This is a genomic window from Blastococcus sp. SYSU DS0539, from assembly GCF_054050855.1.
Genome location: NZ_JBJHAF010000001.1, coordinates 284,904 through 471,706, shown reverse-complemented (window position 1 = coordinate 471,706; position 186,803 = coordinate 284,904). Strand labels below are relative to the sequence as shown.

The following is a 186,803-nucleotide window of genomic DNA, read 5'->3' as shown; positions in this document are numbered from 1 at the left end:
CGGGCAGCGCCGGCTGCAGGTGGGCGCGGCCGGTGCGGCCGCGCCACCGTCAGCGGTCAGCCCGTGGTGTCGTGGCCGTGACCGTGGTCGTGCTCGAGGCCACCGCCGCCGGCGGCCTCCTCGAACGTGCCCTGCTCACCGGCCGGGGCCGGCAGCTCGAACTTCGGCCCGGGGATCGGCCGGCCCTCGACGCCGTTCACCGACTCCGTGGAGAAGGCGTAGGTGAGCATGGCGAAGGCCATGACGTCGCTGTTGACGTCCAGCGCGTCCAGCGCGAGGTTGTCGAGGTCGTCGCAGGCCTGGTGGTAGCACGGGTCGAACGACTCACCCGCGGTGCCGCCCCAGATCGCCTCCTGCTCCGGCGTCTTCACGACCTCCGCGCCGGTGAACAGACCACCGGAGGGGATGCCGGCCTCGATGAACGCCTGGTAGTCGCTGCGCCCGGAGTACTCGGCGTCGTCGTACGGCACACCGATCTTGGTGTAGTACGACTCGAAGAGGTCCTCGATGGCCGTGGAGCCCTCGGGGATGACCACCGGCGCCTCCCAGGTCGACTGGTCGGCGTCGTAGACCATCTGGACGTAGTTCGGCGAGCCGACCATGTCGTAGTTCAGGTACAGCGCGATCCGGTCGCGCTCCGACTGCGGCAGCTTCTCGACGTAGCTGGTCGAGCCGACCAGCCCCTGCTCCTCCGCGGCCCACCACGCGAACCGCAGCGTGTTGTGCGGCTTCAGGCGGGCCATCGACAGCGCCGTCTCGAGCAGCGCCGCGGATCCCGAGCCGTTGTCGTTGATGCCCGACCCCACCTCGACGCTGTCGAGGTGCGCGCCGGCCATGACGACGTTGTCCCGGTCCCTGCCGCGCAGCTCCGCGATCACGTTGTAGTCCGTGCGGGTCTCCGCGGGGAGGACGACCACCCGGGCCGTGGCCCCCTCGGGCGCTGCCAGGGCCTGCCCCTGCGCGAAGCTGGCGCCGACCACCGGGATCCCGTGCGTGACCGTCGAGCCGTCGCCGAGCGTGGCCGCGTTGGCGACGATCAACTCCATCCGGTCCTCGGCGCTGCCCTGGTTGAAGATGACCACGGCCTCCGCCCCGGCGTTCTCGGCGTTGACGACCTTGTCCCCGAAGTTGCAGGCGCCCCGCTGGACCAGCGCGACGTCGGCGTCCCCGGCGAGGTCCAGGCCGGCGAAGTCCTCGGCCTCGCAGCCGCTCGTGGAGGCGGCCGGGTCCGTCAGCGCCAGGTCCACGGGGACGACGGCCCCCTCGACGGTGCCCGGGCCGCTGCCGGTGAAGACGCCGGTCTGGTAGTCCGCCGCCACGGGGGTGAGCTGCCGCAGCTCGGCGGGGAAGTTGAAGGTGATCTCCACCGGGTCGAGGGTGACGTCGAAGCGGGCATCCTCCAGCAAGCCCGCGACGTAGTCGACGCTGTCGGCGTAGCCGTCCGTGCCCGCAGCGCGGCTGCCCGGGTAGACCGGGTCGTCGCTGTTGTCCGCGATCTTCTGGAAGGCGCGCTCGTGCTCGAGCACGTCCTCGAGGTCCACGCACTCCAGCAGCTTGGCGTAGGTGTTGTTGTGCCGGCGGTCGCACGAGTCGCGCGGTGCGGCGATGGCGGTGGTGGGCAGCGCCAGCGCGAACAGCAGCGTGCTGCTGCCGAGGGCGATGGTTCGAGCCGCCGTCCGTCGTGCGGACGGGGTCCGTCGTTGGGTCACGCTCGGTCCCTTCGATCGGTGCTCCCCCGGCGGCCGGGCCACCGGGGCGCCGACACCGTTGTCGGCACCGGACCTTCACCCCGTCGACGCCGGGTTGCATAGGGGCACGGACCGGCTTCGGGCGTGTCGCCGGAGCAGGACCAGCGCGGTCTGCCCGAGACGTCCGGACCGGCTGACCTGCGCGTTCGGTGTGACTCGCATCACGACACGCAGTGCGACGGCGTATGACTCCCCGTCACCAGAGGTGACGGAGCGTCAGTGGACCCCGGCCGACGACACGCCGGCCCCGGCCGGACGCTCCCCCGCGGCCACGGTCCCCGGGGCAGCTGCGGGGAGCCAGCGCGCCCACCACCGCAGCAGGTGCTCGAAGCGCGCCAGCCGGTGCCGCGGCCGCCCGGTGCGCGGCAGCTCGTGCCCCTCCCCCGGGAACAGCAGCAGCTCGGCCGGCACCCCGCGGCGGGCGAGCTCGACGTACAGCCGCTGCCCCTGCTCCAGGGGCGTCCGCAGGTCCTCCTCCGCGTGCACGACCAGGGTCGGCGTGCTGATCGCCTCCGCGAGCGGGCGCTGCGCGGCGAGCCGCTCCGGATCGGTGCCGAGGTGCTGGTCGGTCAGGTACCAGCCGACGTCGGAGGAGCCGGTGAGGCCGGCCGGATCGGTGATCGCCCCCTCCACCACGGCGGCGGTGAACCGGTCGGTGCGCCCGAGCAGCAGGGTCGCCAGGTAGCCGCCGTAGCCGCCGCCCGCGATCCCGACCCGGTCCGCGTCGAGCGCCGGATCGGTCAGCGCCGCGTCGAGGAAGGCCAGCACGTCGTCGGCGTCCCGCCCGCCCCACGCGCCGCGGATCGTGCGCCCGTGCTCCGCGCCGTAGCCGGAGGAACCGCGCGGGTTGCACTGCACCACCGCGTAGCCGGCGGAGACGTACACCTGGACCTCGTCGAGCAGTCCCCGGTCGCACTGGCGGAACGGACCGTCGTGGACCGTCAGCAGCACCGGGTGCGGGCCCGGCCCCGGCGGGGTGGTCACCCACCCGTGCACCGGATAGCCGTCCGGGGCGGTGGCGGTGCGCTCCTGCGCCCGGTGCAGCCGGCCGGTGGCGCCCAGCTCGCGGCCGAACCCGGTGAGCAGCCGGCGCCCGCCACCGGTGACGGCGAGCAGCTCACCCGCCGACCGGTCGTGCGCGACGGTGGCGACGACGACCCCGGCGGCGGCCGCGACGCCCCGCACCGCGAACGGCCCGTCGACCAGCGTCTCGGGGGCGCCGCCGCCCAGGGGCACGCGCAGCAGCTCGACCGTGCCCCGCCGCTCGACGCCTACCAGCACCGCCTCGTCGGCCAGCACGGTCGCCGCGGTGCGGTCCCCCCGGTGGTGCAGCTCCGGGTCGAGCAGCGGCACCAGCGGGCCGCCGTCGGCCGGTAGCCGGCAGGGCACCGCCTGCCGGGCCACGACGTCCAGCCCGTCCGGCCCCAGGTCGGGGACGGCGGTGACGACGATCGACCGGCCGTCGGCGGTGTAGGCGGGGTGCGCGCAGCCGGCGCGGGACTCCGTGAGCCGGCGCAGGCCCGTGCCGTCGGGGCGCACGGCGTGCACGTCGCGGACCAGGTCCCGGCCGGCGCGCTCGTGCCGCGCGGAGACGAACGCCAGCTCGTTGCCGTCGGGACGCCAGGCGACGTCGGCGCAGTCGGCCGCGCCGCTGGTCACCTTGACCGGCCGCGGCTGCGGCGCGGTGCCGTCGGCGAAGTCGGCCGGTAGGGCGACGACGAACACCTGGCCGGGCCGGTCGGTCAGGAACCCCACGCCATCGAGCCGGTAGGCCAGCGTGGTGATCAGCCGGGGTGGCTCGGCGGCCGCGTCGACGCCGGGGACCGTGCCGTACCGGCCGTGCTCGGGGACCCGGGCCACGTAGGCGAGGCGGCGCGAGTCCGGCGACCACACCGGCGCCCCGGCGCCCAGCAGGTGGTCGGTCAGCCGGCGCGGGGCACCCCCGGCGGCCGGCAGCACCCGGAGCTGCGGGCGGCTCCCGGGCTCCGCGCCGAGGTAGGCCAGCCACCGCCCGTCCGGGGAGAACACCGGATCGGTGTCCCGGTGGCCGGAGGTGAGGGGGCGGGCCGGAGCGGAGCCGTCGGTCGGCACCGCCCACAGCTGGCTGCGGTACTCGTCGGCCGCGAGGTCGGGCCGGCCGACGGCCACCACCGCCATCCGCCCGTCCGGGGAGAGCGCCGGCGTCCCGGGGGTCCGCAGGAGGGCGAGGTCCGACGGGCGCATGCCGGCGACGCTAGCCGAGACCCCGGACCCGCCCCCCTGCCGGAGCAGCGGGGCGGCGTCAGCTCCTGCGGTGGTCGTCCTGGGTGTCGGCGCGTTCGGCGAGCTTGGCCTCGGCCGCCGCAGCCGCCTCCGGCCCGCCCGTGGGCACCTGCTGCGCCGTCTCCGTGTCGAGGTCCGGCGGGCCGGCGGTGGCGACCTGGCCGCGGGTCTTCAGGAGGCTGGCCACGGTCGCGATGATCAGCACGCCCAGGATGATGCTCAGCGAGAGCCAGATCGGGATGTGCGGCACCGCCTCGATGGGCTCGCGCTCACCGGCGAAGGGCAGCTGGTTCTCGTGCACCGCCTCGAGGATCAGCTTGACGCCGATGAAGGCCAGGATGACGGCGAGCCCGAGGGAGAGGTAGACGAGCCGCTTGAGCAGGCCGCCGAGCAGGAAGTAGAGCTGGCGCAGGCCCATGAGGGCGAAGACGTTGGCCGTGAAGACGATGAACGGCTCGCGGGTCAGGCCGAAGATCGCCGGGATGCTGTCCAGCGCGAAGATCAGGTCGGTGGTGCCGAGCGCCAGGATGACCACGATCATCGGCGTCCACATCTTCTTGCCGTTCTCGGTCACCCGGATCTTCGCGCCGTGGTAGTCCTGGGTGATCGGGAGCACCGAGCGCATCCGCCGGATGAAGACGTTCTCCTCGTACTCGTCGTCCTCCCCGCGGTGCTTCACGAGGTTGATCGCCGTGTAGATGAGGAACGCGCCGAAGATGTAGAAGACCCACACGAACCGCTCGATGACCACCGCGCCGAGCAGGATGAAGATCCCGCGCAGGACGAGCGCGATGATGATGCCGATCATCAGCGCTTCCTGCTGGAACTTCCGGGGCACCTGGAAGCGGGCCATGATGATCACGAAGACGAAGAGGTTGTCGACCGAGAGCGAGTACTCGGTGAGCCAACCCGCGTAGAACTCCGTGGCGTAGGTGCCGTTGGTGAACGCCAGCATCAGCAGCCCGAAGATCAGCGCCAGGCTGATGTAGAAGCTCACCCAGAGCCCGGCCTCCTTGATGGAGGGTTCGTGCGGGCGTCGGGCGACGATGGCGAGATCGGCGAGCAGCAGGACCGTGAGCCCGACGAACGTCGTGATCTCGAACCAGACGGGCAGCTCCATGCGGCGGTTTCCTCCGAAGGACGTGCAGAGTCAGCACCGGAGGTCTCTCCCACCGCAGGTGATCACACCTGCGATCGACAGCACCGGAGGCCATGGGACCTCGTGATGACGACGCTGCCGCGGGGGGATACTCCCCTCCTTCGCATCCCCCGGCGGCAGCGATCGTCAGTGTTCGCGCCGGCCCGGGTTTGCGGCGCTCACGCTACCTGCTCCGTCGCCGTTGGACCCGCTGGACGCCGGGAACGGCTCCGCCGGGGCCTCACCGGCGGCCGAGAGGCCCGTCGGGTCGGAGGCGGCCGTCTCGGCGACGAGGTGCTCGCGCCGGTCGCGGCGGACCCGCCAGAGGCTGGCCACGGTGGTCACCACCAGCGTCACGAGGATGACCAGCAGGGAGATGGTGATCGGCACCTCGGGGATCACCGTCACGTGCTCGCCGCCGTTGATGAACGGCAGCTCGTTCTCGTGCAGCGCGTGGATGACGAGCTTCACGCCGATGAAGCCGAGGATGACCGCGAGGCCGTAGGAGAGGTACACCAGCCGGTCGAGCAGCCCGTCGATCAGGAAGAACAGCTGCCGCAGGCCCAGCAGGGAGAATGCGTTGGCGGTGAAGACCAGGAACGTCTCCTGGGTCAGGCCGAAGATCGCCGGGATCGAGTCGACCGCGAAGATGACGTCCGCGGTGCCGATGGCGATCAGCGCGATGGCCAGCGGGGTGAGGAACCGCTTGCCGTCCAGCTTCACGGTCATCCGGTCGGAGTGGTACTCGTCGGTCGTCCGCAGCCGCTTGCGGGCGAAGCGCAGGACGGCGTTCTCCTTGAAGTCGTCCTCGTCCGCGTGCCCGCCGCTGCGCGCCTGCACCCAGGCGGTGTAGATGAGGATCGCGCCGAAGAGGTAGAAGACCCAGCTGAAGTTCGCGATGGCCGCCGCGCCGACGAAGATGAAGACCGTCCGGAGCGCCAGCGCGAAGGTGATCCCGAAGAGCAGCACCTTCTGCTGCAGCTCCCGTGGCACGCCGAAGGCCGCCATGATCAGGACGAAGACGAAGAGGTTGTCGACCGAGAGGCTCTTCTCGGTGACGTAGCCGGCGAAGTACTCCCCGGCGAACCCGGCCCCCCAGCCCCACCAGACGAGGAAGCCGAAGACGATCGCGATGCCGACGTAGGCCGCCGACCAGATCGCGGACTCGCGCAGCGTCGGGGCGTGCGGCGTGCGCACGTGACCGACGAGGTCGAAGACGAGCATGCCCACGATCGCACCGACCGTGATCGCCCACACCCAGAAGGGGACGTCCAAGAAAACCTCCGGAACTGGCAGTTGTCAGTTTCCCGGAGGTCTCTCCCACCGTCCGGACGGACGGTCGACGGGCCGGGGAGCGCAGGGGATCCCGTAATGACGACCCGGTCGCGTCGGGATACTCCCCTCCACGAACCGGGGACGTGCAGACGTCATCGCCCGCACGTCCCGTGTGGTTCAGAGGGGCCAACGCCCCGGGTGGCCGAGGAGTTCCCGCCCCCCGACGAATGTCCGGCGACCTCCCAGCGGTCGAGGCCGGCCCGCGACGGGTACGGCCGCACCGGCATGCTCGCCGGTGCGGCGGGCAACCGTCAGGCCGGAGCGGCCAGGTACGCCGCGCGGGCCCGCGCCAGCATCCGGTCGCGCTCCTCCGCGGCGAGGTAGCCGGCCCGGATCTGCTGGTCGACGGCGGTGGCGTAGCGGGCCAGGTAGCCCTCGACATCCCCGTACCGCGCCCGCAGCTCCTCGGCGGTGAACGGCTGCCACCCGCCCCAGTTGCCGCACAGGTCGGTGATCGACGACGTGCCGACCGGGGAGAGCGCGACCGGCACCGGCCGGCCGAGCGGGACGACGGCGTCGGGGAACCGGACTCCCCCGCGCGGCTGGGCGGTGTCCCGGTCGACCACGGGCACGGCGAGCTCCATCCCCGGCAGGCCGTTGAAGACCGCCGGGTCGTCGGCCGGCGCGGGCCGCAGCTGGAAGACCGAGGGCTCGGGCAGCAGGCCGCGGTCCGCGCCACCGCCCGGGGTCACGATCGCGGCGAGGTCGGCGACCAGGGTGCGCAGGTACGGGTCGTAGGTCAGCGGGTTGCGCGGCACGACGGTGCCGCCGTTGCACCCGAGGGTGCCGAACACCAGCGCGTCGGAGTAGCTCAGGCCCGCGTGCGGCGCCGGCCAGTCGTAGCGCACCCCGCCGCGGGCGTGCCCGCCCTGCGCGGTGAGGCTGGCGCGCAGCCGGTAGTAGTCGGTGTAGGTGGCGACGTCGACGAACAGCGGGTCGCTGGTCCGGCGCGTGAGGATCTCGTCGCGGCGGAGCGGGACGCCGTCCTCGAGGACGTAGGGCCGCTGGGGCGCGTTCCCGGCGAGCTGGTTGATCGCCAGCCGGTTCCCGGCCCCGGACACCGCCAGCGCGGCGTCGTAGACCCCCCGGCCGGAGCGGTCGTCGACGTTGAAGCCCTCGGCCACGAACGTGTCGACGAACCAGGCGCTCTGGCTGATGCCGGCCAGGATGGACGAGCGGTAGGAGGGCAGGTCCGCGCCGCCGGCCGGACGCGGCGCCGGCTGCTCGAGCAGGCGGCCGAGGTCGCGCACGATGACCTCGCCGACGCCCTGCGCGGTGGCGGGCACGCCGGCGGAGATGCCGGTCTCCCACTGCACGCGGGCGTAGGACACGTTCTGCTCGGCCAGGAAGCCCAGTCCCAGGCCGTCGGGGTACACGGCGGTGGCGGGGCTGCTCGCCGCCGTCGGGAGGGCGAACTGCTCGAGGGTGAGCAGGACCGCGGGCCGGCCGCGGTTCTCCGCCTCGACGAGCACGACGTCCTGCACGCCGCCGCCGGGCGGCGCGATGAGCTCGAACTCCGCGCTGTAGTGGTAGCCCTGCTCGTCCATGGCGAGCTCCTCGAGCCCGGCCACCGGCTCCCGCGGGTCGACGACGCCGCGCACCACGCCGGTGGTCCGCTCCCACGTCCGGTCACCGACCCGCAGCGGGCTGGTCGTGGCCTCGACGGCGGTGATGCCCGACGACAGCGGAGCACCGCTGCGGCCGGGCGCCTCGGCGGGCGCCCCGGGGCGCGCAGGTGCCGCGAGCGCCGGGGCCGCGGTGAGGGACAGGGCGGCGGTGAGCGCGATGGTGGCGGCGGTCAGGCCGCCCTTCGGACGCCGGGAACGCAGCTGGGGCACGCGGGAGCCTTCCGACCGGAGTGGGTGTGCCCCGAACGTACGTCAGCTGTGACCCACGTCGCGCTCCGGGATCCGGCCGGCCGGCGAGGGAGCCGGCGAGCGGCCACCGCCGACCCGCCGCGCCCCCGGCCGAGGGATCAGGCGTGCGCGGCGTCGAACTGCCGGAGCTCCTTCTTCAGCTCGTTGAGCTCGTCGCGCAGCCGCGCCGCGACCTCGAACTGCAGCTCCCGCGCCGCGGAGAGCATCTGCTCGTTCATCGTCTGGATCATGTCGGCCAGCTCCGCCCGGGGCAGACCCTGCACGTCGATCGACCCGGCCTTGGCCTTGCCCTTGGACGACAGGCCCGGCACCGGGGACTTCCCCCGCGACTGCTGCCGCCCCGAGCCGCCCAGCAGCTCGGTCGCCGACTCGGTGTCCTCGGCCGCCTTGTAGATGCCGTCGAGGATGTCGATGATCTTCTTGCGCAACGGCTGGGGATCGACGCCGTGCTCGGTGTTGTAGGCGATCTGCTTCTCGCGCCGCCGGCTGGTCTCCTCGATGGCCTGCGCCATCGACGGGGTGATCTTGTCGGCGTACATGTGCACCTGGCCGGAGACGTTGCGCGCCGCGCGGCCGATGGTCTGGATCAGCGACTTGCCGGACCGGAGGAAGCCCTCCTTGTCGGCGTCGAGGATGGCGACCAGGGAGACCTCGGGGAGGTCCAGCCCCTCGCGCAGCAAGTTGATGCCGACCAGCACGTCGTACTCGCCCTGCCGCAGCTCCCGGAGCAGCTCCACCCGCCGCAGGGTGTCGACCTCGGAGTGCAGGTAGCGCACCTTGATGCCGAGTTCGAGCAGGTAGTCGGTGAGGTCCTCGGCCATCTTCTTGGTCAGGGTGGTGACGAGGATGCGCTCGTCCTTCTCCGTGCGGAGGCGGATCTCGTGGACCAGGTCGTCGATCTGGCCCTTGGTCGGCTTGACCACGACCTCGGGGTCGATGAGGCCGGTCGGCCGGATGACCTGCTCGACGACGTCGCCCTGGACCTTGCCGAGCTCGTAGTCACCCGGCGTCGCCGAGAGGTAGACGGTCTGGCCGATCCGGTCGGTGAACTCCTCCCACTTCAGCGGGCGGTTGTCCATCGCCGAGGGCAGCCGGAAGCCGTGCTCGACCAGCGTGCGCTTGCGGCTCATGTCGCCCTCGTACATGCCGCCGATCTGCGGCACGGTCACGTGCGACTCGTCGACGACGAGCAGGAAGTCGTCCGGGAAGTAGTCGATGAGGCAGGCGCCGGCCGAGCCGGGGCTGCGCCCGTCGATGTGCCGCGAGTAGTTCTCGATGCCGGAGCAGAAGCCGACCTGGCGCATCATCTCGATGTCGTAGGTGGTGCGCATGCGCAGCCGCTGCGCCTCCAGCAGCTTCCCCTGCCGGTCGAGCTCCGCCAGCCGCACCTCCAGCTCCGCCTCGATGGAGGCGATCGCCCGCTCCATGCGGTCGGGGCCGGCGACGTAGTGGCTGGCCGGGAAGACGAACAGCTCCTCGACCTCCCGGACGACCTCGCCGGTGAGCGGGTGCAGGTAGTAGAGACGCTCCACCTCGTCGCCGAACATCTCGATCCGGACGGCGAGCTCCTCGTAGACCGGGAAGATCTCGATCGTGTCGCCCCGCACGCGGAACGTGCCGCGGGTGAAGGAGAGGTCGTTGCGGGTGTACTGCTCGGTGACCAGCGTGCGCAGCAGCTCGTCCCGGTCGCGCTCCTCCCCCACCCCGATCTTCAGCGCCCGCTCGACGTACTCCTGCGGCGTGCCCAGGCCGTAGATGCACGAGACGGTGGAGACCACCACGACGTCGCGCCGGGTGAGCAGGCTGTTGGTGGCCGAGTGCCTCAGCCGCTCGACCTCCTCGTTGATCGAGGAGTCCTTCTCGATGTAGGTGTCCGTCTGCGGGACGTAGGCCTCGGGCTGGTAGTAGTCGTAGTACGACACGAAGTACTCGACCGCCGCGTCGGGCAGGAGCTCCCGGAACTCGTTGGCCAGCTGCGCGGCGAGGGTCTTGTTCGGCGCCATCACCAGCGTCGGGCGCTGCACCTGCTCGATCAGCCAGGCCGTCGTCGCCGACTTCCCGGTACCGGTGGCGCCGAGCAGGACTACGTCCTTCTCCCCCGCGTTCACCCGCTCGGCGAGCGCCTTGATCGCCGCCGGCTGGTCGCCCGAGGGCTCGAAGTCGCTGACGACGCGGAAGCGCCCCTGGGTGGGCCGGAGATCGGTGGTCGTGCGCACGCCGTCGACGGTACGACGGGGGTGTGACAGGAGGCGTCGCGAGCGTCGCTCCGCGACCGCTGGGGCACCCGGGGCGGGAGCGGCAGGGCGGGTACTTGTCTCCTCCCCGGGACCGCCCTAGCGTGCCGAGTCGCAGGAGCGGTCGGCGCCGAGGACCAGCGCCACCCGGGGATCCCCGGGCGAGGTCGGACCCCGGCGCACCGGCCCGGCCCCCGGAGCTCGACGCCCGCGTCGGTCCCGCCGACCGGCCGGTGGCACGCCCGGCCGGACCTGCGCACGACGCCCCCTGCGGCCCGCCGCGGGGGGCGTCGTCGGCTCCGGACGCCGGCGCCGGCGCGGCCGCCGCCGGTGGGCGGCAGGACCCCGGCACGAGTCACACCGCGCAGAGGTGTGGCGGGCCGCCCGGGCGGGCAACGGGGTTCCGACGACCGTCCCGACCCGGCCGCGCGAGCACGCACCCGGGTCACCCGCCCCCCGCCCCGGGGCGCCCTGCGCAGGAGGAACTCCCCAGATGACCCAGGTGTGGCCCGGAAGTGCCTACCCCCTCGGCGCCACGTACGACGGCACCGGGACCAACTTCGCGATCTTCAGCGAGGTGGCCGAGAAGGTCGAGCTGTGCCTGTTCGACGACGAGGGCAACGAGGAGCGCATCCGGCTGCCGGAGATGGACGGGTACGTGTGGCACGCCTTCCTGCCCGGGATCCACCCGGGCCAGAAGTACGGCTACCGGGTGCACGGGCCCTACGACCCCGAGCAGGGTCTGCGCTGCAACCCGAACAAGCTGCTGCTGGACCCCTACGCCAAGGCGATCGACGGCCAGGTCGCGTGGCATCCCTCGGTCTTCGGCTACGACTTCGAGACCAAGGAGCGCAACGACGAGGACTCGGCGCCGCACATGCCGAAGTCCGTCGTCGTCAACCCCTACTTCGACTGGGGCGTCGACCGCCCGCCGAAGACGCCCTACAACAAGACGGTCATCTACGAGGCCCACGTGAAGGGCCTGACGATGACCAACCCGCGGGTCCCGGAGGAGCTGCGCGGCACCTACGCCGGCATCGCCCACCCGGCGACCATCGAGCACCTGACCGATCTGGGCATCACCGCGATCGAGCTCATGCCGGTGCACCGGTTCGTGCAGGACGACACCCTGCAGCAGAAGGGCCTGCGCAACTACTGGGGCTACAACTCGATCGGCTTCTTCGCGCCGCACGACGAGTACGCCAGCGACACCACGGCGGGCCAGCAGGTGCAGGAGTTCAAGGGGATGGTCCGCGCCCTGCACGAGGCGGGCATCGAGGTCATCCTCGACGTGGTCTACAACCACACCGCCGAGGGCAACCACCTCGGTCCCACCCTGTCGTTCAAGGGCATCGACAACCGGGCCTACTACAAGCTCGTCGAGGGCGACGAGCAGTACTACATGGACTACACCGGCACCGGGAACACCCTCAACGTCCGGACGCCGCAGGCGCTGCAGCTGATCATGGACTCGCTGCGCTACTGGGTCACCGAGATGCACGTCGACGGCTTCCGATTCGACCTCGCCTCCGCGCTGGCCCGCGAGCTGCACGCCGTCGACCGGCTGGCCACCTTCTTCGACCTGGTGCACCAGGACCCCGTGGTGAGCCAGGTCAAGCTGATCGCCGAACCGTGGGACGTCGGCGAGGGCGGCTACCAGGTCGGCAACTTCCCCGCGCTGTGGACCGAGTGGAACGGCAAGTACCGCGACACGGTCCGCGACTTCTGGCGCGGCGAGGGCGGCACCATCGGCGAGTTCGCCGACCGGATCTCCGGTTCCTCCGACCTCTACCAGCACTCCGGCCGCCGGCCGGTCGCGAGCATCAACTTCGTCACCGCGCACGACGGCTTCACGCTCAACGACCTCGTCTCCTACAACGAGAAGCACAACGAGGCCAACGGCGAGGGGAACAACGACGGCGAGAGCCACAACCGCAGCTGGAACTGCGGCGTGGAGGGACCCACCGACGACCCGGGGATCCGCCAGCTGCGGGCTCAGCAGCGGCGCAACTTCATCGCCACGCTGATGCTCAGCCAGGGCGTCCCGATGCTCCTGCACGGCGACGAGCTGGGGCGGTCGCAGGGGGGCAACAACAACGGCTACTGCCAGGACTCCGAACTGACCTGGATCGACTGGGCGAACGTCGACGAGGGCCTGCTCGAGTTCACCAGGAAGGTCACCAAGCTGCGCTGCGACCACCCGACGTTCCGCCGTCGCCGCTTCTTCCACGGCCGGCCGGTCCGCCGGGGGCTGGGCGACCCGGTGCCCGACATCGACTGGCTGACGCCGGCCGGCGAGCAGATGACCGAGGAGGACTGGGACGTCGCCTACGCCAAGTCCGTGGCGGTCTACCTCAACGGCGTCGGGATCCGCGAGACGGACGAGCGGGGCGAGTACGTCTCCGACGACCACTTCTACCTGGCGTTCAACGCCTCGCCCGAGCCGATCGAGTTCACCCTGCCCAGCGACGACTACTCGCGGAGCTGGACGACCGTGCTCGACACCGCCGAGATGAACGAGGTCGAGCCGGTCGAGGTGAAGCCCGGTGAGACGGTCACCGTGCAGGGCCGCTCGCTCATCGTCCTGACGGGTCCCGCCCAGTGACGCAGCCGATCCAGGTGCCCGGTGCCGAGCGTCGCCGGGAGGTGCCGTCCGCCACCTACCGGCTGCAGGTGCACGCCGGCTTCCCGCTGCAGGACGCCGCCGACGTCGCCGGGTACCTCGCGGACCTCGGCGTCACCCACGCCTACTCCTCTCCGCTGCTCCGCTCGGCGGAGGGCAGCACGCACGGTTACGACACGGTCGACCACGCGCACGTCGACGAAGCGCGCGGTGGGCAGGCCGGGTTCGACCGGTTCGTCGCCGCGCTGCACGAGCACGGGCTGGGCCTCGTGCTGGACCTGGTGCCCAACCACATGGGCGTCGACGACCCGTCGGCGGCGCGGTGGTGGTGGGACGTCCTGCAGCACGGGCAGGACTCCGCGCACGCGGCGGCGTTCGACATCGACTGGGAGTTCGGCGGCGGAAAGGTGCGCATCCCCGTGCTGGGGTCGGCCGACGACGTCGCGAAGCTCGAGCTCGTCGACGGCGAGCTGCGCTACTACGACAACCGCTTCCCGATCGCGCCCGGCACCGGCGATTCCTCCGACGGCCCACCCACCCCGCAGGAGGTGCACGCCCGGCAGCACTACGAGCTCGTCGACTGGCGGCGCGCCGACTCCGACCTGAACTACCGCCGGTTCTTCGCCATCAACACCCTGGCCGGGCTGCGGGTGGAGGACCCGACGGTCTTCGACGCGACGCACGAGCTGGTCCTGCGGTTCGTGCGCGACGGCGCCGTCGACGGGCTGCGGATCGACCACCCGGACGGGCTGGCCGATCCGAAGGGCTACCTGGACCGGCTGGCCGAGGCGTCGGAGAACCGCTGGACCGTGGTCGAGAAGATCCTCGAGCCCGGCGAGGACCTCCCCGACAGCTGGGCGACGGCGGGGACGACCGGCTACGACGCGCTCGCGGAGGTCGACGAGGTGCTCGTCGACCCGGCCGGCGAGCCCGCGCTCACCGCGCTGGACACCGAGCTCGCCGGCCACGCCGTGGACTACGCGCAGCTGGTTCACGACTGCAAGCGCGAGGTCACCGACGGGATGCTCGGCTCGGAGGTCGCCCGGCTGGTCCGGGTCATCGGCGAGCTCGGTGGAGCGGGAGGTGGCGCGGTGCCGGTCGCCGAGCAGACCGAGGCGCTGGCGGAGCTGCTGGCGTCGTTCCCCGTCTACCGCAGCTACCTGCCCGACGGCCGGGAGCACCTGGACGCGACGGTGGCGGCGGTGCGGGAGCGCCGGCCCGACCTCGCCGCGGCCCTGGACGCGCTGCACCCGGTGCTGTCGCAGCCCGGCACCGAGGCGGCCACCCGCTTCGAGCAGACCAGCGGCCCCGTCATGGCCAAGGGCGTCGAGGACAGCGCCTACTACCGCTGGGCGCGGTTCGTCGCGCTCAACGAGGTGGGCGGGGACCCGGCGCGCTTCGGCAGCACGGTGGGCGAGTTCCACGAGGCGCAGGCCCGCCGGCTGGCGCGCTACCCGCAGGCCATGACCACGCTCTCCACCCACGACACCAAGCGCAGCGAGGACGTCCGCGCCCGCCTCGCGGTGCTCGCCGAGATCCCGGCCGAGTGGGCGCAGCTGGTGCGCGGCTGGCTGGCCCGGCACCCGCTGGCCGACCGGTCGCTGGCCCACCTGGTGTGGCAGAACCTCGTGGGGGCGTGGCCGCTGTCGCGGGAGCGGGCGCACGCCTACGTGGAGAAGGCCGCCCGGGAGGCCGGCACCTCCACCACCTGGACCAACCCGGTGCAGGAGTTCGAGGAGCAGTTGCACGCACTGGTCGACGCGGCGTTCGACGACCCGGCAACGACCGCCGAGATCGACGCCTTCGTCACCCGGATCGCGCCGCTGGGCTGGTCGAACTCGCTCAGCCAGAAGCTGCTGCAGCTGACGATGCCCGGCGTCCCGGACGTCTACCAGGGCACCGAGCTGTGGGACTTCTCCCTGGTCGACCCGGACAACCGCCGGCCGGTCGACTACGCGCTGCGCCGGAAGCTGCTGGCCGCGCTCGACGACGGCGAGGTGCCGGCCGTCGACGAGACCGGGGCGGCCAAGCTGCTCGTCACCTCCCGCACGCTGCGGACCCGCCGGGACCACCCCGAGTGGTTCACCGCGTACGAACCCGTCACGGTGACCGGGTCGGCCGCGGAGCAGGTGATCGCCTACGACCGCGGCGGCGTCGTCGTGGTGGCGACCCGGCTACCGGCCCGCCTGGCCGCCGAGGGCTGGGGTGACACCGCGCTGCAGCTGCCCAACGGCGCCTGGCGGGACCTGTTCACCCGTGGGCGCGTGGTCTCCGACGTCGCCGGGGTCGCGCTCGACGCCCTGCTCACCCGGCTGCCGGTCGCCCTGCTCGTCCGCGACTGAGCAGAGATCGTCGTCCTCAGGACGGCGGGTGCGCGCTCAGCGTGGTCCCGGTGCTGACCGGGCCACGCTGAGCGCGCCGTCATCGCTCGCGGGCGACGCGCGGCGCGACGACGTCGGCAGGGTCCACTGCGAACCGAGCCACGCATCGAACTCGCGCGGCTCGTACCGCATGACGCCCCCGCTCGGGTACGGCGTGAGCTCGCCGAACCACACGACGTCACCCGTGCTGTACAGGTCGACCCGCATGAAGTCGAAGGGGCGGGCGAGCACCTCCGCCGCGTGCAGCATGGCGGTCAGGTTCGCCGGCGCCACGGTCGGCGGCCCGCTCGGCAGGACGAGCTGGACGGGGACGGCCTCCCAGTCAGGGGTGTAGTAGCTGCGCGTGTGGTCCCTGGTGAACCTGCCCCGGTCGACCTGGATGGCCGCGACCTTCCCGTGGAAGACCAGGAACTTGTAGTCGTCCGGCGGGCCGCCGCCCCCGGCGATGTCCTCCTCGACGAGGAACAGGTGACGAGCCTCGCTGTAGGCCCACTCCCCCAGCAGCACGCTCTGGTCGTCCCGCAGCCACTCCCGCGTCGCCTCCACCGTCGACGCCTCCACCGCGGCCCCGGCCGCGCCGAACCGCACGAGGCCACTGCGGTGGTTGGGCTTGAGCACCCAGGGCCGGTCGAACGCCCGACCGGCCACCGCAGCCAGGTCGTCGCCCGACCACAGCGTCTCGGGCACGGCCAGGCCGGCTTCCTCCCGCAGGCGGTGCGCGTAGTCCTTCATCGCCAGCTTGTCGCACGTCCACGCCAGTTCGGGCCGGCGGTCCCGCAGGATGCGCCAGTTGACCTTCTCGGTGAACGTCCGCGGGTCCCGCAGCCGGGGCAGGCGCCGCTGCCCGGCCAGGTACAGGTACCGCCGCCGGGCAGCCGGCGGCAGCAGTCCGGCGATCCGGCGGTGCGCGGGCTGGAGGTACGAGCGGAGGACCGCGTTCAGCTGGCTCCGGGGCATCATCGGTCCTTCTGTGCGGCACGCCGGCAGGTCCGGCGATCTCCTGGCCGTGGTGCAGGTCGTGTCCCACTGCCGCGGCGAGCCTAGAGAGAAGATCACGCCCCGCCATCCCACCGTCGAGGGAGGTACCTCGCGCGGACGTCAGGCCGGCTGGGCACCGAACCGCGTCGAGGACCTCCGGGCGGGCGGTGCGATCCGCCATCGGAGGGTTGGGCCGTAGCGTCGCGGGCAAGACCCGTCCGCCCCTTCACCGCTCCCTTCATCGGAGGCCCCCGCATGCCCGCTCCCGTCGAGTTCGCCGTCTGGGCCCCGCTGCCCGAGCGCGTGCGTGTGCAGGTCGACGGCACCGTCCACGACATGCGCGCGGACGACGGCGGCTGGTGGCGCGCCGAGATCGAGGCCCGGCCCGACGCCGACTACGGGTTCCTGCTGGACGACGACGACACGCCCCGGCCGGATCCGCGCTCGCGCCGACAGCCCGAGGGCGTCCACGGGCTGTCCCGGCGGTTCGACCCGTCGGCGTACGCGTGGGGCGACGGCGCCTGGACCGGGCGGCCGCTGGCCGGCGGCTCCGTCTACGAGATGCACGTGGGCACCTTCACGCCCGAGGGCACCCTCGACGCGGCGATCGGCCGGCTGGGCCACCTCGTGCGCCTCGGCGTCGACTTCGTCGAACTGCTGCCGGTCAACGCGTTCAACGGCACGCACAACTGGGGCTACGACGGCGTGCTCTGGTACGCGGTGCAGGAGGAGTACGGCGGGCCGGAGGCCTACCAGCGCTTCGTCGACGCCTGCCACCAGCAGGGGCTGGGCGTGATCCAGGACGTCGTCTACAACCACCTCGGCCCGTCGGGGAACTACCTGCCGCTGTTCTTCCCGATCTTCGCCGAGGGCGGGTCCAACACCTGGGGCGAGTCGATCAACCTCTCGGGGCCCGACTCCGACGAGGTGCGCCGCTACATCCTCGACAACGCGCTGATGTGGCTGCGCGACATGCACGTCGACGGTCTGCGGCTGGACGCCGTGCACGCCCTCGTCGACGAGCGCGCCGTGCCGATCCTCGAGCAGATGGCCGTCGAGGTGGACAGCCTGTCGGTCGCGGTCGGCCGGCCGCTGACGCTCATCGCCGAGAGCGACCTCAACGACCCGCGCCTGGTCACCCCGCGCGCGGCCGGGGGCACCGGGCTGGCCGCCCAGTGGAGCGACGACTTCCACCACGCCCTGCACACCACGCTGACCGGGGAGGGCCAGGGCTACTACGCCGACTTCGCCGACGCCGGGCTGCCGGGGCTGGCGAAGACCCTGACCGGCGCCTTCTTCCACGACGGCACCTGGTCGAGCTTCCGGCGCCGCTCGCACGGCCGGCCGGTGGACACCGCGCGGCTGCCCGGCTGGAAGTTCCTCGCCTACCTGCAGGACCACGACCAGATCGGCAACCGCGCCGTCGGCGACCGCATCTCGGCCTCCCTCTCCCCCGGCCGGCTCGCCGTGGGCGCCACCCTGGTGCTCACCAGCCCGTTCACGCCGATGCTCTTCATGGGCGAGGAGTGGGGCGCGACCACGCCCTGGCAGTTCTTCACCAGCCACCCCGAGCCCGAGCTGGGCAAGGCCACCGCCGAGGGTCGGATCGGCGAGTTCGCCGAGCACGGCTGGGACCCCGCCGTCGTCCCCGACCCGCAGGACCCGGAGACGTTCACCCGCTCCAAGCTGGACTGGTCGGAGCTGTCGCAGGAGCCGCACGAGCGCCTGCTGGCCGTCCACCGGTCGCTGCTCGCGCTGCGGAAGGCCCACCCCGACCTCATCGACCCGGATCTCACCGCCGTGCAGGTCACCTGGGACGACGCCGACCGCTGGCTGGTGGTGCACCGCGGCTCGCTGCGGGTGGTGGTCAACCTGGCCGGGGAGCCGCGGGAGATCGACCTCGACCGGCCGGTCGCCGACATCCTCTTCAGCACCGCCGAGCTGCCGGCGGTGGACGGGGAGACGGTCACCCTGCCGGCCGAGAGCGCGGCCGTCCTCAGCACCCGCTGATGCGCCGTCTCCTGCCCGAGCCCGCCGACCTGGACGACGCCGGTCTGCTGGAGGCCTACCGCTGCCCGCCGGGGCGCCGGTTGCGGATGGACTTCATCGCCTCGCCCGACGGCGCCATCACCGTCGGCGGGGTGAGCGCGGGGCTCGGCTCCCCGGGGGACCGGCGGGTGTTCCGGGTGCTGCGCGCGCTGGCCGACGTCGTCCTCGTCGGGCACGGCACCGCGGCGGCCGAGGGGTACCGGCCGGTGCTGCCCGACTCCGCGGTCGGCCGGCTGCGCGCGAGCACCGGGCGGCCCCCGACCGCGCCGATCGCCGTCGTCTCGCGGCGGGCGTCGCTGGACCCCTGGAGCGGGCTGGTCGCCGACGCGGTCTCCCCGACCATCCTGGTCACCTGCGCGGCGGCCGACCCCGCCCGCCGCGCGGCCCTGACCGCCGCCGGGGTCGACGTGCTGGTCTCCGGGGACGACGACGTCGACCTGCCCGCGGCCCTCGACGCGCTGGCCGGGCGCGGGCTGGAGCAGGTGACCTGCGAGGGCGGGCCGCAGCTGCTCCGCTCGGCGCTGGCCGCGGGCGTCGTCGACGAGCTCGACCTGTCCCTCTCCCCCGCCCTCGTCGGCGGGGAGACCCGGCTGCTCGACGCCGCCCTCCCCGGGCCGGTGCGGCTGACGCTGCGCCAGGTGCTCGAGGAGGACGGCACGCTCTTCACCCGCTACGACGTCGGCTGATCCCCGTCCCGCGGCCGGTCCGGCCGGCGCGCGACGACGACGGTGCCCCGGGCGGTGGTCCCGTCCGCCCGGGTCCACCCGGCCTCGACCGACCCGGTCCCCGGTGCGGCCGCACCGTCCCCCGGCTGCGGCAGCCGGACGAGCTCGACCGCCGGCTGCGCGCCGTCGTCCGCCGTCCAGTGCCGGGCCACGGACGGGTCCGGGGTGTCGCTGTCGTGCTGGTGCTGCGCCTCGGCCTCCCCGCGCATGAACGCCAGCAGCTGGGCGATCGCGACGGGGTCCGCGGCGGCGTCGTAGACCCACCGGAGCCCGAGCACGCCGTGCTCCGAGGTGCCGACCAGCCCCTGCTCGGCGCCGGCCAGCGGGGCGCCGCGGTAGCTGAGCGGGACGAAGTACGTCGTCTCCCCGCCCTGCGCGCCGTCGGTGACGAGGATGAACTCCAGCCCGACCTCGCCGGCGGGGTCGTCGAGCCGGAACCCGCCGGCCGGGCGCAGCGCCGGGGGCGCGCCCGTGGCGCGGAACCACAGCTGCCGGGGCAGCCACGCGGTGATCAGCTCGAGCTTGGTCGGCACCATCGTCGTCCGGTGGATCGTCGCCATACCGGCACCCTGCCACGCCGGGAACTGCTTGACTGCCCGGCATGGACCTCCCCGTGCCGCCGCCGGTGAAGCCGATGCTGGCCAAGGCGGTGACCACCATCCCCACCGGCGAGGAGTGGTTCTACGAGCCGAAGTGGGACGGGTTCCGCTGCATCGTCTTCCGCGACGGCGACGAGGTGGAGCTCGGCAGCCGCAACGAGCGACCGTTGACCCGCTACTTCCCCGACGTCGTGGCCGCGGTGAAGGAGCAGCTCCCCGACCGCTGCGTGGTCGACGGCGAGATCGTCATCGCCCGCGACGAGCGGCTGCAGTTCGAGTCGCTCCTCCAGCGCATCCACCCGGCCGCGTCGCGGGTGACCCTGCTCGCCGAGCAGACCCCGGCCTCGTTCGTCGCCTTCGACCTGCTCGCCCTCGGCGACGAGTCGCTGGTCGACCTGCCCTTCGCCGAGCGCCAGGAGCGGCTGCGCGCCGTCCTGTCCGGCGTCCGCCCGCCGGTGCACGTCACCGCGATCAGCCGCGACGCCGGCACCGCCCAGCGCTGGTTCGAGACCTTCGAGGGCGCCGGCCTGGACGGCGTCGTCGCCAAGAACGGCGAGCTGCCCTACGGGCCGGACCAGCGGCTGATGGCCAAGATCAAGCACGTCCGGACGGCGGACTGCGTGGTCGCCGGGTTCCGCTGGCACAAGAGCGGGCCGATCGTCGGCTCCCTCCTCCTCGGCCTCTACGACGACGCCGGCGACCTGCAGCACATCGGCGTCGCCGCCTCCTTCCCGATGAAGCGCCGCGCCGAGCTGGTCGAGGAGCTGGCGCCCTACCGCGCGGAGGCGCTGGACGGCCATCCGTGGCAGGACTGGGCCAACGCCCAGGTGCAGGAGGACGGCGAGCACCGCATGCCCGGCGCCGTCAGCCGGTGGAACGCGAAGAAGGACCTCTCGTGGGTGCCGCTGCGCCCGGAACTCGTCGTGGAGATCAAGTACGACCAGCTGGAGGGCCGTCGACTTCGTCACACCGGCCAGTTCCTCCGCTGGCGACCCGACCGGGACCCCCGCAGCTGCACGTACGACCAGCTCGACGTGCCGGTCCGCTACGACCTGGCCGAGGTGCTCGACGGTCGACCGGACCGGTGACGACGCGCCGCCGGGTCGCCCGATCGGGAGCGCACCGGTGCACCGGTGGCGCGAGGCTCCTACGCTCGTGATCATGCGTCTGCACCGTGGCCTCCCGGCCGTCGCGTCCGGCCTGCTGCTGGCCCTGCCGCTGGCACTGACCGGCTGCACCTCCTTCGCCGAGACCGCGGAGGAGCCGGCCGCCGCCACGACGACGCCGGCCGAGCCCGAGGTCGCGCCCATCGAGTGGAGCGACTGCGACGCGCAGATCCAGCCGCTGATCGAGGGCCAGCCCGGCAGCGAGCGGGACATCGCCTTCGAGTGCGGCCGCACCGACGTGCCGATCAGCTACGACGAGCCCGGCGGCGCCACCCTGCCGCTGTTCCTGGTCCGGGCCGTGCTGGCCGGGCAGACCGACCGCATCGGCTCGCTGATGGTCAACCCCGGCGGGCCGGGCGGCTCCGGCGCGGACGCCGCGATCGGCCTGGCGCTCACCCTGCCCGAGGACGTGCTGCGCCGCTTCGACGTCGTCGGCTTCGACCCCCGCGGCGTGGGGCTCTCCACCCCGGTCGAGTGCATCCCGAAGGAGCTCAAGGACCGCGCGATCGCGGCGGAGCCCCGGCCCACCACCGCGGAGCAACTCGACGACGTCTTCGCTCTCTCCGACGAGGTGGCCGCCGGCTGCGCCGAGGAGTACGGCGACGCGCTGGGCACCTTCAACACCGTGGACACCGCGCGGGACATGGACCAGCTCCGGCAGTCCCTGGGCGAGGAGCAGCTGAACTACCTCGGCTACTCCTACGGCACCACGCTGGGCTCCACCTACGCCGAGCTCTTCCCCGACCGGGTGCGCGCCATGGTCCTCGACGCGGCGGTCGACCCGGACACCGACGCGGTCGCCGACGCCGAGGCCAGCGCCGCCGGGTTCGAGGCCGGCTTCGACGCCTTCGCCGAGAACTGCCGCGGCCTGATCGCCGGCTGCCCGCTGGGTGACGACCCCCGGCTCTTCCTCGAGGAGCTCCTCGCGCAGGCGCAGACCGCCCCCATCCCGAGCAGCGAGCCCGGGGAGACCCGGCAGGCCACCCCGGGCGTCGTGCTGACGGCGGTGCAGGCCGGGCTGTACGACACCGCGTCCTGGCCGCAGCTGGCACAGGGCCTCGCGGCCGCCCGGAACGGGGACGCCCGGGCGCTGTTCTCCCTGGCCGACGACTACAGCGGCCGGCTCGAGGACGGCACCTACTCGAACCTGTTCGACGCGAACCTGGCGATCAACTGCGCCGACACCGAGGAGACGGTGCCCGAGACCCGGGTGCGGGAGCTGGTCGCCGAGTGGAGCACCGCGTACCCGCTGTTCGGTGCGGGCTCGGCCGCCGGTCTGTACACGTGCTCGACGTGGGAGGCCGAGCGCACGCCGATCCCCGAGCGCGACGCCGAGGGCAGCGCCCCGATCCTGGTCATCGGCAACCTCGGGGACCCGGTGACCCCGCTGCCCGGCGCCGTCGACCTCGCCGAGGACCTCGACAACGGCGTGCTGCTCACCTGGCAGGGCCAGGGGCACACCGCCTACCCGAAGACCGAGTGCGTCACCGCGGCGGTCAACGCCTACCTCGTCGACCTGGCGGTACCGGTGGACGGGCTGACCTGTCCTGCGTGACACTCGGCGGCCCCGGAGCGAGCGGAGCAGCTGAATGGCCAGCAGCAAGGACGCCGTCGTCCTCGACGTCGACGGGCACGAGGTGCGGGTCTCCAGCCCGGAGAAGCCGTACTTCCCCGGCCGGGGCATCCGCAAGATCGACGTCGTCGAGTACTTCGTGGCCGTCGGCGAGGGGATCCTGTTCGCCCTGAAGGACCGGCCGACGACGCTGGAGCGGTGGCCGGGCGGGGTGTTCGAGGGCGCCCGCATCTCCACCCGGACGGACAACACCGGCGACGCGTTCTACCAGAAGCGGGTGCCGAAGAACGCGCCCGAGTGGATCCCCACCGCGCACATCACCTTCCCCAGCGGGCGGACGGCGGACGAGATCGCGCCCGACTCGGTGGCCGTGGTCGCCTGGGCGGCCAACCTCGGCACGCTCACCTTCCACCCGTGGCCGGTCTCCAAGGGCGACGTCGAGCAGCCCGACCAGATCCGCATCGACCTCGACCCGCAGCCGGGCACCGACTTCTCCGACGCCGTGTGGGTGGCCCCGCACGTGCGCGAGCTGCTGCACGAGTTCGGCATGGAGGGCTGGCCGAAGACCTCCGGCGGCCGCGGGGTGCACATCTACGTGCCGATCCAGCCGCGGTGGACCTTCCCCGAGGTTCGCCGGGCGGTGATCGCGTTCGGCCGCGAGCTGGAACGCCGGCTGCCCGAGCGCGTGACCATGTCGTGGTGGAAGGAGGAGCGCGGCGAGAAGATCTTCATCGACTACAACCAGATGGCCCGGGACCGCACGATCGCCTCGGCGTACTCGATCCGGCCGAAGCCGCACGCCCCGGTCTCCGCGCCGGTGGACTGGGACGAGCTGCCCGACGTCCACCCGACCGACTTCGACGTCCTGACCATGCCGGCGCGGTTCGCCGAGGTCGGCGACAAGCACGCCGGCCTCGCCGAGCACGCCTTCGGCATCGAGCCGCTGCTCGAGCTCGCCGAGCGCCAGGCCGCCGACGACGGCCTCGGTGACCTGCCCTATCCGCCCGACTACCCGAAGATGCCGGGCGAGCCGATGCGGGTGCAGCCCAGCCGCGCCCGCAAGCCCGCCGGCGGGGAGTGAGCCGGGCTCAGCCGACCAGCCGGAGGGCGGACGCGCCCAGCGCGTGCGCCCGCAGCGCGGCCGGCTGCGCCACCTGACGCGCCAGCTGCGCAGCCGCCACCGCGGCGCGCAGGCCGTCGGCGGACTCCGCGAGCCGGTCGGCGAGCAGCTGGTCCAGGTCGGCGTCGTGCAGGTCCTCGATGTCGCGCAGGACGACGGCCGACGAGCCCCCGGCGAGCGTGCGGGTGGACGCGGACGAGGCGACGAGGTGCGGCATGGTGTCCTCCTGGATCGGTGGTGCGCCGGATCCGTCCGGCTCGCTCCCACCGTCGGGGGCGGACCGCAGGGTGCCGCGCGGAGAAGCGCAGGAAAACCGCAAGACCGCCCGGGACCGGCCGCTGGTGACCGTCCACGCCGCCTGCCTGCCCGGGCGGTCGCACCCGCTCCCCCCGACGGGTGAGCGCCCCTGCCCGGGCACCGGCCGGTCCTCCAGCCGCGGGTAGCGGTGGTCGATGCAGCTCTCGACGGCGGTGGAGGAGAACGGGTGAGGATCTGGTTGCTGGCGTACGGCGTGCTGTACGTCATCATCGAGATGGTCGGCCACTCCCTCGAGACGATCGGCTGGCCGCAGCTCACCGCCCTGGACGTGGCGACGGCGGTCACCGATGCCTTCCTCACCGTCTCGATCTGCCTGGCCGCCCTGCTCGCCGGCCGGCTGGGCCTGCGGCGCTGGGGCCCGCCGGCGCGCGCCCCGGCGCCGTACGCCCCGCCGGAGCTCCTCGTCGAGCGGCCGATCGGCGTCCGGTCGTGGCGGGCGGCGCCGCTCGCCCTGCCGGCCGCCGCGCCCGGGCGCAGCCCCTATTCGGTGGGCGCCTACGGTCCCGGCTGGGGCCGGCGGGGACGGCGCGTCGCGCCGGCGTTCCCCGAGGAGCCCGGCCGGCTGCTGTGAGCGCTCCGGGCGTCGCCGGACCGCCGATCGGGGAGTCCCAGGTCACAGTTGTGCGGCGCCTGTGTTCCCTTCCGGCGATCTTTGGCTAGGGTTGTGCCGTCGGGAAGGCCCTGCGCTATGGCAGGACCCCGATGCAGCACCTCAGCTAGGAGCGAGCAATGCCCGAAGGAACTGTCAAGTGGTTCAACGCGGAGAAGGGGTTCGGCTTTGCCACCCCCGACGGCGGCGGACCGGACGTCTTCGTCCACTACTCGGCCATCCAGTCCAGCGGGTACCGCTCGCTCGATGAAGGCCAGCGGATCGCGTTCGACATCGAGCAGGGCCAGAAGGGCCCGCAGGCTGCGAACGTGACCCCGCTCTGATCACCTGATCAGCACAGCGCCCCCGTCCGGTTCTCCCGGGCGGGGGCGCTGTCGTTCGTGCGGCGTTCCGTGGCGGGTTCCGGCACGCGGTCAGCGGGTGCGCGGCACGTACCCGCCGATCAGCGCCGACATGAGCAGGGCGCCGTCGTGCTCGCCGACCGCGGCAGCCGCGTCGGCGAAGGCCCGCCAGCGCTGCCGCTCGACGTCGGTGGGCGCCTTCTCGGCCCGGGCCGTCAGCTGCTCGAGCAGCCGCTCCCACTCTCCCTGCGGGGTCGGCCAGAGCCCGGCCAGCCGCCGGGCCTCCGACGAGATCGCCGTGATGCGCACGATGTCGCCCGCGTGGTTGGTCAGCGGCTCGATGTACCCCGCCGACGCCAGCGCCTTCGCGGCGGCGATCACCTCCGCCTTGGGCAGCCCGCTCCCGGGCACCACGGAGCCGAGCAGGTAGGGGGCGCCCCCGTGCCTGGGCTCGTCGACCAGCCGGGCGATCGCCCGCAGCACGGGCAGGTCGCGGACGAACCAGGTGTCGGGCAGGAGGCCGTCGGGCGGCCGGGGGGCGGAGGTCACTCCCCCAGTCTCCCCGGTCCCGCGCGGACGGCGCCGCCTCGCCTCCCGGCGCGAGGGTGGGGCGGGAATCGGCGTCCGCCCCGATCAGTTCGTACAGGCATGACGACCTCCCCCGAGAAGCCCCAGGTCAGCAAGACCGACGAGGAGTGGCGGGCGCAGCTGTCCCCGGAGGAGTACGCGGTGCTCCGCCAGGCCGGCACCGAGCGCGCGTGGACCGGCGAGTACGTCGACACCAAGACCGTCGGCGTCTACGAGTGTCGGGCCTGCGGCGCGGAGCTCTTCCGCTCGGAGACCAAGTTCGACTCGCACTGCGGCTGGCCGTCGTTCTACGAGGCCTCCGCGGAGGACAACGTGATCCTCCGCGAGGACCGCAGCTTCGGCATGGTCCGCACCGAGGTGCTGTGCCGGACCTGCCACAGCCACCTGGGCCACCTCTTCGACGACGCCCCGCAGACGCCCACCGGCGACCGCTACTGCATCAACAGCGTCTCGATCCGGCTGCAGCCCGCCGAGCAGTAGGCCGGGACGAGACGCCGCTCTGGGGGTGCTTCTCGTGCTCTCCGGGTCCTGCAGGACCCCGTGAGCGCGAGGAACACCCCCAGAGGCGTCTTTACGGCAGGTCGTTGACCAGCTCGGCGACCGGCTTGCGGGTGCCGGTGTAGAACGGGATCTCCTCGCGCACGTGCCGGCGGGCGCGGCTGGCGCGCAGGTCGCGCATCAGGTCGACGATGCGGTGCAGCTCGTCGGCCTCGAAGGCGAGCATCCACTCGTAGTCGCCCAGGCCGAACGAGGCGACGGTGTTGGCCCGCACGTCGGGATACGGCCGGGCCTGCATGCCGTGCTCCTTGAGCATGTCCCGCCGCTCCTCGTCGGGCAGCAGGTACCACTCGTAGGACCGCACGAACGGGTAGACGCAGACGAACCGGCGCGGCTCCTCGTCGGCGAGGAACGCCGGGATGTGGCTGCGGTTGAACTCCGCCGGCCGGTGCAGCGCCATCTGCGACCACACCGGCTCCAGGCGCCGGCCCAGCGAGGTCCGGCGGAACCGGGTGTAGGCGTCCTGCAGCGCCTCGGCGGACGAGGAGTGCCACCAGACCATGAGGTCGGCGTCGGCCCGCAGCCCGCTGACGTCGTAGGTGCCCCGGACGACGACGTCCTTGCCGGCGAGCTCCTCGACCAGCGCGGCGGCCTCGTCGGCCGCGGCGGCGCGCTGCTCGTCACCGAACGGCCGAGCCAGCTTGAACACCGACCACATCGTGTAGCGGATGCTGGCGTTCAACTCGTTCGCGCGCTTGCCGATGCTGCGTTCGTCCACCTGCTGCTCGCTCATGCCGCCATTGTCCCCCGGCCGCGGGACCGCTCTCCCGTGGGGCGCGGCGCCGGGGCGGGAACGACGTCGGGCCTTGAGCGGCCTGCCCGGGTGGGCGCCGGCGGGACCCCGCGGAGCCTCAGTCCGCCGTCGTCGCGCGACCGCGCAGGCGGTCGCCGTGCGCCGCCCGGCAGTCACCGCACACGGCCATCCACACGTGGTGGCGGAGGCAGCGGGCCGGCGGGGCCGTCCGGACGGGGATCTTCCGTGTCGAGTGGTGCACCGATGTCACACCCTCTCCAACGGCGGCGACCGGCCGCCCATGCCCCGGTCCGACCGTGTCGCCCGTCTCGGCGGGACGCAGCCGGCGCGAGGCTCCCGGCCCCCGGGCCGGCCCGGGCTGCGGTCAGGCGAGCGCGTCGACCGCCCGGTAGGCGTCCCGGATGCAGGCGGGGACGCCGACCCCCTCGTAGGCGGCGCCGGCCACGGCCAGTCCGGGGACCCCGCCGACCGCCGAGCGGATCGCCGCCACGCGGTCGGGATGGCCGACCAGGTACTGCGGCAGGCCGCCGCCCCAGCGCACCACCCGGGTGTCCAGCGGCTCCGGGCGCGCGAGGCCCAGCAGCTCGGCGACGTCGGCGACCACGTCGGCGGCCAGCCCGTGGTCGGGCCGCTGCAGCTGCGACTCGTCGCGGAAGCGCCCCACCGACGACCGGGCCAGCAGCGCCTCCCCGCCGGCCAGGTGCGGCCACTTCGCCGAGGAGACGGTGACGCCCTTGACCAGCCGCCCGGTCACCGGTGGCACCAGCAGGCCGGACCCCGCGGGGACGTCCTGCGCCGGGAAGGCCATCGCGACGACGGCCATGGACGCGTACGGGATGCCCGAGAGCGGTTCGACGGCACCGGGGACGACGTCGCCGAGCAGCCGCGCCGCCTTGGGCGCCGGGGCGGTGACGATCACCGCGTCGGCGGTCAGCACCTCGGGAGCGGCCACCGGGCCGACCGAGACCTCGAAGCCCGCAGCGGTCCGGCGCAGCCCGTGCGCGGGGGTGCGCAGCCGCACCTCGGCGCGGGCCGCCTCGACCAGGGCCGCCGGCAGCGCACCGATCCCGACGTCGACGGTCACGAACACCGGCCCGTCGGCGTCGAACCGGCTGCGGGCACCGGCGTCGCGGGCTGCCGTGGCCGCCTCGAGCACCGAGCGGGCACCGCGGAGGTGGGCGGCGAGGGCCGGCATGGTGGCGGCGAGGGAGAGCTCGTCGGCCCGACCCGCGTAGACGCCCCCGAGCAGCGGTTCGACCAGCCGGTCGACGACCTCGTCGCCGAGCCGCTCGCGCAGCAGCCCACCGACGGCGACGTCGCCGTCGGGCAGGGACAGCGGCGGCAGCTCGGCCTCGGCGCGCACCCGGGCCACGCCGGCCGGGGTCAGGACGCCGTCCAGGCCGTCGGCCAAGGTGGGGACGCCGAGGACGGTGCCAGCCGGTAGCGGGAACCGGCCGTCGGGCAGCACCACGGAGGCCTGCGTGGTCGCCGGCGCCACGAGGCGGTCGCCCCACCCGAGCGCCTCCACCAGGCCCACGGCCTCGGGCACCCGGGCGAGCAGCGCCTCGGGTCCGGTGTCGTACCAGGTGCCGGCCAGCTGGACCCGGTCGAGCTTGCCGCCGATCCGGTCACCGGCCTCCAGGACGACGATCTCGTCGTCGGGCCGGCGCCGGCGCCACTCGAAGGCGGCGGCCAGGCCGGTGATGCCGGCGCCGACGACGACCAGCCGGCGGGGCGAGGTCATTCGCCCGGGGTGGTGGGGTGGGACGGAGCTGCCGTCAGCTCGTGCACCAGCGCGGCCACCCGGGTGAGCACGTCGGGGTCGGTGTCGGGCAGCACGCCGTGGCCCAGGTTGAAGATGTGCCCGCGCGCGGCCTCGGCCTGGCGGACGACCCGGCGCACCTCCCGCTCGACGGTGTCGCGGTCGGCCAGCAGCACCGCGGGGTCGAGGTTGCCCTGCAGCGAGCGCCCGGGGCCCACCCGCCGGGCGGCCTCGTCCAGGGGCAACCGCCAGTCGACGCCGACGACGTCGGCGCCGGCGTCCCCGATGAGCGGCAGCAGCTCGCCGGTGCCCACCCCGAAGTGGATCCGGGGGACGTCGCGCTCCCCCAGCCCGTCGAAGACCGCCCGCGAGTGCGGCAGCACCCGCTCGGCGTAGTCGGCGGCCGAGAGCACACCGGCCCAGGAGTCGAACAGCTGCACCGCCGAGGCGCCGGCGTCGACCTGGGCCCGCAGGAAGGTCGCCGCCGACAGGGACAGCCGCTGCAGCAGCCGCGACCACGCCTCCGGCTCGGCGTACATGAAGGCCTTGGTGCGGGCGTGCTCCTTGGAGGGGCCGCCCTCGATCAGGTAGGTCGCCAGGGTGAACGGCGCACCGGCGAACCCGATGAGCGGCGTCGGCCCCAGCTCGGCCACCAGCGAGCGCACCGCCGTCTCCAGGAAGCCGAGCTGCTCGGGCGCCAGGTCGGGCAGGGCGTCGACGTCGGCGACCGTGCGCACCGGGTTCGCGACCACCGGGCCGATGCCCGGCTTGATCTCGATGTCCACCCCGGCCACCACCAGCGGCAGCACGATGTCGGAGAACAGGATCGCGGCGTCGACCTGGTGCCGGCGGACCGGCTGCAGGGTGATCTCGGTGACCAGGTCCGGGTCCTGGCAGGCCGCCAGCATCGCCGTGCCGGCGCGCAGGGCCCGGTACTCCGGCAGCGATCGCCCGGCCTGGCGCATGAACCAGACCGGGGTGCGGCTCACCGGGAGGCCACGTGCGGCGCGGACGAGGTCGGAATCGGCCGGGGACGCCGACACGGGAGCGGGACTCACGAGCGTCGATCCTCCCAGACGCCCGGCGCGCGCCGGTCCGCCCCGTCCCGCGGACCTGCGGCGCGTCGGCACGCCCGTGCTGGTTACCGGCCTACTCTGCGGACGTGGAGCCGCGCGACCTGGCCGACGCCGGGACCGAGAGCAGGGACGCCGTCGCCGTCCCTGCCCCCTTCCGCGCCGCCCTCGAGTCGCTGGCCGGGGTGCGTGCCCGCCCGGAGATCGAGCTGGGCTCCATCCCGGCGCCGCAGCGGCTGGCCCCCTTCGCGCACGCCATCGGCGCGCGGGTGCCGGACCCGGACGGCCAGGACGAGGACGACGTCGAGATCGCCAGCGCGCGATTCATCGTCCTGCACGACCCGGAGGGCCACGAGGCCTGGCACGGCACCATCCGCTGCGTCGGCTACCTCTCGGCGGAGACCGACGAGGAACTGGTCGACGACGCGATGTTCTCCGAGGTCGCCTGGAGCTGGCTCACCGACGCGCTGCGCGAGGCCGGGGCGGCGCACCACACCGTCGGCGGCACGGTCACCCGCACCGCCTCCACCCGGTTCGGCGAGCTGGCCGGGCCCGAGCACTCCGTCGACGTCGAGATCCGCGCCTCCTGGACGGCCGAGGGCACCGACCTCGACCGGCACCTGCTGGCGTGGCTGGAGGTGCTGGGCAACGCGGCGGGTCTCCCCCCGCCGGGCGTGCGGCTGCTGGGTCCCTCCGACCGGGTCGGTAGCAAGACTCTCTAACATCGGTGCGGCACAGCGGGCCCCGAGCCCGCCTGAGCCGGTGCTCCTCCCCAGGATCGGCGCGGTCGGCCCGCGGTTGGCCCCGGCCGGGCGCCGGAGGACCGACCGACGAGGACCGGCAAGAAGGTGGACGGCAACTGAGCACCGAGCCCACTCCCGAGGCACCGGAGGCCGTGGCGACGGCCGCGGCTCCCGAGCCCACCCCGCTCCTCGCCCCCCGCGACGGGCTCCCGCCGGTCATCGAGACCTCCACCCAGCTGGTCGAGTACGCCGACGCGCTCCGCGGCGGCACCGGGCCGGTCGCCGTCGACGCCGAACGCGCCTCCGGCTACCGGTACGGCCAGCGCGCCTACCTGGTGCAGCTGCGCCGCAACGGCTCCGGCACCGGTCTGCTCGACCCGGTCCCGCTGCCGGACCTGTCGGTGATCCAGGACGCCATCGCCGACGCCGAGTGGGTGCTGCACGCCGCCAACCAGGACCTCCCCTGCCTCGCCGAGATCGGTCTCGCGCCGGCCCGCGTGTTCGACACCGAGCTGGCTGCCCGGCTGGCCGGGCTGCCCCGCGTGGGCCTCGGCGCCGTCGTCGAGTCGTTGCTCGGCTTCTCGCTGCAGAAGGGGCACTCGGCCGCCGACTGGAGCACCCGCCCGCTGCCCGAGGAGTGGCTGGTCTACGCCGCGCTGGACGTCGAGGTGCTCGTGGACCTGCGCGACGCCCTGGCCGCGATCCTCGAGGAGCAGGGCAAGACCGAGTGGGCCCGCCAGGAGTTCGAGGCGATCCTCGCCGCCGGTCCGCCGGCTCCGAAGCAGGAACCGTGGCGGCGCACCTCCGGGGTGCACGGGCTGCGCAGCCGCCGCCAGCTCGGGATGCTGCGGGCCATCTGGGAGGCCCGCGACGAGCTCGCCCGCCGCCGCGACGTCGCCCCCGGCCGGGTCCTGCCCGACTCGGCGATGGTCGCCGCGGTGCAGGCCGACCCCCGGAACGAGGGCGCGCTGCTCGAGCTGCCGGTCTTCCGCGGCCGGGCCAACCGCCGCCTGGTCGCGCACTGGTACACCGCGCTGGCCCGCGGCAAGGCGCTGCCGGAGAACGAGCTGCCCCTGCACAGCAAGCCCGGCGACGGGCCGCCGCCGGTGAACCGGTGGGCCGACCGCGACCCCGCTGCCGCCACCCGCCTGCAGGCGGCCCGGGCGGGGCTGGCCGAGCTGTCGGAGAAGCACGCGGTGCCGGTGGAGAACATCCTCTCCCCCGACCTGGTGCGGCGGCTCATGTGGAGCCCGCCGGAGCCCCGGGAACCCGCGACGGTGGCCGAGGCGCTGCGCTCCGGCGGCGCCCGGGCCTGGCAGGTGGAGCTCACCCTCGAGGTGCTCACCGACGCCATCACCCGCGCCTGACGCCCGCTCCAGGGCTCCTCCTCCCGCTCCGGGGTTCCTGCAGGACTCCCCCAGCACGGGTTGCACCCCCGGAGAACGGGACGACGAACGCCGGCGTCCCCCGCGCGGAGCGGAGGACGCCGGCGTCGGCGTGGTCACCTGCCGCCCGCCGGCGCGGAGCACGGCGGGCGGCAGGGGTCATCGGCGGGCGGTGGCGGCCCGTCGGCGGGCGAGCGCGTCGACGCCCGCGGCCAGCAGCAGCACGCCGCCGGTGATGATGAAGTTCAGGTAGGCCGCGACCCCTAGCAGACCCAGCCCGTTGGCGATGATCGCGATGACCAGGCCTCCGAGGACCGCGTCCCGGGCCTTGCCCCGGCCGCCGAAGAGGCTGGTGCCACCGATGACGGCGGCACCCACCGCGTACAGCAGGGTGTTGCCCGCACCGGCGTCCGGCGTCACCGAGCTCAGCCGCGAGGTGGCCAGGATGCCGCTGATCGCCGCCAGGCTGGACGAGATCACGAACGCCATGACCCGGATCCGGGTGACGTTGATGCCCGCCCGGCGCGCGGCCTCGGCGTTGCCGCCGACGGCGTAGATGTGCCGGCCGAACGTGGTGCGCGAGAGGACGAAGGTGAGCACCAGCAGCAGCAGGACGACCAGCGGGACCGCGTAGGGGATGCCGGCCAGGTCGATCGCAGCGGCGAGCGCGCGGTCGACGCTGAGGATGGCGGTCACGCCGAACACCACCGCGGCGATGAGCACGATGCGGGCCACCACGAGCGCGAGCGGCTGGTGCGCCAGGCCGCGGGCCTTCTGCGAGCGCCAGCGCCACAGCTCGAACGCGGCGTACGCGACGGCGACGACCGCGGCCAGGATCCAGCCCAGCGTGACCGGCAGGTTCTCGTTGGCCAGCCCACGGATGACCGGCTCGCGCACCGGGACGGTGCCGCCCTGCCCGATGATCCGCAGGGTGACGCCCTGGAAGCCGAGGAACAGGGCCAGCGTGACGACGAAGGACGGGATGCCGACCATGCCGACGAGGCTGCCGGTGAACATGCCGATCACGGCGCCGGTGGCGATGGCGGCCAGCACGGCGATCGGCCAGGCGACGCCGACCTGCACCAGGAGCTGGGCGAGCACGGCCGAGCAGACGCCGCTCACCACGCCCGCGGACAGGTCGATCTCGCCCAGCAGCAGGACGAAGACCAGCCCCATCGCGAGCACGATGATCGGGGTCGACTGCACGAGCAGGTTGGAGAGGTTCAGCGGCGTGAGGAACGTGCCCGGCCGGAGGACCGTGAAGAGGATGCCGAGGACGACGATGCCCAGGATGGCCGGCAGCGCGCCCAGGTCACCGGCCCGCAGCTTGTTGAGGTAGCCGCGGACGGCTCCGCCGACGGTGTTGTCCTGGCGGTCGCCCTCGAAGCCGGCGGCCGGCTTGTGCGGCCCGCTCGCCTCGGCGGCGGTCAGGGTGTTGCTCGACATGGAAGTCCTCTCAGTCCTCGAGCGCGTCCGGCGCGAGCCCCAGCTCGCCGGAGCGGCCGGAGGTGATCAGCTCGATGACCTGCGTCCGGTCGACGTCGGAGATGGGGACGTCCGCGGCCACCCGGCCGAGGTAGAGGGCGGCCACGCGGTCGGCCACCTCGAAGACGTCCACCATGTTGTGGGTGATGAAGACGACGGCGTGGCCGGTGTCGGCCAGCCGGCGGACCAGGTCGAGCACCTGGCGGGTCTGGGCGACGCCCAGGGCCGCGGTCGGCTCGTCCAGGATGACCAGCTTGGACTCCCAGAGGACCGCCTTGGCGATCGCGACGGTCTGCCGCTGGCCACCGGAGAGGCTGGACACCAGCTGGCGCACCGACTTCAGGGTGCGCACCGACAGCTTCGCCAGCGTGTCGCGCGCGGCCTCCTCCATCGAGGCCTCGTCCAGGACGATCCCGCGCTTGCGCTCGCGGCCGAGGAACATGTTCTGGACGACGTCGAGGTTGTCGGCGAGCGCGAGGTCCTGGTAGACGACCTCGATGCCCAGCCGGGCGGCGTCCCGGGGCCCGTTGAGCTGCACCGGCTTGCCCTCGAACTCGACGGTGCCGGAGTCGATGGGGTGGATGCCGGCGATGGCCTTGATCAGCGTGCTCTTGCCCGCGCCGTTGTCACCGACCAGCGCGGTGACCGTGCCGGGGTAGACGTCGAGGTGGACGTCGTGCAGGACCTGAACGGCCCCGAAGCTCTTGTTGACCCCCCGCAGGCTCAGCGTGGGCCGCTCCAGGGTCGGGGTGGTCGTGCTCTGTTCGGGTGCGGACACCGCTGCGTCCTTCCTGCATGGGCACGGTCCGGGCCGGACCGTGGGAAGACAGTGTGACGCCCCGCGGGCCCCGGCGTACCCGGGACCCGCAGGGCGGGGAGCACGCGGCCGGGGCACCCGCGAACGGGTGCCCCGGCCGGATGGCTCAGGAGATGCCGAGCTCGGTGCAGGCTGCGGCGTACTCACCGGTGCAGACGTCGGCGGCGGTCTGGTAGCCGTCGTCGATGACCTGCTTGACGTTGTCCCGGAAGATCGAGACCGGCTCCAGGAGCACCGAGGGAACCTCGCGGCCGCCCTCGGGGTCCTCGACCGAGCCGTCGACCTCGGGCTCCTCGCCGTTGACCAGCGCCACGGCCAGCTCGGCCAGCGCGTTGGCCTCCTCCTCGATCGGCTTGTAGACCGTCATGCACTGGTTGCCGGCGAGGATGTTCTGCAGGCCCTCGACCGTGGCGTCCTGGCCGGTGACGGGCACCTGACCGGCCACGTTGTTGCGGCTGAGGATCGAGACGACCGCGTTCGCCAGGCCGTCGTTGGCGGCCAGCACGCCCTGGATGTCACCGCCGGCCTGGGTGTACATCTGCTCGAAGATGGTGGCGGCCTGCTGGTTGTCCCACTCGGGGACGGCCTGCTCGGCCACGACGGTGTACTGGTCCATCGGGTCGAGGACCTCGTGGGCACCCGAGGAGAACAGGGTGGCGTTGTTGTCGTCGGGCGAGCCGTTGAGGAAGGCGATGTTCGCCGGCTCGTCGCCGAGGCACTGGGCCAGGCCCTCGCCCTGCAGGCGGCCGACCTCGACGTTGTCGAACGAGACGTAGTAGTCGCTCTCGCCGCCGAGGGTCAGCCGGTCGTAGTCGATCGTCTGGACGCCCTGCTGCTCGGCCTGGCGCTGGATCGCCGCACCGGAGGCCGAGTCGAGGTTCGTGATCGCCAGGACCGTCACGCCGCCGGTGATCATCTGCTCGGCGATGGTCGCCATCCGCTGGGCGTCGCCCTGCGCGTTGTCGATCTCGTACTCCACGCCGGCCTCCTCGAAGGCCGCCTCGAGCAGCGGGCGGTCCGCGGACTCCCAGCGGGCCGAGGACGCCGTGTCGGGGAGGATCACACCGATCTTGCCGGCAGCCTCGCCACCGCCACCGCCGCCGCCACCGCCGCCGCTGCCGCCGTTGCTGCCGCTGTCGTCGCCACCGCAGGCAGCCAGGCCGAAGACCATGGCCGCCGCGATCGCCGTCGTCACCGTGCGCCGTCGCGCCATGAGGGACCTCTATTTCGTTGGGGTTACAGAGAAATTCCGGCGGGTCATCTTGCGCACAGGGTCCGAGTGACTGCAAGCACACCCCGGGGCCGTTGCCGGACCGTGACCCGGCACCCCCTCGAAGGGGTGCCGTGCCGCGCTTGGCGACAGGGTTACCGGCGGGTAACTTGAGCACCTGCCGGACCCTGCCGGGCCGGTACGAATCCTGCGGAGGTCCCATGTCCCGCTCGCTGCGTGAGGTCGTCTTCGTCGACGGCGTACGCACCCCCTTCGGCAAGGCCGGCCCGAAGGGCATCTACGCCGAGACGCGCGCCGACGACCTGGTCGTGCGCTGCATCCGCGAGCTGCTGCGCCGCAACCCGGCGCTGCCGGCCGACCGGGTGGACGAGGTGGCCATCGCCGCCACCACCCAGATCGGCGACCAGGGCCTGACCCTCGGCCGCACCGCCGCGCTGCTGGCCGGGCTGCCGAAGACCGTCCCCGGGTACTCGATCGACCGGATGTGCGCCGGCGCGATGACCGCGGTGACCACGACGGCGTCGGGCATCGCCTTCGGCGCCTACGACGTCGCCATCGCCGGCGGCGTCGAGCACATGGGCAACCACCCCATGGGCGAGGGCGTCGACCCGAACCCGCGGATCATCAGCGAGAAGCTGGTCGACCCCTCCGCGCTGGTCATGGGCTCGACCGCCGAGAACCTGCACGACCGGTTCCCGCACCTGACCAAGGAGCGGGCCGACGCGTTCGCGCTGGCCAGCCAGCAGAAGTACGCCAAGGCCGTCGCCAACGGGCAGATCGGCCCGGAGCTGGTCCCGATGGCGACCCGCTCGGCCGAGCACGGCTGGGGCGTCGCCACCGTCGACGAGCCGCCGCGGCCGCAGACCACCCTCGAGGGGCTGGGCACGCTCAAGACGCCGTTCCGCCCGTACGGGCACGTGACCGCCGGCAACGCCGCGGGGCTCAACGACGGCGCCACCGGCTGCCTGCTGGCCGCCGAGGACGTGGCCGAGGAGCTGGGCCTGGACGTGGGCATGCGGCTCGTCGGCTACGGCTTCGCCGGCGTCGAGCCGGAGGTCATGGGCATCGGCCCGGTGCCCTCGACCGAGAAGGCGCTGGCCCGCACCGGCCTGTCCATCTCCGACATCGGCCTGTTCGAGCTGAACGAGGCCTTCGCCATCCAGGTGCTGGCGTTCCTCGACCACTTCGGCATCGCCGACGACGACGCGCGCGTCAACCCGTGGGGCGGCGCCATCGCCGTCGGCCACCCGCTGGCCTCCTCGGGCGTGCGGCTGATGACCCAGCTGTCCCGGCAGTTCGGCGAGCGCCCCGACGTCCGGTACGGCCTCACCGCCATGTGCGTCGGCCTCGGCATGGGCGCCACCGTGATCTGGGAGAACCCCAACTGGGAAGGTGCCACCAAGTGACGACTGCAGTGTTCGAGAACGAGGTCGTCACCGCCGCCAAGGTGCGCTTCCTCCAGTACCCGGGCCTGGCCGGCGAGATCGCGCTGATCACGCTGGACAACGGGCACGACCACACCCGGCCGTCGACCTTCGGCCCCGGCGGGCTCGCGTCGCTGGACGCCGCCCTGGACGAGATCGCGGCGCACTCCCCGGCGCCGGCGGCCATCGCCGTCACCGGCAAGCCGTTCATCTTCGCCGTGGGCGCCGACCTCTCCGGCGTTCCGTCAGTGACCGACGCCGCCGCCGCGCGGGAGATCGCCGAGACCGGCCACCGGGTGTTCCGGCGGCTCAAGGACTCCGCCATCCCGACCTTCGCGTTCGTCAACGGGGTCGCGCTGGGCGGTGGCCTGGAGCTGGCGCTGCACTGCCACTACCGGACCATCAGCGGCGGTGCCGCGGTCGGCTTCCCCGAGGCCTTCCTCGGGCTGGTCCCCGGCTGGGGCGGCACGCAGCTGCTGCCGAACCTGATCGGCATCGACGCGGCGGTCACCGTCATCGTCGAGAACGCCCTGGCGCAGAACAAGATGACGCCTGCTCCGAAGGCCGCGAAGCTCGGCATCGCGGACGCGCTCTTCGAGCCGGCCGACTTCCTCGAGCGCTCGCTGGAGTGGGCGGTCGGCGTCCTGGACGGCTCGGTGTCCGTGCCGCGCCCGGAGGTCGACCGCGCGGCCTGGGACGACGCGATCGCCCGTGCCCACGGCGTCGTGGCCGCCCGCACCCGCAACGCCTCCCCCGGTGCCGTGCGCACGGTGGACCTGCTCGACCTCGCCCGCAACGGCGTTGCGGGCGGGGCGTTCACCAGCGGCACCGCGGCCGAGGACGACGCCCTGACCGAGCTGCTGATGAGCGACCCGCTCCGGGCCTCGCTGTACAGCTTCGACCTGGTGAACAAGCGGGCCAAGCGCCCGGCCGGTGCGCCGGACAAGTCGCTCGCGCGGACGGTCACCAAGGTCGGCGTCGTCGGCGCCGGGCTCATGGCCTCGCAGCTGGCCATGCTGTTCGTGCGCCAGCTGAAGGTGCCGGTCGTCCTCACCGACATCGACCAGGCGCGCGTCGACAAGGGCGTGGCCTACGTGCACGGGGAGCTGGACAAGCTGGCCCAGCGCGGCCGGCTGAACGCCGACAAGCTCAACCAGCTCAAGGGCCTGGTCACCGGCTCGCTGTCCAAGGACGTCTTCGCCGACGCCGACCTCGTCATCGAGGCCGTCTTCGAGGAGATGTCGGTCAAGCAGCAGGTGTTCGCCGACGTGGAGGCGATCGTCTCCCCCGAGTGCGTGCTGGCCACCAACACCTCGGCGCTGTCGGTGACCGAGATGGCCGCCAAGCTGGAGCACCCCGAGCGCGTGGTCGGCCTGCACTTCTTCAACCCGGTCGCCGTCCTCCCGCTGCTGGAGGTCGTGCGCGCCGAGCAGACCGACGACGCCACGCTGGCCACCGCCTTCGCCGTCGGCAAGGCGCTGAAGAAGAGCTGCGTGCTGGTGGCCGACGCCCCGGCGTTCGTCGTCAACCGGCTGCTCACCCGCTTCCTGGGCGAGGTCACCGCCGCCGTCGAGCAGGGCACCCCGGTGTCCGTCGCCGAGAAGGCGCTGGACCCGCTGGGCCTGCCGATGACGCCGTTCGAGCTGCTCTCGCTCGTCGGCCCCGCGGTGGCGTTGCACGTGGCCGAGCGCATGCACGAGGCCTTCCCCGACCGGTTCGCCGTCGGCGAGGGGCTCAAGCGGATCGTCGAGCTGGGCAAGTCGGGCGTGTTCTCGGAGCCGGGCGTCGTCGACCCGGAGCTCGCGGACGCCTTCACCGGTGACGAGCCGCTCACCGAGGAGCAGGTGCACGACCGGGCGGTGGAGGCGCTGGCGCAGGAGATCCGGCTGATGCTGGACGAGGGCGTCGTGCAGGCGGTGCAGGACATCGACCTGGCCATGATCCTCGGCGCCGGGTGGCCGTTCTGGCTGGGCGGCATCTCCGCCTACCTGGACCGCACCGGCGTCTCGGAGAAGGTCACCGGTTCGCGGTTCCTGCCGGAGGGCGTGGCCTCGCTCCCCGCCTGACCCCCGCTGGGATCAGGTGACCTGATCTTGGAGCGTCCTCCCTCGCCGTGTGCCTTGAGGGAGGACGCTCTGCGGTGAGGGAGGACGACGACGGACGACGCGGTCGCGCCCCAGCCGCACCAGCGGGTCCCGCCCCGCGGCATGACAGCGGTCCTCGCCGCGTACCCGCGAGGACCGTGCCGTACGGCGGACCGCCGCCGGGACGACGAGAGCGCCGCACCCCGTGACGGGGTGCGGCGCTCTCGCGCGGTGAGCTCAGCGGAACTTGGCGGTGAGGCTGTCCATCGTGCGGTCCACCGAGGCGACCTTGACGTGCGAGAGCCCCGCCGAGGCGCCGGCGGCGAGCATCGCCTCGTGCGTGGCCCGCAGCGTGGCCCAGACGGCGTCGTCCTCGCCTTCGAGGGTCGTGCCGAGCGCACCCACCTCGTAGCGCAGCCCCGACGCCTCGATGACGGCGATGGCCGCCTCCACGTGCGCGTGCGGGTTCTCCGCGGTGCCGGGCGGGGACGGCGCGACCTGGATCTCGGCGATCATCATCGCCGGCCTCCGTCCACGGGGGCGGGGACGTCGTCCTCGGCGCGCTCGCTGAGCACGGCGGTCCACTCGGCGATGCGGCGGGCCACGTCCTGCTCGGTGAGCCCGACGTCGGCCAGCACCTGGCCGCGGCTGCCGTGCTCGAAGAACCGCTGCGGCAGCCCGACGGTGCGCACCGGCACGTCGCAGTCGCGGTCCTGCAGCGCCTGGGTGAGCGTGGTGCCCACTCCCCCGGCCCGGCCGCCGTCCTCGACGGTGACCACCAGGCGGTGGGAGGCCGCCAGCGTCAGCAGCTCGTCGGCCACCGGGAGCACCCACCGCGGGTCGGCGACGGTCACCTCGATGCCGTGGTCGGCGGCCCGCTCGGCCACGGCCAGGCACATCGGGACCATCGACCCGACGGCGACCAGCAGCACGTCCGACCGCTCGCCGCGGCGCAGCACGTCGACCGGCCCGCGCCGCTCCAGCGCCGGGATGTCCGGGGGCAGGACGCCCTTGGGGAAGCGGACGACCGACGGGCCGTCGGAGATGTCGACCGCCTCGCGGAGCGCCTCCCGGAGGGTCGCCTCGTCGCGCGGCGCGGCGACGTGCACGCCGGGGACCACCGACAGGATCGACATGTCCCACATGCCGTTGTGCGAGGCGCCGTCGTCGCCGGTCACCCCGGCCCGGTCGAGGACGACGGTGACCGGCTGGCGGTGCAGCGCGACATCCATGAGCAGCTGGTCGAACGCGCGGTTGAGGAACGTGGAGTAGACCGCGACGACCGGGTGCATGCCGGCCATCGCCAGCCCGGCGGCGGAGGTGAGCGCGTGCTGCTCGGCGATGCCCACGTCGAAGGTGCGCTCGGGGAAGCGCTCGGCGAACGGCGCCAGCCCGGTGGGGTGCAGCATCGCCGCGGTGATCGCGACGACGTCAGGCCGCTCGGCACCGACCCGCACCAGCTCGTCGGCGAAGGCGTCGGTCCAGGGCCGCCCGGTCTTGCGGGCGCTGGTCCCGCTGTCGGGGTCGAAGACGCCGGTGGCGTGCCACGCGTCGATCTGGTCGGTCTCGGCCGGCGGGTAGCCGAACCCCTTGGTGGTGACGGCGTGCACGATGACCGGGCCGCCGAAGGATCGGGCTCGGCGCAGCGCGGACTCCATCACCTCGATGTCGTGCCCGTCGACCGGGCCGACGTACTTCATGCCGAGGTCCTCGAACATGCCCTGCGGCGACAGGACGTCCTTGAGCCCCTTCTTGATCGCGTGCAGCGCGTCGTAGAGGGCCGAGCCCACGACCGGCGCCTTGTGCAGCGCCTGGCGCACCTGCAGCAGGGCGTTCTCGTAGCCGGGGCGCAGCCGCAGGGTGGCCAGCGCGTCGGCGACCCCGCCGATCGTCGGCGAGTAGGAGCGGCCGTTGTCGTTCACCACGATGACGACCGGGCGGTCCTGGGCGGCGGCGATGTTGTTCAGCGCCTCCCAGGCCATGCCACCGGTCAGGGCGCCGTCGCCGATCACCGCGACGACGGGGCGGGAGTCACCACGGATGGCGAAGGCCTTCGCCAGGCCGTCGGCGTAGGACAGTGACGTGGAGGCGTGGCTGTTCTCCACCCAGTCGTGCTCGCTCTCGGCGCGGCTGGGGTAGCCGGACAGGCCACCCCGCTGGCGCAGCCGCTCGAAGCCCTCGACCCGGCCGGTGAGCATCTTGTGCACGTAGGACTGGTGACCGGTGTCGAAGACGATCGGCTCGCGCGGGGAGTCGAACACCCGGTGCAGCGCGATGGTCAGCTCGACGCAGCCCAGGTTGGGCCCCAGGTGGCCGCCGGTCCGGGCCACGCTGGTGACCAGCGCGTCACGGATCTCCGCCGCGAGCGCGGGGAGCTGGTCGGACGGGAGGGCCCGGACATCGTCGGGGCCCCGGAGCGATCGCAGGAGCGGCACGGCTCGGCGGTGTCCTCTCGGTCGGGCGGAAGCTGCTCGGCGACCGCCGACCAACTGTAACTGCGGTTTCTCCGCTCTTCCGGTCGAGCGAGTTCACCGGATGCAGCTCACAGTGCCCCGGTCCTCCTCGCGAAGCGCTCACAGCCGCGGGACCCACCGCTCACCGCGCAGCGCACCGCCGACCACCTCGACGCCGCGGGCGTTGGCGGCCAGCCGCGCACCCTCCCGCTCGTAGGCGACCATCGCCGCCTCGATGGCGTCGGGCGGGAGCTGGTCGGCCAGCTCGACGCGCAGCGTCCGCCATCCCGTGCGGGCGGCCTCGAGGCCGGCGGAGACGTGGTCGGCGGCGAACCGGGCGAGCAGCACCGGGTACCGGCGGAGCACCTCGTGCGCGCGGTAGTCCGGCGGCACCAGGTCGAACAGCCAGGCGACGGCGGTGCGCTCCCAGTCCGGTGCGCCGGGCGGGCGCACCTCCCCCGGCCAGCCGGGCGGCACCGTCGCGTCCACGGCACCAGTCTGCCGCACGGATCGAACATGCGTTCGACGACGTGCCGGGTATCTCGGGCGAGCGGGTCACCCGGGAGGGAGTCCCCGGTCAGGACGTGACCTGCCGCTTGAGCCAGAACTGCTCGAAGCCCCAGGTCCCGGCGCCGCTGGAGTGGTAGCTGACCAGCTCCCACCCCTCGGCACCGAGCTTGTTGAGGACCGAGCTGGTGTCGCCCTGCTGCCGTTCCGACGAACCGCCGGGGAGCTTGATGCTCACCCCGGCGCGCTGCGACTCGGCGTCGTTGGCGGTGATGACCGAGGCGTATTCCCATGTGGGCACACCCAGACGGTAGCGAATGGGCATCCGGCAGCTGTCGGCAGCGAGAGGACGAGGTGGCGACGATGGTCCCGGAACTCGGTCAGGTGGTGGCGGAGCGGCGGCTCGACGCGGTGGCCGCGGACGGCTCCCGCACGCCGGTGTCCGTGCGGATCGGCGCCCCGGTGCCCGATCCGCTGCCCGGTGGGGACTGGTGCTGCCCCCACCGGATCGACGGCCTGGGCGACGACGCCGTCCGGGTTGCCTTCGGCGTCGACTCGCTGCAGGCGCTGCTGCTCTCGGTGCACAGCCTCCGGCTGACGCTGGCCCAGCGGGCCGAGGCGGCCGGGGTCGCCCTCGACTGGCTGGGGCTGCCGGAGCTCGGCCTCACCGTCGATCCACCGCCGCACACCCCGCCCGGCGCCTGAGCCGGGCCGCCGGTCAGGCCGGCGCGGGGACCAGCAGCGCCACGCACTCCACGTGGGCGGTCATCGGGAAGGCGTCGAACCCGCGGACGGCGGCGAGCCGGTACCCGGCCTCGGCGAAGGCGGCGACGTCCCGGCCGAGCGCCGCGGGATCGCAGGCCACGTAGACGACGGCGCGCGCCCCGGTGCCGGCCAGCAGACGGCTGACCGCGCGCCCGGCACCGGCCCGCGGCGGGTCCAGGACGACGACGTCGGGCGGCGTCCCCAGTTCGGCGAGCAGCTCCTCGAGCCCCTCGGCGTCCACCTCGCCCTGCCACACCTCGGCCTGCGGCAGGTGGGCCAGGTTCGCGTCGGCCGCGGCGCAGGCACCGGGGTCGGACTCCACGCACACCACCCGGCCGTCCTCGCCGGCGGCCGGGGCGAGCGCGCCGCCGAACAGGCCGGCACCGGCGTAGAGGTCGAGCACGGTCTCACCGGCCGCCACCGCGGCGAACCCGGCGACGGCCGTGACGAGCGCGTCGGCGGCGGCCGGGTGCACCTGCCAGAACCCGGTGCCCTCGACCTCCCAGTCACGGCCTCCCGCCCGCCGCTCCGCGCGGCCGGCCGGCTCGCGGGGCAACTCCTCCCCGGCCTGGAGCACCTCGCTGTGCTGCGGGCGGCCGCGCCGGTCCAGCCGGGTGGTCGTGACCGCGCCGGTGGAGTCGATGGAGACGTCCACCGCCCCGGTGCCCGCCCAGCGCCGGGAGAGCACCGCCCGGGCGGCCGGCTCGACGGTGATCGGGCAGTCGTCGAGCACCACCACGTCGTGCGAGCGGTGCCGCCGCAGGCCCGCCGCCCCGGCCCGGTCGACGGCGAAGCGGGCACGGGAGCGCCAGCGCAGCGCACCGCCGGGCAGCTCCTCGACCGCCAGGCCGGTCACCACCGGGTCCTCGGCGTCGACCTTTCCGAGCCGCACCAGCTGCTCGCGGACCACCGCGGCCTTGAGCCGGCGCTGCTCGACCGGGTCGACGTGCTGCCAGTCGCAGCCGCCGCACTTCCCCGGCCCGCTGTGCGGGCAGGGCCGCTCGACCCGGCCGGGTGCGGCGGTGAGCACCTCGACGGCGTCGGCGCGGCAGAAACCGGGATGCCGGTCCTCGGTCACCCGCACCCGCACCCGCTCCCCCGGCAGGGTGTGCCGGACGAACACCACCCGGCCCTCGTGCCGGGCCACGCAGTGCCCTCCGTGGGCGACCGGGCCGACCTCGACCTCGAACTCCCGCCCGGTCCAGCCGCCGCCGCGCTCCTCGCGCGGCGGCGCCGGGCGGCCCGCACGGCGGCCGGGGCGACGGCGCTCAGCCATACGGCGTCACGTCCACCTCGTCGTCGGTGAACCCGCGGCGGAGGTCACCGGGCGCCGGGCCGCCGCGGCGGCCGTCGGCGTCGTCGTCGTGCCCTGCTGTGCTCTCCAGCAGCCAGGGGACGGTCGTGATCATCACGCCGGGCTGGAACTGGAGGCGGGCGCGCAGGCGCAGGGCGCTCTGGTTGTGCAGGACGTTCTCCCACCAGTGGCCGACGACGTACTGCGGGACGAAGACCACGACCAGTTCCCGGGGGCTGTCCCGGCGGATGCTCTTCACGTAGTCGAGCACCGGGCGGGTGATCTCCCGGTACGGGGACTCCAGCACGGTGAGCGGCACGGGGATGTCGTAGCGCTCCCAGGCGGCCTGCAGCGCGCGGGTCTCCGCGTCGTCGACGTTGACCGTCAGCGCCGTGAGCGCGTCCGGGCGGGTGGCCCGGGCGAAGGCCAGCGCGCGCAGCGTCGGCTTGTGCACCTTGGAGACCAGGACGACGGCGTGCACCTTGCTCGGCAGGGTGCGCGCGTCGGTGTCGGGCTCGAGCTGGACCGACACGTTCGAGTAGTGCCGGTTGATCCCCCGCATGAGCACGAACAGCACCGGCATCGCCAGCAGCACCAGCCAGGCGCCGTGGGTGAACTTGGTGACCACGATGATGACCAGCACCACGCTGGTCAGCGAGCCGCCGACGGCGTTGATGATCTGGGAGCGGCGCATCCGGCCACGCGCGGCGGTGTCGGGCTCGCTCTTCAGCTCCCGGTTCCAGTGCCGCACCATGCCCCACTGCCCGATGGTGAAGCTGGTGAAGACGCCGATGATGTAGAGCTGGATCAGCCGGGAGACGTCGGCGTCGAAGAAGACGATCAGCACGGCGGCGAAGCCGGCCAGCAGCAGGATGCCGTTGCTGTAGACCAGCTTGTCGCCGCGGGTGTGCAGCTGACGGGGCAGGAACCGGTCCTGGGCGAGCACCGACCCGAGCAGCGGGAACCCGTTGAACGCGGTGTTGGCGGCCAGGATGAGGATCAGCGCCGTCGCGGCCTGGATGTAGAAGAAGCCCACCGACCGGTCGCCGCCGAAGGTGGCCGCGGCCAGCTGGGCGATCACGGTGCGCTGCGGATCGGTCTCGCAGTTCCCGGCGAAGCCGACCAGGTCGCAGGTGAACTCGGTGTACTTCACGTCGGCGAGCAGGGCCAGCGCGGTGACGCCGGCGAACATCGTGGCCGCGACGCCGCCCATGAGCGCGAGCGTGGTGGCCGCGTTCCGGCTCTTGGGCGGGCGGAAGGCGGGCACGCCGTTGGCGATCGCCTCCACCCCGGTGAGCGCGGTGCAGCCGGACGCGAAGGCCCGCAGCGCGAAGAAGACCAGCGCCAGCCCCGCCATCTGCGAGTAACCGGGCTCGGGGAGGACGGTGTAGCCGGAGCTCTCGGCGGTGATGCCCTCGTCGGTGAAGAAGTACCGGACCAGACCGGTGCCGATCATCACCAGGATGCCGCTGATGAACAGGTAGGTCGGCACCGCGAACGCCCGGCCGGACTCGCGGACACCTCGCAGGTTCGCCGCCGCCAGCAGGGTCACCAGCCCCAGCGCGATCAGCAGGCGGTGGGAGTTGAGCGACGGGAACGCCGAGATGATGTTGTCGGTGCCGGCCGAGACCGACACGGCCACGGTGAGCACGTAGTCCACCAGCAGCGCGCTGGCCACGGTCAGCCCCGCCAACTGGCCGTGGTTCTTCATCGCGACCTCGTAGTCGCCACCGCCGGAGGGGTAGGCGCGCACCACCTGCCGGTAGGACAGCACCACCGTGATCAGCAGCACGACCACCATCGCGGCCAGCCACGGGGCCAGGTACAGGAACGCGGTACCGGCCAGGGTCAGCACGATCAGGATCTCCTGGGTGGCGTAGGCCACGGAGGAGAGCGGGTCGCTGGCGAAGATCGGCAGTGCGAGGCGCTTGGGGAGCAACGACTCCCCCGCCCGGTCGCTGCGCACCGGGCGGCCGAGGACGAGTCGTTTCGGGAGTTGTCCGAGGTCGGACAGGGTCGGCACGGCGCAAGGGTACGGACGCCGGAGACCCGCGCGCGGGTGACTCGGCGCACGCCCGCCCCGTCCGGGGGAACCGGGCCGCCTGCGGGATCCGGCCCCTCCGGCGGGTGTAGCTTCGCGGCCGGGAATGCGCGGGCGGACGGCGCCTGCGCCACCGGCACATGCGGGGAGTGACACGTGCACGTGGTCGTGATGGGCTGCGGCCGCGTCGGCTCGGCCATCGCCCGGCGCCTGGAGGAGATCGGGCACAGCGTGGCCGTGATCGACCAGGCCCCGGAGGCGTTCCGCCGCCTGGGGCCGGACTTCACCGGCCGGCAGATCAAGGGTCTGGGCTTCGACCGGCAGACGCTGCTCGACGCCGGGATCGACTCCGCCGGCGCGTTCGCCGCGGTGAGTAGCGGCGACAACTCCAACATCATCTCCGCCCGGGTCGCGCGCGAGACCTTCGGCGTGCAGCACGTCGTCGCCCGCATCTACGACTCCAAGCGGGCCGAGGTCTACGAGCGCATGGGCATCCCCAGCGTCGCCACCGTCCCGTGGACGGTGAACCGGCTGCTGCGCGAGCTGCTGTCGGTCAAGGTCAGCGAGCTGTGGCGCGAACCCACCGGAAAGGTGCTGCTCGTGCGGGTCACCGTCACCGAGGGCTGGGTGGGGCGCAAGCTCGCCGGCCTGGAGGCCGCCACCGGCGCCCGGGCCGCCTGGCTGGTCCGCTTCGGCGAGGCCCAGCTGGCCACGCCGGCCACGGTGCTCCAGGACGGCGACCAGCTGGTCGTCGCGGTCACCGACGAGCTGACCGAGCGCGTGCACGAGGTCGTCGAGCGGGGCCCCCGGGACGGTGGGCACTGATGCGCGTCGCGATCGTCGGGGCCGGCGCGGTCGGCCGGTCCATCGCCGGGGAGCTCCTGGAGAACGGCCACACCGTCATGCTCCTCGAGAAGGACGGCCGCAAGGTGCGCACCCGCTCGGTGCCGGGCGCGGAGTGGGTGCAGGCCGACGCCTGCGAGGTCTCCTCCCTCGAGGAGGCGCAGCTGGCCACCTGCGACGTCGTCGTCGCGGCGACCGGTGACGACAAGGCCAACCTGGTGGTCTCGCTGCTGGCCAAGACCGAGTTCGCCGTCAACCGCGTGGTGGCCCGGGTCAAGGACCCGCGCAACGAGTGGCTCTACACCGAGGCCTGGGGCGTCGACGTCGCCGTCTCCACGCCGCGGGTGCTCGCCGCGCTGGTCGAGGAGGCGGTGAGCGTGGGCGACGTCGTCCGGCTGATGAGCTTCCGCAAGGGCGCGGCCAACCTCGTGGAGATCACCCTGGGCGACGACACCCGGTGGGTGGGGCGCCCGCTGCGGGAGGTGCCGCTGCCCCGGGAGACGGTGCTGACCGCGATCCTCCGCGGCGACCGGGTCGTGACGCCGTCGCCGGACGAGCCGCTGGAATCGGGCGACGAGCTGCTGTTCGTGTCGCACGGCGACACCGAGGAGGAGCTGCAGGAGGTCTTCGCCCACGAGGGCCCCGGCCGCACCGACGGCTGACCGGCGTCAGGCGGCGGGGTCGGCGTCCGGCGGTGCGGGAGCGCGGTGGCGGTGCAGGCGTGCGACCACCCACAGGGTCACCACGAGCACGACGGCGGTCAGGGGCAGGCCGAGGACGACCGACGCGGTGCCCAGCAGCTCCACCTCGTCCGCGCGGTAGAGCACCCACTGCACCCCGGCGCGCAGCAGGAACGAGGCAGCCCAGAGCGCGGTGAGCCACGAGTAGGCGCGCAGCAGCCGGGGCTCGTGCCGCCAGTGCAGCTCCGGCGCCTCCTGGACGGGGCGGACCACCGCCGGCTCGGGGACATCCGCGCGCGCCGCACGCCGGTTCCACGGCATCGAGTGGGCGGCCATCGACCCCAGGTGGCTGGGCGCGAGGAACTCGGCGACCAGGCCCACCAGCGGCCAGCGGAACGGGATCGAGCCCAGCAGCACCACGCCGACGACCAGGCTGCGCACGATGCCGAGCACGAAGAAGTCGCGCGCCTGCCCGGTGTTGGCCGCGATGGCGACCGCGATCCCGACGGCGAACAGCCCGCCGACGGCCTGCTGCACGCTCTGCCGGCGGGCCAGCCGCAGGACGAAGACGACGACCGCCGAGGCCACCGCCGCCCAGATCCCGGTGCGCAGCCCGGCGATGCCGTTGGCCACCACGAAGGCGACCGTGGGCAGGGTGGCGTCGACCATGCCGTGCCAGCCGCCCAGCTGCGCCAGCAGCTGGTCCCGGTCGAACAGCGACACCGGCGCGTCCGCGTCGGGGCCGGCCGGGCGCTCCTGCTCGCCGTCGGCCGGCGGGCCCGCTGCGGTCACCCTCGTCCCCTCATCTCGCTGCTCGCGCACGTGACCCCGGCGGCCGCCCGGCCGCCGGTCAGCCGGCGCTGAGCTCGTACCAGGGGTTGTAGATGACCTGGCGGCCGTCGAAGGCGGCGAACCGGCCGCGGGCGGTGAGCGTGCGGCCAGGCTCGATGCCCGGGATGCGCCGCCGCCCCAGCCAGACCAGCGTCACCGAGCCGGAGCCGTCGAACAGCTCGGCCTCCAGCGTGGGCACCGTCTCCCGGGGGGTGTAGACGACGGACTTCAGCCGGCCGGTGACCGTGACCACCGCGCCCTTGCGGCAGGAGCTCACCGACTCGCAGCCGGCGCTGGCCGTCCCGGCGCGCAGCTCCTGGGCGTCGATGGTGTGGTCGTCGGCGGTGAGTCGCTGCAACGTGCGCGACCACCAGCCCGCCGGTCGGGTCTCCGTCACGGATCCAGCGTAGTGCGGGTGGGTCGGCACGGGGGCACGCACGGGGTGTTCTCCGCGTCGCGTCGGTCAGGCCGGCCTGCCGGCGGCCCCGCCGGCAGGGGGCTGCGTGCCCTGGGCCGCCGCCTGCTGCGCGGCGAGCTGCGCCGCGGCCTGCGGGGGCAGGGCGAGCGGGAGCGGCTCGCGCACCGGCATCGGCTCGGCGCCCCGGACGACGACGATGCCGCGGAACGCCGTCTCCAGCGCCCGGGCCTCCGCCTCCGCGCCGGCGGCCGCCGACCCGCTGAGCAGCCCCCGCAGGAACCAGCGCGGACCGTCGACGCCGAGGAACCGGGCCGGCCGGCGCACCGGCGGCTGCGCGGGCTGACCCGGCTGCGGCGGCGGTGCGGCGACGACCGTGCCGGCCAGCTCGATGCCGAACGGGCCCTCGACCTCGCGCAGCGACGCACCCTGGCCCGAGGCGGTGCGGGCCAGCTCGGCGCGGACGTCGTCCCAGATGCCGGCTGCCCGGGGCGCGGCGAAGGCCGCGACCTGGAGCAGCGAGCCGCCGTGGCGCAGGGTCGCGCCGATCACCTTCTGCTGCTGGTTGAGCTCCACCCGCAGGTCCATGCCGGGGAGCGCCGGGAGCCGGATGGCCCCCAGGTCGATGCGGGTCAGCCCGTCGTCGGGGGCGTCGGCCTCGTCCCAGGGCCCCGTCGTCTCCTCGACGTCCCGGAACCGCTGCTGCGGCTCCGGGGGCACGCCCCGCTCGCGCAGGCTGCGGTCGATGCGATTGCGCCGCCGTCCGAACGGCATGTCAGTTCCGCCCCTCGAGTGCTGATGGATCGGAGGACCCGGGCGCCGCGGCACCGTGGCCGCCGGTGGAGCCGTGCCCGCCCTCGCCGCGGTCGCTGGCGGGCAGCTCGCGCACCGCCACGAACCGGGCCCGGGCCACCGGCTGCACCACCAGCTGCGCGATGCGGTCCCCGCGGGAGAGCCGCAGCGGCGTCGCCGGGTCCAGGTTGATGAGGTTGACCATGATCTCGCCGCGGTAGCCCGCGTCGATGGTCCCGGGTGCGTTCACCATGCTCAGCCCGAGCCGGTGGGCGAGCCCCGAGCGGGGGTGCACGAAGCCGGCGTAGCCCTCGGGGATCGCCACGGCGACGCCGGTGCCCACGAGCCGGCGCTCGAAGGGGGCCAGCTCGACGTCCTCGGCCGCGGTGAGGTCGGCCCCGGCGTCCCCGGGCAGCGCGTAGCGCGGCAGGGCGCCGTCGGGCGCGGTCAGCCGGACGGGTACGTCCGGCTCGGCGGAGGGCTCGGGCACGACGGCGACCCTAGCCGCGCCGGCGGGGTCCGGTGCGCACGGCCGGGCTCAGGACCCGGGCCCGCTGCCGTCGACCGGCGGCAGGGTCGCGAGATCGGTCAGCACCCGGCGGGCCAGCGTCTCGGTGGCCCGGCGGTTGACCCGCCCGGCGAGCGCCGCGCCGACGAGGAACGGTGCGGCCGTGGGTACCGCGCCGGCCAGCCGGCGGGTCACCCGCCGCCGCAGGGCACGCAGCCCCGCCGTCCCCAGCAGCGAGCTCAGCCCCGCCGGCCCGGGGCCGGTGACGGCGCGCTGCTCGGACCAGGCGCGCAGGTAGGCCTGGTTCCGCTCGGCGGCGTCCCCGGGGGCGGGGCGCCCGTGGAGCTCGTGCAGCTCGCCGATGAGCACCACCTCGACGGCGGCGACGAGGACCGTCTCCGCGCCCAGCTCCAGCGGGACGGCGAGCAGCGACGGCGGCGCGAACCAGTGGGCGGCGGACAGCCCACCGGTGGCCGCGCCGATCCCGGAGGTGATGCGGGCGGTGCGCTGGACGAGGGCCTCGGCGATCTCCGCGTCGGTCGCCCCGGGATGGGCCGCACGCAGCCGTGCGCCGTCCCGGACCGGCAGCCGGGGCACCGCGGCGGCCAGCAGGTCGCCGAGCAGGGCGCCGGGGTTCCGGCCGTCGCCGGGGTCCGGGCGGTCGCCGGTGGATGCCCCCGCCCCGGGCCCGGCGGCGGTCTGCCCGGGGGCCGACGCCCCTGCGGCCCCGCCGCCGAAGGCGCCGGCCACCGCTCCCGCGACGGCGCCGACGACGTCCCGCAGGCCGCTGCCCGGGGACCGGTCGGAGCCGGTGCCGGTCAGCCCGGCCACGGCCTCGGCGACGGCGCGGCCGGCCCGGGCCAGCGGGCTCTCCGGAGCCGGGTGCGCCCCGGCCGGTGGCGCCACCGGGCGCGGCGGCGGGACGTCACGCGGCGCGCCGGTGCGCGGCCCCTCGGTCATCGGTCGTCCCTCCTGTGGCGGCCCCGTCCACGGTCCCGCCCCGCAGCCGCGCGGGGTGGGGTGGACGAGGTCATCTCACGCGCAGTCGCGGCAGAACCCCTGGTCGCCACGGGTGGCGGCCAGGCGGCTGCGGTGCTGCACCAGGAAGCAGCGCGAGCAGGTGAACTCGTCCTCCTGCTTGGGGAGGACGCGGACGGTCAGCTCCTCGTTCGAGAGGTCGGCGCCGGGGAGCTCGAGGTTCTCGTTGAAGTCGGTCTCGTCGACGTCGACCGACGAGGACTGGGCCTCGGCCCGCCGCGCCTTGAGCTCCTCGAGCGAGTCCTCCCCGAGCTCGTCGGTCTCGTTGCGGCGCGGGGCGTCGTAGTCGGTGGCCATGGGGTGTGCCCCTCCTCCGGGGTTCTCGCGGGCATCGTGCCCGCTCGGCTGACGCGGCGCGGGGTTGCGCGTCGTCGTCCTGGCCGGTCGCCGGTGGGCGACCGGTGGGTCGGTGTGGGGGCAGCCCGCAGGTGCGGCGCCCGTCCACGCCCGCCGGCTCCTCGTCGCGACGGGGCCGGCAGCCCGCCAACGCCGTACGGCCCCGATTTGTGCCCGCCTCCGGAGAGGTGACACATCGGGCCCGGGGACGGGCGGGCGGCGGCGGAGCGCCAGAGGTTACCCTGCGCCCGTGCCGACTCCCCCGGGTGCTGATCCAGCCGTCGTCGGGCCGTACCTGGCCTCCGTGCTCGGAGACGAGCGATGGCGATCGGTGCGCATCGAGCTGATCGCGGCGGGCATGTCCAACCTCACCTACGTGGTGACCCCGGAGGGCGGCCCGGCCGACGCCGCGGTCATCCTCCGGCGGCCGCCGACGGGCGCCGTGCTGGCCACCGCGCACGACATGGCGCGCGAGCACCGGGTCATCTCGGCGCTCGGCCCCACACCCGTGCCGGTCCCCCGCACGCTCCACCTCTGCACCGATCCCGCGGTGCTCGGTGCGCCGTTCTACGTCATGGAGCGGATCGTCGGGGTGCACGCCGCCCGCGAGCTGCCCCCGGGCTACGCCGACGCCCCCGAGCAGAGGCGCGCGATCGGCGACGCGCTGGTCGACACGCTCGGCGCGCTGCACACCGTGGACGCAGCCGCCGTCGGGCTGGCCGACTTCGGGCGCCCCGAGGGCTTCCTGGCCCGGCAGGTGCGCCGCTGGACCACGCAGTGGGAGGCCACCCGCGACCGCGACCGCCCGGACCTGGACGCGCTGGCCGCCCGGCTGGCCGAGACGGTGCCGGCCACCCAGCGGCCGGGGATCACCCACGGCGACTACCGCCTGGACAACTGCCTGCTCGACCCGGCCACGCCCGGCCGGATCGCCGCGGTGCTGGACTGGGAGATGTCCACGCTCGGTGACCCGCTCACCGACCTCGGGATGCTGCTCGTCTACTGGCCCGAGGCCGGCGAGTCCCGGCCCTCCACGCCGAGCACCGTCACGGCGCTGCCCGGTTTCCCGACCCGGCAGGAGGTCGCCGAGCGGTACGCGGCCGGGACCGGGACCGACCTCTCCGAACTGAACTGGTACGTGGGGTTCGGGTTCTTCAAGTTCGCCGCGATCATCGCCGGCATCCTGACCCGCTCCGCCGCCGGCGCGATGGCGGGCAAGGACACCAGCGGCTACGCCGAGCGGATCGGCCCGTGCGTGGCGCTGGGACGCGCCGCGCTGGACGACGGTGCGATCTAGTCCGGATCGCCGCCCCTAAGCTCAGACGACAGCCGTCCGCACCAGGACGCTGGCTCGGCCGGCCCCCTTCCGGGCCGGCCAGCCGCGCCTGCCGGGTCCTCGCCGAGGAGCATCACCGTGACCGAGCGCACCGTCCGCCCTCCGGTGCGCCCGCGCAGTGGCCGTCGCCCGCTCCCCCCGCTGATCTTCCTGCTAGTGCTGGCGCTGACCGCCGGTGCGGTGTGGTGGACGGTCATGCGGCAGGACCGCGAGCGGCAGGCCGCCGAGGCCGCGGCGTGCGAGACGGCGGAGGCCGCCCCGCCGTCGCTGGACCCGGCCACCGTGTCGGTGCGCGTCCTCAACTCCACCGACGCACCCGGCCTGGCGCAGACGGTCGCCGACGAGCTCGGCGCCCGCGGGTTCACCGTCAGCGAGGTCGCCAACGATCCGTCCAGCCGCGAGGTGGAGGGCGTCGGGGAGGTGCGGCACGGGTCCCCCGGGCGGGACGCCGCCCGCTTCCTCGCGGTGCACATGCCCGGCGCCGGCGACTACCCCGACACCCGGGCCACCGCCGTCGTCGACCTGGTGCTCGGCCCGGAGTTCGTCTTCCCGGACAGCCTGGCCACCCCGGAGCAGGTGGCCGAGGCGCTGGCCGGCGCCGAGGACGCGGACACCGACTGCTGACGGTCCGGCCCGCTCAGCGGTGCAGCTCGGCCACCAGGTCGAGGAACGGCGGCGCCACCGACGGCGCCACGGCGATCACCATCGGCTCGCCGACCGGGGTGCCGGACAGCCCGGTCACGACCGCGCCCGCCTCGGCGGCCACCAGGGCTCCGGCCGCGTGGTCCCACGGGTTGAGGTCGAGTTCGTAGTAGGCGTCGACCCGCCCGGCCGCCAGCGCGCACAGGTCGACGGCGGCGCTGCCGAACCGCCGGATGTCGCGCACCTGCGGGAGCAGCCGCGCGACGACCGCGCCCTGGGCCCGCCGCTGCTCCACCCGGTAGCCGAAGCCGGTCGCCACCAGCGTGCGGTCCAGCGACTCCGGGCGGTTGACCGCCAGCCGCCGCACCGGGCGCCCCGGCGCCTCCAGCCACGCCCCGCCACCGGTCGTCGCGGTGAACAGCTCCCCGGTCGCCACGTTGAGCACCGCGCCGGCCCGCACGACGCCGTCCACCTCGGCGGCCACCGAGACCGCGTAGGCCGGGACGTCGTAGAGGAAGTTCACCGTCCCGTCGATCGGGTCGACGATCCAGCGGACCCCGCTGGTGCCCTCCCGGGCGGCGCCCTCCTCCCCCAGCACGCCGTCGTCGGGGCGGCTGCCCAGCAGGTGCCGGACCAGCAGCTCCTCGCTGGCCGCGTCCACCGCGGTCACGACGTCGACCGGGCTGGACTTGGTCGTGACGTGCTCGGCCGCCGTGTCGCGCCCGCGGGCGACGAGGACGGCCGCCTCGCGGGCGGCCGCCACGGCGAGGGCCAGCAGGGCGGCGGGCTCGGGAGCGGGGGCGGCACCGGTCCGGGGAGAGGCCATGGCGGGGATCCTGCCGCAGGGGTGACCGGCCCGGGTGCCGCCGCTCACTAACCTGTCGGCGTGCAGGGCTTCGGAGTGGACATCGGTGGCAGCGGCATCAAGGGGTGCCTGGTCGACCTGGACGAGGGGCGGCTCATCGGCGAACGGCTGCGCATCGAGACGCCGCAGCCCTCGCTGCCCGAGCCCGTCTACGACGTCGTGGCGCAGATTGTGGGCACCTTCGGGTGGGCCGGCCGGGTGGGCGTCACGTTCCCGGGGGTGATGAAGTCCGGGGTGGCCCACACGGCCGCCAACGTCGAGAAGAGCTGGATCGGCACCGACGTGGACGCCGGGCTCTCCCAGCGCATCCCCGGCTCGGTGGAGACGCTGAACGACGCCGACGCCGCCGGCATCGCCGAGATGCGCTACGGCGCGGGCCGCGACCGCCGTGGCGTGGTGCTCATGCTCACGTTCGGCACCGGGATCGGCAGCGCCCTGTTCGTCGACGGGATGCTGGTGCCCAACACGGAGTTCGGGCACATCCAGGTCGACGGCGAGGACGGCGAGTGGCGGGCCTCCGCGGCCGCCCGCGAGCGGGAAGAACTCAGCTACCCCCAGTGGGCCCAACGGGTCGACCGCTACCTCGACGTCCTCGAGGCCGGCCTGTGGCCCGACCTGATCATCGTCGGCGGCGGAGTGAGCAAGAAGGCCCACAAGTGGGTCCCGCTGCTGACCACCCGCACCCCGGTGGTGCCGGCGGAGCTGCAGAACGACGCCGGGATCGTCGGGGCCGCCCTGGCCGCGGCCGAGCACCTCGAACCCTGACCGGCCCGGTGCTCCGCGTGGCGCGCCGCACCCTGCGGGGGGCGCCCCCTCCGCCCCGTCGGAGCGATGACCTCGGATCCGAGGCGCTGGTAACAGCGCCGCACGTCGTTACAATGGTGACGCCCCAGCCCGTCGCCCCGCAGCCGGGAGGGATCCCCCGACCGGATCGCGGCCAAACGCCGCGCCGGTCAGCCGGGTCCTCCTGCCCTCCGGAGCACAGGCCGGAGCCGCTGCCCGCGGACCACACGGTCCCCCGGGGAACGAACCCAGCACGGGAAGGAACCTGAGTGCCCGCCGATCAGCCAGCACCGGAAGCAGCCGCAGCGAGCACCCCGCGCGCCAGGACTGCTGCAACCGGTACCCGTGCCAGCGCCAAGAAGACGGCCGCTGAGCCGGCGGCCGCCCGGAAGCGTGCGCCGGCCGGCGCCAAGAGCCCCGCCAAGGGCCGCGCCAAGCCGACGATCGCCCCCTCCCCCGGCAGCGGCGAGGGCACCGTCCTCACCGCGGTGGCCACCGGGGACGGCGCCGTCGCCGTCGTCGACGGCGGCTCCGAGGGCCTCAAGCTCGACGAGACGGTCGTCACCGGCAAGGACGGCGTCGAGGTCGCGGCCGAGGAGGAGACCACCGAGGGCGGCACCGACTTCGAGTGGGACGAGGAGGAGGAGTCCGAGGCGCTCCGGCAGGCCCGCAAGGACGCCGAGCTCACCGCCTCCGCCGACTCCGTCCGCGCCTACCTCAAGCAGATCGGCAAGGTCGCGCTGCTCAACGCCGAGGAGGAGGTCGACCTCGCCAAGCGCATCGAGGCCGGCCTCTACGGCTCCGAGCGGCTCCGCCAGGCCGAGGAGGAGGGCCAGAAGCTCTCCCCGCAGATGCGCCGCGACCTCAACTGGATCGTCCGCGACGGCGAGCGCGCCAAGAACCACCTGCTCGAGGCCAACCTCCGCCTCGTGGTCTCCCTGGCCAAGCGCTACACCGGCCGCGGCATGGCGTTCCTGGACCTGATCCAGGAGGGCAACCTCGGTCTTATCCGCGCGGTCGAGAAGTTCGACTACACCAAGGGCTACAAGTTCTCCACGTACGCCACCTGGTGGATCCGGCAGGCCATCACCCGCGCCATGGCCGACCAGGCCCGCACCATCCGCATCCCGGTGCACATGGTCGAGGTCATCAACAAGCTCGGCCGCATCCAGCGCGAGCTGCTCCAGGACCTGGGCCGCGAGCCCACCCCGGAGGAGCTGGCCAAGGAGATGGACATCACCCCGGACAAGGTGCTGGAGATCCAGCAGTACGCCCGGGAGCCGATCAGCCTCGACCAGACCATCGGTGACGAGGGCGACAGCCAGCTCGGCGACTTCATCGAGGACTCCGAGGCGGTCGTCGCCGTCGACGCGGTCAGCTTCACGCTGATGCAGGACCAGCTGACCAGCGTGCTGCAGACGCTGTCGGAGCGGGAGGCCGGCGTCGTCCGGCTGCGCTTCGGCCTCACCGACGGCCAGCCGCGCACCCTGGACGAGATCGGACAGGTCTACGGCGTGACCCGCGAGCGGATCCGCCAGATCGAGTCCAAGACGATGTCGAAGCTGCGGCACCCCAGCCGCTCGCAGGTCCTGCGCGACTACCTCGACTGACGTCCTCCGGACGCCACCGCGGCCACGTGCCGTGCCCCCCTGCAGCGCTGAGCCGTTGCGTCGCCCCTGCGCGGACCCTCCGGGCCCACTCGGGACGACCTCCGGCTCCGGACGGCCGCCGACGACCCACGTCGTCGGCGGCCGTCGTTGCGTCTCGGGTCACCGCTGCCGGGTGCGGTCCGGAGGACCGCAATGTCATGTCACGGTGTGGTCGCGACCGGTGTACCGCCACATGCGTCGGGTAGACGGCGTAGCGTGGGCCCGGTCAGAACAGCAGCGGACCCACGGTCGGCCCGGTCCACCACCGAGCCGGCAGATCACCACCAGCACGTGCACCACCAGTTCCACCCAGTGACGTCCCCTGCTGAACCCGCTCCACCCAGGCCCGGCTTGTCACGGACTCATCTCTTTCGGCGAGTTCCGGATGAACCGGGTGGGATCGGGAATCCGAGGGGCCATCCTGGCGCTGTGCAGGAGGCCGATCCGCAGCCGCGGGTCCGTGCGGTAGAGAGCGAGTGATGACCCAGATGACCCAGACGCTGACGACGACCCCCGCCGCCGACGACCTGGTCGTGCCCTTCCACTGCGACCGTTGTGGCGCCCTGGCCAAGGTCCGTGTCGTGCTCGCCAGCGGTAGCGACCTCGTGTTCTGCGGGCACCACGCCCGGGAGTACGAGACCAAGCTCCGTGACATCGCCGTCGACATCATCGACACAGAGGGCGAGCAGCACGTAACTGCCTGACAGAGGCGATATCGTCGCGCCCGCGATGACCGCTTCACCCGACGACGCCGCCGCGTCCTCCGATCCGCCTCGTGCGGACGGGGGGCCGGCGGCTCCGTCGTCTCCGGGGACCCCCGGTCGGCGGCGACCGGAGGAACTCCCCATGTCCCAGCAGTCCCCCGCGCACGACGAGACCGTGCGCTTGCATCCCGAGGGCACCGAGGGGCGCCCGCAGCCGGCGAGCTCCTCGTCGGCGTTCGGGGAGCAGCCCGACGACACCCGTCCGGTGAGCCGGGAGTGGCTGCGCACCACGCCGGAGCCGTCCCCGGGCACCGCCCAGCAGCCCGCTTCCGGGTCCGGTGCGGCGGCCGACGGCGCCGACGCGAAGCCCGGCACCGACGCGAAGCCCGATGCCGACGCCGAGGGCACGCAGCGCATGGACCTCTCGGCCGGCGCGCCGGCCCCGGCGGACACCGACGACACCGCGCGCACCGCCGTCGTCCCGCCCGTGGACGGCGACGACCCCGACGGGCCCACCGGTCCCCCCTCGGGCGACGAGCCCCCCGCAACCGGGTCGCGCGGCCCCTGGTGGCGCCGTCGGGCCGGGCTCGTCCCGGCCGGCGCCCTCGCCCTGCTGGCCGCCGTCTACGGGATCGACCTGCTCGCCTCCTCAGGGCAGGTGCCGCGGCACACCGTCGTGGCCGGCGTCGAGGTCGGGGGCCTCTCACCCGCCTCGGCGGCGCAGCGGCTCGAGGAGCAGCTCGCCCCGCGGATCGTCGCCGACCACACCGTGCAGGCCGCCGACGTGACGGCCACCCTCTCCCCCGCCACCGCCGGCATCACCCTCGACGTCCCGCGCACCGTGGACGCCGCCGAGGAGCAGCCGCTGAACCCGTGGACCCGTCTGGTCACCCTCTTCGCCGACCGCGAGGTGGAGCCGGTCATCACCGGCGAGGAGACCGCGCTGCAGGCCCAGATCGAGGGCATCGCCGCGCAGGTGGACCGGGCACCCCAGGACGCCACGATCGCCCTCGAGGACACCACGCCGACGGTCGTGGAACCGCTGGACGGCCGGGCGCTTGACCTCGACGCCGCCGCCGAGGCCATCACCGACGCCCTGGCCTCCGGCGGGGACCCGGGCACGCCGATCGAGCTGCCCGTCGAGGTCACACCCGTGGCCGTGGACGCCGAGGAGGCGCAGCGGGTCCTCGAGGAGACCGTCACGCCCGCGCTGTCGGCGCCGGTGACGGTGGTCAGCCAGGACGGCGGCACCTCCGCGGAGGTGCCGGTCGACGCGATCGCCGCGGCCCTCACCTTCACCCCGGAGGACGACGGCGAGCTCGCCGTAGGCCTCGACCCGGAGGCGCTCCAGGGCGCCCTCGGGGACGAGCTCGGCGCGTTCGGCACCCCCGCGCAGGACGCACGCTTCGACGTGTCCGGCGGCTCGGTGAGCGTCGTGCCGTCGGTCGACGGGACCGGTATCGCGCCGGCGCACCTGGTCGAGCAGCTGCTGCCGGTGCTCACCCAGGAGGCGCCGCGGTCGGTGACCGCGGAGCTGGGTCCGGTGCCGGCCGAGTTCACCACCCAGGAGGCCGAGGCGCTGGGCATCCGCGAGGAGATCTCCAGCTTCACCACCAGGATCGGCAACGCCGCGAGCGGCGAGAACATCCGGGTGGTGGCCGCGGAGGTCGACGGCGCGATCATCATGCCCGGCGAGACGTTCAGCCTGAATGGGTTCACCGGGCCCCGGGGCGTGGCCCAGGGCTACGTGGAGGCCGCCGTCATCAACAACGGCGAGTTCACCACCGCGGTCGGCGGAGGCATCAGCCAGTTCGCCACCACGATGTTCAACGCCGTCTTCTTCGCCGGGCTCGAGGACGTCTTCCACAAGCCGCACAGCTACTACATCAGCCGCTACCCGGCCGGCCGCGAGGCGACGGTCTACTACGACTCGATCGACCTGAAGTGGCGCAACGACGGCGAGACCGGCGTCTACGTCGACACCACCTGGACGCCGGGATCGCTCACGGTCACCTTCTACGGGACCAAGCGCTACGAGATCCAGTCGATCAGCAGCGACCGGTACAACCTGCGCCAGCCGGTCGTGCAGGACAAGCCGGACAGCCCGACCTGCGAGCCGCAGTCCGGATCGACCGGGTTCGACATCACCGTCACCCGCGTGTTCCGCGACCTCGGCACCGGCGCGGAGCTGAAGCGGGAGCCCTTCCAGACCCGCTACGCGGCCGAGCCGGTGATCAACTGCGTGCCCGCCGAGCCGGCCCCGGCCGCGCCCGAGGGGACGGCGCCCAGCAGCGCACCGGCACCGGGCGGACGACGCCCCGCGCGTCCCCGGGCGGCCTGACGCCCGCCACCCGGCCGGCCGGAAACGCCCCGCCCCCCGGCACCCCGCCCGTCGGGACGGCGCTCGCGTGCACACTGTGCAGGTGAGCGCCGTCCTGCCCAGTGACTCGCCCGCCCGGGCCGGGGCGGACGAGCCGACGACCGCCGGCCCCGGCACCGGCGGCGGCGCGACCCGGGCGGACGCCCCCAAGCCGTCCCGGCTGCGCCGCTGGCCGGCCTTCCTCCGGGTGCCCCTGCAGGTGCTCGGGCGGACGCTCGCCAAGGCCTGGCACGACCGCATCCTCGGGCTGTCCGCGGAGGCGGCGTTCTGGCAGATCCTGTCGGTACCGCCGTTGCTCATCGGGCTGCTCGGTTCGCTGGGCTACCTGGGTGACCTCATCGGCAGCGAGTCCGTCGCGATGATCGAGGAGCAGCTCCTCGACGCCTCCTCGCAGGTGCTCACCGACGACGTCGTCGACAGCCTGGTGCGCCCCACGCTGGCCGACATCCTCGGTTCCGGCCGCCTCGAGGTGGTCAGCGTCGGCTTCCTGATCTCGCTGTGGGCGGGTTCCTCGGCGACGGCGACCTTCATGAACACCATCGTCATCGCCTACGACCAGCGGGACGTGCGCGGGCCGATCCGCACGCGGCTCAAGGCGCTGTGGCTGTTCGTGGTCGGGCTGCTGATGGCAGTGCTGATGCTGCCGCTGCTGGTGCTCGGCCGGGGCACCCTCGCGGACTTCGTGCCACCGGACTGGCGGGACACCGCGGTGATGCTCATCAACGCCGTCTACTGGCCGCTCGTGGTCATCGGGCTGCTGCTGGCGCTCACCAGCTTCTTCCACGTGATCCTGCCGAACCGGCTGCCGTGGCGGCGGCAGCTGCCCGGAGCGCTGCTCAGCCTCGTCTTCTTCCTGCTGGCCGCGCTGGCGTTGCGCGCCTACATCGGCGACTTCCTGACCACGGCGCTCCCCTACGGGGCGCTCGCGGCACCGATCGGCGCGCTGCTGTTCTGCTTCTTCTTCGGCATGGCCGTGCTGCTCGGCGCGGAGCTCAACGCCACGATCCAGTCCCGCTGGCCGGCGCCGCTCAGCCGGCACGACCGGCGGCGCCGGGCCCGCCGCCAGGCCAAGCTCGACAACGAGGCCCGCCGGCTCGGCATGCGCTGAGCTATGGCATCGCGGTCCGCTATGGCATCGCGGTCCTCCGGACCGCACCGCGGTCCTCTATGACATCGCGGTCCTCCGGACCGCACCGCGGCCAGGTGCCGTACCCGGCTCGAGCTGAGCCGCTGCGTCGTCCCTGCGCGGACCCTCCGGGCCCACTCGGGACGACCGGGCCACGCGTCCCCCTAGTCCTTGCGGAGCTGGTTGTAGACCTCCTTGCAGGCCGGGCACACCGGGCTGCCGGGCTTGGGGCTCTTCGTCACGGGGAAGACCTCCCCGCACAGCGCCTCGACCATGGTGCCCATGACGGCGCTCTCGGCGATCTTGTTCTTCTTGACGTAGTGGAAGACCTCGTTGGCGTTGCCGGTGTCCGACTCGCGGACGTCCGGCCGCTCGAGGATGTCGCTGCTGCTCATGCGGGCTCCCTGCTCGACGGTCCGGTCGTGCGGCGGCGGCGCGGCCGGGGTCGCCGCAGTGCTCCCGCACCCGGTGACCATGATGACAGGGTGCCCGCCGCGAACGCCGCTCCCCGCCCGGTCCTGTCCCCCGAGGTCGCCGACGCCCTGCGCGAGGGCCGGCCGGTCGTCGCGCTGGAGAGCACCTTGCTGGCCCACGGCCTCCCCCGCCCGGACAACCGCGCGGCCGCCGACGACGTCGAGGCCGCGGTGCGTGCGGGCGGCGCGGTCCCGGCCACGATCGCCGTGCTCGACGGCGTGCCGCACGTCGGGCTGACCGCCGCGCAGGTCGACCGGGTCTGCGCCGATCCCGACCTGGCGAAGCTCGGCGTCCGGGACCTGCCGGTCGCGGCGGCGCTCGGGATGAGCGGCGCCACCACCGTGTCCAGCACCGCCCTGCTGGCCGAGGCCGCCGGGGTCGCCGTCTTCGCCACCGGCGGGCTGGGCGGCGTGCACCGCCAGTCGGTCGACACCTTCGACGAGTCCGCCGACCTCACCGCCCTCTCCCGCACCTCCCTGGTCGTGGTGTGCGCCGGCGTGAAGTCGATCCTCGACGTCCCGGCGACCCTGGAGCGGCTGGAGTCGCTGTCGGTGACCGTGATCGGGTACGGCACCACCACGTTCCCGGGCTTCTACGTCGCCGACTCCGGTTCGACGCTGGACTGGTCGGTCACCGACGCCGAGCAGGCCGCCGCGGTGTTCGCCGCGCGCCGGCAGCTCGCCCCCGGCGCCGTCGTCGTCGCCAACCCGCTGCCGTCCGACGAGCAGCTGGACCCCGTGCTGCACGACCGGGTCATCGCCGACGCGCTCGCGGCGGCCGACGCCGCGGGCGTGCGCGGCAAGGAGGTCACGCCGTTCGTGCTCGACCACCTGCACCGCGCCAGCGCAGGCGCCACCCTGGCGGTCAACGTCCGGCTGGTGCTGCGCAACGCCGAGCTGGCCGGCCGGATCGCGACGGCGCTGGCCGCCCGCACCGCCTGACCGCGGCCGTGCGTCCCCCTGTCGTCGTCGTCGGCGACGTCGCCACCGACGTCGTGGTGGTGCTGTCCGGTGCGCCGGCCCCGGGCTCGGACCGGCCGGCGTCGATAGTCAGCCGCGGCGGGGGCGCCGGCGCCAACGTCGCGGCGCACCTGGCCCGGCTGGGGACGCCGACGGTGCTGGCCGGCTGCATCGGCGACGACGCCGCGGGGGCCGGCCTGGCCGCCGAGCTGTCGGCGGCCGGGGTGCGGCTGCGGCTGCGCACCGTGCCGGGTGCGGCGACCGGCACGATCGTCAGCCTGGTCGAGCCCGACGGGCAGCGGAGCATGCTGGCCGACCGCGGCGCCAACCTCGCGCTGCGCCCGGCGGACCTGCCCGGTCCCGTCCCGGGCGGCCACCTGCACCTGTCGGGCTACACGCTGCTGGACCCGGGGCCGCGCGACGCCGGCCTGGCCGCGCTGCGGGCGGCGACGGGGGCCGGCTGCACCGTCTCGGTCGACCCGGCGTCGACCGGCCCGCTGCTCGGCCACGGGGTGGACCGGTGGCTGGCGGACACGGCCGGGGCCACGCTCGTCCTGCCCAACGCCGACGAGGCGCGGCTGCTCACCGGTTGCGACGACCCCACCGATGCGGTCCGCGCCCTGGCCGCGCGGCACCCGATCGCGGTGGTGACGCTCGGGCCGGACGGCGCGCTGTGGGCGGCCGGCGACGACCTGGTCCACCGGCCCGCCCTCCGGACGACAGTCGTGGACACCACCGGGGCCGGCGACGCCTTCGCGGCCGGGCTGCTGGCCGCCTGGCTGGGCACGCCGGGGGTCTCCCCCGCAGCGGCGCTGGACGCCGGACTGGCCCGCGCGGCCGAGGTCGTGCGCCACCCCGGGGCGCGGTGACCGCGACCCCGGGACCGTCGTCCGCCTCGCTCAGCCCTCGATGATCCGACCGGACCGGGCGGGGTTCTCCAGCACCCGGTCGGGTCGCGCGTCGACGCCCTGCAGGCGGGTCCGGGGCTTGGGCGGCCGGTCGTTGGCCATGACCACGGCGATCCACGGCAGCACCGTGCCCAGGATGGCCAGGATGATCATCAGCCAGACGGTCTGGTAGAAGACCGCGGCCAGGACGAGGGCCACGCCACGGACGCCCATGGTGATCGCGTAGCGCCGCTTCCGGGCTGCCTGCTGGTCGATCAGGCTCGGGGCCGCCTCGGTGATGAGCACCGGCTCCGGTCTGCGCGACCGCGGGAACTGCTGGCTCGAAGCCACGGGCAACCTTCCCTCCGCTGGCCGGGGTGCCGCGAGGGTCACCCCGCCGGCTCCCGGACCACCCCCATGGTGCCACCGGGACGGGGCCCGTGCAGGCGCCCCCGCGTCAGCTCCCCGAGGCCTGCTTCGCCGCCTTCGCGGCCTGCTTCTGCTCCTGCTTGAACGCCCGCACCTCGGCCAGCGAATCGGGTCCGGTGATGTCGGCGACCGAACGCCGCGAGCCCTCGGCGCCGTAGTCGCCGGCGGCCTCCCGCCAGCCCGACGGGGTGACGCCGTACTGCTTGCCGAGCAGGGCGAGGAAGATCTTCGACTTCTGCGCCCCGAAGCCCGGGAGCCCGTTCAGCCGCTTCAGCAGCGTGGCGCCGTCCGGGGCGTCGGCCCACAGCCCCTCCGCCCGCCCGCCGTGGTGCTCCACCAGGGCGCGGCACAGCTCCTGCGCCCGGCCGGCCATCGACCCGGGGTAGCGGTGCAGGGCCGGCGGCCCCTGGAAGACGCGGACGAGCTCCTCGGGATCCATGGCCGCGAGCTGCTCGGCCGACAGGGCGTCCACCCCGAGCCGGTCGGCCAGCAGCCGAGGAGCACCGAAGGCGCGCTCCATCGGGAACTGCTGGTCCAGCAGCATGCCCAGAAGCAGCGCGAGCGGGTCTCGGCTCAGCAGCTCGTCGGCGGCGTCCTCTTGGGCGATGCGGAGGTTCGGCACACCGAGATGGTGCCGTAGAGCGATCCCGTCGCAATCACCACCGAGCACCGCGGGCCGTATGGTCCCGCCAGTGGACGATGCGCCTGCCAGAGATCTCGTTCCAGGCCTTGTGAACGAGCCCTGACTTCCGGCTTCGCTCTACTCCGGCCACCACCACGCCGTCCGCATCCTGGGCGCCGGGCGCCACTTCCCGACATGCACAACGAGCCGGGGCGCGGTAGCGTCACAACAGTAGTTGAGCATTCAATGAGATGCGCGACTGCGTCCCGCCATGTCCGAACCTACGCGCTACAGGGAGAACCGTGCCCAACATCGCTGTCGTCTACTACTCGTCGACCGGGAACGTCCACCAGCTCGCCGCCGCTGTTGCTGACGGCGCCCGTGAAGCCGGGGCCGAGGTTCGCCTGCGTCGAGTCCCCGAGCTGGCTCCCGAGGAGGCCATCGACTCCAACCCGCTCTGGCGCGCCCACGTGGACACCACCGCCGATCAGGTCGAGGTGGCCACGCCGGCGGACCTCGAGTGGGCCGATGGCTACGCCTTGGGCACGCCGACCCGATTCGGCACCCCCGCAGCCCAGATGAAGCAGTTCATCGACACCCTCGGTGGGCTCTGGTTCACCGGGAAGCTGGCCAACAAGGGCGCCACCGCCTTCACCAGCGCGCAGAACGTCCACGGCGGTCAGGAGTCGACGATCCTGACACTGTTCAACGTGTTCTCCCACTTCGGGGCGGTCATCGTGCCGCCCGGCTACACCGACCCCCTGCTGTTCGAGGCCGGCGGGAACCCCTACGGCGTCTCCAACGCCTCGGGCGGCCAGGCGGCGACCGCCAACCAGGCCGAGCTGGCCGCGGCCCGCTACCAGGGCCGCCGCCTCGCCGAGGTGACCGCCAAGCTCGTCGCCTGACATGGATCACGGTTCCTGGGGCTGCTCCGCGGACTCGCCCCAGGAACCGACCAGGCCGGCAATCCCGGCGCTACCGCCGCGACGTCGCCCGCGCCGCCCTTCCAGGGGCCACGCGGGTAGCGAGTGACTCTTCCGCCGCGGCCGCTCCGCGGGAAGTCGCGGTCAGAACCGGCGCCTCTCGTCGCGGCAGGTCGAACTGCAGTCGACTTCTTCAGCTGCTTCGTCGACGCATGTGCTGGTCCAGCAGCATCCCGATCAGCAGGGCCAGCGGATCCCGGCCCAGGAGTTCGTCAGCCGCTGGGTCCTGGGCGATGCGGAGGATCGGCATGGCAGAGATGGTGCCGTAGAGCGGTCCTGCGGCACTCACCCCCGGACGAGGAGCAGCGTCTCGATGACGAGTTCGTGCGAGGTCAGGGACAGGGGGCTGATCGGAACACCTTTCCTGCGGACGGTGCAGAACGGTCGGAGTGAGTGGTGTGGGTCGGCGGCGATGCTGCGGTCAGGTCGCGGGGGCGGCGGGCCGGGCGGCGGCGGGACCGCTGGGCGCCGGATGACGCCATGCGGCGACGCTCCGCACCGCCCAGCCCGCACGGGTCGAGCCCAGGCCGACCAGCCGGCGCAGCGCTGGCCCGGTGGGACTGCCACCGACGTGGACGGTGATGGCGTGGAGGCCGCGCACGCCGTGCGGGAAGGGTGTTGTGGTCGTCTCCTCCTGCCAGTGGCCGGTGGTCGCGCGGCACCGGACGCGCAACCGGTGCGGACCAGGCGTGGCCGCCCAACGGGCCCTCCATGACCGCCAGGCGCCCGGTCCGAGGTCGACGCCGAGAGTGGCACCGGTCCACGGACCGTCGTCGATCTGCAGCTGCACGCGGTCGACGCCGACGGGCGGCGCCCAGGCGTAGCCGCGGATCGTGACCTCGCCGGGCTGGATGTGGGCATGCGGGCCGGGGGCGTCGATCCGCGAGGCCGGGTGCACCGGGTAGGTGCCGTCGGTCCAGCCGCGCGAGCCCCAGTAGGACGGCGGAGGTGTCGCAGTGACGGTGAGGCGCCGCAGCCACTTGAGGTTGCCGTCCTGCCCGTGCCGGCCGGAGACGAGCAACCGGGCGGGACTGCCGTGCTCGCGGGGCAGTGGTCGCCCGGCCATGCCGACGGCGAGGAAGCCGTGCCGGCGGGCCGCGTCCAGGGGCAGCACGTTGGTGTAGCCGTCGACGGCCTCGGCGACCAGCCACCCGTCGTCGTCAGTGACGCCGGCCCGCTCGAGCAGGTCGACCAGGCCGATGCCGGTCCAGCGGGCGCAGCCCATCCGGTCGCCGCCGACGGGGTTGTGCACGCAGATCATCAGCAGGTCGCGCTCCTCCAGGGGCAGGGCGAGCAGCTCGCGGAGGGTCAGGGACAGCGGCCGCTCCACCTCGCCGTCCACCTCGAGTCGCCAGGTGCCGAGGTCGGTGCGCGGCTCGGGGACGGTGACGTCGATGACGACCAGCTCCCCGGGCTCGGCCAGGAGCGGGGCGACGCCCGGCTGCGGTGCGGCGTCGGCGGCAGACACCGGCAGCAGCGACCGGACGGGGGTCGGCAACGTCACCTGGTCGTGCAGCGCGACGGCGCCACGACGACGTGCGCGGCGGTCCGCGGCGACGACCGCGCCCGTGGCCGCCGCAGCGGCGGCCAGCACCGCCGGCGGCGGTACCGGCAGCGGGGCGACCGCAGCCGCGGCGGTGACAATGCCGGTGGCCGTGGCGGCGGCGGTGTCCCGGGCTGAGGCGTCGCCGCGGCGCAGCGCGAGGTAACCGCCGACGGCGTGCGGAGCGGCGGCCACGGCGGCGCCGAGCACCGGGCGACGGTCGGCCAGGGTGCCGCCGGCGGCCGCGGCGATGCCGCTGGCACCGGCCGCGAGCACGGCCAGACCCGGCTTGTCGGCCCGGCCGACGAGGGCGACGCCGCCATCGACCAGCATCGCCGGGGAAGCGTCGACCAGGCCGCGGGCCAGGCCGGAGGACGGCGAGCGGCCACGGCGGGTGGCGGAGGCGGCGATCTCACCGGCCGCGGCGGCGAGCAGACCGGCGAGCAGCCCGGTCCGCCCGGGACGCGGACGAGGGGTGCGGTGGGCGGTCATCGAGGGCTCCTCGGGTGCGTGAGTCGGTCAGGGCTGTCAGTGGCGAGCCGGCGGTCCGGCGGGGTGTGAGCCGGCCGGTGAGAGCGGATGTGCGGCCATCGCCAGCGCGACCGCGAGGACCGTGCTGACCGGTGCCCACAGCACGAGCCCGGCCGGGGCAGCCAGCCGAGCACGGCCGGCCCGGCCAGCACGGCGGCCGGAGCTCCGGTGCCCGTGAGCACGGTTCCGCTCGACGAGGCGCGGCAGCGGAGCCAGCCGGCGACGGTCAGCGCCCACCCGGCGACGATCACGAGGACGGCGGCCCAGGAGCCATCGGCGAGTAGCTGCCACCCGACCTCGAGACCGACCACGGTGGCCACCATCGGCAGCAGCGTGGCGGTGAGGTGGACGAGAAATCCCCGGACCGCCGCGGAGGTAGGGGCCGTCGGCGGAGGGCGCCGACCGATCCGGCGGCGGCCACGTTCCCCGCGACGTCGGCGCGGGGAGGGCGGTGGACGTTGACCGGCGGGGAGTCCCGGTGATCATCGCTGTCTCCTGCGGCTGGACGGAGGTCGGTGGGTCGAGGTCGACGCTAGGAACGCATCGCCGGCGTCACGCCGGGAAAACCGCCGGGGTTGCGGTGACGGCGCCGAGCTCGGTGCGCCGCTGTGGCTGGGCGTCGTCCGCGGTCAGCCGGCCGGTGGCCCACACGACGGCGTCGACGTGGACGGCGGTGTCGTCGGCGGAGGTGGCGGTGTGGGCGGACACGCCGAAGTACCCGGATCGGTCAGCCAGAGAGGCTCCCGGCCGGCGTTGCGCTGGAGCAGCCCGGTCGGCGGGGTGCCGACCGCGACGGTGCTCGTAAATCGGTCAGCCGGTCGGACAGTGACGAGCTGTCTCAGACCGGTGGTGTCGGGTCGTACTGGATCCCGCGGCACACCTCCTGTGCCCTCTGCCTGCCGGCCAGGCGGTCAACCAGGTGCAAGGCCATGTCGATGCCGGCCGAGATCCCGGCGGAGGTGATGACGTCACCGTCGTCCACGAACCGCACCCCGCGTCGAACGTCGATCGTCGGGTCCAGCTCGGACAGCTTGTCCAGCGAGCTCCAGTGCGTCGTCGCGGGCCGCCCGGCCAGCAGGCCTGCCGCGGCGTAGAGGAGCGCGCCGGTGCAGACGCTCGTCAACAGCGGAACCGCGGCCCGCTGGCGACGGATCCAGTCGAGCTGGGCGTCGTCGTGGAGCTGCGGACGCGTTCCCTGCCCGCCCGGGTAGAGCAGGACCTCCAGTGCAGGGGCATCCGCGTAGGAGTGATGAGCCTGCACCACCAGACCCTTGGCGCACTGCACCAGGCCGCCTGACGCGGAGAGGCACGACACGTCGTAGCCGTCTTGGGGGAAGTTGCGGGTCCAGTACGAGAGCACCTCCCATGGCCCGATTGCGTCGAGCTCCTCGACGCCCTGGAACAACACGATCCCGATGTGCAGCCTCTCGTGGGTCATGCGGCCATGACAGCAAGGCACCCGACGACGCCACGCCGGGAGAACCGCCAGGTTTGCCGCCGAGGCGGGGCCGGTGGCCCAGACGGATCAGAGGTCGAGCGGCAGTGCGGTGAGCTCGGCGCGAGAACTCACTGCGAGCTTGTTGAACACGTTTCGCAGGTGGAAGTCGACCGTGCGGGGGGACACGAACAGCCGCGCCGCGACGTCCCGGTTGGTCAACCCCTGCCGGACCAGCCCGGCGACCTGGCGTTCCTGCGCGGTCAGGTCGGTGGCGGTGGTGACGTCGCGGCGGCGGGCGGTCTCTCCGGAGGCGCGCAGCTCCTGGGCGGCGCGTTCGGCGTAGGGCGCCGCGCCGACCTCCTCGAACACGGTGAGCGCGGCCCGTAGGTGCTCGCGGGCGTCGACCCGCCGCCGGGTGCGCCGCAGGTGCTCGCCGAAGGCCAACTGGGTGCGGGCCCGATCGGGCAGCCGCGGCGAGGCGGCGTGCGCGTCCAGCGCGGCCAGGAAGTGCTTCTCGGCGTCCGGGCCGTCGGCGAGCAGCGCACGGCCGTGCTCGGTGACGGCGACCGCCGAGGCGGTGTGGGTAGCTGCGGCGAACTGCTCGACCTCGGCGAGCCACGTGCGCACGACGTCGGTCCGGCCGGCGCGGACGGCGAGGTCGAAGACGTCCAGGACGGCCATGCGGCGCAGCATCGCGTTCTGCATCTGCCCGAGGTGGTGGAGCGCGGGCGCGGGCCGGTCGGTGCCGCGCAGCGCCCGCGCCCAGTGCGCCAGGTCGGTGACGAGGCTGTCGGTGATGCCGACCGGATGCGCCGCGCGGATCGCGGCCACGTCGGCGAGGTGGCGGTCGGCGGCATCGTCCCCACGCAGGGCTGCGATCACCGCCAGCTGCGCGGTGGGCAGAGCAGTCAGCCCGGTGGAGCCGGTGCTGGCGGCGAGCGGCAGCGCCTCGGCGGCGGCGCCGCCGGCCTTCGTCCACGCCCCGGTCGCCAACTGGGAGTGGAAACCGCGGGTGAGGGCGTGCTCCACCATCGTGAGCGCGCCGGCGCGGCGGGCGGCGGTCAACTGCTCCTCGTGCAGCCGCAGACTGCGCTCGTCCTCATCGATGAGCCAGGCGGCTATGCCCAGATTGGGCTGCAGCACGTGGTCGCCGTCGAGCGGCTCGGCGTCGGTCAGGTCGAACGCGCGCCGGAACGAGGCCGCGGCGGGCGCCCAGTCCCGCCGGCCGACGGCGGCGAACCCCTGCAGCAGCGCCCAGGCCGCCCGGCCGGTGGCCGGTGCGTCGGCGGAAGGTTCGCCGACCAGCGTGGCGGGGTCGATCGGGCGCGGAGAGCGCGCCCCGAAGGCCGACAGCGCCGCGGCGAGCATCGCCAACGGCCGCGCGGTCGCCTCGTCGGCCTCGGCGGCGAGCTGGGCGGCCTGCAGGATGACGTCGTAGCCCTCGTTGAGGGAGTGCGTGTTCCACTCGATCTGGCCCTGCAGCAGCAGCAGCCGGGTCCGCTGCACCGGGTCGGTCACGTCGGCCGCGGCGGCGACCGCCAGCCCGGCGGCCTGCGACGGATGCGCGCCGAGCCAGGCCGAGGAGGCAGCGGAGAACAGCCGCCGGCCACGGCTCTCGCTGTCGACGGTCAGTTCGGCGGCGCGAGCCCAGGCGGCAGAGGCGGCCTCGTGGCCGCCGCGGGCGGCGGCGCGCTCGGCCACGCCGTCGAGCGCGGCGACCACCGTCTCATCGGGCCGGTCGGCCGCAGCGGCCAGGTGCCAGGCGCGCCGGTCGGGGTCGGCGCCGAGGACGTCGGCCAGCGCTCGGTGGGCAGCGCGGCGCTGGGCGCTGGTGGCCGCCCGGTACACCGCCGAGCGGACCAGCGGGTGGTACAGCGCCAGGGTGTCGCCGTCGACGCGGAGCAGCCCGGTCCCCTCGGCCTCGTCCAGGGCGTCGTCGGCGATGTCGAGACGCGAGGCGGAGTCGCGGACGACGGTCAGCCGGCCGGTGTCGTCGGCTGCGGCCAGGAGCAGCAACCGCTGGGCCGGCGCGCTCAGGCGGCGGACCCGGTCGAGGAACCCGCGCTCGACGCCGCTGGTCAGCGGAAGCGGTGCGGGCAGCGGCGCCCGGCCGGCCAGCTGGTCACCCGTCAGGGCGGCGGCGAGCTCGCCGAGCGCGAGCGGGTTGCCGCCGGTCGCGGTCACCAGCCGGTCACGCACACCTGGGTCGACCTCGCCGCCGGCCCGGCCGGTCAGCAGCTCCTCGGCGTCGGCACCGGTCACGCCACCGAGGACGGCGGTGTGCAGGTCGGACGCCTCGAAGCCGTAGGCATCACCGTCTCGGGCGGCGAACAGCAGCGCGACCCGCTCGGCGTGCAGCCGGCGGGCGGCGAAGAGCAGCGCCGCCGCCGAGGCGTCATCGAGCCAGTGCGCGTCGTCGACCACGACCAGCACCGGGGCCTCCTCGGCGGCGTCGGCGAGCAGGCTCAACGTGCCCAGGAAGGCCAGGAAACGGTCGCCCTCGCCGTCTGCCTCGCCCAGTGCCGCGCCCAGCGCGGCGGCCTGCCGTGCCGGTAGCGCGTCCAGGCGGGCGCGCAGCGGCCACAGCAGTCGCTGCAGCGCGGCGAACGCCAGCGGCGACTCCGACTCCACCCCCGAGGTGCGCAGCACCCGCATGCCCGAGGCGGCGGAGACCGCGTCGGCCAGCAGCGTCGACTTGCCCGAACCGGCCACGCCGCGGATCACCAGCGATCCGCCGGCCCCGCCGCGGGCGGCGTCGAGCAGGGCAGCGATCGCCGCACGTTCGCGGTCGCGTCCGGCCAGCACGACCGGCACCGTACCGACCGCAGCGGACAGGTCCCGTGCTCGCGATCCTGGCGATTTCCCCGGCGTGAGGGGCCTCGGTGGCGGCGAGCGTGGCAGCCAGACCCCCCAGACCCACCCCGAGGAGAAGCCATGTCGGCCCACCCCACCATCGAGCCGGCGGCGCCCGCTCACGAGCACCCGCACGCCTCCGGGCACGGTGCACCCGACGGCCACGGCCACGGCGGCGAGCCCACGCACGTCCACCGTCGCCCCATCCACCACGCGCCGGGCCACGCGGCACCGGCCGCGGACGAGCCGCGCCAGCCGTGGACGACGTTCGCGCTCATGATCGCCGCCCAGTTCATGGTCATCCTGGACGTGTCGGTGGTGAACGTCGCGCTCCCGTCGATCGGCGAGTCCCTGCGCCTGTCGGCCGGGGACCACCAGTGGGCCATCAGCGCCTACGTGCTGCTGTCGGGCGGACTGCTGCTGCTCGGTGGCCGGATCGCCGACCTGCTCGACCGGCGCCGCGCATTCCTCGCCGGTATTGCCCTGTTCACCGCCGCGTCCCTGGTCAGCGGCCTGGCGCAGACCCCGCTCACGCTCATCCTGGCCCGGGCGGCGCAGGGTGCCGGTGCGGCACTGCTCACCCCGGCCGCCCTGTCGATCGTCATGACCACCTACGCCGGGAAGCAGCGGCAGACCGCGCTCGCGGTGTGGGGCACGGTCGGCAGCCTCGGCATCGCCGTCGGTGTGCTCTTCGGCGGGGCGCTGACCAGCGCGCTGGGCTGGCGGGCGGTGTTCTTCATCAACGTGCCGATCGGCATCGCCGTCGTGCTCGGCACCCTGCGGACCGTGACCCGCGGCGACTCCCAGCCTCGCGCGTTGCGCCGCCTGGACGTGCCCGGCGCGCTCACCCTGGTCGGCGGACTGCTGGCCCTGGTGTTCGGCGTCGAGGCCACCCGCTCCGCCGGCTGGGACGCCCCCCGCACCTGGCTCGCACTGGCCGCCGCCGCCGCCCTGCTGACCGCGTTCACCCGGCTCGAGTGGCGAGCCGCCGACCCGCTGGTACCCCCTGCCACCTGGCGGATGCGGTCGCTGGTCTCGTCCTCCGCGGTGATGGCCGGTGTCACCGGCGCCGTCGTCGGTGCGATCTTCCTGACCTCGCTGTACCTGCAGGCCGTCGTGGGCTCGTCACCGATCGTGGCCGGGCTGCAGTTCCTGCCGCTGGCCGCCGCCATCACCCTCGCCGCCGCCGCTGCGTCGAAGCTCATCGGCCGCCTCGGGGCCCGCACCCTCATCCTCGGCGGGCTGGTCGTGATGGCCGCCGGGGTGCTGCTGCTGGCCACGAGCGCCGGTGGTACCTCCTACGCCGCCGACGTGCTGCCCGGGTTCCTACTCGTCGGTGCCGGCGTCGGCCCGATGTTCGTGGCCATCGCAGTCGCCGCGATGAGCGACGTGCCGGCCGAGCGCTCCGGTCTGGCCTCCGGGCTGATGATGACCGGCCACGAGATCGGCGCAGCCCTCGGCGTCGCCGCGCTCACCGCCGTCGCCGGCGACCTCGCGACCTCCGCCGGCCTCATCGACGGCTACGGCCGCGCGTTCGCCGCCACCGCCGCCGTCCTGGCCGCGCTGTTCGTTCTCACCGCACTCGCCGTTCCCGGCGGCAAGCCTGCAGCCGGCACCGCCGGCCACGGGCACGGCCCCGGTCACCTCCACGGCCACTGACCCCCCACCGGCGCTGATCCCGGCGATTTCCCCGGCGAGAGGCACCCACCCCGGCGCCGACGCTGCGCACCGAACGCACCACCCGCTGCTCGCCGAGGAGTTCCCATGCTGTCCGGCACGCCCCGCACGTTCATCGGCGCCACCACCTTCTCCGTCACCGGCATGGCCTGCGAGCACTGCCGCCAGGCGGTCACCACCGAGATCACCGCCGTCGACGGCGTCGACACCGTCACCGTCGACCTGGCCAGCGGCATGGCCACCGTCACCGCCAGCCGCCCGGTGGACCGCGCCGACATCGCCGCCGCGATCGAGGCGGCCGGCTACCGCGTCCTGCCCTGACCGCCCGGCGGCGGGAGCTCACGCTTCCGCCGCCGGCGCCCTTCCACTCCCTCCACAGCCCTCACGAAGGGCTCCGCGACCCCCTCACCCATCGGCTCACCCCGGGCGGCCCAGGTCCGCTCCTCACGCCGCCGCACCCGCTGACCACCCGCCTCACACGCCCCCAGGAGACGCCATGCCCGCCCGCCCCCTCCTCCCGCCGCACCCGCGGCCCGCCCCTGCAGGAGAGATCGTGAGCCCCTCCCCTGTCGTCCCGGCCACCGCGGCACCGGCAGTTGCGCCAGCGGTCGCCGCCCGCGCCGTCGACCTGGTCAAGACCTACGGCGGCGGCGAGGCCACCGTCCGGGCCCTCGACGGCGCCTCGGTCGCGATCCCCGCCGGTGAGTTCACCGCCGTCATGGGCCCCTCCGGGTCGGGCAAGTCCACCCTGGTCCACGCTCTCGCCGGCCTCGACCGCGTCGACTCCGGCCAGGTCCTCCTCGGGGACACCGACCTGACCGCGCTGTCCGAGCGGGATCGCACCCTGCTGCGCCGCGAGCGGCTGGGGTTCGTCTTCCAGGCGTTCAACCTCATCCCGTCGCTGACCGCCGCCGAGAACATGGCCCTGCCGCTCACCCTGGCCGGCAAGAAGCCGGACCCGGCGTGGATGGACGAGCTGGTCCAGATGCTGGGCCTCGGTGCCCGGCTCGACCACCGCCCCGCGCAGCTGTCCGGTGGTCAGCAGCAGCGCGTCGCCGTCGGCCGCGCGCTGATCGCCCGCCCGGAGCTGGTCTTCGCCGACGAGCCGACCGGCAATCTCGACTCCCGCGCCGGTGCCGCGCTGCTGTCCTTCCTGCGCGACGCCACCCGCACGCTGGGCCAGACGATCGTCATGGTCACCCACGACCCGGTCGCGGCCGCGCACGCCGACCGGGTCGTCTTCCTCGCCGACGGCCGCATCGTCGACGAGCTGCCCGACCCGACCGCCGACACCGTGCTGGCCCGCATGGCCGGCCTCGACGCGCGCGTGGGGGCGTGAACCGAGATGTTCCGTCTGGCCCTCGCCAACGCGCTCGCCCACCGCTCCCGTCTCGCGCTGACCTGGCTGGCCGTCGCCCTCGGCGTCGCATTCGCCGCCGGCAGCCTCGTACTCACCGACACCAGCACCCGGCTGCTGGACGAGCAGTTCCGCACCACCGCCGCCGGCGTCGACCTCACCGTCCGTGGCGCGGCCGCCTTCGACGCCGCGATGGGCGTGGAGGTGCAGCGCGACCCGCTGCCCGCCGACCTCGCCGACCGCATCGCCGCGACCCCCGGCGTCGACGAGGTCCGGCCCGTCGCCTCGGGGCCCGGGCAGCTGCAGGCCGACGGGCAGGCCGTCGAACCGGCCGGCCCCACCATCCTCGGCACCTGGGCCGAAGCCCCGTTCACCGTCTACGAACTGCGCACCGGCCGGGCCCCTCGCGGGGACGGTGAGGTCGTGCTCGACGCGGCCACCGCCGCCGAGCACGGCATCGACCTCGGCGACACGGTCACCGTCTCGGCGACCACCAGCCGGCAGCTGCGGGTCGTCGGGCTCACGGGCATCAGGGACGGCGACGGCCTGGCCAACAGTGCCGTGGTGCTCCTCGATCTGCCCACCGCGCAGGCGCTGCTAGACCTCGGCACCGGTGTCACCTCGCTCGACGTGCTCGCCGCCGACGGCGTCGCCGTGCCCGACCTGCGCGGCGACCTGGCCGCCACCCTCGGCGAGGACTACGCCGTCAGCAACGCCCAGGACGCCGCCGCCGCCAGCGCGGACGCGGCCAAGGAGAGCATCGACCACCTGCGCGTCGTCCTGCTGGCGCTGGCCGCCGCCGGGCTGGTGGTCGGGGCGTTCCTGATCGCCAACACCTTCGGCATCGTGCTCACCCAGCGCGCCGGGGAGCTGGCGCTGCTCCGTGCCGCCGGCGCCACCGGCCGGCAGGTGTTCGCCTCCGTGCTCGGCGAGGCGCTGCTGGTCGGGGTCACCGGCGCGGCCGGCGGCACCGCCGCCGGCGTGGGCGCCGCCCACGCCCTGCGCGGGCTGGCCTCCGGCGCCGGGCTGGCGCTGCCCGACGGGCCGCTGACCGTCACCGGCCGCACGATCGTGGTCGGCTTGGCCGCCGGCACGCTGATCACGCTGCTGGCCGTGCTCGGCCCGGCCCGCCGCGCCGCTCGCACCGCCCCGGTGGAGGCCATGCGGGCCTCCGCCCCGGCGCCCGTCCGGCCGCGCCGGAGCCGGCTGATCACCGGCTGGACGGCGCTCGCCCTCGGCGTGGCCGGGCTCGTGGCCGCCGCGGTACTCCGCGACATCACCGGCGTCGCCGGCGGCTCGGTGCTCCTGCTGGCCGGCCTCGTCGTGCTCGCCCCGGTGCTGACTCCGCGGCTGGCGCAGGCCGTCGGGCGGCCGCTGACCGGCCTCGGCGTGCCCGGGCAGCTGGCGCGGGACTCCACGGTGCGCAACCCGCGGCGCACCGCGGCCACCGCGATGGCGCTCGCCCTGGGACTGGCGCTGATCAGTTTCGTCACGGTGCTCGGCAGCTCCGTCAAGGCGATCGGCGCGACCGCCGGTGAGGCGATCACCGCCGACCTGCTGGTGCAGAGCAGCCGCGACGAGATGCTCGGCGGCCTGTCCCCGGAGGTCGCCACCCGCGTCGCTGCGCTGCCCGAGGTCGCCGCGGTGTCGGCGGTCCGCTACGGCCACTGGCTCGATGCGGGCACGACCAGCGCGCTGACAGCGATCGACCCGGCCACCCTGCCGGGCGTCGCGGACATCGAGATGACCGCCGGCTCCCTGACCGCCCTCGGGGACAACGGACTTGTGCTCGCCGAGGGTGTCGCCGCCGAGCGGGAGCTATCCGTCGGCGACACCCTCGCGCTTACCTTCCCGCGCGATGGTGAGCAGCGGCTGCGGGTGGTCGGGCTGATGGCTGACCAGTCCGCCCGGGCGCTGTCCACCAGCTACGTCATCTCCGTGGACACCTACGCGCAGCACTTCAGCGAGAACGTCGACGCCACCGTCTACGTCGCCCTCGCCGACGGCACGGAGCCCGCCGACGCGCGCACGGCGCTGCGCGCGGCGGTCGCCGACTTTCCCAACGCCGAGGTGCTCGACCAGGCCGAGGCCGCCGCCGGACGCGCCGCTGCGGTCGACCAGGTGCTCGGGCTCATCACCGTGCTGCTCACCTTCGCGGTACTGATCGCGCTGCTGGGCATCACCAACACCCTGGCGCTGTCCGTCGTCGAACGGACCCGGGAGGTAGGCCTGCTGCGAGCGGTCGGCATGACCGGCGGGCAGCTGTCGGCGATGATCCGCGCCGAGGCCGCGCTCATCGCCGCCGTCGCCGCGGTCGTGGGCGTCGGCCTCGGCCTCGGACTGGCTGCGGCCACGCTGGCCGGGTCGTCCGGCAGCAACCCGTTCGTGATGGAGATCCCCGTCCGGCAACTGCTGGTCATCGTCGCCGCGGCGCTCCTCGCCGGACTGGCCGCCGGCCTCCTGCCCTCCCGCCGTGCCGCCCGGCTCGACGTGCTCACCGCCATCGCCACCCGATGACCGCCCGGCGCCGGGCCCGACTGCACCCGGGCCCGGCACCGGCACCACCCCGCTGCGGCCCGTCCGAGCTCCACCCGGTCCACCCCGAGTCCACGCCACCCTGCAGGAGCCGACCATGACCCATCCGCCCGCATCCGACAGCAGCGCCCTTGCCACGACGACCCCGCCCGTCGCGATCCGGCGGGCCGCACCCGCCGACGCCGCCGACGTCGCCGCGATGGTCGGCGAGATCGCCGCCCACGAGGACCAGAGCGCACACGTGCACGTCGATGTGGAGCAGTGGCGCCGACTGCTCCACCGGCGCGATGTCATCCTGCTGCTCGCCGAGCACGCCGGACAGGCCGTCGGCTACGTCTCCGCCCTTCGCCAGCTGCACCTGTGGACGGGTGACGACGTCCTTGACCTCGACGACCTCTACGTCCGCCCCGGCCACCGCGACGCCGGCGTCGGCCGCCAGCTCATGGCCGCCCTCGCCGCACTGGCTGCGCCCGACCAGCTGCTCATCCGCTGGGGCATGGAGGTCGACAACGCCGACGCCCAGCGCTTCTATCCCCGCCTCGGCGCCATCCTGCGACCCAAGGTGCTCGCCGCCTGGACTCCCGGCGCCTACCGCCACCTCGCATCGGCCCGCCCCCTGCCGGAGGACCGATGACGCTCCACCTGCGCCCCGCCACAACCGGCGACCTCCCGGCCGCCGCCCGGCTCCTCGCCGACGCCTTCACCGACTACCCCTGGACCCGCTGGACCGTCGCCGCCGACGACCACCACCGGCGGCTGACCGCGCTGCAGGAGCTGTACCTCGCCGCCATCGCGCTGCCCTACGGGCACGTCGACCTCGGCTGCACCGCCCAGCGCCTGGCGACGGTCGCCGTCTGGCTGCCCGGCACCGCCGTCCCCGACCAGGTATGGCGCGCGATCGGGCCCACGGTCACCGACCTGGCCGGTGACCGCGCGGCCACGGCCGCCGCAGCCGACGCCGCGCTCGCCCCGCACCGACCCGGCGGCGAGCACCTGGTGCTGGCCAGCGTCGGTGTGGACAGGAGCCACCAAGGGCGGGGCCTGGGGACCGTCGCCCTTGCATCGGGGCTCACCCGCGCCGATCGATACGGGCTGCCGGTGCACCTGGAGACCAGCGCGGCGCGCAACGTGCGCTTCTACCAGCACCTCGGCTTCTCTGTCACCACCGCCATCGACCTGTCGGACGGTGGGCCGCGCACGTGGTTGATGCGTCGCGAGCCCCGTGCGGCCGAGGCCGACCCCGCCGACGCCGGGCGTGCGTCCGGAGCGGCGCCCATCCGGTGAACGGCTTCCTGCTCGGCCTGGCCATCCGCACCGTGGACGATGCCGTGCGTACGGCGCACCTGACCGGCTGCATCGACGGGCTGACCGCCGACGTGATCATCTGGGCGCTGGCCTACACCGTCTCGCCGAAGTCCCATCGGTCACGATGCCCAACTCGTGACCGGTGCACGATTTGCCGGGTCACCGGCACCGCCGACCAGTTCAGGAGCCACTCGACCAGTTCAGGAGCCACTTCGCGAACGGTCACTGCTTCGTCGACGCATGTGCTGGTCCAGCAGCATGCCGATCAGCAGCGCGAGCGGGTCGCGGCCGAGCAGCTCGTCGGCGGCGGGATCCTGGGCGATGCGGAGAATCGGCACACCGGAGGTGGTGCCGTAGGACGGCACCGTCGCGTCCACCCGCCGGACGGGTGCCCTCGACGAGGATCGCCCCGGCGGGATCCGCAGGTGGTCGCGAACCGCGAGAGGATCGGGAGATGCGGCGTCCTCCAGCTCTCCGGGCCGTGCTGGCCGCGGGGCTGGTGATGACCGTGCTCGCCATCGCGGGGCTCGTGTGCCATCCGGCCGTGCGCGCGACCGCGAAGTCCGTGTTCGTGCTCGACGGCGCACTCGACGGGCCGCTCCCCCGGCCGTGGGCGCTGTCGGTCGAGCGCAGCGAGCAGGAGATGGGGGACGTGGTCGTCGACCGCTACTCCCCCGCTGCTGACGCGCCGCCGGTCCTCGTGGTGCCCGGTGCGGCTCCCGCCGGGCGCGACGACGAGCGTGTCGTGTCGCTGGCATCGTCGCTGGCCGCCGCGGGGCGGGAGGTGGTGGTCCCCGAGCTGAGCCTCTACGAGAAGGTGCTGGATGTCGACGACGTCGCCCGGGTCGTGGAGGTGGCCGCCGAGCTCTGCCGCGGTGGCGACGAGTTGGTGCTCCTCGGGTTCTCCTTCGGCGGGTCTCTCGCCCTGGTTGCGGCCGCGGACGAGCGCGTGGCCGGTTGCATCGACCTGGTCGCCACCTTCGGCGCCTACGCCGACCTCGTCGGGGTGCTCCAGGCGGCGGTGACCGGGGTGTCCGTGGTGGACGGTGAGGTGCACCCGTGGCAGGGCGCCGACGAGTCCGTCGTCCGCACGGTGCTCCGGGACGCCGCCACGCAGCTGGTGCCCGAGGACCAGCGCGAGCCGCTGCGCCGCGCGCTCGAGCAGGGGGAGCCGAGCGGTCTCCCCACTGCCGCGCGCCACCTCTACCGCATGGCGACCACCGACGATCCGGTGCTGGTCGCCGCCCTCGCCCGAGACATCCCGCCGCCCGGGGACGCCCTCGTCGAGACGTTCTCCCCGGTGAACGTGGCCGACGAGGTCGAGGCCGACGTGCTGGCCGCGCACGCCCTCGACGACCCGGCCGTGCCGGTCGCGGAGCTCCTCCGCCTCCAGCGGGCCTTTCCCGAGGCGGAGGTGGCGGTCGTCCGCTCGTTCCACCACGTCGACCTGACCACCGACGCCGACCTCGGCGCGCTGCTCGGCGATCTGCTGACCGCCTGGGCGTTCATGCAGGGTGTGCTCCGGCCGCAGGAGGACTGGCCGTGGGAGTAGGAGTCTGCTGAAGGAACTGGGCGGCGGGTCGCCATCGGGGCCGCCGTGCGGCGGAGCCTCGCCGCTGCGGAGCACGGTACGGCGAGCCGGCTACACGCGGCGCCACGAGCTTCGACGCTGGTCAGCTCAGCCCCGGGCACCACCGCATCCTTGACGCACGTGCTGGTCCAGCAGCATCCCGATCAGCAGCGCGAGCGGATCACGGCCGAGCAGTTCGTCGGCGGCGTCGTCCTGGGCGATGCGGAGGGTCGGCAACATCCGCGATGGTGCCGTACCCCGGTCCGGGTGCGATCCCCTGCACCCCGCTCGGACCGGGAGGCGTTCCCGACTCAGAGCCCCCGCGACAACCGCTCGAGCAGCCCGTCCAGCTGCGCCTCCCGCTCCCGCTCCGGCAGCTCCTGCAGGGGGCCCTGCAGGCAGAGCACGGCGAACCCGTGCACCGCCGCCCAGCAGGTGACGTCGGCGCCCGGACGGCGCTCGGCGGGCAGCACGCCGGCCGTGACCAGTTCGTCGAGCACGGTGGCGAGCACCCCGTAGGGGCCCTGGCCCGGTGCGCCGTCCTTCGGCCGGGCGCAGGCGAAAGCGGTGGCGAACAGCCCCGGCTCGACGAGCGCGAAGTGCACGTACTCCCGGCCCACCGCCCGCAGCCGCGCGGACGCCGGCTCACCGTGGTCGTCAGCGGGGAGGTCGGCCAGGCGGTCGCGCATCCGCTGCTCGAGTTCGGCCATGCCTCGCTCGGAGACCTCCGCGAGCAGATCGTCACGGTCGGCGAAGTGGCGGTACGCCGCGTTGTGCGAGACCCCGGTGCGGCGGGCGGCGTCGCGCAGCACGACGGCGTCGGCGCCGCCGGCGCGGGCCTGGTCGACGGCGGTGTCGATCAGCGCGGCCCGCAGATTGCCGTGGTGGTAGCGACGTGCGGCGCCGGGACCTTCGACCATGTTGACAGTGTCCACCTCTCGTGTTGTGGTGTCCATGTTGCGGGTGTCCACATCATGCCGCACCCCCCGAGCCCGTCCGAGCCGCACCGACAGGAGAACCACGATGAGCAGGACAGCACTCGCCGGCCGGATGACCGCCGACGCACCGCCCGGGACGGTCGCCTTCCTCATCGGCATGCGGATCAACCGGCCGTGGAAGATCCGGCAGTGGCTGCCGGTCGCCGCGGCGATGCCCCGGATGCTCCAGGAACTGTCCGCGCATCCCGACCTCGGCCTGCTCGCCCACCGCACCTACGTCAGCGGGCGGACGGTGCTCACCGTCCAGTACTGGCGCAGCGCCGAAGACCTCGACCGCTACGCCCGCGCGCGGGACCACGCTCACCTGCCCGCCTGGCGGGAGTTCAACCGGCGGGTCCGGGACAACGGCGACGTCGGGATCTTCCACGAGACCTACGTCCTGGACCGTTCCGAGACCGTCTACGTCAACATGCCCGAAGACTTCGGTCTCGGCGGCGCCACCGGTCTCGTGCCGCTGGCCGCCCGCGGACAGCGCGCGGCCCACCGGCTGGACCCTTCGGTGTCCGACGTCCCCGCGGTCGCCCCCTACTGACCGGCGAGCCGCTCAGGTCCGCAGGCGGGCGCGAGGCCGGCTCGATCGCGAGCCCCCACGGCCGGGCGCCGCGGGACCCCCGCGGCCGGTGTGGCCGCGGAGGTCCCGGGTGGTTCACTGCGGTTCGGTCACGCTTCCCGCTGCGCGTCGAGCGCCGCGGCGACGCGGCGGTGCGCCGCCCAGATCTCCTCGGGCATGTCGCGGAACAGCGAGAGGTGCTGCTCGCGGTGCGCCATCTCCTGCTGCCAGCGCGGGACGTCGATCGACAGGATCGTCTCGAGGTCGTCCTGGCGGAGGTCCTCCATGCCCTCGAGCTGGAGCTCCTCCTTGGTCGGGACGATGCCGACCGGCGTCTGGCGCCCGGTGACCTCGCCGTTGCGCAGCTGCATGAGCCACAGCAGCGGGCGGAGGTTGTCCCGGTATCCCGGCCACAGGAAGCGGCCGTCGTCGCCGCGCTGGAACCAGTTCACGTGCGCGAAGACCGGCTGGTCCTCGGCGGCGCCGATGATCTTCAGCCAGTGCGCGGCGTACGCGCCCTCGGAGTAGGCCATGAACGGCCGCATCGACATCGGGTCGTAGCGCAGGACGCCCTCGGTGCCCTCGGCGGCGAAGGTCGCCTCCGCGCCGAGGGTGAGGCCGTCGTAGACGCCCTCGGCGAGGTCGGTGATCGCGCGGATCAGCGGCTCGCGGTCCCGGGTGCGCCCGCCGAAGATGATCGCGTCGACCGGCACGCCCTTCGGGTTCTCGTAGTCCGGCGCGATGTTGGGGATGTTGGCCAGCGTGGTGGTGAACCGGCTGTTCGGGTGCGCCCAGGGGGCGTCCTTCTCCGCCTCGGACCGCTCCGAGATCAGCTCGCCCTTCCAGTCGCGCCAGCCGGTGACGTCGGCCGGCGGGTTCTTGCTCTTGCCCTCCCACCAGACGTCCTGCGTCTGCTCGTTGTAGGCGACGTTGGTGAAGATCGTCCCGGTGCCCTCGGCGATCGCCTCGACGGCGGTGGGGTTGGTGACCTCGTTGGTGTCCTTGGCGACGCCGAAGGCGCCGAACTCGGGGTTGATCGCGTAGACGCGGCCGTCCTCGGGGTCCACCCACAGCCAGGCGATGTCGTCGCCGTAGAAGTGCACCTGGTAGCGGTCACCGAGGGCGTCAGGCGCCAGGATCATGGCCAGGTTCGTCTTGCCCGACGCGCTCGGCATGCCACCGCAGATGTGGTACGTGCGGCCGGTCTGCTTGTCGGTGATGCCGAGCAGCAGGAACTGCTCGGCGAGGAACTTGCCCGAGGCCCAGCCGTCGTAGGTCGCCTGGCGCAGGCCGTGGGCGATCTTGCCCAGCAGCGCGTTGCCGCCGTAGGAGGAGCCGTAGTGCAGGATCGTGCGCTCGTCGGCGATCGTCACGAAGTAGCGCTGGTCGTCCGCGGTGCCCTGACCCAGGTTGTCCAGGTCGCCGGTGACGTGCACGCCGCGGACGAAGTAGTCCGGGTCGGCGAGCTCGTTCACGTACTGCACGCCCACCCGCGCCATGCGGATCATGTGCAGCACCACGGTGCGCGTGTCGGTGAGCTCGACGCCGGTGGCGTGGGGCTGCAGCGGGGAGCCGGGCGGCGCCATCACGTAGGGGACGACGTACATCGTCTTGCCCGCGGACTTGCCGGCCATCCGCTCCTCGAGCATCGGGCGCATCTCCGACGCCGGGCGCCAGTTGTTGTACTCGCCCTTGTCGTCGGGGTTGCTCGTCGCGACGACCGTGCGCTCCTCGGAGCGCGCCGTGTCCTTCGGGTGGCTGCGGGAGTAGTAGCGACCCTCGCCGGCCGGCAGGAGCTCACCCGCCTCGAGCGACTCGCGGATCAGCCGCGCGTCGTCGGAGGCGTTGATGACCTCCACCCGGGCCGCCCCCGTGTGCTCGGCCCAGTGGCGGACGAAGTCACGGACGGGACCGTTCTGCAGCCCTGCTTCGTCGAGCACGTCGTCAACGTTGATCACAGCTCAGCCTTTCGTTCGGCACGGTTGGGGACACGTGGAGCGTGGGACGCACGCCGATGACCCGTTGGTCGGACTCTTCCACCCGGAGGGCGTGGGCTCACTTCGCAGGTACGCCGTCGCGATCGGAACGTGCGGCGACGTGCTCCAGGACGTGCGCGACGGTGCTCGCCGCTGGGATCCTCCACCAGCGACTGTGATGCCGCGCCGCAGGTCATCCGCGCCGTCCGCGCGCCGGGGCAGCAGCCGGCCGACGGGCCGCAGTGCTCGGCGGCCGGGGCGCTGCTGCTCGACACTCACGCCGGAGTCCGGGCCGGGTCGGCGAGCGCGACCGCGTCGTCGGCTCGGTCGAGCGCGGCCAGCAGTCCTTGCTCCTCCCGCAGCGTGCGGGTCAGCATCCGGCGGGCGACCGCCAGCAACTCTGCCGTCTGGGGGTCACGCAGCGAGCAGATGACCGCGTTCTTCACCCGCCTGCTGTCCACCACCCCCGCCCGGCGCAGCACCGTCACCTGCTGGGACACGTGCGACAACTCCATCCCCGTCCCGGTGGCCAGTTCGCCGATGGAGCGCTCCCCCTCGGCCAGGAGCTCGAGGATCCGCACCCGACCGGGGTGGGCCAACGCCTTGAACAAGTCGGCCTTCGCCTCCGTGACGGGACGACCGGGCGTGAACGGCACGGGCTCACTTTAGGACTTGATGGATTACTGAAGCAGGCGTGCCCATCGTGACTCCCAGGGCATCCGGCCACCCGTCCGCCTGCTTCCCCTACGCAGGTGCCGCCGACCATCGCGATCATCGATGCGCACCTCGATGACGCGCCGTCGACGTCGGCGAACCGGACCTCGGTGTCGACCCCGTCCGGGGCAACGTCCAGCCCGGCCACCTCGAACTCCGTCTCGGTCCAGGTTCCGGTGCCCCCGCCGATTCCGTAGCCGGCGCGGTCCAGCTGCAGGCCGCGCTGCGGGTAGTAGTCCACGCGCCGGTCGGCACGCCGGGACAGGCACGCGAGCATCCCCCTGCCATGGACGTCGCCGTCGAACCACTGCAGCTCGAGACCGTCGTAGACCGGATCGTCGGACAGCTCGACGTTGAGGCAGCGCGCGATCGGAGCAACGCTGAGCGACAGCGGGCACAGCGGGCACAGCGGACCGGCGGGCACCTGCGGGCCGTCCGGGTCCTCGGGTTCCTGAGCACTCACGGACATCTCTCCTCGCTGGGCATCGGAGGTCGGCCGGCTTCCGCACATTCTCGGCCAGGACACCGGTCCCCGGGTCGTCGACGGACCGGAGCCGCGGCGGCGAGGAACGTCCCCGACCGGGGCGGTGCACGTCGTTCCCGGCCTGCCGCGACAGGGAGGTGACAGCCGGGTGAGAGGCGCGCCGGGAACGATCGAGTCACCGGAACGGGGGACGACGACGAGGAGGCACCATGCCCATCGACGAGCAGAAGGTCGAGCAGTTCCTGGGTCGGGTCGTCGGCGACCTCGGGGCCACCGTCTCCAGTGCGCTGGCCCGTCTCGGTGACCGGCTCGGCCTGTACCGGGCGATGGCCGGCGCCGGGCCGCTGACGCCGGCGGACCTGGCCGGACGCACGGGGACCCAGGAGCGCTACGTCCGTGAGTGGCTCGACAACCAGGCGGCCGGGGGCTACGTCGAGTACGAGCCCGCGCGCGGCACCTACGAGCTCCCGCCGGAGCACGCGCTGGTGCTGGCGGACGAGGACAGCCCCGTGCGCATGGCGGCCGGGTTCGAACAGATGGCCGGGGTCTGGGCGGTCGAGGAGAAGCTCGAGGCCGCGTTCCGGTCGGGGGACGGCGTGGGCTGGCACGAGCAGAGCCCCGGGTTCGCCGCAGCGACGGCGGCGATCTTCGCGCCGGCCTACCGGACGCACCTGGTGCAGAACTGGATCCCCGCGCTCGACGGCGTGCCGGCGAAGCTGCGCGCGGGCGGACGCGTCGCCGACGTGGGCTGCGGGCACGGCGCGTCGACGATCTTGCTCGCCCAGGCGTTCCCGGACGCCACCGTCACCGGGTTCGACTACCATGACCAGTCCATCCAGGCCGCCCGGGGACGTGCCGCCGAGGCCGGCCAGGGAGGCAGCGACCGGCTGACCTTCCAGGTCGCCGACGCCGGCGACTACCCCGTTCCCGCGGACGGTTACGACCTGATCTGCTTCTTCGACGCCCTGCACGATCTCGGCGACCCACTGCAGGCCGCGCTGCACGCGCGGGAGGCGCTCGCCGAGGACGGCACGGTGCTGCTCGTCGAGATCCGCTCCGCCGACCGCCCCGAGGAGAACCACCATCCGTTCGGCCGGCTGGGGTACGGCATGTCCACCGTCGTGTGCGTCCCCCACGCGTTGTCGCAGCCGGGCCGGTTCGCGATGGGCGGGCAGGCCGGAGCCGCGGCGATCGGTGAGATCTTCGCGAAGGCCGGCTTCACCCGCTTCCGCAAGGTCGCCGACGCACCGATCCACCAGGTGATGGAGGCGCGTCCGTAGCGGAGCCGGCCGGGTCACCACTCCCGGCCAGGTGCTCGCCGGACCTCACCCGCAGCGGGCGGGGTGCCGGCCGCGCGGCTCGGCCAGCAACCGTTCGATCTCCTCGCGCGCGAAGGCGACCGCTGCCTCGTCGCTCATGCACCGCCCGCGCGTGTCGGCAGCCGCGAACGCATCGCTCCCCAGGGACCGGCGCAGGGCGGCGGCCGCGGTCTCCAGGCGTTCGGCGTCCGTCCCGAAGGGTGGGGCGCCGGTGGCCGCGGTCGCCACCGCGCCGTGCAGAACCGCCGCGGCCTGGTCGGCACCGACCCGCTCGAAGAGGACCAGGAGGTTGTGCAGCGTGGTCCACAGGTGGACCCAGTCGCCGCACGCCCGCCAGTGGTCGATGATCTCGCGGAAGGCGCGCAGGGCCTCGCGCGGCTCGCCGTGCCGGGCCTGCAGGGAGGCGACGGCGACGCGCGCCACCCCGGCCAGGAACCGGTTGCCGACGGCGCGAGTGGTGTCGATGGCCTGGTGCAGCGCGGCGAGCGCGACCTCGGGGGCGGCGTCCAACCGGATCTCCCCCTCGAGATAGCTGAACGCGGCGCGCAGGCTCAAGCTGCCGGCTCGCCCGACGGCTCGCCAGCCCACGTCGAGGTGAGCCCGCGCGTCGTCGGGCCGCCCCCCGTAGGCGGCCGCATGCACCCGGTAGAGGGAGCCCAGCGCCTCGGCGTAGGGGTCGGCGGCCGACCGCGCGCGGTCCAGGAGTTCCCGTCCGCGCCGCTCGGCGTCGTCCAGCCGGCCCTGGTAGAGCGCGATCTCGGCGAACAGCTGCGTGACCCGGAGGATCAGCCGCTCGTCCGCGGTCGCCGCGAGCACCTGGAGGCCGTCGTCGAGTGCCCGGTCGAGCTCCCCCCGCTGCATGCGGCCGATCGCCGCCGTCAGCAGCGCCGCCGGACGGCCCGGGTGGTCCGACGCGCCGGGCAGCTCGAGGGCGCGCTGCGCCCACCCGTACACCTCGTCGCGGAGCCGGTAGTAGGCGTAGTCGGCCAGGAGGCCGGGGATCCCCAGCGCGACGTCCACCTGCCCGGAAGCCCATGCCCGTGCCTGAGCGGCACGCAGATCGGCGAACTCGACGTCGATCAGGTGCACCCAGTCGGCCTCGTCGGGGCCGCGCAGGCCCTCCGCGGCCCGCGCGGCGAGCGCCATGCAGTGCTCGGCATGGCGGCGCCGCCGACCCGGCAGCTCACCTCGCTCGCCCAGGTGGGCCTCGCCGTAGTCCCGGAGGCTCTCCAGGAGCCGGTAGCGCGCGTGCCGGCCCGAGCGGTCGACGGTCACCAGGGAGTGGTCGACCAGTTCGGCCAGCCGGCCGGCCACCGCACCGGCAGGGACGTCGTCGCCCGTGCAGACCCGGGCGGCGGCGTCGAGGGAGAACCCGCCGGCGAACACCGCGAGCCGGTCGAAGAGCTGCCGGGTGGGGACGGGGAGGAGCTCGTAGGACCAGGCGAGGGCGGCCTGGAGGCTCCGGTGGCGTGGCGGGGTGGTGACCGAGTCCCCGGTGAGCAGGTCGAACCGGTGGTCGAGCCCGTCGAGGACGTCTCCGGGGGTCATGGCCCGGGTCCGTGCCGCGGCCAGCTCGATCGCCAGCGGCAGACCGTCGAGCCGGCGGCAGACCTCCCCCGCCGCCTCCCGGTCGGCATCCGTCCAGGCGACGCCGGCACCGGCCGTCGCGCGGTCGAAGAACAACTCCACCGCGCTCCCGTCCCCGTCCACGACCTCCAGCGGCGCGACCGGCCAGACCTGCTGGCCAGGGACGTCGAGGGGCTGCCGGCTGGTGCCCAGCACGTCCACGCCCGGACACCACGCCACGATCCGGTGCACCAGGTCCGAGGCGCCCCGCAGCACGTGCTCGCAGTTGTCGAGCACCAGCAGCAGGCGCCGGCCGTGCAGCAGCTCGAGGAGGGTGCCGGTGCTCCCCCGCTCGGACGGCAGCACGCCCAGCGCGGTGGCGACCGCGTCCGGGACCGCCGTCGGGTCCACGACGCTGACCAGGTCGCACCACACCACGCCGTCGGCGTAGCCCTCGGCCAGCTCCCGCGCGACCCGGCCGGCGAGCCGGCTCTTGCCGACCCCGCCGGGGCCGGTCAGGACCACGAGCCGGTTCGGCCCCACCGCCGCCGCGACGCCCTGCAGTTCTGACTGCCGCCCGACGAAGCTGGTCAGCTCCTCGGGGAACCCGGCGGTGGTGTGCCCCGGTGCTCGGCGGACGTCGGCCGGCGGACCCGCCGCCGCTCCCTCCTCCACGGGCGGGGCCGGCCACGGGAGGGGCTCGGCCTGCCGCAGGACCGCTCGTTCCAGCTCGCGCAGGGCCGCCGACGGCTCGACCCCCAGCTCGTCGACCAGCGTGTCGCGCAGGTCCCGGTAGGCGGCGAGCGCATCCGCCTGCCGCGCGGAGCGGTACAGCGCCACGATCTGCTGGCCGCGGACCCGCTCGCGCAGCGGACTGCGGGCGACCGGCACCTCGAGCTCGGCCACGGCCTGGTGGTGGCGCCCCAGCCGCAGCAGCGCGTCGATCCGCAGCTCCAGCCCGGCCGCCCGCAGCTCCTCCAGCCGTGCCGCCGCCGCGAGCGCCTCCGCGTGGTCGCACTCCGGCAACGGCGGGCCCCGCCACAGGCGCAGCGCTCGCCCGGTGAACTCCACGCGGGCCTGCGGCGCCGACGCCGCGCGCGCCTCCTCCACCAGCCGCTCGAAACGGCCGGCATCGATGTGGTCCGCGGGCGCCACCAGCTGGTAGCCGCCGGGTCGCGTCACGAGCACGTCGTGGACCTGGGCGCCGGCCCGTCTCTCGAGCACGGCCCGCAGCCGGGAGACGTGGGTGTGGATCGCCCCGGCGGGATCGTCGGGCTGGTCGTCGCCCCACAGGATCTCGGCGAGTCGCTCGCTGGACACGACCGCACCGGGCTCGACCAGCAACGCGCTCAGCGCCACCCGTTGCTTGGGACTACCGATCGGCACTTCGGCGCCGCCGACGTCCACGCGCAGCGGACCGAGGATCCCGAACCGTAGTGCGGGCCCACCGGGATGCGGCTGCGCGTCCATCGCCCCGCCGACGGTACCGGCCGCACCCGCCCGGACGGCGTCCTCCCGTCCTCGCACGGGCTTGGCCAGCGTTCGTCACGACCGGGGTGCGCTCGGGGACGGCGGACCGGCCCCCGCCGGATCACACTGGGGCGCATGACCGGCCGGGCGTCGTCGCGCACGATTCCGGCCCCGGCGCTGCTCTACGACGCCCAGCGGGACATCCACTACCCCAAACCGCTGTGCCGCGGGTGGCTGCACCTCGCCTGGTTCGCGGCCTCGCTCGTCGCAGGTCCGCTGCTCCTGATGGCCGCGGACGGCGGGACCGGGATGATCGGCGTCGCCGTCTACACCGGATGCCTGAGCGGGCTGTTCGGGGTGAGCGCCCTCTACCACCGGGGAACTGGGACCGGCCGCCGGCCGTGTGCTCCAGCGCGCCGACCACGTGATGGTCTTCCTGCTGATCGCCGGAACGGCCACCCCGGTCTTCCTGCTCGCCGTCCCCGGCTCGTACGGCCTGGCCTGCCTGATCGTTCATCGGGCTCGGTGCCGTCAGCGCGCTCGCGCTGCCCGCGATGTGGACCGGCGTGGGTGTCGCCCCCGCGATCCTCGTCATCGTCGGCGGCCTGCTCTACCTGACCGGTGCGATCGCGTACCACCGCCGCCGGCCGGATCCGCACCCGTCGGTGTTCGGCTACCACGAGGTGTTCCACGCGCTGGTCTGCGCCGCCGCCACCTGCCACTACGCGGCGATCGCGCTGCTCGCCGGGTGAGGCGCGCGCCGGCGACCGCGGTGGGCCGGTGGCAGCGCAGCGATCACCACTCCACCACGACGTCGAACGTCAGCCCCCCGTCGACGGACTCGACGAGGGCCCTGCCGGTGGCCACGACGATCCGGGAGCCGCCGACGTCGGTGCCGGCCAGGGTCACCGCCTGCGGAGCGGATCCCAGCCCGGCGCCCTGCTGCCACGTGACCCCGGCGTCGCTGCTGGTCCAGACGACGCCCGACGGGTCCACCCCGGCGACGTCGGTGCCCGCGCCGGCCCAGTCCACGACCTGCAGCAGCGGAGCGCCGGCCACCGGCGCCCACGTCCGGCCGGCGTCCGTGGAGCGGAGCAGGCCCCGCGCGGTCGTGGCGAGCACGAGCTGCCCGTCCGGGGACGCCGTGAGCGTGTGGGGTTCGGCCGGGATCGCCAGCTGCTCCCAGGTCCGGCCGTCGCTGCTGCGCACGAGCGTGCCGTCGTAGCCGAGAACCCCGGCCGCGCTGGTGGTGAGCGCATGGAAGTCGGACTCGCCCTGCCGGGACACCGGGCTCCAGGTCCGGCCGCCGTCGGTCGACTCGATCAGCCCCATGGGCTGCGGCAGGTCGACGTCCGGGCCGGGGTGACCGGAGGCGACGAAGTGCCCGGCCCCGGCGACCGTGAACCCCATCAGGTCCATGACCGGGCTGACCAGCGTGACCTCTCCCCCGGCAGTCACCTGGAGGAGTCCCTCGTGCGTCGCGAGGAACAGGGAACCGTCGGCCGGGTCGATCCCCGCTCCGTGCACGTGGCTGACCGCCACGGATGCGGGTGCGGGTGCGGACATCGAGGACGTCGCTGCTGACTCGGAGGTGCCCGGCGCGCAGGCGGTCAGCAGCAGGGCGGCGGCCAGCAGGACGGGCGGCCCGCCCCGTCGTCGGCGAGCGCCGGCGACGACGGGCAGCGCCTGGGGAAGTGCGGACACAGGTGTGGCTCCTTGTGCGTGGTCCGCGACGCCGCGGCGGGCGAGCGGGCGCCGTGACGGCGCCGCCCGGGCTGCGTCGCGTCGGTCAGGTGGCGGAGGTGGGGCGCGGATCAGTCACCGAGCTCGGAGAGCAGCTGCCGCATCTCCTCGATCTCCTGCAGCTGGCTCTCGCTGATCGAGCGGGCGAGCTCGACGGCTTCGGCGTTGCGACCGTCCTCGATCTCCGTCCGCGCCATCTCGACGGCGCCCTCGTGGTGCTCGATCATGGCCGCGAGCCATCTGCGGTCGAACTCCGGACCGGCGGCCGGCATGCCCTCCATGCCCATGCCGCCCATCCCGTGATCGGCACCGCCCATGCCGTCCATCCCGTGATCGGCACCGCCCATGTGGCCGGCCCCGTCGTCGAGCGGCTGCCCCCACTCCTCGAGCCAGCCGGTCATGAGCTCGATCTCCGGCTCCTGGGCTGCCTCGATGCGCTCGGCGAGGTCCACGACCCGGGCATCGGAGGCCCGGTCCACGGCGACCTCGGCCATCATGAGCGCGCCCTCGTGGTGCGGGATCATCCCCTGGGCGAAGGCGATGTCGACGTCGTTGAACTCCGCCGTCCGACCGGCGGGGTTCTCGTTGGTGCCGCTGCTGGTGGCCGGCCTCTCGGCGGCACCGGAGCAGCCGGTGAGGACGACGGCGGCGGCCATCAGCCCACCGGCGAGGCGGACGAGTCGGGTGCTGGTACGGGTCACGCTGGATCTCCTGGGGTGCGGCGTTCGGGCATGCGGACGGGACCCGGGACAGCAGGAGCTGCCCGGGTGCGGGGTCCGGCCTAGATCCGCAGGAGGCAGAGCGCGGACAGCTCGGGGGGACGGAGCGGCGTCGTCGTGCCGCCCGGCCGGCGGGAGCGCGAGGGCGGTCCGCGGACGAACAGGGCCGCCGCCCGGCGGAGCCGGGCGAGCGCCCCGAGGACGGTCACCACCGCGAGGAGGACCGCCAGGCAGGCCGCCCACACCTGCGCGTCGCGCGCCGGGAGATGGAGACCGGGCAGGCCCACGGAGCGGGACGCGGCGACCTCGGGACCCGCATGCGCCGCCGTGGCGAACGCGGCAGCGACCGCGCCGAGGCCGGGGTGGCTCGCCGCGACCGCGACCTCGACCGGCGACGACGCGGTCCCGTGTGCGGCGCCGTGGCCCGGCCCGCCGTCCGCCGACATGCACTGGAGGCCGTGCATCGAGAAGACGCCGGCGAGCACGAGCAGGACCCACAGCCGTCGGGCCGCCATGCCACCTCCTCGCACGGTGTCGAGGCTACTGCGCGGGGACGACACCTTCGGCGGGTGCGCACCCCTGCCCGGCACCGGCTGAGCGCCCTCCCGGGTTGCCGTTGAGATCCGGTGACGGCCTGCTCGCCGGCGTTTCCCGCTTCGCCGGCCGGGCAGGCGACCGTCGGTCAACGGCCCCCGCCGGTCCCGCCCGCGTGACGTCGCCGACGTCGCGCGGGGTTGCCACTGCAGACGCCAGGGGTCACGAGGTGAGGCGACGGGCGGACCCGCGACGACCGAGGGCGGGTGGATCCCGCCCCCAGCCACCGAGAGAACGGAGCACCGGACATGGCGACGAAGAAGGATGCCGAGCAGACCGAGCAGGAGCACGGTGGCGGGCTGTCCCACGAGACGAAGATGTACCTGCGCTTCGCGGCCATGATCCTCACCGCCATGGTCGTCATGTACTGGACCATGTTCGCCGGCACGTGGGAGTGGGGCCACGTCCAGTGGAGCGAGAGCCGCCTGTTCATGGCGCTCACCATGGGCGGCACCATGGGGCTGATCATGCTCGCCTGGATGCTCAACATGTACAAGAACATGAAGGGCAACATCGCGATCGTGGCCGTCAGCCTGCTGCTGCTCGGTGGCGGCATCTTCCTCGACCGCAGCCAGACCACCGTGCAGGACACCGCCTGGATGCGCGCGATGATCCCGCACCACTCGCTGGCCATCACCCGGTCCGAGCGGGCCGAGATCACCGATGTCCGGGTGTGCCGGCTGGGCGCCGAGATCATCGAGGCCCAGGAGCGGGAGATCAGCGAGATGGAGTGGCTGATCGAGGACATCCGGGAGAACGGGGAGGCGGAGACGCTCGAGGAGGCACAGGCCCGGCCCGTCCCCGAGTTCTCGGGATCTGCACTGCGCGACTGCCCGCAGGGATGACCGGCAGGCCGGCGGGCGGACGAGCACCTGCCCCGCCGGGGCGGGCGGACGAGGACCTGCCCGGCCCCGCCGCGCCGTACGGGAGGATCGGCCCGTGCGCGCCGTCGTGAGCCGGGTCGGTACAGCCGCTGTAACCGTCGACGACGAGGTCGTGGGCGCGATCGGGCCGGGACTGCTGTCACTGGTCGGAGCGGGCCGGGACGACTCCGCCGACCGCGCCCGGGCCATGGCCCGCAAGATCCACGAGCTGCGCATCTTCCCGGGGGATGCCGGGGCCGTCTCGGCGGCCGATCTCGGCCTGCCGGTGCTGGTGGTCAGCCAGTTCACGCTCTACGCCGACACCCGGAAGGGCCGCCGTCCGTCGTGGCAGGACGCCGCCCCCGGCGACGTGGCGGAGCCGCTGGTGGACGAGGTGGTCGCGGAGCTGCGCCGTCGCGGCGCGACCGTGGCCACCGGGGTGTTCGGCGCGAGCATGCGGGTCTCGTCGGTCAACGAGGGCCCGATGACCCTCCTGCTGGAGACCTGACCGGCGGCGGCTGTCGCACAAATGACATGTCTGGGCGTCCCGCACCACGGGTACCGAGGGGTGACCGAAAGCACTCCCTGTCGATTTGCTGTGAACGGTCGAATTGCGGAACACCGGACCCCGTGGCGGCCGTTGTGCAGGGCGTACCACACCGGACAGACGAAGGCGGGACCGGCCGGTGACCCCGTAGCCGTGGCCCCCGCTCCACGCCTGGATGACGCTCCGCCCTCACGACGCCGGCGGATGCATCCGAATCGAAGGCAAGGACGAAGACCCATCGTGACGCTGCTGCAGTCCTCCCCCACCGACACCCTGGACGTGCGCGCTCCCCGACGGGAGCCCGACACCAGCGGTCTGGTCTCCACCGACCTGGTGCGCGTCTACCTCAACACCATCGGCAAGACCGCTCTGCTGACGGCGGAGCAGGAGGTGGAGCTGGCCAAGCGGATCGAGGCCGGTCTCTACGCCGAGCGGCTGCTCGCCGCACCGGAGGGCCTCACCCCGGCCCGCAAGCGGGACTACAAGATCCTCGCCACCGACGGCAAGGCCGCCAAGGCGCACCTGCTGGAGGCCAACCTCCGGCTCGTCGTCTCCGTGGCCAAGCGCTACACCGGCCACGGCATGACGTTCCTGGACCTGATCCAGGAGGGGAACGTCGGCCTGATCCGCGCGGTGGAGAAGTTCGACTACACCAAGGGCTTCAAGTTCTCGACCTACGCCACGTGGTGGATCCGGCAGGCGATCACCCGGGCGATGGCCGACTCCGGGCGCACCATCCGGCTGCCCGTCCACCTGGCCGAGCAGGTCAACAAGGTGGTCCGGACCCGGCGGCGGATGCACCAGGAGCTCGAGCGCGAGCCCACCGCTGAGGAGCTCGGTCTGGAGCTGGACCTGCCCGAGGCGCGGATCAGCGAGCTGCTCGAGTACAGCCGCGACCTGGTCAGCCTCGACCAGACGGTGGGCACCGACGAGGAGTCCCGGCTCGGTGACTTCATCGAGGACGCCGACGCCGCGGTCGCCGAGGACGCCGTCGCCTTCCAGATGATGAAGGGCGACGTCCGGACCGTCCTGTCCACGCTGGAGGACCGGGAGCGCGACGTCGTCGTGCTCCGGTTCGGCCTGGACGGCGGCCAGCCCCGCACCCTGGAGCAGATCGGCAAGCAGTTCGGTCTCTCCCGCGAGCGGGTCCGGCAGATCGAGCGCGAGACGATGGCCAAGCTGCGCGACCCGCAGCGCGCCGACGCCCTCCGCGACTACCTGGCCTGACGAACAGCAGCAGCGAGGGCCGGTCACCCGCGGGTGACCGGCCCTCGCTGCTCGCTCTGGGGGTGTTGCTCGCGGTTCGGGGGGCCTGCAGCGCTCCGGGAGCACGAGGAGCACCCCCAGAGCGCTACACCGGGGAGCGCATCCGGCGGGGGCCGGGGTCGACGCGGGCGGTGGGCGGGCCGACGAGCCCGGTGCCACCGGCGACGACCAGGGAGCGGCCGCCGTGCCATGGGTTGGCCGGCCCGACGATCACCGGCTCCAGCGTGAGCCGCAGCACCTCGGGCAGGTCGTCGGCCAGCCGCGCCACGCGCAGCACCAGGTCCTCCAGCGCGGCCAGGTCGACCGGCTCGGACCCGCGGTAGCCGTCGAGCAGCGGGAAGGCCCGCGGTGCCCGGACCAGCTCGGCGGCGTCCAGGTCGGTGAGCGGGAGGGTCCGGTAGGCGCGGTCACCGAGCAGGTCGGTCGCCACGCCCCCCAGGCCGAAGCTGACCAGCGCGCCGAACGACGGGTCGTCGACGATCTCCACCACCGTCGCCACCCCCGGGGCGGCCATCTCCTGCACGATGACCGGGTCACCGGACGGGATGGCGGCGAAGGCGGTGCGCACCGCCTCGGCGTCGGCCAGGTCCAGGCGCACGCCACCGAGGTCGGAGCGGTGCCGCAGCCACGGGGCGGTCGACTTCAGCACCACCGGGTAGCCGATCGCGTCCGCGGCGGCGACGGCCGCCTCGGCGTCGGTGACCGTGCGGGTGCCCAGCAGCGGCACGCCGTAGGCGGCCAGCAGCCCGATCAGCTCGTCGTCGGTGAGCTCGCGGCCCCCGGGCGACTCGGCGAGCGCGCCGTGCACGATCCGTTCCGCGGCTGCCTCGTCGACGTCGGGCAGCTCCGGCAGCTCGCCGACCGGCCGCCGCCGCCACCGCGCGTACTCGGCCGCCTTGGCCAGTGCGATGACCGCGCGCTCCGGGGTGCTGTACGAGGGCACCGAGCCGCGGGCCGGCATGCCCTGCTCGTCGGCGACGGCGAGCTCCGGGGGGATGCCCTCCGTGGAGAGGAAGCTCGCCACGATCGGCTTGTCCGAGTTCACCGAGACCTCGCGCAGCGCCGGCCCGAACTCCTGCGAGCCGGCCATGAGCGGGGGCAGGAAGACCGCGACCACGGCGTCGACGCGCTCGTCGTCGACGGCCTCCTGCAGCGCGGCCCGGAACTCGTCGGCGCCACCGGCCACGCCGATGTCCACCGGCGCGTCGTGCGCCAGCTCCAGCCCCTCCTCGAGGACGGCGTCGGCGACGAGCACCCCGATGGCGGTGGAGTTGCCCACGATCGCCACCCGGTCGCCGGCCGGCAGCGGCTGGTGGGCCAGCAGGGTGCCGACGTCGAAGAGCTGGGCGACGGTCTCGACCCGGATGACGCCCGCCGAGGCGAACAGCGCCGCCACCGACTGCTCGGGCACGGCCACCGAGGTGCCGGCCAGCCCCGGGGTCACCCCGACGTGCCGGCCGCTCTTGACCGCGACCACCGGCTTGGTGCGCCCCACGGTGCGGGCCAGCCGGGCGAACTTGCGCGGGTTGCCGAAGCTCTCCAGGTGCAGCAGCACCACCTCGGTGCCGGGGTCGGTCGCCCAGTACTGCAGGAGGTCGTTGCCGCTGACGTCGGCGCGGTTGCCGGCGGAGACGAAGGTCGACAGCCCGATGCCGCGGCTGCGGGCCCGTTCGAGCAGGGCGACGCCGAGCGCACCGGACTGGGCGAAGAAGCCGACCCGGCCGCGCCCGGGCACCATCGGCGCCAGGCTGGCGTTGAGCCGCCGCTCCGGATCGGTGTTGACGATGCCCAGGCAGTTGGGCCCGACCACCCGCATGCCGGAGGCCCGGGCCGCCGCGACGAGCTGCCGCTCGGCGGCGCGCCCCTCCGGCCCGGCCTCGCCGAACCCGCCGGAGATCACGACCAGCCCGCGCACCCGCTTGCGACGGCAGGCCTCCACGACGCCGGCCACCTCGTCGACCGGCACCGCGAGGACCGCCAGGTCGAGGTCGTCGGGGATGGACTCGATGTCGGCGTACGCCGGCACCCCCCGCACGTGCCGGGCGCCCGGGTTCACCGGGTACACCGGGCCGGCGAAGCCGTAGTCCAGCAGGTGCCGCAGCACCGCGTTGCCGATCTTGCCGGCGTCGTTGCTGGCGCCGACCACGGCCACCGACGACGGCGTCAGCAGCCGGGCGATCGACCGGGACTCGCTGCGTTGCTCGCGCTCGTAGGCGACGGCGAGGGCGTCCTCGGTCTGCTCGATCGGGAAGGTCAGGTGGACGACGCCGTCCTCGTAGGAGCGCTCGGCCTTGTACCCGGCGTCGCGGAAGACCCGCACCATCTTGCTGTTCTGGGCGAGCACCTCGGCGACGAAGCGGGTGATCCCCCGCTCGCGGGCCGCGGCGGCGAGGTGCTCGAGCAGCACCGACCCGAGGCCACGGCCCTGGTGGGCGTCCTCCACAAGGAAGGCGACCTCGGCGTCGTCGGTGCCGGGGTACCGGTCGTAGCGACCGACGGCGATCACCTGGTCGCCGAGCAGGATCACGAACGCCACGCGCGCGTCGTGGTCGACGTGGGTGAACCGGTGCAGGTCCTTGTCCGAGAGCCGCTTCATCGGCCCGAAGAACCGGTAGTAGCGGGTCTGGTCGCTGCTGCGCTCCATCAGCCCGGTCAGCCCGTCGGCGTCCTCGGGGCAGATCGGGCGCAGGTGCACCGTGCCGCCGTCGGCGGCCACGATGTCGGCCTCCCAGCCCGGCGGCGGGGTGGGGTTCTCCTGCTCCTCGGCGCGGGTCGGCTCAGTCACGGGGGTCGTCCGGGTCGAGTCCGAAGTAGGGGAAGCTGGCCCGCCGGGTGCGCATGATCGCCCGGTCGACGCGGGACTCGGTGAAGTTGTCCCAGCGGGAGAAGCCGGTGTAGCCGCCCTCGGTCATGTGCGTGGGCGGGCGGGCCCGCAGCCCCCGGCGGACGACGTCCTCGCGCCAGGACTCCGGGATCTCGGTGGCGGGGTCCAGCGCGGTCCCGCTGATCTCGGCGATCAGGTGGGTCCACGCGCGGGGCACGCAGCGCACCAGGCCGTAGCCGCCACCGCCCAGGGCGATCCACCGGCCGTCGCAGAGCTCGTGGGCCAGTTCGTGCATCGCCTTGTAGCTGGCGCGCTGGCCGTCGACGGTCAGCGCGAGGTCGGCGAGGGGGTCCTCGTGGTGGGCGTCGCAGCCGCACTGGGTGACGATGATCTGCGGCTGGAAGGCCTTGAGCACGCTGGGGACGACGGCGGTGAACGCGCGCAACCACGAGGAGTCGTCGGTGCCGTTGGGCAGCGCGAGGTTGACCGCGCTGCCGAGGGCCTTGCCCGGGTCGCCGGTCTCCTCGGGGTAGCCGGTGCCCGGGAACAGGGTCAGCGGCGTCTGGTGGATGCTGACGGTGAGCACCCGGGGGTCGTCGTAGAAGGCGGTCTGGACGCCGTCGCCGTGGTGGACGTCGAGGTCGACGTAGGCGATCCGCTCGTACCCCTGGCGCAGCAGCCAGGCGATCGAGACCGCGGCGTCGTTGAACACGCAGAATCCCGAGGCGCTCCCGCGCATCGCGTGGTGCAGCCCGCCGGAGATGTTGACGGCGTGCTGCGCGGCGCCGCTGTGCACCTGCTGGGCGGCGAGCACGCTGCCGCCGGTGATGAGGGCCGCGGCGTCGTACATGTCCGGGAAGATCGGGTTGTCCGCGGTGCCCAGGCCGTGACCCACGTCCGGGTTGGCCGGCGCCTGGCGCACCGCTTCCAGGTACAGCGGGTCGTGGACGAGGGTCAGCAGCTCCTCGTCGGCCGGTGTCGGCTTCAGCACCCGGAGCCGGTCGCTGGTCAGCAGGCCCAGCCCGTCGGCCAGGCGCATCGTCAGGTCGAGCCGGACCGGGTGCAGCGGGTGATCACCGCCCATCGTGTAGCCGAGCAGCGCGTCGTCCCAGACGACGGCGACCGAGTCGCTCATGGACCCCTCCCCTGCGCCGCGCCCGGCCGGGCGCGGGTGCCTCCGTCGGACGCTACCGGGTCCGGTCCCGGCCGGTACGTCGCCGAGACCACCTGCGCGGGTCAGCCGGTCAGGGCCTCCCGGCCCCGTAGACTGGCCCCCGACACGGAGGAGTACCTGTGAACGACCTCATCGACACCACCGAGATGTACCTCCGGACGATCTTCGAGCTGGAGGAAGAGGGCATCGTCCCGCTCCGGGCCCGTATCGCCGAGCGCCTGCACCAGAGCGGCCCGACGGTGAGCCAGACCGTCGCCCGCATGGAGCGCGACGGGCTGCTCACCGTCGAGGGTGACCGGCACCTGCAGCTCTCCGAGGAGGGCCGCCAGCTGGCCACCGCGGTCATGCGCAAGCACCGGCTGGCCGAGTGCCTGCTCGTCGACGTCATCGGCCTCGACTACGCCGACGTGCACGAGGAGGCCTGCCGCTGGGAGCACGTGATGAGCGAGGCGGTCGAGCGCCGTCTGTTGTCGCTGCTGGGCAACCCGACGGTCTCCCCGTTCGGCAACCCGATCCCGGGCCTGGAGGCGCTGCGTGGCGACGAGCCGCTCGGGGGCGAGACCTCCGCGGTGCTCGACTCCCTCACGCTGCTGTCGACGACGGCCACCGCCGAGGGCCGGCCGGTCGTCGTGCGCCGGATCAGCGAGCAGCTGCAGGAGAACACCGAACTGCTGCGTGCGCTGGCCGAGCACGGGGTCCGGCCGGGCGTGACGATGAACGCGCAGCTGATGGAGGGCTCGGTGGGTCTCGACGGCTACGTGCTCCCGATCGACGTGGCCCAGCACATGTTCGTCAGCGCGGTCGACGAGGAGCTCACGCCCCTCGAGGCCGCCCCGCTCCTCTAGCCCGCCGCGCGACCGGGTTCGTCCCCGGACGGGCTCGGCGCGGCCCGGGACGCGCTGATCCCGGCGCACGTCCCCGGCCCGGCCGGGACGGCGGCGGAGCGGGGTGTCTCACTACGGTGGGGCGGTCCCCGCTCCCCCGCGAGAGAAGGCCCCGGTGAGCTCGTCCGCTCCTGCCCCCTCCGACTCCTCCGCCGAGCCCGCGCCCACGCCGTTCCACCGCCTGGCGGACTTCGTGGCGCTGCCCCGGATCGGGAGCCTGGCGTTGTCGCCCGACGGGCTGCGGCTGGCGGTGTCGTTGCACACGCTGGACCCGGAGCGGAAGAAGTGGCAGTCGGCGCTGTGGGAGCTCGACCCGCAGGGGCGGCGTCCGGCCCGCCGGCTGACCCGGAGCACCCCCGGTGAGTCCTCGCCCACCTGGGCACCCGACGGCTCGCTGCTGTTCACCTCGGCCCGGCCCGACCCCGGTGCGGCCCCCGAGGCGGAGCCGAAGCCGGCGCTGTGGAGCCTGCCGGCCGACGGTGGTGAGGCCCGGCCGGTGGTCGGGCGCCCCGGCGGGATCAGCTCCTTCGCCGTGGCGGCCGACAGCGGGGACGTGGTCGTCGTCGCCGGCACGATGCCGGGCGGCTCGGACGCCGCCGCCGACGAGGAGCGCCGCAAGCAGCGCACCGACGCCGGGGTGACGGCGATCCTGCACGAGGCCTATCCGGTGCGGTACTGGGACCACGACCTGGGGCCGGCGGCTCCGCACGTGTTCTGGGCGGGCCGGCTGCCCGCCGAGGAGGCGCCCGTCGGCGGTGCGCCGGTCGAGTTGCGCGACCTCACCCCGGACGCGCTGCCGCCCAACGGCTCCGGCGACGACATCGCCCTCTCCCCCGACGGCCGGCTGCTGGCCCGGGCCGAGGAGGTGCCCGACGGACCGGCCGGCCGGCGCAGCCGGCTGGTCCTCACCGAGACCGGCTCCGGAGACACGCGGGTCCTCGTCGACGACCCGCTGGCCGACGTCTACGGGGCGGCGTTCTCCCCCGACGGGGCCCGGCTAGTGTGCGTGCGCGAGGCGATGTCCTCCTACGCCGAGCCGCCGGACTACACGCTGCTGCTGGTCGAGGTCGCCGACGGGACCGCCCGTGAGCTGACCCCCGACGTCGACCGCTGGCCGAGCGCGCCGCAGTTCTCCGCCGACGGCACCGCCGTCTACTACCTCGCCGACGACGACGGCCGCCACGCGCTGTTCCGGGTGGCGCTGGACGGCGGGGAGCCCGTCCGGCTGACCGGCGACGGCGCCTACAGCGAGCTGCGGGTCGCCCGCGACGGCAGCGCCCTGTACGCCCTGCGCTCGGCCTACGACTCCCCACCGGTGCCGGTGCGGCTCGACCCCGCCGCGCCGATGCAGGACCCGGAGCCGCTGCCCAGCCCGGCCGCGGTCGACCGGCTGCCCGGCACGCTGACAGAGGTCGAGGCGACCGCGGCCGACGGCACCCGGGTGCAGTCGTGGCTGGTGCTGCCCGACGGCGCCTCGGCGGACGCCCCGGCGCCGCTGGTGCTCTGGATCCACGGCGGGCCGCTGATGAGCTGGAACTCGTGGTCCTGGCGCTGGTGCCCGTGGGTGCTGGCCGCGCAGGGCTACGCGGTGCTGCTGCCCAACCCGGCGCTGTCGCAGGGGTTCGGGCTGGACTTCGTGCGCCGGGGCTGGGGCGAGTGGGGCGACGCGCCCTACACCGACCTCATGGCCGCGGTGGACGCCGCCGAGCAGCGCCCGGACATCGACGCGAGCCGCACCGCGGCGATGGGCGGCTCCTTCGGGGGCTACATGGCCAACTGGGTGGCCACCCGGACCGACCGGTTCAAGGCGATCGTCACCCACGCCAGCCTCTGGAACCTGGAGGCCTTCACCGGCACCACCGACGCCGCGTACTACTGGGAGAAGGAGTGGGGCGACCCCTTCACCGAGCCGCGGCGCTACGAGCAGAACTCGCCGCACCGGTACGTGGACGCCATCCGCACCCCGATGCTGGTCATCCACGGCGACAAGGACTACCGGGTGCCGATCGGCGAGGCCCTCGCCCTCTGGTACGGGCTGCAGAAGCGGGGCGTCCCGTCGAAGTTCCTGTACTTCCCGGACGAGAACCACTGGGTCCTGACGCCGGGGAACAGCCAGGTCTGGTACGAGACGGTGCTCGCCTTCCTCGCCGAGCACGTGCTGGACCAGGAGTGGCGGCGCCCCGAGCTGCTCTGATGCCGGACCCCGGCCGGCGCCGCCGGCCGGGGTCACGGGACGCCGGGGGCGGCCGCCCGGGCGATGAGCGCACGCAACTCCCTCGGGGGCAGGCAGGCGGCGAGCCCCTGGCCGAGCAGCCGGGCCAGGGCGTATCCGGGATCGCTGCCGAGCGCGCGGTCCAGCGCGACGTTGGCCAGGGCGCCGTCGCCGCGCAGCCACGCGCTCACCGCCAGCAGGGTGGCGGGCGCCGCGTCGAGCGGGGCGGGCGCCCGCCGGGTGCACTCGGTCCACAGCAGCTCGGCCGCCGCGGCGTCCTCCTCCAGCGCCAGCTGGAGCGCGCGGTCGCGCACGCCGAGGTCCTGCAGGGCCCACAGGAGGCGGGCCAGCTCGTCGTCGTCCAGCGGACCGGCGGGGTCCGGCGCTCCGGGGCGCGACCGCGCCACCGCCTGCCGCACCACGGTTCCGGACCCGTCGGCCGGCACCACCGGTCCCGCCGCCCCGCGGGAGGACGCGCGCTCGGCCGCGACCCGGGCGCAGGCGCGGCGCAGGCTCTCGCGGGCTCCGGGCGGCGCGCTGAGCCGGGACGCCAGGGCGGAGCGGTCGGCGGCCACCACCTGCCCGGTGGTCACCGACGCCGCCGCCAGCGCGCTCACGCCTCCCGGCAGCGGCGTGCCTCCCGACGGCGCGCAGCACGGGTGCGGGCAGTCGTAGGACCACCAGCGCCCGCGGCGCACCAGCAGCACGTCGCGCACGGGGACGTCGACGGCGGCCAGCGCGAGGACCAGGTCGTGCACCAGGTCCCGGTGCGGCAGGTCGGTTCCCGGCGCCGGACCCTCGTCGGGCCGGGTGCGGTCGTCGGCGGCCTCGGAGACCACGACGAGCAGCGCGGCGACGGGATCGTCGGTGCGCAGGCTGCGGGCGAGCAGCCGGGCCGCCGCGGCGCCGTCCCCGGACGGGGGGATGTCGCCCCGCACGGTGAGCCCGACCCGTCCGCCGGAGGGCCCGCCGAGGCCGATCAGCACCACCGACTCGCTCGGGTGGAACCCGAGCAGGTGCGGCAGCGCGGCCGCCACCTCCCCCGGGTCGGAGATGCGGACCTCAGGGCGGTCGGAGCGGTCCTGCGCGGTGGGGGCGTCCATGCCCCGACCCTCGCCCGGCGTGCGCCAGGGGTGACCCCGGGAACGGGATCTGTGGACACCCGCGCGGCTGTGGACGCCGCCGGGCGCACCGCATCAGTCGAGGGCGTCGGCCTGCGTCTCGTAGGCCTGCGCCAGCAGGTCGGCGAAGGCGGCCGGGTCGGTGGCGCCCACCCCGGTCTGACCGGCGTCGATGGTGAGCAGCAGGAGCAGCCGGTCGCCGTCCTCGACCGCCCCGATCAGCGTCGGCACCGCGACCTGCGAGCCGCCGGGCCCGGTGAGGGTGGTGGTGTAGCGCAGCAGCGCGGAGCCGTCGCCCAGGTCGTCCACCGGAAGGTCCTCGAAGGTGATCGTGGCCTGGCCGAACTGCGGCGAGGAGACCTGCGCCTCGGGGCAGCGCTCCGCGGCGCCGGCCAGCTGGGCCACCGCGTCCTCGGTCGGGCCGCCGCGCACCAGCATCTCCACCGTCGACGACGCGCCGGTGGTGGCGCTGTGCGCGGCGAGGTCGTCGAAGTCGTCGAGGTCGGGCTGGGTGCCGTCGACGGCGGCACGGCAGCTCTCCGGGGTGATCTGCAGGTCCTCGGCCGCGGCGGCGATGCCCGCGCCCTGGCGCAGCTGGTCCGGGGAGACCGCGACCACCGTGGCGTCGGGCCCGAAGGCGGTCGCGGGCAGCAGCCCGGAGGCCAGGTCGGGCGCCTCCGTCCCCTCCGCGGCGGAGGACGCGGCGGCCGACGAGGAGGCGGACGAGGAGGCGGCGACCGTCCGGTCGGAGGCGTCGTCGCCCCCGCAACCGGCGAGCGCGACGGTGGCCGCACCGGCCAGGAGCACACCGGGGAGACGGCGCCGCCCGGCGACGCAGGACGCGGAGGACATGCCGACGAACCTAGTCGCCCGGTGCCGCGGCCGGCCCCGCGCCCGCCGCCTCAGACCCGGTACTGGATGGCGCTGCGGGAGCCCAGGATCGGCCGCACGTGCTCGGCGATCACCGCCAGGTGCACCGGGTCCTGCGCGTAGCGGCGGAAGGCCTCGACGTCGGGGAAGTCGGCGATGAGCACCGTGGAGGCGTTCCCGTCGACCAGGCCGGCGTCGTCCGCGACGGTCAGCGAGGTCATCCCGCCGACCTCCCGCCGGAGGCCGCGCAGCGCCTCCACGGTGGCGGCCCGGCGGTCGGCATCGGCGCTCGGGGACCAGGTGAAGACGACGACGTGGCGGATCATGACCGGACACTGTGCCAGGGTCGGGCGCGCCTCGCCTCGCCTTGGCGCAGGAGTGCCGGAGGGCGCTCGTTAGAGTCCGCTCCATGGGACGGTCGTTGCGCATTGCACTGCTGTCCTACCGCAGCAAGCCGCACAGCGGCGGCCAGGGCATCTACGTCCGCGCCCTCTCGCGCGAACTGGCCGAGCTCGGCCACCGCGTCGAGGTGCTCAGCGGTCAGCCCTATCCCGAGCTCGACGACGGCGTGCCGCTCACCCGCCTGCCCAGCCTCGACCTGTACCGGGAGCCCGACCCGTTCCGCACGCCGCGGCCCTCGGAGTTCCGGGACTGGGTGGACGTCGCGGAGTGGGCGACCATGTGCACCGCCGGCTTCCCCGAGCCGCTGACCTTCACGCTGCGGGCGGCCCGCCACCTGCTGCCCCGCCGCGACCAGTTCGACGTGGTGCACGACAACCAGTCCCTCGGCTACGGGCTGCTGCGACTGGTCCGCGCCGGGGTGCCGACCGTCGCGACGGTCCACCACCCGATCGCGATCGACCGGGACCTGGAGCTGGCCGCCGCCCCGACGCTGCGGCGGAGGCTGACGCTGCGCCGCTGGTACGCCTTCACCGGGATGCAGGCCCGGGTCGTGCAGCAGCTGGACGGGGTCACCACCGTCTCGGAGAACTCCCGGCGGGACATCGCCGCGCACATGGGTCTGGCGCCCGACCGCATGGCGGTCATCCCGGTCGGCATCGACCCCTCCCACTTCACCCCGCCGCCGGCCGGCCGGGACCGCGAGACCGACTCGATCCTCGCCATCACCAGCGCCGACGTCCCGCTCAAGGGGCTGGTGCACCTGCTCGAGGCGGTGGCCAAGCTGCGCACCGAGCGGCCGGTGCGGCTGACCGTCGTCGGCGCCGCCCGGCCCGGCGGGCCCGCGGAAGCGGCCCTGGACCGGCTCGCCCTGCACGACGCCGTCCGGTTCACCGGCTCCGTGCCCGAGGAGGAGCTGATCCGCCTCCTGCAGACGGCGACGGTCGTGGCGATCCCCTCGCTCTACGAGGGCTTCTCCCTCCCCGCCGTCGAGGCGATGGCCTGCGCCACGGCCCTGGTCACCACCGACGCCGGCGCCCTGCCCGAGGTGGTCGGCACCAAGGCGGGCCTGCGGGTGCGCGCCGGCGACGTCGGCGAGCTGACCGCGGCGCTGCAGCTGGTCCTCGACTCGCCGTCGCTCGCCGAGCAGCTGGGCCGGGCCGGGCGGCGGCGGGTGCTGGACACCTACACCTGGCGGGCCACCGCCGAGCGCACCGCCGACTGGTACGCCGAGACGCTGGACCGCCGGTCCGCCGAGCGCAAGGGGAACGAGCAGTGCTGACCGTCGACTACGACCGCCTCGACCTGCGGCCGGGGATGACCGTCCTCGACCTGGGCTGCGGCGAGGGCCGGCACGCCTTCGAGGCCTACCGCCGCGGCGCGAAGGTCGTCGCCGTCGACTGGGGCGTGTCCGAGGTCGAGACGACGAAGCGCTGGCTCGGCGCGATCGCCGAGGCCGGTGAGGCACCGGCGGGCGCCCGCTTCGAGGTGGTGCGCGGAGACCTGCTGCACCTGCCCTTCCCCGACGACAGCGTGGACCGGGTGATGGCCTCGGAGGTGCTCGAGCACATCCCGGACGACGCCACCGCCATGCGCGAGATCTTCCGCGTGCTCAAGCCCGGTGGCCGGGCCGTGGTGACGGTGCCGCGGTACGGCCCCGAGCGGGTCTGCTGGGCGCTGTCGGACGAGTACCACGCCAACGAGGGCGGCCACATCCGGATCTACCGCCGGAACGTGCTCCGCGCCCGGCTGGCGACCGCGGGGCTGGTCCCCGGCGGGAGCCACCACGCGCACGCCCTCCACGCGCCGTACTGGTGGCTCAAGTGCGCCGTCGGCGTGGAGAAGGACTCCGTGCTGGTCCGCGCCTACCACCGGCTGCTGGTCTGGGACCTCACCACGCGCCCGTGGGTGACCCGCGTGGCGGAGCGGGTGCTCGACCCGCTGATCGGCAAGAGCGTCGTCGTCTACGCCGACAAGCCCGCCGAGCCGGCGGCCCCGGCCGCGCGCACCTGGTCCACGGCGTCCGGGCGGCCCGACCGGGAGCGGTCCGCTGCCGCCGGCTGACCGGGGCGGCGTGCTGCTCCCCGAGCTGCCCGGGGTGCTCGGCGCCGACCAGGTGCGGCAGACGGTGGCCTGGATCGCCGGGGAGCAGGACGGCGACGGTGCCCTGCCCTGGTTCCGCGCCGGCCAGCTGGACCCCTGGGACTCGGTCGAGGCGGCGATGGCGCTCGACCTCGGCGGTGAGCACGCCCGGGCGGCCGCGGCCTACCGCTGGCTGGCCGGCCGGCAGCGCGCCGACGGCAGCTGGGCCGCCGAGTACCGCGCCGGCGCCGAGTCGGCCCCCGCCGCGGAGAGCAACCACGCCGGCTACCTCGCCGTCGGCCTGTGGCACTCGTGGCTGACCACCGGGGACGAGGCGCTCGTCGTCGAGCTGTGGCCGGTGGTGCGGGCGGCGCTGGACCTGGTCACCCGGATGCAGCTGCCCGGCGGCGCGATCAGCTGGGCCCTGCGGCCCGACGGCACGCCGGACGACCTGGCCCTGCTCACCGGTAACGCCAGCCTCTTCCAGGCGCTGCGCTGCGGGCTGGCGCTGGCCGACCTGACCGGCGAGGCACAGCCGGACTGGGAGCTGACCGTCGCCGACCTCGGCACCGCGCTGCGCCGGCGCCCGCACGCCTTCGCCGACCGGTCGCGGTACTCGATGGACTGGTACTACCCCGTGCTGGGCGGTGCGCTCACCGGCGAGGACGCCCGCGACCGGCTGGCCGGCGACTGGGACCGCTTCGTCGTGCCGGGGCTGGGGATCCGGTGCGTGGCCGACCGGCCCTGGGTCACCGGCGCCGAGACGTGCGAGCTCGCGCTGGCCCTGGTCGCCGCGGGGCAGCGCGACGCCGCGCTGGAGCAGGTCGCGGCGATGCACCACCTGCGGGACGACGACGGCGCGTACTGGACCGGGTTCGTCTACGCCGACGACGCGCGGTGGCCGGTCGAGCGCACCACCTGGACGGCGGCCGCGGTGCTGCTGGCCGCCGACGCGCTCTCCGGCGCCTCGCCCGCGAGCGGGCTGTTCGCCGATCCGGGCGCGCTGCCCGCCGCCGGCATGGCGGATTCCACTCCGGAGCCGGGTTGGCTGGCGGGAGGGACGGGCACGATCCCCTCGTGACCGTTCTGCCCAGCACCGACCAGCCCCGCTCCCCCGGGCCCGACGTCACCGTGGTCGTCGCCAGCCGCAACCGCCGCGACGACCTGCTCGCCACGCTGCCCCGCCACGAGGCGCCGGTGGTGCTCGTCGACAACGCCTCCACCGACGGCACCGTCGCGGCCGTGCGGGAGGCCCATCCCGAGGTCACCGTGCTCCCGCTGGACTCCAACGAGGGGGCGCACGGCCGCACGCTGGGCGCCGCCCGGGCCGGCACCCCGTTCCTGGCCTTCGCCGACGACGACTCCTGGTGGGCACCGGGCGACCTCGCGCGCGCCGTGGAGATCATGCGGGCCCATCCGCGGCTGGCGCTGATCAACGCCCGGATCCTCGTCGGGCCCGAGGAGCGGCTGGACCCGGTCTGCGCCGAGATGGCGGGCAGTCCCCTGGGCACCCCGGCGGACCTCCCCGGCCCGGCGCTGCTGGGCTTCGTCGCCTGCGCCGCCCTGGTGCGGACCGAGGCGTTCGAGGCCGTCGGCGGCTTCGACCCGGTGGTGCGGTTCCCCGGGGAGGAGGAGCGGCTGGCGCTCGACCTCGCCGCGGCCGGCTGGGGTCTGGCCTACGTCGACGAGGTGACCATCCACCACCACCCGTCCTCGCGACGGGACGCCCCCGGGCGGCGGCAGGCCGGGATCTGGCGAAGCCGGCTGCTGACCGCGCTCATGCGGCTACCGGCCGGCGACGTCGCCCGCACGGTCGCCCAGGCCACGCGCGCCGGCCGGCCCGGCGTCGAGGGGGTCCTCCGCGCGCTGCCCGACGTCCCCGCGGCGCTGCGCCGGCGCCGGCGACTCCCCGACCAGGTGCTGGCCGGGCTCCGTGTGCTGGCCGGTGAGCGCGCGTGACCACCACCGCGCCCGGGACGGACGCCGCCCGATCCGTCCCCGGTCCCGATCCGCGCGTCGCCGTCGTCGTCATCACCCACCAGCGCCGGGACGAGCTGCTGCTCGCCCTGGCGCGGCTGGTGGCGCTGCCCGAGCAGCCGCACGTCGTCGTCGTGGACAACGGGTCCACCGACGGGACCGCCGACGCCGTCCGCGAGCGGTTCCCGCAGGTCGAGCTGATCGCCAGCCCCGAGAACCTGGGCGCGGTGGGCCGCAACCTCGGCGTCGCCCGGCTCGACACCCCCTACGTGGCGTTCTGCGACGACGACACCTGGTGGGAGCCGGGATCCCTGCGCACCGCCGCCGACACCCTCGACGCCCACCCCCGGCTGGCGATCGTCACCGCCCGGATCCTGGTGGAGCCGGGTGGCACCGAGGACCCGATCGTCGCCGAGCTGCGCGACTCCCCCGTGCGCGGCGCCGACTGGCTGCCCGGCCCGGCCCTCGGCTCGTTCCTCGCCGGCGCGTCCGTGCTGCGCCGGGAGGCCTTCGAGGAGGTGGGCGGCTTCTCCGAACGGCTGTGGCTGGGTGGCGAGGAGGAGCTGATGGCCGGCGACCTCGCCGCCCGCGGGTGGGAGCTGTGCTACCTGCCGGCGCTGACCGTGCACCACCAGGCCAGCACCGCCCGCGATCCGCACGGGCGCCGGGCCGACGGCATCCGCAACACCCTCTGGACGACGTGGCTGCGCCGGCCCGTCCGCCCGGCCCTGCGCCGCACCGTGCACCTGCTGCGCACCGTGCCGCGGGACCGGGTGACCGCCCGCGGCCTGGTCCAGGCGGTGCGCGGGCTGCCGTGGGTGCTGCGCGAGCGCCGGGTCCTCCCCCCGCACGCCGAGGCCCGGTTCGCCGCCCTGGAGGACGCCCAGCGGACGTCGACCGCCCGCAGGTACGTCAGCTGACCGCCGAGCGTGTGCGCTGACGCGGGGATACCGGACCGCGAACCCCGCCTCGGCGCACACGCACGGCGCCGGACGGCGCCTCAGCGGGCGCAGGTGATGCAGGTGCGGGCGGTCGGCCGGGCGGCGAGGCGCTCGGGTGCGATGGGTCGCCCGCAGGTCTCGCACCGGCCGTAGGTGCCGGCCTCCACGGCGGTGACGGCGGCGTCGACGTCGGCCAGCCGGCGGCGCGCGGACTCCAGGAGTGCGGCGACCTGCTGGCGCTCGAACGCGATCGTCGCGCCCTCGGGGTCGTGCTCGTCGTCGGCGTTGGACGCCCTCGAGGCGGCGACGACCTCGTCGAACTCCCGGGTCAGGGCTTCGATCTGCGCCAGCGCCGCCGCCCGCTCGGCGCCCAGCGGGTCAGCGGTCACGGCGCAGCAGCCGCAGCGAGCCGGTGCCGGGCAGCTCGGTGAAGTCCCCGGACGCCAGGACGCGCAGGTAGACGCCGAAGGGCGCCTGCCCGCCGTCGGCCGGGTCGGGGAAGACGTCGTGGATGGCCAGCGTGCCGCCGACGGCGAGCTTCGCCACCCACGCGTCCTGGTCGCGGCGCGCGGACTCCTCGGTGTGGCTGCCGTCGAGGAACAGCAGCGCCGGCGGGGTGCTCCACAGGGGCGCCAGGACCTCCGACCGGGTGACGACGGCGATCACGACGTCCTCGGCGCCGGCCTCGGCGATCGTGCGGCGGAACCGCGGCAGCGTGTCGATCCGGCCCACGGCGGGGTCGACCAGCGACGGGTCGTGGTACTCCCAGCCCGGCTGGTGCTCCTCCGACCCGCGGTGGTGGTCGACGGTGACCACCTGCCGGCCGGTCTCGCGGGCGGCCGCGGCCAGGTACAGCGCCGAGCGCCCCATCCAGCTGCCCACCTCCAGCAGCGGCCCGGGGACGGCGACGGCGCACGCGGCCGCGTACAGGGCGCGGCCCTCGTCGTCGGGCATGAAGCCCGGGGCGGCGGAGGCGGCGGCGAGGAGATCGGTCACGCCCACAGCCTCGCTCATCGGGCGAACCGGGCGCGCAGCGCGGTCACCCCGCGCTCGGTGGCAGTGCCGGCCTGGGTGTCGGCGGCCTTCGCGAAGAAGGCGCCGGCGGCGGTGGTCACCGGCACGGCGAGGACCAGCGCGATCGCCCCGACCATCGTGCGGATGACCTCCTCGGCCAGCGCGGACGAGGTGAGGACGACGTTCCAGGGCTGGGAGTAGAGCTCGAAGAGCAGCAGCAGCGGGAGCGCGGCGCCGGCGTAGGCGAAGACGATCGTGTAGACGGTCGACGCGATGTGGTCGCGGCCCACCGCCATGCCGCGGGTGTACAGCTCCCGCCAGCTCATCGACGCGTCGACCTCGTGCAGCTGCCAGATCGCCGACGCCTGCGTGATCGTCACGTCGTTGAGCACGCCCAGGCCCGCGACGACCACCCCGGCGAGCACCAACCCGGAGAAGTCCAGCGTCGGGTCGTAGCCCTGCAGGGTCACGGTCTCCTCGCTGGTCAGCCCGGTCAGCCGGGCGGTGGCCACCGCGAGCGCCCCCATGACGGCGACCAGCGTCAGCCCGAAGAGGGTGCCGACCAGCGCCGTCGTCGTGCGCGCCGACAGACCGTGGGCCAGGTAGAGGACGACGAACATGATCGCCGCGGAGCCGACGAGGGTGACCAGCACCGGCGAGGCGTCCCCGAGCAGCCCGGGGATGACGAACCGCAGCAGGATGAAGAAGGCGAACGCCAGGCCGACCAGCGACGCCAGGCCGCGCAGCCGGGCCACCAGCCCCACGACGACGGCGAAGACGATGGCCAAGGTGATCATCGGGGCGTCGCGGGCGAAGTCGTAGAAGGCGTACGCGGCGCCGCCCTCGGCCCCGGCGTCCCGGGTGAGGACCAGGGTGTCGCCCTCCGCCACGCCGTTGGCCACCACCACGGCGTCGAGGTCGAGCTCGACGAAGTCCCCGGCGCCGTCACCGTCCAGGATCTCCACGACGGCGCTGGCGCACGTCTGCGGCCGCCCCTCGACGCCGCAGTCGTACGGCTCGAAGGTGGCCACCCGGGCGTCGGGATAGGTGGTCCCCGGCGGCAGCGCCTCCGCCGCCGCCTGCTCGGCGCGGGTCGGCTCGCCGTCGGGCCACAGGGCGACCAGGCCGATCACCGTGGCCAGGCCGACGGGGACCAGGAGCAGCAGCATGAGCCACACGGCGCGCCGCCGGCGGGCGAGCGCCTCCTCGGTGGGCGGAGGCGCGTCCGGATCGGGGGCGTGGCTGTGGGTGTGGGGCGACGACACCCGGTCAGGCTAGGAGCCCCCTCCTCCCCCGGCCGCGCCCGACACCGGACTAGGAGTGGTCGGTGCCCCGGGAGCCGGGGCCGCCCTCGGGCGTCGCCTGCGCCGACACCGCCCCGCCGGCGTCGACGACGGTGAACCGGTGCCACAGCCCGCTGAGCTGCAGCGGCCGGGCCACCGACGGCGGCGGGTCGACCAGCGCGGTGTCGATGGCCCGCGGAACGCCCAGCTTCTGCAGCTGCACGAGCACGGCCAGCCCCGCGGAGTTCATGAAGGGGACCTCCCGGAGGTCCAGCTCCACCCGGCGCAGCGAGTGCTCGGTGAGCAGCAGATCGGTCACGATGCGCACCAGCGGCCGGCGGGCGGTCTCGGTCAGCTCGCCGGCGACGGCGATCCGGGCCGTCTCCCCCTCCACCGTGTGCGAGACGGACGGCTCACCGGCCGATGCGTCCCGGTGCGTGTCCTGCGGCGTGGTGCGGGTCGTCTCATCCACGGGGTCCGTCGTGCCCCGCGGAGCCCTCGTTCACGCACCGGCGCCGGGATCTCCCGGCCGCCGAAGTTCGGGGAACATTTTGCGGCCAGAGACGTTTACCGAAGTGCAGCGTCGAGGTAATCTCTAGTCGCCACTAGAGGTTCCACCTCGGGCAGCGAACACACGCACTACCGTCACAGGAGGTTCCAGCCATGATGCTGACCGCTTACGACCCGTTCGCCGCCACGTCCGCCGCCTTCCGGGCGCTGGACCAGCTCACCGGCCGCTCCGGCACCGGCACCGCGCGCCCGCTGTCGGGCATGCCGATGGACGCCTACCGGGTCGGCGACAACTTCGTCGCCCACTTCGACCTGCCCGGTGTCGACCCCGGCTCGATCGACCTGTCGGTCGAGGGCAACACCCTCACCGTCAGCGCCGAGCGCTCGGTCCCCCAGCTGGAGAACGCGGAGTGGACCATCGCCGAGCGCCCGTTCGGCAGCTACACCCGCCAGCTGGTGCTCGGCCGCAGCCTGGACACCGACCGGTTGGAGGCGAGCTACCACGACGGCGTGCTGACCGTCAGCATCCCCGTCGCCGAGAAGGCCAAGGCACGGAAGATCACCGTGACCCGGGCCGACACCCCGGCGGCCGTCGAGGGGCGCACCATCGAGGGCGAGTCGCAGCACGAGGCCAAGGCGGTCGAGAGCTGACCGCGGCCGGCAGCACCGCAGGGGCCGGGCCCGTCCAGGGCCCGGCCCCTGCGCCGCTCCGGGGCCGGCCGCAACCGAGAAGGGGTCGGCCGGGATCCCGGACCACCACGTACCACGACGGGAGTGCACCGCGATGACATCCGAGGGGCAGGACCCGCTGCGCCGGTTGGACGACCCGGAGTACCCGGCGCTCACGATGAGCCAGGCGGCCGAGCTGCTCGGCGTGCAGGCGGCGTTCCTGCGCAGCCTCGACGGCTCCGGCGTCCTCTCCCCGCACCGCTCCCCCGGTGGCCACCGGCGCTACTCCCGCCAGCAGCTGGAGCTGGCCGCACGCATGCGGGGGCTGCTGAACGACGGGCACCCCGTGGCATCGGCCGAGGTCATCGTCGGCCTGCAGGACGAGCTCGCCGCGGCCCGCGCCGACCTCGCACGCCTGCAGGAGGAGGCGCACGGGTCCGGTCCGGTGGACGGATAAACCCTAGGGGGGTATCGTTCTGCGGGACGCCGCACCCGCGGTGCCGACAGGAGGAACGACGTGGAGACGACCGACAGCGGTTGCGCCGCCCACGACCACGCGCACGGCTACATCCACCGCAAGGACGACTACCTCAAGCGTCTGCGGCGGATCGAGGGCCAGGCCCGCGGCCTGCAGCGCATGGTGGAGGACGAGAAGTACTGCATCGACATCCTCACCCAGGTCTCGGCCATGACCAAGGCGCTGCAGGCGGTCTCGCTCGGGCTGCTCGAGGAGCACCTGAGCCACTGCGTGGTCGACGCCGCGCGGGCCGGCGGCCGCGAGGCCGAGGAGAAGGTCCGCGAGGCCACCGACGCCATCGCCCGTCTCGTCCGCTCCTGATCGTCCGCACATCCCCGAGAGGAATCCCCGTGAGCACCACCGCCAGCTACACCGTGACCGGCATGACCTGCGGCCACTGCGTCAACTCGGTCACCGAGGAGGTCTCCCAGGTGCCGGGCGTGACCGGGGTCGACGTCGACCTGGCCACCGGCGGCCTGACGGTCACCAGCGAGCAGCCGGTCGACGAGTCCGCCGTCCGCGCCGCCGTCGAGGAAGCCGGATACGAGGTGAGCGGCCGCTGACGCGGCCGGCGCCATGAACACCCCCACCAAGATCGCCGCGTTCGCCGTCGGCCTGGTCGCCGTCTTCGGCGCCGCGGTCGGCGTGGGATCCGCGGTCGGCCCGGTCGGCGCGGTCGACGCGGTCGACGCGGTCGACGACTCCACCGGGGTCGGGCACGGGGACGGCGGCCACGACGCCGCCGCCCCCGCGCCGGCGGACGCGCCGGGCGGGCTCCAGGTGACCGAGGACGGCTACACCCTCGCCCTGGCCGACGGCACCGCTCCGGCGGGCCCCGCCACCCCGGTCGCCTTCACCGTCCTGGGGCCCGACGGCTCCCCGGTCACCGCGTACGACAGCGAGGCCGACGTCGATCTGCACCTCGTCGCGGTCCGCCGCGACCTGAGCGGCTACCAGCACGTGCACCCCGCGCTCGGGGACGACGGCGTCTGGCGGGCACCCCTGGCGCTGCAGCCGGGCAGCTGGCGGCTGTTCGCCGACTTCACCGCTGCGGCCGACGGCGAGAGCCGCGTGCTCGGCGCGGACCTCGCCGTCCCCGGCGCCTACGACCCCGAGCCGCTGCCCGCCCCGTCGGCCGTCGCGGAGGTGGACGGCTACACCGTCGTCCTGACCGGCGGGCTGACCCCGGGCGAGGAGTCGGAGCTGACCCTGAGCGTGAGCCGCGACGGCGTCCCGGTGACCGACCTGCAGCCCTACCTCGGCGCCTACGGGCACCTGGTGGCGCTGCGCGACGGTGACCTCGCCTATCTCCACGTGCACCCGGCCGAGCACGACCGCACCGAGGCGGCTCCCGGCCCGCACGTCCCCTTCGTCACCACGGCCCCCTCGGCGGGCACCTACCGGCTGTTCCTGGACTTCCGGCACGGCGACGCCGTGCACACGGCCGCGTTCACGGTGACCACCGAACCCCACGAGGAGCACGGATCGTGACCACCGCCCCCGGCAGCGCCACCAGCGACGTCGAGCTGCTCATCGGCGGCATGACCTGCGCGTCGTGCGCCGCCCGCGTCGAGAAGAAGCTGAACAAGCTCGACGGCGTCACCGCCACCGTCAACTACGCCACCGAGAAGGCGAAGGTCAGCGTCGCCGACGGCGTCAGCACCGACGACCTGATCGCCACGGTGGAGAAGACCGGCTACAGCGCCCGCCTGCCCGAGCCCCCGCGGCCCGAGCTCGCCGAGGAGGCCGAGGCGGACCCGGCCGACGCACCGGTGCGCGCGCTGCGCACGCGGCTGATCGTCTCCACGCTGCTCAGCGTGCCGGTGATCGCGCTGGCGATGGTCCCGGCCCTCCAGTTCGAGTACTGGCAGTGGCTGTCGCTCACCCTCGCCGCGCCGGTCGTCGTGTGGGGCGGCCTGCCGTTCCACCGGGCCGCCTGGACCAACCTGCGGCACGGCGCCGCCACCATGGACACGCTGGTGTCCCTGGGCACGCTCGCCGCGTTCGGCTGGTCGCTGTACGCGCTGTTCTGGGGCACCGCCGGCACCCCCGGCATGACACACCCCTTCGAGCTCACGATCGCCCGCACCGACGGCAGCGCGAACATCTACCTCGAGGCCGCGGCCGGGGTGACGACGTTCATCCTCGCCGGGCGCTGGTTCGAGGCGCGCTCCAAGCGGCGCGCCGGCGCGGCCCTGCGCGCGCTGCTCGAGCTCGGCGCCAAGGACGTCACGGTGCTGCGCGGCGGCACGGAGCGGCGGGTCCCCGTCGCCGAGCTGGGAACCGGTGACCTGTTCGTCGTCCGCCCCGGCGAGAAGATCGCCGCCGACGGCGAGGTGACCGAGGGCTCCTCCGCGGTGGACGCGTCGATGCTGACCGGCGAGTCCGTGCCCGTGGAGGTGCGCCCCGGCGACGTCGTCACCGGCGGCACCGTCAACGCCGGCGGCCGGCTGGTCGTCCGCGCCACCCGCGTCGGGAGCGACACCCAGCTGGCCCAGATGGCCCGCCTGGTCGAGGACGCCCAGAACGGCAAGGCGGAGGTGCAGCGCCTCGCCGACCGGATCTCCGGCGTCTTCGTGCCGGTGGTCCTGGTCCTGACGGTGGCCACGCTCGGCTTCTGGATCGGGACCGGCGCAGGGCTGCCGGCCGCGTTCACCGCGGCCGTCGCGGTGCTGATCATCGCCTGCCCCTGCGCGCTGGGGCTGGCCACGCCGACCGCCCTGATGGTCGGCACCGGCCGCGGTGCCCAGCTGGGCATCCTCATCAAGGGTCCGGAGGTGCTGGAGTCCACCCGCCGGGTGGACACCGTCGTCCTGGACAAGACCGGCACGGTCACCACCGGCCGCATGACGCTGCTGGACGTCGTCCCCGCCACCGGTGCCGACGCCGGGCAGCTGCTGCGCCTGGCCGGCGCCCTGGAGTCGGCGTCGGAGCACCCGATCGCGCAGGCCGTCGCCCGGGGCGCGACCGAGCGCACCGGTCCCCTCCCCGCGGTGACCGACTTCGCCAACGTCGAGGGCCTCGGCGTCCAGGGCGTGGTCGAGGGCGCAGCCGTGGTCGTCGGCCGCCGCCGGCTGCTGGCCGACTGGGCCATGCCGCTGCCCGCCGACCTCGACCGGGCCGTCACCGAGGCGCAGGCCGCCGGCCGCACCGCGATCGCGGTCGGCTGGGACGGCGCGGCCCGCGGGGTGCTCGTGGTCGCCGACGCGGTGAAGGACACCTCCGCCCGCGCGGTCGCCCAGCTGCGGGCGCTCGGGCTGACCCCGATCCTGCTCACCGGCGACAACGAGCCGGCCGCCCGGGCCGTGGCCGCGCAGGTGGGCATCGACGAGGTCATCGCCGAGGTGCTCCCCCAGGACAAGGTCGACGTGGTCCGCCGGCTGCAGCACGAGGGCCGCACGGTGGCCATGGTCGGCGACGGCGTGAACGACGCGCCGGCACTGGCGCAGGCCGACCTCGGGCTGGCGATGGGCACCGGGACCGACGTCGCGATCCAGGCGAGCGACCTGACCCTGGTGCGCGGTGACCTGCGGGTGGCCGCGGACGCCATCCGGCTGTCCCGCCGGACGCTGGGCACCATCAAGGGCAACCTGTTCTGGGCGTTCGCCTACAACGTGGCCGCGCTGCCGCTGGCCGCCGCCGGGCTGCTCAACCCGATGATCGCCGGGGCGGCCATGGCGTTCAGCTCGGTCTTCGTCGTCTCCAACAGCCTGCGGCTGCGCCGGTTCGCCCCGCTGCCGGAGAACCGGGACGCCACGACCGCCGTGCCGGCGGGCCGCCCGGCCGCGGCGCCGGCCGAGCCCGCCGCCCGTCGCTGACCGGCCGCAGCCGGCGGAATGCCGTGCTTCCACCGGGCCGACGGGGGTACCACCCGGGCGCAGTCCGGCGCTGCCCGGCCCAGCTGGGCAGAGCCGGACAGCGCCCAGGTACCTGTTCTCCCTCGGAGGTGTTCCGCTGAGTACCGCCCTCCACCGCGGCCGGCGATCGGCTGCCCGGGTCCTGTCCGGCGTCGGGCTCGCCGCCGGTCTGCTGCTGCTCACGCGCGCGGCGCCGCTCGCCGAGCGGCTGGCGCCGCGCTACCCGCGCGGCCGGCTGTGGGTGGCCCGCGTGCTCGGTGCCCGGCTGGTCGCCCAGCACGCGGCGGTGCTCGTCTCCCCGGAACCCGCCACGCTGCGGCTGTCGGCCGCGGTGGACGGGTTGCACGCAGCGAGCATGCTGCCGGTGCTGGCCATGCCCCGGTACCGCCGGGCGGCGCTGGCCAGCGGTGGCTTCGCGGCGCTCAGCGCGCTCGCCGCCCGACGGCTGGCCGGGCCGGTCGGCCGTTAGCAGCAGCCCCCGCCACGTGGGTGCCGGTCTCCGGGAGGGCGCCGGACCTCGACGGGGGGTCAGCCCTGCTGCTCGCGCAGCAGGTTCTTCTGCACCTTGCCGGTCGAGGTCTTCGGCAGATCGCCGCGGACGAAGCGCTTCGGCGTCTTGAACGCGGCCAGCCGGGACCGGACGAAGTCGGCCAGATCCCCGTCGCTGACCTCCGCCCCGGCCTTCAGCGTCACGTAGGCCACCGGGACCTCGCCCCACTTCTCGTGCGGTTCGGCGACCACGGCGGACTCGACGACGGCGGGGTGCGCGTCGAGGGCCCGCTCGATCTCCACCGAGGAGATGTTCTCGCCCCCGGAGATGATGATGTCCTTGCTGCGGTCCCGGATCTCCACGTAGCCATCGGGGTGCACGACGGCGAGGTCGCCGGTGCGGAACCAGCCCCGCTGCCCGTCCGCGTCGGGGAGGGTGACCGCCGCGGTGGCGTCGTCGTCGCGGTAGTAGCCGAGCATCACGTCGTTGCCGCGGGCGACGATCTCCCCGACGGTCGTCGCGTCGCGCGGCACGTCGGCACCGTTGTCGTCCACGACGCGCAGCGGGTCCGCGACCACGTTGCCCACGCCCTGCCGGGCCTTGAGCTCCGCCTGCTGCTCGCCGTCCAGGTCGTCCCATTCGGGATGCCACTCGTTGAGCGCCAGCGGACCGTAGGTCTCGGTGAGCCCGTACAGGTGGGTGACGTTCATGTTCAGCGCCGACATGCGCGCCAGAAGCGTCGGCGTGGGGGGCGCGCCGCCGGTCTGCACCTCCACCCGGGGGTCCACCGGCCCCTCGGCCGCCTCGTCGGCGTTCAGGATCATCGTCAGCACGGTGGGCGCCGCGCTGAAGTGGGTGACGCCCTCGGTGCGCAGCAGCTGCCAGATGCGGGCCGGCTCGACCCGCGGCAGGCAGACGTGGGTGGCCCCGGCGGCCGAGACGGCCCACGGGAAGCACCAGCCGTTGCAGTGGAACATCGGAAGGGTCCAGAGGTACCGACTGGTCGAGCCGAGGCCGGTGTGCATGGCCATCGCCAGGGCCTGCAGGTAGGCCCCGCGGTGCGCGTACATCACCCCCTTCGGCCGCCCCGTCGTCCCGGACGTGTAGTTCAGCGCGAGCAGCCCCGTCTCGTCCGCGCAGGGCAGCGCCAGCGGTTCCGCGCCGGTCAGCAGCTGCTCGTACTCGCTGTCCCGGTCACCGGCCAGCACCAGCGGGACGCCGGCCGCCGCGGCCACCTCGGTCGCGGTCTCGGCGAACTGCGGGTCGGCGACCAGGAGCGAGGCCCCGGAGTGCTCCAGGACGTACCCGAGCTCGCCTGCGGAGAGCCGGGTGTTCAGCGGCACGATCACCGCGCCGGCCCACGGGATCCCGTTGTGCAGCTCGAGCATCGTGGCGCTGTTGGCGCACAGCGCCGCCACCCGGTCGCCGGGGGCGATGCCACGCGCGGCGAGCCCACCGGCCAGCCGGCGGGACCGGTCGGCGAACTGCCGGTAGGTGAACCGACGGTCCCCGTCGATGATCGCGGTGCGATCGGGGAACACCCGCGCGGACCTCTCGAGGTATGCCGTGGGGCTGAGCTGGCTGAACGTGAACGAGGCCATCCGGTTCTCCTGACGGGTCGGCGGGGAGCGGATCGAGCGAAGCCCTGGTTCACACCACCCTGCCCGGTCCGGCCGCAACCGGCTCGCGGAACGGCGCGCCGGCCTCCGCTCAGCCCACCGCGGGCACCAGCAGCAGCGCCGTCGGCAGGAGCAGCAGCAGGACGGCCGCGGACAGCGCGGCCCAGCGGGCGGCGGGCGGCAGCGGATCGGCGGGTCCCAGCAGCCGCACGACGCGGGCCCGGACCCCCGCCCCGGACACCGCCAGCGCGCCGGTGGGCACTCCCCCGCTGCCCGAGCTCCCGGCCGCCGCCGCGACGATCGCCTCGGCCAGGGTGCGCCGGGGGTTGGCGCCGCGCAGCGAGGAAAGCGCGACGTCGTCGGCCCGCATCTCGACCAGCTCGCGCACCGCGCCGTAGGCGCGCTCGGCCGCCGGCAGCACCGGCAGCGCGGCCTTCCAGGCGACGAACGGCAGGAGCAGCAGGTGGTGGTGCTCCGCCAGGTGCGCCCGCTCGTGCGCCACGACGGCGGCGAGCTGCTCCTCGTCCAGCTCGGCGACCATCCCCGACGAGAGCACCAGCAGCGGCTGGGCGCCGGGGATGCAGAAGGCCACCGGGGCCGGGTGCTCGAGCAGCCGGGCGTCGGGCTGCGGCGCCGGCTGCACCACCAGCTCCAGCAGCGCCCGGTGCCGGCGGCGGGTGCGGGTGATCCGGAGCCACGACAGCACCAGGACGCCGACCAGCTCGGTGGCGAGCACCCCGGCGAGGGTGAGGGTCACCCAGTGGTCGCCGCGCACCGGGTCGGTGGCGGAGTGCCCGCTGAGCACCGACCACGCCGCCTCGGGCAGCGAGTGCCCCCACGGCGCCAGCCCGTGCACGAGCAGGGCACCGATGATGGACAGCCCGCCGGCCAGGCCGACCGCCTGCCAGCACAGCAGCGCCACCCACGGGTCCCGCCCCGCCCAGCGGGCGCGGGCGAGCAGCGCCGGTACCGGCCACGCCAACAGCGCAGCCAGCACGCCGAGGGTGACGGCGGTGGCGGGGAGCACCGGTCGCGGGCGCGCGGATCAGCCGCGCGCGGCGTCGTCCGGACCGGCCCCGGCGAGCAGCTCCCGGAGCATCCGCGCCTCGTCGGCGTCGACGCCCCCGACGAAGCGGGCGAGCACCGCCTGGCGGTCGGCGGCCTGGCCGAGCACCTCGCGCATCACCTGCGCGGCGTGGTCCTCCCGGGTGGCCCGGGGCGAGAAGCGGCGCGGGCGGGCGTCGTCGTGGACGACGAACCCCTTCTGCTCCAGCCGGGTCAGCACGGTGTGCACCGTGGTCAGCGCGAGGCCGCGCTCGGCCAGCTCGTCCCGCAGCCGGGTCGCGGCCACCGGCTCACCGGCGGCCCAGAGCCGCTCCATGACCGCGCGCTCGAGCTCGCCCAGCGACGCCATCGGTCCTCCTGTCCGGCAGATCACACGCCCACTCTTCTACGTGTTGTAGAAAACGACTTCTACCGAGCGTAGAAAGAACGTGTCGATAGTACGTCGGCCTCGACGACGAGGGGACAGGTGCCGTGGACGTCCTGGACGTGGCGCGCTGGCAGTTCGGGATCACGACCGTCTACCACTTCCTGATGGTCCCGCTGACCATCGGGCTGGGGGTCCTGGTCGCGGTCATGCACACCATGTGGGTGCGCACGGACAAGCCCGAGTGGCTGCGGATGACCCGGTTCTGGGGCCGCATCTACCTGATCAACTTCGTCCTCGGCGTGGCCACCGGCTTGGTCCAGGAGTTCCAGTTCGGCCTGGCGTGGAGCGAGTACTCCCGCTTCGTCGGCGACGTCTTCGGTTCGCTGCTGGCGCTGGAGGCGCTGCTCGCCTTCTTCCTCGAGTCCACGTTCCTCGGGCTGTGGATCTTCGGCTGGGGCCGGATCCCCAAGAAGGTGCACCTCGCCGCGCTCTGGGCCGCGGTGATCGGCTCCATCGTGAGCGCGTACTTCATCATCGCCGCGAACTCCTGGATGCAGCACCCGGTCGGCGTCGTCACCGACGACGCCACCGGCCGGCCGCTGCAGGTGGACTTCGTCGCGGTGCTGACCAACAACACCGCGCTGGCGGCCTTCAGCCACGCGATCGTCGCCGCCCTCATGGTCGCCGGCGCCCTGCTCGTCGGCATCGGCCTCTGGCACCTGCGGAAGCGGGCGCTGGCCGGGCAGCCCGCCGGCGACCCGGACCACGCCGTCTGGCGCCGGTCGGTGCGCCTGGGCGGCTGGGTCTCGCTCGCCGCGTTCGTGCTCGTGGCCCTCACCGGCGACTGGCAGGGCAAGCTGATGTACGAGCAGCAGCCGCTGAAGATGAGCTCGGCCGAGGCGCTCTGCGACACCGAGGCGCCGGCGTCCTTCTCGATCTTCGCCTGGGGGAAGCTCGGCTCGAACGAGTGCGACGACGTCCACTCGATCACCGTCCCGTACCTCCTCAGCTACCTGGCCCACGGCGACTTCTCCACCGCCGTCCCCGGCGTGAACGAGCTGCAGGAGGAGTACTCGGCGGTCTACGGCGCGACCTACCCCGACGACCCGTCGTTCGGGGACAAGGCCGGCGAGCCGATCGACTACACGCCCGTCCTCTCGGTCACCTACTGGAGCTTCCGGCTGATGATCGGCATGGGCGCGGTCTCGGCGGGGGTCGCGGCCTACGCGCTGTGGGCCACCCGCCGCGGCCGGGTGCCGACGTCGCGGATCGGCGTCTACGGCGCGCTGCTCGCCGTGACCGCCCCGTTCGTGGCCAACGCGACGGGCTGGATCTTCACCGAGATGGGCCGCCAGCCCTTCGTCGTGCACCCGAACCCGGACGTCCCGGTCGAGGACCAGGTGTACTTCTTCACCGGCCAGGCGGTCTCCCCCGGCGTCACCGCCGCCGAGGTCTGGACGTCGCTCATCGGGCTGACGCTGGTCTACGGCGCGCTGGCCGTGGTCGAGCTGTGGCTGATCGGCCGGTTCGTGCGGGCCGGCGTCACGACCGGGGACGGCGCGCCGGTCCCCGGATCGACGCCCGAGGGCGGTCCCGACGACGACCTGCCCGGCGGGGCCGACGGCCCCCCGCGGCGCGACCGCGACGACGTCCTCTCCTTCGCGTACTGAGGAAGAAGCACAGCCATGGATCTGCACACCGTCTGGTTCGCCGCCGTCGCCCTGCTCTGGACCGGCTTCCTGCTGCTGGAAGGCTTCGACTTCGGCGTCGCCGCCCTGCTGCCCGTGCTCGGCCGGCGCCCGGCCGACCGGCACCTGATGCTGCGCAGCATCGGCCCGCTGTGGGACGGCAACGAGGTCTGGCTGATCACCGCCGTCGGCGCGGTGTTCGCCGCCTTCCCCGGCTGGTACGCCAGCTGGCTGCCCGCCCTGTACCTGCCGTTCGTGCTGGTGCTCTTCGGGCTGATCATCCGGGCCGTCGCCTTCGAGTGGCGGCACTCCCACCACACCGAGCAGTGGGACGCGACGTGGACCCGCGTCATCGTCACGGGGTCGCTGATCGCCTCGCTCGGCATCGGTGCGGCGCTGGGCGCCACGACGCTCGGGCTGCCCATCGACGCCAACGGCAACCGGCTCGGCGGCGCCTTCTCCGGGCTGGGCTGGCCGGCGCTGCTCGGCGCCGTCGCGGTGCTCGCCTTCTCGCTGGTGCACGGCGCGCTGTTCCTGGCGCTCAAGGTCGACGGCGACGTGCGGGAGCGCGCGCGGGCCTTCGCCGTCCGGTGGGCGCCGGTCGCCGCGCTGCCCCTGCTGGCGTGGGCGGCACTCGTGCACCTGCGGTACGGCACGCCGGTGACCGCGGCGCTGTGGCTGGTGGCCGCCTTCGCCGTCATGGTCGCGTGGGCCCGGATCCGCGTCGGCCGGGAGGGGCAGGCGTTCGCCGCCTGGGGCCTGATGCTCGTGGCCGCGGCCGCCACCATCTTCGGCGCGGCCTACCCGGTCGTCGTCCCCTCGACGATCGACACCGCGTTCGACCTGACCATCGCCGACGCCTCGGTCAGCGACTACACGCTCACGGTCATGACCTGGGCGGCGGGCGTCGGCCTGCCGGTGGTGCTGGGCTACCAGGCCTGGACCTACTGGGTGTTCCGGAAGCGGCTGACCGCCGAACCGGTGCACGAGGAGCCTCACGACAGCGCGCCGGCCTCGGTCTGACGGATCGGGAGGAACGGCGATGAGCACGTCCGCGGACGCGGGGCGGGGGCCGCTGGGCGCGCTCGCCGGGGTGCCGGGGCTGACCGGCGCCCTGGTGCGCGCCGCCTCCGCGGCGCTGCTGCAGACCGGTGGCCTGGTGCTCCTGGCGGCGGGCCTGGCGCACGCCGTGGCCCGCGCCGCGGGCCTGGCCGACGGCGCGGTGACCCCGCCGCTCGTCCTGGCCGCCGTCGGCGCGGCGCTGCGGGCTGCCGCCGGCGCGGCCGGCCAGGCGCTGGCCGCGCGAGACGCCCGGCGGGCCGAGGACCGGCTGCGCCGGGACCTGCTCGACCGGCTGGCCGCCTCGCCCGCGGCGGTCGCCGCGGCCGGTGGGCCAGGTCCGGCCGCCGTCCTCGCCACCACCCGGCTGCACGACCTCGGCCCGGCACTGGCCACCTATGTCCCGGCGCTCGCGCAGACGATCGTCGTCCCACCGGCGCTGCTGCTCGCCCTGGCGTGGACCGACCTGCTCTCGGCGGTGCTCGTCGCGGTGACACTGCCGCTGGTCCCGCTGTTCATGGTGCTGGTCGGCCGGCACACCCAGGCGGCGACGGCTGACTCCGCGCGCGCCCTGGACCGGATCGCCGCGCACGTCGCCGAGCTGGTGCGCGGCCTGCCCGTGCTCGTCGGGCTGGGCCGCGCCGCCGAGCAGACGGCCGCGCTGGCCGGCCTCGGCGAGGCGCACCGCACCCGCACGCTGGCCACCCTGCGCGTCGCCTTCCTCTCCGCGCTGGTGCTCGAGCTGATCGCCACCCTCTCGGTGGCGCTGGTCGCGGTCACCGTCGGGCTCCGGCTCGCCGAGGGGCACATGGCGCTCGCGCTCGGCCTGACCGCCCTGCTGCTCGCGCCGGAGGCCTTCGCCCCGCTGCGCGCGCTGGGGTCGGCGCACCACGCCGCCGAGGACGCCTCGCTGGCCGCCGCGGAGGCGCGTGCGGTGCTGGCCGCGCCGGTGGCCGCGACGCCCGCCCCGGTCGCCGACGACGACCCGCGCGGGGCCGACGTCGCCGTCGCCGGGCTGACCGTCTCCTACCCGGGCCGGGCCGGGGCCGCCCTGCCCGCCACCGACCTGGTCGCGCGCCCCGGCGAGCTGGTCGCCCTGAGCGGCCCCAGCGGCTCGGGCAAGTCGACCCTGCTGGCCGCGCTCGCCGGTCTGCTCGCCCCCGGGACGCAGGTGGCCGGCACGGTGACCGGGGTGGGCCCGGTCGCCGTCGTGCCGCAGTTCCCCCGGACGACGGGGGCGACCGTCGCCGACGAGCTGCGCCGGCACGCCGCCTCCGAGCCCGGCGTGGACGAGATCGCCGGCGAGGCCTTCGTCATCGAGGCGCTGGCGCGCGTCGGCATCGAGGAGCTGGCCGACCGCGCGCCCGGCTCCCTCTCCCCCGGCGAGCTGCAGCGGGTGGCGCTGGCCCGCGCGCTGGTGCGTGTCCGCCGGGGCGCGCGACTGCTGCTGCTCGACGAGCCGACCGCGCACCTGGACGACGAGGCCCGCGACCGCGTCGTCGCCGTCCTCGCCGGGCTGCGCGGCATGGTGACGAGGGTGCTGGTGACCCACGACCCCGCGCTGGCCGCCCTCGCCGACCGCACCGTCCACCTCGCCTCCCCCGCTGCCGGCGCGGATGGTTCCCTCGCCCCGCTCGGCCTGCCGCGCGCAGCGGTGGCGGAAGCGGTCGCGGACGTCGCGGAGCCGGCGCCGACGGGGGGCGCGATGCGCCGGGCCGTGGTGTTCGGCGCCCTGTCCGCGGGCGCCGGCATCGCCCTGACCGCCGTCTCCGGGTGGCTGATCGTCCGGGCCGCCGAGATGCCGCCGGTGCTGACCCTGCTGGTGGCCACCGCCGGGGTGCGCTTCTTCGGGATCGGCCGGGCGGTGCTGCGCTGGCTGGAGCGGCTGGCCTCGCACGACGCCGCGCTCCGGCAGGCCGCCGGCCTGCGGGTGCGGGTGTGGGCGGCGCTGGCCGCACAGGGCCTCGCCGCCGACCGGGCACCCGGGTCGGCGCTGGCGCGGGTCGTCGGCGACGTCGGCGTCGTGCAGAGCCTGACCGTGCGGGTGCGGCCGCCGATCGCAGTCGCGGCGGTGGTTCCCGCGCTCACCGTGGTGGCCCTCGGGATCGTCGACCCCGCCGCCGGTGCCGCCGTCGGCGCGGTGCTCGCCGCGACCGGAGGGCTGGTCCTGCTGGTGCACCGCCGGCTGGACGCCGGAGCCGCGCGGGCGGAGAGCGGCATGCGGGTGGCCGCGCTCGACGACACCGCCACCGTGCTCGACGGGCTGGCCGACCTGCGGGCCCACGGCCTGGCCGCGCGTGCCGCCGCCGACCTCGGCGTGCTCGCCGACCGCCAGGCCGCCGCCGCGCGCACCGGTGTCCGGGCCGCCGCCCTGGGCACCGGTGCGGTCGTGCTCGGCACCGGGCTCGCCGCCGTCACCGGCACCGCGGTCGCCTGGGCCGGCGGGGTGACCGGGCCGGTACTGGCCGTTCTCGCCCTCGCGCCGCTGGCCCTGGGCGACACCCTCACCGGACTGGTCGACGCCCTGCAGCGGCGCGGCGCCCTGGCCGATGCCCGGGCCCGGCTGGACGCCGTCATCGAGGCCCCGGTTCCCGCCGATCCGGGAGCGCCGCTGCCCGCGCCGACCACGATCTCGTCGTTGCGCACCGCGGCGCTCGTCGCCGGCTGGCCCGGCGGCCCGGACGTGCTGCGCGGCCTGGACGCGTCGGCCCGCTCGGGCGAGGGCTGGCTCGTCGTGCGGGGACCCTCGGGCACGGGCAAGTCGACCTTCCTCGCCGTCCTCATGGCCGCCCTCCGCCCCCGCGGCGGGAGCTACGAGGTCGACGGCACGGACACGACCCGGCTGGCCGGCCACGACCTGCGCGCCCGCATGGCCTGGCTGCCGCAGGAGGCGCACGTCTTCTCCTCGACCATCCGGGCCAACCTGGCCCTGGCGGCCCCGCGCGGCGACCTCGCCGGCCCGGCCGGGGAGGCGCGCATGCGCGCGGCCCTGACCGCCAGCGGGCTGGCGGGGTTGCTGGCCTCGCTGCCGGACGGGCTCGACACCCCGGTCGGTGCCGGCGGCACGGCGCTCTCCGGTGGCGAGCGGCGACGGCTGGCCGCCGCGCGGGCCCTGCTGGCCGACCGGGACGTCGTCCTGCTCGACGAGCCGACCGCACACCTCGACGCCCCCACCGCCGCGGCGCTGGTCCGCGACCTCCGCGCGGCGCTGGCCGGCCGGGTGATCGTCTGCGTCACCCACGACGAGCTGGCACGCCCCGGCGACACCGTCCTGCACCTCGGCGAGACGGTGGCTCGCACCGCCGCCTGAGCGGTCCATGAACAGTCCGTCTCTGCCCGGCCCGGCTGGGCAGAGACGGACTTTCCGGGAGGAGGCTCCGGACGGCCCCGCCTGTCGTACCGGTGCGGCACCCTGCCGGCAGGCGAGACGGTGGCTCGCACCGCCGCCTGAGTGGTCCGTGACCAGTCCGTCTCTGCCCGGCCCGGCTGGGCAGAGACGGACCGCCCGGGAGGAGGCTCCGGACGGCCCCGCCTGTCGTACCGGTGCGGCACCCTGCGGGCATGGACGTGTCCTTCACCGGTTCGGTCTTCCTCGGCATGAGCGTCGACGGGTTCATCGCCCGGCTCGACCACGACCTCTCCTGGCTCACCGGCGGCGACGCCGGCGGTGCTCCCGACGACGGCGCCGGCGGCGACTTCGGGTTCGGCGAGTTCATCTCCGGCGTCGACGCGCTGGTCATGGGCCGGTCGACCTACGAGGTCATCGCGCCGATCGCCGAGTGGCCGTACCAGGGCCGGCCGGTGCACGTGCTCAGCACGACCCTGGCGGACGACGCGGATCCGCGGATCACGCTGCACCGCTCCTTCGACGAGGCGGTGCGGGCGCTGAGCGGAGCCGGGTACCGCCGGGTCTACGTGGACGGTGGCCGGACGGTGCACGCCTTCCTCCGGGCCGGCCTGATCGCCGACCTCACGCTCTCGCGGGTACCGGTGCTGATCGGGACGGGGCACACTCCCTTCGGCGAGCTGCCGGCCGACATCCCGCTGGAGCACGTCGCCACCCGGTCCTTCGCCGGCGGCATGGTGCAGAGCACCTACCGGGTGCGCCGCGCGCCGTGACCGGGGGCGGTCAGGCCGCGGGGACGTCCACCGGGATCTCCGGCCCCAGGCGGGCGTCCCGCAGCAGCTGCAGGTCGTCGCCGGACCAGAAGCTGCCGGGGTCGTAGGCGTTGAGCGGGCGGTCGTCGGGCAGCAGCCCCATGGCCGTGTAGGTCGCCGCGACCAGCTCCGCGCAGAAGACGGTCTCCGCCGCGGTCCGGCGCCGCAGCCGGCCGTTGACCCAGCCGCGCGCCAGGCCGCGGGTGGTCGGGAACGGCCGCCCGTCCAGCCGGGCGATGGTGCGCAGGACGGCGTCCTCCATGGCCGGGGTCACCCCGCCGTCCTCCGCCGGGCCGACCAGCTGCCGCAGCCACGCCCGCTGGCCGTAGCGGCCGCGCCAGGTCAGGACGGCGTCGCGCAGGTCGTGCAACTGGACACCGCGCTGGTGGGTGCCGCTCCACGCGTCGGGCAGCGACTTGCCGAGCTCGGCGTGCCACAGCAGCGGCGGCAGGTCCTCCAGCACGACGGCCATGCCGACGTGGTTCACCGGCGCGTTGGTCAGCGCGCGGATCGCACGATCGGCCAGCGACGGGCCGCGGAAGACCCAGACGTCGCCGGTGCGGGTCAGGTCGACCGCGGCGTCCAGGGAGAGATCGGGCACGGGCGGCTAGGTTACGGAGGTGCGCCTCTGGAAGCTGCTGGGACTGGCCGGCCTCGCGGGGGTGACCGCCGGCGGGGTCGTGCTCGCCCGCGACGAGCGGCAGCGCCGCGCCTACACCCCCGACGACGTGCGGGCTCGCCTGCACGAACGCGCGGCGGCGACCCCGGAGCCGGAGACACCGGCCCCGGCGACCGCCGCCGAGCTCGCCGCGGGCCGGAAGCACCGGCTGGCCCGGGCCCTGCGCCGCCGCTGACCGGGCAGCGCCGGGCCCTCGTCCGCGTAGTCACCGGAGATGACCGCGGCCACCCCGAGCCCGGCCGGCAGCACCGAACCGGCGGTCCCGGTGCGCAGCTGCCGCTTCCGGTGGTAGCCGGGGCCGACCGTCTCAGCCTCGATGCCGGCGTGGCGGGCAGCGGTGCGGGCGGGCTCGAGTCGCGGTCCGGCGGACATGGCGAGGCCCTCTCGGCCGGCCCCCGCGGAGCCGGGGAGGGCCAGCCTGGCCCTCGCCCCTCGCCCCTCGCCGGCACAACCGCCTGCGACGGAACGGAACGCGCCGTTCACACGGCCGCCCCGTCGGCCGGTCCCCGGGGCTCACCCCGTCGCGCGCTGCCCCTGGGTGCGGTCGACCCAGCCGATGACGAGGACGTGCGGCAGCGTGAGCGCCGCCAGCAGCGGCAGGTCCGTGGCGACCAGCCCGCGCCAGCCGTCGGCCGAGGACCAGAGCGCGGCGAGCACCAACAGGACGACGGCGGTGGGCGCGCCGGCCGCCAGGGCGAACCGGCGCAGCGGTCGCGCCAGCCGCCCCGCGACGAGATCGGCACCGTTCGCCGGGTCCTCGGCCATCACCCGCGCCACGTGCCGCATCGAGTGCCAGGCCCCGAAGTAGACGCCGAAGGCGGCCAGCGGCGGGACCACGAGCACCAGCGCCGTCAGCAGGACGACCTCCCCCGCCTCCAGCCACCGGTGACGGCGGGCGAGGACGACCGCGAGCACCACCCCGGCCCCGGACAGGACCGCGACGGCCGCCGTCGCGGCCCCGGGCGGCACACCGCCCCAGCCGGGGGCCACCGCCGCGGTGAGGGCGCCGGTGTCGCTGCCGGGCGCGCCCAGACCGCGGAGCAGCGGCACCAGGAGGACGAGGCCACCGAGCACCAGTGCCGACCCCGGCCGCGGCCGCACGGGCCGACCGGCACGCAGGTCGGCGAAGGCCGTCTCCCCGGTCCCGAAGTGCCATGCCGAGACCACGACGAAGATCAGCAGCGCCGGGCCGGGCGCGGTCGTGAAGGCCGCGTAGGCCCCGGCGGCCAGCCCGGCGTACGCGGCCCCGAAGAGCGCCAGCCGGGTCAGCGACCAGCCGAACCGCCAGGCGGGGACGAGGTGGTCCACGGCACCGTGCGGGAGCCCCACGAGGAGGCCGGCCACCAGCACCGCCGCCGAGCCGGTGGCTCCCCAGCCGCCCGGGACGACGACGTCGACCGCCAGGACCGCGCCGGCGGCCGCGCCGGACCACCGGGTCGCGGCACGGGCCGGGACCCGGAACTGAGCCGCGGGAGCGTGGCCGGTCGCCGACGCGGCGACGCCCGCGGCCACACCGTCAGCCGCGGTCGGGGCGGGCGTGCCCGTCCCCGACCCGGGAGATCACCGCCGGAGAGACCCGGGTGAGTTCCGGGAGCACGGCATCGCTCTTGTGCACGTTGCTCGACCAGACGGGCTCGGAATGGGTGTCGACGCCGGCGACGACGTCCTCGGCGGTCCGGAGCTTGGCGACCTTGTGGATCAGCACACCGAACCCCACCTTGGCGACGACGTCGGTCACCGAGTAGCCGACCTGCATGGCGGTGAGCCAGGCCGGTGTGACGTCGACGAAGACCGGGACCGAGTAGATCAGCGGGTAGATGCCGAAGCTGCCGAGCAGCACGATCGTCGCGTTGCGGAGGCTGGTGGCGGCCTCCTCGCCCATGGTCGGCAGGGAGTCCCGGACGGCACCGATCAGCGCGACGTAGAGGTAGACGAGGAAAGCCGTGCTGATCAGCCCCCACCCGACCAGCGCCGTGGTGTCGCGGCCCTGGGCGATCACCTGCGAGCCCAGGTACCCGGTGACGATCATGAGGAAGGCCGCGGCCATGGTCGTGAAGCGCAGGTTGCGTGCCCTCGTGCCGGCCAGCGAGCACACCGCCAGCAGCTCGACCATCAGCAACGGCACGGTGATCGACCAGTCGATGTAGCGGCTGCTGATCGTGTGCCGCGCCTCCTGGTTCGGCACGTAGACGCCGCCCTGCAGCGTGAAACCGGCGTCCCAGTTGCTGACGAGGCGGGCGTAGGCGAGGGCTGCGACCGCGGCGAGGCAGAGCCCGGCGTAGGCCGACGGGCGGTACCGGGCCGACACCTCCTCGCGGCTGGTGAGCGCGTAGAGGAAGTAGGCGAACAGTGCGAAACCGGCACCGAGGAGCGCCAGCTGGACGACGTCGTAGAGGCCCGGGGGCATCGTCTGCAGTTCCGGGGCGGGGGTCTCCATGCGAACTCCTGGGTGTCGCGCCACGACGACTCCCGGACGGTCCGCCGTCTCCCCGCCCGGTGACCGGACGGTGCCGGGCCACTACCCGGTCGCACCGTCGGCAACCGGCCGGCGGGGCCGTCCGACGGGGCTGTCCGACGGGGCCGCTCAGATGCTGCGCCAGCGGCCCTCGGTCGCGTTGCCGTCCGGCCGGGACTCGAAGACGTTCCCCTCCGTGGGCTCCACCCGGTCGCCGGCCAGGGCCAGCCGCCGCAGCAACGGCTCGACGAGCACGTCGTAGACCCCGGGGAGGAACCGGAACCCAGCGGTGATCAGCGGGTTGAACAACCCGGCCTGCACGATCCGGCGCGGGTCGTCCATCGTGGCGAGCACCCGCCGCGCCACCCGCTGCGGCGAGTACGCCGGCGGCGGGGGGCGCCCGGTGCTGCCGGCCCACGTCGCGCCCTGGGCGTAGATGGGCGTGTTGACGCCGCCGGGCTGCACGATCGACACGGAGATCCCCGGCTCGTCGCGCGTCTCCTGCTGCAGCACCCGCGCCAGCGCCAGCTGCCCCCACTTGGCCACGGCGTAGCTGCCCATCACCGGGGTGGTCACGTTGCCGAGCAGGGAGTTGACGACGACGAGGTGCCCGCCGCGCTGTCGGCGGAAGACGGGCAGGACGTGCCGGGCCACCGTGGCGGTGCCGTGCAGCGAGGTGTCGACGACCCGCTCGTAGACCTCCTTGGGCACGTCCTCGATCCGGCCGTAGGCCATGACCTGGGCGGAGTGCACGACGACGTCGAGCCGGCCGAACTCCGCGACCGCCGCCGCGACGACCGCGCCGATCGCCTGCTCGTCCAGGATGTCGGCCGGGCAGACGGTGACCGCGGCGGCGCCGGCCGCGCGCGCCTCGGCGGCGGCGGCCTCGAGCGGCTCGCGCCCCCGGGCGACGAGCACCAGCCGGGCGCCGCGGCCGGCCAGCTGCACCGCCGTCGCCCGGCCGATGCCGCTGGACGCGCCGGTGATCAGTGCGGTGAGCGGTGACCCGGTGGAGTCGGGGATCGGCACGGAGAACTCCTCGCCAGACGAGCTGCGGCCGGTGTCCGGAGGACATCGGTTGTCCGCGACCGACTACCCGTGTCCCCCCGCGGTCATGCGGTCCAGCTCGGCCAGGAGCCATCCCGGACCGGCGACCGCCACGCCGTCGGGCAGCCGGGCGCGCAAACCGCGGTCGGCGGTCACCACGAGCAGGGCGGCCCCGTCGCCGGCCAGGCCGGTCACCGCCTGCACGAGGGCGTCGTCGCCGCTCCCCCGCGCCCGGACCACGCGCACGCCCCCGGGCGCCGGGACGTCGCGGGCGGCCCCCTCGACGACCGCGACCACCTCGGTGCAGTCCAGCGGTCCGCCGTCCGGACCCACCGCGCCCGCCCCGGGGAGGGCGGCCAGGCGCCCCAGCAGCCGGCCGGCCGCGCCCGCACGATCGCGCCACCAGCCGTCGGGGCGGGAACCGACGACGTTGGCGACGTCGACCACGAGCACCGTCACCGCGTTCCTCCGCTCCCCGGCCACCGCCGCTCCCCGGTCACCGCCGACCGCACCCGTGCACGATGCCATCCGCGCGGGCCGCCGAGCGCCCTCCGGCGAGGTCGGCTGGCCGGGCTCCGACGCCGCCCCAACCGGGCCGCCGGCTCCTACGCTGCCGGCATGTGCCGCAACATCCGCCCGCTGGCGAACTTCGAGCCGCCCGCGGCCGACGACGAGATCCAGGCCTCCGCCCTGCAGTACGTGCGCAAGATCAGCGGCACGGTGCGGCCGTCGCGCGTCAACGCCGAGGTGTTCGAGCGGGCGGTGGCCGAGGTGGCCGCCGCCTCGGCCCGGCTCCTCGACGCCCTGGTCACCACCGCCCCGCCGAAGGACCGGGAGACCGAGGCCGCCAAGGCGCGGGCCCGGTCGGCGGCCCGCTACGGCAGCTGACCGGCGCTGGGGAACCGGGACGCCCGCATTCCGGAGTGATCGGCGCCACACCGGGTAGGGAGCGGGCTCCCGACATGAGGAGCTCCACCATGGCCCGCAACACCCTGTCCCGCGCCCTGCACGACCTCGGCCTGTCCGCCTGGTTCGGCGGCACGCTGGCCAACGCCGTCGCCCTGAACGCCGCCGCGGCCGAAGCCACCGGCGCCCGCAGCACGGGGCAGGTCGCCAACGCCGGCTGGGACCGGTGGACGCCGGTGAACGCGGTCGCCATCGGCGCCCACCTGATCGGCAGCGTGGGGCAGCTCCGGGCCAACCGCGGCCGCGTCGCGCAGCAGCAGGGCGTGGCCTCGATGTCCACGCTCAAGACCCTGCTCACCGCCGCGGCGCTGGGCGCCACCGCGTACAGCCGCGTGCTCGGGCAGACCGTGTCCGGCGCCGGCGCCGTCCCCGCCCGCTCGGGCACCAAGCCCACCGAGCGGACCAAGGCCGAGGTGGCCGCCGCCCAGGAGCAGCTGGACACGCTGCAGTGGGTGATCCCCGCGCTCACCGGCGCCCTGGTGGCGGTCAGCTCCTACGCCGGGGAACAGCAGCGCCCCGGTGAGGTCGCGCGCGGCGTCACCCAGCAGTGACCGGTTGGGCACAGTGAAGTTGCGGACAATCGGCATGGCTGCGGCCGGAACCGGGTAGCTCCGGTCGGCCACGTTCTCCCGAGGAGTGATCTCCTCGCCGTCCCGAGGAGCCCTCCGCCATGGGTGCCCCCCTGTCCTCTCCGCAGCAGTCCACCCGGCCGGCCGGGTACCGGGTGACCGGCAACCGTGCCGCCGGGCAGCCCGGCCCGGGCGGCCAGGGGAGCACCCGGTGCGCGCACTGCACCGACGGGCTCGGCAAGCCCCGTCCGGTGGAGCCGGGGTCGTTCCGCGAGCGCGTGCACCGCAACCCGAGCGTCGCGATCGCCTACCGGATCGCCGTCTTCACCGCCGGGCTGCTGCTGGTGCTCGTCGGCATCGCGCTCACCGTCCTGCCGGGGCCGCTGACCATCCCGCCGGTGCTGGCCGGCCTGTGGGTCTGGTCCACCGAGTTCGACTGGGCCCGCCGCTTCTTCGCCACCTTCCGGCGCAAGGCGCTGGACGCCTGGCGGCACGCCCGCCAGCACCCGGTGAGCTCGATCGCCGTCACCGTCGGCGGGCTCGTCGCCGCGGGCGTCGCCTTCTGGGCCGTCGGGCACTTCCAGCTGGTCGACAGGACCACGACCGCCCTGGGCCTCTGACCGGTCGGGGCGGTCAGTTCTCCGTCGCCGGGCCGACGTCGTGCGGGTCCGGCGTGCGGAAGGGCGGGTCGTCCGGCGGGTCGGCGTGCTGACCGCCGGCGTCGGCCGGCGGCCGGTCGGTCTCCGCGGCGCGGTCGGGCTCCTCGCCCTCGACGCCGAACCCCTCGGCGGGCGCCGGTGCGCCCGCGCCGGGGTCGGCCGCGGGGATGCCGTCGTCCGGACGGCCGAGGTTGGGTTCCAGCGGGCTCGACATCGACATGCGCCGGTCCCTACCCCGCCGCGGCGCCGTCCTCCCCTGCCGCCGCCGGGTGTTCGCCGGATCGACGCCCGGGCGCCGGACGGCGACCACGCCTGGGCTACAACTCCTGCATGACCTCCACCGGCCCCCCGGCCCCCGGCCCCCGCCTCCGCCGCGCCCGGTTCGCCGACCTCAGCCCGTTCGAGGTCTACGCGCTGTGCCGGCTGCGGGTCGACGTCTTCGTGGTGGAGCAGGAGTGCCCCTATCCCGAGCTCGACGGACGGGACGTGGAGCCGGGCACCGAGCACCTGTGGCTGGAGGCGGCCGACGGTGCGGTGCTGGCCGCCATCCGGGTGCTCGACGACGGCGCCTCGCGCGCCGTCGGCCGGGTGGTCACCGCGGCGGACGCCCGCGGGCAGGGGCTGGCCGCGCGGCTGATCGAGGAGGCGCTGGCCGGCTACGGCGCCGGCCCGCTCACGCTGGGCGCCCAGGCCCACCTGGAGTCCTGGTACGAGCGGTTCGGCTTCCGCCGCAGCGGGCCCGGCTACGTCGAGGACGGCATCCCGCACGTGCCGATGCGGCGCGAACCCGGCTGACCCCCGCGGGCTCCGCCGGCCGGTCACCGCGCGCGGCGACCGGAGGTCAGCACAGGGTCGCCTAACCTGCAGGGGTGACGACGGCGACGGAGGTGCCCCCGCCGGCCACCTCCCCGGGCGGCCGGGACCGGGGCACCGCGGCGCCGCCCCGCTGGTCGCCGGTGGAACTGCTGCCCGCGCTGCTCGTCGCCCTCCTCGGGGGCTGGCTGCTGCGCCCGGGCCACGGCCTGTGGTTCGACGAGCTGTTCACCGCCGAGGTGGCCCGGCTGCCGCTGGGCGACATCCTCACCGCGATCACCCGCGGCGAGGGGACCACCAGCTACCTGGCCGGCGTGCCGCCGTCCTACAACGCCCCGTACTACCTGGTCACGCACCTGTGGACCTCCGTGCCGGGCCTGGGCGGGGACACCTCGCTCCGCGTGCTCTCCCTCCTGGCGACGGCGGGCGGCCTCTCGCTGACCACCCGGGCGCTGACCCGGCTCGCCGGCCGGGGCACCGGGGTGCTGGCGGGGCTGGTGCTCGCGGCCAACCCGCTGGTGCTCGAGCAGTCGGTCGAGGCCCGCAGCTACGGGCTGGCCGTGCTGGTCACCGGGGCGACCGCGCTCGGGCTGGTCCGCTGGCTGCAGGAGCCGCCCCGCGGCCTGCCGCTGTTCGGTCTCGCCGGGGCGGGCATGGGGCTGGCGCACTGGTACGCGGTCACCGTGCTCGCGGCCTTCGTCGCCGCCGCGGTGCTGCTCCGGGGACGGCGGGCCCTGCCGGTCGTGCTCACCGGGGCGCTGGCCGCCCTGCCGGCCGTGGGCTTCGTGGGGCTCGCGGTCCTGAACGGGACGGGCGCCCGGAACGCCGAGCACCTGCGCGACACCGACGGCCGGCTGGTCGCGCTCGCCGCCGAGGCGTGGGCCGGGGGACGCACCCCGCTGCTCTACCTCGGGCTGGGGCTGGCCGTGGTGGGGGCGTTCCGCGCGGCCGGTGCCCGGGTGGTCGGCGCCTGCTGGCTGGTCGTGCCCCTGCTGCTGCTGGTGGCCGCCGAGCTGGTGCGGCCGGTGTTCCTGCCCCGCTACCTGCTGGCCGGGCTCCTGGGCCTGGGCGTGCTGGCGGCGGCCGGCGCGATGGCGCTGCCCCGGCCGGCGCGGGTCCCGGTGGGCGCGCTCCTGCTCGGCTGCTCCCTGCTCGCCTCCGCCCCGCTCGCCGACCGCGGCCCGCGCGAGCGGGCCGACGACCTGGTCGCGGTGCTGGCCGACGTGCACGAACGCGGCGAACCCGTCGTCGCCGCCGACCAGCGGTCGGCCACCGGCCTCGACCACTACGTCCGCACCCAGGCTCCCCAGCTGCGCCCGGACGTCGTCCTCCCCCCGGCCGACGCGCCGCCGGGCGAGGACCGGGTGTGGGTGGTGCGCCGGCTGCTCGGTGGGGAGCCCGAACCCACCGACGACGACACGATCCTCCGGTCGGCCGGGCTGCGGATGATCGACCAGTACGAGTTCCCGGCGGACAAGACCGACCTCGTCCTCCAGCTCTGGAGCCGCTGACCGCGTGGGTCAGCCCCGGCCGCGCGCCGCCCAGGTCAGCGACCGCAGCGACTGCCGCAACCGGGCGCGCGCCGTCCAGGCCGACCGCCCCACCGGGCGCCGGTCCCGCACGACGGGCACGCTCGCCACCGGCCGGCCGGTGCGGCCGACGGCGAGGACCACGCTCGGCGCCCCGTGGTCCTGCACGGCGGCCACGACGGCGGCCCGCACCGCCGGCCCCATGGCCAGGAAGGCCCCGGCGTCCGGCGGCAGACCGGTCAGCCGGCCGGCCACGCGCCGGTGGAGCGTGCCGGTGAGCCGCCGCAGGGGGGACTCGTAGCGGCCGCGCCGCCCGGCGAACACCGCCGCCACGTCGCCGGCGGCCAGCCGGTCGAGCAGCAGGGGCACCGCCTGCGGCGGGTCCTGCAGATCGGCGTCCAGGCACACCCAGACGTCGGCGGACGCCTCCTCGGCGAGCCCGCGCGCCAGCGCCGCGTGCTGCCCGACGTTGACGGTCAGCCCGGTGACCGCGATCCGGGCGTCCCGGGCGGCGAGGTCGCGCGCCACGACGAGGCTGTCGTCCGGCGAGGCGTCGACGACCAGCCGCAACCGCCACGGCCGGCCGGCGAGCGCCGCACCCAGCCGGTCCGCGAGCTCCCCGAGCGTCGCCTCGTTCCCGTGGACGGGGACGACGACCGCCACCCGGGGGCCCGCTCCCCCGCTGCCGGTCACCCGGCCGCCCAGGTCCGGGCCAGGCCCTCCGCGAGGTCGACCGTGGGGGTCCAGCCCAGCAGCCGCCGGGCGCGCGCCGGGTCGCAGACCCAGTCGGCGGTGTCCCAGCCGCGCCCGGGGTGGGCGCCCGGCGCGGTCGCGATCGGGCGGCCGGTCACCCGCTCGGCGGTGGCCACGAGCTCCTCCGTGCTGGTCTGCACGCCGGTGCCGATGTTGAGCACGACGCCGGGGGCCAGGTCGTCGTCGACGGCCGCGCGGACGCAGGCGTCGACGACGTCGCCCACCCACACCCAGTCGCGCCGGCTCACCCGGGCGGGCAGGGCCACCGTGCCGCCGGCGCGGGCGGCGGACATCACGACCGGGACCAGGCGGGTGGGGTGGTCGCCCGGCCCGTACACCTGGAAGGCGCGGAGCACGGCGGCCCGGACCCCGCGCTCGGCCGCCGCCGCCTGCAGGAGCAGCGAGCCGGCGGCCTTGGTGGCGCCGAAGAAGCCGCGGGGCTCGAGGGCCGCGTCCTCGGCCAGCGGCTGCGGCGCGGCGGCGTACTCGGTCGAGGAGCCGAGCCGGACCACGGCCCGGCAGCGGTCGGGCAGCGCGTCGACCAGCCACGGGCTGGTGTTGACCGCCGTCGTGGCGGCGCGCTCCCCGGGCGTGGCCTTCGCCCGTCCGGCGGCGAGGGAGAACACGACGTCCGGCTGCGCGTTCCGCACCGCCGCCGCGCCGGCGACCGGATCGGCCAGGTCGACGTCGCGGCGGGTCAGGCGGGTGACGTGCCAACCGTCCCGCTCCAGCCGCGCTCCCAGGTGCCGGCCGACGAACCCGCCGGCGCCGGTCACGAGCGCCCTCACGCCGGCTGCGCCACCCGTGCCGTGGTCTCCTGCGCCAGGCCCGTGACGGCGGAGACGAAGGCCTCGCGGGACGCGGCTGCGCGCTCGGCGCCGGCCCGGCGCAGCTCGTCGAGGCCGGCGAGCAGCCGCGGCACCTCCACGAACGGGTCGCGGCCGGCCATGTCCGCGGTGAACGCGCGGCGCAGGAACGTGAACCGGGTGTCGATCCGGACCAGCTCCGCGGCCAGCAGGTCACCGGGGACGGGGAACCCCCGGCCCGGGAGGGTGAGGCCGCCCACGCCGAAGTGCATGGGCACCTGCGCGCGCACCGCGTCGACCGTGCCGTCCACGAGCGGGGCGAACAGCTCGGTGGACCGGCGGTCGATCCGCAGGTCGTTGAGGCCGACGTAGATCCGCGAGAGCGGCCGGAGGGCGAGCTGCGCCACCCGGTCGACCGCGTCCTGGGTCTCGACCAGGATGCCCAGGCCGCAGCGCCCCGCGACGAGATCGAGGGTCCGGTCCACCTCCTCCGTGCCGCGCACCATCGGCAGGAGCAGCTCGTCGGCCCCGCGGTCGACCGCGTCGGCCACCTCGGCGGCGGTCCAGGGTCCGAAACCGTTGATCCGGCAGAGCACGCGGCCCGGGGTAGCCGCGCGCATCCGGGTCAGGTCCTCGGGGCCGTCCTGGTTGATCTGCGTGCCCTCCCCCGCCTGGCGCCGCAGCTTGCCGCGCCGCTCCCAGTCGATGACGATCCCGGCCGCACCGGCGGCCACGACGTCGCGCCCCCACTGCGGGTCGACGGTGAAGAGGAACAGGTCCATGCACGTAGCTTAGGCTTTCCTAACCTGCTCCACGGCGCCGGCCCCCGGCGCGTCGGCTCAGCGCGCCGGATCGGCGAGCACGGCACGGGCGGCACGCCCGGTGGCCGGGAAGGCCAGCGCGGCGCCGGCCACCTCGATCGTGACCTCCTGCCCGACCGCGGGCAGCTGCGCGCCCTCCAGCCGGGCGGTCACCGTCGCGCCGTCGGGCAAGGTCAGCCACACGCGGGAGTCGTGCCCGTAGAAGTCCACGTCGCGCACCCGCGCCCGGGCTCCGGCTGCGAGCGGCGGCCCCAGCCGCAGCTGCTCCGGCCGCAGCAGGACCCGGGCCGGCCCGTCGGCCACCGCCTCCGCGACCGGGACCGCGCCCAGGACGCAGTGCGCGCTGCCGTCCCGGATCTCGGCGTCGAGGACCACCGACTCGCCGACGAACGCGGCCACGTCCAGGTCGGCCGGGCGCCGGTAGAGTGTCCGCGGGTCGGTGAGCTGGACCAGCCGCCCGTCGCGCAGGACCGCCACCTGGTCGGCCATCGACAGCGCCTCGGCCTGGTCGTGGGTGACCAGCACGGCGGTCGCGCCGGCGGCGGTGAGCGCCGCGACGACGGCCCGCCGGGTGTCCTCGCGCAGCGCGGCGTCCAGGGACGAGAAGGGCTCGTCGAGCAGGACGAGCGCGGGCTCGGGAGCCAGCGCACGGGCGAGCGCCACCCGCTGCTGCTGGCCGCCGGAGAGCTGGTGCGGCGCCCGGTCGGCCAGGTCGGCGTCCAGGCCCACCAGGGCCAGCAGCTCGGCCACCCGTCCGCGATCGGCGCGCCGCCGGCGGGGCAGCCCGAAGGTGACGTTGCCGGCGACGCTCAGGTGCGGGAACAGCCCGCCCTCCTGCGGCACGAAGCCGATGCCCCGGTGCTGGGCGGGCACGCCCCGCCCGGCACCGGCGACGACGCGGTCGCCGAGGGCGACGGTGCCGCTGTCGGGGTCGTCGAAGCCGGCGACGAGCCGCAGCAGCGTCGTCTTGCCGCAGCCCGAGGGGCCGAGCAGGGCGGTGAACCCGCCGGCCGGTACGTGCAGGTCCACGCCGGTGAGGACCGGTGTGGCGCCGAACGCCTTGGTCAGGCCGGTCACGGTGAGCACGCTCATGGGGTCAGACCTCGTCGGGTGTCGCGGGACAGCAGCACGGTGGCCGGGGCGGAGAGGAGCACCATCACGGCCGCGTACGGGGCGGCGGCGCCGTACTCGAGCGCGCTGCTCGCCGACCAGAACGCGGTGGCGAGGGTGGCCGTCCCGGTGGGGGCGAGCAGCAGGGTGGCGGTGAGCTCGGTGACCACCGCGAGGAAGACCAGGGCCGCGCCCGCGCCCAGGCCGGGCGCGAGCAGCGGCAGGGTGATCCGGCGCAGCCGGTCGACGCCGGACGACCCCAGGGAGGCGGCGACGTCGTGGAAGAGGGGTGGGGACTGCTCGACCGCCGCGCGGACGGTCACGATGGCGCGGGGCAGGAAGAGGATCGCGTAGGCGGCCAGCAGCACCGGGACCGTCTGGTAGAGCCACGGGGTGACCCGGATGCTCAGCGTCACCAGGGCCAGCGCGACGACGATGCCGGGGAGCGAGCTGCCCAGGTACGTCGCCCTCTCCAGGAGCGTCGCCGTGCGCCCCCGGGCGCGGACCGCCAGCCAGCCGGTCGGCAGGGCCATCGCCGTGGTGGCCACGGCCGCGGCGGCGGCCAGGGCGAGCGTGGTCCCGGTCGTCGCGGCGAGGTCCCCCCAGTCGAGGCCGGCCGACGCACTTCCGGCCAGCCAGTAGGCCAGCGCACCCAGCGGGACCAGCAGCGCCAGGCCGACGAGCCCGGCGAGCGCCAGCAGGGCGGGCGGGGCGAGCGCTCCCAGCGCCACCGGCCGGACCGGGCGGGCCGCGCCGCGGCCGCTGCCGGCGTATCCGCGGTGCCCCCGCAACCGGACCTCGGCCAGCAGCAGGAGCAGGCACAGCAGGATGAGGACGCCGGCCAGCATGGTCGCCGCCGGGCCGTTGAAGGTGGCCCGGTACTGGTCGTAGATGGCGGTGGTGAAGGTCGGGTAGCGCAGCATCTGCAGCGCCCCGAACTCGGCCAGCACGTGCAGCGCCACGAGCAGGCCGCCGCCCAGCAGGGCCACGCGGAGCTGCGGCAGCTGCACCCGCCGGAAGACCGCCCACCCGGACAGCCCCAGCCCGCGGGCCGTCTCCTCCAGGGCCGGGTCCAGGCCGCGGAAGGCGGCCACCACGGGCAGGTAGACGAACGGGAAGTAGGACAGCGAGACGACCAGCAGCGCGCCCGCGTAGGTGTCCAGCCCGGGCAGCAGCGAGATCCAGGCGAAGCTGTTCACGAACGCCGGCACGGCCAGCGGCGCGACCAGCAGCACGTGCCACAGCCGCCGGCCGGGTACCGACGAGCGCGCCACCAGCCAGGCCGCACCGACGCCCAGGGCCGCGCAGACCGCGACCGTGCCGACGGCCAGGCGGACGGTGTTCCAGAGCAGCTCGGCGACCCGCGGCCGGAACACCAGCTCGCGGATGCCCGACCAGCCGACGTCGAGGGTGTACCCGGCGATGTGGACCAGGGGCAGGAGGGCCAGGGCGGCGACGCAGGCGGCCAGCGCGAGGGTGACCGGCGACCGCCGCAGCGGTCGCCCTCCCCGGCCCGCGGACGCGCCGGAGCCCCGGACCGCCGGCGGGGCCGGCGCTCCGGGGCCCGGGACGCGGAGCGCGGGCGGGGTCAGAGCAGGCCCACTTCCTGCATCAGCTCGGTGACCTGGGGGGCGTTGAGCGACCCCGGGTCGACGTCGGGCGCCTGCAGGTCCGCCAACGGCGGCAGCGCCTCGGCGGAGGGGACGCCGGTACCGACGGCGTACTCGAGCGCGCTGCTGTCGGCCAGCCGCTCCTGGGCCGCGCGGCTGGTGAGGTACGCGACCAGCTGCTGCGCCTGCTCGGGCTGGTCCGAGGAGGCGAGCACCCCGGCGCCGGAGACGCTGAGGAAGGCGCCCGGGTCCTGGTTGCGGAAGTAGTGCAGCGCGGCGTCGTCGCCGATCAGCCCGTTCTGGGCCCGGTCGCGGAACCAGTAGTAGTGGTACGTGATGCCGACCGGGACCTCGCCCTCGTCGACGGCCTTCATGATCGCGGTGTTGCTCGCGTAGATCTCGGCGTTGCGCTCCAGGCCGGCGAGCCACTCCCGGGTCGCCTCCTCGCCCGCCAGCTCCAGGACCGCGCTGACGATCGCCTGGAAGTCCGCCCCTCCGGCCGCGATGCCCACCCGCCCCTCCCACGCCGGGTCGGCGAGGTCGAGCATCGAGGCCGGGAGCTCGGCCTCGGTGATCTCCGCCGGGTTGTAGATCAGCGCGGTCGAGCGGGCGGCGAAGCCGACCCAGTTGCCCGAGGACGGCCGGTACTGCTCGTCGACCTGGGACAGCGCCTCCTCCTCCAGCGGCGCGAGGAGGCCGGCCTCGTCCACGGCGGAGATGGCCGGGCTGTTCTCGGTGAGGAAGACGTCGGCCGGCGAGGCCTCGCCCTCCTCGATGATCTGGTTGGCCAGCTCCGAGTCGTTGGCGTCGCGGAACTCCAGCTCGATGCCCGTCTCCTGGGTGAAGTCCTCGAGCATCGTGCGCACCAGGCTCTCGTGCTGGGCGCTGTAGACGGTGAGCGTGTCGGCGTCGGAGCCGCAGGCGGCCAGCGACGACGCGAGGGTGAGGGTGGAGACGACGCCGACGGTCGCGCGCCCGAGCCTGGTCACGGAAGTCCTCCAGCAGATAGGTGAGGCACACCTAAGCATGCCCGGGCCTACTCCGCCGAGCGCACCCCCCCGGTCGCGCCGTGCGCTACAACGGACGACATGACACGCCCCGGAGCCCGCGCCGCGGCGGGCCCGCCTCCCGGTGCCGACGCCGCCCTGCTGCGGGAGGCGGCCGACCGGCTCGACGCCCTGGCCGCGCGCACCACCCCCGGGGACTGGCGGCTCGGCGGGCTGCTGGCCAGCCGGCCCGAGGTCGTCGCCCACGACGAGGACGGCGGGACCGAGCACGTCGCGGAGGCGCGCGCCCGCAGCGCCGCGTGGATCGCCGCGCTCTCCCCCGCGCTCGCCGCTCCGCTCGCCGCCTGGCTCCGCGCGGCGGCCGGCGGCCCGGTGCCCCCCGCCGCCGTCGCGGTCGCCCGGCAGCTGGCCGACCGCCTGCCCTGAGGCCGCACCGCTCCCGGACGGGCTCCCGGGGATGGTCGACCAGAACTGGGTAGGCGCTGCAGATGCAGCAGCAACCCGCGCCCGGCGACCGCGCCCAGCAGGTCCCGGAGGCCCCCGACGCCCCGGAGAAGGAGGGCCTCGCCCGGCGGCTGGACAAGCCGATGGGAGCGCTGGGGCTGGTGTTCGTCCTGGTCGTCCTCGGCCAGTCGCTCGCGCGCGAGCCGTGGCTGGTGACCACCCTGAGCATCACCGGCTGGGTGATGTGGGCAGTTTTCGTCGCCGAGTTCGCCCACCGGGCGGTCACCGCCCGCGACCAGCGGCGGTTCTGGACCCGCAACTGGTGGCAGCTGATCTTCCTCGCGATCCCGTTCCTGCGGTTCGCCCGCGCGCTCACCCTGCTGCGGGCCGCGCGCGTCGGCGGGGTGGTCTCGGCCGCCGTCCGCGGGTCCCGCTCGGCCGGCCGGCTGCTCAGCGGGCGGATCGGCTGGCTCGGCGCGGTGACGGTCGTGGTGGTGCTGGGCGTGAGCCAGCTGCTCTACGTGCTCGGTGCCTACGACTCCTACGGGACGGCGCTCTACGACGCCGCGCTGGCCACCGTCAGCGGCCAGCCGCTGACGGCCGGGGGCGGGCTCGCGCGGGTGCTCGACATCGTCCTGGCCACCTATTCGGTGGCGGTGTTCGCCACCGTCGCCGGCGCGCTCGGGGCCTACTTCCTCGACCGCCGCGAGAGCGAGCGTCGGGACGCCGGAGCCCCTGCCGGGGCCGGTGCGCCGGGCACCTGAGCAGCCCCGGCACGGCGGGTGCCCCGCCGGCGGACCCGCGGGGCACCCGTGCGCATCGACCGGTCAGACCGGCTCGGCGCAGTAGATCGTGCCGGGCTCCTCCTGGTCGGCCCCGACCCAGATGGCGTTGAGCGCCTCGGGGAAGTCGGCACACACGATCGTCTCCGGCTTCGCGAACTCGGTGTAGTCGATCTCCTGCTCGTCGATGCCCACGATCCGCGCCTCGGCCTCGGCCGACCCGCAGTCGACGATCTCGACCTCCTCGCCGGTGGGGTTCAGCACGCAGTCCCCGACCTCCGGCTCACCTGCGCCCAGCATGCTGACGAGGAGACCGACCACGACGAGGACGACCAGGACCCCGCCCACGGCGAGCAGCACCTTCCGGGCGACGCCGCCCCTCTTCTCCGGCTCCCCCGTGGGCGTGGCCCCGCCCTGCGGCGGCACCCAGCCGCCGGCCGGCTGACCAGGCTGCCCCGGCTGCTGGTCGAACGGCTGGTAGGGGTCGGGCTGGCCGGGCTGCTGGCCGTAGTAATCGGACCGGCCCGGCTGGACCGGCTGCTGGCCGTGGGGACCGGACCGGCCCGGCTGCTGGCCCTCCGGCGTGCCGTCGGATCCGGGGTGGCTCATGGGTGCTCCTGTGCGTTGCGGGGAGTCGTGCGTCGTCCGCGATCTTGTCGCACCCGGGCGCCGATCCGTGCGCCCGGGCAGCCCGGACGACCACTGGTCGGCGGCGGACCGCTGCGCCCGCCCCACGCGCCCCGGCCGCCCCGGCTCTGCCGGGCGTGCCCGGCCGACGGCGGGGGTAGGGGCGGGCCATGAGCGACGACGAGAGCACGGGTGGGTTCGCCGGCCGGCTGGGGGCGCACCCCGAGTCGGCCGAGGACGGTGCGGCGCGGATGACCTTCGAGGTGACCGACGAGCACCTCAACCCGGCCGGCACGCTGCACGGCGGGGTGCTGGCCACGCTGGTCGACACGGCCATGGGGCAGGCAGTGCGCACCACCACCGGCGACGGCGAGGTACCCGCCACCAGCCAGCTCACGGTCACCTACCTGCGGCCGGGGAAGCCCGGACCGCTGGAGGTCACCGCCCGCCTGCGCACCCGTGGCGAGCACCTGACCGTGTGCGAGGCGGACGTCGAGCAGGAGGGCCGGGCGCTCGCCCACGCGGTCGCGACCTTCGCGCTGCTGGAGCGCTGAACCCGCCCCCGGCTCCGCCGTCAGACCGGACTCGGCACCGCGAGGACGGCCAAGGCCGCCACGCTCTCGGTGTCGTAGACCGTGCTGTCGTCCTCGGCCCCGCTCTGGGCGACCACGAGGATGTAGGTGAAGATCGCCGCCAGGACCAGCAGGATCCCGAGCGGGATCAGGATCCGGCCGAGCCGGCGGCCCTTCGGCGTCCCCTCGTCGTTCGCCGGGTCGTGGTCACGGTCGTCGTGGGGGTGCGCCATCGCGTGCAGCCTCCTGGGTCCGGAACGGGGAGGCGACCGGACGGTCGCCTCCGGCGTTCCATGCCCCGGTCGGCCGCGGGCCACGCCCGGGAACCGGCATCTCCGGGCGGCGCGGGACGGCACGGGCGAGGACGATCGGGCCATGACCACTGCCACCTGGAACGGGATCGTCGTCGCCGAGTCCGACGACATCGTCACCGTCGAGGGCAACGCGTACTTCCCGCGCGACGCCGTCCGCGACGACGTCCTGCGCCCCTCGGACACCCACACGGTCTGCCCCTGGAAGGGCACCGCCTCGTACTTCACCCTGGAGGCCGACGGTCAGGTGAACACCGACGCCGCCTGGTACTACCCGGAGCCGAAGGACGCCGCCCGGGAGATCACCGGGCGGGTCGCCTTCTGGAGGGGCGTCGAGGTGCGCTGACCGCCCGCGGTCAGCGGCCGGGGCGGGTGCCGGCGAGCTCGCGGGCCGACGCGGCGGCGTCGGCGTCGAGCTGGCGGGCGACGGACTCGTTGAACGAGTCCCAGGCCTGCTCCGGGGTCACGCCCAGGGCCTCGGCGATCTCCTCCCAGCCCGCCCCGCCGCGCAGCGCGGCGCGGATGCCGACCAGCTGGCTGTCGTGCGCCTTCCGTGCCACGACCTCGCCGAGGGCGAGCAGCTCGAGCGACTCGTAGACGTCGAGCCGGGTCCCGGTGTCGCGGAGGGTGGCGGCCCAGGAGTCGGCCTCGTCGTCCCGGACGGTGTTGAGCGCGGTGTCGCCGTTGTCGCGGCGACTGAGGAAGTCCAGCCGGGTCGCGGCCGTCGTCAGCGAGAACTCCGCCTCGAGGGCCTCGGGTGTGATGCTCATGGGTAGCAGCTTCCCCCTCGTCGTCGGCGCGCCAAACCCGGCGGTGGCGCGATCTGGCACACGCCGAGGGCCCGCACCCCCGTGGGGATGCGGGCCCTTCGCGTTCGCGGCCCCCTCGCGGGGGTCGGCGATCAGCTGGTGACGCCGACCGCTTCCTTGGCCAGGGCGGCCAGCTGGGTCTGCGCGGCGCTGACCACGTTCGCCCGAGCCTTGTGGGTCTCCTCGTAGCGGATGATCACGTTGATGTCGTGCGGCGTCTTGAGCTGCTTGATCGCCTTGACGGCGTCCTGCACCGACAGCGAGTCGTAGCCCTTGATCGGCAGCTCGTCGGCGGTCACGTCACCGAGCTCCTCGCGGGCCTCGCGAGCGACCTGGGCGGCGTCCTTGTTGCCGTCGCGCTGGGCGATCCGCTCGGCGCGGCGCAGGGAGGCGGCGCGGCCGACGGTGAGGGTCTCGCGCACGGCGTCGGTGAGGGCGGACGCCCGGTCACCCACGGCGGAGAACCGGTCGGAGGTCTCCTCGCCGGCGTGGCGCACCGTGTCGACGGCGTTGTTGACCGTGTTCGCCCAGAAGCGGACCGGCGCGTTGACCGCGCGGGCGACGCCACCGGCCACCTTCTGCACCGGGGTGGCCTGCAGGGCGGCGGGGCCACCGAGGGCCTCCTCGGCCAGCACGACGGTCAGCCACTCGACGGTGGCCTTGTGGGCGTCGATCAGCTTCTCGGCCAGCTTCTGGGTCTTGACCTGGCCGGCCGTCTCGGCGAGCACCTTCAGGTAGGTGGCGCGGTCGAGCAGCTGGTGCTCGAGCTGCAGGTCGGTGAGGAGGGCCTCCTCGAGCGGGGCGGCCTGCTCGAAGGTGGCCTTCAGCACCGCGGAGAGCCGGCCGATGGCCGGGGTCACGACGTCCGGCACGCCACCGAGCGAGCGCAGCTGCTCGGTGATCTCGATGGTGCGGGCGGCGGCGTTGTCGGCGTTCTCGGTGAGCTCCCGGCGCACGGCGTCGGTGCGGGCCTGGGAGATGCGGGTGCGTGCGACCTGCTCCTCGGTCTGCGTGAGCAGGACGAGGGCGCGCAGCTGGTTGATCATCTTGGTGTTGTCGGTCAAGGGAAACAGCTCCAGAGATCGGGGTGACCTGACGGTCTCGTACATGCCCCGCATCCCCGGAGTGCTAACAACTGCAAGCAGATTGCTAGCAGTGAGCCTGGTCACCCTTTCGGGTGACCAGGCCCGGAACGCGGGTCAGCCGACCTCCGCCGGCACCTGCTCCGCCGCGGGCGCCCGCCGCGGGTGGACGTCGAAGCGCAGCACCGGCTGGGTCATGTCGTCGCTGACCTCGTACGGCGGGCGCGGGGCCAGCCGGACCGGGCGGGGCGGCAGCGGGGACGGCGGCAGGGTCTTGCCGCAGCCGACGCAGTAACGGCCTCGCTGGTGCACGGCTCCGCAGTGCGCGCAGTTCATGACGACTCCTCGTGGTCCTCGGACACGGACGGGCCGACCCTCGCAGGCATCGCCCCCGGCGGGACAGCCGATCGGGCGCGAGTGACGAGCTGTTACTCGACTGTCACGAACGGTTGCGTTCAGCATCCGACTCGTCGAGCCGGGCGAGCGCCTCGGCGAGTTCGACCACGTCGGCGTACTTGGCGTCCAGGTCGGCGAGGTTGGCCGCGTGCACCTGCTCGGTGCGGTCGGCGCAGGCCTCGCGCACCACCTGCGGCCGGAAGCCGCTGTTGAGCGCGTCCATCGCGGTGGCCCGGACGCAGCCCGACGTGGACACCCCGCCGATGACCAGGGTGTCCACGCCGAGCGTGCGCAGGGTGCTCGCCAGCGGGGTGCCGAAGAACGCCGACGCGTACTGCTTGAGCAGCACCGGCTCCCCCGGCGCCGGCTCCAGCGCGAAGTCCCCCCAGTTCCCCTCGGCCCCGGCGGCGAACGCGGCCAGCGCCGGCACCTTGCGGACGAACAACCCGCCGTCGGCCAGGTCGGCGCCGTACCGGACCCCGGTCCACAACACCGGGTGACCGGCGGCGCGGGCGGCGTCCACGAGCGCGGTGACCGCCGCGACCGCCGTCGCCGGTTCGGGCAGCGCGAAGGGACCCGCCGGCTCGGTGTAGGCCCGCACCAGGTCGATGACCAGCACCGCGGGCCGCGTCCCCCAGCCGACCCGGCCGGAGAACGCCGACCCGTGCGGCCCGGGCACGGGCTCCGGCTCGCTCACCCGGCCGCCCACACCGGCCGCTGCGGAGCGGGCAACCCCGTCTCCTCCTCGCACCGGGCCAGCAGCTCCTCGATCGGCGGCCCCATGTCGAACACCGGCAGCTCGGCCGGGCGGTCCGCGCGCAGCTGCTCCCGCAGCGCCTGCGTCGCCGGCTCGTCCACCGTTCCGTCCGCGCCGACCACGACGCCGTAGCGGCGCGCCCCCTCCGGGGTGACCAGGCCGCGGCGCACCTCCAGCCCGACCAGCGCGGGGTCGCGTTCCAGGGGGTCCCCCCAGCCGCCGCCGCCCCAGGTGACGAAGTGCAGCACGTCCCCAGGCTGCACCGGGACGTCGTGGCACTTGCTGGGCAGCACCGAGCGGGTGCCGTCGGCGCGCTCCAGCCACTTCGTCCCGCGGGTGCCCGGGTGCCCGCCGTTGACGCCCCAGGGGTAGGTCAGCCAGCGGTCGTCGTGGATGGCGATCGTGCCCGGCTCCTCGAAGACGTAGGTGACGTCGACGCCGTTGCCGCCGCGGTGCAGGCCGGCGCCGCCGGTGTCCGGCACGGTCACCCACTGCTCGATCCGCAGCGGGTAGTAGGACTCCAGGTACTCGCACGGGATGTTGGTGAAGCTCGGCCACAGCGAGTGGCCGTCGGGACCGTCGCCCAGCGGCCGGCCGGGGATGCCGCCGAAGCCGATCGAGTACAGCTGGAACCACTCCCCCTTCCGCTCACCGGAGGAGTAGTTGCCGGAGTACATGAAGTGCGGGGAGGAGGAGAACCCCGCGGCGTTGAGCAGCGCGGGGTTGGTCTGGCCGAGCAGCCCGCCGAAGAGGTCGAAGACCCGGCCGATGCCGTGGTTGCGGCCGTTGAGCGCGGCGGGGAACTTCGGCCGCCAGTAGGAGCCCTCGGGGATCGTGACGTCGACGAGCGGGTAGAAGCCGTCGTTCCAGAGGATCTGCGGATCGGCCACGGTGATCATGTAGATCCCGAAGAACATCCGGGTCAGGTTCTCGTTGATGAAGTAGTTGATCGGCCCGACCGCCTGCGGCGAGGAACCGGTGAAGTCGATGTGCACCTTGTCGCCGGTGCGGGTGAGCGACATCGTCAGCTCGTAGGGGCCGTAGCCCACGCCGTCGTCGCAGATGTAGTCGGTGAACGAGAGCGTGCGGCCCTCCTCGAACACCGCCGACAGCAGCACCTTCATCGCGTCGTAGTTGCGCTGCAGCAGCGCGTCCAGCGCCGAGAGGTAGGTCCCGGTGCCGAACCGCTCGCACATCTCCCCCACCCGGCGCGCGGCGGTGCGGCAGGCGGCCACCAGCCCGTTGAGGTCCGCGCGGTTCCAGTCGGGCTTGCGCACCTGGTTGAGCACGATGCGCAGCGCGTCCTCGTTGCGCACCCCCGCCCGGTAGAGCTTGAAGGGCGGGATGATCACGCCCTCCTCGAAGATGGTGGTGGCGTCCGTCGGCATCGACGACGGCGTCTTGCCCCCGACGTCGGACATGTGCCCGAACATCGACGACCACCCGACCAACCGGCCCTCGTGGAAGATCGGGACGACGACCAGCCAGTCGTTGGCGTGGCTGATCGCGGCGCCGCACGAGTACGGGTCCGAGGTCAGCAGGACGTCGCCCTCCTCGACGGTGTCGGAGAAGCCCTCGAGGAAGTCCGGGATGGACAGGCCGAACTGGCCGACCACCATCTTCCCGTCGGGGTCGGCGATCAGCGGGAACTCGTCGTGCTGCTCGCGGATGCCAGGGCTCAGCGCCGTCCGGAACAGCACCTCGTCCATCTCGAAGCGGGCGTTGCGCAGCCCGTTCTCGATGAGGTCGAGGGTGACCGGGTCGACCTCGCCCTTCTCGATCGTGCCGGTCGCGGTCTCGACGATCGTCGCCATGGCTCAGCCCTCCAGGGGGGTGATCAGCAGGCTGCCGGCCGGGTGCACGGTGGCGACGTGGCCCGGCAGGACGAGGGTGGTGGAGTCCATCTCGGTGACGATCGCGGGACCGGTCACCACGTCACCGGCGCGCAGCTTCGCCCGGTCGTAGACGCCGGCGGGCAGGTGCTCGCCACCGACGTAGATCGAGTGGTCCTGGACCAGGGCGCCGGCCGGGTCGCCGTCCCCCTCGGGCAGGGTCACCGGCGCGACGTCCGGCTTCGGCCCGGTGACCGTGGCGCGGGCGTTGACGATCTCGTGGTCGACGTCGAGCAGGAAGCCGAACAGCCGTTCGTGCTCGGCGTCGAACGTGCGGGCCACGGTGTCCAGCGCCCCGTCGGTGTCGTCCAGCGAGGCCGGGTCGACGTCGACCGGGATCTCGAAGCCCTGCCCGTGGTACCGGACGTCGACCTGGTAGCCGACGGTCTGCTCCTCGGCCGGCAGGCCCTGCTCGGAGAGCCGCCGGCCGGCGTCCTCGGCGAGGCCGCGCAGGATCCCGACGACGTCGTCGCCGGAGAGCTCGGCGAACCGGCGCAGCACCGTCCGCGCCGACTCGTCGCGACGGCTGGTGGTGGCGTCGCCGAGGGCGTTGAGGATGCCTGGGGCGGGCGGCACGATCACCGGCCAGGCGCCGGTGAGCTTCCCGAGGGCGTTCGCGTGCAGCGGGCCGGCGCCACCGAAGGCGACCAGCGCGAAGTCGCGGGGGTCGAAGCCCTGCTGGACCGAGACCAGCCGGAGGCCGCCGAGCATGTTCTCGTTGACGATGTCGATGATCCCCGCGGCCGCGGCCTCCACCGACTCCAGCCCCATCGCCTCGGCCACCGTGGCGACCGCGGCCCGCGCGGCCTCGACGTCGAGGGTGATCTCGCCGCCGGCCAGGGAGGTGGGCAGGTGGCCGAGCACGACGTTGGCGTCGGTCACCGTGGGGTCGGCACCGCCCTTGCCGTAGGCGGCGGGGCCCGGGTCGGCGCCCGCCGACTGCGGGCCCACGCGCAGCGCCTTCGTGAGCTCCGGGACGTGGGCGATGGATCCGCCACCGGCACCGACCGTGCGGACGTCGACGCTCGAGGACCGGACGACGAGGTCCCCCACCTTCGTCTCCCGGCCGATCCGCGGGCTCAGGTCCTGGACCAGCCCCACGTCGGTCGACGTCCCGCCCATGTCGAAGGTGATCACGTCGCGGTGGCCGGCCTGCTCGGCGGCCCACACCGCGCCGGTCACCCCGCCCGCGGGGCCCGAGAGCAGCAGCGTCACCGGGGAGTCGATCGCCTTGGCGGCCGAGGAGAGCCCGCCGTCGCTGCGCAGGATGGCCAGCTCACCGGCGACGCCGCCCTCGCGGAGCCGCCCGGCGAGGTTCTGCACGTACTTCTGCACCTGCGGCTGCACGTAGCCGTTGGCCACCGTGGTCAGCGTGCGCTCGTACTCGCGCAGCTCGGGCAGCACGTCGGAGGAGAGCGAGACCGGGATGCCGGGCAGCAGCTCGGCGGCGATCGCGGCGACCCGCCGCTCGTGGGCGGGGTCGGCGAAGGAGTTGATCAGGCTGACCGCGAGCGCCTGGATGCCGGCGTCCTGGAGCGTGGCGAGCTGGGCCCGGACGTCGGCCTCGTCCAGCTCGCGGATCACCCGGCCGTCGCTGGCGATCCGCTCGTCGATCTCGACGGTGTTCTCCAGCGCGGCCAGCGGCTCGGGCTTGGGCCAGATGATCCAGCCGGCCAGCCCGCCGGGCACGAAGGAGCGGGCGATCTGGAGCACCTGGCGGAAGCCCCGGGTGGTCACCAGGCCGACGCGGGCGCCCTTGCCCTCCAGGATGGCGTTGGTCGCCACCGTGGTGCCGTGCAGCACCTGCGCGACCTCGGCGAGCTCGATGCCCGCCTCGGCGCAGACCTTGGCCACGCCGGTGAGGACGCCCACGGCCTGGTCGGCCGGGGTGGAGGCGGTCTTGGCACGCCAGGTGCTGCCGGTCCCCTCCTCGACCAGCAGGACGTCGGTGAACGTGCCTCCGACGTCGACTCCGAGCCGGTAGCTCATGAGGCCTCCTTCTCCTGGGGGTGCGGGCCGGTCGCTGCGCGGGCGGTCCGCTCGGTCGCGGCCCGGACCATCACGGCCCGGGCGTTGCAGATGTGCGCGGTCATCACCGCGCGGGCCCACCCGGCGTCGCCGGCGCGCAGCGCGGCGACCATCTCCAGGTGGTGGGCGAGGCTGCGGCGCAGCGACTCGGCGTCGTAGGCGTGGAAGTTGCGCCGCACGATCGGCGGGTGGATGGCGGCGGCGAGCGCGGCCGCGAGCGTCGGGTGCCCGGCGAGGGCGACCAGCCGGTCGTGGAAGGCGCGGTTGAGCGGGACCAGGGCGTCGAGGTTCTGCCCGGGCCCCGGGCTGCCGACGGCGAGCATCCGGCGGGCCAGCTCGTCGAGCTCCTCGACGTCGCGCGGGCTCGCGTTGGGCACGGCGGCGCCGGTGAGCTGCGGCTCCAAGGAGAGCCGGAGGTCGAAGACGCCCTCCAGCTCGGCGACGGTCCAGGTGGCGACGCGGGCGCCGCGGTTGGGCACGACCTCGACCAGACCCTCGGCGGCCAGCCGGGTGAGCGCCTCGCGGACCGGGGTGCGGCTGACGCCCAGCCGCTCGGCCAGCTCCACCTCACCGAGCCGCGCACCGGGGGCGAGGGCACCGGCGAGGATCAGCTCGCGGAGCTCTTGGAGCACCCGCTCGGCCGACGTCGCGGATCGTGTCACCGGTCACACTCCCTCGTGGATTGTGTGCAAACCTAGAGGCGCCCAGTTCCGGGAGGCAATGCCTGCCGGTAAATTCCGGGTTTCTGCATACAACGAGGAGGCGACGTGGCCGAGCTGCTGAGCAACGAACGGGCACCGAGGGCACGGCTGCGCGAACTGCTGGCCGGGCCGGAGCCGCTCATCGCGCCCGGCGCCTACGACGCGCTCTCCGCGCGGTTGGTCGAGCAGGCCGGGTTCGGCGCCGTGTACATGACCGGCTTCGGGACGACGGCGTCGCTGATCGGCCGGCCCGACGTGGGGCTGCTGACCGGGTCGGAGATGGTCGACAACGCCCGGCGCATCGTCTCCGCCGTCGACGTCCCGGTGATCGCCGACGCCGACACCGGCTACGGCAACGCGGTGAACGTCGTCCGCACCGTGCAGCTGTACGAGCAGGCCGGCGTCGCCGCGCTCCAGCTGGAGGACCAGGTCTCGCCCAAGAAGTGCGGGCACATGACCGGCAAGGCGGTCATCGGCACCGACGAGATGGTCGGCAAGATCCGGGCCGCGGTGACCGCCCGGCGCGACCCCGATCTGCTGGTCATCGCCCGCACCGACGCCGTCGCCGTCTCCGGGGTGGACGACGCGATCGCCCGGGCGCGCGCCTTCGCCGAGGCCGGCGCGGACATCCTCTTCGTCGAGGCGCCGACGTCGGAGGAGGACATCGCGCGGGTGGCCGAGGAGCTGCGCGGCACCGCTCCCCTGGTCTTCAACTGGGCCGAGGGCGGGAAGACCCCGCCGCTGACCTACGCGCGGATGACCGAACTGGGCTTCTCGCTGGTCATCTACCCGATCGGCACGCTGCTCGCGGCGACCGCGGGCATGCGCTCGCTGCTGGACGTGCTCAAGCGGGACGGCGTCCCCACCGCGGCACTGGACGCGGTGCCGACGTTCGGCGAGTTCACCGACCTGGTGGGCCTGCCCGAGATCCAGGAGCTGGAGCAGCGCTTCCGCTGACCCGCCCCGCCGGGCGGGCCGTCCACCCGGCCGCGGTACCGGTGGCGGCCGACCCCCGGGGCGGCCCGGGCCGACCCACCCGGCCCGACCGGGGTGAGGTACCCGGACGGTCCGTCTCTGCCCGGCACGGCCGGGCAGAGACGGACCGAGCGCGGCGGAAGGCATCCCGGCCGGGGCCCATCGGCAGGATCCCGTGCCGCCGGAACCACCGGACGGGGTCCGGCGTGTGATCCCGGGCAACGATCGAGCGCACCCGTCACATCCGCCCCACCCGTCGGGGACCTTGGGCGGACCAGTCCGTCCGAACCGGTAGACAGGTGCCATGGAGACCACTGCCGACATCGAGCTCGGTGATGTCGTCGCGCCGGCCGCGGTCGTCTCCATCGACCTCACCTCGACCCCGGTGCTCAGCTACGCGCTGGCGCACAACCGGCTGCCGGTCGTCTCCCGGCTGGCGCTGACGGCCGACCGCACGCTGCGCGGGGTCACCGTGCGCCTGTCGGTGCGCGACGCCGAAGGGCCGATCGCGCAGACCGTCGAGCTGCTGGCCGACGTCGACGCGGGCCGCACCACGGTGCTCACCGGCATCGGCCTGGTCATGGACCCGGCCGCGATGCTGCAGGTCGAGGAGCAGCGCCCCGGCGTGGTCGACGTCGAGGTCGAGCTCGACGGCGAGCTGCTCGGGGAGACCACCGCGCCGGTGCAGGTGCTCGCGGCCAACCAGTGGCTGGCCACTCCCCTGCCGCTGGCGCTGGAGATGCTCGCCGCGCACGTGCTGCCCAACCACCCGGCGGTCACCGGGCTGGTCGCCGAGGCCGCCGAGGTGCTCGAGGAGACGACCGGCAGCGGCGCGATGGTCGGCTATGCGGCCACCCCCGAGCGGGTGGACGAGGTCGTGCAGGCGCTCGCCGAGGCCCTCCGGCGCCGGGGCATCCGCTACTCCGAGCCGCCGGCCAGCTGGACCGACCTCGGCCAGCAGGTGCGCTCGCCCGGCGACGTCCTCACCTGGCGGGTGGGCACGCCGCTGGACACCGTCGTCCTGCTCGCCGCCGCGTGCGAGCAGGCCGGCATCCGGCCGCTGCTGTGGCTCACCGAGGGCACCGGCGGCCGGACCGCCGGAGCGCACGCGTTCCTGGGGTACTGGCGGGAGGAGCGCAGCTCCGAGAGCGCCGCCACCACCGACGCCGCGCCGCTGGTCAACCTGGTCGACCTCGGGCTGATCGGCCTGGTGGAGACAACGCTGCTCACCGGCTCCGGCCGCCCGGGCGAGGACCTGCACCGCCCGGCCTACGCCGACTGGCTCACCGGCGAGCTCGAGCGGATCCTCGGCGTCACCGACGTCCACCGCGCCCGGCGGGACGGCATCCTCCCGCTGCCCGCCCGCGCGCGGACGCCGGAGGGGCTGCTCCAGGTCGTCGAGTACCGGCCGGCCGAGCACAGCGCCCCCGCGTTCCCGGCCGGGCCGGCACCCGCGCAGCAGTCGAGCCGCCCCGAGGCGCCGCCCCGGGTGCAGCAGTGGAAGAGCGCGCTGCTCGACCTGAGCCTGCGCAACCGGCTGATCAACTACAGCGACCGCGCCGGGCTGCCGCTCACCGTGCCGGACACCGCGCTGCCGATCCTGGACAACTTCGTCCACGACGGCACCCCGCTCACCCTGCTGCCCGGTGACCGGCTGGCCGCCGTCCAGCAGGAGCGCGGGCTCACCAGTGCCCGGGAGCTGCCGGCCGAGCAGCTGACCGAGCTGCTGGTGGAGCGGCGCGAGGTGCACGCCGACGTCACCTCCGGCGGCTACCTGCCCCGGCTGCGCAACCTCGCCTACCGGGCGAAGACGGTGCAGGAGGAGACCGGCGCCAACAACCTCTACCTGGCGCTGGGCTCGCTGGTGTGGGAGCTCGACGGCCGGCCGCTGCGCTCCCCGCTGCTGCTGGTGCCCGTCGTCCTCACCCCGGTCGGGCGCACCGGCTCCTACCGGCTGGCGCTGGACGAGTCGGGCTCGAGCACCCCGAACTACTGCCTGCTGGAGAAGCTGCGCCAGGTGCACGGCCTGGTCGTCCCGGCGCTGAGCGACACCGCGGAGAGCACCCCCGAGCTGGAGCGGGCGCTGGAGGCCATGCGGGTCGGCCTGGTCGGCCACGGCCTGCCCTACCGGGTCGAGGCGACGGCGGACCTGGCGATCCTGCAGTTCGCCAAGTACCGGCTCTGGAAGGACCTCGACGAGCACTGGGGCGACTTCGCGGCCAACCCGCTGGTGCACCACCTCGTGCACGAGCCGACCGAGCCCTTCCTCGACCCCGCCCGCGACTCCGGTGCGCACGTCGACCTCGACGACCTGGCCGGCCGGCTGCCGGTGGCCGCCGACGCCTCGCAGCTGCGGGCGATCGCGGAGGCGGGCGCCGGGCGCACCTTCGTGCTCGAGGGCCCGCCCGGCACGGGAAAGTCGCAGACCATCACCAACCTGCTCACCCGGGCGGTCGCCGACGGCAAGCGGGTGCTGTTCGTCGCCGAGAAGCGGGCGGCGCTCGACGTCGTCGCCCGGCGGCTGGACGCGGTCGGCATGGGCATGTTCGCCCTCGACCTGCACGACAAGGGCTCGCGCGCCTCGACGGTGCGGGCGCAGGTCCGGCTGGCGCTGGAGCACGCGATCGCCGTCGACGAGCAGGGGCTGGCCGGCGACTCCGAGACGCTGCGCTCGGCCCGCCGGCAGCTGGCTCGCTACGCCGACCGGCTGCACACCGAGAACGCCGCCGGGCTGTCGCTCTACACCGCCCGCACCGCCGAGCTGACCGCCGGCACCGACGTCCGGCCGCTGCCGGTCCCGCTGCCGTTCGTGGCCGACGCCCCGCCCGAGGTGCTGACCGCGGTGCGGCGGGCGCTGGCCCTGCTGCCCGACATCGCCGACCTCACCCGCCCCTCGCCGCGGCACCCCTGGGCGTTCGTCGACTCGCCGGAGATCGACCTGCCCGCGGCCCGCGAGGCGGCGTCCGCCGTCGACGCGGCGGTGCGCGAGGCCGCCGCCTTCGCCGAGCTCGGCGGGGTGCTGCGGCACGCCCGCACGCCGGAGGACCTCGACGCGCTGGTGCACCTGCTGTCCGGGCCGCCCGTGGGCCTGGACGTGCTGGACGAGACGTTCAGCGGCCGGTGGACGACGGCGACCGGCGCGGTCCTCGGCGAGGTGGCGGCGTTCACCGCCTTCCGGCACCCGGGCCTCGACGTCGCCACGCCGGAGGTCCTCGGCCTGCCCCTGGCCGAGATCTACGTGTCCGCGCAGACGGCGGCCGCCTCGGGCTGGTGGGGGCGCAAGCGCCGACTGACCGCCGTCCGCGACCAGCTGGCCACCTGCCTGCGACCGGGCGCGAAGGTGAGGCCCAGGGACGTCCCGCTGCTCGTGGAGAACCTGTGGCGGGTGCAGACGGCGGTCTCCGCGATCGCCGCCCGGGCGAACTCCGTGCCGGGTCTGGTGGCACCCGAGAGCTGGAACCCGTTCACCGACCCCGGCCTGCTCGAGCGCGAGGTCGAGTGGCTGCGCCGCGCCGGCGCCGCCGTCGACGGGTCGTCGGCCTTCCACGTCGCGCTGCGCAAGCTGATCGTCGCCGGGATGCCGGCCGCGCCGGAGACTGCCGCCACGGTCGCCCGGCTGCGCGACGCGGTGACCGCGCTGCTGCAGGTCTGCCACAGCTCCTCGGACCAGCTCGCCGCCTGGGCCGGGGACGACGGCTTCGTGCTGCGCTGGTCGATGACCCGCCCGGAGCGCGGCCTGCTCACCACGCCCGGGTCCGGCGGGGAGGGCTCGGTGCTGATGTCGCTGCGCCGCTGGGTGTCCTTCCTCGACACCCTGGAGCCGCTGCGCTACGCGGGGCTGTTCGACGCCCGGACGCTGCTCATCACCGGCGCGGTGCCCGCCGACGACGCGGTGCGCGCCCTGGACCGCGGGCTGGCCACGGCCTCGGTCGCCGAGCGGCTGGACGCCACCGGGCTCGACGGCTTCGACGAGCAGGCGCACGAGGCGGCGATCGCCCGGTTCACCGCCGCCTCCCGGGCGGTCCGCGAGCACCTGACCCGGGCGCTGCCCGCGGCCGTGCTCGGCGCCCGCCCGTTCGACGCCGCGATGGGCACCGGCCAGGTCGGCGCGCTGCAGCGGGAGCTGGCCAAGCAGCGCCGCGGGCTGGGCGTGCGTCAGCTGCTGGCGCGGTACGGCGAGCTGATCACCGCGGTGATGCCGTGCGTGCTCGTCTCCCCGGACTCGGTGGCCCGGTTCTTCCCGGCGAAGGCCGACCAGTTCGACCTCGTGGTGTTCGACGAGGCCTCGCAGATCCGGGTGGCCGACGCTGTCGGCGCGCTGGGCCGGGCGAAGGCCGCCGTCGTCGTCGGTGACTCCAAGCAGATGCCGCCGACGTCGTTCCTCGAGCCGACTCCGGCGACCTCGGACGACTCGGTCGAGGTCGTGGAGACCGCGGTCGAGGACGAGGAGTCCATCCTCAGCGAGTGCGTGCAGGCCCGGGTGCCCCGGCACTGGCTGTCCTGGCACTACCGCAGCCAGGACGAGTCCCTCATCGCCTTCTCCAACGCGCAGTACTACGAGAACCGGCTGTCGTCGTTCCCGGCGCCGACGCACGGGCGGGCCTCGGCCGAGCCCGACGGCCGCGGGGTGTCGCTGGTCCGGGTGCCCGGCACCTTCCACCGCTCCGGCGCCGGCCGGCTGCTGCGCACCAACCCGGCCGAGGCCAAGGCGATCGTGGCGGAGATCCGGCGGCGGTTCGACGCGGTCCCGAAGTGGGACGGCATGGACGTCGTCCCCTCGATCGGCGTGGTCACCTTCAACGCCCAGCAGCGCTCCTACATCGAGGCGCTGCTGCGCGACGCCGACGACGACCGGCTGTCGGCCGCCCTGGACCGCACCGACGGCGAGGGCCTGTTCGTCAAGAACCTGGAGAACGTGCAGGGCGACGAGCGCGACGTCGTCTTCTTCTCCACCGGCTTCTCCCCCACCGCCGACGGCACCCTGCCGCTGAACTTCGGCCCGCTGAACCGGCAGGGCGGCGAGCGGCGGCTCAACGTGGCGATCACCCGGGCCCGGCGCCAGGTCGTCGTCTTCTCGTCGTTCGACCCCGCCCAGCTGCGGGCCGAGGAGACCTCCTCGGTCGGCATCAAGCACCTGCGCGCCTACCTCGACATGGCCGAGCAGGGCACCGACGTGTTGCCGCGCTCGCCGCGCTCGGCCGCCGTCGTGGACCGGCACCGGGAGCAGATCGCGACGGCGCTGCGCGAGCGCGGCCTGGTCGTGCGCACCGACGTGGGGCTGTCGGACTTCCGGGTCGACCTGTCGGTGAGCCGGCCTGCCGACCCGGAGACCCCGCTGATGGCCGTGCTCCTGGACGGGCCGGCGTGGGCGCGCCGCGGCACGGTCGGCGACCGCGACGCGGTGCCGGTCGAGGTGCTCGGCGACTTGCTGCGCTGGCCGGTCGTCGAGCGCGTCTGGCTGCCCACGTGGCTGGCCGGCCCCGCCGCCGTCGTCGACCGGCTGGTGGCCGCGGTCGACTCCGCGCCCGTGTCGTCGGCTCCGGTGGTCGAGCCGCTGCGGCTGCCGACGGCGGCCGTCGAGTCGTTCAAGGGCGTCGCGGCGCTGCGCTCGTCGGTGACGTCGATGGCCGTGCCCGCGAGCCCGGCGCGCCCGGCGCCGAAGGCGGCCGCCGCCAGGAAGCCGGCCGGTCCGGCGGCGCTGGAGGGCGAGACGCCGTTCACGCCGTGGATCCCGAGGACCGCCGGGGAGAAGTCGGTGCTCGACGAGCTGCCGGCGTCGAAGGCCGCCCGCGTGGTGCGCCGGGTGATGGCCGCCGGCATCAAGGCCGAAGGTCCGATCCACGTCGACCGGCTGGCCAAGCTGACCGTCGGCGCGTTCGGGCTCAACCGGTCGACCGAGGCGCGCAAGCAGACGCTGCTGTCGCTGCTGCCGCCCTCGGCCGTCGACGGCGACCACCTGTGGCCCGAGGGCGTCGACCGCGCCACCTGGACCGGGTTCCGCCGCCAGGTCTCGAGCACCGACCGGCCGATCGAGCACGTGGCGCCGGAGGAGATCGCCAACGCCATGGCGGCGCTGTGCCGGGCCGCCGCGGGGATGCAGCGCGACGAGCTGCTCACCGCCACCGCTGCGGTCTTCGGCTACAAGCGCCGGGCGACGTCGGCCACCCCGGTGCTGGAGAAGGCGCTCGCGGCCGCCCTCGACTCGGGCCGGCTCACCGAGCAGCCCACCGGCCTGCTGACCGGCTGACCCCGACGAGGGGTTCAGGGCGGAACAGGTTCGGTCGATACCTCCGCTGCAGACGTTCGGTGCAGAGGAGAGAGCAGTGCGCATCATGTGCCGGGCCACGGTGCCCGCCACGGAGAGCCAGGTCGTCGCCTCGGTCCGGGAGGTCCTGGACCGCCGGGGATCCATGGCCCACGCCCCGGTCACCCTCGCCGTGAGCGACGCGGTCGCCCTGGGCATCGCCGGGTTCTTCGTCAGCGCCACCCGCTCCGGGCAGGTGCTGGGGCGGTTCTTCCGCGGCGGCGACGTCGACAGCGCCGCCCTGCTCGAGGCCGTCCGGTTCGAGCAGGGCTACGCCTCGGCCGAGCAGCACGCCGCGCTCCACTGCCTCGCCGGGTGGGCGCAGGCGCAGGTGCACCGGGCTGGCGCCCGATAGCGCTCAGGTGCGGCGGCCCCGAGCAGCGTGACATGGTCGGCACGGCGGAAGCCCAGCGTGCGAAGTACGGCGCTCGTGCCGGTCATCCATCCAACTCGGACGCGCTAGCCCAACGATTCCGCGACGTTGGCTACGCCGATCGATATCGCGCCATTCACTCCCCGGAGCCGAAGCACACACCAGACGAGCGCCAGCAGCATTGTGCGTCATGACGCCCGTGGTGGCCCGCGCAAGCAATCATCCACAGGCTGGCGCGCCCTGCACCCGGGAGGGTCATCGCTCACTAAGGTCGTCCCTCGTGTGGGTCGAGTTCACGATAAGCCACGAGGCTGCGGCCGAGACCCTTGCACCGAGGCTGGAACGCGTTTTTGGACCTTCACAACCAGCCGCGTTGAGTCGTTCGGCAATCTTCGGCCCGAACGCTGCGGCCTGGCAGAGTCAATTGCAGTACTGCGGAGAGTCCCAGCAATCGCGCATCATCTGCTACGCGGCAAAGTCGAACGAGTTGCAGGTAGTGATCGAGCCAACCGGCGGCAGACTCGATCGCATCTTCCAATCCGCATGGGACGGCATCACCACCGCCCTTGCTGATCTGGGTCCTGTCCTCACGGATGCCAAACAGGTAGACGAGGCGACGAACCAGACGATTCAGAGCGGCCAAGTCGGTGTTGCCGCGGAAATTAGACAAAAGGAGATTTACCTGCCCCTTTCGCTCGCCTTGGCCAACGTTGCTTGGCTGGGGGTAGGCTTGCTCACCTGGGTGGACCAGGATCAGCTCAGATTCATGAGTGGCTCGGTCACCACCGTCACGGCGGGTGTTTTTGCGGCGGGCTCCCTGTTCCTTAACCTGAGGAAGAAGAGGTTGCGATGGTCCGGGACGCAATGACATACGAGGCCGACATTCTGTCGGAGATTCGCGGACAGCTAGCTCAGCAGCAGTCGCGCGGGTTCGAAGACATTACAGGAAGGTCCTCGGGGCCGGCTCGACCTGACCTCGTCCTGAAATCACCTTCAGGCGAGGTGGTCGTGCTGGAGTTCAAGCATTACGCCCCCAATCAAGACCTACACTTTGCTGCCTTGGCGCAGGTCGCCTCGTACTCCCGCATGCTGTCCGAACAGTATTCGGCGCCCGCCAGAGCATTGCTCGTCACTAACGGTAGGGTGCAACCGCGACTGGAAGAGACCGCTCGACAGCTCGGTGTCGCGATAATCGAACTGGACGAGACGAACAAGAGCAGTTCGGTCGCCAACCTTCTGCAGAATCTCAGCGACTGACAGGCCCTGAATGTCCGCGCAGTCTCCGCGATGTGATGCGAGAGGAGCGCGGTGCCACAACATCGAGGCTGTCTGAACTGCCGCATGCAGGTCACGTTCAGGCGGTGGCTGGGCGACACTGGTAGTGAACTCAGGTGCGGGCGACCCCGAGCAGCGTCACGTCGTCGGTACGTGGTGGGTCCAGCGCGCCGAGGACGGCGTCGAGCAGCGCCTGCGGTGCCACCGGCCCACCCGCGACGGCGGCCCGCAGGTCCTCGAGCCCGGCGGCCAGGCCGCCGGCACCCCGCTCGACCAGCCCGTCGCTGAACAGCAGCAGCCGGTCGTCGCCGGCGAGGGTCAGCCGGACCTCGCAGTAGCCGGCCACGTCGAGCAGGCCCAGCGCCGGCCCGCGCCCCTCGTGCAGGAACGCCGCGCCGTCGGCCGAGGCGTGCAGCACCGGCGGGTGGCCGGCGTTGGCGACGGCGACCTCGCCGGTGACCGGGTCGAGCTCGACGACGACGGCGGTCGCCAGCTCCCCGGGCAGCAGCGCCCCGATGACCTCGTTCAGCCCGTCCAGCGCGGCGCCCGGGCCGGGTGCGCGCAGCAGGTGGGCGCGCAGCGCGTGCCGCAGCTGCGCGGTGATCGCGGCGGCGGCGAGGCCGTGCCCGGCGACGTCGCCCAGCACGATCGACACCCGCCCGCCCGGCAGCGGCACCAGGTCGTACCAGTCCCCGCCGACGACGTCGTCCTCGCTGGGCAGGTACCGGGCGGAGAGCTGCACGCCGGGCACCTCGGGCAGCTGCTCGAGCAGCACGGTGCGCTGCAGCGCGGTGGCCAGCCGGTTGTCCTCCGCCGCCCGGTTCACCGTCGTCTCGGTGAGCAGGCCGGCCAGGCTGCGGGCGGCGGCCACCTCGTGCGCGCGCCAGGGCCGCGAGGTCTCGCGGACGGTCTCGCTCCAGGCGTCGAACGACCGCCGCGGGCTCAGCCGTGGGCCGGCGTCGGTCTGCGCCGTCTTGGGGGTGTAGGGGTTGCCGCCCCAGGTGATCTCGCGGAGCGTCTCCGGCCGGAACCAGGCGACGAAGTCCCCGCGGCCACCGGCCACCTCGGCGGCGAGCACCCCGCTGGCGGTGCCGGCGAGATCGGCCGCCCCGGGCAGGGCGCGGCTGACGGCGTCGGTGACGGGCACCCCGGCGTCCAGCAGCGCCCGGACCAGCGGGACGACCCGCTCGGCCGGCGGGGTGGTGCCGAGCAGGTGCAGCTCGCCGCCCAGCCGCACGGCGGCACCGGCCGCGGGCAGCAGGTCCAGCGCGGTGGTCACGCCCTCGGTGAGCGCCGCGGCGAGCGCCCGCGGGGTGCGGCCGACGGCGGCGGCGAGCTCCGCCTGCCGGTGCGCGACCGCGACGACCCCGCTCTGCTCCTCGGCGGAGGTCATGGTGGGCAGCAGCAGCGAGGCCGTGCGGCCGAGGAACTCCGCGGCGGTGCGGTCGGCGTAGGAGGGGCGGTGCGGGCCGGCGTAGTGGTGGCAGGCGACCAGGCCCCAGAGCTTGCCGCGGTCGATCAGCGAGATCGACATCGAGGCGACCACGCCCATGTTGGCCAGGTACTCCAGGTGCACCGGGGAGACGCTGCGCAGCATCGCGCCGGAGAGGTCCAGCGGGCGGCCGGTCGTGGGGGTCACCGCCGGCTCCAGCGGCACCCGCGCGTACCCGGCGTCCGGGATCAGCCGCATCCAGTTGGTGGCGTAGAGAGCGCGGGCCTGGGGCGGGATGTCGCCGGCCGGGTACCGGAGGCCGAGGAAGGGCTCGAGGTCCGCGCGGCGGTCCTCGGCGACGACCTCGCCGTTCCAGTCGGCGTCGAAGCGGTAGACCATCACCCGGTCGAAGCCGAGCAGCGTCCGGACGTCGCGGGCCAGCACGCCGGTCAGCTCGTCGAGCGTGCCGGCGGCCGAGAGCCGCTGGAGCACCGTGGGCAGGCGGCGGTGCCAGGCGCCGCCCGCCTCCTCCGCGCCCGCGACCGGCTCCCACTCGGTGACCAGTAGCCCGTCGGCCCGGTGCAGCACGACGTCGACGTCGGTGCCGTCCACCCGCACGCGCAGCGGGTTGACCTCGGCGAGGTCCCCGCCGAGCCCGGCCCGCAGCCGGGCGGCGGCGTCCGCGTCGAGCAGCTCGTCCAGCGCGGCCCCGGCGACCGGCCGGCCGAACAGCGCGCCGGCGCCGGCCGACGCGACGACGACGGCCAGGTCGGGCTCGGCGACCGCGAGCAGCACGCCGTGCGGCTGGACCGCACCGGGGATCGCGATCGGCTCGTCCGCGCAGCGGCCCAGGGCCGCCTCGTCCACGGCGGCCGCGGGGCCGGCCGGTCGGCTGGTCATCTGCGCGCGCTCAGGTGGCGTCGCGGTCGGCGGCGACGCCGGGGATCTCGCCCACCGAGTGCACGATCGGTACGACGGAGTCCAGCTGCATCAGGTCGATCGGCAGCCGCACCGGCCGGTTGGTGCGCGGTGCCACGACGTGCAGCGCGGCGCCGGCGGCGGCCGCCTGGCGGGCGACGGCGAGGAGCGTGCGGGCGCCCGAGGAGTCCAGGAACACCGTGGGCGTCAGGTCGACGACGATGGCCGGCGGCGACGAGGCCAGCAGAGCCTCGGCGGCGTCGGTCAGCTGCGGCGCCGTGGCGATGTCCAGCTCACCCCGTACGGTGAGGGCCGGACGCCCGGCGACCGTCGAAAGTTCCACGTCGAAGAGCACCGTTCACCTCCCTCGCTGCGTCGTTCCGGCGTCCCAAGGTAGGCCACCGGGCTGGAGGGTGCGGAACGGCCGTGGACATCGACTTCACCGTGCGCCTGCCCACGGAGGCCCACAGCGTGCCACTGGCGCGCGGGCTGCTCCGCCAGGCGCTGGACCACCTGGCCGTCCCGCAGTCGGTCATCGACGAGATCGTGCTCGCGCTGACCGAGGCCTGCGCCAACGTCGTCGACCACGCCGCGGACTCCGAGGCCTACCAGGTCGACGTCGCCATCGACGAGGAGCTGTGCCGGATCAGCGTGCTGGACGACGGCCCGGGCTTCGACGTCGACGCCGCCACCGAGCCCGAGGTCTCCCCGCTGGACGACCGCGGCCGCGGGCTGGTCCTCATGCAGGCCCTGGTGGACCGGCTGCAGTTCGTGCGGGACCCCGACGGCCGGCACCGAGTCACCTTCGAGAAGCGGCTGGGCACCCAGCCGCACCTGCGGCTGCTCGGCCCGCACTGAGCCCGGTCAGCCCTGCACCGGGATCGGGTGCGGCGCCACCAGCTCGGCCAGCGCCTGCCCCCACCGGCGGGCCCGGTCCTCCTCCCCCTCGGCCAGCGGGCCTGCGGCCTCGGTGACGAAGAAGTGCTCGGCCGGTGCGGCGAGGGTCGCGCCGAGCCGGCGGAGCAGCTTCTCCTCGGTCCGCGCGGCGTGGTCCAGCTTCGGCACCAGGACCGGGGCGTCCATCCGGGTGTCGAAGGCGGCGGCGTCGATGCCCCGCGGCAGCCGGACGGTGTCCAGCCACTCGTGCAGCCCGAACCCCGGATCGGGGACGACGGCGCCGTGCCGCCGGACCGCGTCCTGGCGGGTGGCCGGCCGCGGCATGCCGGAGGCGTGCGTGGGCCCGCCGACCACGAGCAGCCGCACGCCGGCCGACACCTGGGTGGGCGCCTCGCGGGCGCACGCCACGTCGACGGGCATCCGGGTGCACAACCCGTGCGCCACCGCCATCGCGATCCGCTTCGCGTCACCGAACACCGACTCGTAGACGACCAGGGCTCCGGCCATGGACCGTTCACCGCCTCGCTGATCCCGGGGCGACGACGGTAGGCCCCGATCGGCCGTCGTGGGGCAGATCACGGCGCATTCCTCGACCTCCTCGTCCCCCGGCCCGCCGCGTCGTCGACGATGGGCGGTGTGAGCACCACGCCCGGCGACGACGCGCTGACCGACGACTTCACCGCCCAGGTGCGCGACGCCGTCGACCGGCTCGACGGCGTCGCCGAGCGGACCCCGCTGCAGCGCAACGCCCGGCTGTCCGGGCAGACCGGCGCCGACGTGTGGCTCAAGCGGGAAGACCTCCAGGTCGGCCGCTCGTACAAGATCCGCGGCGCGTACACGACCATCAGCCGGCTGGACGACGTCGCGCGGGCCGCCGGGGTGGTCTGCGCGAGCGCCGGCAACCACGGCCAGGGCGTCGCCTACGCCTGCCGGGCCCTGCAGGTGCACGGCCGGGTGTTCGTGCCGGGCACCACGCCGCGGCAGAAGCGCGAGCGGATCGCCGTCCTCGGCGGCGACATGGTCGAGCTCGTCGTCGTCGGCGACTCCTACGACGAGGCGGCGGCCGCGGCCGCGGAGTCCGCCCGGGTCACCGGGGCGACGCTGGTGCCGGCCTTCGACGCGTCGTCGACGGTGGCCGGGCAGGCGACGGTCGCGGTGGAGATCCTCGAGCAGCTCGGCTGCGCGCCCGACGTCGTCGTCCTGCCGGTGGGCGGCGGTGGCCTGCTCGCCGGCGCGGGCACCTGGCTGCGGACCCACTCCCCCGCCACCCGGCTGGTCGGCGTGGAGCCGGCCGGCGCGGCGAACATGGCGGCCGCGCTGGCGGCCGGGGAGCCGGTGGAGCTGCCCGAGATCGACACGTTCGTCGACGGCGCGGCGGTGCGCCGGGCGGGGGCGGTCACCTACCCCCTGGTGCGCGACTCCGGCGCGGAGCTCGTGGCCGTGCCCGAGGGGCAGATCTGCACCGAGATGCTCGACCTGTACCAGGCCGACGGGGTGATCGCGGAGCCCGCCGGGGCGCTGGCGTCGTCGGCGCTGAGCGGCGGGCTGGTGACGGTGCAGCCGGGGCAGACGGTGGTGTGCGTGCTCTCCGGCGGGAACAACGACGTCAGCCGGTACGCCGAGGTGGTCGAGCGGTCGCTGGTGCACCGCGGGCTCAAGCACTACTTCCTGGTGGAGTTCCCGCAGGAGCCCGGCGCCCTGCGCCGCTTCCTGGACGAGGTGCTCGGCCCGGACGACGACATCGTGCTGTTCGAGTACGTCAAGCGGGACAACCGAGAGACCGGCGCCGCGCTGACCGGCATCGAGCTGGGCCGCGCCGAGGGCCTGGCGGAGCTGCTCGCCCGCATCGAGTCGAGCCCGCTGCGCATCCAGCACGTGGCCCCCGGCACGACGGCCTACCGCTTCCTGGTCTGAGCGCTCTCCCCGCGCTCGAGTGCTGAGTTGTCGAGTGCTCAGTTGTTGCCGCTCGCGCCGGCGCGTCCGCGCGTGTCGGCGGCAGCAACTCAGCAGTCGGCGGAGCCTCCGCTAGAGCCAGGCGGGCGGTGGCGGGACCTCGCCGGGCAGCCCCGAGGCGTCGGAGCGGGTCAGCCACGCGGCGACCGCGGTCACCGGGCCCTCCACCCGCGTGCCGCCGTTCCCCCACGTCCGGCCGACGTCGGTGGCGACGACGGTGACGTCCGGCCCCTGGTCGCGCGCGGCGAAGAGCGCGAGCACCTCGTCGACGAGCGCGGTGCAGAACTCGGCACCGGGGTCGGCGAAGGTGAGACCGGCGTCGAGATCGATGCCGTGCACCCAGACCTCCTTGGCGCGCATCCACGGCACGACGGACGCCGGCACGGTCACCCCCTGGCCGTTGCGGACCTCCGCCGCCCAGGCCTCGGCGGGCGTCGTCTCGATCGCCTGGGCGAGCCGGCCGCAGGCGGCCGCGTAGTCGGCACGCAGCTCCGCCGCCGGCCGGGCCGCGCCGGCCTCGATGTCGGCGTCGCGGACGGCGCGGGACGGGTACATCGGCGTCTCGACGCCGGTGCGCGCCCAGGTCAGCAGGTTCACCAGCGCGTCGGCGTTGCGGGCCAGGTGGGCGACGACGTGGGCACGTGTCCAGCCGGGGAGCGCCGAGTCGCCGGCCAGCTCGTCGTCGGCCAGCCGGTCGACGACACCGGCGACGGCGAGTTCGCCGTCGGCCCACCACCGCCGGGAGGCCTCGAAGAAGGGGGACGTCCGCTCGTCGGTCACGAGCGCCGAACCTAGCGATGCGCCGAGGCGCACGACAGGGCGGGGGAATCAGGCGGTCATGAAGCCGCTCTCGTAGGCGGCGATCACCGCCTGGGTGCGGTCCCGCGCGCCGAGCTTGAGCAGCACGCTGCTGACGTGGGTCTTCACCGTCTCGCGGCTGAGGAACAGCTCGGTGGCGATCTCGGCGTTCGACAGCCCGCCGGCCACCAGCCGCAGCACGTCGGCCTCCCGGCCGGTCAGCTCGGGCAGCGCGGCGCTGCCCCGGGCGCGGGACGGCGCGTGCGCGGCGATCAGCCGGCGGGTGAGGTCGGGCAGCACCAGCGAGCTGCCCCGGGCGACCACCCGGATCGCGTCGACGAGCTCGTCGGGGTCGGCCCGCTTGAGCGCGAAGCCGCTGGCCCCGGCCTGGAGCGAGCGGTACAGGTAGTCGTCGTCCTCGAAGGTGGTCAGCACCAGCACCCGCGGCCGCTGCGGATCGCGGGCGACGAGCTCTCCGGTGGCGGCGATGCCGTCCAGATCGGGCATCCGCACGTCCATGAGGACGACGTCGGGATCGGTGCGCGCGGCCACCTCGAGCGCCTCCCGCCCGGTACCGGCCTCCCCCACCACGGTGAGGTCGGGCTCGCTCTCCAGGATCACCCGCAGCCCGGACCGGACCAGCACGTCGTCGTCGACGAGGACCAGCCGCAGCGGGGTCACGCGGCCCCCGCCAGCGGCAGGGTCACGCACAGGTCGAAGCCCCCGGACGGCGAGGGCTCGGCGGAGAGGGTGCCGCCCGCGGCCGCCGTCCGCTCCCGCAGGCCGGCCAGCCCGCGGCCGCCGCCGGGGCCGGGTCGGCTGTCCAGCTGCGAGGCCCGCTCGTTGCACACCCGGACGTCGAGGGTGTCGCCGCTGCGCACCACCTGGGCGACGGTGAGCGGGGTGCCGGCGTGCCGCAGCACGTTCGTCGTCCCCTCCTGGACCACCCGGTAGGCGAGCTCCTGCACCGCCGGCGGCACGTCGTCGACGTCGCCGTCCACGACCAGCGCCACCGGCAGGCCGCCGTCGCGCAGGCCGGCCAGCAGCCCGTCGAGGTCGGCGAGCGAGGGGGCGGCGAAGGGATGGGGGTCGGCACCGCCGTCCTCGGCGCGCAGCACGGTGAGCACCCGGTCGAGCTCGGCCAGCGCGGTGCGGGTGTTGGTCTCGATGTGGCCGAGCGCCTGCCGGGCGAACTCCGGCTGCAGCGGCCGGTCGCCGGTGGGGGCAAGGGTTCGCTGCGCGGCGCGGGCCTGGAGCAGGCTCGCGGTGAGCGCGTGGCCGATGGTGTCGTGCAGGTCGCGGGCCAGCCGGTTGCGGTCGGCCAGCCGCCGGCTGCTCTGCTGCAGCGCGGCGATCCGCTGCTCGGGCGCGGTGCCGAGCAGCCGCGGCGCCACCGCGGCGGCCAGCCGGACCAGCAGGTCGAGCACCGCCAGGGTCAGCACGACGACGGCGGCCATGAGCGCCAGCAGCGGCAGCGCGGTGAGCGGGTTCCAGCCGGTGCCCCAGCCGAGCGCGACGAACGCGGCGCTGCCGAAGGAGACGGCCGCCAGCGCGGCCACGCCCAGCAGCACCCGGGTGCCCAGCCAGCCGAGCGCGCGCCAGGTGTCGGCGGCGAACACCAGGCGCCGCAGCGCCCGGACGACGCCGCGCCGGTCGCGCACCCGCTCCCCGTCGGGGACGTCGACGCCCAGCAGCGTGCGGGCCAGCCGGCGCTCCAGGCCGGCGAGGCCACGGGTGGCCGCCAGCACGAGCAGGATCAGCAGCACGCCGACGCCGTAGATCACCGCGACGACCGAGCCGACCAGCCCCGCGTACAGCGCCAGGTACAGCAATCCGAGGGGCAGGCTCGCCAGCGCGTAGAGGGCCCGGCCCGGCCAGCCCGGGCGGGCGGCGGCGAGCAGGTCCCGGGCCCGGGCGGCGATCGGCGCGGCGCCGCGGCCGGGGATCGTCGATGGCATGGAGCGATCCTGGCCGATGGACCGGTCGGGCGATTCCCCCGTCAGCGCGCTCCCGCACTCCCCCGCGCGGGGGACCCGGGTCGGCGCCGCCGGGTGATCCGCGGCGCCCCGACCACCCGACAGGCTCGGCGCATGACTCCATCCCCGCCCCGGCGCCTCCCCGGGAGCCCCGCATGATCGAGGTGCGCGGGCTGACCAAGCAGTACGGCGCGGTGCGCGCCGTCGACGACCTCACCTTCGACGTCCGGCCGGGCACGGTGACCGGCTTCCTCGGGCCGAACGGCGCAGGCAAGTCCACCACGATGCGGATGGTGCTGGGCCTGGACCGGCCCACCTCCGGCCGGGCGCTGGTCGGTGGGCGGACGTTCGCCGGGCTGGCCGAACCGCTGCGCGCGGCCGGCGCGCTGCTCGACGCCCAGGCGGTCAACCCCGGCCGCAGCGGCCGCGACCACCTGCGGGTGGCCGCCCGCACGCACGGCATACCGGTGCGGCGGGTCGACGAGGTGATCGACCAGGTCGGGCTGGGCCCCGCCGCCCGCCGGCGGGTGCGCGGCTACTCCCTCGGCATGCGCCAGCGGCTGGGCATCGCCGGTGCCCTGCTGGGCGACCCCGCCGTCCTGCTGTTCGACGAGCCGATGAACGGCCTGGACCTCGACGGCGTGCGGTGGATCCGCCGCCTCGTGCGCGGGTTGGCCGACGAGGGCCGCACGGTGCTGCTGTCCAGCCACCTGATGAGCGAGATGGAGCAGACCGCCGACCACCTGGTGATCATCGGCCGCGGCCGGCTGATCGCCGACGCGTCGATGGCGGAGGTCATGCGCGGTGAGGGTGCCGACCGCCGGGTGCGGGTGCGGACGCCGTCGGGCGACGACCTGGCCGGCGCGCTGCTGCGCCGGAAGCTGCGGGTGCACCCCACCGGCGACGGCGACCTGCTGGTCGAGGGTGCGTCGGCGGAGACCGTCGGCGACGTGGCGCTGGAGGTGGGGGTGGCGGTGCACCGGCTGGCCGAGGAGCACAGCTCGCTGGAGCAGGTGTACCTCGACCTCACCGGGGACAGCGTCCAGTACCGCGTGCTGGGCGCGCCCGGGCCGGCCGGGCAGGTGCGGCGGTGAGCGCCGTCCGGACGGCGGAGCCGGGTGCGGCCACCGTGTTCGCGCGGGCGGCGTCCGCCGAGTGGCTGCGGCTGCGCACCGTGCGGACGACGTGGTGGTGCCTCGGCGCCGCGGCCCTGGCCGTCGTGGGCATCGGCACCTCGACCGCCGTCGAGGAGGCCGCGATGGCGACCGCCGCCGGAACCACCGCGACGGCGGCCGTCGCCGGTCAGTACGGCGTCGTGGTCGGGCAGTTCGCGCTGCTCGTGCTGGTGCTGCTCGCCGTCACCCAGGAGTACGCCAGCGGGGCGATCGGGCCGACGCTGCAGTGGACCCCGCGCCGCGGCGTCCTGCTGGCCGCGCGGGTCGCCGTCCCGGCCGTCGTGGCGACGGTGGCCGGAGTGCTGCTCGCCCTGGTCGCCGACGTCGCCGCCCGGCTCATCGCGCCGGACCTGACGCTGCGAGCCGGCGAGCTCGCCGACAGCCTCGGCGGGATCGCCGCTGTGCTGCTGGCCGGGAGCGTGCTCACCGCCGGCGCCGGGCTCCTGCTGCGCAGCACCGCCGCCGCGCTGGCCGCGGTGTTCCTGCTCCAGCTGGTGCTGCCCGCCCTGCTGCCCGCGTTCGGTGCCGAGTGGTTGACGGTCCTCGCCGAGTGGCTGCCGGGCTCCGCCGCCATCTGGACGCTGCTCGGTGAGCTGGACATGGCGGCCGGCCAGGCGACGGCACTGCTGGTCGGGTGGGCCGCGGTGGCCCTGGCCGCCGGCGGCTGGTCGCTGCTGCGCCGCGACGCCGGGTGACCGGGACCCCCGCGACCCGTCTCCCCGGCGGCGGTCAGCCGGTGGGGCCGGTGGCGTCCGGCATCCCGGCGGGCTTGTCGTCGTCCGCGCCGCTGTCGGGCACCTGGGTCACGTCGTCGGACATGCCGCCGCCCTGCGCCGCGCGGGGCGACTGCTCGGGCGCCGCGGTGACCTCCCCCTTCTCGGGCCGCTCGCCGGGCAGCTTCTCCTGGTCGTCGGGCGGCTCGGCCGCGCCGCCGTAGGGGCGGCCGGTCATGGATCCCTCGGTCATCGCACTGCTCCCTCGTCGTCGGAGTGTGGCCGTAGTGGGGTAGCCCGCGCCCCGTCGGCCAACCGTCGGATCCGGCAGGGATCAGGACGGGGTGATCACCCGGATCGGGGCGCCGGAGAGGAAGGCGGCGACGTCCTCCACGGCCTCGCCGTAGAAGACCTCGTAGGTGCCGCGGGTGACGTAGCCCAGGTGCGGGGTCAGGACGGCGCGGCGCAGCTCCCGCAGCGGGTGGTCGCGCGGCAGCGGCTCGCGGTCGTAGACGTCGAGGCCCGCGCCGGCGATGGTGCCGCGGCGCAGCACGTCGATCAGCGCCGCCTCGTCGACGATCGGCCCGCGGCTGGTGTTGACCAGGACGGCGGTGTGCTTCATCAGCGCGAGGTCGTCGGCGCCGATGAGCCCGCGGGTCCGCTTGGACAGCAGCAGGTGGACGGTGGCGACGTCGGCGGTGGCGAACAGCTCGTCCCGGTCGACCCGGCGGGCGCCGACCTCCGCGGCCCGCTCGTCGGTGAGGTTCTGGCTCCAGGCGACGACGTCCATGCCGAAGGCCGCCCCGATGCGGGCCACCTGCGAGCCGATCCGGCCGAGGCCGATGACGCCGAGGGTGCCACCGGCGAGGTCGCCGCCGATCGTGGTCTGCCAGCCGCCGGCGCGCATCGCGGCGTCCTCCTGCGGCACGTGCCGCACGGTGGCGAGGATCAGCGCCCAGGTCAGCTCGACGGTGGCGGTGCCCGAGGCGCCGGTGCCGCACACGGTGATGCCGAGTTCCGCGGCCGCCGCGACGTCGATGGACTTGTTGACCATCCCGGTGGTGACGAGCAGCCGCAGGTTCGGCAGCCGCTCGAGCACTCCGCGGCTGAACCGGGTGCGCTCGCGCATGGCGACGACGACGTCGAACGGCGCCAGCCGGGCGACGATCGCGTCGGGGTCGGCGACGCTGTCGTGGAACTCGACGACCTCCGCCGGTTCCGGCAACCGCGACCAGTCGGTGAACTCGGCGGCGGCCGACTGGTAGTCGTCGAGGACGGCGATGCGACGCATGTGCCCGGTCTACTACAGACGGTCCCCCGGCCGCACGGGCCGGGGGCGCGGTGTCACGGGCGCTTGGTGCCGGTGCCCTTGTCCTTGTTCGTGAACTTGGAGACGGCGTCCTTGATCTTGCGCTGGTTCTGCGGCTTGCGGGCCTCGTCCATGACCTTCTTGGCCATCCCACCCTTGGCGATCTTGCTCATGATTCCCATGCGTTCGTGGGTGCCCGTTCCGGGCCGGTCCACGCCTGGGCCGGCCGAGGTGTCACACGAGGGTCATGCGGCACGCTGCGCACCGTCGTCCGGCGCTCCGTCGTCCTCGGCGTCGGAGCCGGCACCGGGGTCGCGGGCCAGCAGGTAGGTGGCGACGCCGAGGACGATCCCGGCGACTCCGGACAGCGCGATGATCAGCGGCGTGCTGATCGGGCCGAGCACCGAGGTGAGCAGGTCGCGCGAGCGGGAGGTCGGATCGGCGAGCACCACCCCGACGAAGACGGCGACGAGCACGCCGGCGCCCGCGGCGGCGACGTGCGCGAGTCGGCCGGTGAACCCCAGCCGGTCGCTGACGCTGCGGGCGGCCTTGACGATGCGCCCGGCGCGCAGGATGCGGAGCGCACCGACGGTGCGCACCAGCCGCAGGATCTGCACCGGGCCGAGCGCGAAGACGACGGCGACGACCACCGCGACGGTGAGGGCGACCAGCCCGAGGTGCCCGCGCAGCCAGGCGCGCTTGTTCTCCGCGACGACCAGCAGGATGACCGTCTCGGCGACCAGCACCAGCCCGCTGACGACGTCGATGACGTGCCCGGCCGTGCCCAGCGTGCCCTCGGCGACGGTCAGGAACATCGCCGGGATCGAGGCCAGCGCCGCGACCAGCACCGGGAGCGCGAGGCGTTCCTGCCAGTGCTCCTCGCGCGTCTTCACCGGCGCCCCGGCTGCTGCCGGCGGAACGGGAGCGACCCCCGCGCGGGAGGCGGTTGCCTCCTGCGCAGGGGTCGCTCCGCGGCTCCGCACGGTGCCGGCGAGGTCAGCGGACGGCGCCGCGACCCTTGCCTGCGCCGCCGCCGCTGTTCTTGTTCTGGAAGTCGGAGATCATCTTCTTGATCTTCGCCTGGTTCTGCGGCTTGCGGGCCTCCTGGATGACCTTCGCCGCGATACCGGATGCCATGAGCTTCCGCATCATTCCCATGATCGCCTCCTCGTTGTTGATCGACCCGTCCGTGCCCCGCGGAAGCCGCGGCCAACCACCCGACCTCCAGGTAGGTGATGCTCACCAGGTGTCGACGTGCGGTCGCACCCGGCCGGGCGACCGCGGGGTCGCCGCCGCCTCGCGGGTCAGGGTGGTGATCCACCGGCGGGTGTCGGCGGGGTCGATGACGTCGTCGATCTCCCAGTGGGCCGCGACGTTGAGCCCCCGTCCCTTCTCGTAGGCGGCGGCGACCGCGGCGTCGAAGGCCGCCGCCCGCTCGGCGTCGTCCTCGATCACCGCCAGCTCGCGGCGCATGCCCAGCCGCACCGCGCCCTCCAGGCCCATCGGGCCGAACTCGCTGGTCGGCCAGCCGACGGCGAACCGCGGCACCTTCATGCTGCCGCCGGCCATCGCCTGCGCGCCGAGCCCGTAGGCCTTGCGGACGACGACGGTGCCGACGGGCACCGACAGGTTGGCGCCGGTGACGAACAGCCGGGAGAAGTGCCGGACCGTGGCCGTCTTCTCCGACTCGGGGCCGACCATGAAGCCCGGGGTGTCGCAGAGGAACACGACCGGCAGCCCGTGGGCGTCGCACAGCTGGAGGAAGCGGGCGGCCTTGTCGGCGGCGTCGGCGTCGATGGCCCCGCCGAGGTGGGTCGGCACGTTGGCGACGACGCCGAGCGGCGCGCCCTCCACCCGGGCCAGCGCAGTGATCATGCCGGCGCCCCAGCCGTCGCGGAGCTCGAGCACCGAGCCCTCGTCGGCCAGCGCGTGCAGCACGGCGCGCATGTCGTAGACCCGCTTGCGGTTCTCCGGGACGAGGTGGCGCAGCGCGCGCTGGTCGGGGGCGGCCCAGCCGGCGACCGGGCCCTGGAAGTAGGAGAGGTACTGCCGCGCCGCGGCGACGGCGGCGGCGTCGTCGGCGACCCGGATGTCGACCACCCCGTTGGCGTGCTGGACGTCGATCGGGCCGATCTCCTCGGGCGCGACGACGCCCAGCCCGCCGCCCTCGATCATCGCCGGGCCGCCCATGCCGATGTTCGCGTCCTCGGTGGCGATGACGACGTCGCAGGTGCCGAGCAGCGCGGCGTTGCCGGCGAAGCAGCGGCCGCTGGCGATGCCGACGGTCGGCACCAGGCCGGACAGCTTGCCAAAGAGCGCGAAGGCCATGGTGTCGAGCGCGGAGACGAGCGGGAGGTCGACGTCGCCGGGGCGCCCGCCCCCGCCCTCGGCGAAGAGCACGACGGGCAGCCGGCGCTGCTCGGCCAGCTCGAACAGCCGGTCCTTCTTCAGGTGGCCGCGCATGCCCTGGGTGCCGGCGAGCACGGTGTAGTCGTAGGAGACGACGACCGCCGCACTGTTCTCGCGGCCGACCAGGTCGCCGTTGACGTCGGCCAGCCCGCCGACGACGCCGTCGGCGGGGGTGCGCTCCTGGAGCTCCTCGCGGCTGCGGCGGCGCTCCTGGGCGGCGAAGACCAGCGGCCCGTACTCGAGGAAGCTGCCCGGGTCGACGAGGTCGGCGAGGTTCTCCCGGGCGGTGCGCCGGCCCTGGGCGTGCCGCTTGGCGACCGCCTCGGTGCGGTGGGCGTCCAAACCGATCTCGTGGCGGCGGCGGACCTCGGCGAGGTCGGGGCGGTCGGCGTCGAGGTCCAGCTCGCGGAGCTGCTCCTCCTCGCCGGATGCGGCGTGCTCGACGTCGGCGAGCAGCTGCCCCTCGCGGACGGTCTCGCCGACGCGCACCGCGACCCGCCGGACGGTGCCCCCGGCCGGCAGCGCGACGACGTGCTCCATCTTCATCGCCTCGAGCACGACGACCGCTCCGCCGGGCTCGACCGTCGCGCCGGGCCCGGCCTCGATCGCGACGACCGTGCCGGGGACGGGAGCGCGGAGCCCCTGCTGCCCGCCGGCCTCCTCGATGGGCGCCGTGGCGGCCGGCGCGAGCTCGGCGAGGTGGTCGTCGACGAACGTGGTGGTGGCCCCGGTGACCTCGGGGTGGGTGAGCAGCGCCCGCAGGAAGCCGGTGTTGGTGGCGACGCCGCGGACCTCGACCTCGGCCAGTGCGCGGTGCAGGTGCGCCAGCGCCTCGACGAGCCCGCCGAGCCGCTCGTGCACGACCACCTTGGCGAGCAGCGGGTCGTAGCGCGGGCTGACCTCGGTGCCCGGCCGGGCGGCGGTGTCGACGCGCACGCCGGGGCCGCCGGGCAGGGTGAGCGACCCGATCGTGCCCGCGGAGGGGACGACGGCGCCGTCGGCGGTCAGTGTCTCGGCGTTGACCCGGGCCTGGACGGCGCACCCGACGGCGCGGGGCGGGCCGTCGGCGAGCCCGAGGTCGGCGAGGGTGGCGCCGGCCGCGACGCGCAGCTGCAACCGCACCAGGTCCAGGCCCAGAACCTCCTCGGTGACGGTGTGCTCCACCTGCAGGCGCGGGTTGCACTCGAGGAAGACGAACCGCCCGGGGTCGCCGGCCGGGACGAGGAACTCGACGGTGGCCAGCCCGCGGAGGCCGACGTGCCGGGCGAGCGCCGCCGCGGCGTCGTGCAGCTGCTTCCGGACCGCACCGGGCAGGTTCGGCGCCGGGGCGATCTCGACGACCTTCTGCCGGCGGCGCTGCAGCGAGCAGTCCCGGTCCCCGAGGACGACGACGTCGGCGCCGGCGTCGCCGAGCACCTGGACCTCGACGTGCCGGGCGCCCTCGACCAGTTCCTCGGCGAGCAGCGCATCGGTGCCGAAGGCGACGCGGGCCTCGTCGGCGACCTGCGCGAAGGCGGCGGTGACGTCGTCGCCCCGGCGGAGGATTCGGGTGGCCCGGCCGCCGCCGCCGAACCGCGCCTTGAGCATCACCGCGCCGGTGGCGTCGAGCAGGCCGGCGACCCTCTCGGTCGTGGCGTCGCTGGTGCCCCGCGGAACCGGGACGCCGGCGGCCTCGGCGGCCTCGCGGGCGAGCACCTTGTCGCCGAGCGTCGCCAGGACGGCGGCGCCGGGGCCGACGACGGTCAGCCTCCCGCCGGCGTCCTCGGCGGCCCGCGGCAGCGCCGGGTCCTCGGAGAGGAAGCCGTAGCCGGGGTGGATCAGCTCGCAGCCGGCGGCGCGGGCGGCCTGCGCGACCGCCGCGGCGTCGAGGTGCGCGGCGGGGCCGCTGCCGGGGAGGAGGTGCGTCTCATCGGCGGCGGCGAGGTGCGGGGCGCCGGGCTCGTCGGCGGCCGTGACGGCGACCGACGTCATCCCCTCCGCGGCCGCCGCGCGGGCGATGCGGACGGCGATCTCGCCGCGGTTGGCGATCAGCAGACGGGCCACCCGGCGATGCTCGCACGCGGTTCCGACGGGTCGCGGCGACGGTCACCAGGCCGGTCGCCGGGGATCCGGATCGCACGCGATCGTGGACGGAGAGTGCAGGCATGCCGCGAACCGCGAAGTAAGCGGGTGATCGCGCGGTGTGAGGATCGGCCGGAGCACAGCCGGACGCCATACCGGGATCAGCCGAGGTCCGCTCGCGAGTCGCGGTTCCGGCCGGGCTCCGTCGTCCTCCCGCCGGAGCCGCGCAGACGCCGTGCGGCCCGCTTTGTGACCTTTCCGTGACATGCCTAGCGTCGTCGCCGGTCCGCCCGGGCTCCCGTCGTCACCACCCCCGGTGACACCCGCGCGGACACCGCCGAACCGGGCGTCGGAGCACATCCCGCCGCCTGGACCGGGGACCCACCGCAGCACTGGGGTGAAGCGCGTCCGGCATGCCCGGGAGCGCCGGGCGAGTTCCCCGCCCGAACCCGTCAGCTAACCCGGTAGGCGGTTGTCGGAGAACAGGAGAACCCGTCGTCCATGACGACTACTCGCACGTCCTCGATCACCCGCCGGTCCCTCCGCGGGGCGGCGCTCGCCCTCGTCACCGGAGCGGGCATCGCCCTCTCCCCGCTGCCCGCTGCCGCCGCCGGCGCGGGTGACACCGGCGGTGCGGTCACCGTGACCGTCGCCCCGGTCGCCGCACCGACGCACGCCGCCCAGGTCGCGGTGGAGACCGCGCTCGCCCAGCAGGGCAAGCCCTACGTCTGGGGCGGCACCGGCCCCGGCGGTTACGACTGCTCGGGTCTGACCTGGTCGGCCTACCAGGCCGCGGGCGTGGAGATCCCGCGGACCTCGCGGGTCCAGGCGACGGCGGGCGTCCACGTCGACCGGGCGAACCTGCAGCCCGGTGACCTGATCTTCTTCTACGACCCGGTGGGCCACGTCGGCATGTACATCGGCGACGGGCTGATGGTGCACTCGTCGACCTTCGGCCAGCCGGTGGCGGTCGTCCCGGTCGACTCGATGTGGGGCTACAACACCGCCCGCCGCGTCGTCTGATCCCGGCTGCGGACGGTGCCCGGTCGTGCGCGCACGACCGGGCACCGTCCGCACCGCTATCGGGAGCGGAGGGTCGCCCGCTTCAGCCGCACCATGAGCCGCATGCCGCCGGACTCGGCCAGCTCCTGCTGCCGCGCGCGCAGCTGATCGCCGAGCTGCTCGAGGCGCTCCTCGCCGAGGGCGTGCGACTGGGGGAACATCCGCTGCTCCTCCTCCATCGTGTGGTGGCGCACCGTCTTCTCCAGCATGCGCACCTCGGTGGCGAACTCCGGATCGGTGACGTCCATCCGCATGACGGTGGCGACCTGGTCGTCGATCTGCCGGTGCTCGGCGTGCGCGAGGGCCAGCAGCGGGGAGACGTCGGGGACGGCGGGGTAGAACAGCTCGTCCTCGATCTGGGCGTGGATCTCGATCTCGCGGAGGAAGCGGTCGCGGAGCTCCTCGCGCCGGTCGACGTCCGCAGCGGGGCTCTCCGCCAGCTCGCGGAGCAGCCCGCGCAGCACGTCGTGGTGCGCGATCAGGACCTCGTCGGCCTTCATCGGGATGCCTCCTCGGCCGTGGTGATCGCCGTCGGGCTGCGCCACCGGGCCCGCCGCCGGACCTCGACCGCGCCGTCGCGGACGCGGGTGTCGTAGCAGGGCAGCGGTGCGGTGGACGGGCCCTGGGCCGGGGACCCGGTGTCGAGGTCGAACCGGGAGCCGTGCCACGGGCAGACGAGCTCGTCGCGGTGCAGCCAGCCCTCCCCCAGCGGGCCACCCATGTGCGGGCAGCGCCCGCCGACCGCGCGGACCGCGCCGTCGGTGCGGACCAGCACCACCGGGACGCCATCGGCGTCGACGGCGAACGGCTCGCCGTCCGGGAGGTCGGCGAGCCGCGCGACCTGGGTGAACGTGCGCGGCGATCGGCTGCCTCCGGCGTGGTCGACGCCGAGCCGGTGCCGGTAGGAGAGGACGCCGCCGAGGTAGCCGCTGGCCAGGACGACGGTGTAGCCGGCGGCGGCGGTCACCCGGGCCCGCACCGCGCGGCCGCGGCCGCGGTCGGCGAACGACCAGGCGTAGAGCGCCAGCGCGGTGCTGTTGAGGGCCGCGTGCACCAGGCCGACGCGGCGGGCCTCGTCGTGGGCGTGCTGCCAGTCGGTCAGCCCGGTCGCGGCGGCGCCCACCGCACCCGCGATCCCCACTCCGACGACCGTGCGCGCCGCCTGCCCGGCGCCCGGCCCGCCGCGGCCGGTCGCGTCGAGCCCGTCGAGCAGCGCCGCCGCGCTCCAGGACCCGATCGGCACGGCGACGAGGAACGGGTGCACCGGATGCCCCAGCCAGACGCCGTGCAGGAGGTCCTGCAGCGGGCGGGCGTACCGGCCGGCGAGCAGGAATGTCAGCGAGATCCCGTGCTCGACCTGGTAGCCGGGCGCATCGAGCATCTGCCACCGCCCGACGGCGCCGACCGCGCGCTCGAGGACGCTCCGGACGCTCATCGGTGCGCGTCTTCCGTCGCCATGCCCCGAGCCGTGCCCAGCCCTCGGGACGGGAAACCCGAGGTCGCGACGTCGCCGTCCGTCTCGTCGGCGGGCACGGAGAGGCATAGCGTGCCGCTCCATGGCTGATCGAGAGTTCCGGACGGTGCTGGAGGGCGGCTCCTACTTCGAGGGGCCGCGGTGGCGCGACGGGCAGTGGTGGGTGTCGGACTTCTACCGGCACACCGTGAGCCGGGTGCCGGCCGAGGGCGGCGCGGAGACCGTCGTCCTGGAGGTGGAGAACCAGCCGTCGGGGCTGGGCTGGCTGCCGGACGGCTCGCTGCTCGTGGTGTCGATGAAGGACCACCGGCTGCTGCGGGTCACCGACGGCGAGGTGTCGACGCACGCCGACCTCTCCGACGTGTGCACCGGCCTTCTCAACGACATGGTGGTCGACGCGTCCGGCCGGGCGTTCGTGGGCGACTTCGGCTTCGACCTGATGGGCGGCGGGGCGCCGGCCCCGGCGTCCCTCAAGCGGGTCGACCCGGACGGCACGGTCACCGTGGTGGCCGAGGGGCTGCGTTTCCCGAACGGCTCGGTGATCACCCCGGACGGCGCGACGCTGATCGTCGGTGAGACGTGGGGCAACCGCTTCTCCGCCTTCGCGATCGGCCCGGACGGCTCGCTGGGCGAGCAGCGGGTGTGGGCGTCCCTCGGTGCGGAGCCGGTGGGCGACTCGGTCGAGGAGCTGATGGGGCAGGTCGTCGTCGCCCCGGACGGCTGCACCCTGGACGCCGACGGGCACGTCTGGGTCGCCGACGGCTTCGGTTCGCGGGTGCTGCGCATCGCACCCGGCGGGACGATCGTGGCGGAGATCGCCGCGCCGGCCGGGATGGGCGTCTACGCCTGCGCGCTGGGCGGCGAGGACGGCCGCACGCTGCTCATGTGCTGCGCACCGGACTTCTACGAGCACACGCGGGCGCCGGTGCGCGAGGCGGTGCTGGTGTCGAGGCAGGTCGCCGTTCCGCACGCCGGCCTGCCCTGACCCGGCCCGGGAACGGCGTGGGCGGGCGGGCGGCCCCCGGGCCCCCCGACCGCCATCACGGTCTGCTGCGCCGGATCAGGGAGCCGCGCTCACGAAGGCGCTCGGGGAGATCCGCTGGATCTCACCGGCCGAGGGCATGCCCAGGAAGCCGGCGATGCTCCACGCCGAGGCGTACAGGTCGCGGCCCTCGACCTCCAGCCCGGTCGGCATGGTGACGTCGGCCGTGGCGCGCGAGCCGTCCCGGGCGATCCGGGTGACCTCGCCGACCGTCGACGGGTCGAAGTCCGCCGGCGGCGGGCCCTCACCCATCGGCATGCCCTCGAGCACGTTCGAGACGTAGACCGTGCCCTTGTGGTCCACGGCGACCCCGGTGACGCTGGTCAGATCCGCGATGACGTCGACCTGGTGGCCGTGCTTGTCGAGCACGTAGACCCGGCCCGCACCCGGCACCTCGGCGCCGAGCGTGCCGACGTAGATCTTCCCGTCCGGCCCCTCGGTGATCTCCGTGGGCACCGAGTCGCAGCCGACGGTGTCCGGGTTGTTGAACGCCTCCGCGCACCCGTCGACGTCGGTGACCACCGGCGGGACGAAGAAGGTGCTGATCTCGCCGGACTTCCGGTCGATGGAGAGGACGGCGTTCGCGCCCGCGTCGGAGACGAGGATCCGGTGCGGCTGGGCGAGCACCGCGAACGGGTTGGACAGCGTCTCGAACGGCTCGCCGTCGACGAACTGCTCCTGGCCGTCGGGGTTGTTGTCGAGCTCGTACTGGAGCAGGTCCCAGGTCCGCAGGATCTCCCCGCCCGGCGTCGCCTCGATGAGCACCTGGCTGGGCACGTCGGCCGGCACGTCGGCCGGCGGGGAGCCCTCCTCCGGCGGCGGGGGGACGAACTCGCCGACCGCGACGTAGATCAGCCCGCGCACGTAGTCGACGCCCTGCGCGTTGCCCAGGCCGCTGAGGATCGTCCGCGTGGTGCCCCGGCGCGGGTCGATCCAGGTGACCTCACCGGTGTCGGACTCGGCGACGAGAAGCCGGTGGCCCTTGTACTCGCTCAGCTGGCGGGGTCCGTCCAGCCCGGTGGCGACGGTGGTGACGGGCTCACCGGGGTGGTGGTGCTTCCCGCCGCCGTCGGCACCTGCCGCCGTCGGCGACACGACGACCAGCGCGATGGCCGCGGCCGCTCCCGTCGCTGCGCTGCTGTACCGCATCCTGCTCTCCCTACGTTGGAATCCCCCGCGAGGACGGAGGGAACATCCCAGGAAGCGATCCGCCGGAGCGGGCCGTCCGACGTCGCTGGACGACGTCCGTGCGTGCCGTGACCGACCGCGATCCGTACGACTTCCTGGGTGACCGGTAGCCGGAGCAGCGCGGCGACGTAGCGGGTGCGGTGGGCAAGGCTCGGGTGCGGCCGCGGCGCCGCCGGGTAGGCCTCTCCCATGACCGCTCCCCCGCCCGTCCTGCTGCTGGACGTCGACGGCGTGCTCAACGCCCTCCGCCGTGACCTGCCGGAGGGCTGGCGGCGCGGGACCTACAACGGTTACGTGCTGTCCTGGGACCCCTCGGTCGCCGCCCGGCTGCGCGAGTGGCACGACTCCGGGCGGGTGGAGCTGCAGTGGCTGACCACGTGGACGGAGCAGGCCGACCGGCTCCTCGCCGAGCCGATGGGCCTGCCGCGCGGGCTGCGGACGCACAGCCGGGACGTGCTCCCCACCGGCTTCGGCGGCCGGTTCGGCGGCATCTCCGGGTGGTGGAAGCTGGCCGCCGCCCGGGCGGTCGCCGAGGCCGAGCCCGGCCGGCGCATCGTGTGGATCGACGACGACCTCGCCGAGCAGGCCGAGGACACCAGCGAGTGGCTGGCCGCCCACGGGCAGGTGCTCGTCGTGGCGCCGGACCTCCTGCTCGGGCTGACCCATGCCGAGCTGGACCGGGTGGAGGCCTGGCTGGCGGATCCGGGCTGACCCGGCGGCGCTGCGGGCGGCGCTCACAGGAAGCCGCCGTACCCTCGGGTCCAGACGCCGACCAGAGGAGCCCCGCCTCGTGGCCTCCGTCCCTCCGGACTCCCGCACCACGCGCTGGCTCTGCCGGCAGCCCACCGAGCCGCTGCCGCAGGCCGAGCCCGTCCGCCGTCCCCGGTTCGACCGCCCGCCGCCGGCGGGCAACGACTGGTACGGCGCCCCGCCGCCCGCCGGTCCGCCGCCGCGTCCCTGGCCCGGGGGCGAGCCGCACCGTCCGTACCCGGCGGCCCGGCCCGACGGCCCGTTCCCGCCCGGACGCCCGTTCCCGCCGGCCGACCCGTTCCCCCCGGCTCCTTCGCAGCGGGGCCGCCGCGGGCGCCGTCTCCGGAACCGCGCTCCGCGCCGTCGCCGCGGGCTGTTCCGCCGCGCCGGCCGCCTGCTGGCCGTGGTCGCCGTCGTCCAGGCGCTGGTCGTGCTGTCGCTGCGCTGGGTGGACCCGCCGACGACGGCGTTCATGGCGGCCAACCCCGACGGCGCGATCCAGCAGTCGGTGCCGGTCGAGCACGTCTCCCGGAACTTCCTCGCCGCGGTCATCGCGCACGAGGACGCCCCGCTCCCCTACCGCTCCGGCGCGTTCGAGTGGGACGAGCTGTGGAGCCGCGCGACGGCCCACCTCGCCGGCAACGAGGACCCCTCGGGCTCGACGATCCCGCAGCAGATGGCGAAGAACCTCTTCCTCAACCAGGAGCTCAGCGCCTGGCGGAAGGCGGTCGAGGCGGGTCTCGCCGTCGAGCTGGCCGCGTTCGTCGACGACCGCCGGATGCTCGAGCTGTACGTCAACTACGCGCAGTTCGGCCCGACCATCTACGGCGTCTGCGCGGCCGGCTGGTACTACTTCGACTCCCCGCCGGGAGAGCTGTCAGCCGGCCAGTCCGTGATGCTGGCCGGCCTGCTGCCCTCCCCCGGGCACGTCCGCCGCGCACCCGGCGGCGGCATGGACTTCCAGGTGGACGACGGCCTGGGCTGGCTGTCCCGCTCGCACGTGCTCAACGCCCAGGCCCGGGTGCCCCGGCACCTCGACCGGCTGGGCTTCACCCCCGTCGAGGACGCCGGCGTCGCGGGCCTGGCGTCGGAGCAGGAGCCGTCGTCCGACGACTGCTCGGCGCCGCCGCAGGAGGTCACCGACCTGATCGCCGCGGAGGGCACCGCCTAGTCGTCGGCCACCTGCCGCGCCTCGTCGAGCCGGCCGGCGTCCAGCAGCGCGGCGTGCAGGAGGGTGCGGGCATCCGGGTTCGTCGTACCTCCCGTGGCCACTTTCCGGAGGTCGGGTCCGCGGATTGTCGACATGACAGACATGGCGGAGACGTACGAGATGGCCGGCGACCTGAAGCAGGCCCACCGCTGGGTCGCCATGGGGATGAGCCGGTTGCAGCTGACGCCGGAGTCCGATGAACCGTACGACTACGAGGTCGAGATGCTGCTCGACGCCCGCAGCCGCGTCCGTGAGGCGCTCGGCTTCCCACCCGACGAGCTCGACGGGTGACCGCCCGCCCCGCCCCGCCCCTCCCCTCGGCCGTCGGCCCCGACGTCCTGGTGGCGGTCGGCCTCAGGCGTCGTCGACCAACGGGCCCGACCGGTGCACCCCGTACGCGAGCCGGGCCCCTTCCCGTGCGACGACCGGCCCCTCGTCGCCGATCCGCCGGCACCCGGGCGAGCACTCCCCCGTGGTGGCGGAGACGACGAAGCAGGTGACGTTCGGCCATCCGGCGTCGGTGCAGAAATCGCCGATGTCGGCGAGCACTCTGGACGCGGCGAGGGGCGCCAGGCCCGGCTGCACCTGCTCGGCGAACTCCTTGTAGGTCACCGGCCGGACACCGGTCCGGGCGAGCTCGTGCAGGATCCGCAGTCCGTCGACCATGCGGCGCCGCCTTCCTGCCGGCCACGCCACGTCCTCCAGGTAGCGGCGAGGACGGGATTCATCCGCACCTCCTGGGGCGTCAGTCGGTCAGGTGATCGCGCAGCCGATCGAGGAACGGCAGTTGGCCCTTCACCATCTTCGTGCGGGCGGTGTCGAGGTCGAACCAGGCGGCGCGGTCGATCTCGGGGAACTCCCGCAGTCGCCCCGAGCGCGGCGGCCACTCCAGCTCGAAGGTGTTGCTGCGGACGGCGGTGACGTCGAGATCGCCCTCGCCCACCCAGACGGCGAGCACCTTGCGGCTCTTGAGCTCGCCGAGCGGCTGCAGCTCGACAGCAGGCACCGGCAGGCCGAGCTCCTCGGCGAACTCACGGCGGGCGGCGGCCTCGGCGTCCTCACCCGGGTCGTGCTCCCCCTTGGGGATCGACCAGGCGCCGTCGTCCTTCTTCGCCCAGAACGGGCCACCCATGTGCCCGAGGAGCACCTCGACGTCGGCCGGGTCGCGCCGGCCGGCGAACCGGTAGAGCAGGACGCCGGAGCTGCGGACGGGTGGCACGCGGCTCAGGATCGCAGAGACGGACGAGGGTGAGGTCGGCGCACCCGGGACACCGGGTGGCGCCGGTCCTCCCGCCGGGGCCGGACCGGTCGGCCCTACCGGCCGGCGGCACGCCGGCCGGTAGGGCGACTCACGGGCTCAGCGGGCTCCGGCGTCCCGGCCCTGCTGGGGGTTGGGCATCGGACGCCGCTGCTGGAAACCCGCGTCGAAGCGCTGGGTCGCCTCCATCTCGCTCGTGTCGGGAGCGGCGTGCCGGCCGACGCGGGGAAGCGAGAACTCAGCTGTCTCGTCGAGCAGGTGCTTACTCACAAGCCGTCCTTCCGTGGATTTCGGTCAGCGTAAGGAGGCCGGACGGGCCATCGCGGGACCTTCGGGAAAGTCCCTGGTCACCTGTGGTCTACGTGACGGCTGTGGCGAGTGCGTGTCGCGGCGCTCTGCACCTCGTCGCGTGTTCGGCCGGATCCTCGCCGGCCGGTGCGCTCGACGGTCCTCGAACAGGTACCAGCGGCGATACCGTCCGGGCATGGCGATGACCCTGCGGCTCGATGATGACGAGAGCGAGGCCCTCCGTCGTCGAGCCGAGCTCGAGGGCCGCTCGATGCAGGAGGTCGCCCGACAGGCAGTCCGGGACTACATCGAGCGCAACAACGAGCGGGAGCTGTTGGACCGCGTCCTCGACCAGGAGTTGCCTCGCTACGCCGAAGCCCTGGAGCGGCTCGGACAGTGATCCATCTCGACCTCGATGACCTCCTGCACATGGCCGGACGGACTCTGGGCGACGTGGAGGTCCGCGACTTCGGGCTGCTGGAATCGGCAGCGGCGAGGCCCCTCGCCACCGCGTTCGGCCGGGACGCGTATCCGTCCGTCCACGGCAAAGCGGCGGCGCTGCTGCGCTCGCTCGCCCGGAACCGTCCCCTCGTCGACGGCAACAAGCGGCTGGCACTGGCCGCGACCATCGCCTTCTACGGTCTCGACGGCATCCGGCTGACGCTGACGAACGACGAGGCCTACGACCTCGTGACGGCGGTTGCAGCCGGCCACCTCGACGACGTGGGCCTCATCGCCGAGCGCCTGGCAGTCGGAACCGGACCGTGGCGGTGACCCCGGTCAGGGCGTCCCGACCGGCAGGGTGATCCCGGACGGCGACGCGCTGCTGTGGCAGATCCGGTGGGTCACCGGCATGCCCCGGGTGCCCTCGCCGGGCGGCTCGCCGGTGCCGAGGTTGCGGGCGTAGCGCGGGTGGGCGCCGCCGGAGACCTGCAGCCGGATCCGGTGCCCGGCCCGGAAGCGGTGCGCGATGTCGGGCAGCGTCGTCTCCACCGTCCGATCCCCCGCCGCCGGCTC

At 74.6% G+C, this 186,803-nt stretch carries 181 protein-coding genes and 1 riboswitch (1 of these 182 only partly in view); of the genes, 84 read left to right on the top strand and 97 right to left on the bottom strand.

Annotated elements, in window-relative coordinates:
- Window positions 1–56: 56 nt before the first annotated feature.
- The 6 genes from ACI790_RS02130 to uvrB all read right to left on the bottom strand — a co-directional run bounded on the left by ACI790_RS02130 (window position 57) and on the right by uvrB (window position 10,576).
- The gene (locus ACI790_RS02130; protein WP_456568128.1) at window positions 57–1,709 is read right to left on the bottom strand and encodes a M28 family metallopeptidase; all 1,653 of its coding nucleotides are present in this window, start codon (window positions 1,707–1,709) and stop codon (window positions 57–59) included.
- Window positions 1,710–1,964: 255 nt separating this feature from the next.
- Window positions 1,965–3,971 (bottom strand): S9 family peptidase, encoded by a 2,007-nt coding sequence (locus ACI790_RS02125; RefSeq protein ID WP_456568127.1) that lies wholly within the window; start codon window positions 3,969–3,971, stop codon window positions 1,965–1,967.
- 58 nt (window positions 3,972–4,029) lie between these two features.
- The gene (locus ACI790_RS02120; RefSeq protein WP_456568126.1) at window positions 4,030–5,130 is read right to left on the bottom strand and encodes a TerC family protein; all 1,101 of its coding nucleotides are present in this window, start codon (window positions 5,128–5,130) and stop codon (window positions 4,030–4,032) included.
- 165 nt (window positions 5,131–5,295) lie between these two features.
- Window positions 5,296–6,423 carry a TerC family protein gene (locus tag ACI790_RS02115; protein WP_456568125.1) on the bottom strand — a complete coding sequence of 376 codons (1,128 nt, stop codon included), beginning with the start codon at window positions 6,421–6,423 and terminating at the stop codon, window positions 5,296–5,298.
- Window positions 6,424–6,734: 311 nt separating this feature from the next.
- Window positions 6,735–8,321 carry an alpha/beta hydrolase domain-containing protein gene (locus tag ACI790_RS02110; RefSeq protein WP_456568124.1) on the bottom strand — a complete coding sequence of 529 codons (1,587 nt, stop codon included), beginning with the start codon at window positions 8,319–8,321 and terminating at the stop codon, window positions 6,735–6,737.
- Window positions 8,322–8,458: 137 nt separating this feature from the next.
- Entirely contained in the window at window positions 8,459–10,576 is a 2,118-nt protein-coding gene (gene uvrB / locus ACI790_RS02105; RefSeq protein WP_456568123.1) for an excinuclease ABC subunit UvrB, read from the bottom strand.
- 511 nt (window positions 10,577–11,087) lie between these two features.
- On the opposite strand from uvrB, the gene glgX reads away from it, so the two are divergent.
- Window positions 11,088–13,199, top strand: coding sequence for a glycogen debranching protein GlgX (gene glgX / locus ACI790_RS02100; RefSeq protein ID WP_456568122.1), 2,112 nt, complete (start codon window positions 11,088–11,090; stop codon window positions 13,197–13,199).
- Window positions 13,196–15,559, top strand: a complete 2,364-nt coding sequence (gene treY, locus ACI790_RS02095) for a malto-oligosyltrehalose synthase (protein ID WP_456568121.1) — start codon at window positions 13,196–13,198, stop codon at window positions 15,557–15,559. Before glgX ends, treY begins: the two co-directional genes overlap by 4 nt.
- A gap of 36 nt (window positions 15,560–15,595) precedes the next feature.
- Here the strand turns inward: treY and ACI790_RS02090 are convergent, their stop codons facing one another.
- Complete coding sequence (locus ACI790_RS02090) at window positions 15,596–16,555, bottom strand: ATP-grasp fold amidoligase family protein (RefSeq protein ID WP_456568120.1); 960 nt, start codon at window positions 16,553–16,555, stop codon at window positions 15,596–15,598.
- A gap of 276 nt (window positions 16,556–16,831) precedes the next feature.
- Between ACI790_RS02090 and treZ the strand changes: the two genes are divergently transcribed.
- Together treZ and ACI790_RS02080 are read left to right on the top strand one after the other, a co-directional pair.
- Window positions 16,832–18,586: a malto-oligosyltrehalose trehalohydrolase gene (gene treZ, locus ACI790_RS02085; protein WP_456568119.1), complete on the top strand. Its 1,755-nt coding sequence runs from the start codon at window positions 16,832–16,834 to the stop codon at window positions 18,584–18,586.
- A complete protein-coding gene (locus ACI790_RS02080; protein ID WP_456568118.1) occupies window positions 18,586–19,311 on the top strand; it encodes a dihydrofolate reductase family protein in 726 nt (241 codons plus the stop codon). Before treZ ends, ACI790_RS02080 begins: the two co-directional genes overlap by 1 nt.
- On the opposite strand, the gene ACI790_RS02075 is transcribed toward ACI790_RS02080, so the two are convergent.
- The gene (locus ACI790_RS02075; protein ID WP_456568117.1) at window positions 19,296–19,910 is read right to left on the bottom strand and encodes a maltokinase N-terminal cap-like domain-containing protein; all 615 of its coding nucleotides are present in this window, start codon (window positions 19,908–19,910) and stop codon (window positions 19,296–19,298) included. The two genes, ACI790_RS02080 and ACI790_RS02075, sit on opposite strands and share 16 nt — an antisense overlap.
- A gap of 41 nt (window positions 19,911–19,951) precedes the next feature.
- Here ACI790_RS02075 and ACI790_RS02070 point away from each other — a divergent pair, with 41 nt between their 5' ends.
- From ACI790_RS02070 to ACI790_RS02060, 3 genes are all read left to right on the top strand, one after another.
- Entirely contained in the window at window positions 19,952–21,037 is a 1,086-nt protein-coding gene (locus ACI790_RS02070; protein WP_456568116.1) for an ATP-dependent DNA ligase, read from the top strand.
- A 73-nt stretch (window positions 21,038–21,110) separates the two neighbouring features.
- The gene (locus ACI790_RS02065; protein WP_456568115.1) at window positions 21,111–22,670 is read left to right on the top strand and encodes an alpha/beta hydrolase; all 1,560 of its coding nucleotides are present in this window, start codon (window positions 21,111–21,113) and stop codon (window positions 22,668–22,670) included.
- A gap of 34 nt (window positions 22,671–22,704) precedes the next feature.
- Window positions 22,705–23,769, top strand: a complete 1,065-nt coding sequence (locus tag ACI790_RS02060) for a DNA polymerase domain-containing protein (RefSeq protein WP_456568114.1) — start codon at window positions 22,705–22,707, stop codon at window positions 23,767–23,769.
- Window positions 23,770–23,776: 7 nt separating this feature from the next.
- On the opposite strand, the gene ACI790_RS02055 is transcribed toward ACI790_RS02060, so the two are convergent.
- Window positions 23,777–24,025, bottom strand: a complete 249-nt coding sequence (locus tag ACI790_RS02055) for a hypothetical protein (protein WP_456568113.1) — start codon at window positions 24,023–24,025, stop codon at window positions 23,777–23,779.
- Window positions 24,026–24,292: 267 nt separating this feature from the next.
- Between ACI790_RS02055 and ACI790_RS02050 the strand changes: the two genes are divergently transcribed.
- Together ACI790_RS02050 and ACI790_RS02045 are read left to right on the top strand one after the other, a co-directional pair.
- Window positions 24,293–24,697 carry a hypothetical protein gene (locus ACI790_RS02050; RefSeq protein ID WP_456568112.1) on the top strand — a complete coding sequence of 135 codons (405 nt, stop codon included), beginning with the start codon at window positions 24,293–24,295 and terminating at the stop codon, window positions 24,695–24,697.
- 158 nt (window positions 24,698–24,855) lie between these two features.
- Window positions 24,856–25,059 carry a cold-shock protein gene (locus ACI790_RS02045; protein WP_014377016.1) on the top strand — a complete coding sequence of 68 codons (204 nt, stop codon included), beginning with the start codon at window positions 24,856–24,858 and terminating at the stop codon, window positions 25,057–25,059.
- A gap of 90 nt (window positions 25,060–25,149) precedes the next feature.
- Here the strand turns inward: ACI790_RS02045 and ACI790_RS02040 are convergent, their stop codons facing one another.
- Window positions 25,150–25,626: a hypothetical protein gene (locus tag ACI790_RS02040; RefSeq protein ID WP_456568111.1), complete on the bottom strand. Its 477-nt coding sequence runs from the start codon at window positions 25,624–25,626 to the stop codon at window positions 25,150–25,152.
- A 99-nt stretch (window positions 25,627–25,725) separates the two neighbouring features.
- Here ACI790_RS02040 and msrB point away from each other — a divergent pair, with 99 nt between their 5' ends.
- Entirely contained in the window at window positions 25,726–26,145 is a 420-nt protein-coding gene (gene msrB / locus ACI790_RS02035; RefSeq protein WP_456568110.1) for a peptide-methionine (R)-S-oxide reductase MsrB, read from the top strand.
- 91 nt (window positions 26,146–26,236) lie between these two features.
- On the opposite strand, the gene hemQ is transcribed toward msrB, so the two are convergent.
- From hemQ to hemE, 3 genes are all read right to left on the bottom strand, one after another.
- The gene (gene hemQ / locus ACI790_RS02030) at window positions 26,237–26,956 is read right to left on the bottom strand and encodes a hydrogen peroxide-dependent heme synthase (protein ID WP_456568109.1); all 720 of its coding nucleotides are present in this window, start codon (window positions 26,954–26,956) and stop codon (window positions 26,237–26,239) included.
- A 385-nt stretch (window positions 26,957–27,341) separates the two neighbouring features.
- Window positions 27,342–28,721 (bottom strand): protoporphyrinogen oxidase, encoded by a 1,380-nt coding sequence (gene hemG / locus ACI790_RS02025; protein WP_456568108.1) that lies wholly within the window; start codon window positions 28,719–28,721, stop codon window positions 27,342–27,344.
- Entirely contained in the window at window positions 28,718–29,797 is a 1,080-nt protein-coding gene (gene hemE / locus ACI790_RS02020; protein ID WP_456568107.1) for a uroporphyrinogen decarboxylase, read from the bottom strand. Before hemE ends, hemG begins: the two co-directional genes overlap by 4 nt.
- A 104-nt stretch (window positions 29,798–29,901) precedes the next feature.
- Here hemE and ACI790_RS02015 point away from each other — a divergent pair, with 104 nt between their 5' ends.
- Entirely contained in the window at window positions 29,902–30,534 is a 633-nt protein-coding gene (locus tag ACI790_RS02015; RefSeq protein WP_456568106.1) for a DUF3000 domain-containing protein, read from the top strand.
- Between the two features lie 173 nt (window positions 30,535–30,707).
- The gene (locus tag ACI790_RS02010) at window positions 30,708–31,922 is read left to right on the top strand and encodes an HRDC domain-containing protein (RefSeq protein WP_456568105.1); all 1,215 of its coding nucleotides are present in this window, start codon (window positions 30,708–30,710) and stop codon (window positions 31,920–31,922) included.
- Between the two features lie 177 nt (window positions 31,923–32,099).
- Here the strand turns inward: ACI790_RS02010 and ACI790_RS02005 are convergent, their stop codons facing one another.
- The 3 genes from ACI790_RS02005 to ACI790_RS01995 all read right to left on the bottom strand — a co-directional run bounded on the left by ACI790_RS02005 (window position 32,100) and on the right by ACI790_RS01995 (window position 35,455).
- Window positions 32,100–33,386, bottom strand: coding sequence for a sugar ABC transporter permease (locus tag ACI790_RS02005; RefSeq protein WP_456568104.1), 1,287 nt, complete (start codon window positions 33,384–33,386; stop codon window positions 32,100–32,102).
- 10 nt (window positions 33,387–33,396) lie between these two features.
- Complete coding sequence (locus tag ACI790_RS02000) at window positions 33,397–34,203, bottom strand: ATP-binding cassette domain-containing protein (protein WP_456568103.1); 807 nt, start codon at window positions 34,201–34,203, stop codon at window positions 33,397–33,399.
- A 145-nt stretch (window positions 34,204–34,348) separates the two neighbouring features.
- Window positions 34,349–35,455: a sugar ABC transporter substrate-binding protein gene (locus ACI790_RS01995; RefSeq protein ID WP_456568102.1), complete on the bottom strand. Its 1,107-nt coding sequence runs from the start codon at window positions 35,453–35,455 to the stop codon at window positions 34,349–34,351.
- 218 nt (window positions 35,456–35,673) lie between these two features.
- Between ACI790_RS01995 and ACI790_RS01990 the strand changes: the two genes are divergently transcribed.
- Both ACI790_RS01990 and ACI790_RS01985 read left to right on the top strand, forming a co-directional pair.
- Window positions 35,674–36,879, top strand: coding sequence for a thiolase family protein (locus ACI790_RS01990; protein WP_456568101.1), 1,206 nt, complete (start codon window positions 35,674–35,676; stop codon window positions 36,877–36,879).
- Window positions 36,876–38,963: a 3-hydroxyacyl-CoA dehydrogenase NAD-binding domain-containing protein gene (locus tag ACI790_RS01985; protein WP_456568100.1), complete on the top strand. Its 2,088-nt coding sequence runs from the start codon at window positions 36,876–36,878 to the stop codon at window positions 38,961–38,963. Before ACI790_RS01990 ends, ACI790_RS01985 begins: the two co-directional genes overlap by 4 nt.
- A gap of 255 nt (window positions 38,964–39,218) precedes the next feature.
- Here ACI790_RS01985 and ACI790_RS01980 read toward each other — a convergent pair whose 3' ends face one another.
- From ACI790_RS01980 to ACI790_RS01965, 4 genes are all read right to left on the bottom strand, one after another.
- Window positions 39,219–39,500: a thiamine-binding protein gene (locus ACI790_RS01980; RefSeq protein ID WP_456568099.1), complete on the bottom strand. Its 282-nt coding sequence runs from the start codon at window positions 39,498–39,500 to the stop codon at window positions 39,219–39,221.
- Window positions 39,497–41,416, bottom strand: coding sequence for a 1-deoxy-D-xylulose-5-phosphate synthase (gene dxs, locus ACI790_RS01975; protein ID WP_456568098.1), 1,920 nt, complete (start codon window positions 41,414–41,416; stop codon window positions 39,497–39,499). The genes ACI790_RS01980 and dxs overlap by 4 nt, the downstream gene beginning before the upstream one ends.
- A gap of 138 nt (window positions 41,417–41,554) precedes the next feature.
- Window positions 41,555–41,923, bottom strand: coding sequence for a hypothetical protein (locus ACI790_RS01970; protein WP_456568097.1), 369 nt, complete (start codon window positions 41,921–41,923; stop codon window positions 41,555–41,557).
- An 88-nt stretch (window positions 41,924–42,011) separates the two neighbouring features.
- Window positions 42,012–42,242, bottom strand: coding sequence for a DUF4177 domain-containing protein (locus ACI790_RS01965; protein ID WP_456568096.1), 231 nt, complete (start codon window positions 42,240–42,242; stop codon window positions 42,012–42,014).
- A 62-nt stretch (window positions 42,243–42,304) separates the two neighbouring features.
- On the opposite strand from ACI790_RS01965, the gene ACI790_RS01960 reads away from it, so the two are divergent.
- Window positions 42,305–42,646: a DUF6968 family protein gene (locus ACI790_RS01960; RefSeq protein ID WP_456568095.1), complete on the top strand. Its 342-nt coding sequence runs from the start codon at window positions 42,305–42,307 to the stop codon at window positions 42,644–42,646.
- 13 nt (window positions 42,647–42,659) lie between these two features.
- Here ACI790_RS01960 and ACI790_RS01955 read toward each other — a convergent pair whose 3' ends face one another.
- Together ACI790_RS01955 and ACI790_RS01950 are read right to left on the bottom strand one after the other, a co-directional pair.
- Window positions 42,660–43,982 carry a class I SAM-dependent RNA methyltransferase gene (locus tag ACI790_RS01955; protein ID WP_456568094.1) on the bottom strand — a complete coding sequence of 441 codons (1,323 nt, stop codon included), beginning with the start codon at window positions 43,980–43,982 and terminating at the stop codon, window positions 42,660–42,662.
- On the bottom strand, window positions 43,975–46,023 hold the full coding sequence (locus ACI790_RS01950; RefSeq protein ID WP_456568093.1) for an APC family permease: 2,049 nt from the start codon (window positions 46,021–46,023) through the stop codon (window positions 43,975–43,977). Before ACI790_RS01950 ends, ACI790_RS01955 begins: the two co-directional genes overlap by 8 nt.
- Before the next feature lie 174 nt (window positions 46,024–46,197).
- Between ACI790_RS01950 and ACI790_RS01945 the strand changes: the two genes are divergently transcribed.
- The gene (locus ACI790_RS01945) at window positions 46,198–46,866 is read left to right on the top strand and encodes a potassium channel family protein (RefSeq protein WP_456568092.1); all 669 of its coding nucleotides are present in this window, start codon (window positions 46,198–46,200) and stop codon (window positions 46,864–46,866) included.
- The gene (locus tag ACI790_RS01940) at window positions 46,866–47,546 is read left to right on the top strand and encodes a potassium channel family protein (protein ID WP_456568091.1); all 681 of its coding nucleotides are present in this window, start codon (window positions 46,866–46,868) and stop codon (window positions 47,544–47,546) included. The genes ACI790_RS01945 and ACI790_RS01940 overlap by 1 nt, the downstream gene beginning before the upstream one ends.
- Before the next feature lie 6 nt (window positions 47,547–47,552).
- Here ACI790_RS01940 and ACI790_RS01935 read toward each other — a convergent pair whose 3' ends face one another.
- The 6 genes from ACI790_RS01935 to ACI790_RS01910 form a co-directional block, all read right to left on the bottom strand.
- The gene (locus ACI790_RS01935) at window positions 47,553–48,356 is read right to left on the bottom strand and encodes a DUF3159 domain-containing protein (protein ID WP_456568090.1); all 804 of its coding nucleotides are present in this window, start codon (window positions 48,354–48,356) and stop codon (window positions 47,553–47,555) included.
- A 58-nt stretch (window positions 48,357–48,414) separates the two neighbouring features.
- The gene (locus tag ACI790_RS01930; protein WP_456568089.1) at window positions 48,415–48,792 is read right to left on the bottom strand and encodes an OB-fold nucleic acid binding domain-containing protein; all 378 of its coding nucleotides are present in this window, start codon (window positions 48,790–48,792) and stop codon (window positions 48,415–48,417) included.
- Between the two features lie 66 nt (window positions 48,793–48,858).
- The gene (locus tag ACI790_RS01925; protein WP_456568088.1) at window positions 48,859–49,584 is read right to left on the bottom strand and encodes a DUF3710 domain-containing protein; all 726 of its coding nucleotides are present in this window, start codon (window positions 49,582–49,584) and stop codon (window positions 48,859–48,861) included.
- Between the two features lies 1 nt (window position 49,585).
- Window positions 49,586–50,092 (bottom strand): dUTP diphosphatase, encoded by a 507-nt coding sequence (gene dut / locus ACI790_RS01920; RefSeq protein ID WP_456568087.1) that lies wholly within the window; start codon window positions 50,090–50,092, stop codon window positions 49,586–49,588.
- A 48-nt stretch (window positions 50,093–50,140) separates the two neighbouring features.
- Window positions 50,141–51,070 (bottom strand): hypothetical protein, encoded by a 930-nt coding sequence (locus ACI790_RS01915; RefSeq protein WP_456568086.1) that lies wholly within the window; start codon window positions 51,068–51,070, stop codon window positions 50,141–50,143.
- Between the two features lie 75 nt (window positions 51,071–51,145).
- Window positions 51,146–51,445, bottom strand: coding sequence for a DUF4193 domain-containing protein (locus tag ACI790_RS01910; protein ID WP_456568085.1), 300 nt, complete (start codon window positions 51,443–51,445; stop codon window positions 51,146–51,148).
- 289 nt (window positions 51,446–51,734) lie between these two features.
- On the opposite strand from ACI790_RS01910, the gene ACI790_RS01905 reads away from it, so the two are divergent.
- Window positions 51,735–52,781: a phosphotransferase family protein gene (locus ACI790_RS01905; RefSeq protein ID WP_456568084.1), complete on the top strand. Its 1,047-nt coding sequence runs from the start codon at window positions 51,735–51,737 to the stop codon at window positions 52,779–52,781.
- Window positions 52,782–52,898: 117 nt separating this feature from the next.
- Window positions 52,899–53,444 carry a LytR C-terminal domain-containing protein gene (locus ACI790_RS01900; RefSeq protein WP_456568083.1) on the top strand — a complete coding sequence of 182 codons (546 nt, stop codon included), beginning with the start codon at window positions 52,899–52,901 and terminating at the stop codon, window positions 53,442–53,444.
- A gap of 13 nt (window positions 53,445–53,457) precedes the next feature.
- Here ACI790_RS01900 and ACI790_RS01895 read toward each other — a convergent pair whose 3' ends face one another.
- Complete coding sequence (locus ACI790_RS01895; RefSeq protein ID WP_456568082.1) at window positions 53,458–54,288, bottom strand: inositol monophosphatase family protein; 831 nt, start codon at window positions 54,286–54,288, stop codon at window positions 53,458–53,460.
- A 60-nt stretch (window positions 54,289–54,348) separates the two neighbouring features.
- Here ACI790_RS01895 and ppgK point away from each other — a divergent pair, with 60 nt between their 5' ends.
- The 5 genes from ppgK (at window position 54,349) to ACI790_RS01870 (ending at window position 60,951) form a co-directional block, all read left to right on the top strand.
- Entirely contained in the window at window positions 54,349–55,092 is a 744-nt protein-coding gene (gene ppgK, locus ACI790_RS01890) for a polyphosphate--glucose phosphotransferase (protein ID WP_456568081.1), read from the top strand.
- A gap of 287 nt (window positions 55,093–55,379) precedes the next feature.
- Window positions 55,380–56,720 (top strand): RNA polymerase sigma factor, encoded by a 1,341-nt coding sequence (locus ACI790_RS01885; RefSeq protein WP_456568080.1) that lies wholly within the window; start codon window positions 55,380–55,382, stop codon window positions 56,718–56,720.
- A gap of 518 nt (window positions 56,721–57,238) precedes the next feature.
- Window positions 57,239–57,463 (top strand): DUF7455 domain-containing protein, encoded by a 225-nt coding sequence (locus tag ACI790_RS01880; RefSeq protein WP_456568079.1) that lies wholly within the window; start codon window positions 57,239–57,241, stop codon window positions 57,461–57,463.
- Between the two features lie 142 nt (window positions 57,464–57,605).
- Complete coding sequence (locus ACI790_RS01875; protein ID WP_456568078.1) at window positions 57,606–59,804, top strand: VanW family protein; 2,199 nt, start codon at window positions 57,606–57,608, stop codon at window positions 59,802–59,804.
- Window positions 59,805–59,886: 82 nt separating this feature from the next.
- Window positions 59,887–60,951, top strand: coding sequence for a YihY/virulence factor BrkB family protein (locus ACI790_RS01870; protein ID WP_456568077.1), 1,065 nt, complete (start codon window positions 59,887–59,889; stop codon window positions 60,949–60,951).
- A gap of 182 nt (window positions 60,952–61,133) precedes the next feature.
- Here the strand turns inward: ACI790_RS01870 and ACI790_RS01865 are convergent, their stop codons facing one another.
- Complete coding sequence (locus ACI790_RS01865) at window positions 61,134–61,364, bottom strand: DUF3039 domain-containing protein (RefSeq protein WP_456568076.1); 231 nt, start codon at window positions 61,362–61,364, stop codon at window positions 61,134–61,136.
- 90 nt (window positions 61,365–61,454) lie between these two features.
- Between ACI790_RS01865 and ACI790_RS01860 the strand changes: the two genes are divergently transcribed.
- Entirely contained in the window at window positions 61,455–62,384 is a 930-nt protein-coding gene (locus tag ACI790_RS01860) for a pseudouridine-5'-phosphate glycosidase (RefSeq protein ID WP_456568075.1), read from the top strand.
- Between the two features lie 8 nt (window positions 62,385–62,392).
- Window positions 62,393–63,271, top strand: a complete 879-nt coding sequence (locus ACI790_RS01855) for a carbohydrate kinase family protein (protein ID WP_456568074.1) — start codon at window positions 62,393–62,395, stop codon at window positions 63,269–63,271.
- A gap of 30 nt (window positions 63,272–63,301) precedes the next feature.
- On the opposite strand, the gene ACI790_RS01850 is transcribed toward ACI790_RS01855, so the two are convergent.
- Both ACI790_RS01850 and ACI790_RS01845 read right to left on the bottom strand, forming a co-directional pair.
- A complete protein-coding gene (locus tag ACI790_RS01850; protein WP_456568073.1) occupies window positions 63,302–63,640 on the bottom strand; it encodes a DUF3099 domain-containing protein in 339 nt (112 codons plus the stop codon).
- Window positions 63,641–63,746: 106 nt separating this feature from the next.
- Window positions 63,747–64,340, bottom strand: a complete 594-nt coding sequence (locus ACI790_RS01845; RefSeq protein WP_456568072.1) for an HhH-GPD-type base excision DNA repair protein — start codon at window positions 64,338–64,340, stop codon at window positions 63,747–63,749.
- Between the two features lie 302 nt (window positions 64,341–64,642).
- On the opposite strand from ACI790_RS01845, the gene wrbA reads away from it, so the two are divergent.
- On the top strand, window positions 64,643–65,245 hold the full coding sequence (gene wrbA / locus ACI790_RS01840; RefSeq protein ID WP_456568071.1) for an NAD(P)H:quinone oxidoreductase: 603 nt from the start codon (window positions 64,643–64,645) through the stop codon (window positions 65,243–65,245).
- A gap of 499 nt (window positions 65,246–65,744) precedes the next feature.
- Here the strand turns inward: wrbA and ACI790_RS01835 are convergent, their stop codons facing one another.
- From ACI790_RS01835 to ACI790_RS01820, 4 genes are all read right to left on the bottom strand, one after another.
- Complete coding sequence (locus ACI790_RS01835) at window positions 65,745–67,358, bottom strand: molybdopterin-dependent oxidoreductase (protein WP_456568070.1); 1,614 nt, start codon at window positions 67,356–67,358, stop codon at window positions 65,745–65,747.
- Between the two features lie 591 nt (window positions 67,359–67,949).
- Window positions 67,950–68,105: a hypothetical protein gene (locus ACI790_RS01830; protein WP_456568069.1), complete on the bottom strand. Its 156-nt coding sequence runs from the start codon at window positions 68,103–68,105 to the stop codon at window positions 67,950–67,952.
- Window positions 68,106–68,235: 130 nt separating this feature from the next.
- Complete coding sequence (locus ACI790_RS01825) at window positions 68,236–68,835, bottom strand: DJ-1/PfpI family protein (protein ID WP_456568068.1); 600 nt, start codon at window positions 68,833–68,835, stop codon at window positions 68,236–68,238.
- An 87-nt stretch (window positions 68,836–68,922) separates the two neighbouring features.
- Window positions 68,923–71,640 carry an AAA family ATPase gene (locus ACI790_RS01820; RefSeq protein ID WP_456568067.1) on the bottom strand — a complete coding sequence of 906 codons (2,718 nt, stop codon included), beginning with the start codon at window positions 71,638–71,640 and terminating at the stop codon, window positions 68,923–68,925.
- 129 nt (window positions 71,641–71,769) lie between these two features.
- On the opposite strand from ACI790_RS01820, the gene ACI790_RS01815 reads away from it, so the two are divergent.
- The 6 genes from ACI790_RS01815 (at window position 71,770) to ACI790_RS01790 (ending at window position 78,541) form a co-directional block, all read left to right on the top strand.
- On the top strand, window positions 71,770–73,347 hold the full coding sequence (locus tag ACI790_RS01815; protein ID WP_456568066.1) for an MFS transporter: 1,578 nt from the start codon (window positions 71,770–71,772) through the stop codon (window positions 73,345–73,347).
- Between the two features lie 105 nt (window positions 73,348–73,452).
- Window positions 73,453–73,686 carry a heavy-metal-associated domain-containing protein gene (locus tag ACI790_RS01810; protein WP_456568065.1) on the top strand — a complete coding sequence of 78 codons (234 nt, stop codon included), beginning with the start codon at window positions 73,453–73,455 and terminating at the stop codon, window positions 73,684–73,686.
- A gap of 232 nt (window positions 73,687–73,918) precedes the next feature.
- Entirely contained in the window at window positions 73,919–74,704 is a 786-nt protein-coding gene (locus ACI790_RS01805) for an ABC transporter ATP-binding protein (RefSeq protein WP_456568064.1), read from the top strand.
- A 6-nt stretch (window positions 74,705–74,710) separates the two neighbouring features.
- Complete coding sequence (locus ACI790_RS01800; RefSeq protein WP_456568063.1) at window positions 74,711–77,239, top strand: FtsX-like permease family protein; 2,529 nt, start codon at window positions 74,711–74,713, stop codon at window positions 77,237–77,239.
- 115 nt (window positions 77,240–77,354) lie between these two features.
- On the top strand, window positions 77,355–77,891 hold the full coding sequence (locus tag ACI790_RS01795; RefSeq protein ID WP_456568062.1) for an N-acetyltransferase family protein: 537 nt from the start codon (window positions 77,355–77,357) through the stop codon (window positions 77,889–77,891).
- Complete coding sequence (locus ACI790_RS01790) at window positions 77,888–78,541, top strand: GNAT family N-acetyltransferase (RefSeq protein WP_456568061.1); 654 nt, start codon at window positions 77,888–77,890, stop codon at window positions 78,539–78,541. Before ACI790_RS01795 ends, ACI790_RS01790 begins: the two co-directional genes overlap by 4 nt.
- Window positions 78,542–78,762: 221 nt before the next feature.
- Here ACI790_RS01790 and ACI790_RS01785 read toward each other — a convergent pair whose 3' ends face one another.
- Window positions 78,763–78,939 carry a hypothetical protein gene (locus ACI790_RS01785; protein WP_456568060.1) on the bottom strand — a complete coding sequence of 59 codons (177 nt, stop codon included), beginning with the start codon at window positions 78,937–78,939 and terminating at the stop codon, window positions 78,763–78,765.
- 77 nt (window positions 78,940–79,016) lie between these two features.
- Here ACI790_RS01785 and ACI790_RS01780 point away from each other — a divergent pair, with 77 nt between their 5' ends.
- On the top strand, window positions 79,017–80,114 hold the full coding sequence (locus ACI790_RS01780) for a hypothetical protein (RefSeq protein ID WP_456568059.1): 1,098 nt from the start codon (window positions 79,017–79,019) through the stop codon (window positions 80,112–80,114).
- Between the two features lie 126 nt (window positions 80,115–80,240).
- On the opposite strand, the gene ACI790_RS01775 is transcribed toward ACI790_RS01780, so the two are convergent.
- Window positions 80,241–80,372, bottom strand: a complete 132-nt coding sequence (locus tag ACI790_RS01775) for a hypothetical protein (protein WP_456568058.1) — start codon at window positions 80,370–80,372, stop codon at window positions 80,241–80,243.
- A gap of 71 nt (window positions 80,373–80,443) precedes the next feature.
- Complete coding sequence (locus tag ACI790_RS01770; RefSeq protein WP_456568057.1) at window positions 80,444–81,052, bottom strand: TetR/AcrR family transcriptional regulator; 609 nt, start codon at window positions 81,050–81,052, stop codon at window positions 80,444–80,446.
- Window positions 81,053–81,155: 103 nt separating this feature from the next.
- Here ACI790_RS01770 and ACI790_RS01765 point away from each other — a divergent pair, with 103 nt between their 5' ends.
- Window positions 81,156–81,662 (top strand): DUF4188 domain-containing protein, encoded by a 507-nt coding sequence (locus ACI790_RS01765; RefSeq protein WP_456568056.1) that lies wholly within the window; start codon window positions 81,156–81,158, stop codon window positions 81,660–81,662.
- 128 nt (window positions 81,663–81,790) lie between these two features.
- Here the strand turns inward: ACI790_RS01765 and ACI790_RS01760 are convergent, their stop codons facing one another.
- Together ACI790_RS01760 and ACI790_RS01755 are read right to left on the bottom strand one after the other, a co-directional pair.
- Complete coding sequence (locus ACI790_RS01760) at window positions 81,791–83,620, bottom strand: phosphoenolpyruvate carboxykinase (GTP) (protein ID WP_456568055.1); 1,830 nt, start codon at window positions 83,618–83,620, stop codon at window positions 81,791–81,793.
- Window positions 83,621–83,931: 311 nt separating this feature from the next.
- On the bottom strand, window positions 83,932–84,312 hold the full coding sequence (locus ACI790_RS01755) for an ArsR/SmtB family transcription factor (RefSeq protein ID WP_456568054.1): 381 nt from the start codon (window positions 84,310–84,312) through the stop codon (window positions 83,932–83,934).
- Window positions 84,313–85,063: 751 nt separating this feature from the next.
- Here ACI790_RS01755 and ACI790_RS01750 point away from each other — a divergent pair.
- Window positions 85,064–86,134: a class I SAM-dependent methyltransferase gene (locus tag ACI790_RS01750; protein ID WP_456568053.1), complete on the top strand. Its 1,071-nt coding sequence runs from the start codon at window positions 85,064–85,066 to the stop codon at window positions 86,132–86,134.
- Window positions 86,135–86,179: 45 nt separating this feature from the next.
- Here ACI790_RS01750 and ACI790_RS01745 read toward each other — a convergent pair whose 3' ends face one another.
- Window positions 86,180–89,209 carry an AfsR/SARP family transcriptional regulator gene (locus tag ACI790_RS01745; protein WP_456568052.1) on the bottom strand — a complete coding sequence of 1,010 codons (3,030 nt, stop codon included), beginning with the start codon at window positions 89,207–89,209 and terminating at the stop codon, window positions 86,180–86,182.
- Between the two features lie 515 nt (window positions 89,210–89,724).
- On the opposite strand from ACI790_RS01745, the gene ACI790_RS01740 reads away from it, so the two are divergent.
- Window positions 89,725–89,961: a hemolysin III family protein gene (locus ACI790_RS01740; RefSeq protein WP_456568135.1), complete on the top strand. Its 237-nt coding sequence runs from the start codon at window positions 89,725–89,727 to the stop codon at window positions 89,959–89,961.
- Window positions 89,962–90,004: 43 nt separating this feature from the next.
- Here the strand turns inward: ACI790_RS01740 and ACI790_RS01735 are convergent, their stop codons facing one another.
- The 3 genes from ACI790_RS01735 to ACI790_RS01725 form a co-directional block, all read right to left on the bottom strand.
- Entirely contained in the window at window positions 90,005–90,913 is a 909-nt protein-coding gene (locus ACI790_RS01735) for a F510_1955 family glycosylhydrolase (protein ID WP_456568051.1), read from the bottom strand.
- Between the two features lie 110 nt (window positions 90,914–91,023).
- Entirely contained in the window at window positions 91,024–91,653 is a 630-nt protein-coding gene (locus ACI790_RS01730) for a DUF305 domain-containing protein (protein ID WP_456568050.1), read from the bottom strand.
- Between the two features lie 80 nt (window positions 91,654–91,733).
- Entirely contained in the window at window positions 91,734–92,186 is a 453-nt protein-coding gene (locus ACI790_RS01725) for a DUF6153 family protein (protein WP_456568049.1), read from the bottom strand.
- Between the two features lie 327 nt (window positions 92,187–92,513).
- Between ACI790_RS01725 and ACI790_RS01720 the strand changes: the two genes are divergently transcribed.
- The 3 genes from ACI790_RS01720 to sigB all read left to right on the top strand — a co-directional run bounded on the left by ACI790_RS01720 (window position 92,514) and on the right by sigB (window position 94,902).
- On the top strand, window positions 92,514–93,110 hold the full coding sequence (locus ACI790_RS01720) for a DUF305 domain-containing protein (protein WP_456568048.1): 597 nt from the start codon (window positions 92,514–92,516) through the stop codon (window positions 93,108–93,110).
- Between the two features lie 94 nt (window positions 93,111–93,204).
- Window positions 93,205–93,636 carry a D-aminoacyl-tRNA deacylase gene (dtd, locus tag ACI790_RS01715; RefSeq protein ID WP_456568047.1) on the top strand — a complete coding sequence of 144 codons (432 nt, stop codon included), beginning with the start codon at window positions 93,205–93,207 and terminating at the stop codon, window positions 93,634–93,636.
- A 279-nt stretch (window positions 93,637–93,915) separates the two neighbouring features.
- Window positions 93,916–94,902 (top strand): RNA polymerase sigma factor SigB, encoded by a 987-nt coding sequence (gene sigB / locus ACI790_RS01710; RefSeq protein WP_456568046.1) that lies wholly within the window; start codon window positions 93,916–93,918, stop codon window positions 94,900–94,902.
- A 124-nt stretch (window positions 94,903–95,026) separates the two neighbouring features.
- On the opposite strand, the gene ACI790_RS01705 is transcribed toward sigB, so the two are convergent.
- Both ACI790_RS01705 and ACI790_RS01700 read right to left on the bottom strand, forming a co-directional pair.
- Entirely contained in the window at window positions 95,027–97,726 is a 2,700-nt protein-coding gene (locus ACI790_RS01705; RefSeq protein ID WP_456568045.1) for a bifunctional acetate--CoA ligase family protein/GNAT family N-acetyltransferase, read from the bottom strand.
- Window positions 97,719–98,900 (bottom strand): acetoin utilization protein AcuC, encoded by a 1,182-nt coding sequence (locus ACI790_RS01700; RefSeq protein WP_456568044.1) that lies wholly within the window; start codon window positions 98,898–98,900, stop codon window positions 97,719–97,721. The genes ACI790_RS01705 and ACI790_RS01700 overlap by 8 nt, the downstream gene beginning before the upstream one ends.
- 158 nt (window positions 98,901–99,058) lie before the next feature.
- Between ACI790_RS01700 and ACI790_RS01695 the strand changes: the two genes are divergently transcribed.
- Complete coding sequence (locus tag ACI790_RS01695) at window positions 99,059–99,784, top strand: metal-dependent transcriptional regulator (RefSeq protein ID WP_456568043.1); 726 nt, start codon at window positions 99,059–99,061, stop codon at window positions 99,782–99,784.
- 154 nt (window positions 99,785–99,938) lie between these two features.
- Entirely contained in the window at window positions 99,939–102,017 is a 2,079-nt protein-coding gene (locus ACI790_RS01690) for a S9 family peptidase (RefSeq protein ID WP_456568042.1), read from the top strand.
- 32 nt (window positions 102,018–102,049) lie between these two features.
- Here the strand turns inward: ACI790_RS01690 and ACI790_RS01685 are convergent, their stop codons facing one another.
- From ACI790_RS01685 to ACI790_RS01675, 3 genes are all read right to left on the bottom strand, one after another.
- Window positions 102,050–103,138 carry a DUF4192 domain-containing protein gene (locus tag ACI790_RS01685; protein ID WP_456568041.1) on the bottom strand — a complete coding sequence of 363 codons (1,089 nt, stop codon included), beginning with the start codon at window positions 103,136–103,138 and terminating at the stop codon, window positions 102,050–102,052.
- A 93-nt stretch (window positions 103,139–103,231) separates the two neighbouring features.
- Window positions 103,232–104,008, bottom strand: coding sequence for a hypothetical protein (locus tag ACI790_RS01680; protein ID WP_456568040.1), 777 nt, complete (start codon window positions 104,006–104,008; stop codon window positions 103,232–103,234).
- Window positions 104,009–104,058: 50 nt separating this feature from the next.
- A complete protein-coding gene (locus tag ACI790_RS01675; RefSeq protein ID WP_456568039.1) occupies window positions 104,059–104,352 on the bottom strand; it encodes a Dabb family protein in 294 nt (97 codons plus the stop codon).
- Between the two features lie 83 nt (window positions 104,353–104,435).
- Here ACI790_RS01675 and ACI790_RS01670 point away from each other — a divergent pair, with 83 nt between their 5' ends.
- The 5 genes from ACI790_RS01670 to ACI790_RS01650 are packed head-to-tail and all read left to right on the top strand — an operon-like array spanning window position 104,436 to window position 109,404.
- Window positions 104,436–105,707, top strand: coding sequence for a glycosyltransferase family 4 protein (locus ACI790_RS01670; protein ID WP_456568038.1), 1,272 nt, complete (start codon window positions 104,436–104,438; stop codon window positions 105,705–105,707).
- On the top strand, window positions 105,701–106,489 hold the full coding sequence (locus tag ACI790_RS01665; RefSeq protein WP_456568037.1) for a class I SAM-dependent methyltransferase: 789 nt from the start codon (window positions 105,701–105,703) through the stop codon (window positions 106,487–106,489). Before ACI790_RS01670 ends, ACI790_RS01665 begins: the two co-directional genes overlap by 7 nt.
- A gap of 10 nt (window positions 106,490–106,499) precedes the next feature.
- Window positions 106,500–107,588: a prenyltransferase gene (locus tag ACI790_RS01660; protein ID WP_456568036.1), complete on the top strand. Its 1,089-nt coding sequence runs from the start codon at window positions 106,500–106,502 to the stop codon at window positions 107,586–107,588.
- Complete coding sequence (locus tag ACI790_RS01655; RefSeq protein ID WP_456568035.1) at window positions 107,585–108,466, top strand: glycosyltransferase family 2 protein; 882 nt, start codon at window positions 107,585–107,587, stop codon at window positions 108,464–108,466. The genes ACI790_RS01660 and ACI790_RS01655 overlap by 4 nt, the downstream gene beginning before the upstream one ends.
- Window positions 108,463–109,404 (top strand): glycosyltransferase family 2 protein, encoded by a 942-nt coding sequence (locus ACI790_RS01650; protein ID WP_456568034.1) that lies wholly within the window; start codon window positions 108,463–108,465, stop codon window positions 109,402–109,404. The genes ACI790_RS01655 and ACI790_RS01650 overlap by 4 nt, the downstream gene beginning before the upstream one ends.
- An 80-nt stretch (window positions 109,405–109,484) precedes the next feature.
- On the opposite strand, the gene ACI790_RS01645 is transcribed toward ACI790_RS01650, so the two are convergent.
- Genes ACI790_RS01645 through ACI790_RS01630 form a run of 4 tightly spaced genes read right to left on the bottom strand, consistent with a single transcriptional unit; the run spans window position 109,485 to window position 112,194 of the window.
- Complete coding sequence (locus ACI790_RS01645; RefSeq protein ID WP_456568033.1) at window positions 109,485–109,814, bottom strand: TraR/DksA family transcriptional regulator; 330 nt, start codon at window positions 109,812–109,814, stop codon at window positions 109,485–109,487.
- Window positions 109,804–110,421 carry a class I SAM-dependent methyltransferase gene (locus ACI790_RS01640; RefSeq protein ID WP_456568032.1) on the bottom strand — a complete coding sequence of 206 codons (618 nt, stop codon included), beginning with the start codon at window positions 110,419–110,421 and terminating at the stop codon, window positions 109,804–109,806. Before ACI790_RS01640 ends, ACI790_RS01645 begins: the two co-directional genes overlap by 11 nt.
- A 14-nt stretch (window positions 110,422–110,435) precedes the next feature.
- Window positions 110,436–111,704: a YibE/F family protein gene (locus tag ACI790_RS01635; protein WP_456568031.1), complete on the bottom strand. Its 1,269-nt coding sequence runs from the start codon at window positions 111,702–111,704 to the stop codon at window positions 110,436–110,438.
- Window positions 111,705–111,753: 49 nt separating this feature from the next.
- A complete protein-coding gene (locus tag ACI790_RS01630) occupies window positions 111,754–112,194 on the bottom strand; it encodes an STAS domain-containing protein (protein ID WP_456568030.1) in 441 nt (146 codons plus the stop codon).
- A gap of 191 nt (window positions 112,195–112,385) precedes the next feature.
- Here ACI790_RS01630 and ACI790_RS01625 point away from each other — a divergent pair, with 191 nt between their 5' ends.
- The 7 genes from ACI790_RS01625 to ACI790_RS01595 all read left to right on the top strand — a co-directional run bounded on the left by ACI790_RS01625 (window position 112,386) and on the right by ACI790_RS01595 (window position 117,744).
- A complete protein-coding gene (locus ACI790_RS01625; protein WP_456568029.1) occupies window positions 112,386–112,883 on the top strand; it encodes an Hsp20/alpha crystallin family protein in 498 nt (165 codons plus the stop codon).
- Between the two features lie 133 nt (window positions 112,884–113,016).
- Window positions 113,017–113,358, top strand: coding sequence for a MerR family transcriptional regulator (locus ACI790_RS01620; RefSeq protein WP_456568028.1), 342 nt, complete (start codon window positions 113,017–113,019; stop codon window positions 113,356–113,358).
- Between the two features lie 60 nt (window positions 113,359–113,418).
- Window positions 113,419–113,739, top strand: a complete 321-nt coding sequence (locus ACI790_RS01615; protein WP_456568027.1) for a metal-sensitive transcriptional regulator — start codon at window positions 113,419–113,421, stop codon at window positions 113,737–113,739.
- A gap of 29 nt (window positions 113,740–113,768) precedes the next feature.
- The gene (locus tag ACI790_RS01610) at window positions 113,769–113,981 is read left to right on the top strand and encodes a heavy-metal-associated domain-containing protein (RefSeq protein WP_456568026.1); all 213 of its coding nucleotides are present in this window, start codon (window positions 113,769–113,771) and stop codon (window positions 113,979–113,981) included.
- Between the two features lie 13 nt (window positions 113,982–113,994).
- Window positions 113,995–114,909 carry a hypothetical protein gene (locus ACI790_RS01605; protein WP_456568025.1) on the top strand — a complete coding sequence of 305 codons (915 nt, stop codon included), beginning with the start codon at window positions 113,995–113,997 and terminating at the stop codon, window positions 114,907–114,909.
- Window positions 114,910–114,959: 50 nt separating this feature from the next.
- Window positions 114,960–117,236 (top strand): heavy metal translocating P-type ATPase, encoded by a 2,277-nt coding sequence (locus ACI790_RS01600; protein WP_456568134.1) that lies wholly within the window; start codon window positions 114,960–114,962, stop codon window positions 117,234–117,236.
- A 289-nt stretch (window positions 117,237–117,525) separates the two neighbouring features.
- Window positions 117,526–117,744: a hypothetical protein gene (locus tag ACI790_RS01595; protein WP_456568024.1), complete on the top strand. Its 219-nt coding sequence runs from the start codon at window positions 117,526–117,528 to the stop codon at window positions 117,742–117,744.
- A 59-nt stretch (window positions 117,745–117,803) separates the two neighbouring features.
- Here ACI790_RS01595 and ACI790_RS01590 read toward each other — a convergent pair whose 3' ends face one another.
- The 3 genes from ACI790_RS01590 to ACI790_RS01580 form a co-directional block, all read right to left on the bottom strand.
- Entirely contained in the window at window positions 117,804–119,366 is a 1,563-nt protein-coding gene (locus tag ACI790_RS01590; protein WP_456568023.1) for an acyl--CoA ligase family protein, read from the bottom strand.
- A 109-nt stretch (window positions 119,367–119,475) separates the two neighbouring features.
- Window positions 119,476–120,411, bottom strand: a complete 936-nt coding sequence (locus tag ACI790_RS01585) for a M56 family metallopeptidase (protein WP_456568022.1) — start codon at window positions 120,409–120,411, stop codon at window positions 119,476–119,478.
- A gap of 18 nt (window positions 120,412–120,429) precedes the next feature.
- The gene (locus tag ACI790_RS01580; protein ID WP_456568021.1) at window positions 120,430–120,798 is read right to left on the bottom strand and encodes a BlaI/MecI/CopY family transcriptional regulator; all 369 of its coding nucleotides are present in this window, start codon (window positions 120,796–120,798) and stop codon (window positions 120,430–120,432) included.
- A 122-nt stretch (window positions 120,799–120,920) separates the two neighbouring features.
- Here ACI790_RS01580 and ACI790_RS01575 point away from each other — a divergent pair, with 122 nt between their 5' ends.
- The 4 genes from ACI790_RS01575 to ACI790_RS01560 all read left to right on the top strand — a co-directional run bounded on the left by ACI790_RS01575 (window position 120,921) and on the right by ACI790_RS01560 (window position 127,682).
- Complete coding sequence (locus ACI790_RS01575) at window positions 120,921–122,486, top strand: cytochrome ubiquinol oxidase subunit I (protein ID WP_456568020.1); 1,566 nt, start codon at window positions 120,921–120,923, stop codon at window positions 122,484–122,486.
- A gap of 15 nt (window positions 122,487–122,501) precedes the next feature.
- Window positions 122,502–123,527 carry a cytochrome d ubiquinol oxidase subunit II gene (gene cydB / locus ACI790_RS01570; RefSeq protein WP_456568019.1) on the top strand — a complete coding sequence of 342 codons (1,026 nt, stop codon included), beginning with the start codon at window positions 122,502–122,504 and terminating at the stop codon, window positions 123,525–123,527.
- Between the two features lie 19 nt (window positions 123,528–123,546).
- The gene (gene cydC / locus ACI790_RS01565; protein WP_456568018.1) at window positions 123,547–126,873 is read left to right on the top strand and encodes a thiol reductant ABC exporter subunit CydC; all 3,327 of its coding nucleotides are present in this window, start codon (window positions 123,547–123,549) and stop codon (window positions 126,871–126,873) included.
- Window positions 126,874–127,124: 251 nt separating this feature from the next.
- Window positions 127,125–127,682: a dihydrofolate reductase family protein gene (locus ACI790_RS01560; protein ID WP_456568017.1), complete on the top strand. Its 558-nt coding sequence runs from the start codon at window positions 127,125–127,127 to the stop codon at window positions 127,680–127,682.
- A gap of 10 nt (window positions 127,683–127,692) precedes the next feature.
- On the opposite strand, the gene ACI790_RS01555 is transcribed toward ACI790_RS01560, so the two are convergent.
- A complete protein-coding gene (locus ACI790_RS01555) occupies window positions 127,693–128,322 on the bottom strand; it encodes a hypothetical protein (RefSeq protein WP_456568016.1) in 630 nt (209 codons plus the stop codon).
- Window positions 128,323–128,341: 19 nt separating this feature from the next.
- Here ACI790_RS01555 and ACI790_RS01550 point away from each other — a divergent pair, with 19 nt between their 5' ends.
- Window positions 128,342–128,575, top strand: a complete 234-nt coding sequence (locus tag ACI790_RS01550; RefSeq protein ID WP_456568015.1) for a hypothetical protein — start codon at window positions 128,342–128,344, stop codon at window positions 128,573–128,575.
- A gap of 338 nt (window positions 128,576–128,913) precedes the next feature.
- On the opposite strand, the gene ACI790_RS01545 is transcribed toward ACI790_RS01550, so the two are convergent.
- The 4 genes from ACI790_RS01545 to ACI790_RS01530 all read right to left on the bottom strand — a co-directional run bounded on the left by ACI790_RS01545 (window position 128,914) and on the right by ACI790_RS01530 (window position 132,361).
- The gene (locus ACI790_RS01545) at window positions 128,914–129,912 is read right to left on the bottom strand and encodes a Brp/Blh family beta-carotene 15,15'-dioxygenase (RefSeq protein WP_456568014.1); all 999 of its coding nucleotides are present in this window, start codon (window positions 129,910–129,912) and stop codon (window positions 128,914–128,916) included.
- A 4-nt stretch (window positions 129,913–129,916) separates the two neighbouring features.
- Entirely contained in the window at window positions 129,917–130,837 is a 921-nt protein-coding gene (locus tag ACI790_RS01540; RefSeq protein WP_456568013.1) for a bacteriorhodopsin, read from the bottom strand.
- Window positions 130,838–130,984: 147 nt separating this feature from the next.
- Window positions 130,985–131,884 carry an SDR family NAD(P)-dependent oxidoreductase gene (locus ACI790_RS01535; RefSeq protein WP_456568012.1) on the bottom strand — a complete coding sequence of 300 codons (900 nt, stop codon included), beginning with the start codon at window positions 131,882–131,884 and terminating at the stop codon, window positions 130,985–130,987.
- 63 nt (window positions 131,885–131,947) lie between these two features.
- Window positions 131,948–132,361, bottom strand: a complete 414-nt coding sequence (locus tag ACI790_RS01530) for a hypothetical protein (RefSeq protein WP_456568011.1) — start codon at window positions 132,359–132,361, stop codon at window positions 131,948–131,950.
- A 159-nt stretch (window positions 132,362–132,520) separates the two neighbouring features.
- Between ACI790_RS01530 and ACI790_RS01525 the strand changes: the two genes are divergently transcribed.
- The 3 genes from ACI790_RS01525 (at window position 132,521) to ACI790_RS01515 (ending at window position 134,057) form a co-directional block, all read left to right on the top strand.
- Window positions 132,521–132,790 carry a DUF2277 domain-containing protein gene (locus ACI790_RS01525; protein ID WP_456568010.1) on the top strand — a complete coding sequence of 90 codons (270 nt, stop codon included), beginning with the start codon at window positions 132,521–132,523 and terminating at the stop codon, window positions 132,788–132,790.
- Between the two features lie 89 nt (window positions 132,791–132,879).
- Complete coding sequence (locus ACI790_RS01520; RefSeq protein ID WP_456568009.1) at window positions 132,880–133,419, top strand: hypothetical protein; 540 nt, start codon at window positions 132,880–132,882, stop codon at window positions 133,417–133,419.
- A 119-nt stretch (window positions 133,420–133,538) separates the two neighbouring features.
- The gene (locus ACI790_RS01515) at window positions 133,539–134,057 is read left to right on the top strand and encodes a PGPGW domain-containing protein (RefSeq protein WP_456568008.1); all 519 of its coding nucleotides are present in this window, start codon (window positions 133,539–133,541) and stop codon (window positions 134,055–134,057) included.
- A gap of 13 nt (window positions 134,058–134,070) precedes the next feature.
- Here the strand turns inward: ACI790_RS01515 and ACI790_RS01510 are convergent, their stop codons facing one another.
- Complete coding sequence (locus ACI790_RS01510; protein ID WP_456568007.1) at window positions 134,071–134,316, bottom strand: hypothetical protein; 246 nt, start codon at window positions 134,314–134,316, stop codon at window positions 134,071–134,073.
- Between the two features lie 110 nt (window positions 134,317–134,426).
- On the opposite strand from ACI790_RS01510, the gene ACI790_RS01505 reads away from it, so the two are divergent.
- Window positions 134,427–134,891 carry a GNAT family N-acetyltransferase gene (locus ACI790_RS01505; RefSeq protein ID WP_456568006.1) on the top strand — a complete coding sequence of 155 codons (465 nt, stop codon included), beginning with the start codon at window positions 134,427–134,429 and terminating at the stop codon, window positions 134,889–134,891.
- A 74-nt stretch (window positions 134,892–134,965) separates the two neighbouring features.
- Window positions 134,966–136,420, top strand: a complete 1,455-nt coding sequence (locus ACI790_RS01500; protein ID WP_456568005.1) for a hypothetical protein — start codon at window positions 134,966–134,968, stop codon at window positions 136,418–136,420.
- A gap of 9 nt (window positions 136,421–136,429) precedes the next feature.
- On the opposite strand, the gene ACI790_RS01495 is transcribed toward ACI790_RS01500, so the two are convergent.
- The 6 genes from ACI790_RS01495 to ACI790_RS01470 all read right to left on the bottom strand — a co-directional run bounded on the left by ACI790_RS01495 (window position 136,430) and on the right by ACI790_RS01470 (window position 142,527).
- A complete protein-coding gene (locus ACI790_RS01495; protein ID WP_456568004.1) occupies window positions 136,430–137,101 on the bottom strand; it encodes a glycosyltransferase in 672 nt (223 codons plus the stop codon).
- A gap of 26 nt (window positions 137,102–137,127) precedes the next feature.
- Window positions 137,128–137,979: an NAD-dependent epimerase/dehydratase family protein gene (locus tag ACI790_RS01490; protein ID WP_456568003.1), complete on the bottom strand. Its 852-nt coding sequence runs from the start codon at window positions 137,977–137,979 to the stop codon at window positions 137,128–137,130.
- Window positions 137,976–138,779, bottom strand: a complete 804-nt coding sequence (locus ACI790_RS01485) for an aldolase/citrate lyase family protein (protein WP_456568002.1) — start codon at window positions 138,777–138,779, stop codon at window positions 137,976–137,978. Before ACI790_RS01485 ends, ACI790_RS01490 begins: the two co-directional genes overlap by 4 nt.
- 57 nt (window positions 138,780–138,836) lie before the next feature.
- The gene (locus ACI790_RS01480) at window positions 138,837–139,910 is read right to left on the bottom strand and encodes an ABC transporter ATP-binding protein (RefSeq protein ID WP_456568001.1); all 1,074 of its coding nucleotides are present in this window, start codon (window positions 139,908–139,910) and stop codon (window positions 138,837–138,839) included.
- Window positions 139,907–141,304 (bottom strand): ABC transporter permease, encoded by a 1,398-nt coding sequence (locus ACI790_RS01475; RefSeq protein WP_456568000.1) that lies wholly within the window; start codon window positions 141,302–141,304, stop codon window positions 139,907–139,909. Before ACI790_RS01475 ends, ACI790_RS01480 begins: the two co-directional genes overlap by 4 nt.
- A gap of 212 nt (window positions 141,305–141,516) precedes the next feature.
- Complete coding sequence (locus ACI790_RS01470; RefSeq protein WP_456567999.1) at window positions 141,517–142,527, bottom strand: iron ABC transporter substrate-binding protein; 1,011 nt, start codon at window positions 142,525–142,527, stop codon at window positions 141,517–141,519.
- Between the two features lie 99 nt (window positions 142,528–142,626).
- Here ACI790_RS01470 and ACI790_RS01465 point away from each other — a divergent pair, with 99 nt between their 5' ends.
- Together ACI790_RS01465 and ACI790_RS01460 are read left to right on the top strand one after the other, a co-directional pair.
- Complete coding sequence (locus ACI790_RS01465) at window positions 142,627–142,971, top strand: hypothetical protein (protein ID WP_456567998.1); 345 nt, start codon at window positions 142,627–142,629, stop codon at window positions 142,969–142,971.
- A gap of 62 nt (window positions 142,972–143,033) precedes the next feature.
- Window positions 143,034–143,753 carry a hypothetical protein gene (locus ACI790_RS01460; RefSeq protein ID WP_456567997.1) on the top strand — a complete coding sequence of 240 codons (720 nt, stop codon included), beginning with the start codon at window positions 143,034–143,036 and terminating at the stop codon, window positions 143,751–143,753.
- Window positions 143,754–143,816: 63 nt separating this feature from the next.
- On the opposite strand, the gene ACI790_RS01455 is transcribed toward ACI790_RS01460, so the two are convergent.
- Window positions 143,817–144,380 (bottom strand): hypothetical protein, encoded by a 564-nt coding sequence (locus tag ACI790_RS01455; protein WP_456567996.1) that lies wholly within the window; start codon window positions 144,378–144,380, stop codon window positions 143,817–143,819.
- A 188-nt stretch (window positions 144,381–144,568) separates the two neighbouring features.
- Here ACI790_RS01455 and ACI790_RS01450 point away from each other — a divergent pair, with 188 nt between their 5' ends.
- Window positions 144,569–144,952 (top strand): PaaI family thioesterase, encoded by a 384-nt coding sequence (locus tag ACI790_RS01450; RefSeq protein WP_456567995.1) that lies wholly within the window; start codon window positions 144,569–144,571, stop codon window positions 144,950–144,952.
- 20 nt (window positions 144,953–144,972) lie between these two features.
- Here the strand turns inward: ACI790_RS01450 and ACI790_RS01445 are convergent, their stop codons facing one another.
- Window positions 144,973–145,203, bottom strand: coding sequence for a hypothetical protein (locus tag ACI790_RS01445; protein ID WP_456567994.1), 231 nt, complete (start codon window positions 145,201–145,203; stop codon window positions 144,973–144,975).
- A 142-nt stretch (window positions 145,204–145,345) separates the two neighbouring features.
- Between ACI790_RS01445 and ACI790_RS01440 the strand changes: the two genes are divergently transcribed.
- Window positions 145,346–145,627: a DUF427 domain-containing protein gene (locus tag ACI790_RS01440; protein ID WP_456567993.1), complete on the top strand. Its 282-nt coding sequence runs from the start codon at window positions 145,346–145,348 to the stop codon at window positions 145,625–145,627.
- A gap of 10 nt (window positions 145,628–145,637) precedes the next feature.
- On the opposite strand, the gene ACI790_RS01435 is transcribed toward ACI790_RS01440, so the two are convergent.
- The 7 genes from ACI790_RS01435 to ACI790_RS01405 form a co-directional block, all read right to left on the bottom strand.
- On the bottom strand, window positions 145,638–146,051 hold the full coding sequence (locus ACI790_RS01435) for a hypothetical protein (RefSeq protein WP_456567992.1): 414 nt from the start codon (window positions 146,049–146,051) through the stop codon (window positions 145,638–145,640).
- Between the two features lie 131 nt (window positions 146,052–146,182).
- The gene (locus tag ACI790_RS01430; RefSeq protein WP_456567991.1) at window positions 146,183–147,154 is read right to left on the bottom strand and encodes a ferritin-like domain-containing protein; all 972 of its coding nucleotides are present in this window, start codon (window positions 147,152–147,154) and stop codon (window positions 146,183–146,185) included.
- Window positions 147,155–147,289: 135 nt separating this feature from the next.
- Window positions 147,290–147,508 carry a hypothetical protein gene (locus ACI790_RS01425; RefSeq protein WP_456567990.1) on the bottom strand — a complete coding sequence of 73 codons (219 nt, stop codon included), beginning with the start codon at window positions 147,506–147,508 and terminating at the stop codon, window positions 147,290–147,292.
- 103 nt (window positions 147,509–147,611) lie between these two features.
- Window positions 147,612–148,265 (bottom strand): isochorismatase family protein, encoded by a 654-nt coding sequence (locus tag ACI790_RS01420; protein ID WP_456567989.1) that lies wholly within the window; start codon window positions 148,263–148,265, stop codon window positions 147,612–147,614.
- On the bottom strand, window positions 148,262–150,139 hold the full coding sequence (locus ACI790_RS01415; protein WP_456567988.1) for a hydantoinase B/oxoprolinase family protein: 1,878 nt from the start codon (window positions 150,137–150,139) through the stop codon (window positions 148,262–148,264). The genes ACI790_RS01420 and ACI790_RS01415 overlap by 4 nt, the downstream gene beginning before the upstream one ends.
- A gap of 3 nt (window positions 150,140–150,142) precedes the next feature.
- A complete protein-coding gene (locus ACI790_RS01410; RefSeq protein WP_456567987.1) occupies window positions 150,143–152,206 on the bottom strand; it encodes a hydantoinase/oxoprolinase family protein in 2,064 nt (687 codons plus the stop codon).
- Window positions 152,203–152,907, bottom strand: a complete 705-nt coding sequence (locus tag ACI790_RS01405) for a GntR family transcriptional regulator (protein WP_456567986.1) — start codon at window positions 152,905–152,907, stop codon at window positions 152,203–152,205. The genes ACI790_RS01410 and ACI790_RS01405 overlap by 4 nt, the downstream gene beginning before the upstream one ends.
- A gap of 105 nt (window positions 152,908–153,012) precedes the next feature.
- Between ACI790_RS01405 and ACI790_RS01400 the strand changes: the two genes are divergently transcribed.
- The 5 genes from ACI790_RS01400 to ACI790_RS01380 all read left to right on the top strand — a co-directional run bounded on the left by ACI790_RS01400 (window position 153,013) and on the right by ACI790_RS01380 (window position 161,855).
- The gene (locus tag ACI790_RS01400; RefSeq protein ID WP_456567985.1) at window positions 153,013–153,903 is read left to right on the top strand and encodes an isocitrate lyase/PEP mutase family protein; all 891 of its coding nucleotides are present in this window, start codon (window positions 153,013–153,015) and stop codon (window positions 153,901–153,903) included.
- Between the two features lie 322 nt (window positions 153,904–154,225).
- Window positions 154,226–160,168 (top strand): DUF4011 domain-containing protein, encoded by a 5,943-nt coding sequence (locus tag ACI790_RS01395; RefSeq protein ID WP_456567984.1) that lies wholly within the window; start codon window positions 154,226–154,228, stop codon window positions 160,166–160,168.
- An 85-nt stretch (window positions 160,169–160,253) separates the two neighbouring features.
- Window positions 160,254–160,580: a hypothetical protein gene (locus ACI790_RS01390; RefSeq protein WP_456568133.1), complete on the top strand. Its 327-nt coding sequence runs from the start codon at window positions 160,254–160,256 to the stop codon at window positions 160,578–160,580.
- A gap of 298 nt (window positions 160,581–160,878) precedes the next feature.
- Window positions 160,879–161,466, top strand: a complete 588-nt coding sequence (locus tag ACI790_RS01385; RefSeq protein WP_456567983.1) for a hypothetical protein — start codon at window positions 160,879–160,881, stop codon at window positions 161,464–161,466.
- On the top strand, window positions 161,463–161,855 hold the full coding sequence (locus tag ACI790_RS01380; protein WP_456567982.1) for a hypothetical protein: 393 nt from the start codon (window positions 161,463–161,465) through the stop codon (window positions 161,853–161,855). The genes ACI790_RS01385 and ACI790_RS01380 overlap by 4 nt, the downstream gene beginning before the upstream one ends.
- Before the next feature lie 130 nt (window positions 161,856–161,985).
- On the opposite strand, the gene ACI790_RS01375 is transcribed toward ACI790_RS01380, so the two are convergent.
- Window positions 161,986–164,205 (bottom strand): SpoIIE family protein phosphatase, encoded by a 2,220-nt coding sequence (locus ACI790_RS01375; protein WP_456567981.1) that lies wholly within the window; start codon window positions 164,203–164,205, stop codon window positions 161,986–161,988.
- A 10-nt stretch (window positions 164,206–164,215) separates the two neighbouring features.
- Window positions 164,216–164,578, bottom strand: coding sequence for an STAS domain-containing protein (locus ACI790_RS01370; protein WP_456567980.1), 363 nt, complete (start codon window positions 164,576–164,578; stop codon window positions 164,216–164,218).
- A gap of 71 nt (window positions 164,579–164,649) precedes the next feature.
- Here ACI790_RS01370 and ACI790_RS01365 point away from each other — a divergent pair, with 71 nt between their 5' ends.
- The gene (locus ACI790_RS01365; RefSeq protein WP_456567979.1) at window positions 164,650–165,081 is read left to right on the top strand and encodes an ATP-binding protein; all 432 of its coding nucleotides are present in this window, start codon (window positions 164,650–164,652) and stop codon (window positions 165,079–165,081) included.
- A 6-nt stretch (window positions 165,082–165,087) separates the two neighbouring features.
- Here ACI790_RS01365 and ACI790_RS01360 read toward each other — a convergent pair whose 3' ends face one another.
- Window positions 165,088–165,627 (bottom strand): hypothetical protein, encoded by a 540-nt coding sequence (locus ACI790_RS01360; RefSeq protein ID WP_456567978.1) that lies wholly within the window; start codon window positions 165,625–165,627, stop codon window positions 165,088–165,090.
- A 120-nt stretch (window positions 165,628–165,747) separates the two neighbouring features.
- Here ACI790_RS01360 and ilvA point away from each other — a divergent pair, with 120 nt between their 5' ends.
- Window positions 165,748–167,034 carry a threonine ammonia-lyase IlvA gene (ilvA, locus tag ACI790_RS01355; RefSeq protein WP_456567977.1) on the top strand — a complete coding sequence of 429 codons (1,287 nt, stop codon included), beginning with the start codon at window positions 165,748–165,750 and terminating at the stop codon, window positions 167,032–167,034.
- Between the two features lie 111 nt (window positions 167,035–167,145).
- Here the strand turns inward: ilvA and ACI790_RS01350 are convergent, their stop codons facing one another.
- From ACI790_RS01350 to ACI790_RS01340, 3 genes are read right to left on the bottom strand one after another with little or no spacing between them, the layout of a single operon-like run.
- Window positions 167,146–167,853: a maleylpyruvate isomerase family mycothiol-dependent enzyme gene (locus ACI790_RS01350; protein WP_456567976.1), complete on the bottom strand. Its 708-nt coding sequence runs from the start codon at window positions 167,851–167,853 to the stop codon at window positions 167,146–167,148.
- 48 nt (window positions 167,854–167,901) lie between these two features.
- A complete protein-coding gene (locus tag ACI790_RS01345) occupies window positions 167,902–168,552 on the bottom strand; it encodes a response regulator (protein WP_456567975.1) in 651 nt (216 codons plus the stop codon).
- Window positions 168,549–169,829: a sensor histidine kinase gene (locus ACI790_RS01340; RefSeq protein WP_456567974.1), complete on the bottom strand. Its 1,281-nt coding sequence runs from the start codon at window positions 169,827–169,829 to the stop codon at window positions 168,549–168,551. The genes ACI790_RS01345 and ACI790_RS01340 overlap by 4 nt, the downstream gene beginning before the upstream one ends.
- A 173-nt stretch (window positions 169,830–170,002) precedes the next feature.
- Here ACI790_RS01340 and ACI790_RS01335 point away from each other — a divergent pair, with 173 nt between their 5' ends.
- Window positions 170,003–170,941 carry an ABC transporter ATP-binding protein gene (locus ACI790_RS01335; RefSeq protein WP_456567973.1) on the top strand — a complete coding sequence of 313 codons (939 nt, stop codon included), beginning with the start codon at window positions 170,003–170,005 and terminating at the stop codon, window positions 170,939–170,941.
- A complete protein-coding gene (locus ACI790_RS01330; protein WP_456567972.1) occupies window positions 170,938–171,717 on the top strand; it encodes a hypothetical protein in 780 nt (259 codons plus the stop codon). The genes ACI790_RS01335 and ACI790_RS01330 overlap by 4 nt, the downstream gene beginning before the upstream one ends.
- A 34-nt stretch (window positions 171,718–171,751) precedes the next feature.
- Here the strand turns inward: ACI790_RS01330 and ACI790_RS01325 are convergent, their stop codons facing one another.
- The 6 genes from ACI790_RS01325 to ACI790_RS01300 all read right to left on the bottom strand — a co-directional run bounded on the left by ACI790_RS01325 (window position 171,752) and on the right by ACI790_RS01300 (window position 177,496).
- Entirely contained in the window at window positions 171,752–171,988 is a 237-nt protein-coding gene (locus ACI790_RS01325) for a hypothetical protein (RefSeq protein ID WP_456567971.1), read from the bottom strand.
- Between the two features lie 81 nt (window positions 171,989–172,069).
- Window positions 172,070–173,026 carry a D-2-hydroxyacid dehydrogenase family protein gene (locus ACI790_RS01320; protein ID WP_456567970.1) on the bottom strand — a complete coding sequence of 319 codons (957 nt, stop codon included), beginning with the start codon at window positions 173,024–173,026 and terminating at the stop codon, window positions 172,070–172,072.
- 53 nt (window positions 173,027–173,079) lie between these two features.
- On the bottom strand, window positions 173,080–173,226 hold the full coding sequence (locus ACI790_RS01315) for a hypothetical protein (protein ID WP_456567969.1): 147 nt from the start codon (window positions 173,224–173,226) through the stop codon (window positions 173,080–173,082).
- A gap of 63 nt (window positions 173,227–173,289) precedes the next feature.
- On the bottom strand, window positions 173,290–173,937 hold the full coding sequence (locus ACI790_RS01310; RefSeq protein WP_456567968.1) for a hypothetical protein: 648 nt from the start codon (window positions 173,935–173,937) through the stop codon (window positions 173,290–173,292).
- Between the two features lie 103 nt (window positions 173,938–174,040).
- Complete coding sequence (locus tag ACI790_RS01305) at window positions 174,041–174,202, bottom strand: hypothetical protein (protein ID WP_456567967.1); 162 nt, start codon at window positions 174,200–174,202, stop codon at window positions 174,041–174,043.
- An 81-nt stretch (window positions 174,203–174,283) separates the two neighbouring features.
- On the bottom strand, window positions 174,284–177,496 hold the full coding sequence (locus tag ACI790_RS01300; protein ID WP_456567966.1) for a carboxyl transferase domain-containing protein: 3,213 nt from the start codon (window positions 177,494–177,496) through the stop codon (window positions 174,284–174,286).
- 370 nt (window positions 177,497–177,866) lie between these two features.
- A riboswitch (cyclic di-AMP (ydaO/yuaA leader) is annotated at window positions 177,867–178,000 on the top strand.
- 15 nt (window positions 178,001–178,015) lie between these two features.
- On the opposite strand from ACI790_RS01300, the gene ACI790_RS01295 reads away from it, so the two are divergent.
- Entirely contained in the window at window positions 178,016–178,537 is a 522-nt protein-coding gene (locus ACI790_RS01295) for a C40 family peptidase (RefSeq protein ID WP_456567965.1), read from the top strand.
- Between the two features lie 56 nt (window positions 178,538–178,593).
- On the opposite strand, the gene ACI790_RS01290 is transcribed toward ACI790_RS01295, so the two are convergent.
- Together ACI790_RS01290 and ACI790_RS01285 are read right to left on the bottom strand one after the other, a co-directional pair.
- Window positions 178,594–179,076 (bottom strand): hemerythrin domain-containing protein, encoded by a 483-nt coding sequence (locus tag ACI790_RS01290; RefSeq protein ID WP_456567964.1) that lies wholly within the window; start codon window positions 179,074–179,076, stop codon window positions 178,594–178,596.
- Window positions 179,073–180,011 carry a Rieske 2Fe-2S domain-containing protein gene (locus ACI790_RS01285; protein ID WP_456567963.1) on the bottom strand — a complete coding sequence of 313 codons (939 nt, stop codon included), beginning with the start codon at window positions 180,009–180,011 and terminating at the stop codon, window positions 179,073–179,075. The genes ACI790_RS01290 and ACI790_RS01285 overlap by 4 nt, the downstream gene beginning before the upstream one ends.
- A 121-nt stretch (window positions 180,012–180,132) precedes the next feature.
- Here ACI790_RS01285 and ACI790_RS01280 point away from each other — a divergent pair, with 121 nt between their 5' ends.
- Window positions 180,133–181,035, top strand: coding sequence for an SMP-30/gluconolactonase/LRE family protein (locus ACI790_RS01280; RefSeq protein ID WP_456567962.1), 903 nt, complete (start codon window positions 180,133–180,135; stop codon window positions 181,033–181,035).
- 75 nt (window positions 181,036–181,110) lie between these two features.
- Here ACI790_RS01280 and ACI790_RS01275 read toward each other — a convergent pair whose 3' ends face one another.
- Complete coding sequence (locus ACI790_RS01275) at window positions 181,111–182,241, bottom strand: ScyD/ScyE family protein (protein ID WP_456567961.1); 1,131 nt, start codon at window positions 182,239–182,241, stop codon at window positions 181,111–181,113.
- A 228-nt stretch (window positions 182,242–182,469) separates the two neighbouring features.
- Here ACI790_RS01275 and ACI790_RS01270 point away from each other — a divergent pair, with 228 nt between their 5' ends.
- The 3 genes from ACI790_RS01270 (at window position 182,470) to ACI790_RS01260 (ending at window position 184,531) form a co-directional block, all read left to right on the top strand.
- Window positions 182,470–182,991 (top strand): HAD domain-containing protein, encoded by a 522-nt coding sequence (locus tag ACI790_RS01270; RefSeq protein WP_456567960.1) that lies wholly within the window; start codon window positions 182,470–182,472, stop codon window positions 182,989–182,991.
- Between the two features lie 79 nt (window positions 182,992–183,070).
- Complete coding sequence (locus ACI790_RS01265; protein WP_456567959.1) at window positions 183,071–184,201, top strand: transglycosylase domain-containing protein; 1,131 nt, start codon at window positions 183,071–183,073, stop codon at window positions 184,199–184,201.
- Between the two features lie 132 nt (window positions 184,202–184,333).
- The gene (locus ACI790_RS01260) at window positions 184,334–184,531 is read left to right on the top strand and encodes a hypothetical protein (RefSeq protein WP_456567958.1); all 198 of its coding nucleotides are present in this window, start codon (window positions 184,334–184,336) and stop codon (window positions 184,529–184,531) included.
- Between the two features lie 63 nt (window positions 184,532–184,594).
- Here the strand turns inward: ACI790_RS01260 and ACI790_RS01255 are convergent, their stop codons facing one another.
- From ACI790_RS01255 to ACI790_RS01245, 3 genes are all read right to left on the bottom strand, one after another.
- Window positions 184,595–184,906 (bottom strand): hypothetical protein, encoded by a 312-nt coding sequence (locus tag ACI790_RS01255; RefSeq protein ID WP_456567957.1) that lies wholly within the window; start codon window positions 184,904–184,906, stop codon window positions 184,595–184,597.
- Between the two features lie 79 nt (window positions 184,907–184,985).
- A complete protein-coding gene (locus ACI790_RS01250) occupies window positions 184,986–185,459 on the bottom strand; it encodes an NUDIX domain-containing protein (RefSeq protein ID WP_456567956.1) in 474 nt (157 codons plus the stop codon).
- 138 nt (window positions 185,460–185,597) lie between these two features.
- Window positions 185,598–185,768, bottom strand: coding sequence for a hypothetical protein (locus ACI790_RS01245; RefSeq protein WP_456567955.1), 171 nt, complete (start codon window positions 185,766–185,768; stop codon window positions 185,598–185,600).
- A gap of 214 nt (window positions 185,769–185,982) precedes the next feature.
- Here ACI790_RS01245 and ACI790_RS01240 point away from each other — a divergent pair, with 214 nt between their 5' ends.
- Both ACI790_RS01240 and ACI790_RS01235 read left to right on the top strand, forming a co-directional pair.
- Window positions 185,983–186,186: a DUF6290 family protein gene (locus ACI790_RS01240; RefSeq protein WP_456567954.1), complete on the top strand. Its 204-nt coding sequence runs from the start codon at window positions 185,983–185,985 to the stop codon at window positions 186,184–186,186.
- Window positions 186,183–186,560 carry a type II toxin-antitoxin system death-on-curing family toxin gene (locus tag ACI790_RS01235; RefSeq protein WP_456567953.1) on the top strand — a complete coding sequence of 126 codons (378 nt, stop codon included), beginning with the start codon at window positions 186,183–186,185 and terminating at the stop codon, window positions 186,558–186,560. Before ACI790_RS01240 ends, ACI790_RS01235 begins: the two co-directional genes overlap by 4 nt.
- A gap of 6 nt (window positions 186,561–186,566) precedes the next feature.
- Here the strand turns inward: ACI790_RS01235 and ACI790_RS01230 are convergent, their stop codons facing one another.
- Window positions 186,567–186,803, bottom strand: partial view of a CocE/NonD family hydrolase gene (locus tag ACI790_RS01230; protein ID WP_456567952.1) — the final stretch only. It continues 1,455 nt past the right edge of the window; the window shows 237 of its 1,692 coding nt (coding positions 1,456–1,692); its start codon lies off the right edge, out of view; its stop codon occupies window positions 186,567–186,569.

Excerpts from the sequence above, each read along its gene's own strand:
- ACI790_RS01995 (WP_456568102.1), bottom strand. The coding sequence starts at position 35,455 with ATGGCGCGACGGCGCACGGTGACGACGGCGATCGCGGCGGCCATGGTC.
- glgX (WP_456568122.1), top strand. The coding sequence starts at position 11,088 with ATGACCCAGGTGTGGCCCGGAAGTGCCTACCCCCTCGGCGCCACGTAC.
- ACI790_RS01675 (WP_456568039.1), bottom strand. The coding sequence starts at position 104,352 with ATGATCCGCCACGTCGTCGTCTTCACCTGGTCCCCGAGCGCCGATGCC.
- ACI790_RS01960 (WP_456568095.1), top strand. The coding sequence starts at position 42,305 with ATGGTCCCGGAACTCGGTCAGGTGGTGGCGGAGCGGCGGCTCGACGCG.
- ACI790_RS01410 (WP_456567987.1), bottom strand. The coding sequence starts at position 152,206 with ATGAGCTACCGGCTCGGAGTCGACGTCGGAGGCACGTTCACCGACGTC.
- ACI790_RS01915 (WP_456568086.1), bottom strand. The coding sequence starts at position 51,070 with ATGACCGAGGGGCCGCGCACCGGCGCGCCGCGTGACGTCCCGCCGCCG.
- ACI790_RS01255 (WP_456567957.1), bottom strand. The coding sequence starts at position 184,906 with ATGGTCGACGGACTGCGGATCCTGCACGAGCTCGCCCGGACCGGTGTC.
- ACI790_RS01720 (WP_456568048.1), top strand. The coding sequence starts at position 92,514 with ATGGCGACGAAGAAGGATGCCGAGCAGACCGAGCAGGAGCACGGTGGC.
- ACI790_RS01625 (WP_456568029.1), top strand. The coding sequence starts at position 112,386 with ATGATGCTGACCGCTTACGACCCGTTCGCCGCCACGTCCGCCGCCTTC.
- ACI790_RS01780 (WP_456568059.1), top strand. The coding sequence starts at position 79,017 with ATGCGGCGTCCTCCAGCTCTCCGGGCCGTGCTGGCCGCGGGGCTGGTG.
- ACI790_RS01770 (WP_456568057.1), bottom strand. The coding sequence starts at position 81,052 with ATGGTCGAAGGTCCCGGCGCCGCACGTCGCTACCACCACGGCAATCTG.
- ACI790_RS01600 (WP_456568134.1), top strand. The coding sequence starts at position 114,960 with ATGACCTGCGCGTCGTGCGCCGCCCGCGTCGAGAAGAAGCTGAACAAG.
- ACI790_RS01750 (WP_456568053.1), top strand. The coding sequence starts at position 85,064 with ATGCCCATCGACGAGCAGAAGGTCGAGCAGTTCCTGGGTCGGGTCGTC.
- ACI790_RS01440 (WP_456567993.1), top strand. The coding sequence starts at position 145,346 with ATGACCACTGCCACCTGGAACGGGATCGTCGTCGCCGAGTCCGACGAC.
- ACI790_RS01270 (WP_456567960.1), top strand. The coding sequence starts at position 182,470 with ATGACCGCTCCCCCGCCCGTCCTGCTGCTGGACGTCGACGGCGTGCTC.
- ACI790_RS01260 (WP_456567958.1), top strand. The coding sequence starts at position 184,334 with ATGACAGACATGGCGGAGACGTACGAGATGGCCGGCGACCTGAAGCAG.
- ACI790_RS01455 (WP_456567996.1), bottom strand. The coding sequence starts at position 144,380 with ATGAGCCACCCCGGATCCGACGGCACGCCGGAGGGCCAGCAGCCGGGC.
- ACI790_RS01605 (WP_456568025.1), top strand. The coding sequence starts at position 113,995 with ATGAACACCCCCACCAAGATCGCCGCGTTCGCCGTCGGCCTGGTCGCC.
- ACI790_RS02070 (WP_456568116.1), top strand. The coding sequence starts at position 19,952 with ATGGACCTCCCCGTGCCGCCGCCGGTGAAGCCGATGCTGGCCAAGGCG.
- ACI790_RS01445 (WP_456567994.1), bottom strand. The coding sequence starts at position 145,203 with ATGGCGCACCCCCACGACGACCGTGACCACGACCCGGCGAACGACGAG.
- ACI790_RS01680 (WP_456568040.1), bottom strand. The coding sequence starts at position 104,008 with ATGTCCTCCGCGTCCTGCGTCGCCGGGCGGCGCCGTCTCCCCGGTGTG.
- ACI790_RS01415 (WP_456567988.1), bottom strand. The coding sequence starts at position 150,139 with ATGGCGACGATCGTCGAGACCGCGACCGGCACGATCGAGAAGGGCGAG.
- ACI790_RS01375 (WP_456567981.1), bottom strand. The coding sequence starts at position 164,205 with ATGACCAGCCGACCGGCCGGCCCCGCGGCCGCCGTGGACGAGGCGGCC.
- ACI790_RS01335 (WP_456567973.1), top strand. The coding sequence starts at position 170,003 with ATGATCGAGGTGCGCGGGCTGACCAAGCAGTACGGCGCGGTGCGCGCC.
- ACI790_RS01590 (WP_456568023.1), bottom strand. The coding sequence starts at position 119,366 with ATGGCCTCGTTCACGTTCAGCCAGCTCAGCCCCACGGCATACCTCGAG.
- ACI790_RS02080 (WP_456568118.1), top strand. The coding sequence starts at position 18,586 with ATGCGCCGTCTCCTGCCCGAGCCCGCCGACCTGGACGACGCCGGTCTG.
- ACI790_RS01990 (WP_456568101.1), top strand. The coding sequence starts at position 35,674 with ATGTCCCGCTCGCTGCGTGAGGTCGTCTTCGTCGACGGCGTACGCACC.
- ACI790_RS01395 (WP_456567984.1), top strand. The coding sequence starts at position 154,226 with ATGGAGACCACTGCCGACATCGAGCTCGGTGATGTCGTCGCGCCGGCC.
- ACI790_RS01925 (WP_456568088.1), bottom strand. The coding sequence starts at position 49,584 with ATGCCGTTCGGACGGCGGCGCAATCGCATCGACCGCAGCCTGCGCGAG.
- ACI790_RS01875 (WP_456568078.1), top strand. The coding sequence starts at position 57,606 with ATGTCCCAGCAGTCCCCCGCGCACGACGAGACCGTGCGCTTGCATCCC.
- ACI790_RS01560 (WP_456568017.1), top strand. The coding sequence starts at position 127,125 with ATGGACGTGTCCTTCACCGGTTCGGTCTTCCTCGGCATGAGCGTCGAC.
- ACI790_RS01910 (WP_456568085.1), bottom strand. The coding sequence starts at position 51,445 with ATGGCCACCGACTACGACGCCCCGCGCCGCAACGAGACCGACGAGCTC.
- ACI790_RS01825 (WP_456568068.1), bottom strand. The coding sequence starts at position 68,835 with ATGACCCACGAGAGGCTGCACATCGGGATCGTGTTGTTCCAGGGCGTC.
- ACI790_RS01515 (WP_456568008.1), top strand. The coding sequence starts at position 133,539 with ATGGGTGCCCCCCTGTCCTCTCCGCAGCAGTCCACCCGGCCGGCCGGG.
- cydB (WP_456568019.1), top strand. The coding sequence starts at position 122,502 with ATGGATCTGCACACCGTCTGGTTCGCCGCCGTCGCCCTGCTCTGGACC.
- ACI790_RS01815 (WP_456568066.1), top strand. The coding sequence starts at position 71,770 with ATGTCGGCCCACCCCACCATCGAGCCGGCGGCGCCCGCTCACGAGCAC.
- cydC (WP_456568018.1), top strand. The coding sequence starts at position 123,547 with ATGAGCACGTCCGCGGACGCGGGGCGGGGGCCGCTGGGCGCGCTCGCC.
- ACI790_RS01810 (WP_456568065.1), top strand. The coding sequence starts at position 73,453 with ATGCTGTCCGGCACGCCCCGCACGTTCATCGGCGCCACCACCTTCTCC.
- ACI790_RS02075 (WP_456568117.1), bottom strand. The coding sequence starts at position 19,910 with ATGGCGACGATCCACCGGACGACGATGGTGCCGACCAAGCTCGAGCTG.
- ACI790_RS01320 (WP_456567970.1), bottom strand. The coding sequence starts at position 173,026 with ATGCGTCGCATCGCCGTCCTCGACGACTACCAGTCGGCCGCCGCCGAG.
- ACI790_RS01620 (WP_456568028.1), top strand. The coding sequence starts at position 113,017 with ATGACATCCGAGGGGCAGGACCCGCTGCGCCGGTTGGACGACCCGGAG.
- ACI790_RS01325 (WP_456567971.1), bottom strand. The coding sequence starts at position 171,988 with ATGACCGAGGGATCCATGACCGGCCGCCCCTACGGCGGCGCGGCCGAG.
- ACI790_RS01240 (WP_456567954.1), top strand. The coding sequence starts at position 185,983 with ATGGCGATGACCCTGCGGCTCGATGATGACGAGAGCGAGGCCCTCCGT.
- ACI790_RS01775 (WP_456568058.1), bottom strand. The coding sequence starts at position 80,372 with ATGTTGCCGACCCTCCGCATCGCCCAGGACGACGCCGCCGACGAACTG.
- ACI790_RS01460 (WP_456567997.1), top strand. The coding sequence starts at position 143,034 with ATGCAGCAGCAACCCGCGCCCGGCGACCGCGCCCAGCAGGTCCCGGAG.
- ACI790_RS01800 (WP_456568063.1), top strand. The coding sequence starts at position 74,711 with ATGTTCCGTCTGGCCCTCGCCAACGCGCTCGCCCACCGCTCCCGTCTC.
- ACI790_RS01685 (WP_456568041.1), bottom strand. The coding sequence starts at position 103,138 with ATGGACGCCCCCACCGCGCAGGACCGCTCCGACCGCCCTGAGGTCCGC.
- ilvA (WP_456567977.1), top strand. The coding sequence starts at position 165,748 with ATGGGCGGTGTGAGCACCACGCCCGGCGACGACGCGCTGACCGACGAC.
- ACI790_RS02120 (WP_456568126.1), bottom strand. The coding sequence starts at position 5,130 with ATGGAGCTGCCCGTCTGGTTCGAGATCACGACGTTCGTCGGGCTCACG.
- msrB (WP_456568110.1), top strand. The coding sequence starts at position 25,726 with ATGACGACCTCCCCCGAGAAGCCCCAGGTCAGCAAGACCGACGAGGAG.
- ACI790_RS01580 (WP_456568021.1), bottom strand. The coding sequence starts at position 120,798 with ATGGCGTCGCTGGGCGAGCTCGAGCGCGCGGTCATGGAGCGGCTCTGG.
- ACI790_RS01745 (WP_456568052.1), bottom strand. The coding sequence starts at position 89,209 with ATGGACGCGCAGCCGCATCCCGGTGGGCCCGCACTACGGTTCGGGATC.
- ACI790_RS01670 (WP_456568038.1), top strand. The coding sequence starts at position 104,436 with ATGGGACGGTCGTTGCGCATTGCACTGCTGTCCTACCGCAGCAAGCCG.
- ACI790_RS01700 (WP_456568044.1), bottom strand. The coding sequence starts at position 98,900 with ATGAGCGACTCGGTCGCCGTCGTCTGGGACGACGCGCTGCTCGGCTAC.
- ACI790_RS02045 (WP_014377016.1), top strand. The coding sequence starts at position 24,856 with ATGCCCGAAGGAACTGTCAAGTGGTTCAACGCGGAGAAGGGGTTCGGC.
- hemQ (WP_456568109.1), bottom strand. The coding sequence starts at position 26,956 with ATGAGCGAGCAGCAGGTGGACGAACGCAGCATCGGCAAGCGCGCGAAC.
- ACI790_RS01435 (WP_456567992.1), bottom strand. The coding sequence starts at position 146,051 with ATGAGCATCACACCCGAGGCCCTCGAGGCGGAGTTCTCGCTGACGACG.
- ACI790_RS01280 (WP_456567962.1), top strand. The coding sequence starts at position 180,133 with ATGGCTGATCGAGAGTTCCGGACGGTGCTGGAGGGCGGCTCCTACTTC.
- ACI790_RS01290 (WP_456567964.1), bottom strand. The coding sequence starts at position 179,076 with ATGAAGGCCGACGAGGTCCTGATCGCGCACCACGACGTGCTGCGCGGG.
- ACI790_RS01360 (WP_456567978.1), bottom strand. The coding sequence starts at position 165,627 with ATGGCCGGAGCCCTGGTCGTCTACGAGTCGGTGTTCGGTGACGCGAAG.
- ACI790_RS02065 (WP_456568115.1), top strand. The coding sequence starts at position 21,111 with ATGCGTCTGCACCGTGGCCTCCCGGCCGTCGCGTCCGGCCTGCTGCTG.
- ACI790_RS01450 (WP_456567995.1), top strand. The coding sequence starts at position 144,569 with ATGAGCGACGACGAGAGCACGGGTGGGTTCGCCGGCCGGCTGGGGGCG.
- ACI790_RS01425 (WP_456567990.1), bottom strand. The coding sequence starts at position 147,508 with ATGAACTGCGCGCACTGCGGAGCCGTGCACCAGCGAGGCCGTTACTGC.
- ACI790_RS01980 (WP_456568099.1), bottom strand. The coding sequence starts at position 39,500 with ATGATGATCGCCGAGATCCAGGTCGCGCCGTCCCCGCCCGGCACCGCG.
- ACI790_RS01340 (WP_456567974.1), bottom strand. The coding sequence starts at position 169,829 with ATGCCATCGACGATCCCCGGCCGCGGCGCCGCGCCGATCGCCGCCCGG.
- hemG (WP_456568108.1), bottom strand. The coding sequence starts at position 28,721 with ATGACCTCGCCCCGCCGGCTGGTCGTCGTCGGCGCCGGCATCACCGGC.
- ACI790_RS01465 (WP_456567998.1), top strand. The coding sequence starts at position 142,627 with ATGACACGCCCCGGAGCCCGCGCCGCGGCGGGCCCGCCTCCCGGTGCC.
- ACI790_RS01520 (WP_456568009.1), top strand. The coding sequence starts at position 132,880 with ATGGCCCGCAACACCCTGTCCCGCGCCCTGCACGACCTCGGCCTGTCC.
- ACI790_RS01835 (WP_456568070.1), bottom strand. The coding sequence starts at position 67,358 with ATGACCGCCCACCGCACCCCTCGTCCGCGTCCCGGGCGGACCGGGCTG.
- ACI790_RS01525 (WP_456568010.1), top strand. The coding sequence starts at position 132,521 with ATGTGCCGCAACATCCGCCCGCTGGCGAACTTCGAGCCGCCCGCGGCC.
- ACI790_RS01795 (WP_456568062.1), top strand. The coding sequence starts at position 77,355 with ATGACCCATCCGCCCGCATCCGACAGCAGCGCCCTTGCCACGACGACC.
- ACI790_RS01790 (WP_456568061.1), top strand. The coding sequence starts at position 77,888 with ATGACGCTCCACCTGCGCCCCGCCACAACCGGCGACCTCCCGGCCGCC.
- ACI790_RS02090 (WP_456568120.1), bottom strand. The coding sequence starts at position 16,555 with ATGCCCCGGAGCCAGCTGAACGCGGTCCTCCGCTCGTACCTCCAGCCC.
- ACI790_RS02125 (WP_456568127.1), bottom strand. The coding sequence starts at position 3,971 with ATGCGCCCGTCGGACCTCGCCCTCCTGCGGACCCCCGGGACGCCGGCG.
- ACI790_RS02055 (WP_456568113.1), bottom strand. The coding sequence starts at position 24,025 with ATGCCGCACCTCGTCGCCTCGTCCGCGTCCACCCGCACGCTCGCCGGG.
- ACI790_RS01510 (WP_456568007.1), bottom strand. The coding sequence starts at position 134,316 with ATGTCGATGTCGAGCCCGCTGGAACCCAACCTCGGCCGTCCGGACGAC.
- ACI790_RS01390 (WP_456568133.1), top strand. The coding sequence starts at position 160,254 with ATGTGCCGGGCCACGGTGCCCGCCACGGAGAGCCAGGTCGTCGCCTCG.
- ACI790_RS01540 (WP_456568013.1), bottom strand. The coding sequence starts at position 130,837 with ATGGAGACCCCCGCCCCGGAACTGCAGACGATGCCCCCGGGCCTCTAC.
- ACI790_RS01295 (WP_456567965.1), top strand. The coding sequence starts at position 178,016 with ATGACGACTACTCGCACGTCCTCGATCACCCGCCGGTCCCTCCGCGGG.
- ACI790_RS01480 (WP_456568001.1), bottom strand. The coding sequence starts at position 139,910 with ATGAGCGTGCTCACCGTGACCGGCCTGACCAAGGCGTTCGGCGCCACA.
- ACI790_RS01940 (WP_456568091.1), top strand. The coding sequence starts at position 46,866 with ATGCGCGTCGCGATCGTCGGGGCCGGCGCGGTCGGCCGGTCCATCGCC.
- ACI790_RS01275 (WP_456567961.1), bottom strand. The coding sequence starts at position 182,241 with ATGCGGTACAGCAGCGCAGCGACGGGAGCGGCCGCGGCCATCGCGCTG.
- ACI790_RS02005 (WP_456568104.1), bottom strand. The coding sequence starts at position 33,386 with ATGTCGAGCAACACCCTGACCGCCGCCGAGGCGAGCGGGCCGCACAAG.
- ACI790_RS01765 (WP_456568056.1), top strand. The coding sequence starts at position 81,156 with ATGAGCAGGACAGCACTCGCCGGCCGGATGACCGCCGACGCACCGCCC.
- ACI790_RS01380 (WP_456567982.1), top strand. The coding sequence starts at position 161,463 with ATGACATACGAGGCCGACATTCTGTCGGAGATTCGCGGACAGCTAGCT.
- ACI790_RS01880 (WP_456568079.1), top strand. The coding sequence starts at position 57,239 with ATGACCCAGATGACCCAGACGCTGACGACGACCCCCGCCGCCGACGAC.
- ACI790_RS01315 (WP_456567969.1), bottom strand. The coding sequence starts at position 173,226 with ATGGGAATCATGAGCAAGATCGCCAAGGGTGGGATGGCCAAGAAGGTC.
- ACI790_RS01865 (WP_456568076.1), bottom strand. The coding sequence starts at position 61,364 with ATGAGCAGCAGCGACATCCTCGAGCGGCCGGACGTCCGCGAGTCGGAC.
- ACI790_RS01505 (WP_456568006.1), top strand. The coding sequence starts at position 134,427 with ATGACCTCCACCGGCCCCCCGGCCCCCGGCCCCCGCCTCCGCCGCGCC.
- ACI790_RS01485 (WP_456568002.1), bottom strand. The coding sequence starts at position 138,779 with ATGGACCTGTTCCTCTTCACCGTCGACCCGCAGTGGGGGCGCGACGTC.
- ACI790_RS01895 (WP_456568082.1), bottom strand. The coding sequence starts at position 54,288 with ATGGCCTCTCCCCGGACCGGTGCCGCCCCCGCTCCCGAGCCCGCCGCC.
- ACI790_RS01305 (WP_456567967.1), bottom strand. The coding sequence starts at position 174,202 with ATGGGAATGATGCGGAAGCTCATGGCATCCGGTATCGCGGCGAAGGTC.
- ACI790_RS01285 (WP_456567963.1), bottom strand. The coding sequence starts at position 180,011 with ATGAGCGTCCGGAGCGTCCTCGAGCGCGCGGTCGGCGCCGTCGGGCGG.
- ACI790_RS02060 (WP_456568114.1), top strand. The coding sequence starts at position 22,705 with ATGGCCAGCAGCAAGGACGCCGTCGTCCTCGACGTCGACGGGCACGAG.
- treZ (WP_456568119.1), top strand. The coding sequence starts at position 16,832 with ATGCCCGCTCCCGTCGAGTTCGCCGTCTGGGCCCCGCTGCCCGAGCGC.
- ACI790_RS01725 (WP_456568049.1), bottom strand. The coding sequence starts at position 92,186 with ATGGCGGCCCGACGGCTGTGGGTCCTGCTCGTGCTCGCCGGCGTCTTC.
- ACI790_RS01955 (WP_456568094.1), bottom strand. The coding sequence starts at position 43,982 with ATGGCTGAGCGCCGTCGCCCCGGCCGCCGTGCGGGCCGCCCGGCGCCG.